At 45.8% G+C, this 230686-nt stretch carries 207 protein-coding genes, 1 tRNA gene, 1 riboswitch and 1 other annotated feature (1 of these 210 cut by a window edge); of the genes, 43 read left to right on the plus strand and 165 right to left on the minus strand.

Going from position 1 to position 230686, the window contains the following annotated elements:
* Positions 1–138: 138 nt before the first annotated feature.
* The 23 genes from BN6465_RS20245 to gpr form a co-directional block, all read right to left on the minus strand.
* A complete protein-coding gene (locus BN6465_RS20245; RefSeq protein WP_082891692.1) occupies positions 139–276 on the minus strand; it encodes a helix-turn-helix domain-containing protein in 138 nt (45 codons plus the stop codon).
* Between the two features lie 586 nt (positions 277–862).
* Positions 863–2950, minus strand: coding sequence for a polyribonucleotide nucleotidyltransferase (locus BN6465_RS11765; protein ID WP_066735339.1), 2088 nt, complete (start codon positions 2948–2950; stop codon positions 863–865).
* Positions 2951–3168: 218 nt separating this feature from the next.
* Entirely contained in the window at positions 3169–6177 is a 3009-nt protein-coding gene (locus BN6465_RS11770) for a glucosaminidase domain-containing protein (protein WP_066735341.1), read from the minus strand.
* Positions 6178–6300: 123 nt separating this feature from the next.
* Positions 6301–6567 carry a 30S ribosomal protein S15 gene (gene rpsO, locus BN6465_RS11775; protein WP_066735349.1) on the minus strand — a complete coding sequence of 89 codons (267 nt, stop codon included), beginning with the start codon at positions 6565–6567 and terminating at the stop codon, positions 6301–6303.
* 132 nt (positions 6568–6699) lie between these two features.
* A complete protein-coding gene (locus tag BN6465_RS11780) occupies positions 6700–8049 on the minus strand; it encodes an ABC transporter substrate-binding protein (RefSeq protein ID WP_066735364.1) in 1350 nt (449 codons plus the stop codon).
* A 12-nt stretch (positions 8050–8061) separates the two neighbouring features.
* On the minus strand, positions 8062–9705 hold the full coding sequence (locus BN6465_RS11785) for a Na/Pi cotransporter family protein (protein ID WP_066735366.1): 1644 nt from the start codon (positions 9703–9705) through the stop codon (positions 8062–8064).
* A 2-nt stretch (positions 9706–9707) separates the two neighbouring features.
* Positions 9708–10643: a bifunctional riboflavin kinase/FAD synthetase gene (locus tag BN6465_RS11790; protein ID WP_066735369.1), complete on the minus strand. Its 936-nt coding sequence runs from the start codon at positions 10641–10643 to the stop codon at positions 9708–9710.
* Between the two features lie 24 nt (positions 10644–10667).
* A complete protein-coding gene (gene truB / locus BN6465_RS11795) occupies positions 10668–11606 on the minus strand; it encodes a tRNA pseudouridine(55) synthase TruB (RefSeq protein WP_066735371.1) in 939 nt (312 codons plus the stop codon).
* A complete protein-coding gene (locus tag BN6465_RS11800) occupies positions 11607–12566 on the minus strand; it encodes a DHH family phosphoesterase (RefSeq protein WP_066735381.1) in 960 nt (319 codons plus the stop codon). It lies immediately after the preceding gene.
* 1 nt (position 12567) lies between these two features.
* A complete protein-coding gene (gene rbfA / locus BN6465_RS11805) occupies positions 12568–12939 on the minus strand; it encodes a 30S ribosome-binding factor RbfA (protein ID WP_066735384.1) in 372 nt (123 codons plus the stop codon).
* 32 nt (positions 12940–12971) lie between these two features.
* Positions 12972–15719, minus strand: coding sequence for a translation initiation factor IF-2 (gene infB / locus BN6465_RS11810; RefSeq protein WP_066735394.1), 2748 nt, complete (start codon positions 15717–15719; stop codon positions 12972–12974).
* Positions 15720–15732: 13 nt separating this feature from the next.
* Positions 15733–16050, minus strand: a complete 318-nt coding sequence (locus BN6465_RS11815) for a L7Ae/L30e/S12e/Gadd45 family ribosomal protein (protein ID WP_066735396.1) — start codon at positions 16048–16050, stop codon at positions 15733–15735.
* Positions 16043–16321, minus strand: coding sequence for an RNase P modulator RnpM (rnpM, locus tag BN6465_RS11820; protein ID WP_066735398.1), 279 nt, complete (start codon positions 16319–16321; stop codon positions 16043–16045). The genes BN6465_RS11815 and rnpM overlap by 8 nt, the downstream gene beginning before the upstream one ends.
* Positions 16322–16335: 14 nt before the next feature.
* Positions 16336–17511 carry a transcription termination factor NusA gene (nusA, locus tag BN6465_RS11825; RefSeq protein ID WP_066735400.1) on the minus strand — a complete coding sequence of 392 codons (1176 nt, stop codon included), beginning with the start codon at positions 17509–17511 and terminating at the stop codon, positions 16336–16338.
* 20 nt (positions 17512–17531) lie between these two features.
* On the minus strand, positions 17532–17999 hold the full coding sequence (gene rimP / locus BN6465_RS11830) for a ribosome maturation factor RimP (RefSeq protein WP_066735402.1): 468 nt from the start codon (positions 17997–17999) through the stop codon (positions 17532–17534).
* 126 nt (positions 18000–18125) lie between these two features.
* Complete coding sequence (locus BN6465_RS11835; protein ID WP_066735404.1) at positions 18126–18674, minus strand: hypothetical protein; 549 nt, start codon at positions 18672–18674, stop codon at positions 18126–18128.
* A 13-nt stretch (positions 18675–18687) separates the two neighbouring features.
* Positions 18688–19440: a J domain-containing protein gene (locus BN6465_RS11840; protein ID WP_066735406.1), complete on the minus strand. Its 753-nt coding sequence runs from the start codon at positions 19438–19440 to the stop codon at positions 18688–18690.
* Positions 19440–21182: a molecular chaperone HscC gene (locus BN6465_RS11845; protein ID WP_066735417.1), complete on the minus strand. Its 1743-nt coding sequence runs from the start codon at positions 21180–21182 to the stop codon at positions 19440–19442. Before BN6465_RS11845 ends, BN6465_RS11840 begins: the two co-directional genes overlap by 1 nt.
* 10 nt (positions 21183–21192) lie before the next feature.
* Complete coding sequence (locus BN6465_RS11850; RefSeq protein WP_066735419.1) at positions 21193–23433, minus strand: DNA gyrase/topoisomerase IV subunit A; 2241 nt, start codon at positions 23431–23433, stop codon at positions 21193–21195.
* 13 nt (positions 23434–23446) lie between these two features.
* Positions 23447–25369 carry a DNA gyrase/topoisomerase IV subunit B gene (locus BN6465_RS11855; protein ID WP_066735421.1) on the minus strand — a complete coding sequence of 641 codons (1923 nt, stop codon included), beginning with the start codon at positions 25367–25369 and terminating at the stop codon, positions 23447–23449.
* A 113-nt stretch (positions 25370–25482) separates the two neighbouring features.
* A complete protein-coding gene (locus tag BN6465_RS11860; RefSeq protein ID WP_066735423.1) occupies positions 25483–26457 on the minus strand; it encodes a Gfo/Idh/MocA family protein in 975 nt (324 codons plus the stop codon).
* Positions 26458–26543: 86 nt separating this feature from the next.
* Positions 26544–27716, minus strand: a complete 1173-nt coding sequence (spoIIP, locus tag BN6465_RS11865; protein ID WP_082891693.1) for a stage II sporulation protein P — start codon at positions 27714–27716, stop codon at positions 26544–26546.
* Between the two features lie 67 nt (positions 27717–27783).
* On the minus strand, positions 27784–28752 hold the full coding sequence (gene gpr, locus BN6465_RS11870) for a GPR endopeptidase (protein WP_066735425.1): 969 nt from the start codon (positions 28750–28752) through the stop codon (positions 27784–27786).
* A 181-nt stretch (positions 28753–28933) separates the two neighbouring features.
* On the opposite strand from gpr, the gene rpsT reads away from it, so the two are divergent.
* Complete coding sequence (rpsT, locus tag BN6465_RS11875) at positions 28934–29197, plus strand: 30S ribosomal protein S20 (RefSeq protein WP_066735428.1); 264 nt, start codon at positions 28934–28936, stop codon at positions 29195–29197.
* Between the two features lie 75 nt (positions 29198–29272).
* On the opposite strand, the gene BN6465_RS11880 is transcribed toward rpsT, so the two are convergent.
* The 27 genes from BN6465_RS11880 to BN6465_RS12010 form a co-directional block, all read right to left on the minus strand.
* Positions 29273–30082, minus strand: a complete 810-nt coding sequence (locus tag BN6465_RS11880) for an aldo/keto reductase (RefSeq protein ID WP_066735449.1) — start codon at positions 30080–30082, stop codon at positions 29273–29275.
* A 14-nt stretch (positions 30083–30096) separates the two neighbouring features.
* Positions 30097–31467 (minus strand): amidohydrolase, encoded by a 1371-nt coding sequence (locus BN6465_RS11885; RefSeq protein ID WP_066735451.1) that lies wholly within the window; start codon positions 31465–31467, stop codon positions 30097–30099.
* On the minus strand, positions 31464–32876 hold the full coding sequence (locus tag BN6465_RS11890; RefSeq protein ID WP_066735452.1) for a sodium:solute symporter family protein: 1413 nt from the start codon (positions 32874–32876) through the stop codon (positions 31464–31466). The genes BN6465_RS11885 and BN6465_RS11890 overlap by 4 nt, the downstream gene beginning before the upstream one ends.
* 30 nt (positions 32877–32906) lie before the next feature.
* Positions 32907–34217, minus strand: coding sequence for an MFS transporter (locus tag BN6465_RS11895; RefSeq protein ID WP_066735455.1), 1311 nt, complete (start codon positions 34215–34217; stop codon positions 32907–32909).
* Positions 34218–34256: 39 nt separating this feature from the next.
* Positions 34257–35555, minus strand: coding sequence for a glycine/betaine/sarcosine/D-proline family reductase selenoprotein B (locus BN6465_RS11900; RefSeq protein WP_082891695.1), 1299 nt, complete (start codon positions 35553–35555; stop codon positions 34257–34259).
* 17 nt (positions 35556–35572) lie between these two features.
* Positions 35573–36883 (minus strand): glycine/sarcosine/betaine reductase component B subunit, encoded by a 1311-nt coding sequence (locus BN6465_RS11905; RefSeq protein ID WP_066735461.1) that lies wholly within the window; start codon positions 36881–36883, stop codon positions 35573–35575.
* A 192-nt stretch (positions 36884–37075) separates the two neighbouring features.
* Positions 37076–38515, minus strand: coding sequence for a PucR family transcriptional regulator (locus BN6465_RS11910; protein ID WP_066735465.1), 1440 nt, complete (start codon positions 38513–38515; stop codon positions 37076–37078).
* Between the two features lie 92 nt (positions 38516–38607).
* Positions 38608–39249, minus strand: a complete 642-nt coding sequence (locus tag BN6465_RS11915) for a type I phosphoribosyltransferase (protein WP_066735471.1) — start codon at positions 39247–39249, stop codon at positions 38608–38610.
* A 99-nt stretch (positions 39250–39348) separates the two neighbouring features.
* Complete coding sequence (locus BN6465_RS11920; protein ID WP_066735474.1) at positions 39349–40287, minus strand: RpnC/YadD family protein; 939 nt, start codon at positions 40285–40287, stop codon at positions 39349–39351.
* Between the two features lie 560 nt (positions 40288–40847).
* On the minus strand, positions 40848–41864 hold the full coding sequence (gene ilvC, locus BN6465_RS11925) for a ketol-acid reductoisomerase (protein WP_066735477.1): 1017 nt from the start codon (positions 41862–41864) through the stop codon (positions 40848–40850).
* Positions 41865–41953: 89 nt separating this feature from the next.
* Positions 41954–42454, minus strand: a complete 501-nt coding sequence (gene ilvN / locus BN6465_RS11930; protein WP_066735483.1) for an acetolactate synthase small subunit — start codon at positions 42452–42454, stop codon at positions 41954–41956.
* Positions 42455–42685: 231 nt separating this feature from the next.
* A complete protein-coding gene (locus tag BN6465_RS11935; RefSeq protein ID WP_066735486.1) occupies positions 42686–43609 on the minus strand; it encodes a DUF1848 domain-containing protein in 924 nt (307 codons plus the stop codon).
* Between the two features lie 92 nt (positions 43610–43701).
* On the minus strand, positions 43702–44310 hold the full coding sequence (locus tag BN6465_RS11940; RefSeq protein ID WP_066735487.1) for a DUF5105 domain-containing protein: 609 nt from the start codon (positions 44308–44310) through the stop codon (positions 43702–43704).
* A gap of 31 nt (positions 44311–44341) precedes the next feature.
* Positions 44342–45577 (minus strand): serine hydroxymethyltransferase, encoded by a 1236-nt coding sequence (gene glyA / locus BN6465_RS11945; RefSeq protein ID WP_066735488.1) that lies wholly within the window; start codon positions 45575–45577, stop codon positions 44342–44344.
* 123 nt (positions 45578–45700) lie between these two features.
* Entirely contained in the window at positions 45701–46525 is an 825-nt protein-coding gene (locus BN6465_RS11950; RefSeq protein WP_066735489.1) for a hypothetical protein, read from the minus strand.
* Between the two features lie 146 nt (positions 46526–46671).
* On the minus strand, positions 46672–47184 hold the full coding sequence (locus BN6465_RS11955; RefSeq protein ID WP_066735496.1) for a hypothetical protein: 513 nt from the start codon (positions 47182–47184) through the stop codon (positions 46672–46674).
* Positions 47185–47471: 287 nt separating this feature from the next.
* Positions 47472–47717 (minus strand): DUF6718 family protein, encoded by a 246-nt coding sequence (locus BN6465_RS11960; protein WP_066735500.1) that lies wholly within the window; start codon positions 47715–47717, stop codon positions 47472–47474.
* On the minus strand, positions 47707–48102 hold the full coding sequence (locus BN6465_RS20255) for a hypothetical protein (protein WP_074017793.1): 396 nt from the start codon (positions 48100–48102) through the stop codon (positions 47707–47709). The genes BN6465_RS11960 and BN6465_RS20255 overlap by 11 nt, the downstream gene beginning before the upstream one ends.
* 360 nt (positions 48103–48462) lie before the next feature.
* Positions 48463–49473 (minus strand): GGGtGRT protein, encoded by a 1011-nt coding sequence (locus tag BN6465_RS11970; protein ID WP_066735501.1) that lies wholly within the window; start codon positions 49471–49473, stop codon positions 48463–48465.
* A gap of 126 nt (positions 49474–49599) precedes the next feature.
* A complete protein-coding gene (locus BN6465_RS11975; RefSeq protein WP_066735506.1) occupies positions 49600–50292 on the minus strand; it encodes an iron-sulfur cluster assembly scaffold protein in 693 nt (230 codons plus the stop codon).
* A gap of 142 nt (positions 50293–50434) precedes the next feature.
* On the minus strand, positions 50435–51883 hold the full coding sequence (locus tag BN6465_RS11980; protein WP_066735511.1) for a GNAT family N-acetyltransferase: 1449 nt from the start codon (positions 51881–51883) through the stop codon (positions 50435–50437).
* 36 nt (positions 51884–51919) lie between these two features.
* The gene (locus tag BN6465_RS11985; protein ID WP_066735516.1) at positions 51920–53161 is read right to left on the minus strand and encodes a competence/damage-inducible protein A; all 1242 of its coding nucleotides are present in this window, start codon (positions 53159–53161) and stop codon (positions 51920–51922) included.
* A 1-nt stretch (position 53162) separates the two neighbouring features.
* The gene (gene pgsA, locus BN6465_RS11990; protein WP_066735518.1) at positions 53163–53705 is read right to left on the minus strand and encodes a CDP-diacylglycerol--glycerol-3-phosphate 3-phosphatidyltransferase; all 543 of its coding nucleotides are present in this window, start codon (positions 53703–53705) and stop codon (positions 53163–53165) included.
* On the minus strand, positions 53702–55042 hold the full coding sequence (gene rimO / locus BN6465_RS11995; RefSeq protein ID WP_066735520.1) for a 30S ribosomal protein S12 methylthiotransferase RimO: 1341 nt from the start codon (positions 55040–55042) through the stop codon (positions 53702–53704). Before rimO ends, pgsA begins: the two co-directional genes overlap by 4 nt.
* Positions 55043–55111: 69 nt before the next feature.
* Positions 55112–55354, minus strand: coding sequence for a DNA-directed RNA polymerase subunit omega (gene rpoZ / locus BN6465_RS12000; protein ID WP_066735522.1), 243 nt, complete (start codon positions 55352–55354; stop codon positions 55112–55114).
* 2 nt (positions 55355–55356) lie between these two features.
* Complete coding sequence (gene gmk, locus BN6465_RS12005; protein WP_066735525.1) at positions 55357–55989, minus strand: guanylate kinase; 633 nt, start codon at positions 55987–55989, stop codon at positions 55357–55359.
* A 74-nt stretch (positions 55990–56063) separates the two neighbouring features.
* Positions 56064–56942 carry a YicC/YloC family endoribonuclease gene (locus tag BN6465_RS12010; protein ID WP_066735528.1) on the minus strand — a complete coding sequence of 293 codons (879 nt, stop codon included), beginning with the start codon at positions 56940–56942 and terminating at the stop codon, positions 56064–56066.
* Positions 56943–57100: 158 nt separating this feature from the next.
* Here BN6465_RS12010 and BN6465_RS12015 point away from each other — a divergent pair, with 158 nt between their 5' ends.
* Positions 57101–58837, plus strand: a complete 1737-nt coding sequence (locus tag BN6465_RS12015; protein ID WP_066735531.1) for an Rqc2 family fibronectin-binding protein — start codon at positions 57101–57103, stop codon at positions 58835–58837.
* 64 nt (positions 58838–58901) lie between these two features.
* Here BN6465_RS12015 and BN6465_RS12020 read toward each other — a convergent pair whose 3' ends face one another.
* The 4 genes from BN6465_RS12020 to BN6465_RS12035 form a co-directional block, all read right to left on the minus strand.
* The gene (locus tag BN6465_RS12020) at positions 58902–59822 is read right to left on the minus strand and encodes a type II secretion system protein (RefSeq protein ID WP_066735533.1); all 921 of its coding nucleotides are present in this window, start codon (positions 59820–59822) and stop codon (positions 58902–58904) included.
* A gap of 101 nt (positions 59823–59923) precedes the next feature.
* Complete coding sequence (locus BN6465_RS12025) at positions 59924–60739, minus strand: alpha/beta fold hydrolase (RefSeq protein WP_066738639.1); 816 nt, start codon at positions 60737–60739, stop codon at positions 59924–59926.
* A gap of 59 nt (positions 60740–60798) precedes the next feature.
* A complete protein-coding gene (locus BN6465_RS12030; protein ID WP_066735538.1) occupies positions 60799–61920 on the minus strand; it encodes a M23 family metallopeptidase in 1122 nt (373 codons plus the stop codon).
* 71 nt (positions 61921–61991) lie between these two features.
* Positions 61992–64082, minus strand: coding sequence for a penicillin-binding transpeptidase domain-containing protein (locus tag BN6465_RS12035; RefSeq protein ID WP_066735545.1), 2091 nt, complete (start codon positions 64080–64082; stop codon positions 61992–61994).
* Positions 64083–64302: 220 nt separating this feature from the next.
* On the opposite strand from BN6465_RS12035, the gene BN6465_RS12040 reads away from it, so the two are divergent.
* The 3 genes from BN6465_RS12040 to BN6465_RS12050 all read left to right on the plus strand — a co-directional run bounded on the left by BN6465_RS12040 (position 64303) and on the right by BN6465_RS12050 (position 67414).
* Entirely contained in the window at positions 64303–65007 is a 705-nt protein-coding gene (locus BN6465_RS12040; RefSeq protein WP_242868075.1) for a manganese efflux pump, read from the plus strand.
* A 116-nt stretch (positions 65008–65123) separates the two neighbouring features.
* Positions 65124–66797, plus strand: a complete 1674-nt coding sequence (locus BN6465_RS12045) for a methyl-accepting chemotaxis protein (RefSeq protein ID WP_066735550.1) — start codon at positions 65124–65126, stop codon at positions 66795–66797.
* 86 nt (positions 66798–66883) lie between these two features.
* Positions 66884–67414, plus strand: a complete 531-nt coding sequence (locus BN6465_RS12050) for a ferritin-like domain-containing protein (protein WP_066735552.1) — start codon at positions 66884–66886, stop codon at positions 67412–67414.
* Positions 67415–67474: 60 nt separating this feature from the next.
* Here BN6465_RS12050 and BN6465_RS12055 read toward each other — a convergent pair whose 3' ends face one another.
* The 5 genes from BN6465_RS12055 to BN6465_RS12075 form a co-directional block, all read right to left on the minus strand.
* The gene (locus BN6465_RS12055) at positions 67475–69532 is read right to left on the minus strand and encodes a diguanylate cyclase domain-containing protein (protein WP_066735553.1); all 2058 of its coding nucleotides are present in this window, start codon (positions 69530–69532) and stop codon (positions 67475–67477) included.
* A 79-nt stretch (positions 69533–69611) separates the two neighbouring features.
* Positions 69612–72290 carry a cation-translocating P-type ATPase gene (locus BN6465_RS12060; protein ID WP_066735554.1) on the minus strand — a complete coding sequence of 893 codons (2679 nt, stop codon included), beginning with the start codon at positions 72288–72290 and terminating at the stop codon, positions 69612–69614.
* A 103-nt stretch (positions 72291–72393) separates the two neighbouring features.
* Positions 72394–72666 carry a helix-hairpin-helix domain-containing protein gene (locus BN6465_RS12065; protein WP_066738640.1) on the minus strand — a complete coding sequence of 91 codons (273 nt, stop codon included), beginning with the start codon at positions 72664–72666 and terminating at the stop codon, positions 72394–72396.
* A gap of 29 nt (positions 72667–72695) precedes the next feature.
* Positions 72696–73106 (minus strand): DUF3795 domain-containing protein, encoded by a 411-nt coding sequence (locus BN6465_RS12070; protein ID WP_066735556.1) that lies wholly within the window; start codon positions 73104–73106, stop codon positions 72696–72698.
* 143 nt (positions 73107–73249) lie between these two features.
* Positions 73250–73996, minus strand: coding sequence for an alpha/beta fold hydrolase (locus BN6465_RS12075; protein WP_066735558.1), 747 nt, complete (start codon positions 73994–73996; stop codon positions 73250–73252).
* A gap of 488 nt (positions 73997–74484) precedes the next feature.
* Here BN6465_RS12075 and BN6465_RS21720 point away from each other — a divergent pair, with 488 nt between their 5' ends.
* The gene (locus tag BN6465_RS21720) at positions 74485–74715 is read left to right on the plus strand and encodes a methyltransferase (RefSeq protein ID WP_408605614.1); all 231 of its coding nucleotides are present in this window, start codon (positions 74485–74487) and stop codon (positions 74713–74715) included.
* A gap of 330 nt (positions 74716–75045) precedes the next feature.
* Here the strand turns inward: BN6465_RS21720 and BN6465_RS12080 are convergent, their stop codons facing one another.
* From BN6465_RS12080 to BN6465_RS12090, 4 genes are all read right to left on the minus strand, one after another.
* Complete coding sequence (locus BN6465_RS12080) at positions 75046–76893, minus strand: SANT/Myb-like DNA-binding domain-containing protein (protein WP_066735560.1); 1848 nt, start codon at positions 76891–76893, stop codon at positions 75046–75048.
* Positions 76894–77032: 139 nt separating this feature from the next.
* Positions 77033–78733 carry a recombinase family protein gene (locus BN6465_RS12085; protein WP_066735562.1) on the minus strand — a complete coding sequence of 567 codons (1701 nt, stop codon included), beginning with the start codon at positions 78731–78733 and terminating at the stop codon, positions 77033–77035.
* 57 nt (positions 78734–78790) lie between these two features.
* On the minus strand, positions 78791–78967 hold the full coding sequence (locus tag BN6465_RS21015) for a hypothetical protein (protein WP_199882837.1): 177 nt from the start codon (positions 78965–78967) through the stop codon (positions 78791–78793).
* Positions 78964–80019, minus strand: coding sequence for a replication initiation factor domain-containing protein (locus BN6465_RS12090; protein ID WP_308013069.1), 1056 nt, complete (start codon positions 80017–80019; stop codon positions 78964–78966). Before BN6465_RS12090 ends, BN6465_RS21015 begins: the two co-directional genes overlap by 4 nt.
* A 431-nt stretch (positions 80020–80450) precedes the next feature.
* Between BN6465_RS12090 and BN6465_RS12095 the strand changes: the two genes are divergently transcribed.
* Positions 80451–81059 (plus strand): helix-turn-helix domain-containing protein, encoded by a 609-nt coding sequence (locus BN6465_RS12095; protein ID WP_066735564.1) that lies wholly within the window; start codon positions 80451–80453, stop codon positions 81057–81059.
* Positions 81060–81227: 168 nt separating this feature from the next.
* On the opposite strand, the gene BN6465_RS20510 is transcribed toward BN6465_RS12095, so the two are convergent.
* Positions 81228–81851 (minus strand): hypothetical protein, encoded by a 624-nt coding sequence (locus BN6465_RS20510; protein WP_082891698.1) that lies wholly within the window; start codon positions 81849–81851, stop codon positions 81228–81230.
* A 140-nt stretch (positions 81852–81991) separates the two neighbouring features.
* Here BN6465_RS20510 and BN6465_RS12105 point away from each other — a divergent pair, with 140 nt between their 5' ends.
* Both BN6465_RS12105 and BN6465_RS12110 read left to right on the plus strand, forming a co-directional pair.
* Entirely contained in the window at positions 81992–82234 is a 243-nt protein-coding gene (locus BN6465_RS12105) for a helix-turn-helix domain-containing protein (protein WP_018594177.1), read from the plus strand.
* Between the two features lie 108 nt (positions 82235–82342).
* Positions 82343–82585 (plus strand): helix-turn-helix domain-containing protein, encoded by a 243-nt coding sequence (locus BN6465_RS12110; protein WP_066735566.1) that lies wholly within the window; start codon positions 82343–82345, stop codon positions 82583–82585.
* Between the two features lie 86 nt (positions 82586–82671).
* Here the strand turns inward: BN6465_RS12110 and BN6465_RS12115 are convergent, their stop codons facing one another.
* The 4 genes from BN6465_RS12115 to pcrA form a co-directional block, all read right to left on the minus strand.
* Entirely contained in the window at positions 82672–83265 is a 594-nt protein-coding gene (locus tag BN6465_RS12115; protein ID WP_066735569.1) for a hypothetical protein, read from the minus strand.
* Complete coding sequence (rlmD, locus tag BN6465_RS12120) at positions 83243–84904, minus strand: 23S rRNA (uracil(1939)-C(5))-methyltransferase RlmD (RefSeq protein WP_066735572.1); 1662 nt, start codon at positions 84902–84904, stop codon at positions 83243–83245. Before rlmD ends, BN6465_RS12115 begins: the two co-directional genes overlap by 23 nt.
* Positions 84905–84977: 73 nt before the next feature.
* The gene (locus BN6465_RS12125; protein WP_066735575.1) at positions 84978–85223 is read right to left on the minus strand and encodes a DUF4366 domain-containing protein; all 246 of its coding nucleotides are present in this window, start codon (positions 85221–85223) and stop codon (positions 84978–84980) included.
* Positions 85224–85351: 128 nt separating this feature from the next.
* Positions 85352–87586 (minus strand): DNA helicase PcrA, encoded by a 2235-nt coding sequence (gene pcrA / locus BN6465_RS12130; protein WP_066735579.1) that lies wholly within the window; start codon positions 87584–87586, stop codon positions 85352–85354.
* A 184-nt stretch (positions 87587–87770) separates the two neighbouring features.
* On the opposite strand from pcrA, the gene BN6465_RS12135 reads away from it, so the two are divergent.
* Positions 87771–88076 (plus strand): YerC/YecD family TrpR-related protein, encoded by a 306-nt coding sequence (locus tag BN6465_RS12135; RefSeq protein WP_066735582.1) that lies wholly within the window; start codon positions 87771–87773, stop codon positions 88074–88076.
* A gap of 149 nt (positions 88077–88225) precedes the next feature.
* On the opposite strand, the gene BN6465_RS12140 is transcribed toward BN6465_RS12135, so the two are convergent.
* From BN6465_RS12140 to BN6465_RS12150, 3 genes are all read right to left on the minus strand, one after another.
* Complete coding sequence (locus BN6465_RS12140) at positions 88226–88747, minus strand: GrpB family protein (protein ID WP_066735585.1); 522 nt, start codon at positions 88745–88747, stop codon at positions 88226–88228.
* Positions 88748–88897: 150 nt separating this feature from the next.
* On the minus strand, positions 88898–89500 hold the full coding sequence (locus tag BN6465_RS12145; protein WP_066735587.1) for a DUF1836 domain-containing protein: 603 nt from the start codon (positions 89498–89500) through the stop codon (positions 88898–88900).
* Positions 89501–89539: 39 nt separating this feature from the next.
* Positions 89540–90253: a phosphatase gene (locus tag BN6465_RS12150; RefSeq protein WP_066735598.1), complete on the minus strand. Its 714-nt coding sequence runs from the start codon at positions 90251–90253 to the stop codon at positions 89540–89542.
* A gap of 164 nt (positions 90254–90417) precedes the next feature.
* Between BN6465_RS12150 and BN6465_RS12155 the strand changes: the two genes are divergently transcribed.
* Both BN6465_RS12155 and BN6465_RS12160 read left to right on the plus strand, forming a co-directional pair.
* Entirely contained in the window at positions 90418–90621 is a 204-nt protein-coding gene (locus tag BN6465_RS12155) for a hypothetical protein (RefSeq protein WP_066735602.1), read from the plus strand.
* A gap of 130 nt (positions 90622–90751) precedes the next feature.
* Positions 90752–92548, plus strand: a complete 1797-nt coding sequence (locus BN6465_RS12160; protein ID WP_066735605.1) for a glycoside hydrolase family 2 protein — start codon at positions 90752–90754, stop codon at positions 92546–92548.
* Between the two features lie 77 nt (positions 92549–92625).
* On the opposite strand, the gene glgB is transcribed toward BN6465_RS12160, so the two are convergent.
* Complete coding sequence (gene glgB / locus BN6465_RS12165; protein ID WP_066735612.1) at positions 92626–94413, minus strand: 1,4-alpha-glucan branching protein GlgB; 1788 nt, start codon at positions 94411–94413, stop codon at positions 92626–92628.
* Between the two features lie 183 nt (positions 94414–94596).
* Between glgB and BN6465_RS12170 the strand changes: the two genes are divergently transcribed.
* Positions 94597–95634, plus strand: a complete 1038-nt coding sequence (locus BN6465_RS12170) for an ABC transporter substrate-binding protein (RefSeq protein ID WP_066735615.1) — start codon at positions 94597–94599, stop codon at positions 95632–95634.
* Between the two features lie 38 nt (positions 95635–95672).
* On the opposite strand, the gene BN6465_RS12175 is transcribed toward BN6465_RS12170, so the two are convergent.
* From BN6465_RS12175 to BN6465_RS12195, 5 genes are all read right to left on the minus strand, one after another.
* Complete coding sequence (locus tag BN6465_RS12175) at positions 95673–97508, minus strand: DUF975 family protein (protein WP_066735617.1); 1836 nt, start codon at positions 97506–97508, stop codon at positions 95673–95675.
* Between the two features lie 24 nt (positions 97509–97532).
* Positions 97533–98294: a DUF975 family protein gene (locus tag BN6465_RS12180; protein WP_066735620.1), complete on the minus strand. Its 762-nt coding sequence runs from the start codon at positions 98292–98294 to the stop codon at positions 97533–97535.
* Positions 98295–98364: 70 nt separating this feature from the next.
* Positions 98365–99171: a protein-ADP-ribose hydrolase gene (locus BN6465_RS12185; protein WP_066735623.1), complete on the minus strand. Its 807-nt coding sequence runs from the start codon at positions 99169–99171 to the stop codon at positions 98365–98367.
* A gap of 4 nt (positions 99172–99175) precedes the next feature.
* A complete protein-coding gene (locus BN6465_RS12190; protein ID WP_066735626.1) occupies positions 99176–101023 on the minus strand; it encodes an ABC-F family ATP-binding cassette domain-containing protein in 1848 nt (615 codons plus the stop codon).
* 21 nt (positions 101024–101044) lie between these two features.
* Positions 101045–101665 carry a flavodoxin family protein gene (locus BN6465_RS12195; protein WP_066735628.1) on the minus strand — a complete coding sequence of 207 codons (621 nt, stop codon included), beginning with the start codon at positions 101663–101665 and terminating at the stop codon, positions 101045–101047.
* Positions 101666–102134: 469 nt separating this feature from the next.
* Here BN6465_RS12195 and BN6465_RS12200 point away from each other — a divergent pair, with 469 nt between their 5' ends.
* Positions 102135–102446, plus strand: a complete 312-nt coding sequence (locus BN6465_RS12200; RefSeq protein ID WP_066735629.1) for an ArsR/SmtB family transcription factor — start codon at positions 102135–102137, stop codon at positions 102444–102446.
* An 80-nt stretch (positions 102447–102526) separates the two neighbouring features.
* Entirely contained in the window at positions 102527–103462 is a 936-nt protein-coding gene (locus tag BN6465_RS12205; RefSeq protein WP_066735631.1) for an alpha/beta hydrolase, read from the plus strand.
* A 115-nt stretch (positions 103463–103577) separates the two neighbouring features.
* On the opposite strand, the gene BN6465_RS12210 is transcribed toward BN6465_RS12205, so the two are convergent.
* From BN6465_RS12210 to BN6465_RS12250, 9 genes are all read right to left on the minus strand, one after another.
* The gene (locus BN6465_RS12210) at positions 103578–104960 is read right to left on the minus strand and encodes an NCS2 family permease (protein ID WP_066735633.1); all 1383 of its coding nucleotides are present in this window, start codon (positions 104958–104960) and stop codon (positions 103578–103580) included.
* A 120-nt stretch (positions 104961–105080) separates the two neighbouring features.
* Positions 105081–106703 carry a phosphoenolpyruvate--protein phosphotransferase gene (ptsP, locus tag BN6465_RS12215; protein ID WP_066735640.1) on the minus strand — a complete coding sequence of 541 codons (1623 nt, stop codon included), beginning with the start codon at positions 106701–106703 and terminating at the stop codon, positions 105081–105083.
* Between the two features lie 53 nt (positions 106704–106756).
* Complete coding sequence (locus BN6465_RS12220) at positions 106757–107020, minus strand: HPr family phosphocarrier protein (protein WP_066735642.1); 264 nt, start codon at positions 107018–107020, stop codon at positions 106757–106759.
* Positions 107021–107041: 21 nt separating this feature from the next.
* A complete protein-coding gene (locus BN6465_RS12225) occupies positions 107042–108949 on the minus strand; it encodes a PTS fructose transporter subunit IIABC (RefSeq protein WP_066735645.1) in 1908 nt (635 codons plus the stop codon).
* 35 nt (positions 108950–108984) lie between these two features.
* Positions 108985–109890 (minus strand): 1-phosphofructokinase, encoded by a 906-nt coding sequence (gene pfkB, locus BN6465_RS12230; protein WP_066735648.1) that lies wholly within the window; start codon positions 109888–109890, stop codon positions 108985–108987.
* Between the two features lie 143 nt (positions 109891–110033).
* On the minus strand, positions 110034–110963 hold the full coding sequence (gene cysK, locus BN6465_RS12235; RefSeq protein ID WP_066735651.1) for a cysteine synthase A: 930 nt from the start codon (positions 110961–110963) through the stop codon (positions 110034–110036).
* A 22-nt stretch (positions 110964–110985) separates the two neighbouring features.
* Entirely contained in the window at positions 110986–112269 is a 1284-nt protein-coding gene (locus tag BN6465_RS12240) for an O-acetylhomoserine aminocarboxypropyltransferase/cysteine synthase family protein (protein ID WP_066735654.1), read from the minus strand.
* A gap of 99 nt (positions 112270–112368) precedes the next feature.
* On the minus strand, positions 112369–112809 hold the full coding sequence (locus BN6465_RS12245; protein ID WP_066735656.1) for an RrF2 family transcriptional regulator: 441 nt from the start codon (positions 112807–112809) through the stop codon (positions 112369–112371).
* A gap of 119 nt (positions 112810–112928) precedes the next feature.
* Positions 112929–113348, minus strand: coding sequence for an RrF2 family transcriptional regulator (locus tag BN6465_RS12250; protein ID WP_066735659.1), 420 nt, complete (start codon positions 113346–113348; stop codon positions 112929–112931).
* Positions 113349–113536: 188 nt separating this feature from the next.
* On the opposite strand from BN6465_RS12250, the gene BN6465_RS12255 reads away from it, so the two are divergent.
* Complete coding sequence (locus BN6465_RS12255; RefSeq protein ID WP_066735661.1) at positions 113537–113737, plus strand: cold-shock protein; 201 nt, start codon at positions 113537–113539, stop codon at positions 113735–113737.
* Positions 113738–113888: 151 nt separating this feature from the next.
* On the opposite strand, the gene BN6465_RS12260 is transcribed toward BN6465_RS12255, so the two are convergent.
* The 9 genes from BN6465_RS12260 to BN6465_RS12300 all read right to left on the minus strand — a co-directional run bounded on the left by BN6465_RS12260 (position 113889) and on the right by BN6465_RS12300 (position 126014).
* Positions 113889–114329, minus strand: a complete 441-nt coding sequence (locus tag BN6465_RS12260; protein ID WP_066735663.1) for an ACT domain-containing protein — start codon at positions 114327–114329, stop codon at positions 113889–113891.
* Between the two features lie 13 nt (positions 114330–114342).
* Positions 114343–115659, minus strand: coding sequence for a phenylacetate--CoA ligase family protein (locus BN6465_RS12265; protein WP_066735665.1), 1317 nt, complete (start codon positions 115657–115659; stop codon positions 114343–114345).
* A 26-nt stretch (positions 115660–115685) separates the two neighbouring features.
* Positions 115686–116105 carry an ACT domain-containing protein gene (locus BN6465_RS12270; protein WP_066735668.1) on the minus strand — a complete coding sequence of 140 codons (420 nt, stop codon included), beginning with the start codon at positions 116103–116105 and terminating at the stop codon, positions 115686–115688.
* Between the two features lie 11 nt (positions 116106–116116).
* Complete coding sequence (locus BN6465_RS12275) at positions 116117–116686, minus strand: indolepyruvate oxidoreductase subunit beta (RefSeq protein WP_066735671.1); 570 nt, start codon at positions 116684–116686, stop codon at positions 116117–116119.
* The gene (gene iorA, locus BN6465_RS12280) at positions 116686–118437 is read right to left on the minus strand and encodes an indolepyruvate ferredoxin oxidoreductase subunit alpha (RefSeq protein ID WP_066735673.1); all 1752 of its coding nucleotides are present in this window, start codon (positions 118435–118437) and stop codon (positions 116686–116688) included. The genes BN6465_RS12275 and iorA overlap by 1 nt, the downstream gene beginning before the upstream one ends.
* Before the next feature lie 3 nt (positions 118438–118440).
* Positions 118441–119751, minus strand: a complete 1311-nt coding sequence (locus BN6465_RS12285; protein WP_066735676.1) for a phenylacetate--CoA ligase family protein — start codon at positions 119749–119751, stop codon at positions 118441–118443.
* Between the two features lie 105 nt (positions 119752–119856).
* On the minus strand, positions 119857–124398 hold the full coding sequence (locus BN6465_RS12290) for a PolC-type DNA polymerase III (protein WP_066735678.1): 4542 nt from the start codon (positions 124396–124398) through the stop codon (positions 119857–119859).
* Between the two features lie 3 nt (positions 124399–124401).
* Positions 124402–125457 (minus strand): flavodoxin-dependent (E)-4-hydroxy-3-methylbut-2-enyl-diphosphate synthase, encoded by a 1056-nt coding sequence (ispG, locus tag BN6465_RS12295; protein WP_066735681.1) that lies wholly within the window; start codon positions 125455–125457, stop codon positions 124402–124404.
* Between the two features lie 92 nt (positions 125458–125549).
* On the minus strand, positions 125550–126014 hold the full coding sequence (locus BN6465_RS12300) for a hypothetical protein (RefSeq protein ID WP_066735684.1): 465 nt from the start codon (positions 126012–126014) through the stop codon (positions 125550–125552).
* 276 nt (positions 126015–126290) lie between these two features.
* On the opposite strand from BN6465_RS12300, the gene BN6465_RS12305 reads away from it, so the two are divergent.
* Complete coding sequence (locus BN6465_RS12305) at positions 126291–126650, plus strand: helix-turn-helix domain-containing protein (protein ID WP_066735687.1); 360 nt, start codon at positions 126291–126293, stop codon at positions 126648–126650.
* Positions 126651–126718: 68 nt separating this feature from the next.
* On the opposite strand, the gene xylB is transcribed toward BN6465_RS12305, so the two are convergent.
* The 4 genes from xylB to pdxR form a co-directional block, all read right to left on the minus strand.
* Entirely contained in the window at positions 126719–128191 is a 1473-nt protein-coding gene (gene xylB, locus BN6465_RS12310) for a xylulokinase (RefSeq protein WP_066735690.1), read from the minus strand.
* A gap of 75 nt (positions 128192–128266) precedes the next feature.
* Positions 128267–129751, minus strand: a complete 1485-nt coding sequence (locus tag BN6465_RS12315) for an L-fucose/L-arabinose isomerase family protein (RefSeq protein ID WP_066735691.1) — start codon at positions 129749–129751, stop codon at positions 128267–128269.
* Between the two features lie 82 nt (positions 129752–129833).
* Positions 129834–130661, minus strand: coding sequence for an AraC family transcriptional regulator (locus BN6465_RS12320; RefSeq protein ID WP_066735692.1), 828 nt, complete (start codon positions 130659–130661; stop codon positions 129834–129836).
* A gap of 4 nt (positions 130662–130665) precedes the next feature.
* A complete protein-coding gene (gene pdxR / locus BN6465_RS12325; RefSeq protein WP_066735694.1) occupies positions 130666–132033 on the minus strand; it encodes a MocR-like pyridoxine biosynthesis transcription factor PdxR in 1368 nt (455 codons plus the stop codon).
* Positions 132034–132175: 142 nt separating this feature from the next.
* On the opposite strand from pdxR, the gene BN6465_RS12330 reads away from it, so the two are divergent.
* Genes BN6465_RS12330 through BN6465_RS12340 form a run of 3 tightly spaced genes read left to right on the plus strand, consistent with a single transcriptional unit; the run spans position 132176 to position 134251 of the window.
* A complete protein-coding gene (locus BN6465_RS12330) occupies positions 132176–133030 on the plus strand; it encodes a pyridoxamine kinase (protein WP_066735698.1) in 855 nt (284 codons plus the stop codon).
* 53 nt (positions 133031–133083) lie between these two features.
* Positions 133084–133641, plus strand: coding sequence for a TIGR04002 family protein (locus BN6465_RS12335; protein WP_066735701.1), 558 nt, complete (start codon positions 133084–133086; stop codon positions 133639–133641).
* Between the two features lie 10 nt (positions 133642–133651).
* Entirely contained in the window at positions 133652–134251 is a 600-nt protein-coding gene (locus tag BN6465_RS12340; protein ID WP_066735704.1) for a TIGR04100 family radical SAM protein, read from the plus strand.
* A 103-nt stretch (positions 134252–134354) separates the two neighbouring features.
* Here the strand turns inward: BN6465_RS12340 and BN6465_RS12345 are convergent, their stop codons facing one another.
* The 13 genes from BN6465_RS12345 to rho form a co-directional block, all read right to left on the minus strand.
* Complete coding sequence (locus tag BN6465_RS12345; protein WP_066735708.1) at positions 134355–134864, minus strand: COG2426 family protein; 510 nt, start codon at positions 134862–134864, stop codon at positions 134355–134357.
* A 62-nt stretch (positions 134865–134926) separates the two neighbouring features.
* Positions 134927–135994, minus strand: a complete 1068-nt coding sequence (gene hisC, locus BN6465_RS12350) for a histidinol-phosphate transaminase (RefSeq protein WP_066738645.1) — start codon at positions 135992–135994, stop codon at positions 134927–134929.
* A gap of 17 nt (positions 135995–136011) precedes the next feature.
* Positions 136012–137202: a pyridoxal phosphate-dependent aminotransferase gene (locus BN6465_RS12355; protein WP_066735711.1), complete on the minus strand. Its 1191-nt coding sequence runs from the start codon at positions 137200–137202 to the stop codon at positions 136012–136014.
* A gap of 23 nt (positions 137203–137225) precedes the next feature.
* Positions 137226–138140: a DUF2156 domain-containing protein gene (locus BN6465_RS12360; protein ID WP_066735715.1), complete on the minus strand. Its 915-nt coding sequence runs from the start codon at positions 138138–138140 to the stop codon at positions 137226–137228.
* An 89-nt stretch (positions 138141–138229) separates the two neighbouring features.
* On the minus strand, positions 138230–140191 hold the full coding sequence (locus BN6465_RS12365; RefSeq protein ID WP_066738648.1) for a bifunctional metallophosphatase/5'-nucleotidase: 1962 nt from the start codon (positions 140189–140191) through the stop codon (positions 138230–138232).
* Between the two features lie 34 nt (positions 140192–140225).
* Positions 140226–141962, minus strand: coding sequence for an ABC transporter ATP-binding protein (locus tag BN6465_RS12370; RefSeq protein ID WP_066735718.1), 1737 nt, complete (start codon positions 141960–141962; stop codon positions 140226–140228).
* On the minus strand, positions 141959–143284 hold the full coding sequence (locus BN6465_RS12375) for a replication-associated recombination protein A (RefSeq protein ID WP_066735721.1): 1326 nt from the start codon (positions 143282–143284) through the stop codon (positions 141959–141961). Before BN6465_RS12375 ends, BN6465_RS12370 begins: the two co-directional genes overlap by 4 nt.
* Positions 143285–143309: 25 nt before the next feature.
* Positions 143310–143813 (minus strand): GNAT family N-acetyltransferase, encoded by a 504-nt coding sequence (locus BN6465_RS12380; protein ID WP_066735724.1) that lies wholly within the window; start codon positions 143811–143813, stop codon positions 143310–143312.
* A gap of 159 nt (positions 143814–143972) precedes the next feature.
* Positions 143973–145043, minus strand: a complete 1071-nt coding sequence (gene prfA, locus BN6465_RS12385) for a peptide chain release factor 1 (protein ID WP_066735727.1) — start codon at positions 145041–145043, stop codon at positions 143973–143975.
* A gap of 22 nt (positions 145044–145065) precedes the next feature.
* Positions 145066–145902 carry a peptide chain release factor N(5)-glutamine methyltransferase gene (prmC, locus tag BN6465_RS12390; protein ID WP_066735730.1) on the minus strand — a complete coding sequence of 279 codons (837 nt, stop codon included), beginning with the start codon at positions 145900–145902 and terminating at the stop codon, positions 145066–145068.
* On the minus strand, positions 145868–146842 hold the full coding sequence (locus BN6465_RS12395; protein WP_066735734.1) for a DUF1385 domain-containing protein: 975 nt from the start codon (positions 146840–146842) through the stop codon (positions 145868–145870). Before BN6465_RS12395 ends, prmC begins: the two co-directional genes overlap by 35 nt.
* 83 nt (positions 146843–146925) lie before the next feature.
* On the minus strand, positions 146926–147132 hold the full coding sequence (gene rpmE / locus BN6465_RS12400) for a 50S ribosomal protein L31 (RefSeq protein ID WP_066735738.1): 207 nt from the start codon (positions 147130–147132) through the stop codon (positions 146926–146928).
* A 111-nt stretch (positions 147133–147243) separates the two neighbouring features.
* Positions 147244–148572, minus strand: coding sequence for a transcription termination factor Rho (gene rho / locus BN6465_RS12405; RefSeq protein WP_066735740.1), 1329 nt, complete (start codon positions 148570–148572; stop codon positions 147244–147246).
* 240 nt (positions 148573–148812) lie between these two features.
* Between rho and BN6465_RS12410 the strand changes: the two genes are divergently transcribed.
* From BN6465_RS12410 to BN6465_RS12420, 3 genes are read left to right on the plus strand one after another with little or no spacing between them, the layout of a single operon-like run.
* Positions 148813–149961 carry an NAD(P)-dependent malic enzyme gene (locus BN6465_RS12410; protein ID WP_066735741.1) on the plus strand — a complete coding sequence of 383 codons (1149 nt, stop codon included), beginning with the start codon at positions 148813–148815 and terminating at the stop codon, positions 149959–149961.
* Positions 149962–149963: 2 nt separating this feature from the next.
* Positions 149964–150935, plus strand: a complete 972-nt coding sequence (locus BN6465_RS12415) for a TIGR01212 family radical SAM protein (RefSeq protein WP_082891700.1) — start codon at positions 149964–149966, stop codon at positions 150933–150935.
* Entirely contained in the window at positions 150905–151417 is a 513-nt protein-coding gene (locus BN6465_RS12420; RefSeq protein ID WP_066735746.1) for a DUF4364 family protein, read from the plus strand. The genes BN6465_RS12415 and BN6465_RS12420 overlap by 31 nt, the downstream gene beginning before the upstream one ends.
* A gap of 79 nt (positions 151418–151496) precedes the next feature.
* Here BN6465_RS12420 and BN6465_RS12425 read toward each other — a convergent pair whose 3' ends face one another.
* From BN6465_RS12425 to BN6465_RS12455, 7 genes are all read right to left on the minus strand, one after another.
* Positions 151497–152348 (minus strand): sensor histidine kinase, encoded by an 852-nt coding sequence (locus BN6465_RS12425; RefSeq protein ID WP_066735748.1) that lies wholly within the window; start codon positions 152346–152348, stop codon positions 151497–151499.
* Positions 152341–153063, minus strand: coding sequence for a LytR/AlgR family response regulator transcription factor (locus tag BN6465_RS12430; protein ID WP_066735750.1), 723 nt, complete (start codon positions 153061–153063; stop codon positions 152341–152343). The genes BN6465_RS12425 and BN6465_RS12430 overlap by 8 nt, the downstream gene beginning before the upstream one ends.
* Before the next feature lie 36 nt (positions 153064–153099).
* Positions 153100–154035 (minus strand): SPFH domain-containing protein, encoded by a 936-nt coding sequence (locus tag BN6465_RS12435; RefSeq protein WP_066735752.1) that lies wholly within the window; start codon positions 154033–154035, stop codon positions 153100–153102.
* 3 nt (positions 154036–154038) lie between these two features.
* On the minus strand, positions 154039–154497 hold the full coding sequence (locus BN6465_RS12440) for an NfeD family protein (protein WP_066735754.1): 459 nt from the start codon (positions 154495–154497) through the stop codon (positions 154039–154041).
* 130 nt (positions 154498–154627) lie between these two features.
* Positions 154628–155956, minus strand: coding sequence for a replication-associated recombination protein A (locus BN6465_RS12445; RefSeq protein WP_066735755.1), 1329 nt, complete (start codon positions 155954–155956; stop codon positions 154628–154630).
* 17 nt (positions 155957–155973) lie between these two features.
* Positions 155974–156693, minus strand: a complete 720-nt coding sequence (locus BN6465_RS12450; protein ID WP_066735756.1) for a tRNA threonylcarbamoyladenosine dehydratase — start codon at positions 156691–156693, stop codon at positions 155974–155976.
* Between the two features lie 9 nt (positions 156694–156702).
* Positions 156703–157377 (minus strand): polysaccharide deacetylase family protein, encoded by a 675-nt coding sequence (locus tag BN6465_RS12455; protein WP_074017794.1) that lies wholly within the window; start codon positions 157375–157377, stop codon positions 156703–156705.
* Positions 157378–157547: 170 nt separating this feature from the next.
* Between BN6465_RS12455 and BN6465_RS12460 the strand changes: the two genes are divergently transcribed.
* Positions 157548–158903, plus strand: a complete 1356-nt coding sequence (locus tag BN6465_RS12460) for an MATE family efflux transporter (protein ID WP_066735757.1) — start codon at positions 157548–157550, stop codon at positions 158901–158903.
* Between the two features lie 21 nt (positions 158904–158924).
* Here the strand turns inward: BN6465_RS12460 and BN6465_RS12465 are convergent, their stop codons facing one another.
* Both BN6465_RS12465 and BN6465_RS12470 read right to left on the minus strand, forming a co-directional pair.
* A complete protein-coding gene (locus tag BN6465_RS12465; protein WP_066735761.1) occupies positions 158925–159512 on the minus strand; it encodes a flavin reductase family protein in 588 nt (195 codons plus the stop codon).
* A 43-nt stretch (positions 159513–159555) separates the two neighbouring features.
* Positions 159556–161208 (minus strand): putative manganese-dependent inorganic diphosphatase, encoded by a 1653-nt coding sequence (locus tag BN6465_RS12470; RefSeq protein ID WP_066735762.1) that lies wholly within the window; start codon positions 161206–161208, stop codon positions 159556–159558.
* A gap of 244 nt (positions 161209–161452) precedes the next feature.
* On the opposite strand from BN6465_RS12470, the gene BN6465_RS12475 reads away from it, so the two are divergent.
* Positions 161453–162130, plus strand: a complete 678-nt coding sequence (locus BN6465_RS12475) for a S1 RNA-binding domain-containing protein (protein ID WP_066735763.1) — start codon at positions 161453–161455, stop codon at positions 162128–162130.
* A gap of 120 nt (positions 162131–162250) precedes the next feature.
* Here the strand turns inward: BN6465_RS12475 and BN6465_RS12480 are convergent, their stop codons facing one another.
* The 12 genes from BN6465_RS12480 to BN6465_RS12535 all read right to left on the minus strand — a co-directional run bounded on the left by BN6465_RS12480 (position 162251) and on the right by BN6465_RS12535 (position 175178).
* Positions 162251–163018, minus strand: a complete 768-nt coding sequence (locus BN6465_RS12480) for a DeoR/GlpR family DNA-binding transcription regulator (protein ID WP_066735764.1) — start codon at positions 163016–163018, stop codon at positions 162251–162253.
* 36 nt (positions 163019–163054) lie between these two features.
* Positions 163055–164404: a four-carbon acid sugar kinase family protein gene (locus BN6465_RS12485; protein WP_066735765.1), complete on the minus strand. Its 1350-nt coding sequence runs from the start codon at positions 164402–164404 to the stop codon at positions 163055–163057.
* Positions 164405–164417: 13 nt separating this feature from the next.
* A complete protein-coding gene (gene pdxA, locus BN6465_RS12490) occupies positions 164418–165440 on the minus strand; it encodes a 4-hydroxythreonine-4-phosphate dehydrogenase PdxA (protein WP_066735766.1) in 1023 nt (340 codons plus the stop codon).
* Positions 165441–165528: 88 nt separating this feature from the next.
* Entirely contained in the window at positions 165529–166350 is an 822-nt protein-coding gene (locus BN6465_RS12495) for an N-acyl homoserine lactonase family protein (RefSeq protein WP_199882839.1), read from the minus strand.
* A 16-nt stretch (positions 166351–166366) separates the two neighbouring features.
* Positions 166367–167404, minus strand: coding sequence for a substrate-binding domain-containing protein (locus BN6465_RS12500; protein WP_082891701.1), 1038 nt, complete (start codon positions 167402–167404; stop codon positions 166367–166369).
* Between the two features lie 55 nt (positions 167405–167459).
* Positions 167460–168404, minus strand: a complete 945-nt coding sequence (locus BN6465_RS12505) for an ABC transporter permease (protein ID WP_066735769.1) — start codon at positions 168402–168404, stop codon at positions 167460–167462.
* A complete protein-coding gene (locus tag BN6465_RS12510) occupies positions 168401–169363 on the minus strand; it encodes an ABC transporter permease (RefSeq protein ID WP_066735771.1) in 963 nt (320 codons plus the stop codon). Before BN6465_RS12510 ends, BN6465_RS12505 begins: the two co-directional genes overlap by 4 nt.
* Before the next feature lie 3 nt (positions 169364–169366).
* The gene (locus BN6465_RS12515; RefSeq protein ID WP_066735773.1) at positions 169367–170860 is read right to left on the minus strand and encodes a sugar ABC transporter ATP-binding protein; all 1494 of its coding nucleotides are present in this window, start codon (positions 170858–170860) and stop codon (positions 169367–169369) included.
* Positions 170861–171184: 324 nt separating this feature from the next.
* Entirely contained in the window at positions 171185–171568 is a 384-nt protein-coding gene (locus BN6465_RS12520; RefSeq protein WP_082891702.1) for an ACT domain-containing protein, read from the minus strand.
* Complete coding sequence (locus tag BN6465_RS12525; protein WP_066735775.1) at positions 171565–173505, minus strand: NAD(+) synthase; 1941 nt, start codon at positions 173503–173505, stop codon at positions 171565–171567. Before BN6465_RS12525 ends, BN6465_RS12520 begins: the two co-directional genes overlap by 4 nt.
* Positions 173506–173520: 15 nt before the next feature.
* Positions 173521–174399, minus strand: a complete 879-nt coding sequence (hslO, locus tag BN6465_RS12530) for an Hsp33 family molecular chaperone HslO (RefSeq protein WP_066735778.1) — start codon at positions 174397–174399, stop codon at positions 173521–173523.
* Between the two features lie 23 nt (positions 174400–174422).
* Positions 174423–175178: a class I SAM-dependent DNA methyltransferase gene (locus tag BN6465_RS12535; protein ID WP_066735781.1), complete on the minus strand. Its 756-nt coding sequence runs from the start codon at positions 175176–175178 to the stop codon at positions 174423–174425.
* Positions 175179–175464: 286 nt separating this feature from the next.
* Between BN6465_RS12535 and mgtE the strand changes: the two genes are divergently transcribed.
* The gene (gene mgtE, locus BN6465_RS12540) at positions 175465–176796 is read left to right on the plus strand and encodes a magnesium transporter (RefSeq protein WP_066735783.1); all 1332 of its coding nucleotides are present in this window, start codon (positions 175465–175467) and stop codon (positions 176794–176796) included.
* Positions 176797–176860: 64 nt separating this feature from the next.
* Here the strand turns inward: mgtE and BN6465_RS12545 are convergent, their stop codons facing one another.
* The 6 genes from BN6465_RS12545 to garR form a co-directional block, all read right to left on the minus strand.
* Entirely contained in the window at positions 176861–177913 is a 1053-nt protein-coding gene (locus tag BN6465_RS12545) for a helix-turn-helix domain-containing protein (protein WP_066735789.1), read from the minus strand.
* Positions 177914–178142: 229 nt separating this feature from the next.
* Entirely contained in the window at positions 178143–179546 is a 1404-nt protein-coding gene (locus tag BN6465_RS12550; protein ID WP_066735790.1) for a GntP family permease, read from the minus strand.
* Between the two features lie 38 nt (positions 179547–179584).
* A complete protein-coding gene (gene pdxA, locus BN6465_RS12555; protein WP_066735791.1) occupies positions 179585–180583 on the minus strand; it encodes a 4-hydroxythreonine-4-phosphate dehydrogenase PdxA in 999 nt (332 codons plus the stop codon).
* A 34-nt stretch (positions 180584–180617) separates the two neighbouring features.
* Positions 180618–181925 (minus strand): four-carbon acid sugar kinase family protein, encoded by a 1308-nt coding sequence (locus tag BN6465_RS12560; RefSeq protein WP_066735792.1) that lies wholly within the window; start codon positions 181923–181925, stop codon positions 180618–180620.
* A 39-nt stretch (positions 181926–181964) separates the two neighbouring features.
* Positions 181965–183383 (minus strand): four-carbon acid sugar kinase family protein, encoded by a 1419-nt coding sequence (locus tag BN6465_RS12565; protein WP_066735793.1) that lies wholly within the window; start codon positions 183381–183383, stop codon positions 181965–181967.
* Positions 183384–183399: 16 nt separating this feature from the next.
* The gene (garR, locus tag BN6465_RS12570; RefSeq protein WP_066735795.1) at positions 183400–184290 is read right to left on the minus strand and encodes a 2-hydroxy-3-oxopropionate reductase; all 891 of its coding nucleotides are present in this window, start codon (positions 184288–184290) and stop codon (positions 183400–183402) included.
* Positions 184291–184578: 288 nt separating this feature from the next.
* On the opposite strand from garR, the gene BN6465_RS12575 reads away from it, so the two are divergent.
* Positions 184579–185226, plus strand: coding sequence for a GntR family transcriptional regulator (locus tag BN6465_RS12575; RefSeq protein WP_066735797.1), 648 nt, complete (start codon positions 184579–184581; stop codon positions 185224–185226).
* 63 nt (positions 185227–185289) lie between these two features.
* Here BN6465_RS12575 and BN6465_RS12580 read toward each other — a convergent pair whose 3' ends face one another.
* The 11 genes from BN6465_RS12580 to BN6465_RS12630 all read right to left on the minus strand — a co-directional run bounded on the left by BN6465_RS12580 (position 185290) and on the right by BN6465_RS12630 (position 196456).
* A complete protein-coding gene (locus BN6465_RS12580; RefSeq protein WP_066735799.1) occupies positions 185290–187533 on the minus strand; it encodes a M56 family metallopeptidase in 2244 nt (747 codons plus the stop codon).
* A gap of 2 nt (positions 187534–187535) precedes the next feature.
* Positions 187536–187898: a BlaI/MecI/CopY family transcriptional regulator gene (locus BN6465_RS12585; protein ID WP_066735800.1), complete on the minus strand. Its 363-nt coding sequence runs from the start codon at positions 187896–187898 to the stop codon at positions 187536–187538.
* Between the two features lie 166 nt (positions 187899–188064).
* On the minus strand, positions 188065–188697 hold the full coding sequence (locus BN6465_RS12590; protein WP_066735802.1) for a lactate utilization protein: 633 nt from the start codon (positions 188695–188697) through the stop codon (positions 188065–188067).
* Positions 188697–189737: a branched-chain amino acid aminotransferase gene (locus tag BN6465_RS12595; protein ID WP_256278607.1), complete on the minus strand. Its 1041-nt coding sequence runs from the start codon at positions 189735–189737 to the stop codon at positions 188697–188699. The genes BN6465_RS12590 and BN6465_RS12595 overlap by 1 nt, the downstream gene beginning before the upstream one ends.
* 102 nt (positions 189738–189839) lie before the next feature.
* Positions 189840–190352 (minus strand): acetolactate synthase small subunit, encoded by a 513-nt coding sequence (gene ilvN / locus BN6465_RS12600; RefSeq protein ID WP_066735806.1) that lies wholly within the window; start codon positions 190350–190352, stop codon positions 189840–189842.
* Between the two features lie 15 nt (positions 190353–190367).
* A complete protein-coding gene (ilvB, locus tag BN6465_RS12605) occupies positions 190368–192092 on the minus strand; it encodes a biosynthetic-type acetolactate synthase large subunit (protein ID WP_066735808.1) in 1725 nt (574 codons plus the stop codon).
* 67 nt (positions 192093–192159) lie between these two features.
* Positions 192160–192410, minus strand: a binding site (T-box leader).
* A gap of 103 nt (positions 192411–192513) precedes the next feature.
* Complete coding sequence (locus tag BN6465_RS12610) at positions 192514–192999, minus strand: dihydrofolate reductase (protein ID WP_066735810.1); 486 nt, start codon at positions 192997–192999, stop codon at positions 192514–192516.
* 24 nt (positions 193000–193023) lie between these two features.
* Positions 193024–193872 carry a thymidylate synthase gene (thyA, locus tag BN6465_RS12615; protein WP_066735813.1) on the minus strand — a complete coding sequence of 283 codons (849 nt, stop codon included), beginning with the start codon at positions 193870–193872 and terminating at the stop codon, positions 193024–193026.
* A 25-nt stretch (positions 193873–193897) separates the two neighbouring features.
* Positions 193898–194329 (minus strand): MarR family winged helix-turn-helix transcriptional regulator, encoded by a 432-nt coding sequence (locus tag BN6465_RS12620; protein ID WP_066735818.1) that lies wholly within the window; start codon positions 194327–194329, stop codon positions 193898–193900.
* A 27-nt stretch (positions 194330–194356) separates the two neighbouring features.
* On the minus strand, positions 194357–194923 hold the full coding sequence (locus BN6465_RS12625; protein ID WP_066735820.1) for a folate family ECF transporter S component: 567 nt from the start codon (positions 194921–194923) through the stop codon (positions 194357–194359).
* A 68-nt stretch (positions 194924–194991) separates the two neighbouring features.
* A riboswitch (THF riboswitch) is annotated at positions 194992–195101 on the minus strand.
* Between the two features lie 71 nt (positions 195102–195172).
* Positions 195173–196456: a homoserine dehydrogenase gene (locus tag BN6465_RS12630; RefSeq protein WP_066735822.1), complete on the minus strand. Its 1284-nt coding sequence runs from the start codon at positions 196454–196456 to the stop codon at positions 195173–195175.
* 158 nt (positions 196457–196614) lie between these two features.
* Between BN6465_RS12630 and BN6465_RS12635 the strand changes: the two genes are divergently transcribed.
* On the plus strand, positions 196615–197496 hold the full coding sequence (locus BN6465_RS12635) for a hypothetical protein (RefSeq protein ID WP_066735824.1): 882 nt from the start codon (positions 196615–196617) through the stop codon (positions 197494–197496).
* A 75-nt stretch (positions 197497–197571) separates the two neighbouring features.
* On the opposite strand, the gene BN6465_RS12640 is transcribed toward BN6465_RS12635, so the two are convergent.
* The 10 genes from BN6465_RS12640 to BN6465_RS12685 form a co-directional block, all read right to left on the minus strand.
* Complete coding sequence (locus tag BN6465_RS12640; protein ID WP_066735827.1) at positions 197572–198600, minus strand: hypothetical protein; 1029 nt, start codon at positions 198598–198600, stop codon at positions 197572–197574.
* Between the two features lie 216 nt (positions 198601–198816).
* Positions 198817–199734, minus strand: a complete 918-nt coding sequence (locus BN6465_RS12645) for a DNA/RNA non-specific endonuclease (RefSeq protein WP_066735829.1) — start codon at positions 199732–199734, stop codon at positions 198817–198819.
* Positions 199735–199836: 102 nt separating this feature from the next.
* Positions 199837–200994, minus strand: coding sequence for an ABC-2 family transporter permease (locus BN6465_RS12650; protein ID WP_066735831.1), 1158 nt, complete (start codon positions 200992–200994; stop codon positions 199837–199839).
* Between the two features lies 1 nt (position 200995).
* Complete coding sequence (locus tag BN6465_RS12655) at positions 200996–201691, minus strand: ABC transporter ATP-binding protein (RefSeq protein WP_066735832.1); 696 nt, start codon at positions 201689–201691, stop codon at positions 200996–200998.
* Entirely contained in the window at positions 201676–202392 is a 717-nt protein-coding gene (locus BN6465_RS12660; protein ID WP_066735833.1) for a hypothetical protein, read from the minus strand. Before BN6465_RS12660 ends, BN6465_RS12655 begins: the two co-directional genes overlap by 16 nt.
* Complete coding sequence (locus BN6465_RS12665; protein WP_199882840.1) at positions 202389–202841, minus strand: RNA polymerase sigma factor; 453 nt, start codon at positions 202839–202841, stop codon at positions 202389–202391. The genes BN6465_RS12660 and BN6465_RS12665 overlap by 4 nt, the downstream gene beginning before the upstream one ends.
* A gap of 172 nt (positions 202842–203013) precedes the next feature.
* Positions 203014–203226 (minus strand): hypothetical protein, encoded by a 213-nt coding sequence (locus tag BN6465_RS12670; RefSeq protein WP_066735839.1) that lies wholly within the window; start codon positions 203224–203226, stop codon positions 203014–203016.
* Between the two features lie 143 nt (positions 203227–203369).
* A tRNA-Gly gene (locus tag BN6465_RS12675) sits at positions 203370–203442 on the minus strand.
* Positions 203443–203671: 229 nt separating this feature from the next.
* Positions 203672–203914 (minus strand): hypothetical protein, encoded by a 243-nt coding sequence (locus BN6465_RS12680; protein ID WP_066735841.1) that lies wholly within the window; start codon positions 203912–203914, stop codon positions 203672–203674.
* Positions 203915–204011: 97 nt separating this feature from the next.
* Positions 204012–204935 (minus strand): phage lytic cycle repressor MrpR family protein, encoded by a 924-nt coding sequence (locus BN6465_RS12685; protein ID WP_066735843.1) that lies wholly within the window; start codon positions 204933–204935, stop codon positions 204012–204014.
* Between the two features lie 843 nt (positions 204936–205778).
* On the opposite strand from BN6465_RS12685, the gene BN6465_RS12690 reads away from it, so the two are divergent.
* From BN6465_RS12690 to BN6465_RS12730, 9 genes are all read left to right on the plus strand, one after another.
* Positions 205779–206216 carry a hypothetical protein gene (locus BN6465_RS12690; protein ID WP_066735844.1) on the plus strand — a complete coding sequence of 146 codons (438 nt, stop codon included), beginning with the start codon at positions 205779–205781 and terminating at the stop codon, positions 206214–206216.
* The gene (locus BN6465_RS12695) at positions 206216–208984 is read left to right on the plus strand and encodes an RNA dependent RNA polymerase (protein ID WP_066735845.1); all 2769 of its coding nucleotides are present in this window, start codon (positions 206216–206218) and stop codon (positions 208982–208984) included. The genes BN6465_RS12690 and BN6465_RS12695 overlap by 1 nt, the downstream gene beginning before the upstream one ends.
* A gap of 94 nt (positions 208985–209078) precedes the next feature.
* Positions 209079–209384 (plus strand): hypothetical protein, encoded by a 306-nt coding sequence (locus tag BN6465_RS12700; RefSeq protein WP_066735846.1) that lies wholly within the window; start codon positions 209079–209081, stop codon positions 209382–209384.
* Entirely contained in the window at positions 209375–209671 is a 297-nt protein-coding gene (locus tag BN6465_RS12705; protein ID WP_066735848.1) for a phage holin family protein, read from the plus strand. The genes BN6465_RS12700 and BN6465_RS12705 overlap by 10 nt, the downstream gene beginning before the upstream one ends.
* Positions 209655–210185, plus strand: coding sequence for a hypothetical protein (locus tag BN6465_RS12710; protein WP_066735849.1), 531 nt, complete (start codon positions 209655–209657; stop codon positions 210183–210185). The genes BN6465_RS12705 and BN6465_RS12710 overlap by 17 nt, the downstream gene beginning before the upstream one ends.
* A 4-nt stretch (positions 210186–210189) precedes the next feature.
* On the plus strand, positions 210190–210984 hold the full coding sequence (locus BN6465_RS12715) for a hypothetical protein (RefSeq protein ID WP_066735854.1): 795 nt from the start codon (positions 210190–210192) through the stop codon (positions 210982–210984).
* A gap of 86 nt (positions 210985–211070) precedes the next feature.
* A complete protein-coding gene (locus tag BN6465_RS12720; RefSeq protein WP_066735856.1) occupies positions 211071–211796 on the plus strand; it encodes a hypothetical protein in 726 nt (241 codons plus the stop codon).
* A 178-nt stretch (positions 211797–211974) separates the two neighbouring features.
* Positions 211975–212193 (plus strand): hypothetical protein, encoded by a 219-nt coding sequence (locus BN6465_RS12725; protein WP_066735858.1) that lies wholly within the window; start codon positions 211975–211977, stop codon positions 212191–212193.
* 22 nt (positions 212194–212215) lie between these two features.
* The gene (locus tag BN6465_RS12730; protein WP_066735860.1) at positions 212216–212791 is read left to right on the plus strand and encodes a hypothetical protein; all 576 of its coding nucleotides are present in this window, start codon (positions 212216–212218) and stop codon (positions 212789–212791) included.
* Between the two features lie 292 nt (positions 212792–213083).
* Here the strand turns inward: BN6465_RS12730 and BN6465_RS12735 are convergent, their stop codons facing one another.
* A complete protein-coding gene (locus tag BN6465_RS12735; RefSeq protein WP_066735862.1) occupies positions 213084–213569 on the minus strand; it encodes a hypothetical protein in 486 nt (161 codons plus the stop codon).
* A 384-nt stretch (positions 213570–213953) separates the two neighbouring features.
* Here BN6465_RS12735 and BN6465_RS12740 point away from each other — a divergent pair, with 384 nt between their 5' ends.
* Positions 213954–214655 carry a hypothetical protein gene (locus tag BN6465_RS12740; RefSeq protein WP_066735864.1) on the plus strand — a complete coding sequence of 234 codons (702 nt, stop codon included), beginning with the start codon at positions 213954–213956 and terminating at the stop codon, positions 214653–214655.
* A gap of 536 nt (positions 214656–215191) precedes the next feature.
* Here BN6465_RS12740 and BN6465_RS21235 read toward each other — a convergent pair.
* Positions 215192–215698: a PaaD-like zinc ribbon domain-containing protein gene (locus tag BN6465_RS21235; RefSeq protein WP_066735866.1), complete on the minus strand. Its 507-nt coding sequence runs from the start codon at positions 215696–215698 to the stop codon at positions 215192–215194.
* Between the two features lie 564 nt (positions 215699–216262).
* A complete protein-coding gene (locus tag BN6465_RS12750) occupies positions 216263–216853 on the minus strand; it encodes a PaaD-like zinc ribbon domain-containing protein (RefSeq protein WP_066735868.1) in 591 nt (196 codons plus the stop codon).
* A gap of 1043 nt (positions 216854–217896) precedes the next feature.
* On the opposite strand from BN6465_RS12750, the gene BN6465_RS12755 reads away from it, so the two are divergent.
* Entirely contained in the window at positions 217897–218568 is a 672-nt protein-coding gene (locus BN6465_RS12755) for a hypothetical protein (protein WP_066735870.1), read from the plus strand.
* Positions 218569–219102: 534 nt separating this feature from the next.
* On the opposite strand, the gene BN6465_RS12760 is transcribed toward BN6465_RS12755, so the two are convergent.
* Positions 219103–219465: a hypothetical protein gene (locus BN6465_RS12760; protein ID WP_066735872.1), complete on the minus strand. Its 363-nt coding sequence runs from the start codon at positions 219463–219465 to the stop codon at positions 219103–219105.
* Between the two features lie 95 nt (positions 219466–219560).
* Between BN6465_RS12760 and BN6465_RS12765 the strand changes: the two genes are divergently transcribed.
* Positions 219561–220916 (plus strand): hypothetical protein, encoded by a 1356-nt coding sequence (locus BN6465_RS12765; protein WP_066735874.1) that lies wholly within the window; start codon positions 219561–219563, stop codon positions 220914–220916.
* 99 nt (positions 220917–221015) lie between these two features.
* Positions 221016–221717 carry a hypothetical protein gene (locus BN6465_RS12770; RefSeq protein WP_066735876.1) on the plus strand — a complete coding sequence of 234 codons (702 nt, stop codon included), beginning with the start codon at positions 221016–221018 and terminating at the stop codon, positions 221715–221717.
* Between the two features lie 550 nt (positions 221718–222267).
* On the opposite strand, the gene BN6465_RS12775 is transcribed toward BN6465_RS12770, so the two are convergent.
* Positions 222268–222711: a hypothetical protein gene (locus tag BN6465_RS12775; protein ID WP_066735877.1), complete on the minus strand. Its 444-nt coding sequence runs from the start codon at positions 222709–222711 to the stop codon at positions 222268–222270.
* Positions 222712–222938: 227 nt separating this feature from the next.
* On the opposite strand from BN6465_RS12775, the gene BN6465_RS12780 reads away from it, so the two are divergent.
* Both BN6465_RS12780 and BN6465_RS12790 read left to right on the plus strand, forming a co-directional pair.
* Positions 222939–228887 (plus strand): Ig-like domain-containing protein, encoded by a 5949-nt coding sequence (locus BN6465_RS12780; protein WP_199882841.1) that lies wholly within the window; start codon positions 222939–222941, stop codon positions 228885–228887.
* A 799-nt stretch (positions 228888–229686) separates the two neighbouring features.
* On the plus strand, positions 229687–230686 hold the 5' portion of the coding sequence (locus tag BN6465_RS12790; protein ID WP_066735881.1) for a phage tail domain-containing protein. 101 nt of this gene lie beyond the right edge of the window; the window shows 1000 of its 1101 coding nt (coding positions 1–1000); its start codon is at positions 229687–229689; its stop codon lies beyond the right edge, outside the window.

Here is a 230686-nt window from a genome sequence, read left to right on the forward strand (position 1 = left end):
GCGTTGCCCCCTTTGGAAACCCCCACAAGAAAAGGCGGTACGCTACCCCTCCACGGGGCGCATACCGCCTTTTCTTGTTATCCAGCCCTCCGGCTGTATCGGTTGAGCAAAAGTCCGCGTGGGATTGATGTGGTATCTTTAACTTTGGGAAACTCCCGTCTCCCATTTAGAGACGGACGCCTTGGACACTCCCATATAGGAAGCCAGTTCTTCCTGTGTCACGCCCTTTTGCCGCCGATATCTGGTAATTACCTGACCAATATTTAGTTCTTTCATTGTTTTCTTCACCTCTTATCTCTTATTATACCCTTTTTCTCATTCTCAGCAATGGATTTGAAGTTGATTTCAGTTGATAATGTCAACCATAAGGAAACACCACCTTCCATATAATTGTGACTCCGTCACTGAATATATGCAGCAAAATAGTTTAATCTTATAACCAGAAACAGGAGAAAGAAAGGAGACATTTTTTATGACAATCCAATTAGAACAACCATTAAAAGAATATATGAAAGAAAAAAATCAACAGCACATTCTGATTACCCCTATGATGTGCCACACTTGAGGCGGCTCCCGTCTGGATATATCAGCAAGGTTTGTTGATTCGGCAGAAGCGGAAAAGTTAAAGACCGAGCATTTTCAAAGCATTCCTCATGAACTGGGAAGCGTTCTTATGCGCCGTCTACCCAAAAATATGGATGACACTGTGATTTTAGGATTGAACCGGCTGTTTAAAACAATCAAAGTAAAGGGAATTTATTCAGCCTAACCTGCATTCTCTTGACTGCTTTACATAAAAATGAGGCTCTGTACAACAGAACCTCATTTTTATATTATTACTATTCACTTTTAAAATTTACATTTATTCTGCAACATCTTTGATGCTGAAGCTCAGTCTTCCCATCTTGTCTTTTCCAAGGCAGACAACTTTTACATGCTGTCCCAGTGAAAGAACATCTTCTACATGGTTAATTCTTTGCTTTGCAATCTTAGAAATATGAACCATTCCTTCTTTGCCCGGCGCGAACTCAATAAATGCTCCGAATTCTTTGATACTGATTACATCACCTTCCAGAACCATTCCTGCCTCAAAGTCTGTAACAATGGTCAGAATCATCTTCTTAGCCTGCTCCATACTCTCTGCTTCCACGCCGCAGATAGAAACATTTCCTTCATCTGTGATGTCTATCTTCACACCTGTTTTCTCAATGATCGCGTTGATTGTCTTTCCACGCTGTCCCACAACATCGCCAATCTTCGCCGGGTCGATGCTCATCTGGATAATCTTCGGAGCGTATGCTCCCACCTCCGGTCTGGCCTCAGAAATAGTCTTATTCATCACTTCATCAAGAATATACAATCTAGCTTCTCTTGTACGTGTGATTGCTTCCTCGATAATCGGTCTTGTCAGTCCGTGAATCTTAATATCCATCTGGATTGCCGTGATTCCCTTGTGGGTTCCGGCTACCTTAAAGTCCATATCGCCGAAGAAATCTTCCAGCCCCTGAATATCGGTGAGTACCAGATAGTCATCGTCTGTGTCCCCTGTCACAAGTCCACAGGAGATGCCTGCTACCGCAGATTTAATCGGAACTCCTGCCGCCATCAGTGACAAGGATGACGCACATACACTTGCCTGTGACGTAGAGCCGTTGGATTCAAAGGTCTCGGATACGGTACGGATTGCATATGGGAATTCCGCCTCAGTAGGAAGTACCGGTATAAGAGCTCTCTCCGCCAATGCCCCATGTCCAATCTCACGGCGTCCCGGTCCTCTGGAAGGTCTTGTCTCACCTACAGAATAAGACGGGAAATTGTAATGGTGCATATATCTCTTAGATGTCTCCAGTTCATCCAGTCCGTCTACTCTCTGTGCTTCGGAAAGCGGAGCCAGTGTGGTAACTGTACAGATCTGAGTCTGGCCACGTGTGAACATGGCAGAACCATGAACTCTCGGAATCAAATCTATTTCTGCTGCAAGAGGACGAATCTGGTCGATAGCCCTTCCGTCCGGACGCTTATGGTCTTTTAAAATCATCTTCCGGACTGTCTTTTTCTGATACTGGTAAACGGTATCCCCCAGCTTCGCAAGCCATTCTTCATTGTCTGCGAACTGTTCTGCCAGCTTGTCTGTAATAGCACGGATATTTTCTTCTCTCGTCTGCTTATCGTCTGTAAATACAGCGGCCTCCATCTCTTCCGGCGGAACGATCTCTTTGATTGCCGCAAGCAGGTCTTCCGGTACAGAAAAATGCTCGTATTCATGCTTTTCTTTTCCGCATTCCGCTACGATTTCTTCTATAAAAGCAATGACTTTCTGGTTCAATTCATGAGCAGCAAAGATTGCCTCAATCATCTTATCTTCCGGAACTTCATTAGCCCCTGCCTCGATCATGATGACTTTCTCTTTTGTTGATGCCACAGTGAGCTGCAGGTCGGACGCTTCCTTCTGTGCCTGTGTCGGGTTGAATACCAATTCCCCATCTACCAGTCCTACCTGAGAAGTAGCTGTCGGCCCGTCGAAAGGAATATCGGAAATCGCTGTAGCGATGGCTGCGCCGAGCATAGCCGTCAATTCCGGTGAGCAGTCCTGATCTACAGAAAGTACCAGATTCTCCAGTGTCACATCATTTCTATAATCTTTCGGAAACAGAGGTCTCATCGGACGGTCAATGACACGGCAGGTAAGGACCGCATTTTCAGAAGCCTTTCCTTCACGCTTGTTGAATCCTCCCGGAATCTTACCTACTGCGTATAATTTTTCATTGTACTCTACGCTTAAAGGGAAAAAGTCAATCCCTTCTCTCGGTTTCTCGGACGCTGTTGCTGTGGAAAGCACCGTGGTATCACCGTAATGCATAAGTGCCGCTCCATTTGCCTGCTTTGCCACTCTGTCAATGTCCACACGGAGTGTTCTGCCTGCAAGTTCCATTTCAAACTTCTTGTACATATTGTTCTCCTTTTCAATCTTATACGTCGGGCAGAAATCTTCCGAAACTACTGAAAAATATATTTTCCTAAATACACTTTTCAGTGGTCTCGGACAATACCTTCGCCCGCAATCTGAATTATTATACCATAATCCCATTAAACATGCAAGATAAGGAATCTTCTAAATCCTACTGCAAAAATGAGGCGGGATAATTTCCCCGCCTCAAAATTGTTTACTTATTTATGTAATTTTTTTCTTACTTTGCCGTACCCTGCCGTCAAAACTGTAATGGCAGATGCTTCCAGCACTAGCACCCATATGACTGCGGAGCTGGTATCTCCCGTCTTTGGAGCCTTGCTCTGCTCTTTGACCGTCGTAGTCTGAGAGTCTCCCGATGTCCCCTTGTACTGCTTATTCTGTTCTTTGATCACAGTTTCGGGCGGCACATCCGTACTCTCCGCAGTTGTTCCATCGCCTGTCGGCGGTGTGACGGTATTCTCACCCGTCGGCGGTGTATTCGACTCAAACGCCGGCGGTGTCGTATCTGCCGGTGGTATCGTGTCCGTCGGCTCATCTGTCGGCGGTATCGTATTTGCCGGCGGTGTAATGTCTGACGGCGGTGTCGTATCCGCCGGTTCATCTGCTGGCGGTACCGTATCGGCCGGTTCATCTGCTGGTTCATCCGCTGGCGGCGTAGTGTCTGCCGGTGGTATCGTATCCGCCGGCTCATCTGCCGGTTCATCCGCCGGCGGCACAGGGGCGTCATTTAGTGCGAGCACATACGGTGAAAATCCATTCACTTCAATCGTAGCCATTCCCTCTTCCACACTTGCCGTAAAGCTTTGTGTAAAGGTTTTACCGTCATCTTCATAATAGTGCAGGATGATAACTTCCTGTCCATTGTAAGCAGTATCTACTGGAAAACTTAAACTCAAAGGCTGGCTGAAATCAAAGTCCTTATCCAATTTGATATCAAAGACTCCGAGTATCGTATTAGACTTCACCCGCTCATCACTGACAAGGGCTTCGTAATGCTCGTCATCCTGAGTTATCGTCTGTACTTCAAGTTTGACTCCCTCCGGCATCGTGCCGCTCACCTTGATTCCGGTTGTTTCATCCTTCGCTTCTATAGTGCCGGGATTCTCAATGTCCGGTTTCTCTGTATCCGGATTCTCCGGGTCAGGCGCTACACTGTCGTCAGGATTTTCCGGCTCAGGGGTGGTGGAATCCTTTATTACCGTGACCGATGCCTGCGCCCATTTCGTCTCATCAGCGTCTGACAGTACTTTAACGGTCAAGCTCTCCGCAGATTCCTCTGAAGCAATTTCCAATTTACCGTTTCCGTCAATCTTTGTATCTGCACTGACCGCGCCTTCTACTCTCCACGTCACATTTTTTGAAAAGTCACCCGTACCCGTCACAAGAACGCCAAAGGTGAAACTTTCTCCCGGCTTCATTTCTACAGACTGCGGATTCACCTCCACACCGGAAATGACAGCTTTTTCTATGACCTGAACAGCCTGCCCGGCGGTCTTGGTTACACCGTCGAAAGTATATGAGACTGTTATGCTCGTCGTTCCAAGTGCAAGTGGTTCAGACGGATAAGCAGCGGACTGCGTGATATCTGTCTCGGAGCCATCGCTCCACTGCGCCAGCACTTTCATGCCTGCCGCATCAAAAGTTTCCCCTTCCGTATACGCTGTCTTAGACGGCGGCGTACTGATGGAGATAGACTGAAGTTCCTTCTTTGCGGGCACATTATTCCCCTGATTCACTATAGTGACATAATCGGCCGAGATGTACGCATACATGTTATCAAAATTGTACTCTCCAACTCCGGACGCAATTCCCGTCCTGCCTGAATTTAGAACCGCATCACTTTGAATCCGGTAAAAATTATTTACCGGATTCGAGTCAAGTACCAGCACCGAATAGCTGGAGTGACCGCCGGTCTTATACACGACTGAGCAGCTTGTATTGCTCTCATTTCTCACATTTACACTGACATGGCTTGTGGAGATCGTGTCTTTTACCGCAAACGTATAGGCGCCGTTGTCACGGCTTCCGCCGTCACCGTCCAATTTCCACGCAATCGCAGCAGCCTTCTCGCCCCAGTAAGGGTCCGATGCATAACTCACATTGATTCCACTGGCCTTGTTTCCCAAGAACGCACCTTTGTACTTCCAATTGGACGGATTAAGATATTGTCTGGACATCCAGCCATTGGAAAACTGACGAATACATTCATTCACGGACGCGTATACATCCGCGCTGGCTTCCGGGGAAGAATCCACCGCATTCAAGCCGAACAGATTGTTTTTCGTCTGGCAGATATTGCTGTTTCCCCATGCGCTTTCATTTGCCGCGATGCCGGCCATCAGAAGCGCATTGACGCCATATATATCCTGATTGCTTACAAATTGGTTTCCCGCATCCCGCATTTTGGAGCCTGCGCTGGTTCTGTTGTTGACGATTGTATTCAATTCAGCGCCGCTATATCCTGTCTTGCTCCGCATGGGAAGATACTGAAAATAGTTATAAAATGGACTGTCAGCATTTACAGACTGGGAGCGTGAGTCATTTTGATAGTCTGAAAGCATTGTCCCATAGTTCGTGTAAAAATAATGTCCGTCGTAGCTGTAGTAGGTCGTCCCACTGCTCAGATAGGACGGCGCCGGACCGTTGTCAAGTGTTGAGCCCGTTGAACCACTTGTCATGGACATATTCTGTGTTATGTAGTGTACAAGCCTCCCATTGGAAACTTTATAGTGGCTCACGGACTTAGCCTCAGAGAAATTGACTACCTGTACTTCACTTTCATCGACCTGTCCGACTACACCGGCAAGCATAAATTTGACCTTACCGCCGCTCGTGCCCAGATACGCCGCATCCGCTCCATAGGCTCCGTTGGTATATCCGCTGACGCCGGTACCCACTTCCGTATAATTGGTAGTAGCGTTCCCTTTTGTCCTGAAATTGACCACCTTCAGTGATACAGAACGCAGATACCGTGCAATTCCTGAGCTTTCTAAAGTTCCCTCAGAATCGTCCACTTCATAAATGTTACCGTCCTCGTCCATACCGGTAACACTCTCGAGACGCTGAGCGTTCTCATCCTTCATTTCTGATGTCGAAGATGTCTGCTCCCCTGAACCATCTTCTGCTTTGCTTTTCGTGCCGAATACACTTGATATACTCAGGCACAAGAAAAGCGAAAGTATCAGTAACTTTCGTTTTTGTGACAATATGTTCCCTCCTTTTACCCTTATTAATTAAAAATGGTGATATTGTTACAGAGTAAACATAACATTTTTTGACATTATTTGCAATAAAAAAAAGCGGCACAAGCCGCTTTTTTTTAATGGTTATTACTTTCTTAAGCCTAAACGTTCAATTAAAGAACGATATCTTGCAATGTCATTTTTCTTTAAATAAGCAAGAAGTCCTCTTCTCTGTCCAACCATCTTCAAAAGACCTCTTCTGGAATGGTGATCCTTCGGATTGTTCTTGAAATGATCTGTCAAGTCATTGATTCTCGCTGTCAAAAGAGCGACCTGTACTTCCGGTGAACCTGTGTCTCCCGGTGTTCTTCCATAATCTGCAATAATCTGTTCTTTCATTTCCTTCGTAATCATTGTTACGTACCTCCTTAAATTCTTATAATAATTGCCTGATATTAAGCAGCGGTTGGAGTCATCCGTCTACCGAATACCGGTTTTCAACCTATTTAATATACCACAGCCAACTCTTGACTGTCAAGGCCTTATTCAGCCTCCCCTTAGTTTTTTGGGCAGCTCTTTCTTGCATTCCAGCCCCAGTGCTTCATTACAGCTTTGATCTATGTCTTCCGCAGCTTCAGCCGGAGCTCTGCTGCCCGTCAGCAGATTTTGTATATTCACATAAAAGACATCCCTGACTTCCTGCCAATTTTGGTTATTACGGATATTATCTACAGAGTTCGCCATATTCCCGCCGTAGGCGCTGAGCATGGGAATATCTTTGCCAAACTTTTCTATGACCGAATGATTCACGGGTAATGTGCCAAGCGTATATTTCATCAGTTCCTCATCTGTATAGATAAACCGGATAAAATCTTTTGCGGCCCGTACCTTGTCTTTATCCCCGTTATCAAATACACAAAAACCATTGGTACTGCTTGTACAATACCCCTTGCCGTCCTGACTTGGGAAATTCAGTGCAAACGCCTCCACCCCACTGTCACTGGCGTCTCTCAGGCCTGTGATGTCTCCCGGCAAAATGGCAAGCTGGCCGTTGTTAAACAGATTTACACAATCCGAAAGTCCAAGGTTCTCCGCGTCTTTGGGTACAATGCCTTCTTCTTCAAGCGTCTTTATCCACTGCAGCGCGGCAATTCCCTCCGGTGTATTCACCGCAAATCTGCCGTTATCATCATACAGGTTTCCTCCTCTTGACCGAAGTAATGTCATAATATGGCTGTCTCCCTGCTCATTGGCGGCATACATTGGAAATACATACCGGTTCTCCGCTGTGATAGATTCCTTCAACGAGTGAAGTACCACATCAAACTCATCCAAAGACCATTGGGCAATTGTATCCTTCTCTGGAATATACTGCCCAAGCCCCGCTTCCTCCATCATAGCCTTATTTACCAGCAATGTACTTTGAAGCTGCTGGTACGGCATGGTATAGACTTTACCGTCTATAGTATTCTGCTCCCAGATTGTCTCGTCAATGTCTGAGCGGAGTTCTTCGTCAATCATATCATTTAGCGGTGCAAGCCATCCGTTCGCAGCGTATTCCGGCACATTTTGAGAACCGGCATAAAAGATATCCGCCGCGTCATCCGTTCCACGCTTATCTACAAGCTGCTCCTCTTCCTCCTGAAAATCATACCGCGCAATCTCAAAATCCACATCATATCTGTCATACTGCTCTCTGAACTTCTCGGCGGCGGCCATGAACAAATCATAAATCTCAGCTTCTCCCAGATTGGTAATCGTTCCAAGACTCATAGGAGCTGTTTTTATTTTCAGTGTGATATGTTTTTTTGTATCCTTTTTTTCTTCCCGGCATCCTACGAGACCGGCACAAAGGATTGCTGTCATAATAAAGACCAAAATACGTTTTATTTTCATCGAAGCTCCTTATTAGTCCTCTTCTTCATCATACTCATCAGGCTCCAAAATTGCGAACGCAATATTCGTCGCATGGTCCGCAACACGCTCCAGTCCAGAAACTGTGTCCGAGAATATCATACCCCCTTCAGGCGTACATTTATTCTTAGTCAAGCGCTTCACATGCGAGTGCTGCAGCTTTTTCTCTCTGGCATCGATAGCCTCCTCAAGATCCAGCACTTCCTGAAGGTGTTCCTGATTCTTATGAGAGAACATGTCCAGTGAATAGTCAAGTATCTTCACGACCATAGACGTCATCTCTTTCAGCTGGGCTTTCGCTTTGTCGCTCATAGATGCCTCTCCATTCATAATCTGGGTCGACGCATCTGCCATATTTTCTGCATGGTCTCCAATTCGCTCTATATCATTTACCACATGGAACAGCCCGCCTATCATCTTTCCATCGGCGACCGGCAGCTCCATCTCGCTGGCTTTTACAAGATAGTCCGTGATTTTATGGTTCAAATAATTGATATATTTTTCCCTTTTATAAATCACGGCGATATTCTCTTCGTCGGGCGCACACAGCGTCTCCATAGCCAGTTTCAGATTGTCGCTTGCCAGCTTGCCCATATGTTCAATCTCCCGGATAACGTCGACCGCGGCTGTACTCGGTGTCATGATCCTGTTCTCGCCTATGTATAAAAGTTCAAATTCATCCTCCGGCGAAGCATCCTTTCCTCTGACAATTTTGTAGGTAGCTTTGACAACCAGATTCATAAACGGGAATAATAAAATTACCTCGGTAATTTTTATCAACGTATGTGCATTTGCCACGGCACGAGCGGGATTCCCCCCTGAGAAAGAAAGCAGCGCGTCCGCGATTGGATTTATGGCTACGGCCAGCACTATAAAGATAGCTGTCGAACCAACTATATTAAAGAGAAAATGAATCCACGCCGCCCGTTTCGCATCCTTTTTTCCTCCCAGACTTGCCAGAAGCGCAGACATACAGGAACCCATGTTACAGCCCAGTATTAAAAACGGACAAATTGCAAATTGAAGCAGTCCCTGTGACGCCATCAAAATCACGATACCTACCGTTGCCGACGAACTCTGGAGTATAGAGGTGATCACAAATCCTACCAGCATCGCCATGAAAGGGTTTGTGAGCGACTTCAGCATTTCCATGATATGGGGGGAATTTTTAAGTGATGACATTGCATCTCCCATCGTGCTAAGCCCCATAAATAAGATACCGAAACCGAGAATCACGACACCGACACGTTTTACGTTCGTTTTTTTACTGAACTGATACATCACGACACCCGCTATGACAAACAGAGGCGCGACATCAGACAAGTTGAACGCGATCAGCTGTCCTGTAACCGTAGTACCGATATTAGCACCCAATATAACACCGCAGGCCTGATACAAATTCATAAGCCCTGAATTTACAAAGCTGACAACCATCACCGTGGTCGCGCTGGAAGACTGTACAACTGCGGTAAACAGGATACCGACCAGCATCCCCATAAAACGGTTGGTGGTAAAAAACTCCAATATTCCTCTCATACGGGCGCCTGCTGCCTTCTCCAGCCCATCACTCATCAACTGCATTCCAAATAGAAACAGTCCTAATCCTCCAAGCAGCAGGAAAATAGTCGTAACACTCATTCTCATTCTCCTCTTCTTTTGTAACGAAAATACTCTTTCCCATAAGCAATATCTGCATTCACATGCTCTTTCATCTCTTCCACAGAAGCAAATTTCTGCTCAGGGCGCCGAAATTCATATATTTGAATCTCCACATCCTTTTCGTAGGCGTTGCCGTCATAATCAAAAAGATAACTCTCGATCAACACACGGTTTTCATCGGTCACAGTCGGCTTCACACCTACATTTCCGATGCCGTTATACCAAATCCCATCTATTTCTACGCAGTCAATATACACTCCGTTCGGCGGCAGAAGTTTCTCTTTCGCCGGCTGGACATTGATAGTAGGAAAGCCGAGCCTTCTTCCAAGCTGTCTGCCGTATTCCACCGTACCGTTTACCGTGTAAGGATAGCCCAACATTTCGTTGACCGCCTTCATATTCCCTTTTCTTAATTCTTCTTTTATATAAGTGCTGCTGATTTCACGGTCTCCATACATCTCCTTCTCTTCCACAAAAAGCTCATATCCATATGCACCGGCATATTCCGCCAGCATATGGACATCTCCTCGTTTTCCATGTCCGAACCGGAAATCTGTACCGACCACAATATATTTTGCATGAAGAATTCCTACAAGCACATCTTTGATAAATGCCTCAGCTGTCATACTGCTGATGCTTTCCACGAACGGACATTCTAAAAAAACATCTACCGTGCCGTGCAGCCGCATCTTTCTCTCTTCGTTACTCATAATGCCTTCTCTTGGAAGGCCCAGTTTCTCATAAAGAGGCAGCATATCAAAGGCGAATACCACAGAGCGTACTCTATGTTTATTCTTTAACTTTTTCACTCTGTTCACCAGTTTCTGATGTCCCCGGTGCAATCCGTCAAATTTTCCCAATGTGACTGCTGTCTCTCTAGAATCCTGATAAAACTCCAGCCCCTTAATATAGTCCATCTTGTTTCCTCTTTAAGTCTTTCCTCATTCTCTGCCGTCGAAAAACATACGTACTATCTGAAAACATTTCTTCTCTTCCCTGTATTCATAAACCGCGATGAAATTCCGCTCCTCATCATACACACGCACTTTTTCTCTGTCGCGGTACGGCCTGATGAACGTCTCCTCAGCTTCCACGCCCATCCAGAGGATGTCGCCGGGCCAAAAAATGTTCCCGTTGCGGACGGCCTTTGCGGCCTCCGTCTTTAAATACAGTTTCACATAACCTTCGAACATCTGGTCTACCGGAATCATACGTTCTGTAAGCTTTCCTGCCTGCATCAGCTCTTCCGCCTCCTCGAGGCGTATACTGTCCTCAATCGCAAACCTCTCCACACGTGTCCTCACGAGGGATTCCATGATGCCGCCACAGCCCAGACTTTGCCCGATATCATGGCAAAGTGTACGGATATAGGTTCCCTTGGAACAAGTAACCTCCATATGTACACGGGGAAGCTCCATTTTCAAAATACGTATTTTATGAATGATAACCCTTCTTGGCTTACGCTCCACTTCCTGCCCGTTTCTGGCCAGTTCATACAGTTTCTTTCCATTAACCTTAAGGGCGGAGTACATCGGAGGTATCTGATCATATTCACCGGCAAAAGAGCAGACTGCCTTTTGCACCTCCTGCTCTTCCAGATTCTGTATGTCAGACTCCGCAAGGATACGGCCACTGCTGTCCTGTGTGTCCGTCACCTTCCCCAACAGCAGAACTGCTTCATAAGTCTTATCTTTATCAGTCAGCATATCACAGACCTTTGTTGCTTTTCCGAGGCATACTGGAAGCACACCTACCGCATCGGGATCAAGTGTCCCTGTATGTCCGATTTTTTTCTGCCCTACGATGCGCCTTAACTTGGCTACCACATCATGGGAGGTGTATCCTTTTTCTTTATAAATATTCAAAACACCGTGCAGCATTTATGAATCACTCCTATTTTTCATCTGTATGGCCAGCCTTCTGGACAGATTATTTATCACATCGTGGGCTGTTCCGTTCATGGAAAACCCAGCCGCTCTCTTGTGGCCGCCGCCCCCAAAATACTGGGCTACAACGCTCACATCCACGCCTTCGGAAGAGCGTAGGCTTACTTTATATAAGCCTGTTTCAAGTTCATACATAAAGATTGCCACATCCACGCCTTTGGTCAATTTCATCTGGCTCACAATGCCATCCAGATGCTTCGGCTCAACTTGGTAAAATTCCATCTCTTTCCTTGTAAGAGAGGATACCATGCAGCGGCCTTCCATAAAAAGAAAGCTCTCAAGCAGTGCCTTGCCCAGCACCTGATTCTGGGCATAAGTTTTCTCATCAAAAGTTCTGCTTATGATTCCGGTGAAATCAATCCCTTTATCCATCAGAGCCGCTGCCGCCCGCATCGTAGAAGATGCAGTGCAGGAATATCTGAATACGCCCGTATCATGGACAAGGCCTGTATACAGGCATTCTGCGGTTTCTTTTGATATCTTCTCTTGATCAAGCAGATCATATATCAGCTCTGAGGTAGAACTTGCCTCCGGACGGATATAGTTCTCATCCGCAAATTCTTGATTACTTACATGGTGGTCCACACATAGGGTCCTCTTTGCACTCTCATAGAGAGGCGCGGAAAATCCAAGCCGCTGCATATCGCCGCAGTCAAGCACGATGAACAAGTCATATGTCTTATCCCCCGGAATCTCATGGCAGATATGGGATGCCCCTTTCATGAACTGAAATATATTAGGGATATTCTCCAGATAAACTTGAATCTCTTTATCTGGAAAATTGTCCCTGACATACTGGTAGACTCCCATACAGGAACCCACACAGTCGCCGTCCGGCCTTACATGGCCTCCCACTGCAATAGATGATGCTTTTTTTATTGCTTCCAATAACATGCTATTCATCCTCTTCTTTTAAGTCCTTTGTAACGTCGTCAATCTTCTTCGACATTCTCACTCCATATTCAATGGATTGATCCAGAACAAATTTTATTTCCGGAGTATTCCGCATGTTCAGCGTATGTGCCAATTCTCTGCGGATATACCCTTCGGCGCTCTGAAGCCCCTTTATTGTGTCGGTCTGCGCTTTCTCATCCCCCAGAACGCTGATATAAGCCTTACAGGTCTTAAGGTCAGGCGCGACTTCCACAGCCACCACTGAAGTCATGGGCGCGACACGGGGATCTTTGATGCCCCCGCGCAGTATATTACTGAGTTCGCGCTGTACTTCCGCATTGACTCTTGTATTTTTAATGCTGTTCTTTCTCATATTCCTTCTGCCTTTCTCATTCAGTCTTACGGCTATCTGGGAATTTCAACCATCTTGAAGGATTCCACTAGATCGCCTTCCTTCACATCATTAAAACGCTCAAATACAAAACCACACTCGTAACCCGCTTTTACTTCCTTTACATCATCTTTAAAACGTTTCAATGACGCAAGCTTGCCGTCATAGATGACGACGCCGTCACGGGTAACACGAACCGTACAGTCACGCTCAAAGAGTCCGTCCAGTACGTAAGAACCTGCAATTGTCCCGACTCCGGATGCCTTGAATGTCTGACGCACTTCTGCGTGGCCCAGTACCTTTTCTTCAAATACCGGCTCAAGCATTCCCTTCATAGCCGCTTCTACGTCCTCTATGGCATTGTAGATGACGCGGTAAAGCCTCATATCTACGCCTTCTCTGTCTGCTGTCTCTTTTGCGGTCGCATCCGGGCGGACATTGAATCCAATGATAATCGCGTTGGACGCGGCGGCAAGGCTGACGTCAGATTCATTGATTGCTCCTACTCCGCCATGGATAATTTTTACTACAACTTCCTCATTGGAAATCTTAATAAGGCTCTGTTTCAGAGCTTCCACAGAACCCTGAACATCCGCTTTTACTATGATTCCCAGCTCTTTCAAGTTGCCTTCCTGAATCTGGCTGAACAAATCATCCAGAGACATCTTGCTCTTTGTTTCTTCCAGCATCTTCACTCTGCCCTGATTGATAAATGTCTCGGCAAAGCTTCTAGCCTCTTTTTCATTGCCGCAGGCCACGAATACTTCACCTGCATTCGGCACGTCATTCAATCCCAGAATCTCTACCGGCATGGACGGGCCTGCTTCCTTAACACGCCTTCCCCTGTCATCCATCATCGCGCGGACTTTACCGTATGCGGAGCCTGCCGCAATCGGATCTCCAATGCGCAGCGTTCCCTTCTGTACAAGTACAGTGGCAACCGGTCCCTTACCTTTGTCAAGCTCGGCCTCAATTACCAGACCTCTTGCCCGGCGGATTGGGTTTGCCTTTAATTCCATGACTTCTGCAGTCAGGAGAATCATTTCCATCAGGTCGTCGATACCTTCTTTAGTATGTGCAGAAACCGGCACAAAAATCGTGCTTCCGCCCCAATCTTCCGGAATCAGCTCATATTCTGTCAATTCTTGTTTTACACGTTCAATGTTTGCACTTGGCTTATCTATTTTATTGATTGCGACTACAATCTCAATCCCTGCTGCTTTCGCATGGTTGATAGCTTCAATAGTCTGAGGCATCACTCCGTCGTCTGCCGCTACAACAAGAATCGCTATATCTGTAGAGTTAGCTCCTCTCATACGCATGGCAGTGAACGCCTCATGTCCCGGTGTATCAAGAAACGTGATTTTTTCTCCGTTCACACTTACAACAGACGCGCCAATGTGCTGTGTGATTCCACCGGCCTCGCCCTGAGTGACATCTGTGTCGCGGATTGCGTCCAGCAGTGAAGTCTTACCGTGATCGACGTGCCCCATTACACAAACTACCGGAGGACGCTTCTTCATCTTCTTCTCGTCCTCTTCATCCTCTTTGAGCAATTCCTCAATTACATCGATGACCTCTTCTTTCTCGCAGAGGCAGTCAAATTCCATCGCGATTTCTTCCGCCGCGTCGTAATCTACTTCCTGATTCACGGTCACGATTTTGCCCTGAAGGAACAATTTCTTTACAATCGCCGACGGCTGAATCTTCATCTTATCTGCCAGTTCCTGAATGGTGAGGCTTTCCGGTATGATAATCTGTTTGATTTTCTCTTCCGGCTCTTCCTTCTTCGGCTGCGGTTTTACAGGCTTAGCCTGAACAGCGGGAGCCTTGCCTTTTTTCCCTTTTGGCCCTCTGTCATCGCGTTCGTCTTTTTTATATTCTTTTTTCTTGTGAGCGTCCTTCGGTTTTGTACGGCTCGGTTTCTGCTCAGTGATTGCAGGAGCCGGAATTGCTGGCCCGGTCTTTTTCCTGTCATCACGCCCTCCGTCTCTTCTGTCGTCTCTGCGTCCGTCACGGCTGTCATTTCTATATCCTTCACGATTTCCCTGATAGCCGTCTCTTCTTCCATCACCCGGACGTCCTCCCTGTGGGCGCTGGCCTTGATAGCCGCCCTGCGGGCGCTGCCCCTGACCGCTTCCCTGCGGGCGCTGCCCTTGGTAGCCGCCCTGTGGACGCTGCCCCTGACCGCTTCCCTGCGGACGCTGCCCTTGATAGCCGCCCTGCGGACGCTGCCCTTGACCGCTTCCCTGTGGGCGCTGGCCTTGATAACCGCCCTGTGGACGCTGGCCCTGACTACTTCCCTGCGGACGCTGCCCTTGGTAGCCGCCCTGTGGGCGCTGTCCCTGACTAGTCCCCTGCGGACGCTGCCCCTGACCGCTTCCCTGCGGACGCTGCCCTTGACCGCTTCCCTGTGGACGCTGGCCCTGATTGTTCCCCTGCGGGCGCTGGCCTTGACTGCTTCCCTGTGGGCGCTGCCCCTGACCGCTTCCCTGCGGACGCTGGCCTTGTCTTTGGCGGCCGGCATTCTGTGTATTCTGCGGGCGGAACACCTGTACTATATTTTTTTTCTTAGGTGCTTCTTCCGCAACCGGCTCAGCCGCCTTCGGTGCAGACGCCTTTTTCATACTGCTTATCTGTTCATCGGAAAGAGTACTCATATGACTCGCAACCTCGATGCCCTTATCCTTCAACATGGTAAGCATCTCCTTGTTCGTCTTATTAAGCTCTTTCGCCAGTTCATATACTCTTAGTTTTGACATTAAACTACCTCCCTTATGCAATCGTGTTCTCTTCTGTATCCAAATGTTTCCTGATTCCCTTTGCAAATCCTGCGTCTGTAACCGCAAGAGACGCGCGGAACTCTTTTCCCATTGCATGCCCCAAGGTATCTTTATCTCCATAAAAATAAATTGGCACTTTATAGAAATCACACATGTTTTTAAATTTCTTCTTCGTATTCTCGGATGCGTCGCCGGCGACTATGACCAGACAGGCGTTTCCTTCCTTGACTTCTTTTTCTGTCATGAATTCACCGCTTTTTGTTTTCCCGGCTTTGGTGGCCAGACTAATCATAGATAATGTTTTATTCATTCTCAAGTTGTTCCAGCTCCTTTTTCAGGTTCTCATAAACTTCTGCGGGAATAGCCTGCTTAAAAGAACGCTCCAGACCTTTTCCACGTATTGCCGCTTCCAGACATTCCTTTGAGAAGCACAGATACGCGCCCCGTCCGTTCTTTTTTCCGGTTGCATCCAAAACAAATTCATTTTCCGCAGTTTTCAAAACACGCAGCATTTCTTTTTTCGGCTTCATTTCCTGACACCCTACGCATTTACGCATAGGTATTTTTTTGGTTGTACTCAAATAATCACTCCTATTTATTCTTCAAACAGCTCCAGATCATCCGGTACATATTCTTCCTCCGCATAATCTCCCTCTGTATATTCTTCCTCAGCATATCCGCTGTCGTAGTTATCTTCCATCGGCATCTCCATATAATCCGCCGGAAGTTCACCGGACTCAATAGCCTGTGTCTCATTCTTAATATCAATCTTGTATCCTGTCAGTCTTGCGGCAAGTCTTGCGTTCTGCCCTTCCTTACCGATTGCCAAAGACAGCTGGTAGTCAGGCACGATAACGCTTGCCGTCTTCTCATCCGGATCTGCCATAACAGAGATAACCTTTGCAGGGCTCAGAGCGTTTTCAATGAGAATAGCCGGATTGTCGCTCCAATTGATAATATCGATCTTCTCGCCCCGAAGCTCATTCACTATAGAATTGACTCTGGCGCCATTCATACCGACGCAGGCTCCTACCGGATCCACATCGGGATCATTGGACCACACGGCAATCTTTGTACGGGAGCCTGCCTCTCTGGCAATGCTCTTGATTTCAACGATACCATCCTTCACCTCTGTAACCTCGGCCTCAAAGAGACGCTTTACAAGCTCCGGATGTGTTCTCGACACAACAATCTTAGGCCCCTTCGTGGTATTCTTCACTTCTACGACATACAATTTAATTCTGTCCGTCGGCTGGAAGACTTCCCCTTTGACCTGTTCATTCTCAGTCAGCATCGCGTCTGCTTTCCCAAGATTAATGCTGATATTTTTTCCTACATAACGCTGTACGATACCTGTCACAATATCCTTTTCTTTTTCGAAATACTGATCGTAAACGACTTTACGCTCTTCCTCACGGATTTTCTGTAGAATTAAATTCTTTGCATTCTGTGTAGCGATACGTCCAAAGGACTTGGATTCCACCGGAATCTGCACCACATCGCCTAATTCATATTTGGAATCAATCATTTTGGCGTTCGTCAAACTTATTTCTTCCACATCGTCTTCCACAGTCTCAACTACCTTCTTTTCCTGAATCAAAGAATAATCACAAGTTTCCCTGTCCATGATGACCTTAATATTATCTGCTTTTCCAAAGTGATTTTTGCAGGCGTTGATCAGTGAATTCTCAATGGCATCGATCAAAGTCTCTCTGCTGATATCCTTTTCCTGCTCCAGAATAGTAAGCGCCTCCATTAATTCGGTATTCATTTTCCTTTTTCCTCCTGTCCTTAAAAATCAAATGCAAGACGGACCAGTGCAATTTCACTGCGTTCAAACGTTTTCAGCGTGCCGTCTTCATATTCAATAGTGACTTTATCTTTATCATAATCTTTTAAGATTCCAATAAACTCTTTTTGTCTGTCGATTGTCCGGTAAGTGCGGATTTCCACCTCTTCACCGATACTTCTCGCAAAATCCCGTTCCTTTTTGAGCGGCCTTCCAAGTCCCGGTGAGCTGACCTCCAGAATATACGCTCCTTCAATATAGTCCTTCTCATCCAGTATATCTGAAAGTTCACGGCTGACTACCTCACAGTCATCAACCATAATACCTCCGGGTTTATCAATATAAGCCCGCAAATACCAGTTGCTTCCCTCCTTGACGTACTCAACGTCCCAAAGCTCAAATCCGTGTTTTTCAACTATCGGAAGCAATATTTCCTCTGTTTTCTGTTCATACACTTCTCGTTTTGACAATCTTAAACTTCCTTTCCTTATCCCATTCCGAAAAAGAAGAGTGAACTTTCGTCCACTCTTCTGCCGGTTTCTTATGTAACTTTTATCAGTATAGCACCACTTTTCGTGAAAAGCAAGGATTTCCGCCTATATTTTTTTAAGACGTTCAAGATTTTTGTTATAAACTTCCGTGAGGCTTCCTTCCCATACACTGCGGCACTCCGTCACCTCCAAGTCCTCGCTCCAATCCTCGATCCAAGGACTGTACTCTGAGCCGTACTCCGCCATCTTCTCTCGGAGAAACTCCTGCGGTCTCTCTACCAGCTGCTTTAACTTAGCATAACTGTTTTGATTCTCCTGCATAATAGAGCTTATTTCGGATATAGTCATGGCATCTTCCGGTTTTTCTTCTAATAAATCTAGTCTCTCACTGCACAGCTTTAGTGTATACGCATATTTCTGGAATTCCTTCAGATAGTCTGTTAGAACACTCATCTCCATTTTCCCGGTGTCACTTCTTGCCACCTGACGCATTTCGATTGGTCCGCTGACGGATACCCTGCTCAATTCTTTTTTGATACGGGCCTGATCATTGGTTATCTGCCCTGTATCAAATCCAAAAGAAAATCCTGCCCCGGCCGCAAGAAGGAGAACACAAACCGCAAGAATTAGTGAAAGATTCCATTTCTTTTTCATTCCCTCTCTCCTCCTACCCAAAAATCAGTCCGGCAATTACCCCCAGTACACCTCCGCTTATCAGTGCGCCAACCAGCGCGGCGATGTAAATCAGCCCCTTTACCGACGGAGACAATTTTCTCTTCCTGACGGCGGCATGTGCAGTTTCCTGATATGATTCTGCCGCCTGTGTCTGCTCTATATACAATTGATACGGAAAACGCTGAATCCCATATGGTTCACCGGAAAAGCGCAGGCCGTCCTGAGAGGAAAAATACATCCATATTCGGTAGGGGAACAGATGGTGGCTCTCCAAAAATTCATACCATGCAGTAACGAATTCCTTTGTCCAAAAGACCTCTGCGTATCTTGGCTCTTCAAGCAGATCTTTCCAATGATATAGTTTTCCCCGTTCTGATTCGTTCAGATATAACTTCCTGCACTCCTCAATAACCTGTCTCACGCACCAATTTAATCCGCCCCTGTCCGATGCGTCGGCAATCCGCTCAAACTCCTTTTCCCATTCTGGGTTCACACTCTGTGCGGGGGCCGTTTTCCCCGGCTCTGGCTGTGTGGCCGTCTCCTCCCTCTCAGCAGAGGAAGGCTGCTCCGGCTCTGTCTTCATTTGGCGGGCTGTCGATAATGCCTCTTCATACGCGTCATGAAGTATCTGGAATTCCTCCGGATATTCTTCCGGATGGCACTCTTTCGCCTTTGCGGCATAGGCCCGTTTGATTTTTTTTACCTCGTCAGTCCGCTCAATGCCAAGTACCTCGAAACAATCCATTACTGGCTCCGCCTCCACTCATCATACAAATATTTCTCCACTCTTAGTATCACAGAATTTTTTGGCGAATTGTCAATAATGTCGAACAGCTCTGAGGTCCGTACATATGATTTTTCTATTGTTCTGTCATCCTGTGTATTCAGTGCCGCTGTAAATTCTCCCAAAAACTGGCCGACATATTTCCTCACCTCTCCCGTGTTCTCTTCAAATATCCGGTCTCCCCTTGCCAGAAGAAGCCGGTTTTTCTCCTTGTCACGGGGATGAATCTTCAGTTTCTGAAGTTCCTGCCTTCTCTGTTCAATCTCCGCCTCTGAGAGCTGTATCGCTTTGTTGACAATCACTTTGCTGGTCGTTTCCTGTGTACTGACAACCGTCACATCTATCTCCAATATGCCATTAATATCGTATGTATACCGAACGTCAATGGCTTCCCTGTCCATCTCCGTCTCCCCCGGGGGTACCTCGACCTCTATCCTGCCAAGACACAGATTCTGTTCTGCCAGACGGTGTTCCCCTTGAAGAACCGTTATCGTGCAGCTTGTCTGGAAAGGATTCGCTGTGTAACATCTGGATACCCTGCTGATTGGGAGGACAGAATTGCGCTCAATAATCGGAGACATGACAGGAGGCGCGCTCCGGTCCTCCTGCACCACCTCTGTCCCCAAGGTAAAGGGGCAGATGTCTGTTAAAAGTACATCCTTCACCGCTTCCATCCGCTCTTTAATTCCTGCGTACATTCCCACGCCCACAGCTACCGCCACATTAGGGTCTATGGCGCACAGTGGCTTTTTCCCACTCAAGAACTGCAGATAATTCTGAATGACCGGCATCTTCGCGCTTCCTCCGACCATAATAATCTCATCAATATCTTCCCAGCCGTATCCACTGTCATCCATGGCCCGCTTCAGCGGGATTCCAATGCGCTCCAGAATGGGCGCCGCAACGTTCAGAAGCCCTTTTCCGTCCAGCTGCATTCGATAAATATTGCCTCTGATCACCATTTCCATATCCGCTTCATTCCTGCCGGACAACGCTATTTTTAATTTTTCACTTTCTTTCAGCAGGCTCGCGCGTTCTTCCTTTGACAGCACGCCTTCATCCAGATTATGTAATATTAAAAATCTTTCCGCAATCGCCTGATTAAAATCGTCACCCCCCAGACGGTTATCCCCGGCCACGGCTACAATCTCGATAACATTGTCGAACGCATCCACAATGGAGATGTCCAGCGTTCCTCCTCCGAAGTCGAAGACAAGAAAGGTGGCGTCCTCCGACTTCTTGCCAAAACGATAAGCCAGTGCAGCCGCAGAGGGTTCGTTCACAATACGCTCCACTTTGAGCCCTGCCAGCTCGCCGGCAATTTTCGTCGCGTTCCGCTGAAAATCATTAAAATAGGCCGGCACACTGACGACAGCTTCCCTCACCGGCTCCCCCAGAAATTTTTCTGCGTCTTCCTTCAGCACAAAAGAAGATAAATCAGACGGTGAAAACACCTTTTTTCCAAGAAGATATGTTTTTTCCGTTCCCATAAAACGTTTAAAACTGGACACCGTATATTGAGGATGGGAAATCAGACGCTCCTTCGCCGTCTTTCCCACCAGAATCTCGCCGTTTTCATCCATCCCTATTACCGACGGAGTAAGATACTCCCCAAGATTGTTGGGAATCAATGTACATGCACTGTCCTGCCACACACTGACAAGACTATTTGTTGTCCCTAAATCAATACCAACAATAGCCATATCCGTTCATCTACTTTCTGATTTTAGTACCTGCACCGTCACGTTTCGCAAGTTTCAGACGATTCAGGGTGATTTCCTTCTCGTGAAATACTACCTTTTGTTCCGTTCCTTCTTCAAATACAAAAACAGCTTCTACTTCATCTTTCTTTTGAAGTCTGATTCCACGTACACCGACGGCGCCCTTCTTCTTATCGGATACCTCTTCTGCCGTAAACCTCAGCGCATAGCCTCCCGCCGTCATCAACACAACATTCTGACTGTCATTGACAATGCATACAGAAGCAAGCGCATCCTCCGGCTGGAGCTTTGTCGCCGCTATCGTCCGCTTAGATACTTGGAACTCGCTGCCCTCCACTTTCTTTATCATCCCCTGTTTTGTTGTAAACAGGAACTTTGTATAAAATAATTGTCTGTCATCGCAGAGGAAAACAATCTCTTCCTTTGTGCTGTCATAATTACTTACATTGTCAATAGGCTGCCCTTTATCCCGGAATTTGCCGTAAGGAAGATCAAGCACTTTTACTTGATGCATCTTTCCGTCCGCAGTGAACAGGCATAGTTTCCCGGTATTCATACAGTGAACTATATACTTATTCTCCTGATCGGCCGCCTCTTTATTTCGCTCGTAGACAGCAACATCCACCGTCTTGGCATATCCAAAGCGATCCATGAGAAATACCACTTCCTGCTCCTCGATCTTCTTCTCTTCAAACACTGCCTCCTCGGCATTTTCAATCACGGTCTTTCGCTTGACGGCGAACTCCTTTTTAATCGCATCCAGATCCGCTATGATTACATCGGCCATTGAATCGTAGTTATTGAGGATATCCTCGTATTTCGTTATGTTGGCCAGCGTCTCCTCGTGCTCTTTTTGAAGCGCCTCGATTTCCAGCCCTATCAGCTTATAGAGACGCATCTCCAGTATGGCCGATGCCTGTCTCTCCGTGAAACGCAGCATGGAGGCCATCTTCTGGGAAATCTTGGACTTGAACTTAATATTATCCGTAATCCCGCTTACAAGACATACCTTGGCATCCTTGACGGAAGTACTTCCTCTTAAGATTTCAATAATCAAATCGATGACGTCACAGGCTTTGATCAGCCCCTCCTGTATCTCCTTGCGGTCAAGCTCCTTCTTCAAGAGCGTGTTATACTTTCTTGTAGCCAGCTCAAACTGAAAGTCCACATGATGTTCAATGATACGTTTTAGCCCCAGCGTCTCTGGACGACCTTCCGCAACTGCAAGCATATTTACGCCAAAAGTATCTTCCAGACGGGTTTTCTTGTAGAGCATATTGATAAGATTCTCTACATCCGCATCCCGTTTCACATCAATTACAATACGGATTCCTTCCTTGGAAGACTGATTGGAAATATCCACAATGTCATTGGTCTTCTTGCTCTCTACCAGATTGCAGACATCATTCAGGAATTTGCCAATCCCCGCCCCGATCATAGTGTAAGGTATCTCCGAGATAACAATCCTTTTCTTGCCGCCCTTCAGCTCCTCTACATCCACTTTTCCCCGGATTTTAATCTTTCCGGCGCCAGTCTCGTATATGTTCAACAGGTCGTCCTTATTCACTACGATTCCCCCGGTGGGGAAATCCGGCCCTTTGATGTAGCGCATCAGCTGCTTCGTCGTAATCTCATCATTCTTCATATAGGCTTTGACCGCGTCCACCACTTCGCCTAAGTTATGTGTAGGGATACTGGTGGCCATGCCGACGGCAATCCCCTCCGCCCCATTGACCAGCAGATTGGGGAGCCGTACAGGCAGGACGGCAGGTTCTTTTTCTGTCTCGTCAAAGTTCGGTACAAAATCTATGATATCCTTGTCAAGATCGGCCAGATAGGCCTCCTGTGTAATCTTTGCCAGACGTGCCTCTGTATAACGCATGGCCGCCGCGCCGTCCCCTTCGATAGAGCCGAAGTTTCCGTGCCCATCCACAAGAACCATGCCCTTTTTAAACTCCTGCGCCATCACCACCAGCGCCTCATAAATGGAGCTGTCTCCGTGGGGATGATATTTACCCATCGTATCGCCCACAATACGGGCGCACTTCCGGTACGGCTTGTCATAACGGATGCCAAGCTCATACATATCGTACAATGTCCTTCTCTGCACCGGTTTCAGCCCGTCCCTCACATCCGGGAGCGCCCGGGCCACGATGACACTCATGGCATAGTCGATATATGATTTTTTCATCAAATCCGAATACTCAGTCCTGATTATCTGTGAATCCTCCATCTCATCTCACCCCCTATATGTCCAGCTCTGCATCGCTGGCATTCTCATAAATAAACGCCCGTCTCGGCGGAACTTCCGTACCCATCAGCATCTCGGTCACACTGGACGCCATTCTTGCATCTTCAATCTCAATCCGCTTCAGCAGCCTCGTCTCCGGATCCAGCGTGGTCTCCCAGAGCTGCTGAGCGTCCATCTCGCCAAGTCCCTTGTAGCGCTGCAGCGTGAACGGCCCGCTGTGGTTCCTCCGATAGTCCTCCAGTGCTTTGTCATCATACAGATACTCTTCCTCGCCCTTTTTCGGCATTGCTTTATATAAAGGCGGCATGGCAACATAGACATGTCCTTCATATATCAGCTCCGGCATGAACCGGTAGAATAGGGTCAGCAGTAAGGTGGAGATGTGCGCCCCGTCCACATCCGCATCCGCCATGATAATAATCTTGTCATAGCGGAGCTTGCTGATATCGAAGTCATTGCCGTAGCCTTCCGAAAATCCACATCCGAACGCATTAATCATCGTCTTGATCTCAGCGTTCGCCAACACCTTATCGATGCTTGCCTTCTCCACATTCAGAATCTTGCCCCGGATGGGAAGAATTGCCTGAAACATACGGTTCCTCGCAGTCTTAGCGGAACCTCCCGCAGAATCTCCCTCCACAATGAATATCTCACATTTCTGAGCATCCCTGCTCTCACAGTTGGCCAGCTTCCCATTGCTGTCGAAAGAGTACTTCTGCTTCGTCAAAAGATTCGTCTTTGCCTTCTCCTCGGTCTTTCTTATTTTTGCGGCCTTCTCTGCACAGGACAGCACTTTTTTCAAAGTCTCCAGATTCCGGTCAAAATATCTGGGCACTTCCTCGCTTGTCACCTTACCGGTGGCTTTGGCGGCATCCTGATTGTCGAGTTTTGTCTTCGTCTGTCCCTCGAATCTGGGATCAGGATGTTTGATCGATATAATAGCCGTCATACCGTTTCTTACATCTGCCCCGGTAAAGTTATTGTCCTTCTCCTTTAAGATTCCCAGTTCTCTGGCATACTGATTCATGATTGTTGTGAAGGTCGTCTTAAATCCCGTCAAATGGGTGCCGCCCTCTGCATTGTATATATTGTTACAGAAGCCGAGCACATTCTCGTGGAATTCATTGACATACTGAAAGGCGGCTTCCACCTCGACCCCTTCATTTTCACCCTTGAAATATACCGGTTCATGTATCACTTCTTTTTTAGAATTCAAATCGCGGATAAATCCGAGAATCCCCTCCGGCTCATGGAATTCCACCCTCTCCTGAGGCTCTTTTCTCTTATCATTAAATATAATCGTAAGCTCCGGGTTCAGATAAGCGGTCTCATGCAGACGGCTTTTGATCTCCTCCTCCCGGAACCTTGTCTTCTCAAAAATAGTAGGGTCCGGCAGAAAGTTCACACAAGTCCCCGTCTTTCTCGTCTTCCCTATCACGGGAAGCATACCGTCCTCCAGCTCAATTACCGGAATTCCCTTTTCATATCTGTCATGGTGGACCGCGCCGTCCCTGCTGATTTTCACGTCCATGTACGTAGAGAGCGCGTTTACAACGGAAGAGCCCACTCCGTGCAGCCCTCCACTCGTCTTATATGCCGAATCATCGAACTTACCGCCCGCATGAAGCGTCGTATAGACGATACGCGCCGCCGAGACTCCCTTTGCGTGCAGCCCCACTGGAACACCACGGCCATTGTCTGTGACTGTGGCAGAGCCATCCTTCTCAAGCGATACTTCTATTAAATCACATGCGCCGGCCAGATGCTCGTCCACTGCGTTGTCTACGATTTCATAGACCAGATGGTTCAGTCCCTTCGTACTCACGCTGCCAATATACATTCCCGGGCGCTTTCTGACCGCCTCCAGCCCTTCCAATATGGAAATACTGTCCGCATCATATGTAGATTGCTTTGCCATAATCTTGTTTCCTCTCTTCAATCAACTTCTTGGTATTCTGTCTAAGGGCCCAGCCCTCGTTCAACTCTAATGAATTTTATCCTAAATTTTCCCCGCTTGTCAATAGGTGGGAATTATTCACGTTCAAATGGATATTGTATTCCCCATTCTGCCCGCAGGCCGTCCATCATCTCCATGATACGAAGGGTCTCCCCATGAGGCATCTCTTCACACTCCAGCTTTCCTTCCTTGATCGCTTTTATAGAGGCCCGCACTTCATCCTCAAACCCAGTGAGTTGTTCTGGCACATGCTTCTCCCACTTAAGCTTTCTGTCTTTCGTATAAACTTTAATATTCTGGACATTATTGATTTCTTCTGCTATAAGATAACCTTCTGTACCATATACAATACCGTTCTGCTCTGTGGCTGACAGCAGCCCACTGTGGGCGACAGCCATAGCTCCGCCTCTATACTTTAATATAACCGCATTCTGTTCATCCACGCCAGTCTTCGTCTTTGTGCAGGTAGAAGTAATCTCCTCCACTTCGTTTCCCAACACCATACTGATAAAGTTCAAAGGATAGACGCCCACATCCAGCAATGCCCCTCCCGCAAGTTCAGGCTTCTGAAGTCTCTCCACACCTTGTATATCATATCCTAAGTTGGCTGTCACAAAAGTGACCTCTCCCAGCTCTTTTGACGTGACTACTTCGTCGATCATCCGTCTGCTCGGCAAGTATCTGGTCCATATGGCTTCCGTGATAAACACGCCTTTTTGTTCAAATGCATTCAAAATCTCTTCCGCCTGCTTAGCGTTGGCCATAAAAGCCTTTTCACACAATACCGGCTTATTGTACTTTAAACAAAGCTTAGCGCAGTCATAGTGGTGGGAATGAGGTGTGGCTATGTAGACCAGCTCCACCGTCTCATCCTTCAGCATCTCTTCATAATCTCCATAAGCCTTCTCTACTTTATGAGCTTTGGCAAAAGCTTCTGCCTTCTCAGCACTCCGGGAAGCCACCGCATAACAGTGTGCATCCTCCATCAAGTTCAGTGTCAGCGCCATCTTTTCTGCGATGACGCCCGCTCCCATAATTCCTATATTCATTCGTCTCTCTCCTTATCCATTCATATGCGTAATGTTTTATAAACTATTTCTAGTGTAACATATTTTCTTTTTGCGAACAACAGTTCTTATTTAATAACTTGATTCAAGATTTCCGCCAGCGGCTCCATGGCATTTTTCATCTCCTGAAGCGTGTTCGTCTGGGCTCCTGCCTCTATCAGCAGCATTTTAGGCATTAAATCCATATTATATTTATATCCCTTCAGATAATTACGTCTTGTGAAGCCGGGATAAGTTTTTTCCGCGGCAATCTTCATCTGCAGAGAAAACGCAAGGTTATCTTGGATATACGGATTTCCCATTCCCGCAAGGTCCCCGTTTGTTCTTGTTCTGGACATTCCATTGAAAAGCATAATCTGGGCCGTCGGTTTTCCGTTAATGTCCGTTACAAGATGCGTACTCTCTCCTACCCCGTCCCTATGTAAATCAATGACTACCTCAATACTCGGATTATCTTTCAGAATCTGCTCTATCTCGGGCTTTGCAAGCTCATATGCTTCACTCCGGTCAAGTTTGCCATCTATCAAATCATATACACCCTCGTGGTGCATAGTGGAAATTCCATATTTATTGTTGAGCAGGTCGGCGAGGTAACGCCCAACACCGACAATACTGGTGGCTGGGTCTCCGTCGGAATCTACAAATGTCTCCTGCGAGTGAGTATGGAATATCAGGACTTTCGGCCCTTCACTCTCTGTATTTATCCGTAAATCCTTGGACATCAGCTCCGGTACATTCAAATCCGAAGGCTCCACATATGTCACACTGTCTACTGTATAGAAATTACTGATTAAATAATCAAAGTTACTCAACTTCTCGATAGACAGATCCACTGCGGGCACCGAAGCCTGCTGTGTCTCGTCACTGTTGTCTTCCCCGACCAGATTCCCGTTCGCGTCCACTGTATTTTCATCTTCTGCCTGCTTTTTCACCAGCATTTCATAGGTGGCCTCATCCTCCACAGCCGTTTCCCCATTTTCTTTCTCCTGTATATACCCACCGAGAGGAATCATATTCATTGCCAGTCTGGTAAGCCACTTCTCAGCCGGTTCTCTTTCTGTCTTTTTATTGCTGTAGGCAATAGCGGGAAGATATGTCTGCTCCGCACTTTCTTGTATTTCTTGAAAAAGTTGTATTTTCAGGGAGCGCAGAATCTGACTTCCGCCCTCCCTCATAAGGTATCCACCCAATATGCAAATAATCAGACATATAAGCATCGTGCTTACCCGCCATTTTTTCATGCTTTCGCCCCGTTTTCAGTGTAGTCTGGCATTTGTATCTACACATTTTATGCGTCTCCCCGGCACTTTATGCGGTGGCGGTTCCTGAAAACAATATATTCAAGGCCTCCGATATAGTATAACTAATCCGTTTTACCGTATCGTCGATATCCTTCGGTGTCACGAACATTCCATTCAAATGTGGAGAAATCAGCTCTTTTACCAGTTCATATTTTTCTGCTGCACTGTATCCCTGCATGACCAGCCCCACCCCCTTCAGCGCTTCCGATGATTCCAGCGCCTGCAGAAGATTTTCCATTGTATCATTGACAATAGTCGCCGCGTCCACAACCGTTGGCACCCCGATAGCGATGACTGGTATCCCGACCGTGTCTTTCGTGATTCCATTCCTGTGGTTGCCGACTCCCGAACCCGGGTTGATGCCCGTGTCCGCTATCTGTACCGTCCTGTTCAGCCTCCGCGAATTTCTGGCCGCCAGCGCGTCGATTGCAACGACAAAATCCGGTTTTGTCTCCGCTACTACGCCCCGTATAATCTCTACAGTCTCCATCCCGGTCTGCCCCATGACCCCTGGTACTATCGCGCTCACTATCTCCATTTCATCATCGCCCATAGCATATCTTCCATATTCTTTGAAAATATGTCTTGTGATATTTAAGTTATCCACAACATAGGGCCCCAATGCATCCGGCGTAACTTGCCTGTTCCCCAGCCCTACTACCAGAACTTGATAGCTCTCTTTTTTTTCAGGCACCATGCCTTTGATAAATTCTGCCAATTCCTTTGAAACTTCCCGATGATACTCTTCATCCGGAACAGCCATGTTGGGCGCTTCCATAGTAATATAGGTTCCAACCGGCTTTCCCATCGTTTTGGCTCCCTTTTCTGTCTCGATCTTCACGGTAGTGACACGAATTTCCCGCTCTTCATCGTACTCTTCTTCCAGAATGACCCCCTGTACTTCTACGTTGTCAGACTCGAACCGTTCCTTCTGCTCCAGCGCAAGGTCTGTTCGGATACTATACTTCTCGACCATGATTTTCCCCCTGTTAAATATTTTCACACTTACTGCTAATGCTATTTTTCACAAAAAAATGGGAAATATGTATTGACAAGCATTATTTAATCGCATAAAATAAATAAGTGTGTTCGTCAGATGTTCCGTGTCACGTTCTGACGGATTGTGAATAATCAAATGAGATTTGGAGGTGTCGGAATTGGCTAACATTAAATCTGCAAAAAAAAGAATTTTAGTGACTGAAACGAAAACAGCTAGAAATAAAGCAATTAAGTCTAAAGTTAAAACTTACGTGAAAAAAGTGGAAACAGCTGTTGCTAAAAAGGATGCTGCTGCAGCAAAAGAAGCTTTGAAAGAAGCTATCGTTGTAATCAACAAAGCAGGCAGCAAAGGTGTTTATCATAAAAATACCTGCTCCAGAAAGATTTCCCGTTTAACAAAAGCTGTTAACGCAATTGCTTAATTCAGTTTTGAATAAATACGAGAAAACAAAAGACAACCGCGAACCGTCAGCGGCTGTCTTTTTATTTGGTAAAATCTATAAATCTTTTGTCCATTCAAGCAGGGATTCCTTTTGGTCCAGCGCTGCAATTGCTTCCATGTCCATAGCATCTAATTCAAAATCAAAAATGTCAATATTTTCTTTGATTCTATTTGGATTAATTGATTTCGGGATGACCACAATATTCCTTTGGACAAGATTTCTCAGCATAACCTGCGCAACAGATTTCTGATATTTTTCAGCAATTCCCATCAGGACCGGATGTGTGAAGACCCCATTTCTCCCTTTAGCAAGAGGACTCCATGCCATCAACAATGTACCATGTTTTTCCAGCACAGTTTGCAGTTCATGATTCTGTTGAAAAACATGAGTTTCAAATTGATTCACCGCAGGAACTATATTACATTTACTTATAAAATCAAGATAACGCTCTTCACGGAAATTGCAGACGCCAATTGCCCGAACTTTGCCCGCATTATAAGCCTCCTCCATGGCACGATACATTTCTAAGCTTTCCTTATAGGGCATATGAAGGAGCAGTAAGTCGATATAGTCTGTCTGTAATTCCTTCAATGAACAATCAATTGCATTTTTAGCCTTGTCGTAACTGCAGCTTGTTTCGTACAGTTTTGTAGTTAAAAACAATTCCTGTCTAGAGACACCAGATACTTTTAGTGCAGCTCCAATATCCGATTCATTTCCATACATTTGTGCCGTATCTATCGCACGGTATCCCGCTTTGACAGCAGCATCTATAGCAATACGAAGTTCTTCTTTCTCCGATGCAAATGTCCCCAATCCAATACTCGGTATTTTCACATGATTATTCAATTCAATCAGCTTCATCTTATAACCTCTTTCTAATCCTCCAGCCAGCATTTATGGGGAGGAATATTTATTTTTTTAAATGCTTCCCAGCATTCATCAACAATCCTTGTATCTGTAAAAGCGTCAACCGCTGCCTGCGCTATGATTTTGTAAGCATAAAGCGCTGGTTTCATTCCAATACTTGTACCTGCACAAAAGGTCGCGCTCCAGTGGTGTCCCGGGCACCGTATAGGTCTGGCCAGCCCTTGAAAATGTAAACTAGGGCCAAAATATGTCATGTCCGCAGCATCTGTGCAATTTGAGCATTCACCCAGCTCTTCCCTGTAAGGCAGATATTTCGTGGGCAGTAATTCCTCATCATCCTCCGGGGGTTCTGCATGATTCACCTGTCTGTATAGCTGACGTACCATCTCATATTCTTCCTTCTCATAAATAAGCGGCGGAACTTTTCCTGCCTCCTCACACATATATTTACACAGAGGCAATGTATAGTAATACTGTGGGACCCCGGATTCCACTTGGTATTCAAAAGTGGTATCCGTCATAAGCGCTGCTCCCTTCGCACATTTTATCCCGCGTTCAAGCAAATCAACTGCAGTGTCATAATCATCCATACTGCGGAACATATAACGCACAGAGGCATAATCCGGTATAATATTGGGCGCCGCACCTCCGTTTACTATATTATAATGAATCCAAGTATTCTCTTTTGAATGTTCACGCAGGAACTCACATCCAATATTCATAAGCTGTACCGCATCCAATGCACTTCTTCCATCCCAGCGCATCCCTGCGGCATGTGCGGCAGTACCGTGGAATTCAAATAGTACCCGGATTGCCACCTGCTGTGGTACTGGACAAAAATCAAGCGGCCCGGGCGCAGGATGCCACATAAGTGTCATATCGACATCGTCAAACACACCATGATGTCCCAAATAAGATTTCCCTCTGCCAATCTCCTCCCCCGGTGCCTGTATCAGTTTGATAGTTCCGGAAAGTTTCATTTTTTCCATCGCATACCGGACTGCAGCTGCGGCCGCTGCCGCTCCTCCGGCCATTGTATTATGCCCGCAGCCATGGCCGGGACCTTCTATTTCTTCTTTTTTAGGTACACACCTCTGCCCTAAACCCGGAAGTGCATCCAACTCCCCCACAATTGCTATGACCGGCTTTCCACTCCCCCAGCTGGCAATCATAGTGTTGCAATCGGCTTGCTGATTGTCCCAGTCCTCAGCGGCATGAGTTTCGACACTCTCAAAACCTTCTTCTACGGCAAATTTTCTCATAAGTTCACATGCGTAGTACTCCTTAAGGGACAGTTCAGGATGTTCCCAGATGTCTCGCATTAGACTATATATTTTCGTCTCATTCTTTTCAAACCATTCCGCAATATACGAATTCAATATCTCGCCTCCTTATTTTTTATAGATTGCTTATACAATCCAATAGAACCGCCTACCATAATCACTAAATTCAATGCTGCTCCAATGATAACTCCATCCACCTTAAGCCCTAAAGGTACTTTCACAAACATGTCGAAGCCAAAAGAGCATATGCTTCCGACAATCATCGCGATACCAGCGGCTTTCGCGTTTGCCTTTTTCCAAAAGCATCCTAGAATCAAAGGAAAGAAGATTCCTGCCCCATATGCGCTTGCTCCAATCTTGAAAAGAGCATATATTTTGTCGACATACAAAGCTATCAGGCATAAAATAATGGAGAAAACCACGCAAGAAACCCGGGTTATCATCAATATTTTCTTATCACTGAGGTTCTTACGTTTTGGACGGACAATGTCATCCACAAAAGTTGAGCCGAGCAGCAGCAAATATGAATCCCCTGAAGTCAGGGTTAAGCCTAAAAGTACAGACAAAATCAAGCCTTTCAATGCAATAGGAAAATATGTGCTGACGTACCGCACAGTGAACGTACTTCCTATTGTGATATCTGGAAAAATGTTTTTCATCGCAAGTGCGGGCAATGCTGTAATGATTCCTGCCACGATTAAAGATACTCCCCATGCTGTCAGAGAGCCGATTAATGCATCCTTCGTAGAACGCGCAGCAAAAATCCTCTGCGCAAAATTAGGTTCAGCTCCTGTCGACAGTGAATATGAAATGGCCCAGCCAACCATGGTAATAGGTGCAATTCCTTTGACTAGCGATAATCGCTCCGGCGTCTGAGATGCAAGCACTGTCTCAATCCCTCCCGCAGATCTAAACACCATAATAGGAAATACAACACCAAAGGTGACCAAAATAATGATAGCCTGTATTGTGTCCGTTAACGCTACGCCGTAAAGCCCGCTTGGCAGCGTCAATAAAACAACAACCAACGCTCCTATTAATGTCCCGGTCTTACGGTCACATAGGCCTAATGCCTCCAGCATGACTCCTATGGCGAGAAAGGTAGCGGCGCAGGAAGCAATCGCAGAGATTAATACACAATAAGAACTATACTTCTTTGTGGATGTATTATACCTTTTCTCCAAAAACATAGGCAGAGAGCTGACCCCTGACTTGCGTAAGGGTACTGCCATAATCAGCAAAAACACCCATCCGACCCACCAAAACAGGCTAGATGTAATCCCTGCGACCCCCGCCTCCAGAATCATGTCATATTTACCAATCACCATATTTCCGCCCATTGTAGTGGCTATAGTAGAGCCTGCTACCATGAACCACGATAGGCTCTGCCCGGCATTGGTAAAGTTCTTCGCCTGCATCTTTTTATTGCTGTTAACGCACAATCCCACAAAAAACGCAATATAGAGAATAATGACTCCAATATCTATAACGCTTATTTTTCCCAAGCCTCTATGCCCCCTTTGTGCCATCTATTTCTAAATCATCAGTCCTTCCGGTGTGCTGCCGTTAGCCTCATCCTGCTTCTTTGCTCTTTCCAAGCGTCTTGCAAAAAAGATACAAATAATCAGCCCTGCCACGAATAAACACAGACCTATTGTGTATAAAATATGATATCCTTTGTTCGTTCCATAATTCGTAGTCAATGTTCCTGCACCTTTTGCAATCAAAGTCGACTGCAGGCCTGTCACAAAATTCAGCAGTCCAATTACAGTACCACGCGCTCTCCTCGGCAGACGGCTTTCCCCAATCATCGTATTCCGTGCGGGTTTACCAAATGAGAAGGTGCCCCGCAGAAAGAATACTATAATTACAGCTATGGTTAAATATTTCGCGCCCCAGGGAAGTATCAAAATTGCGGCGGCGGCCGCAATCGCCATACAGAGGCTAAGCGCAACACTCTTGGTCACAGAACCAATTTTAGCTGCCAGAACGCCCGCAAGAGGCGCAAGAATCAAGGCTGTTCCATTATTTGCATAGGATGCCACAAACTGAATTGTCGACTGGGACGCACCAAATTCACTGGCCAGCAGCGGCTGTACGAAAGTATTCAGATCATAGGGAAGTACGGTTGCAACTCCAATCGCTATGATAAAATAAGTATTCGGATTTTTTAACAGATCCCCCACTAATTTTAAACTGAATTTCCCATCATTATGCTGCTCTATCTCGCCGCTTTCTAACATTTTCTGATACTGTGGCTCAATAAACACCATATGCCCGATCCATGATACCAGCATCATTCCACAGAAAAAAAAGATAATGGCATTCAGGCCTGCCCCACTGCCAGATTTATTAATAATTTTGGATGCGATGGGCGCTATCACAAGCGACTCTGCTGCCGCCAGTCCATAGAACCATCCATACAATGTCGACTCCTGTTCTCTCGTCCCAAGTGTAGATATGTAACGCATCATGGGAACACAAAACAGTGCCAGACCGAACCCTGATACTCCCACTGCCACAAGCTGCATAATCATATAGCCACTTCTCATGACAGCCAGCGCCCCACATACACATAAACCTGCATAGGCTATGGTAATACTTATTTTCGGTTTTATATTATCTGCTATGAATCCTCCCACCAGATAACCAAATGCGCCTACAAAAGACTGAATTGCTGCCAAATTGGCAATCTCCATGTCTGTATATCCAAATACATTTTGTATCAGTGAGTAATAAGATGTATAAAAATAACCCATGACCATAACTCCTGACCAGCCTAATGATAAGATAATCAGAAACATCCACTGCCGTCTGCTCAGTTTACTCTTTTCTTTTTCACTCATACCGTTCTCACTCCTTCTCCAAAAAATTACGACTTCGTGTCAAAAAATAGTTGATTCTTTTACATCTGTAGATAGAGCAGACAAGACTTTTTTAAATAATTCATATCGTTGCTCATTCCTAATCTCTTCGGGCATAGTTGGATCACAATACGGAAATGGAATTCCATATGACTTCACAATCCTATTACAGCCCAAACTGGCAGAAACAGGCGTCATGTTCGCCACATGGACTGATGTGATACCTGCCTTTTCCAGTTCAACAACCATTGCTGCTCCGCAGCGTGTGCAGGTGCCTCATGCAGAAGTCAGGACTACAGCCTGTATCTGGTCTTTTTTCAGAAGTTCTGCAATCTCGTTGGCCATTCTTCTCGCATCTTTAAGGTTCGTCAGATTACCTGTCGTACTATAAAACTGAGGATGCAGATAACCAATTTCCCCTTCCCGCTCAAGCCGGCGCATGGCATCCACGGGAACAAATACCATTGGGTCACTGTTGGCATATTTGTGATCATATCCACCATGAATAGATTCCCATTCTCCGGCTTTTAATTCATCTTCCGGCAGAGGGTAGGCTGCAAAGCGAACTGCTCCAGCACTGCTGATTCGATCAGGATTCCCTATAGGTACAATTCCCCCTGTACAGACAAATGCGATTCTTGCTTTCGCTGTATCCTCAATGGCAAGAGGGATTGGCACTGGTTCGAGCAATTCGATAGGGAGCTCTGATTCAAATGACTCTCCCTTTAATTTTTTCAGCAGCATGGCAATCGCCCTCTTATCCGCGGTCTGCTCCGCCGGTAAAATCACTTGAGAACGGATACCTCTAGGAAAATATCCCTCCTCATCCGCCCACAAAATAGGTTCTTCATTCAAAAGCTTATTCGAAAAGTCTCCTAGTTTCCTTAAGTCTTTCCTCATAGACGCTCCTGAATGTCCCCCTCGTAAAATATAAATATCACTGCAGTACATATTTACACCGGGAGCCTCTTCATACATGCTGGTCACCGTGGGAGCTTGGTATTTTTCCTGCACAAATTTACATATACGTCCACAATTCACACCATAACGCCCGGCAAAGAAAGCAGGACCTGCAACAAAAAGCTGAAATTCTAAATTTTCCAAAAATCCATCTATAGCTTCTATTGCTTCTTTCTCATGCTCATTCATATAATCGTCTCCGCAGATTATGGTATGTGTAATCTGCCCATTCTGAAGCATTTTGTTTAATTCAACAGACGGTCCAACCATGCCTTCTACTATAATGGGAGCCGCTCCCGCCTTCTCTTCGCCGCCAATCCCACCATAGAACTGATTGATATACATTATTACTTTTTTCATTTTTCCACCTCCAGAAATCAAAAATTTTTGCAGGTTTTATTAGACCAACCTGTCACGCCGCCATTCCCTAAATAACAGCTGGAATCAATTATGATAGAGCCGTCTGCGCGAAGGGAAGGTCCATAAACCGGATTGTCCGACCATGTTCCGGGGTAGGGGTCCCGGATGACAGAGTCTAAATCTCCTATGATTCTATCCATCGCAGGTAATTCAAGAATCTGGGCCGTGTTGCTTGTCGATACAATGGCATCCACCATGCCATCCAGCATAACCTTCGAAGGATTGTTACGACCATTTCGGCCTGTATCCTCATCCGTGACCGCGACGCACTTAATTCCCTTCTCTTCTAGACGGATGATTCCGTTAAACAAATCAATATCTGCATTGCTTACTCCCGGCTCTGTAAAAATAACCCCGTCGCATCTCAACATGGCAGCAGTCTCCGCTACCCGTATAATGCCCCGCTCTTTGCGCTCCAAAGTCTGTCCAATCATGCTCATGATAACGCCCACAAAATGTAATGTTTTTCCATGCTCCGCACAAAGGCTCTTTATGAGAGGAAGGTTTTGATAGTCATATGTAAATGCTCGAAATCCACTGATACAAATCGAGCCGCTGCACAACGCTCCATCTAATATTTCGTTTGGGTGTACCAACGGAGGAATCATATACATCACATCTACTCCATAAAATGTATCGTCAAATCCCGGTGTCTCATAGAATGAATTTAACTGTAGAACCAACGCTACTCTTGGCAGACCTTTATCCTCTTCCCATTCGTCAATATGAAATACTTCCCACTCGGCTGGCTCCAGCTTTTCTACCGTTTTTCCCAAATATTCTCCTAAAAGCTTCGCTCCTTTCCTAAAATTTATATTCTGATGCTGCCCTTGATCTACCGCAGGGTCTGCATCTTCCGCAGTAAAACATACATTGATCAACTGGCTGTAGTGTGATAGTTCTTCCCCCGGGCCACTCATATCCAAAATACCTTCTTCCCAGCCGCCATACTTTCCCACAGCCATAACAGACATTCCCTTTAATGCATGCAAAACCCCGTTTCCTGCTTCTTTTGTTGGGCCTGTCTCTCCTGAAAATACGGCTCTGCCATCCGGCCTGACACGCGCCTCCACAATTTCCTTAATTGGAAGAATCCTTACACGCTCTCCCGGTCTGGCTATATGAAGTTTCACATTTTTGAGCTTTCCTTCCGGATTTAAAGCGGCTATGGCCTCGTTTTCATTGATAGTTAGAACTCCTTTTTCAAAATATGTTTTTTCTCCAAAAACAACATTTGATACCTGAAAGTTACCAATTTCAAGTTTCATTATATTTCGTCACCTCCATATTGATATTCCGCTATTTCTTACATAATTTATTTTATATCATCGTAATCTTCTATAAAATGTTCTAATAAAACCCTTTTTTCTATAAAAAGTACTACAATAGACTACCTTGATTTGATTATATATAAAAAAGATTGCGCCAGTCACGCAATCTTTCTTTTATATTTGACCTTCCTATTGTTCATTGCCCAATAGTTTCTGAACATCTATTTTTCCAAGATAACTAAATATTTCTAAAGTTCTGCGCAGAGAATTAATTACCCTGTGATTATCAAAATTTATGTGAAACCGTTCTTCTAAAACCCGTATATGTTTAAGCAATGTACTTTTATGAATGAACAACACATCAGCCGCTTGCTGTAAACTGCAGTTCAAGCAAATATATACAACCAAACTATTCAGATACTTCGTTCCATGTTCCCTGTCATACCGTTCTATTTTGAGCGCTACCGGATCACAAAAAAAAGAAACATCAATTCCCGCTTCCTCCATCTGATGATACATATGTATCCCTGCTATCTCCCTATAAAAGGATAGATACACTTTATCAGTCAAGCGTTTTCTGAATGAAACTGCATATATACTTTCCCGATAAGCATTTGGCATTAACTGAAGGTCCGAGAAATTATTACTGATTCCCGCATATAGATTCATTTGCTTAAGAAACTCAATCAACTCTGATTTGATTTCCTCCCTTTCAATATCTAAGTCGTCTTCACCAATCAATGCGACACCGTATCCCCTATATTCATATACTGGGTTTTCCAGTAAACTGCTCAATTTTTCCACCACTGTCTTTGTCTGGAAGCTATCCTCTAACTGGACTGAAAACACATAATAACTAGGTCTAACGTATAACCCAAAATGTTTCATTTTCTGTTCTAGCAAATCCTTATCCGTGATTGAACCTTCAATCAACTCCTCCACAAAACGCTGTTTTTCAGATATTATACCATCCCTGCTCCTCATTGATTCTCTTGTCGATAATAATTTGCAAATTTTTTCGGCATAGTATTCGTCACTTTTCGACACAAATGAGCAAAATAATTCCGCAATATAGAGGTATCCTATTAATCCCTCTGCATGAAATATAGGTGCAAGCATTCTTCGGTATGGGAACGCAGTTTCAGGTTCCAGCAATAGTATTTTTCTGCCGGAGGATATGGATTTGCTCTTCAGATTCTGTCGTATTTTCATTGTATCTGCCTCGATACTATTCGCACCTTCAGAGCAGCATACCTGAAAATTAGGATTCAAAAAGCATACCGGATTCCCCATGATTTTAAAAGCAGCGGAACACAAATCACCAATTTCAGTATGTTCCGTCACTAGTGTTCCCATATTGCCTAGATTTATATTACGCTGATAATCTTTCATCACATTCTGGCGCAAACTCTGGACTATTTCGCTTATATCTTTTTCTGGAACGATAAGCAGACAAATATTCTGTGTCATTACAACATTCCTCCACCCTGTTGTAACATACAAAATGTTAGGGATTAGAGTTTCTTCTTTTTCAGCAATCTGCACGCCGTAGATTTCTTCATGAAGCGGGCCCGAATAGTAATAATGGCAATGTTCATCAATAAAGTTAATTAGCATTGATACGGTCATACCTTCTCCCTCCTCATCCTTTCCTGATTTTGCTTGAACTAAATTTTTTGTCACATCTAAAAAGGGATTCCTTTGCAGAAACCCCTTATCATCTACAATTTTGAATATCCGTAACTATTGACTATCGCCTCTATCCGCTGGCCTGCCTTGCACATAGGACACTCCTCCGGCGCATATGCACGATAATCCGGCAAATCTTCACTGCCGAAGATAGCTTTCACTTCCATTCCTGCAATCTTATGGACTGAGCTGAAAATAGAGCAGATGCCGCATACGCTGCCTCCATAATAAAGCACAGATTCAATAGCTTGTTTGACACTCTTTCCCGTGGTGATGGATGCTGCTAATAAAAGAACCTGCTGATTCTTCACCATTCTCTGCTTATTATCTCTGAACATAATCTGGTCATACTGATTGTACTCTGGCGTAACGATTGATATATTATTTCCTTTGCTGAGCGAATAGGGGTGCATATCTGCCAGCTGCTCCGCCATAAATGTACCAATCGTCTCTGTCTCTTCCAGACATACGATTGTGTCGACCATTGTACTGGTAAGATACTCTGCGGCAAGTACTTTCGCAGTCTCACGCCCGTTGTTATGTCTTACCTTGACTGTTGACATGTCAATGTATGTATTAATATGGGAATGGCTGGTGGCAAAGTGTCCTTTCAAAATTTTAATTCGTGCTTTTGGATTCTTCTTGGAACGAAGATCTTCTAATCTAGCATCCATCATATACCTCCTTACAGTAAGCTGATATTTTTTAGTCATTTTTACTGGTTTCAGTATATCATAGCGCCCCGTGGTATGCAATATCACGATAAAAAATGACTATTTTACCTTTTCTTCCGCTTCCGCAAGCTCCTTTGCAAGCGTTTGTATTCTCTCTAACGGTTCTTCCAATATTTCGGCAATTTCCTCCAACGTCTTCCCCTTGGCAAGCTTCTTACAAATTAGGCCTTTTAACTTTTGCTCTATTCCTTCTTTTATCCCTTCTTCTCTCCCTTTTTGAAGACCTTCTTCCCAGCCATCCTCACGGGCTGCTTCACGCATCATACGCATGACTTTTTCTTCATCATATTCATATATGCTCACCTTTTTCGCCTCCGTTCTGTTCTTGCTCAAAAATTCTGACAGAATCCCCTCTTTAATACATTCCGTAATCGCCTGTTCTACCGCATCAGACAGGGAAACATTCTCCGCATACCGCCTGACTCTGGCAGTATATTCAGAGTAATCTCTCAACGTCTTGCAGTTATCCAGCAGCTGTGGATTATGCCCCGGATTAATATTCAGCATAACGGCCCTTAACTCCAGCGACGGTTTATCATCCGGTACCTGAAACACATTAGAAAGCCTTAATTCCTGCACGTCCGGCTGCTCCTCGATGCCATTGTAAAAGATAACAAACTTTGGGGTAGGCAGCAGCACTTTACGGGGGCCGTACAGATTCTCATCCCGCGTCATGCTTGAATACAGATCCGAAATATACATCAGATATCTTAGCGGAAGATTGGGACTATAGGTGGACTGATGCTCATAGAGCGTAAGTCTGGAGTCAATCACGAATGAGATATCATTATGCATCGAAAGGTAAATTGCATTTTCCAACGTATTCACTTCCAGCATCTCCGGGTCGTCATACTTCGTTCCGTTCGCCGCATTATACAGGCTTAACAGTTCCTTCTTGTCGCTGAATACCATCTCAAATATCCGCGATTTGTAAACACGGTTAACTGCCGTATTTTTCTGATAAGTGTGTTTTTCCATAAATTGTCCTCCTTATTCAAAAAATGTCGTTCGCAGGAGGTATCCTTTCGTTCACTTATCTAACGGGAACCTCTCTGCTGTCAATAAATGAAATAAAGCATTGAGATTCCTGAATCGTTTATATAGAAATGATAAACAGTATTGGGGTGTGCCCCTTAGAATTTTAGAATAATAATGCTTTCCAATATTTTACCACACAATCCGGCGCTGTTCCAATAGTAAAATGATACATAGCCATAAAACAAATGACTATTTCATCGTCAAACTTATTATAAGGGGTATCGCAAATTTACGGCAATGAGCCGTCTCATGAGCCATGCTCATTCGACCGTTGGCGTCGCCAACGAAAATCAAGGAGACTCCCCCTTATTCATGCAAGCATGATAAGGGGGGAGCGTAACCTTTTTGGGGTATCGCAAATTTACGGCAACGAGCCGTCTCATGAGCTTTGCTCATTCGACCGTTGGCGTCGCCATTTAAAATCAAGGAGACTCCCCCTTATTCATGCAAGCATGATAAGGGGGAGTCTCCTTGATTTTAAATGGCTCGTTGCCTATCGCTTAGTTGTTAATTAATTTATCTTCGTCGCTCCAGCTGTATAGTTTTCTAACTTCCTCGCCTGTCACTTCTGCTGGGTGTTCTGTTGCTCTTTTTCTCATTGCCTTGAAGTGTACCTGACGGCCTGCCGGTGACATATCAACAAGGAATTCTTTTGCAAAGGTACCATCCTGAATGTCGGAGAGGATCTTCTTCATGGCTTTCTTTGTGTCTTCTGTAATAATCTTTGGCCCTGTTATGTAATCGCCGTATTCAGCGGTATTGGAGATGGAATATCTCATTCCGGAGAAACCACTCTGATAGATAAGGTCTACGATTAGTTTCATCTCATGAATACATTCAAAGTATGCATTTCTTGCATCGTATCCGGCCTCCACAAGTGTCTCAAAGCCTGCCTGCATAAGTGCGCAGACACCGCCGCAAAGAACGGCCTGCTCGCCAAAAAGGTCTGTCTCTGTCTCTGTACGGAATGTGGTTTCAAGAACGCCGGCCCTTGCGCCACCGATTCCCAGTGCATATGCAAGTGCTTTATCCAGTGCCTTTCCACTGGCATCCTGCTCTACGGCTACCAGACAAGGAACCCCCTTGCCAGCTTCGTATTCGCTTCTTACTGTATGTCCAGGTCCCTTAGGTGCTATCATAGTTACGTCTACATTCTTTGGAGGTGTGATACATCCGAAGTGAATGTTGAAGCCGTGAGCAAACATCAGCATGTTGCCCTCTTCCAGATTCGGCTCAATATCATTCTTATACATATCGGCCTGTAATTCATCATTGATGAGAACCATGATGATGTCAGCCTGTTTAGCTGCTTCTGCGGCTGTATACACCTGAAATCCCTGAGCCTCTGCCTTTGCCCAAGACTTACTGCCTTCATAAAGACCGATGATAACATCACATCCTGATTCCTTCAAGTTCAATGCATGTGCGTGTCCTTGGCTTCCGTACCCAATAATCGCGATCTTCTGTCCTTCCAAAACTGATAAGTTACAATCTTCCTGATAATAAATTTTTGCCATGTTACTCTTCCTCCTGATTCTGTTAAATCATTTACATTTATCCAGTTAAAGGGCTGTGCCTCTAGCTTCCTGTTTAAAACGCCTCATTACTAATCTATGTATACAACATCCTCGCTGCCGCGGGTCAATCCAGTGATACCGGTTCTTGCAAGCTCCAGAATCTCATATCCCTCCAGCAGCTCCATGAATGCATCCAGCTTTGACTGTGTTCCGGTAAGCTCCACCATCAGGCAGTCCTTCTCCACATCCACGATCTTAGCCCGGAAAATGTCCGCTACGGATATAATATCGGCTCTCTGGGATGCATTTGCTTTTATTTTAATCATCACCAATTCACGGCAGACTGAATTACTTTCATTCAAAAGCTTAATCTCTATCACGTCCTCAAGCTTCCTGACCTGCTTTTCAATCTGCGACAGTATCAGTTCATCCCCGCTCGCCACAATCGTGATTCTTGTAAAACGCGGATCTGCTGTCGTCCCGGCAGTAATGCTCTCAATGTTATAACCCCTCCGGCTGAAAAGTCCTGCCATGCGGCTCAACAGACCTGGATTATTATGAACCAACAACGAATATGCTTGCTTCCTCATAACATACCTCTTCTTTCTTTGTCACGCGGATACTCCGGCTCCGCTTTTCTTGTTTTAAAGGAAAAACAGAGTGCGTTCTGTTTTTTTATTGTAACAATTCACTTTGCCTTTGTCAAGTGGCTTTGCGTAAAATTTTAACATTTTAACTCAGAAAAGTGAAAATGAGAGACATCACCCTACCTTTCAGTGCTCTGCCTCTCCCACATTTACGATAATCCATTCTTATCTCAACTAAAAATCAAACAACGAAATCTGGTTATCTTTTAATGACCACATCTCTCTGCTCGTAATAATCTCATCCCCTTGAAGATCGCCAATCAAAATAGGCGATCGAGGGTTATGAGTACTGTGCTTACTCCTTGCACTTTCCACACTGGCCGTAGCATAACAATATTTACAGCCGTGAATACACGTATTATAAATCCCGATATCGATGCTTTCGCAACAGCCGCATTCTCTGCGCTGTCCACGGTCTTTTTTAACATCCAGATTGTACCCAGTTATTCGCTGTATCTTCTCCCTGTCAATACAAGCTCCATGACGTATGCCAAAAGATTCAAGATTAACCTTCTCCGCACAACTATACAATGGCAGCTTATACTTAGCCGCAATCGCAGAAAGCGCGGCGGCGGCCTCTTCCATTTCCTCCTGTGAAAGTTCCTGAAAAGGACTGTTCTTATAGTCGTCCACAAAACTGATGATACAGCGTGTAGTGTGTCCACTCAGCCAGCCGCACAACATCTCAAACCGCTCTTTATGGAATTCCAGCGTATATCTATCATCCAGAATAATCGGATCATAGCGCCAATCCACCCGTTCCTTTCCAAGCCGTTCACTCAGCAAAATAAATGCGGCCATCGCATCGGATGTATCCGGCAGTTCAGGTTCCATCTCTCTTCCATAACCAGTAATCGTCATCTGAAAATAGTATCGATAACCAAGCATATCTATCTTATCAAGATACGGAAGCATAGGCTCCGGATTCTTCGTCCAGAATACGAAACAGTCCACCACATCCGGTCTCAGTATAATTCTGCTTACCTTTTTTCTATTATACGGATTAGGAACCAAAACTTCTTCCGCCAGCAAGCGATTCATAAACCACTCCGGATATAGAGCCGGGATGTCTGTCCTTCTGCTTGCACTGATAATCATAATATGCCTCCTGCTTTGTCAGGCCGGTAACGGCCCGCTTATTCCAAAGCCGCCGCATTTTCCATGCGGCGGCTCTGCTGGTCCTCTGTCATCTAAATTTGAAACAAGGATTCTTCTACTTTTTCTACTTCTTTATCGGAGAACTGCCATACCCCACTGCTGTCTTTCGTAATCTCTACTTCTATGACCTCTGGCTCACCATAAGAAGCATTATCTATACACTCTTCCATATAATCACAGGCCATCGATATAACATTGTCCTCCGACAGTGTGCCGCCATCTATGCCCGCTTGAATTTTGTCCTGCAGGCCTTCACTGTATACTTTCAATGCGTCTATCGGTTCTACCGTAATTGCCACAGTGTATCCGTCACCCTTCTTTTCTGCTTCGCCAACTTCATATTTTGCCTTAGCATACAGATTCTTCATCAGGCTTATATAGCGCTCCTTGTCCTCATCTGACATAGTGAAATCGCCAAAGCCCGCCAACACATTTTTCTCGAACTTGGTTTCCAAATCCTCTTTTGCATCCTCTTCCGAAACATCAATCTGCTTTGCATACTCTTTGTAGTCATGCTTATACATAGCATCCATACACGCCTTCGTATAAACGACCGGATCAAATTTGCCACAGCCAGCAAGTCCCAAAATAAATGCAGCAATCATCCCCACCAACACAATTCTCTTAAAACTTTTCTTCATATGCTCTCCTCATTCCTCTATCTTGTTAATCTTACAAAAGCGGATACTTCTGCGCAAGTTCAGCGACCATATCTTTAGCCTTCTCGACATTGTCTTCGCTCTCAATGACCATAGCGATAATCTCCGCAACCTTGTCCATATCCTCTTCCACAAGCCCTCTGCTCGTTACCGCCGGTGTTCCAAGTCTGACGCCACTTGTCACGAACGGGGATCTTGGATCATTTGGAATGGTATTCTTGTTGCAGGTGATATGCGCATCATCTAACCGTTTCTCTAACTCTTTGCCGCTGATATCATTCTGTGTCAAATCAACCAGCATCAAATGATTGTCCGTCCCACCGGATACAATCTTAACTCCACGCTTCTGCAGGCCATCACTGAGCGCCTTGGCATTCTTCAGTACCTGCTCCTGATAGGTCTTAAATTCAGGCTGCAGTGCCTCTTTAAAGCACACTGCTTTTGCGGCGATTACATGCATCAAAGGCCCACCCTGAGTACCCGGGAATATAGCCTTATTAAAATTAAACTTGTCATTCACCTCTTTGCTGGAAAGAATCATGCCTCCCCTAGGCCCACGCAGAGTCTTATGAGTAGTAGTCGTGGTCACATGGGCATACGGTATCGGACTCGGATGCAGGCCTGCCGCAACCAACCCGGCAATATGGGCCATGTCCACCATAAGATAAGCCCCGACCTCATCTGCGATTTCGCGGAACCGCTTAAAGTCGATTGTCCTAGCGTAAGCGCTGGCGCCTGCAATGATCAGCTTTGGCTGATGTTCTTTTGCGATTCGGAGAACTTCATCATAATCTATAAAACCTTCATCGTTTACGCCGTATGCAGCAAAATCAAAATATTTACCGGAAATGTTGACCGGTGAACCGTGAGTCAGATGTCCGCCATGATCCAGATTCATCCCGAGCACCTTGTCCCCCGGATTCAAAATGGCAAAAAATACAGCCGTGTTAGCCTGTGCGCCAGAATGTGGCTGCACATTTGCATACTCACACTGAAACAATTCTTTTGCACGTTCTATGGCAAGATTCTCCACAACATCCACGCACTGGCAGCCTCCGTAGTAACGTCTGCCCGGATATCCCTCCGCGTACTTGTTCGTCATAGGACTTCCCATAGCCGACATAACAGACTTACTTACCCAGTTCTCAGACGCTATCAACTCGATGTGGGAATTCTGTCTTTCCATCTCATCCAGTATCGCCTGTGCCACTTGTGGGTCTTCTTTTTTGATTTCTTCAAAATTGTACATTTACTGACCTCCTTATTCACCTGATGGTAATTACAGGTTTGCCCTGTTTTGTCCTAGCTCTATCTTACTACATTGCTACCTGTTTTGTAAATGCAGATTTGATCTGTCGCCCTCAGATAAATGTTAATCCTCATGGAGGACTTCCCTCTGCAGCCTATGATAATCTTCATCATTTATTTTTTCATTTTCTTCACTCAAACCGTTTAATAAAAGAAGCGTAGAATCCTTTGTGGCCGGCAGGATTTTTGCATTTTTCTGCTCCAGCTCAAAAGGGACCACATATACTTTGATCGGTTCAGAAATATAGTTCCCCTTCGTACGCCCACTATATTCCACACTCAGGCGTATTTCATACAACCCCGGTTTGTCACAATCAAAATATACGGTCGCCGCCTCTAAATCATTGGGCAAAATCTTTACATAGCTCTCCTTGTCCTTATGCAAATCCAAATCATCATATTCTGTCCCTAAATAAGTCAACGGATTTTCAGCGCCATCCACTTTTCCGTAATAATAGATAAATCCTTCCTCTCCGCCTCCGCCGCCTTCCGGACTTATCAGCTCTACCTCTGAATCCGCATAGGAATCTACAAGCAGTTTAAGCGAATCGACTTTAATGGATGCATCAAAATTATTATGAATCGTGTATTTTAATTCATAATCTCCGTAATTATAAGAATTGGAGATAAGCGTCTTATATACCCTCCTATCTTCAATGGCGTATGTCCTGCTGAAAAAACTGACATCCACTGCCAGACCTCCGCCATTCTGTCCCTGCGGCGGATTGTAGGACAGTACAACGCCAAGCATTCCGATCAGTGTAGCCAATAAACCGAAAAACTTCTTATATCTTTTCTTTTTAATGATAATCTTATATAGTACAACAACCGCTGTAACCAGAAGAACCACGGTTATTCCAAATAACAAATGATATACGATTCTAGACATTCTCTACCTCTTAACTTTACTCTCCACCAAATAAGCTGATTATACCATATATGGCTTGAATCATATAGTACTTTGAGTAGCAAAAGGCTGTATCGACCTAAAAAGTCGATGCAGCCTTTACAATTATTTAATCTATATACTAGATATTACTCGATCCAATCAAAAACTATGTTTTCCCTATTAAATACGATTAGTAAGCCGAGCATATAATTATATCTCTCAGAAACCAAAAACTCAGTTATCTTTTCTTTATCTTCTTCAATATCCTTTTCATATGCCCACCACCCCTTACACTCTATTATTAAAATATTGTTCTCGTTACTCCCTCGCTTATGTAAAATTAAATCTGGATAACACCCATTAGGTCTATTACCTAAACGTTTAACCCCTTCAATATCTCGATTATACTCTGCATCCAAATCATACTTTTTTAATAAATAATTAGAATCAATATATTTATTTAAGTAAAGACCAAATTTAAAACAAATACTTCGTTCATGAGCATGAATATCTATAAAGTTATCATCACAAATCAAATTTCTGTCAAGTAAATATAATTCTTCGCCGGCCTTTTTCAAACATTTAATAAGTTCTCTTTTTACTTTTTCCTTATATTCTATATCATATATTTCTCTATGCATACTTATGTTTTCTTTCATCTCTTTTCACTTTAAAGTCTTATATAATTCTAAGACTATTGATTCTCCAAAGTCAATTTTGCCTTCAAGACAGCTGATTGCTAAGTCGCTATCCTCTTATGTCAGTGGCGCTAGCGACCGTTCAGTCTTTTGAATTCCATAATTTAAATAGCTTATAGAATTTCCCTTCCTTCGCCGCTTCCTCAATCGAAACGGTGAAGGAAGGTCTTTAAGGGGTTGAGGGGTGTTTGTGTGCTTTGACTGTGCTGCTCTGCACTACTGACCGCCTTCCATTCCTCTTGTAGAGTTTATGCAACCCGATTCATCTTACTGACTTGATCAATAAATTCTTTCATATCATCTACATAAGAATATGGGGCATACTCCGAATAAATATCCGGATTATCCAATATCACAATTTGTACCCCGTCAGCTCTCAATGCCTCCAATGTTCCCGGCAGACAACGCGCTTCACTTACCGTCTTGCACAGATATGCGATGCACCCCTGTTTATCAAATACTTTAGCTATAATATATATTTTTTTATCTCCCATCCAATTCACCTTCCCAATATTTTAGGCGCTCAACAAATTCCTGCTCGTTCGTTATTACCTTTTCCACATATTCCTTATAAAGATGGTTCCCTATTTCCGGCCCTTTATATTTATATACATATTGATGGCTCCAAATATTGAATAAATAATCTTTTCCGCACCATAACTGTATCTCTATAGGATAAGCCAAATTATCTCTTTGATAATACAGGTGAATTGCATGGTAACCATCATCTGTTTTCTTTCCCTTTCGCAAATCAACTACTCTGAAATATTCTGGATACTTTTCAGGATATTCTTCAAATCGTAGCCGAAATCCCAGTATATCATTAAAGCACTGCTTAAATCCACCCCCGGTTCTAATTGTCTTCTCATACTTACGCATAATAGAATCATCACTCTTAAATTTTGAACCAATCAAGTTTTCCTATACTAATACATCTATATAGCTTGCACGATATCTTGCAATATCTTCCAATATTAATTCCAGAGGCGTATTCCTCAACGAAATCTGCTTTAGACTTCTGCCTAATGTCGATTTATAAGACAATATGTCAAGAGTTTCTTTTGAAATATAGGAAGCCATACTATCACCACCTTTTACAGGTAGTATATCATAATGCCTTCGTAATATCACTATTTTTAGTGATATTTTAGCTCTTGGATAGCCTTACAGTTTCAAAAACCGCACCAACCATCAAAGGTTAGTGCGGTCTATAAAACACTTTATAGATATACGATTTTTTTAGAATTTCCCTTCCTTAGCCGCTTCCTCGATCGAAACTGCAACAGCAACAGTCATACCAACCATCGGGTTGTTTCCTGCTCCGATAAGTCCCATCATCTCAACGTGAGCCGGTACGGAAGAAGAACCTGCAAACTGAGCGTCAGAGTGCATACGTCCCAATGTGTCTGTCATACCATAGGAAGCCGGTCCTGCTGCCATATTATCCGGGTGAAGTGTACGGCCTGTACCACCGCCGGATGCTACGGAGAAGTATTTCTTACCCTGCTCGATACATTCTTTTTTATAAGTACCTGCAACCGGGTGCTGGAAACGGGTCGGGTTGGTAGAGTTACCTGTGATAGATACGTCTACGCCTTCTTTGTGCATGATAGCAACACCTTCGCGGACATCGTTAGCGCCGTAGCAGTTAACCTTTGCGCGGAGCCCCTCTGAATAAGCAGTTCTCTGAACTTCTTTCAGCTCCCCTGTGTAATAGTCGTAATCTGTCTCAACATATGTAAATCCGTTGATTCTGGAAATGATTTTCGCTGCATCTTTTCCAAGTCCGTTCAAAATAACACGGAGCGGTTTCTGACGAACTTTATTTGCCTTTTCAGCGATACCGATAGCTCCCTCAGCTGCCGCAAAAGATTCATGTCCTGCAAGGAATGCAAAGCAGTCCGTATCTTCTTCAAGAAGCATCTTTCCTAAGTTACCATGTCCAAGACCTACTTTACGCTGGTCTGCCACAGAACCCGGGATACAGAAAGCCTGAAGGCCTTCCCCGATTGCTGCCGCTGCGTCTGCCGCGGATTTACATCCTTTTTTAATCGCGATTGCCGCACCTACGATATAAGCCCAGCAGGCATTTTCAAAACAAATCGGCTGAATGCCTTTTACCTGATTGTATACATCAAGTCCGGCATCCTTTGTAATCTTCTCTGCCTCTTCGATAGAAGCAATGCCATAGCTGTTTAATACTTCATTGATTTTATCAATTCTTCTTTCATATGATTCGAATAAAGCCATTTACTTGTCCTCCTGATTTTTTTATGTCACAATAATTGGAATTACATTTATGCAGACTCTGCCTAAACTTCGTTCATGCAAGCATGAGTATGTCCTATGTACCGGCTCTCAGTCCGCTTATCTCGACTATTCTTTACGTGGGTCTATAATCTTTGCTGCGTCTGCAACACGTCCGTACTGTCCTTTTGCCTTCTCCCAAGCTTCGTTCGGTGTGTCACCGGCTTTGATAAAGTCTGTGAGCTTACCAAGGCTTACGAACTGATATCCGATAATTTCACCGTTGTCGTCGAGTGCGATTCCTGTAACATAGCCTTCTGCCATCTCAAGATAGCGAGGACCTTTTGCCAATGTTCCATACATTGTTCCGACCTGAGAACGGAGTCCTTTTCCCAAATCTTCAAGGCCTGCCCCAATCGGAAGTCCATCTTCGGAGAATGCGCTCTGCGTTCTTCCGTATACAATCTGTAAGAACAGTTCTCTCATTGCTGTATTAATAGCATCACATACAAGGTCCGTATTCAATGCTTCCAAAATCGTCTTTCCCGGAAGAATCTCAGAAGCCATGGCAGCTGAATGAGTCATTCCTGAACATCCGATTGTCTCAACAAGAGCTTCCTGAATAATACCTTCTTTAACATTCAAGGTCAGTTTACATGTTCCCTGCTGTGGAGCACACCAGCCAATACCATGTGTAAGACCGGAAATATCCTTAACCTCTTTTGCCTTTACCCATTTTGCTTCTTCCGGAATCGGAGCCGGTCCGTGGTTTGCACCCTGAGCTACCGGACACATCATTTCTACTTCATGTGAATAAATCATGTTAAAACTCCTTTCAAATATGTATGATTTTCTTCCTATAGGGCGTTTGATATTTATTTAACACCATATATAAAATATTTTCGCATAATTTTCGACATTCGTCAATTATTACTTTTCACCAGATTATTTCCACTGGCATCCGTTATTTCGCCGTATCTACTAGTTTCCAAAAACTGCTATTTGTCCTATAGGGTTTGATTTCTTCCATTGTAAACGGTGCAGTGATCCATCCCCGCTCGATGACGCCGCCATTTTCCTCACTGCGATAGTGATAAGTCAGTCCAATCTCAATACCGTCTGCATCTACGAAGAAATTGTCGTAATATCTGTTTTCTAAAATCTCTCCTCCCAGAATCTTTTTAAATTGATTCAGCTGAAGACCGTCAAGCACTGCCGCTTTCGGAGCTTCCCCCTTCATCCGCTCCTTCCAGTCAGCCATAAATTCATCGTTGAGTTCTACAATATCTGACGTCTCATATCTTGTGCCGTCTGACAGGCTGAGATTTCTTGTCCGCAAGTCTACAAACTCCGCATAATAATTTCCCGAAAAATAATGGTCATTGAAAACTACGCTGATGAAATCTTTGCCCGCGTAACTGACTTTATAAGTGACCTGACTTGCCATGAAGGGGCTGTCCTCTTGAAGCATGGCCTCCTTCATATCCTCGCTGGGCTCCAGATAAATCGTATTGACAGTGCTCATTGCGCACTCCTTTAATATGGCGTTGATTTCCTCTTCCTGCTCATTATCAAGCCCTTTTATCTGGGGATAATGAATATCGAATTCCATCGGATATTCTCCCGATCTGCCATCTGACGAATATGTATAGGTCTCTTCTTCAATTGTATAAGGGAGGTCCTCTTCTATATAATCCGGAATCGCCTCTATTCCCTGACTTTCTTCCTGCGGTACTTCTTCCGCATAAGGTTCGCTCTCGCCACCGTAAATACCGCCGTTGTCCTCTCTCCGTTCTTCTATCTGCTCTCTTATCCGTCCATTCCTGCTGATTTTAATAATCAGATTCCCGAATAGAATGCCAAGAATTATTAGAAGAATTCCCGCGGTCACACAACCTCCAATAATCAGGGCCCTATGGGACTTCTTTTTTCCAGCAGGCCTTATGTCGCCGGGAGCCGCCATAAGCTCCATCGGCACAAACGGTATTCCATTTACCAACTGCTGGGGCGCTGACTCCCGGAATCCCAGACGGCGGTAGGCCTCTACCGCTGAAACAGCCGAGTTAACAGTGATTTTCATCAATCCCAGCTCAGCCGTACAATAGCGGTATATCTCCGCAAACAGCATCTTGGCGATTCCCTGCCGCTGCCATTTTTTTCTGACGAACATCAGCCGGATATGTCCGGTACTCTGTACGGCAGCCACGCCGCACAGTTCCGTATTCTCATAAGCTCCCCAAAACCGCATTTCTCCCCGCTCTGCTTGAGGCATTATATTTTCCAGTTTAATAAAATTCTGGAATTCCATCACTCCTTGGGGTGTATAAGCAGGTGCCAGTTCTTCCGCAAACACTTCCCAGACCAGATGCAGTCCGTCCAGTATTTCTCCCTGCTGTAACTGTTTTATATACATCTTTTGCCACACCTCTTTCGCAAAAATAGATTCTTTCTACATAAGCGCTTCCCGCAGAAGGGTAAGTGCTCTTACAACTGCATAGTCTCTGTTTTTTTCCCGGTTACCGGTAAACCGGTACTCTCTCACCGTGACTTCTCCGTGAACCGCGCAGCCGATATATACAAGACCCACCGGCTTTTCTTCAGTTCCTCCGCCCGGCCCTGCAATACCAGTAACGCTCAAAGCCGCATCCGCCTTTGCCGCATCCGCCGCCCCAAGGGCCATCTCCTGTGCTGTCTGTCTGCTCACCGCCCCATACTGCTCCAGAGTCTCTTTTTTTACACCGAGAATTTTTTCCTTCGAGCCATTGGAATAGGTAATATACCCTTCCTTGTAGACTTCCGATGCTCCTGGCACATTTAAGATTCTGCCCGCCAGTTTGCCACCAGTACAGGACTCTGCAGTTGTCAAAGTCATTCCCTTCTCTTTGAGAAGCTCTACGATAGACTCTTCCAATGTCACGGACTCCTCTGTTGTATAGATGGAACTGCCAAAACGCTCATACATCTCGTCAATCATCGGGCGCATCAGCTTTTCCGCCTCTTCTTCAGATTTGGCTTTTGCGGTAACCCGGAAGTGCACCTCCCCTATTTTGGCATATGGCGCCAAAGTAGGATTAGACTGTCCCTCCATAAGGTCAGCCACCATAGTCTCCGCCCTGCTCTCACCGATACCGCAGATTTTCACCATATGGGAATAGATTCCTTCCGGCTGCAGCTTATTCAGATAGGGGGCAATATCCTGCTCGAACATCACCTTCATCTCATCCGGAGGACCGGGTATGAGAATTGCCGCTTTTCCCCGCTCCTCATCCTCAATAATCAGGCCCGGCGCAGTCCCATTGTGATTGTCTATAACGATTGCCCCTTCAGGGACCAATGCCTGTTTCCAATTATTTTCAGTAACTGCCCTGCTCTGAATCCGCTCAAAATAGTCCGCAATTCTCTTTTTAGAATGCTCATCCATATAAAGCTCCCTGCCGAAAACTCTGGCAGCCACTTCCTTCGTAAGATCGTCCTTCGTAGGCCCCAGCCCGCCTGTCAATATCACAATATCTGAACGGTCCACCGCTTGACGGATTGCCTCTTCCATCCGCTCCTCATTATCCCCGACCACTGTCTGGTGATATAAAGAACAACCTAGCAGAGCGCATTTCTCTGCTAGGTAAGCCGCATTGGTATTCACAATATTTCCGAGCAAAATCTCAGTCCCTACGGAAATCAATTCTACAACCATTTTACATTCCTCCCTGTGTCAGCACCTGTTTATTCTTTGCCACATAATCTATCAGTGATATTATCGTAAGTATCAAGGATACCCATACGAGAACCGTCCCAATCACCGCAAACACATCGCCCAAATCGGCAATCAACACAATAATCATGGCCATCTGAGACACCGTTTTGAACTTTCCCCAGTAGCTGGCAGCTATGACAATGCCGCTGTCGGACGCGACAAGCCGGAAACCGCTGATAATAAATTCTCTGGCAATAATAATAATTACCACAATTACATTCAATTTATTCATAGATACAAGACAAATCATCGCAGTACAGACGAGAAGCTTGTCCGCCAGCGGATCCATGAACTTTCCAAAGTTAGTCACCAGATTATACTTTCTGGCAATCTTTCCATCCAGCAGATCCGTAAAGCTGGCCACACAGAATATCGCCAAAGCAATCCACTTATCAGGCGCTCCTGAAATATCAAACAACATAAATACCACAAAAAATGGAATCATAATCACTCTCAAAACCGTCAGCTTATTTGGTAAATTCATATCAATTCTCCTATCAAATCATATTCCGTCGCGCCAATCACTTTGACTTTAGCAAAATCTCCGGACATCAGCTCCTCGTCCGTATTTACAAATATAAGTCCGTCAACGTTAGGCGCATCCCTGTAGGTCCTTCCTACATAGGCATTTTCATCCGCTACCTTTCCTTCGATCATGACCAGCATTTCCCTGCCTATCATCTCTTCAGCCTGTTCAAACACGATGTCCTGTTGAAGTTCCATCAGCTCTGCCTGACGCTCTGCCTTGACGTCCTCCTGTATTTGCTCCGGCATCTGTGCGGCCGGCGTATCTTCCTCCGGAGAGTATGTAAATACTCCCAGCCTGTCGAATTCCATCTCATCGACGAAATCCATCAGCTCTTCATGCTGCTCCTGTGTCTCACCCGGAAAACCGGTAATCAGTGTTGTCCTAAGCGTGATATCCGGGATCTCCTCCTGAAGCCTGCCGATAATGTCTTTCAACTGCTGCTTGGATGTCCTTCTTCCCATACGCTTTAGTATCTCATCGTTAGCATGCTGGATTGGCAAGTCCAGATAATGGCAGACTTTCGGTTCTTCCTTTATTACTTGAATCAGTTCCTCCGTTATCTCCTCCGGATAACAGTATAGAATCCGAATCCACCGCAGGCCGCTGATTGCAGAGAGTCTCCTGAGCAGTTCTGGAAGCTTCTTTTCTCCATAGATATCGACCCCATAGAGCGTAGTCTCCTGCGCTACCAGAATCAGTTCTTTGACACCCTCTTCGGCAAGCTGCTCCGCCTCCTCAATCAGATGCTCCATAGGTACACTCCGGAAATTCCCTCTGATTTTCGGAATAATACAGTATGTGCAGTGCTTATCGCAGCCTTCTGCTATCTTAAGGTAAGCAAAATGTCCTCCCGTTGTCACAAGCCTTCTTGTGTCCACCTCCGGCAGATAATCGATATCCTTCATCGTCAGCTTCGCGTCACCCCGCTCCATGGGGCTCTCGCTTAAGATTCCCTCGATAACTTTTCCTATCTCTTCATAAGACGTAGTTCCAAGTACTGCGTCCACTTCCGGAATCTCCTCCAATATCTCGGATTGATATCGCTGCGCAAGGCATCCCGTCACAATCAGCGCCTTTAATCTACCGCCCTTTTTAAGCTCTGCCATCTCCAAAATGCTTTGTATACTTTCTTCCTTTGCATCATGTATAAAACAGCAGGTGTTGACAACAACAATGTCCGCCTGCGTCTCGTCGTCAGTCATCTGATGCCCATTGGCTGCAAGTATCCCAAGCATCACTTCCGTGTCCACAAGATTCTTATCACACCCAAGCGAAATGAATAATACATTCATAAACAGTTTCTCCTATATACTCAGCAAGGCAGATACAACAATCTGCATCTGCCTCCCTTATTCTCATTCTTAATTTTCTGTATCTTCTGCAACAATCTTAATTTTCCCGTTGTTCAGTTCATCAATAGCTACGGAAAGCGGTTTCTCCCCTGATTTAGTGCCTACAAGGGGCATCTCCCCGTCGATGAGCTGTCTTGCCCTCTTTGCTGTCGCAAGAACGATAGAATAACGGCTGTTGACAATCTTTGTGGCGCCCTCTTCCACGTCCTGATTTACTACCTGCATCAAATCTGTATAAGATGGATGTAACATGATTATTGCTCCTTTCCCATTGCCTCTAATTCTTTTCTTATTCTGCTGATAAAGTCTCCATTGCGGAAAACTCTGTCATGTTCGGCTTGAATAATCCTGTGCATCTCCTGCACACAGGTCTCAAAATCATCATTATTCACCAAATAATCGTACTTATCCATGCCTTGGGACTCTTCCACGGCACGCTCCAGTCTGGACTTGATTACGTCCATCGTCTCTGTCCCTCTGCCAATAAGCCTACGCTTTAGTTCCTCGGCACTTGGCGGCGTCACGAACAGCAGTAATGTATCCGGAAACTTCTCTTTTACCTTCAAGGCCCCCTGAATCTCAATCTCCAGAACAACATCCTTTCCGGCCTGCAGCTGCTCCATCACATACGCCTTCGGCGTTCCGTAGTAATTATCTACGTACTTAGCATACTCTATAAGTTCTTCCTGCGCAATCATTTTTTCAAATTCTTCCACAGTCCGAAAGAAATATTCTCTTCCGTCAGCCTCTCCATTTCTGGGATTCCTTGTGGTAGCAGAGATGGAAAGAGCATAATTGTCATACCGCTCCATCAATGCTTTCATAAGTGTTCCTTTCCCCGCTCCGGAGAAACCGGAGACTACAATGAGAATTCCTTTGTTATTCATATTTCAACCGCACTCCTGACTTTGATATAGAATGAATATTCATTTTATCACAAACATTTCCATTTTTCAAAGCTTTATTCAATATTCTGAATCTGTTCTCTGACTTTTTCTATTTCTGTCTTTAAATCAATGGCATGATTGGAGACTTCCATGTCGTTGGCCTTAGATAAAATCGTATTGGCCTCTCTGTTCATCTCCTGTGCGATAAAGTCAAGCTTGCGTCCGATTCCTTCCTCTGACGCGAACGTCTCTTTCATATGTTTAATATGGCTTTTCAAGCGTACAATCTCCTCATCCGTGCAGATTTTGTCTGCGAATATAACAACTTCCGCGGCAATTCTGCCCTCATCCAGCTGAGTATCTGAAAGCAGTTCCTTCACTTTCGCTTCCAATTTACTTCTATATTCTGAGATAATCTGCGGAGAACGCTCTTCGATATAGGAAACGCTTTCCAGCATTCCGTCAAGCTTAGCGATAATATCCTTCTTCAGGTTCTCTCCTTCTGCTTCTCTTGTCTCAACGAACTGAGTACAAGCGCCTTCCAGAGCCTTCTTAAGCCCACTCCAAAGCTCCTCTTCATCCACTACCTGCTCTTCCATCGTCAGGACCTCAGGACATCTGGCCAATGTGGACACTCTCATGTCATTGTCAAGGCTGAACTCATCCCTCATTCTTTTAAAATATTCTATATATTCGGTAGCCAAAGTCTGGTTATATTTTAATGAGACTTGACTTTCCGACATGTCCTCGTATGTGATAAAAATATCTACTTTGCCTCTCTGCACATACTTCTTCAGCAGGCTGCGAATGGATGTCTCAAAAAAATTCAACTTCTTCGGCATCCGGATATTTACGTCTAAGTAACGGTGGTTCACTCCTTTCATTTCTACTGTAAACTTGCGTTCTGCCTCAGACACTTCACAGCGCCCAAAGCCTGTCATACTTTTTATCATCTGATTTACCCTCTTCTTAATGCCGCGCACGGCCTTTTTCACTGTATTTCATTATAATTCATTTGATATATCACGTCAACAGCAGAGGGCAAACTTCTCCTTCCACTGTCAGCCTACTTGTGATAAACTATATGAAACAAACGAAATGAGGTTTTATTATGGCTTTTGATGGAATTACCATTGCAAATATTGTAAAAGAATTGAACGATACTATTCTAGACGGGAGAATCAATAAAATAGCGCAGCCGGAAGCCGACGAGCTTCTTCTTACAATCAAGACCCCCTCCCGGCAGCTCCGCCTGTGCATTTCCGCCAGCGCCTCTCTTCCTCTCATCTATCTGACGCAGGAAAATAAGCCGAGTCCCATGACCGCGCCGAATTTTTGTATGCTTTTGAGAAAATATATCAACAACGGGAGAATTGTTGCTATCTCTCAGCCAAAGCTGGAGCGTATTATCCACATCGACATCGAGCATCTGGACGAGCTGGGCGATCTGTGCCGCAAGACTTTAATCGTGGAAATTATGGGCAAACACAGCAACATCATTTTCTGCAATCATGAAGGAATGATTATCGACAGTATCAAACATGTATCTGCCCAGATGAGTTCTGTCAGGGAGGTGCTTCCGGGAAGAACCTATTTCATACCTGATACCATGAAAAAAGAAGACCCTTTGACGGTGGGACAGGATGCTTTTATCGAGGAGCTCACTACAAAGCCCATGCCGCTCGGCAAAGCAATCTACAGCAGTTTTACCGGGGTCAGTCCTGTCGTGGCTGAGGAAATCTGTTATTTGGCAGGAATGGATTCCGATATTTCTCCAAAAGAGTTGGACACGGACTTACTGTCGCATCTGTATCGACAGTTTACCTATTATTTTGAACAGGTGAAAAACAACGAATTCACCCCCTGCATTTATTATAGCGGGACAGAACCGAAAGAATTCTCATCACTGCCTTTGACCCACTTTTCCGACTACAGGAAGGAAACTATGGATTCCATATCTCAGGTACTGAAAACCTACTATGCCTCCAGAGACGCCATTACCCGTATCCGTCAAAAATCTGCCGATTTACGGCGTATTGTCCAAACCGCTCTGGAGAGGAATCGCAAAAAATACGATTTACAGCAAAAGCAGTTAAAGGATACACTGAACCGTGAAAAATATAAAGTATACGGGGAGCTTCTCCACACTTACGGGTATAATCTGAAAGAGGGCGCAAAAGAGCTGGAAGCTTTGAATTACTATACAAACGAGATGATTAAAATTCCTCTTGATTCAAACAAGACACCTCAGGAGAACGCACAAAAGTATTTTGATAAGTATAATAAACAGAAGCGGACTTTTGAGGCTTTGACTTCCTTGATAGAAGAGACCCATGACGAAATCACTTATCTGGAATCGATAAGCGCCGCTCTTGATATCGCCCGGGGCGAAGAGGATTTGGTGCAGATAAAAGAAGAGTTGACAGAGTCCGGATACATCCGCCGGAAGTTCACAAAGAAAAAGGTGAAAATAACCAGCAAACCTTTACATTACCTCTCCTCCGACGGTTACCACATGTATGTAGGGAAAAATAACCTGCAGAACGACGAACTGACCTTTCACTTTGCAAATGGAAACGACTGGTGGTTCCACGCAAAAGGCGCCCCCGGCTCTCATGTGATTGTCAAAAGTGAAGGTGACGAACTGCCTGACCGCACCTTCGAAGAGGCGGGAAGGCTGGCCGCCCATTACTCCAAAAATTCCAACTCCCAGAAGGTGGAAATAGATTACGTTGAAAAAAAGCACGTCAAAAAGCCGAATGGCGGCAAACCCGGTTTCGTAGTGTACTATACCAACTATTCTTTGGTAATTGATTCTGATATTTCGGGTATCAAAGAACTGGATTAAAGAGAATACAATTATTAATAAAAGACACGGCCACAGCATGGTCGTGTCTTTTTGGATCGAAAATTTATTTAACTGGAGCCCATTCACCATCTTCTTTCAGCAAATCATCTATTGTAAATTTAATGTCATCAACAAAGCCATAAGAAACTTTATTGGGAGAAGCTTCTGAATGTTTATGATAATAATATTTTCCATCATAATAAATAACTGCCGCCTGTGCATTTCCAGTACCGCCTTTTTTGTCAGCAACAAGAATCTGTTTATTGTCCTGCGTTACTATTGGTTTCCAAACTGCCTCGCCCAGTTTATTCGAGTCTTGTATTCCCTGCAGATCTATCTGACTCCAATCAACTGCCGGAAATCCACCATATTTCTCCTGATACGCCGCCTGCAGCCGTTTACTTAAATGTTGTATATTTCCGTTAATACCATTCCCAAAATACTTTTCGTATTCCTTTTTTATGTTTCCTTCCTCATCAAGAAAGGCAGCAACGTCATAGCTGTCCAGCTTCTGGTCAGAGACCCACTGTAAATATCCCGGCGCGTCGCTGGAATACTTAGCATTTCCATCCTCTATCCAATACTGCGGCTCATGGTCCTTTTTATAATTTACTTCCGTTCCGTCCGTAGCCACATAAAGAAGCTGCGCAATCACTGCTTTTTCCCCAACAATTATGCTGCCTTTTAATTCTCCCGGAACCTCCGCCAAATTCAATATTGCATTAATCGTATCCGCCTGATTCAAAGATGTGCTCAAATCTGCCAGCTCTGTTCCTTCCGCCGCACCATACATTTCAGAAAGGCACGTCTGTGCAGCTTCTACTACCAGCCTGCATTCCGCTATCTTCGTCTTCTTTCTTGCCTTATCTATATAGCCCGTCAACGCTGGCACAAGTAAGGCAATTAAAATTGCCAATATTACCAGAACCACTATCAGTTCCACTAACGTAAATCCTTTTTTATCCCTCAACAACTTTTTTCTCATACCGCATCCTCATCTCCTGATATGTTATCATTTACTAATTTTAGCAAATGACTGGCGGCGGCACAAGAAAACTGTTGAAATTCACACATTTCTTGTATAATCTAGCCGAGAGAAACCTCTTTTAGAAAAATGTGGTTGAATCTTTCCAATTCGTCGTAGACAATTCCATGACCGCTATTCTCCAATTGATATAATTTAGACCCCGGTATGCTGTCATGCTGAATTTCTGCCAGCTCATTTGATACAACCGTATCTTTGCATCCGTGGATAATCGTGGTTGGCACATTCACGCTTAATAAGTCTTTTCTCCCGTCCTCATCACGGAGTGAGAACGCTGCCTGCACCGTACCAATACCAGAAGCAGAAAGGGCGATATCCTCGAACCAGTCTTTTACTGCTTCACTCTGGGGGCTGGCAAACAGCTGTTTATGGCTAAAGTCCCGTGCCAGCTGCGGACGGTCCGTCTCTGCCTGTTCAATCAAGCCATCCACATATTCCCGAGTCAATCCGTACGGATATCCCGGCCTCCGTGTCCAGCTCGGCGCAGCAGCGGCCAATAGAATCAGCTTTCTGACACCATATGCCCGATAATTGTTCATATAGCGAAGCACGATTGCACCGCCCATTGAAAACCCAACAAGTATAAAATGATACAACCCCATATAGCGGACAACTCGGTAAACATCAGCGGCCAAAGTATCGAAACTATACCCACATGCGGGTGCATCCGAATTTCCAAACCCTCTGATGTCCATAAGTATTACACGATAATTATGTTTCACTAAAAGATTGACCTGATATTCATACATTTCATGGGAGAGAGGCCATCCGTGCAGTAAAAAAACCGTCCTCTCACACTGTGGATTCAATACATATACCGCCAGTTTCACCCCATCATCTGAATTGATAAAAAACATAATTTCCTCTTCATTATTTTCTTTATCCTTATCATATGACAACATTTTTTATTTGCTATTTATTTCTTACCTTCGGTCTGGCTTTTTATGTATGACTCCGCCGCAGGGTCCTTTATCTTGTATTTCCGTGTCCACTCCTTCGTATCATCATTGCGCTTCACCTCAGAGCGGTTCTGAGAGAGGAATCTGACAAGCTGATACCCGTTTACCCATATTTCGTTGTTCCCTTCTCTCTGAGATTCATCAAAAATAAGCTGCAGTCCAAAGTGCAGATGATACTCATCGATATTATTTACATTTTCCTCCGAGCTGTATCCGGTTCTGCCTATATATCCAATCACATCTCCCGCCTGCACTACGTCTCCCTCTTTAAGTCCTTCTGCGTAAGGACGGTTCTGCCGCAAGTGTGCATAGTAGTAATAACGCTTCCCATCAAAACTATTGATTCCGATTCGCCAGCCTCCATATTGGTTCCAGCCAAGCATGGACACATATCCTGACTCTACCGCAATGACTGGAGTTCCCACCTGCCCCATCATGTCATGTCCCAAGTGGTTCCTTCGATAACCATAGCTTCTGGATACACCAAAATCATCATAATCAGTATAGGGAAATGTCTTGGCAATAGGATTGAATGCCTTCAGCCCATAGTAAGCTTTCCATTCTGTCGTACCAGTATCGTTGGATTCCTCCCCGCCTGCCGGCCTTTCGATTTTATATTCGCCCACCATACCGTCCAGTACCGCTCCATAAGCCTGCCTATAATAAGCATAATACTGCATATCCTTTGTGGCCTCTTCCATCGTCGTCTCTTCTGCCAGAAGTTTTTCAGCCAGCTGCTCCATATCCGACGCCTGATAACTTGTAAAGTCACCACCGTATTTTGCTCCTAAATATGCCAGAAGCTCCACCCATTTCAGATGAACCGCCTCACCATATGTGTCTACGTCAAATTGATAAGCCTGATTCATAGCCTCATATGTGACATTGAATTCTACCCACTTAATGTAATCTTGCTTTTCCTTTCCCTCAGAAGCCGTCTCCTGTTTTATCTTTCCTCCAGCGGTTTCTACTGTATGTTCAAATTCATTTTGCCTCTGGACATAACAGATTCCCAGAACCAGTAATAAAAGTATAATCTCTGCCGCAATCCCCCGCGGTGAAATAATATATTTGCGCATAATCCACCCTCGAACGCTCCATCCCTAACAATGTATGCGCCCCATGGAGAGGAAATACTTTCGAAAACCGATTATTTCCCTTCATACGCGGACACGATATTCCTTACCTTTCCTGTGACATAATGGCTGCCGCCCTTATCCTTCACATCTTCCACCATGCCGACAACAGCCACCGGCTTTTCTATTTCTTCTGTCGTCTCACAGATGAACCAGCCTCTTTCTACGCCATCCGATTCTCCTTGACTCTCCTTAATCTCTGCTGTCCCTGTCTTACCAAGCATGGATAATCCTTCCAGTCTGGCTTCCGCTCCGGTACCCACCGGATTTTCAATCACCTGAATCAATCCACTCTTCACTGTCTGTGCCGTTTCTGCCGACACGGCCTTCTCTTTCCATATTTGTCCCTGATTATCCGCCTCCATCGACAGTGTGGGCTGAATCATGTTTCCGTCATTTACGAAAAGGCTGTACATGGAGAGTAGGTGAACGGGATTTACAAGCAGTTTCCCCTGTCCATAGCCAGTATCCGCAAGCTGAATATCGGAATCAATCTTGTTGTCATCGTCATAAGTAGACGCTGAAAGGCTTAGCTCAAAAGGCATTTTCTCATCAAATCCAAATTTCTTGAATCCCTTTGTCAATGTGTCTGCTCCTATATTTAATGCCGCCCTTGCGAAATAAATATTATCAGAGTTTATAAATGCATTTTCCAGATTGACCGGCTCCCCATAGCCCACCAATGTTGTCACAAAATAATTTCCCCAGCTTTCATCCTTCTGCCAGCTCAACCCCACATCCCCCAAATTTTCCTGTGGATCTAAGAGTCCGCTGTCGACACCGATTGCGGCGGTAATCGCTTTAAAGGTAGAACCGGGTACCCACGCACTTTTAAAACGGTTTGTGAGCGGCTTATCTTCCGCATTACTCAATTCATCCCAGCGCCGTCCCGACATTCCCATGATAAATTCATTCGGGTCATATCCGGGGGTACTCACAAGTGCAAGTACTTCCCCTGTCTTTGGATTCATAGCCGCAGCGGCGCCCGGGTCAGAGGCGAACTCTTCATAGGCTGTCCGCTGTAGGGATGCATCGATGGTCACATAAACATCCTTCCCATCCTTTGGCCCCTGCGTAGCTAAATTCTCCACCAAATTTCCTTCTCCGTCCACGATATTGATCTCCGCGCCATCCACTGCCCGAAGCTCTTGCTCAAATGCAGCCTCAAGTCCTGTCCTGCCGATTACACTATTGGCATGATAGCCTTGTCCCTCTAGTTCCTCTAGATCCTCTGCCGTGACCGGCTGAATATATCCCGTCAAATGTCCTGCCGCTGCACCCAGCGGATAGACCCTTCCGATTACGCTGTTAATCAAAATGCCGGGAATCTGAAGCAATTGTTCCGCCCTATCCTCATCTCCCTCAGCAATCTGTTTTAAAGGTACAAAGGTATCATCTTTTACATAAGACGCCCCCAGACTTTTCTCAATCCCCTCCGCCGTCATATCTAAAATCTCAGCAATTCTCTGGATATCAGCCTCTCTGTCACTCCCCATTTTACCCGGAACCAATCCCACTTCCGAGACATTTCCCTGCGTGGCAAGCGCCGTCCCTTTCCGGTCGTAAATATTTCCGCGCCGTGCCGTGCGGGTCTCCACACGCACCTTATAATCATCCTCAAGGGCCGGAAAAATCAGCGTAGAATCCCATTCTATTCTGTATTCTTTATCTTTATTCTTGACGAGCGTCATCTGATTGTCAAAATCGACACTGCCTGCGGACGTCTCCATCACCGTACTGTAAGTTATTACTTCTGTGTCCTTTGAGGAGGATGATTCCTTTTCCGCAAATTCAATGTGAATATCCGTGGCGCCAACTCCCTCATATATCTTCTCGTTGCGTTCCACAAAATCACTCCTGCTTATCGATTTCTTTGAAGCATCCGTCAACAGTCCATACATCTGCTCATACTTTTTGTCGTTCAACATTTTAAAATATTTCTTTGCAGTTTCCTCCGGAACCGGACGATTTCTCATGCCCTGCCATACAAAAAATCCTCCCGCACCTAAAATAAGCACAGCAAGAACCGTTACAGGTATCACCCACTTTTTACCGGTATCCCCGCGTCTTCTTTTCCTTTTCAAATACTCCCTTCTCGTATCCATAAAGCCCTCCTTTACATAATTATCTATTATTATACCACAAACGTAGAAAAGGAAGCGGCGCTTTGCGCCATTTACTTTTCAAGTGGTGGCTTGCCGGTATAATATGCCGCTAAGGCGGCAGAAAGGCAATGCAATTGCCTTTGATTGCACGTATGTGCAATCATTATACCACAAACGCAGAAAAGGAAGCGGTGCTTTGCGCCATTTACTTTTCAACAAGATGATTATTTTTGAATATAGTAAAAGAAATAAGGATTTTATCCAATCACAGGAGTCTCCTATGCACCTAATATCATCCCTTCTGTTTGCCCTTTCTGCCAATATGGATACTTTCATTGTAGGAATGTCCTGCGGCATAAAAAAAGATCATATCTCTCTGTTCAGAAATATGGTCATCAGTTTGATTACCTTGGCCGGGACTGTCATCTCCATATCTGCCGGGCTGACACTGGCCCCGCTGCTGCCGAAGAAAGCCGCACAGATATCGGGCAGTATTATCCTGATACTGCTGGGCTTGTACTATATCATTAAATCCATAATCATACGAATAAAAGAAAGCCATAAGAACAAACTGATGAGAATCTCTGCCCTATCAGCGGCAGAACTTCCAGACTGCTCCGAGGAATCTACTTGCGATATTAAAATGACCGAACTCCCTCCGGACAGACATCTGCTCCCCATGAAAGATGCCGTGCTTCTGGGCCTTGCCCTCTCCATCAATAACATCGGCATGGGTATCGGCGCCAGCATAACGGGGGTGGAGCTTTTCCCCACCGCTGTCCTGACACTTGCAGTATCTATGTTGTTCTTAACACTCGGCAATCAACTTGGTGAATCCACATTTTTCAAGACCATCCGCTGGGCTGCTGACCCGCTGTCCGGCCTAATCCTTGTCGGACTGGGCGTTTATGAAATATTTATCTGACGTATACCGCCATTGCTGTAAATATTATAGCAATGGCTTCCATAAGAACTACTTCCCTTTTACTAGTAATTTATGTATAATAAAGCCATATCATTCTAAATTAAGTGAGGATAAAAATGAAGAATTTCAAAGTACGTAAAAAACTGCTTTTCTCTTTTGCTGTCGTCTTACTCTTATTTTTCTTTTCTACCGTGGCAGGACTAGTCAGCTTGAATAAGGTAAGGACAGAGCTGACAACATATTGTGAGCATCCATTTCCTGTTGTCAAAGCGGGCAACACGGCAGCCACGTATCTGGAAAGCCTGCAGAAGAATATATTCAGGGCTATCTCTTCCAATGATACCTCTACAATCAAAACTGCGCTTGAAGATATGGAGCAAGATTATAATAAAGTATCTGAACAGCTTCCAATCATTAAAGAGTTATTTCTGGGCGACAAGGAATTAGTCGATAAGATGAGTGCGGAGCTAAAGAACCTGACCCCTCAGCGCAGGCAAGTACTTCAGCTCATTGATGAGGGCAGACAGAATGAAGCCTCTGAATATATGGAGGCAAACTACCTCCCTATCATTACAAAGGCTTCTGAATATTTGAATGAGATTATTGCCTACTCGGGAAATACAAGCGCCAGACTTCTGGATACCACTACAAACGCACAGATTACAACCACTTATCTCTTGATTATAATGTGTGCTATTTCCTTCGTAATTAGTATTATACTCTGTATTTATATCACCCACTCGATTACAGCTCCCGTCAAGGAGATCGAAACCGCAGCCAATACCATGGCAAAGGGCGACTTGAATGTGTCTTTGACTTATGAGAGCCAAGACGAATTGGGAAGCCTGACTTCCGCAATGAAAACTATGAGCCAGAATCTAAATGAGATTATCCGTGATATCGGATATATTTTGAAGGAGCTTTCCGAAGGCAATTTTCATGTGCGCTCCGCAAAGCCTGAGCTTTACATTGGCAACTATGAGCCTATCCGTAACTCTCTGCGTCTCATCCGGGATAACCTCAACGCCACAATGACCCAGATTAACGAGGCGGCTGAGCAGGTGGCAGACGGAAGCGCACAAGTCTCCAACGGCTCACAGAATCTTTCCCGCGGGGCGGCAGAACAGGCAAGCTCTATTGAAGAACTGGCCACCACTCTCACTGCAGTCTCTGAACAAGTAATATTTAATGCAAAAAATTCTCAGAAAGTCTGTCAAAAAGCGGATATGATATCCGGTGAGCTTTCAAACAGCAGTGAGCGCATGCAGGATATGCTGGACGCCATGGCCGATATAAAAGTAAAATCCAAGAAAATAGGCAGTATAATCAGTACAATAGAAGATATTGCATTCCAGACGAACATTCTGGCACTTAACGCCACAATTGAAGCCGCGAGGGCTGGCGAAGCAGGCAGGGGGTTCGCAGTGGTGGCCGGTGAAGTGCGCAGCCTTGCCGACAAAAGTACTACCGCTTCCAAAGATACTGCCGCACTGATCAAAGAGTCCCTGCTCTCCGTCGACACAGGAATCAAGATTGCACATGAGACCGCCGATTCTCTATTTACTGTTGTAGAGGGCGTCCAGCAGGTTACACAAAGTGTGGACCGCATCTCTGAAGATTCTGTTGAACAAGCAGACTCACTTGCACAGATTAAACAGGGAATTGAAGATATTGCCGGAATTGTACATACAAACTCCGCTACGGCCGAGGAAGGCGCAGCTGCCAGTGAAGAACTATCCGCTCAGGCACAGCTGCTCAATGATTTAGTCCGCCAGTTCCAATTAGTTTAATTTTTTTAGCATAACTTCTCTTGATTCGTCATAGAGTGATACAAGATTTTACTGTATCAATTAAAATATCAAGAGGAGGACAGCTAATGAATCTGATTCCAAATAATGAATGTAGTGTCACAATCGACCTGCCTTATCCACCGATACAGACAGAATGCCGCTGCTCAGATTATGCCTATGCCATGTTAAGTAACATCGGCAGTGACAATTCTGAGATGTCGGCAGTCTGTCTGTATTTTTATAACAGTGTAATCTTGAATCCCGATTATGAAGAGCTTGCAGAATGTTTCCATAAAATCAGTGTCGTTGAAATGCATCATCTGCACATCTTTGCCTCTCTGGCGTCCCAAATGGGTCTGGATCCCCGGCTGTGGAGCATGCAGAACCGCCGCAGAAGTTATTGGTCCCCGGCCTATAACTCATATCCCCGCAGCCTCAAAGAACTCATTGAAAATTCAATCAAAGGGGAGTTGGCGGCCATTCAAAAATATACCCGGCAATCCGAGATTATCCGCGATGCAGATATCGTTGAAATATTAGACCGCATTATACTTGACGAACAGCGTCATGTAGAACTTTTTCATCTTATGCTGGATAAATGCTGCTGCGACGGTTAGGCCCCTATGTTACATAACAATCAACCCGGGAAAACAATTCCCGGGTTGAAAGTCTTTCCGTCAATAATTACGTTCTGATGCCGCCGCGATTCCAAGAAGAACCGATACTACCTCAGGATCGAACCAATGACGATATCCTTCAAATATACCTTTGTCTATTTCTGATGCAAACCACATATCAACAGCGCCAATAATTCGTGACAACAGCGGGATATCCCATCCCGACAGTCCAGCCGGACTTCCGCTGCCGTCCCAATGCTCCGTAAAATGGAGAACATAGCCGGCCACATTTTTATACGCTTCGACAGCCGACAGTATTCGGTAGCCTGTTTCCGTATTCCGGCAGTCTGCCTCCGCGGCACTTAAGGCTTCAAACTGAAATACCCTGCACATACCAATGTTTCGAAGCCTGTACGCCTGTTTCAATAACGGCTTCAAATCCGGGCACATTGCCTCTGCTATCTCCTCCAATATATGTTCTTCCTCCTCACTAAGCCGCTTTACGCTCTTATCTTCCTCTGCAAGTTTGATGATATTTTCAACTGTCCTCCGCTTCATCTCTGTGCTCTCCGTCAATTTAGAGCTGTACATCATCTTATCCGCCTGCCTGATTACTTCATCAAGAGCTTTTTCTTTATTGTACTTTATTCCATAGCCAAGTGAGGCAGAAACTTCTATACCTCTAATATTCACCTGAGAGAATATCTGTCTGAGGCGGGCGACTATTTCCTGAGCCTCCTCCTCTGTTATGCAGGGCATCGCAATGATGAACTCATCTCCCCCTGACCGTACCAGAATGTCCTCGTCCCTGCAGACTTGTCCCAAAGACTGTGCAATACTGATAATGAGAGCGTCGCCCACATCATGTCCAAAGACATCATTGACCATTTTTAATCCATTGATATCACAGCAGAGAATACAGAGTGGATAGTTCCTGCGCACATCCAGACGCTGCCGCTCCTCCACGAAATAACGGCGGTTATATAATCCAGTCATCGAGTCATGAAAACTCAAAAATTCAGCCGCTTTTCGCTGCTCCTCCCTTTTGGCTATATTTTTTACTATAATTTCGATATTATTGGCTATGCCGTTAATTTCCGCATTATAATATTTGGTATCTTCTACATCGTCCGGACAGCCCAGCGCGACTTTCTCTATCCTGCTTTTCAGCACCATAATCGGCCTCGCGAATCTAAACATTAGAAGCCTGCTCAATATCAGCCCCAAAACAATAGAAATGCCGATTATTAATAGGAGAAGATATGCAATGGCAGAAATAACCGGGGCTGTCACTTCTTTCGCATCGATGGCGGTGGCTATGATGAAATTACTGTTAGGAATCCGTTCAAAATAAGCCATGGAATTGATTCCATCCTTTTTGTATTCGCCATAATTGCTTTTTCCTTCCACAACCCTGTCCCACGTTTTTTCGTCAATGTAATTCAAAAGCATATCGTTCACATATTTTTCTTCCGGGTGAATGAGGACCATCCCCTCCGAGTCTAAAATGTAACTGCGCTGGGAATCATATTGATATTTTGTCCCCAGCTGCTCAGTTATACTTTTATTGGAGCAGTCAATGGAGACTGCTCCCCGCACATTGCCCTCGGAATCGACCAGCTTCTTGCTCTGGCTGAACAGCCATTCTCCGTTGGCTGCATCCTGATAGACCAGCTGTGCTACGCCGTCCGTCTCTCTGGCCGCTCTGTACCACGGTCTTTCAGTTGGGTCATAGCCTTCCGGAGTATCATAATTACGGATATACAGGCTCCCGTCCTCATATCCAGAATAAATATATGTAATTTGAGTATTGTCTTTAAGAATTGGCTCATAAATCGAAAAGACTTCCGAAGGATTGCCGTCTCCTCCGTTAATCACCGTGCTGTCCCTAGAAAGTATACTCACCAAAGATGCATTTTCGTGAAACAGTCTTTCCGTATATATTAGAATCTGGCTGTTGCAGCTGTGGAGTGAGTTTTTTGCACTGTCTATAATATTACTATATAAAACCTTCAAAAATATACCAGAAAAAAGAAGCGCCACAATCGACAAAAATGTAAAGCTGAGCCAAAAAATTTCCCTTTTGATTGTCAGCGTCCTCCTTTTGCCCTTCTGCATGTCCTATTCCTCCTGTAAAATCAATATGAAAATCACTTTATATAGATAAGTTTATCATATTTTACAGGCAAAAAACATCCTATACTTCTTTTATTATCCTCTCCGCTTTGCGGGGACGCACAGAGGCCAGTATCATCACTTCATGTGCCAGCAGTGGAAACGCGGCCAATATGATCAATTGTATCCATTCATTCATCCCCAATGCAGCTGTCCCGAATGCACGGATAAAGTAAGGAATTTCTGTCACTAAAAATTGTAACAGGAATCCCACGGCAAACGCGGCAATCATCATCTTGTTGGCAAAATGGTTCATCCGGAAAACTGATTTTTCTCTGTCTCTCATCCCCACCGCGTGGAACAGCTGCGACAGCCCCAAGACGGTAAAGGCATAAGTCTGTGCCCTGTCCAGAACATTTCCATTTTGCAGTACCTTCGCTACATTGTCCAGAGTGAACGCAAGTCCGCTTCCTGCAAGGATGTCATGCGGTATTTTCAAAAAAGCAGTCAGACTGATGGCGGCTATCAAAATACCATAAAACATGGTACATGCAAGCCCTCCGTCCGCAAATAAACTCTCGTTTTCTTTTCTGGGCGGCCTTTTCATCAGGCTTTTCTTGTCATTTTCATCAACCCCCAAGGCCAGCGCCGGCAGTGAGTCCGTAATCAAGTTGATCCACAGAACATGGCTGGCTTTAAGTGGAGAGGCCAGACCGCATATGATAGCCACGAACATTGTCAGGATTTCCCCAAAATTGGAAGAGAGTAAAAAAATCACAGACTTTTTGATATTTTCATAAATACCCCGGCCTTCTTCAATCGCTTTCTCTATCGTGGCAAAGTTATCATCGGTCAATATGATATCCGCCGCATTTTTCGCAACATCTGTACCAGTCATGCCCATGGCTATCCCTATATCTGCGCTCTTAAGCGAAGGTGCATCGTTGACTCCGTCACCTGTCATCGCAACAATCCTGTTACAGTTCTTAAATGCTTTTACAATACGGACCTTATGCTCCGGCGATACTCTAGCAAAGACACGAGTTTCTGTAATACGGTTTTGAAGCTGTACATCCGACAACTCGGATAGCCGCTCACCGGTCATGCACTCTTTCGGACTCCCCGCGATCCCTAGTTCTTTAGCTATAGCGAAGGCTGTATCTACGTGGTCCCCCGTAATCATCACCGTGGAGACTCCCGCTTTTTGGAAACGTTCTACCGCCTCCTTTACTTCCGGCCTCGCCGGATCTATCATTCCTGTCATGCCAACAAAAATCATGTCTTCTTCTTTTGGAGCAGTATCCCCCTGCCTCATAGCCAGCGCCAGTACCCGCAGCGCCTGAGACGACATCTCCTCACAAGTCCTTCGAATCTGTTCCCGATGCCGTGCCGTCATCGGCCGAACCTCATGTCGAATCAAGATACGGCTACAGCGCTTTAGAATTTCATCAGGCGCACCTTTCGTGTATGAAAGATAACCCTTATCCTTCTTATGAACTGTGGTCATCATTTTCCTAGTGGAATCAAATGCCTTTTCCGCAGTTCTTGGAAGTGTCTGCCTGAGCTTTTTCTGTGACACATGATAAGTACCAGCCAGATCTAACAGTGCAGTCTCTGTGGGGTCGCCTAATTTAGAATTCCCCTCCGCCACAGCGTCATTACACAGTGCCATGCCCTCAATCAATTCCATGCCTTCCCCTTCGGGCAGGCGGTGCGCTGGATAGAGCGTCTGATTTACAAAACATTTTTTAACGGTCATTTTATTCTGCGTCAGCGTGCCTGTCTTATCTGAGCACACCACACTGACAGCGCCCAATGTCTCCACAGAGGGCAGTCTGCGCACGATAGTATGGACCTTCACCATCTTAGAAACACTTAAGGCCAAGACAATAGTCACCACGGCAGGCAGGCCTTCAGGTACCGCCGCAACCGCGAGGGAAATAGCGGTGATGAACATGTCGATTACATTGCGGTGCTGGATAACCGCCACGAAGAACAAAACGGCGCACAGCCCTACCGAGAGGATACTTAGTAGTTTGCCCATGTCCGCCAGACGTTTCTGCAGCGGTGTCAATTCTTGACGCGCATCGTTAATCATGGACGCAATCCTGCCGATTTCAGTATCCATACCGGTGGCTGTCACAATCCCTTCTGCTCTTCCCGCTACAACCATGGTCGACATGAAAGCCATATTCCGCCGGTCGCCTATGGGCAGTTCTTCTCTGGCAACAAGCAGGGCGTTCTTTTCAACCGGAACAGACTCACCAGTCAAGGCGGACTCCTCTACCCGCATCCCAGCCGACTCAACAAGCCTTATATCTGCCGGTACCTGCTGTCCGGCCGAAAGGTACACCAAATCCCCTGTCACTAGTTCCGCTGCCGGAATTTCCATCTGTTTTCCATCCCGTTTCACAACCGCATACGGGCTTGTCATCTTCTTCAATGCTTCGAGAGCTTTTTTGGCCTTTCCTTCCTGTATCACTCCCACAACGGCGTTCACCAGAACAACAACAATGATAATGACCGCATCGCTGACTTCATGTAATAAAATAGATATGGCCGCGGCACCTAACAGCACATAAATCAATGGATCGTTCAGCTGCTCGCAAAAGGTCTCCCAAAGCGTTGCCTGTTCTGCAGAGGCCAGCTCATTTTCCCCATGCTCTCTCAACCGCCCAGCGGCCTCCTCACTGCTCAATCCTTTATTCATATCACTCCCAAGGGCTGCTTCTGTCTCTTTTATACTCTTCTGTTCAAACACATCTCCACCTCACAGTATATAGTAGTACACCGCATCTCCTTTTCGAAGGGACACGCTGTCTGTATATACTATGTACAGGCTGTTTCTGTTATGTCTAATTTGTCTACGCGTTCTTATCCTTCCAATACCACCATTTTAATTTCTCAGGGTCATGTTCCTCATGCTCCGCATAATAGACAGCGCAGCGGAACACATAAAGCTGGCATCTGTCCTCCTGAAATCCTTTTTTCTGGCAGTCTAATAGATACAGCTCCTCCGGATCCTTTCCACGTAAATCCGCAACACATGTAATTCCTATCTCCATCAAGTCCTGCGCGATATTCTTTCCTACTCCCGGTATTTCCTGTAAACATCCTGATTTACTTTCTTTTTTCATATACATTGCCACTCCTTCATCCCTTATCCTTACCACACTTTATGATGGCACTCACTGCATTCTGCATCATGAATAGAGATAATTCCTCCACATTTTGGACAGGTATACTTCTCCCTCTGCTCCTTTAAAAACACAGACATCCCCCGTGTTTTTACTGCCTTGCTGTTTTCCAACAGGCTGGCATGGTAGCGGGTATTATAACTCTTTTCCAGCTGTTTTATTCGCTTACAAGGAAATTCGGTACACTCGAAACAGTAGTCGATTTCCTGCATTTTTACACAATTTTTTATTTCACACTTTCTACAGTGTTCCGGTTTGCCTCTGTCACTCATCAGACATCCTTCACAAGGTTTTTTATGGTAGCAATGTTTATAACATACCATACAATTCATTCCACATGGCGCAAACATAACAGGCTCTATCCTCTCTGGCATCCTCATTCTCAATTACCTCCTCGTATATAAAAGGCATGAACAATTATTTCCATATCTGTTCATGCCTTCTCTGCATCACAACTGACCACGGCCTCATTGTATCATAGAAAATACGTCAGCTGTATGTCATGTTCTGCTTCTTTATTCTATTATTTCAGAAATTCGCATATGGTTTCTGCCGCCTGCTCTGCATTGGAAAGAATTGCAGGATGCCTCCCTTCCGCGAACACACAGATGTCCGCATCCGTCTCTCTGGCTATGGCGCGGTACTCCTCCTGAAAATCTGCTCTGGACATCTCATCTTCTTCGCTCCCCATAAGCAAAAGGGGAACCTGCAAATTGTTCAGCGGCTTCGTAAACAGCGGAAGCTTTTGGGCGGCGCACTGTACCAGCGCCTCTGTATCCAAATCAACAATACGCTCCCAGTCTTCTCCCTGACACCACTGATAGAAGCCAATTCCCATTTCATCTTTTTTAGCACATGCCCTCTCCTGAATAAGGTTATCCGCAAAATCCTCGGCCAGCGTCCTGCCGTCAAAGCTGTCAGCCACGACCTTATCCACTAAATCCGGACGCTCCAGCGCAACATTGATTGCCACCCACGCACCGCCGCTTGTCCCGACAAGATTCACCTTGCCAAGCTTTAAATGCTCCAACAGCGCAATCGTCTGCACCGCCTCTTCTGTCCAAAGTCCTGCCGGGAACTTCTTTAGTCGGTCTGATTTCCCATGTCCTAAAAAGTCAATGAGAATCACATGGAACTTTTCCTCATATAAAGGCAGAAGCAGTTCAAACATTTTGGAAGATGCCGTGTTGCCATGCAAAAATAAAACAGGCTTCCCCTCTCCGGTTTCCGTATAATAAATCTTCTTCGACTGATAATTAAAATATGACATCGTTTGCCTCCTAATCGTTCAATTATAATTTGTTACTTGATTAGCAAGGCCCATAAAACACTAACGCCTTGCTGTCAGTGCTTGTTTGTCCAAATTCCCATATTCGCAACCTCCCTTCGTGATATGTGTCCAGTATAACATATGTCATTTATTGATGCTATCTTTTTGATTGTTCAGCCTATTTTTCGTTTTATATTGCAGGACTTGATCTTATAATTCTTTCTTCCCGAACAGTATATGGGAATTTCCGATATACTAAACTTTCTATCCACAGTCATTTCGATATCAATTCTCTCCATAATTCGGGACTATATTCCCATACAACAGTTTTACAAAGACTTGGAATCTTGATTTTACTCCTTATTGTGTTGTAGGAATACTGGCAGGCATACTGATAGGTCAAGAAAATATTACTATGTGCGATATTTCTGAACGAGCAGTAGAGCAAGTAAAAAAATGCGATACTTAATCAAGTACCCAATATAGATATTAGATTAAGTGATGGATTTCGAAATGTACCAGATAATGATTTTACTTTAATTCTGTCAAATCCTCCGTATCACACAGATTTTTCCGTACCGAAACATTTCATTGAAGTTGGATTTAAAAAATTAGTGATTGGCGGAAAGTTAATTATGGTCACCAAAAGAATAGCGCAAAAAAATAGACGTACCACTATTTCTAATGATACGTCTATCCATCAAGTCTTTTCTTTATAATACAGCAAACCGAAGCCTGTATTTTCCGTTTGCGTTCCCACACCTGATATCTACCACCACCGAAACGTCAAAATAGTTTTTCGGGTGTTTATTTCAGCTATTTTTGCCCTCTGGTGAAAACACGAAATGTTTCGGAAAATGACTAAAACAAAGGATTTCTACGAGTTTTTCTTTTGTATCAACACAATAGTTTCCACATGTGGTGAAAGGTGTTTTTTATACTACATGGCGGAAGTATTTCCTTACTCCATTGACCTAATTCAAATCCCTATCTATTAGCTCCGCAATAGTACATACACTTTAAAACTTATCATTCCCTTCTCAAAACCTCTAGTTTATTTTAAGTATCCTCACCCGATTATCACAGGCTTGTTTTGTGCGCATCAGCATTTGTGCTATATCCTGATGTGTTTTCTTTTTATGGAACTTTATCAAAATATCGTCTTCTTCCTTGGTCCAACGCGTAAAGTGTTTTTTCTTTTTAACCTGTATTCTACTAGCACGATGTTGACAGGCACTGACAGTACGCCCAATTTGATCAGCAACCCACTGGGCGCCTTTTTCCTCATAATGCACTTTTAATAAATTATCTTCAACTTCGCTCCAGACGCAACGATGATGATAGCAGTTTGGACTTCTCCGTTTCAATTTTAACTTACGAGCTTTGTTCATACATGCACTACAAGTCCTTCCTAAATGATATGCAATCCACCCGACATCTTTATATGGATAATTTTCCTTTAAAAATGTACACTCATCTTTTGTCCATCTAAAACTGTAAAATGCACCTTTGGTTTGCAATTTAGATATGTTCTTAACATACTCATGTTGGACTATCGTAGTACTCACGTACTCCTCTCCTTCATAATATTCTTCCTTTGATAAATAAGGATTAAAAGAGATAAGATACTTTTCAACATATGCAATAAAGTTCGACAGTATTTCATAAATTTGTTCTGCTTGATTATAACGAATCCGCAACAACGGGATGCAAAATTCTTGACAAAATTTATTTTTAATTTCATCTCGCAGTCTTAGATTCTGCAATGCAGACTCATCCCTATGTTCCTGAGATTTAGAAAAACATACTGGCTTAAAATGTTGCAGACCGTCAAATTCTATTAATCCCGTAGGCTTGTCTGGTAAATCCTGTTCCAGCAAGAAGATGGCAAAATCAAACCGCAATTTATTTTTATATTTGCAATTTTCAAAGGTAACTTCCTCCTGATATTGAATTCCTTTGTAGTCCAGAAATTTTTTTATTGCTAGAACACCCATAGATTCTGTTTTCTTATAAGTAATACCAAGACGACATGCACAATTCATACAAGCACTTGCACTTCTCCCATCAAAGCGCTCAGCCGCTTTAGCTCCTTCTAACGGATAATACTGCCGAAGGACGCCTATTTCCTCCTCCGACCATTTTAATGTATTTTCAAAGATAATACCAAGCTGCCTGGCCCTGCTAACACAGGCACTGCGAGCACGATTCAAAAGTACTGAAGTACCTGAAGCGCCAACCCTTGGATAGTATTCTCTTATAATATTCTCTTCCTCTTTCGTCCATGAATTATCATAAATCAATCCCATTGTAGCTGCATGGCTTCGGCAAGCGGACTCTGATTTACCAATAAGTTTTGCCACTGTAATTACCCCTTCCCTAGGGTAGTACTCCGTTAGTAACTGCTCATCTTTCTTACTCCATTTTAACTGATCAACATACTGAATGCCGAGACTTGCTGCCTTTGCCTGACAAGTGTTGGGCGAACGCTTTAAATAAGAAGCAACACCCACCGCACCTACCATAGGATAATATTCCTTCAGATAATCCATTTGTGTTTTTGTCCAATGGTAATCTCGCTTTATGCCCAGTTTCCCTGCCCGGGCAATACAACAACTTTTGGAGCGCCCCAGTTGTTGGGCTACCCATCCAGCACCTTTGTTCGCATAGTTTTGAACGAGAATCTGCTCCTCTTCCAAAGACCATCCTGAAATCTGAGTTATGTTTAAGCGATATGCTCGATTTCGACATGCTGCCGGAACACGGTGTAATAATTCAGCTACAGCTTTAGAACCAAGAGTATGATAATTTTCTATTAAGAAATGATCCTCTTTTTGGCTCCAATTTTTATCGGAATTATGTGCTTTCCTTGACGTTTTTCTGATGTAATTACTCATATTATTAATACCACTTTCTACGCTTTAACTGAAACATTCATTTTCCTTACTCCACCACAGTAACCAGAAACATATTTTACCCTAATCGATCACAAAAGCACTCCTTCATCTACTCCCCATGTCCTCGAAACCCTTTGATTTACAGGGCTTTCCGCTCCAGCAACGCCACTGTCTCCACGTGTGTTTCTTTTACCCGTAAAGCCTGAATTACATCTTCTTCTATCGGGAACGAGTACACAATACTCTTTACCGCATGACCTTGCACCCTCTGTTCTTCCGGCATATACAGCTTGATTTCTTTTATCATGCACTTAATCAGTTCACGCTTGTCTCTGTCATTCATTTTATCATAGATTTCATCAAAGGACAGCAGGATCTTATAAATCATGTCCACGTTTAGAGATTCCTGCTCTGCAATGATAATGCGCCTTTTACACCCCTCTATGCTATCTTCTACATCATAAGTCTGATTATAGATTTTGTTCAACCGTCTATTATACTCTTCTCTTTTCCTCTCTGCATATTTATCATCCGGCAAACTGTCAATGTCATGCTCCAAATTTGTCCGGCTTCTTGCAAGTCTTTTCAATTCCTTCTCATAGGCTGTTATCTCTTCTTGTATCTTTGTCACATCAACGGCAACACCTATCTTTGCTTTGATGTCACGGGCAAACTTCGGATTTCGCAAAAGCTTCTTCGTATACTCCAATACTTCTTTTTCCAACTTCTCCATAGATATCCCATTTCTCCGGCACTGGCTTGTACCCTTTGCCCGTTTATAGTGACTGCACACATAGGTAAATGTCTCCCTGAATGTACCGTCTTTATTCGTCCACTGGTTGCAGTCAACATTCATTGCAGAACCGCATTGCGGGCAACGTGCGATTCCTGACAGTAGATGTGCCTTGTCCTGACTAATATTGTGGTTTCCGATTGCCTTTTCCCTCATAATCTTTCGGATTTCCTGCACTTTCTTAAAATCCTCTTCCGAAACAAGTGCTTCATGGCTCTTCTTTTCACTCATAACAAATTCTTCCTGTGGAACTAAACGCTGTTCATTGCTTGTTCCCTGTACTTTTTCTGTCCTTCTTCTACCCCATGCTATCTTCCCCGTATACAAGGGATTATCAAGAATCCTTTTTACCTGTTCCGCTTTCCAATCATTGAATTTTGGATTGACTGCATTTCTAGCTGGCTCTCTGGTATAACCGTTCTGATTCAGATAACGGGCAACCGTGGAATATCCCATACCTTTATTTAAAAACATATCGAATATCATAGTGACAATCTCATGTTCCCCTTCCTTTAGCTCTAACTTACCATTTTTCAACTCATATCCATAGGGTGCAAACCCACCATTCCAACCGCCGGATTTTGCTTTCTCTTCCCGTCCTAACAGACTTTGTGCAATGATATTCTCCCGTTCCAATTCTGCTACTGCACCAAGTATGGTTATCATCATTTTTCCCATAGAGGTGGAAGAATCAAGTCCATCCTCCACGCACATCAAATCAACACCATACTGCATGATAAATTCCAGTGAGTTCAGTACATCCTTCGCATTTCTGCCAAAACGTGACAGTTTGTAAACAAGCACATAATCCGTCTGTAAAGTCCCTTTTTTGATCCCATCCAGCATAGACTGAAACGCTGTTCTTCCCTCAATACTTTTCCCACTTTTGCCCTCTTCCACGTAGATTGCCGATACTTTCATCCCCTGACGTTCAGCACAATCAATCAGATACCTTTTCTGACCGTCCAGACTATAGCCCTTCACCTGACGCTCACTGCTTACCCTGATGTAAATTACACACGTTTTTCCTAACCTCGTCTGATACAATTTCGTTCCCCCTTCTAAAAAGGCGGTCAGCCTATTTAAGCCAACCGGCGGGTGTGATTATTTATAGTTCTTTTCTTCTGCTACATATTTTGTAACGATATTAGACAGCACATGAATAAATTTCTGGTAACTCTGCTGTTGTTCTATATCTGTTACACTTCCTGCCGGAATATTTATCTCCACACCATTTTCTGTGGTGTATGTCTTATATTCTGTATGCAATTCTTGTTTCAATAAGTTCCCCCTTTCCTTGTATCGTCTTTTACATACGGTATCAAATCTTCTCTGTCTACCCTGCATAAATGCCCTATCATTTTGTTTCCAAATGACGGGCTATAACTTACGTCAGCCAACATTTCTCCTACACTTTCAAGACCGCCTAAAGCCTGATGTGTTTCCAGAAAACAGAAGCCCTTTACCGCTGACAATACACCACCTTCTTTGAGCCACCTCTGGGTTTCCAGAAGGGTGTTATGGGGGCTGTCTATATGTAATTGTAAAGGTTCAACTGCTCCTAGAAAACGTTCCCAGAACTGACACGTTTTCCATCGGCTTTTATTGCTTTGATTTTTGTCTGGTACAATAAATCTTAAATTTCCTGCCAAAAGGTCAAAAGCGAGTTTTCCTAAATCAAGCGGATTCTCCTTGAACAAGACAGCAAACGCATGAGCCTTTTCATCACGCAACTGTAACTCTGTTCGTTTCCAGCTCCCTATCTCTTCATATGACTTCTGATACTTCATGCTCACTTCTTTATCTTTGTCATAGAAGCGGTAGGACAGATTAGATTTCCCTACACCGATATATACCGTTTTGGCAGTTTCCTTCTCTGTGAAACTGCTTTCTACAAAACGATAGCTGTTGCTGTTGCCGATAAATTCCTCTTTTTCACATTTCCGTTTAATCTGTTCTGGCGTAAAATATGGCACTTCATTTCTATCATCTATGGCAATATCTATTCTTGTCAAATGAAACTCACTGCCAAACCATTTCTCACATTTCCAGAATAAATCTCCGAACGTATGTCCATGCATATCCAGTATACGGAAAATCTCGTCACATCCCATACCAGTCAATACCAGATAGCTCCCAAGTCCTGTCGGATTCTTTTCCGTTATTTTTGAATCCCCGAATACTTGAATACTGCCTGCCCGGTATACGCTCTGATATGGCTTGTGTTTGATTTTTCCTACGCCCTTTAGGAATATGTCTGTAGGAAGTCCTAACACCTTTTTAATGACCTCTTCTGCCATTGCAGAATCAAATACAATGCTGATGTAATCAATCTTGATACTCACATTGTTACGCTTTGCGATTTCTTATCCTCTCCTCTCTGATATACTCTGTTTCAGTACATCATTAAAATCTCTACAAACGTTGATTCCTGGCTATTTTTGAATTATCAATCCTGTATGTACAGGGCGGTGTTACTTATGCGCCCTGTGGGAACGCCTTCGGCGTTCCTTCCTGCCCTTTCTCCGCTTTTCGCCTTCGGCACAGCGTAGAAAGGCAGGAACTTAGTTTCCCCATCCCGAAAGGACAAATAATGCTTTCAGAACTAAAACTTTCATGTTATAATGCTTTTGTAAGCAGATAATTAATGCCATTGAACTTAATCAATCATTCTGATATGATAATAATACTATCACACTTATTTGTCAATACATTTTATAGATATTTTATATTATTTAAGCCTTATAGGCTGAAAGGAGTGCTTATGGATTACAAATGGTTAGGTCACAACATACAAGTTATTCGGAAATTGAAGGGATTGACACAGCAGGAACTCTCCGAGCAAATCGGAATTAATCTGCAAAGCCTTTCTAAGATTGAAAGAGGTATCAACTATCCCACCTTTGACACACTGCAAAAACTGGCAGAAATACTGGACGTCACACCTAATGAACTGCTTGCTGGAGAGTTAAAAAGTACATCCCACATAGAAGCCAACATTTTAGAATTTCTGAAACGTGAAGAGAAACTGAATGTTGAACTTGCACACGGTCAGTATGATAATCCACTGGACGAGGACGAATGGATCGAGTATGAGTTGCAGAAACTTCGGGAATACATTACAGATTACATCCATTCTGATAAACGGAATGCTTCTGACCTTTATCCTCTGAAAAAGCTAATACAAGGGCAGAAATTGCAAAAACTGATTGACAGGTATGACGATTACTATTCCTTTGACCTTTTTGGAGAAACCATTGAAGGACACAAACACGTCAATCCTTATGTTCCAGAAACAATAAAGAGTATGACTGCTGATGAAGAAGGAAACATTTCATCTTCTCTTAAATTTCCTGATAATTTTGAGAATTGACCTTTATCCTCTTTACAGAAGATACAAGAAAGCAAAAAGCCTTGTCAAGAATGCTCCGCACCGTTTACACGGCAGGTTCTTGACAAGGCTTTTCCCTTTCTTGTGCAGGGTAATCAAGAGGATAAGGAGAATCTTTGCAACGTTGTTTGCCAATTCCTTACGAAAAAATTATTCCTTCGTCAACTCAAACTGCTTTAGAATCTCATATGCGTCTAACATTCCTGCCATATATGTATTCACATGGTAGTCAAATTCTGCTTCATCTTTTCTTGCAATTAGAGTATCTACAATATCTCTCTGTTCTTCTGACAGTTCCAGTTCATCAACTGCTTTGAGTGCTTCTTTTTCTTCTTTGAACCGTTTTTGATATTCTGTGTCATTTTCTAGTAATTCATTTAAAGTGCGATTCTTCATACTGTCTGCTGCTAACTTTAACAATTCCTTTACTTCACTCATTTTTCTCTCTCCTGATTTCATATTGTGATGAAAGACAACTCTTCTATTTCCATTACTTGTGTTTTGTGCCATATCTTCCATAAGCATAATACCGACTTGCAGTCCTATCTCGGTATAGACACTGGCGGCTTCGCTTGTCATGGCATTTTCCAGGTTTAACAACTCAAACTGCTTTTCCTTTTCACACTGCAACGCTAATTTTTCAAATTCGTCATAGGTATCATCTAGTCTTGTTTCGTAATCCCTGTTGTCTTCGTCTGGCGCAAGCCCAAAGAGCAGATAATCAGCCACACCCCTTATGGTGGCACGTTTGAATATTTCTTCCGTGAACTTCATTCTGTCCCCCTTTTCATTAATGGTATGCGGTTAATTTATCACACTTTATTTCCTTTGTCAACCGTGTGCCATTAACCTTTGCTTTTAAATACTCCTATACTCGTATTAACCGTACAAAGTTAAGAGGGGAAGGAATTACTATGACATATTCAGACGCAGTTATCAAACGCTTAACGGAATTATGTGAAGAAAGAGAAATTACAGTCAACAGGCTTGCCACTCTGTCAGGAATTACACAGTCTACTGTAGATAATCTGATGAAGGGCAAGACAAAGAATCCTAAATTGAAAACACTTCATAAATTAGCTGTGGGATTGGATATGACTGTTTCTGAACTGCTTGATTTTCCAGAAATGAATGAGACTGCTTTTGAGGATGAATAATAACCGCAGAACATTAAAATATGTGTGTTTTAACGGTGTGACATTAACCTTTGTTTTTGTTTGATTCTATACTTTGAATAGTTTCGTTGACCTTATAGGAGAATCCTTATGACTTATTCAGATGTTATCATTTTAAGGCTTACACAACTGTGTGAGGAAAGAAAAATCACAATCAATAAACTGGCTACCTTATCCGGCATTACGCAGTCTACCGTAGAAAATATCATGTCTGGAAAGACAAAAAATCCCAAACTGAAAACCTTGCATAAACTGGCTCTCGGTTTGGGAATGACTGTTTCTGAATTATTGGATTTTGCAGAGATGAATGATACTATATTTGAGGATGAATAAATCAAGTCTATTGCTTCCTTTGAACAATACCTTATAAATACAAAATTATTGCGAATATTTATGTTTACACCTTCTACATCATAAGCTTATTTATGATTGTTATGGTAATTAATTCTGTTCTTTTTTTCATCCTTATAAATATCTTTCTTCCAATATTTTTTTAATCTTCCTTTCATCATTTTACGTTTTATTTCACTGATTTCCTCACTAAATGTTGCTACCATATCTATTAATTCGTTTACTTTAGGCATAAATTCTAAATAATAACTCCTGTCATCATTTATAATGTCTTTTTTAGAAAAACTATCAATAAACTCTTTACTCCTTATCAATAGATTTTCATAAAAATCTAACATTGGACTGAGTTCTATTTCATAAACATTCACCATAATATTTAACTCATGTAAAGCAGTGCCCATGGCCACTTCAATTTCTTTTTGTTCATATGTTTCCTCTCGAAACTCATTAGCATTTAAAAAAGCAAGTACCGCTTGTAAGGCTCTCATATAGTCTTGCAAAAGAGGTGTCACTGCTTTACTCATTTCGTTTACATTATTAAGCCTAAGTTTTGAAACCTCATATTTTTTATTAACGAAAAGTGTAACTATACCTCCAAATGCAGTCCCTATTAGAGTGGTTAAAAGTGTTATTATTAGATTATATATACTTATTTCTTCCATTTTCAGATTGCTCCATTACTCCAAAATATTTTAATGCTTCCTCTATCGCCGTTACCTTCACCTCTGGACACCTCGGATATTCTTTCTTCGGTACATCCACCTTATTCGGTGCTTCATGCATAGGCAACCCATGTTTCCTCTTTACTTCCGCAATATACTTCGTATGCACATTCAGACCATACTTCTCTTTCACATACTCCTTAATCTTCTGATATGTCGCTTTCTCCGTCACATCTTCCCTATCCACAGTCATTTCAATATCTATTCTTTCCACATCCTTTTTACGGGTTAAGAGCGCAACCGTCTCTACATGAACCGTAGCTGGAAATAAATCCACACAGCTCGCTTTCTCCACCTGATACCCTCTCCCCTGCAGCAATTCCAAATCCCGCGCCAGACTAGTGGGCTTACAGGCAATGTAGACCAGCTTTTCCACACCGAATCCGATAATCTTCTCCAGAGCCTTGGGATGCACGCCATCCCGCGGCGGGTCAATCACAATCAAATCCGGTACTTCACCGAGGTCGTCGATTACCTTCAGCACATCCCCTGCCCAGAATGTACAATTGTCCAGCCCGTTAAGTCTTGCATTTTCTTTGGCGGCCTCCACGGCCTCCTCCACAATTTCCACACCGACTACGCGCTTTGCGACCGGCGCCAGTATCTGCGCAATCGTCCCCGTTCCGCTATACAAGTCAAAGACAACCTTATCCTTCGTATCCCCGATATAATCTCTCGCCGTTTCATAGAGTACTTCGGCTCCAAGAGAATTCGTCTGGAAGAAGGAGAAGGGGGTAATCTTAAACTTCAGTCCCAATAATTCTTCAAAGAAATAGTCCTGCCCATAGAGTATTTCTGTTCCTTCGTCCTTCACCACATCCGCCAAACTGTCATTCTTCGTATGCAGAATACCGGCAATCTTTCCGTCAAGAGGCAATGCAAGCATCCGCTTTACCCATTCGCCTCCGTCCAGAGCTGACTCCGTCGTCGTTACCATATCAATCAAAATCTCACCTGTCTTCACAGCCTTCCGCACAAGCAGATGACGGAAAAAACCGGTATGCCGCATGCGGTGGTAATAGGGCAGTCCGGTCTCCTGAGCGAACGCCAAAGTTTCCACCAGTATCCGGCGAAAATCTTCATCCACGATACGGCAGCTATTTACATTTACAATATCGTAAAAGCTCCCTCTCTTGTGCATACCGAGAGAAAGGGGGCCATCCTTATATTCATCTCCAAAGGTGAATTCCATCTTGTTCCGGTATTGCTCTTTCCGGGGGCTTGCTTTGATTCCGTCGAATTGATACTCTCCATTTACGGCGGCATCCATCAGTTCCTTGACTTGTTTTTCTTTGAGCTTCAGCTGCTCCTCATAGGGCAGGCTCTGGTACGAGCAGCCGCCGCAGGAACCGAAATGAGGACATTCCGGCTCTATCTCCAGCGGTGACGGCTCCAGCATTTCCAATATCCTTCCCTCCGCTTTTCCTTTTCTAAGCTTGTTCACGGAAAATCTCACCCGCTGCCCCGGCACCCCATTCTTCACCGTGACCTCGCGCTCTTCTTCCTTTAAAAAGATTCTCCCTTTATTTGGAAAATCCACCCGCTCTATCGTTCCTTCAAATACTTGTCCTTTTTTCATATATCCCTCACACGAAAGAGGACAGGAATCATCTCGGTTCCTGTCCTTCCTGAAATTTGCTGTTCATTGTTTCCTACTGTACTTCGTCTTCTCCACTAAAGAAGTCTTCATTGAAATCATCATCAAAATCTTCTTCAAAGTCTTCCAGATAATCCGGTGTAAAGAAGCAGTATACCGCATAAGCGATTGCAGCTACGGCGGCTACCGCACCAACGATGGCGAGAACCCAAAGTACGGTATTCTTAGCCTTATCTTCCTCTTTTTTATGCATCATATCATTAAATTTTGTTGTTGCAAGCATCTCTTCTAATCTGCTCATATCTTCCACGTCCTTTCTGATGTATTGTAAGGTACTGCCTTACTGCGTATTGTACGCTCATCACTATGAAAATATTATAACATTACCCTATATAAATTTCTACCAAATTATCACATTTTTACGAAATGTTAGTCTACCTTCACCAATTTAGCGAACATGGCAAACATTTTTTTCACACCGGCAGCGTCAAATTGAACTGTCACTTCATAATCTCTGCCGCCCTCTGTAATCTGAGTAACCAATCCCTCGCCGAACTTCACATGGCGCACCCGGTCTCCGACATCATATCCCGGCCCAGCCCCATCTTTCACTGCGAACTGCTTAGGAGGTGTGTTGACTGCAAATGCCTTGGCCTTAAATGCCTGCCTTGCCTGTTGATAAGCCAGTTTCTTTCCACTCTCCTCAGGCTCTTTTTCAAACACAGTCCCGGTGGACAGATATTCCATCGGAATCTCCTTGAGGAAGCGGGACATCTTATTATACTGTGTCTCTCCGCGTACCATCCTTCTTCTGGCACATGTCAGTGTCAAATCCTCTCTGGCACGGGTAATGCCCACATAGCAAAGCCTGCGCTCCTCCTCCACTTCGTCCGGGTCATCGGCCGTAATGGACATATAGCTGGGGAATAACCCGTCTTCGAGCCCGGCAAGATATACATGAGGAAATTCAAGTCCTTTAGCACTATGTAACGTCATGAGAACCACATAATCTGTATTTTCATCGAGACTGTCAATATCGGCTACAAGGGCCACCTCTTCCAAAAATCCGGACAGAGTAGGCTGCTCTCCCGCCTCCTCACAGCTTTCCTCGAAGGATACAATCTTATTCTTTAATTCTTCGATATTTTCAATCCTGTTTTCCGCTTCTTCCTGTGTGTCTGCCTGCAGTTCTTCCACATATCCAGTCTCTTCAATAATCAAGTCCATCAACTCTGAGATGCTCATATGGACGCTCTCTGCCTTGAAATGCTCAATTAGCGCCGCAAAGGACTCCAGCTTTCCTGCGCTTCGCCTCACACTCGGAATCAAATCCACTGCCAGCAGTGCTTCATAGAATCCGATTTCCCGCTCTGCCGCATAGTCCTGCACACGATTGATCGTCGTCAGGCCAATCCCTCTCTTCGGAACGTTGATAATTCTACGCACCGCCAAATCGTCCTTGCCGTTGTCTATGGTCTTAAGATAAGACAGCAAGTCTTTAATTTCACGTCTGGCATAGAAGTTGACGCCGCCTACAATCTTATACGGCACATTAGACACAACAAATTTTTCCTCGAACATACGTGACTGTGCATTGGTCCGGTATAAGACAGCACAGTCCTTATAGTTCCTTCTGCCGCTCTCCACCTGTTCCTTTATGTCGCTTACAATATACTCCGCCTCATCATATGCATTGTCGAACTGGCGGAACTGTATGTGCTCTCCCTCGCCGTTGTCGGTCCAGAGCGTCTTGTCCTTACGTCCCTTATTGTTCCGGATCACCGCATTGGCGGCATTCAAAATGGTACTCGTCGAGCGATAGTTCTGCTCCAGCTTGATGACTCTCGCATCCTCGAACTCCCTCTCAAAGTTCAATATATTTCTGATGTTCGCCCCTCGGAACTTATAGATCGACTGGTCATCGTCACCGACAACACAGAGGTTTTTATATTTTCCCGCCAACAGGCTCACCAGCTGAAACTGAACTGTGTTCGTATCCTGATATTCATCTACCATAATATATCGGAACCGGTTCTGGTAGTACTCGAGTACATCTGGCTGTGTCTGAAGAAGCTGTACGGTCTTCACCAGCAAATCATCAAAGTCCAAAGCGTTGTTTGCCTTCAGCTGCTTTTCAAATTCTGCATAGACCTGCGCAATCTTTTTACGGCCAAAATCCCCCTCCGCTTGAAGGGCATACTCTTCCACAGAGATTAATTCATTCTTTGCCGAAGAAATGGCCGCCAAAAGTGACCTCTCCTTATATACTTTCGTATCCACCTGAAGATATTTGCACACATCCTTCATCAATGTCTTTTGATCGTCTGTATCGTAAATTGTAAAATTATTATCATATCCCAGCCTGTCGATATAGCGGCGTAGTATACGTACGCACATGGAATGGAACGTACTCACCCAGATGCTCTCTGAGCCAAATCCGACCAGATTATCTACACGCTCTCTCATCTCTCCCGCAGCCTTATTGGTAAATGTAATGGCCAAAATATTCCACGGGTTGACGCCCAGCTCCTCGATCAGATAAGCTATCCGGTGGGTCAGTACTCTTGTCTTTCCCGAACCCGCTCCCGCCAGAATCAAAAGAGGCCCTTCCGTATGGTAGACCGCTTCCCGCTGCTGTTCATTCAGTGAATCATAAATACTCATTTATTCATCTCCTTGCTGTAAAATGTATCCTCTTTGCTCGAGAATACTTGTCCATTATATTATAAAATATATCCTCTGTCCACCGCACACCTCGAAATGCAGAAAAATTACGAAACTAACTGTGGACTTTATGAATTTACTGTGTTAAAATGTAGTCGGTAATAAAATTACGGAGGGATATATAATGAGTAAAAAGATAAGGACAGAAGCAGTTGACTATTTGTTCGAGGCTATCTTAAGTCTTAGAGATAAAGAAGAATGCTTTACTTTCTTTGAGGATATCTGTACAATCAATGAGCTCTTATCATTGTCACAGCGTTTTGAAGTTGCCAAGATGCTGAGAGAACAGAAGACTTATCTAGAAATAGCCGAGAAGACAGGGGCTTCTACCGCTACCATCAGCCGTGTCAACCGTTCACTGAATTATGGGAACGACGGGTACGATATGGTATTTGAACGCATTAACAAACCTAACACCAAAGAAGACTAAACAAAATGCTGGGGAAAGCAGAAAAGCCGGACAGGCTCTCTGAAAGAAAAGGACCACATGGCAGCTGCCATGTGGTCCTTGATTTTCAACAATTATTTTTTATTACCCGAAACCCTGAAAACTAGGCTATACACTCTATTTGGGACTGCCTAATCGCCAACAAGAGAACGGTAAATAGATTTGATAAAAGCTTCTTTCCCTCTCGTATAGGAAACTCTATCATTGGGATATTTCTTCGCAAGTTCTTTCTTTAGCTTTTCATATTGCTTGGCCTGTTTGATATGAGCATTTAAGTAATCTCGAAAACCTACCAATAAATTAAATTCGTCTTCTTTTTCACCATAGCAATGAATATGTCTGAGAGATATTTCGTTCCCTCCTCTTAATACAAACAAATGATAATTTGTGTTTCCATTCTGTGGGCCACAATAGTCGTACCCTAATTTTTCCAAACACTCAATATCCATGTCTGTTATAGATTTCAGCCGAACTGCGACATCCAAAATTGGTTTTGCCTCAATCGAAAAAATTGCTGTGCTCCCAACATGCTGTATATCAAAAATATTGCTGCCCCACTGACGTTCAAGTTCTTCTCTGACAGTTATAAACTCTTCTTCCCATTTTTTATTATGAGGAAATAGTCTAACTTTATATCGCTCTACGCCTTCCATTGCGTTACCCCCGAAAGACCAATTGCCGATGCGCTTTATCCGACTAAGGCGGACACAGTTCATGTTTTTATAATTCTAAGTTCATACTATCATATCCCCAGCAGTCATGTCTGTGGCTGTTTAAAATGTCTCAACTAGCTGGAAATAACATTATTTTTTAATTCTTCCTCCCGGAAGCTGGTCAATCAGCTTTTCTATTAACTGCTTCTTCACATATACATCGAAGCTCAAGTTGCAGATGAACGCAAAGAGCTGGAGATACTCTCTCTCCTCCTCAGGAGCGTCCTCATACGCGTCCTGCGCAGACGCATACATGTCCCGTATGCTCTCCTGCATCTGTTCGATACGCCCCTTCTCCATCTTGCAGACTTCCTCGTAGATCTGCTGCATATCAAACTCGGCATCAGAAGCGAAGTAGCGGTCAGTCAGCGGCTTCAACAGAATCTCGATATCCTTGATAGATAACAGGTTCTTAAAATAATACACAAAAATAAGAACCAATACATGTTCCTTTGTGTACTTCTTCTTGACCGGCGGAGGCAGAAGATTATTTTTGGCGTAATTATTAATCATCGTTTTCGTCAAAATCTTGTCTTCTTTATACCGTTTTGTCGACTTCAGCTGCTCCTCCATGAAGGTCGTCACCTGATCCATATACAAATCTATATTAGGTATATTGGCTGGCCTTATATAATCAATGCGGCCGATACTTTCTAAAATGCTGTTCAACAAATCTTCTGTATTAATCGTCATCATATTCACCCCAATATAGATATTATATAGTATTAAAAACTAGATAGCAAGTACTTTTTCCAGTTTGTCTATCAAGGTGTTCACGACTAGCTCTTCCGGAAATTCACATTCTTTCAAAAGCCCTAATGCAATGTCCAGCTCAGCTATGTCCACATCAATATGGGCATCACTTCCCAGACTTATAGGCACACTGTACTTTTTGCAGTACTGAAGCATAATCTTATCATTATCGTATGTATTTACACGGAATCCCTCCGGCCTAAGTGATGAATTATTCACTTCCAGAAGCGTTCCCGTCTCCTTGGCTTTCAGGACAAGAGCCTCATAATCTACCGGAAATCTGCCATCATCAGGATGTCCGATAATGTGGATCAGTGGATTCTCCATCACTCTAAAATAAGCGTCCATCACATGTTCTTTAGTCACTTCCGCTTTAAAACACGGCATATGGATGCTGGCTATGGCAATGTCCATTTTCTCCAGCGTAGACTCCGGCATATCTACAGCCCCAGTCTCATCCAGTATATTCAATTCTGTCCCCATGAACAGCCTGACACCCTCCATTTCCCGCGGAATCACATCAAGATTCTGAAAATAGAATGAATGGCAGGTTCCGGGCATGGTCGGCGCATGCTCTGTCAATGCCAGACCTTGCAGTCCCTTTTCCCGTGCCATGCGTGCCATCTCACGAACCGTGCTGTATGCATGTCCGCTGACTAATGTATGTGCGTGTGTGTCCAGTACAATTTTCATCTTTTTTACCCTCACTTTATGACTCTTCTTTTACTGACCTATCATTTATGTTACATAAGTAATCATATACTTTTTTATTATGTTTTACAACGCATTTTGCATAGTTTTTGCAGCTGTGGCACAGACTAATGTTTATCTATGGACAATAAGAAAGAAGGACTACTATGGACAAAAATGAAAAAAATGAAAACCAAAAGATGATTGACTCCTATGACTACCTCTCCAACGCTGCCTCCTCATGGGACTGTACCGGGTTAATTCCCTCCGCTCCACTCTCACGCTCGGAGCTTGAAAGTTACGAAGAAATATATCATTTCACGCCCCCTTCCCTTCCTCCCCAAAAAGAGCAGGAAAAAGAGGATTATTAAAATTCTATAAAGCCCCACAAGACTCTGACGCTTCGTGGTATAATAAGTGCAATTAAAGGCAATTGCATTGCCTTTATGCCGCTTGAGTGGCTTCGTCCAGAAGTAAACTACACAGAAAGAGGGGACTTTCATGAATATATTATCCGCCATAAAAAGCGTTCGTATCTTTCCCGGCAAAAACAAGCTGCAAGTACTGACGACACCTTGGAGCGAGTCGCTGGATACGTCCCATGTGCTGGATGAATATCCCCGCCCCCAGATGGTGCGGAATCATTATATCAATCTAAATGGTTATTGGGATTATAAAGTCTACGCCCCAAAGGGCCATCTAAAGTCGAGCGGACAGCTTCTTGTTCCGTTCTCACCGGAGGCCCCGCTTTCAGGCGCAGGATTTCAGCTGAAACCTAATGAAATCCTAGTCTGCGAGCGTCTCCTCCCACAGCTTCAGCCCCCCGCGGAGGGCAGCCGGTGCATTTTGCATTTCGGCGCTGTGGACCAGTATGCAAGAGTCTATATTAATGGGCATTTGGCGGTGAGCCATATTGGTGGTTATCTTCCCTTTTCAGCAGACATTACAGAATTTCTAACGAACGGTGACAACCTGTTATCGGTGCGGATTGTGGACCGTTCCGATACCTCTTATCATAGTATTGGAAAACAAAAGCTGAAAAGAGGAGGTATGTTCTACACTGCCCAAAGTGGTATCTGGCAGACAGTATGGCTGGAGTGGGTGCCGGATATATACATTCAAGACCTTTTAATTACACCGTGTTTTGACAAAGAGACGGTTCACGTATCGCTTACACTGAATAAGCCGCTCTCCTCCGGCCCCGGTACGGACTGCGTACTCTGCCGGGTACTGGATGCGGAGGGCGCGCATGTTTCAAAGGGAGTCTGTGCGAACCAATCCGATTCCATGTGCCATTATTCGTGCTACTGCGACGTTGACGATGTGCACCCTTGGACGCCAGACACCCCTTATCTCTACTCCTTGGAAGTGACCGCAGGAGCAGATTGTGTCACAGGTTATTTTGCCATGCGCACCTTCTCTATAGAACAGGATAGCAAGGGCATCCCCCGCTTTTGTCTCAACCACCACCCCCTTTTTCTAAATGGGGTGTTAGATCAGGGTTATTGGCCGGACGGACTATATACGGCGCCCTCAGATGAAGCACTGATGTATGACATCAAGAAAATGAAAGAACTCGGGTTCAACCTCATCCGGAAACATGTTAAAATCGAGCCGGCACGCTGGTATTACCACTGTGATAGATTGGGCATGATTGTATGGCAGGATATGGTGAACGGCGGTAAATATCTGGCTCCTTTCATGACTTGGCTTCCCGCCCTTTTCCCTAAATTGAAAACACATTTCAGCGACCGTTTCTATTCTCTTTTGGGCCGCAAGAACATACACGGCCGGGAGGACTTTGAACGGGAATGTTTGGAGACTGCAGCAGCGCTCCGCTCCTTTCCCTGTATCAGTACCTGGGTTCTGTTCAATGAAGGCTGGGGGCAGTTCGACTCTAAGCGTCTGACTAAGAAATTGAAGGATATGGATTCCGGCCGTCTGATAGATTCAGCCAGCGGCTGGTTTGACCGTGGGCAGGGTGATTTCAAGAGTGAGCACAATTATTTTGAAAAGTTGTCCGTAATTCCTGACAAACGCGCCTTTGTAATCTCAGAATACGGCGGCTATGCGTGCCAGATCAAAGAACATATAAGCACAAAGGCTATCTACGGTTATAAAATATATCCGACTTTAGAGCAATTCCAAAATGCATATTTTAATCTGCGCCGTACAGAACTGGAGCCTCTCATAGAACAAGGATTATGCGGGGCTGTCTACACCCAAGTCTCCGATATAGAAGATGAGATTAACGGCCTGCTCACCTACGACCGCAGATTCTGTAAACTGGACTCCTAGCGGGTGGCTGTGCAGGCACCCACCCGTTTGTCTCGTTGTTAACGCAAAGATAGACGCCGGAAATTCCGGCGTCTATCTTATATGATGCGAAGCAATATGCCTGAATAGGGAGGAAGGTTTACTGTGACCGTTTCTTTTTCTGACTTTAGCCAAGATTCTGTATTCTGTTTCTTGGTAGCCCCTCCGTACTCTTCCCAATCCGTGTTCATCACCACGGAGCACGTTTCCTCCGGCTCCTTCACAAACTGATATTCTTTCTGTTCTTCGTCGGAGAAATTGAACAGCCCAACAAAGGTATTGATTTCTCCCTTTCTTTCCACCGCATAAATGCAACGCTCTTCTTGATGACAATCAACCCAGCGGAAGTTCTCCGGATTGTAGTCATCATGAAAGGCATCATTTGCTTTATAAATACGGTTCAGCTCGATCATATATTTATGAAATGCGTCATGAAGCGGATATTTCAATATATCCCAATCCTGCTCACGGCTTTCATCCCACTCTCTGAGCTGGCCAAATTCGTTGCCCATAAAGTTCAACTTCTTTCCCGGATGAACCATCACATACAAATACATGGCTCTCGCCTGCGGAAACTTTATTTCATAATCTCCGTACATTTTCTGCAAAATCGTCGCTTTGCCATGTACCACTTCATCGTGGCAGAACTCAAGCAAATATTTTTCATTGTAAAAATACATCATGGAAAAGGTCAGTTTGTGATAATCCCGGCTGCGGTACTCGGGTGCAGTCTGGAAGTACTCCAGCGTGTCGTGCATAAATCCCAAATCCCATTTGTAATCGAACCCAAGTCCCCCTTGTTCCACAGGCTTTGTCACCCCCGGATAAGAGGTGGAATCCTCCGCGATTAAGACCGCTGTTGGATGGAGCCTCTTCAGGCCTTGGTTCATCGTCTTTAAAAATTCAAGGGTTGAGCCGTTCACTCCCCGTGCCTCGTCCCCCTGCCAATAAATCAAGCGGCTCACCGCATCCATGCGAAGTCCGTCAAAGTGAAATTCCTCCAGCCAGTAATTCGCCGCGGACTGCAGGAAGCAGCGCACTTCCCCTCTAGAATGCATGAAATTCATACTGCCCCATTCACTCTCGCCCACGTCTGAGTGTGGATACTCATAAAGACTTGTCCCGTCAAACTCCTTAAGCCCATAACTGTCCACAGCAAAATGGACCGGTACGAAATCCATGATCACACCTATTCCGGCCTTGTGGCAGGCATCCACCAGCTTCTTCAGTCCCTCCGGTGTCCCATAACGGGATGTAGGCGCAAAAAAGCCAGTATTTTGATATCCCCAGGAGCCGTCAAATGGATGCTCGGAAAGAGGCATCAATTCAACATGGGTATAATGATTTTCCAGCACATAGGGAATCAGCTTGTCTGCAAGCTCTTCATACGTATACCAATCTGCCTCGCCCTCCCCTTTCTTCTTCCATGAACCTGCATGTATCTCATAGATATTCATAGCCTCTGTATAACAGACGGAACGGCTGCTCATCCATTCCTCATCCTCGAATTCATACGCTCCAAGTTCTGACAGAATCGAGCAGGCTCCCGGTCTAAGCTCCATCCTGAAACCATAGGGATCGCAATGCTCGACCCGGCTGCCACTCTGTGTATAAACACAGTATTTATACATCTGCCCACTCTCCGCCTCAATCGGCGCCGAGTAAAAGATTCCACTGCTTCCTTCCTGAGAGAGGGAAACTTCCTGCCATCCGCTGAATTCTCCCACAACGGAGACCCCTTTTGCCCCCGGCGCAAATACCCGGAATACATATCCTTCCTGTTCTTTGTGTGCCCCAAAATATTTGTATGCCTCAAACCAATGCCCTGTGTAAAATTCTTTTCTCATATTAAGTCCCCCGCATTTTTACTTCCTCTAAGATAAAACTCCACTTTCATTATACGAAATCAGCATTTCTGCTGTCAATGATATGAAAAGATACAAATTCATTAAATTGTATTCTCCTTCCTTGAAACTATTGGACACTTCCCTGCATATGCTAAAAGAGATATAAGCTTCAAGGAGGCAATTATGAAAAAGCGTTTATTTTGCGTTCTGCTGGCTACAGTCTTTGTAGTAGGACTTCTGTCGGCATGCACCTCTAAAGATGATACCCAAAAAACAGCGGGCACTGCCGAGGAACAAAAAGAAGAAAAACCCGTATCTGTTACTTTGAATGAGGTGGCCCACTCTATATTCTATGCCCCTCAGTATGTGGCAATAGAAAAGGGATACTTTAAGGATGAGGGGATCGACCTCACATTAGTCACTGGGTTCGGGGCCGATAAGGTTATGACCGCTGTTCTTTCCGGAGAAGCCGATATCGGCTTCATGGGCTCAGAATCTTCCATCTACACCTATCAAGAAGGAGCCAACGATGTGATAGTCAACTTCGCCCAGCTCACACAGCGGGCCGGCAACTTCTTGGTGGCACGAGAAGAAATGGATAACTTTGCCTGGACAGATTTAAAAGGGAAAGATGTACTGGGCGGACGTAAAGGCGGAATGCCGGAAATGGTATTCGAATACATTTTAAAGCAAAATGGTATTGACCCGGAAAAAGACGTCAACATTGACCAAGGCATCGATTTCGGTTCTACCGCCGCCGCATTCTCAGGCGGTCAGGGCGACTTCACCGTTGAATTTGAACCTGGCGCTACCGCTCTGGAGCAGGAGAAGGCAGGATATGTAGTTGCCTCTCTCGGTGTCGATTCTGGTTATGTACCATACACCGCATACAGCGCAAAACAAAGTTTCATGGACAAAAACCCTGAAATCGTTCAAAAATTTACAAACGCGCTGCAGAAAGGCATGGATTTTGTACAGACGCATACTCCGGAGGAAATAGCCGAAGTGATTGCGCCACAGTTCAAGGAAACTGACCTCGCCACTATCACTACTATCGTAAAACGTTATTATGATCAGGATACTTGGAAAGAAGACCTTGTCTTTGAAGAAAGCAGCTTTGACCTGCTTCAGGATATTCTGGAAAGTGCAGGGGAACTGGAAAAGCGCACCCCGTACAGCGATCTTGTAACAACAAAGTTCGCAGAAGAAGCAGCCAAATAGACACAAAGGCCTCGGCAAACCTGCCGAGGCTTTCTTACTTATAAAGTGATCGTTCGCAAAACTGCTGCCCTGCTCTGATAATCCGTGATTCCCTTCCCTACATTCGGGTGCTTCCCAGAATAAACTTGATCAGCCAAAAATGTCATCACAAGCACGACGCATATAGGAATCAGAATGCCCGTCTTAATTTTTTTAATATGGTTATCCAAAAGCGGGGCTAAAAGATAAACGATTGCCATGCCCCCGATACCGAATACCAGCAGTCCCTCCGCACAGACTCGTCCGTTGATATTCAGGAAATATCCCGTATAATCCCACCACTTCTTACCGTCATGAGCCATCTCCAGATAATATGAGGTACTGTATTCTACAATCCCACATAACACAACGGTACATACGAACTCCAATGCTGGATGGGCACGCAATTTGTTCAAAACCACAAGGATAAGAACACCTCCCGTTCCATAAATCGGAAGCCAAGGGCCATGAAGGACTCCTCTATTCACAAAAACACCGTCGGACACTAGATGCAGGCTCACTTCCCACACCCAGCCGATGAAGGCAAAGCTGAAGAATAACAAAATCAGAGACCATATAGTGTAATGGCGCATATAATATAGCGATTCCACTCTCCTGCGTTTCTCTGTCTCCGGTATCGGGTAAAGCCGCCCCGGATATGCCTTCCCTTCTGTCTCCTGCTTAAGCTCATGTATCCGTATTCTCTCAGCCTGACTCTTCTCATATTCCTGTTCCGCCTTTGTGTTGAGGAGAATGACTCCGAACCACTCCGCAATAAACTTGCGGAACCCTTTCAGCTCCTTTAGTTCTTTTGGCGGTTTTGATAAAACAGTGTTTACATCCAAATAAACTGCCGAGATTACCTCCGGTTCAGGCTTCTCGAATAGATAACGGTCATTTAATAGTCCTGCGTTCTCAATCTTCTGTTCTCTCGCCAGTTCCCGGATATGTTCATAATATTCACAGTATGTACAAATCTTATATGGGTTCGTATAAAAAATATCCGACAAACCCAGCGTTATGATGCCAAGAAAATTCCAGCCGATGAAGGAAATGCTGAGAACAAAGCATTCCCATTTGTGGCCCTTCATCATATTTCTAGAAAGTTTTATAGCATCTCTGGCGCGTATATCAGGATTCTCCGCCACAATGTAGGGAACCATAAAATAAGAAAAATACTTAATGATTCCTCCTATTATTGTCAAATCCCAAAGCATTTGGTACAGAAATACAAGAAACATTGTACATGCTGCTTTTTTCCACTTTTTTACCCTCAAAAGGAATAAAAAACGTTTAATCGGCACTGCTTCATAAGTCCGCCCCTCTAAAAAGATTCTCCTTGAAACAACTTTAACGATATTCTTTATAAAAAACCAAAAAGCGAACATCAAGAGCATACCAATCGCGATGAGAAGCAGTACCGCTAGATCTCTGGAGCCAATCATGGAACTGACGGCAGTAATCAATGTAACATAAATGCTCCCCGAAGTAACCGCATTGACCGCCATGGCAAATACCCCGCGGCTTCTCCCAAGAATTGCATTTTTATTATCTGTGTTTTGTATCTTATTCTTTTCAGCAGATGCTTCTTTATTCTCGTCCCCTGCCAGCGCATCCATAAGTACGTCCACAAGGCCGCTCTGCTTTACAACTACACCGCCTCTCACCTCTCCCTGCGTCTCATCAGCCGGTGGAACCGCCTCCTGTTCCTCGCTCGGCGTTATATTGAGCATATTTAATGAATTAGTAAACTCACTGCCCATATATGCCGCCACAATACACACAACAACAAAAATAAGATAATGTTTTTTCAGCGACCTTCTGGCGGCCTTTTTTATATGTTTTCTAGGCTTCATCTACCTCTTATCCTTCCCTAAAGATTATCTAATATATCCCTCTTGATACGCCTTATACCTGTTAGCGGCATAAAGTTCGGCAAAAGTTGCCTCCTTGTACGGATTCACATAAAAAATGGCCAGAAGCCCACAGGTAAACGCAGATAAAATATACCAGCCCAGATAAGAGAGATCCAAAACAAATGTCTCCCATTTTTGTCCGTTCATCATCTGTCTGCTGATCAAAAATGCTTCTTCTCTGTTCATGCCCGGATTCTCGGAGAGAATATAGGGCACCATCAAATACTCATAATACTTTATAATCCCCGGCACAAACAGTAACAATGACCAGAGAAAGATAAACAAGTCTCTGAGAAACATGGTCAGTACCAGATTCCCATAATGGCCGGAGCGGAATCCTTCCAGCATGGCTCCCATTCCGGGACGCCCATTCTGATTAAGGATAAAGAACTTCTTTCCGCCAACTTCCAGCACATTGCCCACAAACACACCGAATAAAAGCACGCAGACTGCCACTGCTATCGCAATCAGGCTTAAAAGCCCCGCCACCGCCGCAGAGATGAAGCCGTCGTTCCCGAACCATCTCCAGTTCCCTATACTCCATACATGAGTGCTATAATGACCACTGCCTGATGAAGTGTAGTCCACATATTGTCTCACATTGTTGCCACTTGAAGTCAATTCCCCCGAGACAAGCGTCATGATCAACGCCACTCCCACCGCACATCCATAATTGCGTTGAAAAGCCTGCTTACCTCGAAATTTTAATTCTTGTCGATTCCACATAATTGAAGTCCTCCTGAAATTTAGTATATAGTTGAAAAAACAGCATCTTTATGTTTATATCCTATCCATACTACCGGAATAACCGGTCATAAATCTTATAATCTTCTTCTTTGAATACATTGATAATCACTTTTTTTACATGGACTGCCGTATCCAGAAATTCATCTATAGTGCCAATCGCAATCTCTGCCGCCATTTCATTTGGAAAATGAAATTCTCCGGTAGAGATACAGCAAAACGCAACTGACTCCAGATGATATTTTTCAGCAAGCTTCAGACATGATTCATAACAGGACTTTAGCTCCTGCTTCTGTTCCTCCGTGACCTCGCCTTGAACGATAGGGCCTACTGTGTGAAGCACATAATCACAGGGAAGATTATAGGCTCTGGTGATTTTCGCCTGACCAATCGGTTCCTCGTCATCCTGCTGCTCGATAATACGGGCACATTCTTCTCTGAGCTGGATTCCCGCCGCCGAATGAATCGCATTGTCAATACATCCGTGGTTGGGCACAAAACAGCCGAGGAGCCTAGCGTTCGCAGCATTCACAATCGCGTCGCACGCAAGGCGCGTGATATCTCCCTGCCACAATACCATCTTATTGGCATTCCTGACCTTGGAACCCCTGCGCCGCTCTGAGGCCGCCGGCAGATTCTCTGCATAGATAATGCCTTTATCCTCCGCCTCCTCCTGAAGAAATTCATCCTGAATCTTTAAGAATTTCCTTGATGCCTTTTTCGGCATTCTAATATTCATGAGCGCTCTGAGCAGACGTCTCTTTTCCTGATAATCTTCGGGAATTTCCACTTCTTTTAGCTCATCTTCCTCATCAATCAATTCTTTGACCAGATAATTAAGACGTTCTTCTTGATTCATAATCTCACCCCTGATTTTCTTTCTCCGCTTGTATCTTGTCGTTCAAATCATTCAAATACACCCAGCGGTCCATCTTTTCCTCCAGCTCTTCTACACGGGCTTCTTTCTCCTGCATAAGCTGGTTCAGTTTCCCGTAATTGCTTGCGTTGGCGGCTATCCCCGCTTCCAGCGCGGAAATCTTTTCCTCCAGCTCAGCAATTTCATCATCTATCACTTCAAATTCCCGCTGTTCTTTATACGAAAATTTAAGTTTCTTCTCATGCTGTTTCCACGACGGCTTCTCCTCCTGCACCAATTCTCCGCCTTCTGCCATACGGCCGCTTGAACTGCCCACGGCTTTCGCAGCCTCCATCTCCTGCGGGCATTCTAACTCTTTCTTTATAAGATAATCTGAATAACCACCTTCATACTGCCGTATCCTTCCGTTTCCTTCAAAAGAAAATATCCGGCTGGCCATACGGTCCAGAAAATACCTGTCATGGGACACTATAATAATGATGCCGTCAAACCGGTCCAAATAGTCCTCTAAAATAGTCAGTGTCTGGATATCCAAATCGTTGGTAGGCTCGTCGAGAATAAGTACATTGGGCGCGCCCATCAAAATCCTCAGCAGATAAAGTCTTCTTTTTTCCCCGCCGGAAAGCTTCTCAAGCAAAGACCACTGCATAGCGCCGTCAAACAAAAAGCGTTCCAGCATCTGGGAAGCTGTAATCTTTCCCTCAGAGGTAGCAATATATTCTCCCACTTCCTTCACATAATCGATTACCCGCAGAGATTCATCCATATATTCATTCTCTTGCGAGAAATAGCCCATACGGATGGTCTGCCCTATCTCCACCGTTCCGGCATCCGGCGGCACGATTCCCTTGATAATCTTCAGCAGCGTACTTTTGCCACATCCATTAGGCCCGATAATTCCAATTCTGTCATTCCTGAGAAATATATAAGAATAATCCTCTATCAGCTTCTTTTCGCCATAAGCTTTCGTAATTCCAGTGAGCTCGATGGTTTTATTGCCCATCCTCGAAGCCACAGAATCCATAACAACTCTCTTTTCTTCCTCTATATCCCGAATCTCCTGCATCGCCTTTATCCGGTCAATATGAGCCTTCTGCTTTGTACTTCTGGCTCTCGCGCCGCGGTGAAGCCACTCAAGCTCTGTCCTGAGCAGCGTCTTGCGCTTCCGCTCTGTTGCAAGCTCCATGTTCTGTCTCTCTGCCTTCAGCCGCACAAATTCCGAATAATTCCCGGAATAACTGTAGAGTTTTCCTTTATCTACCTCGACGATACGGCCCGCCACGCGGTCCAAAAAATACCGGTCATGGGTCACCATCAGTATGGCCCCTCTAAAATTTATCAGATACTCCTCAAGCCATTCTGACATGGCATTGTCCAAATGGTTGGTGGGTTCATCCAAAATTAAAATATCCGCTTTTGTCAAAAGAGTATTGACCAACGCAATCCGTTTGCGCTGCCCGCCTGACATGTGCTCTGTCTTTTCCTCGTAATTGGTGAATCCGAGCTTATGCAGCATAGACTTTGCGTCGGCTTCGATGCTCCACTGATTCAGCTCATCTACGTTGCCCTCCACCGCTGCCTGAAGTACCGTGACTCCGGCAGAAAAAACCGGCGCCTGCGGCAGATAACATATCTTTATCTGATTCCCCATGCTGATTTTCCCGGAATCATATCCTTCTATCCCCGCCGCAATCTTCAAAAGTGTGGATTTCCCCATACCGTTGATACCGATCACTCCGATTTTTTCATTCTCATTTATGCTGAAATCCACCTGCTCCAACAAAATTCTGTCTGTGTAAGATTTGGTGATTCCCTCCATTGTCAGTAAATTCATGTCTTATTCCCTGCTGCCTTCCTAACGAATAAAATTGGTCGCTACCGGTGTTTCCTGCACTGGCAGCCCAAGCCCTGCTTTCTTTCCACACTCAATAGACTTAAGAAGCCAAGCCATATTGCGCCCTAGGGTACGCATGGTCTGAAGTCCCTCCAAATCCTGAAGAACTTCTTCCGGCTTGTTGCCATGCACCATATTCCAGTACTGAGACGATACAATCGGCATGCAGCTTATGGAAAAATATTTATTAAGCTGATCCATACTGGCAGTCGCACCGCCTCTTCTGAGGCTCACGACTGCCGCTGCCGGTTTATTTTTGAAAATATCCTTTTTCCCATAGAACGCACGGTCCATAAAAGAAATGATAGCCCCCGATGCCGATGCATAATGTACCGGAGAACCAAAGATAAATCCGTCGGCGGACTCCGCTTTTTCCACAAATTTATTGACACTGTCATTCCGGAAACACCGCTTGTTCTCCCGGCAGACACCACATCCTATACAGCCTGCCAGCGGCTCCGTGCCAATATGGAAAATCTCTGTCTCTATCCCCTCTTCCACCAATACCTTCTCGATCTCCGTCAATGCCGTATATGTACATCCCGCCTTATTCGGACTTCCGTTCACTAATATTACCTTCATCTTGCGACTCCCTTCCCACAGGTTACCCTGATGTTTCATATTTCTTCTATTATACTAGTATACCTGCCTTACAGTCAAATTTATATTTCTTTAACCCGGCTTAAGAATTTCTTTGGAAATTTTATAATCCTTTTATTATAAGGTCATATTCTTGACACAATTGTTCTGTATAGTAGATAACATAAAAGGAATTGAAGTCCCAACGGACTATACTATAGATTGTTACCCTCCAAAGAACTGTTTTATCTCTCAAATCTAACAGTTCTTATCTCTCAAACGGAAACGCCAGTTTCCAAAAGCAAACAAAAAGGCAGATGTCTCGCCTCGGGACATCTGCCTTTTAATTTAGGATTGGCCAATAAAGGGTTCCCTTATAACAAACAAAGAAATTTTATCTTTCTCTTGAAAACAATATAGCAAAATGTTAATATATGTTTAAACTTATAAACGTATAATAGAAGGAGTCACTATGAGTCAACGAACAATGCTCTATATGAAAAAGTGTGTTCCTATTTTTTCAATGCTTCAGGATGAAAGACGGCAGGAAATTACACAGTTGTTATTTGAGAACAAAGAATTAAGTGTTTCCTCATTAACAGAAAAGCTATCACTCTCCCGCCCTGCTGTATCACATCATCTTAAACTTTTATTAGATGCTGATTTAGTAACCGTCCGCCAAGAAGGAAAAGAAAGATACTACCGCTTGAATTTGAAACCCGCACTAAATCTTTTAAAAGAGCTGACAGTATCCATTGAAAAAGATATAGAACAGACAATGTGAATACATCTCCATTGATGGAGATGTATTTTAAAGCCATAAACGTTTATATGTTTAAACTTATAAAATCATGGAGGTATAATATGTATTATTCAGAACAAAAAAATTGGGAGAAAATAATGAGTTATCTTCCGGAGAAGTATCACCTTAATGGAAAAGATCTGCCCGGGGAAGAATACTGGCAATGGCATAGTAACATTGTTCATTTAGATACATTTAGGAACCCTGAAGCATCTGCGAAAATTATATTGTTTCACGGAGTAGGTACCAATGGACGACAGATGAGTACAATTATAGGTAAACCTCTGGCACTTGATGGGTATGAAATTGTTGCATTAGATATGCCTTTATATGGTATGACAGAAATCAGGCAGAGCACTACCGTAACTTATGATGAGTGGGTACAATTAGGAAACGATTATATTGATTATGAGTTATCAAGAGACAGCCGTCCAATTTTTCTTTATGGATTGTCCGCCGGTGGGATGGAAACATACCATATTGCATGTAAGAATAAAAGAGTCCATGGAATTATTGGTATGACATTTCTTGACCAAAGGAATCAGCAAGTCCGCAACGAGACAACCAACAACGCTTTCTGGGGACATTTGGGAACATCATTAGCTTGTCTATCTGTAAAATTGGGATTCGGAAGAATGAGAATGAAAATGTCAATATGCTCTAAAATGTCCGCATTATGTAACGATGAGCAGTGTTTAAAAGAAATGTTATCGGACAAAACATCGGCGGGAAACAGCGTTCCAATGAAATTTATTTATTCCTATATGACGTATAAACCAGAAATTGAACCAGAAGACTTTAACGTGTGCCCTATTCTTTTAACACAGCCTGAAAAAGATAATTGGACTCCCCTTCATCTGAGTCAATTATTTTTAGAAAAGATAAAAAACGTGCCTGTAACAATAAAAGTATTGAATAATGGAAGCCATTATCCCGTTGAAGCACAGGCTCTTGAACAGTTACACGAATATGTTTTAGACTTTGTTGTAAATAACTGAACAGTGAATCTACATCCACACAAAATCAAACCGTCAATATATCCCTGATACCCAGAGATTTATTGACGGTTTAAAGAATAATAGACAAATACTCAACAACTATGCGGTTCTCGTCCTATAAGAAAATGTATTTCAATATAAATAGGATTGCAAGTACATACATCAGTATACTTACTTTCTTTTCTTTCACTTTCCCAGTCAAAAGGTTAATTGCCACATAAGCAATAACTCCCATGGAAATACCTTCGGAAATACTGTAAAAGAACGGCATCGCCGCAATACAGATATAGCATGGGATTGCCTCACTATAGTCGTAGAAGTCAATGTTCACTACATTCGTGAGCATATAGAATCCTACTACAATCAGCGCAGGCGCTGTGGCAAAGGACGGAATTGCCAAAAAAATCGGGGAAAGGAACAAGGACAGTCCAAAAAGTATTGCTGTCGTAATCGCAGTCAGCCCTGTACGGCCGCCTTCTGACACACCAGAGGCACTTTCCACAAATGTAGTGGTCGTAGAAGTTCCAAGCACTGCCCCCGCTGTCGTCGCAACAGCGTCTGCCATCAAAGCGCCTTTAATTCTCGGAAGCTTACCGTCTTTATCAAGCATCCCCGCCTTGGAAGAAACACCTATCAATGTTCCCAGCGTATCAAATAAGTCTACAAATAAAAAAGCAAAGATTACTACAATAAACTGCAGTGAAAATACATTGGAAAAATCAAGTTTGGCGAAAACCGGCGCAAGGCTCGGTATTGAGATACCTGCGCTGAAATCAGGGAGAAGCCCATAAAATCCAAGCTCCGGATTCGGGACATAAAGCCCTGTAAACTGGCAGATAATCCCTAAAAACCATGTAATCAATATGCCCCACAGAATATTTCCTTTCACATCCTTAACGACCAAAACTGCAGTGATGATGACCCCCACTATCGCCAAAAGTACTGTAATGCCCACATCATTAAAGCTTGCGGCTACACCGTACGCTTCATTATAGCCATCTACTGAAAACAACTGAATAAGTGTAGAACCGCTGATTACGATCTTTGCATTTTGCAGTCCGATAAACGCGATGAACAGACCAATTCCCACACCTACAGAAGCCTTTAAGTTCTTCGGAATGGCGTTGAAGATTGCTTCCCGCACGTTGGTCACAGAAAGTATAATAAAGATAATACCTTCCACAAATACAGCCGTCAATGCTACCTGCCAGCTATACCCCATACCGATAACTACCGTGTAAGCAAAATATGCATTCAGCCCCATACCCGGCGCCAGCGCAAACGGATAATTGGCGAACAATGCCATACATACGGTACCGAGTAAAGATGCCACGGCTGTCGCAGTGAACACTGCTCCCTGATCCATGCCCGCGGCCGCCAGAATGCTGGGGTTAACTACTAAAATGTACGCCATAGTCATAAAGGTCGTAATTCCAGCCAATACCTCCGTCTTTACATTCGTGTTGTTTTCTTTCAATTTGAATAGTTTTTCTAACATGTGTTTTCCTCCTCCGCAACATGCTGTATCCTATCCGGTTCTCTCACCTCCGGATATCCGGCTGCCCATTTGATTTCTAGACAACAAATAGAGTTTACCAAAAAACAGAAGGAAAGTAAACTATCTTATTTCCCTGATTTTTTTGCGGAGCGGAAGCACCATGGCAGGGGATACCGACAGCTCATCCAAACCCATCTCCAGAAATGTCTCCGTCAGTGTAAGATCTGCCCCCAATTCGCCGCAGAGACCTATCCATTTCCCTTCTGCATGGGCATTGTCGGCGGCCATCTTGATCATGGCGAGTACTGCCGGATGATGCGGGTCATAAAATGAATCCAGCTTCTCATTCTGCCTATCTATGGCAAGTGTGTACTGCGTCAGGTCATTCGTACCTATACTGAAGAAATCCACTTCTTTCGCCAGCTCCCGGCTGATCATGACCGCCGCCGGCGTCTCAATCATAATTCCCGTCTCCACATCATCACGGTAGGCAATCCCCGTTTCTTTTAGCTCTGCCTTCACTTCCTTTATAATCGCTTTAATTTTCCGAACTTCTTCCACGGAAATAATCATAGGAAACATAATCGCGATCTGCCCATAAGCCGAGGCCCGGTACAATGCGCGGAGCTGTGTCTTAAAAATATCGGGCTCTGTCAGGCAGATACGGATAGCCCTGTATCCCAGCGCAGGGTTCTCCTCTTTATCCAAATGAAAATATGGGGCCTGCTTGTCGGCGCCGATATCCAATGTACGGATAATCACCTTTCTCCCCGCCATATTTTCTGCCACCTGCCTGTATACTTGAAACTGCTGCTCCTCACTGGGGAATGTCTCATTCTCCAAATACAAAAATTCACTGCGGAATAACCCGATGCCCCCTGCGTCATTTTTGAGCACGGCTCCAACATCGGCCAGATTGCCTATATTGGCATAGACATTGATTTTCCTGCCCGATAAAGTTACATTTTCTTTTCCCTTCAATTCGTTCAGAAGTGCTTTTCGCCTAAGATCTTCTTCTCTTTTCTCCGTCATCATCCTCAAAATCTCTTCATTTGGCTCAATAAAGACTGTCCCGGAAAAACCATCTACGATGCAGTACTTCCCGTCATATTCCTTTGACAAATCTTCTCCCAGACCAATGACCGCCGGAATATTCATCGTCCTCGCCAGTATGGCGGTATGAGAATTGGCAGAGCCGTACATCGTGGCAAATCCGAGCACCTTTTCTTTATCCAGCTGCACTGTTTCACTAGGAACCAAATCATCTGCCGCGACAATGACCGGCTCATCTGTCTTGATTCCCCCTTCAGCCCGCCCGGTCAGTATCTTGACAAGCCTGTTCGAAATATCTTTGACGTCCGCCGCTCTTCCCTGCATATAAGCGTCATCCATGGAAGCGAACATCTGCGCAAAGTTGTCGCCGGTAGTCCCGACAGCATATTCTGCGTTCACCTCCTGCGCCGTGATAATATTCTTTACAGATTCTATATAATCGAAATCTTGAAGCATCATCTGATGAACTTCAAAAATCATGGCATTGGCTTCTCCCACATCCCCCATAGCCTTGTCATAAAGCTCTTGAAGCTGATGGAGCGCCTGCCCTTTCGCCTCTTCGAATCTTCTGATTTCTGCATGGACATCTTCAATGTGATGTCTTTTTATTTTCGGTTCCGCTCTCTTATAGAAGGCAAGCCTTCCAATCGCCACTCCGCCAAATACACTTTTTCCCTTTAATGTGATCATCCTATTCTTCCTTTCAGCGCCCACTGCAGCGTGATTCCTGCCACGTTGTATCTCTACAGATTCTCAGTCAGAATTTTCTCTGCCGCCTGAATTGCTTCTTCTTCGTCCCCTCCATCCGCAGTGATCAGCACTTCATTATCTTTCTTGACCCCAAGGCTCATGACAGCCATAATACTCTTCGCATTGACCACACGGTCGTCTCCGATTTTTTGAATCGTGATGTTAGATTTTTTTCTGCCCAGTTCTTTCACCAGCATTCCTGCCGGTCTTGCGTGGATTCCCTGTTCGTCTTTGATTACATACTTAAATTCTTTCATAATTCTATTCTCCTGCTCTTTTTATTTCTTTTCCTCCGGAAGCGGTTTTTTTAGCAGCACGATCCCGGCCATCGCTACAACTGCCCCTACAACCAATGCTACCAGATACTGCATCGGATGGTCAATAATACCGATTACAAAAATACCGCCATGGGGCGCCCTCGAGCCACAGCCGAATGCCATGGACAATGCGCCTGCAATGCCTGACCCTACAATACAGGGCGGGATAATGCGGAGTGGGTCTGCTGCCGCGAAAGGAATGGCCCCCTCAGTAATAAAAGACAGCCCCATAATATAGTTGGTCACTGTAGTCTGTTTCTCACTTTTTGTGAACCTTCTCTTAAAAAATGTGGTTCCGAGGGCTATTGCTATCGGAGGGACCATGCCGCCAATCATAACAGCCGCCATAATGTCAAACTGGCCGCTGGCTATTGACGCAGTGCCGAACACATAAGATGCTTTGTTGAACGGTCCGCCAAAATCCACGGCCATCATGCCTCCAAGCACGGCTCCTAACAGCACTTTACTGGACTCTCCCATCCCTGCCAGCACACCGTTGAGCCAGTCATTGAATGCTCCAACAGGGGGATTTACAAGAAATATCATAAATGCGCCTATGAGTACAATTCCAAAAAATGGATACAACAGTACCGGCTTTGTTCCTTCCAGCGCCCTTGGTAGCTTCGCAAACAACTTTTTAAGGCCCAGCATCAAATATCCCGCGGCAAATCCTGCAATCAACGCGCCAAAGAACCCTGAAGATATCCAAGCTTCCTCCGCCAGAAACAATGAAGTACCGGATTTGGCAAGCAGTCCTCCCACGATTCCCGGCATCAGCGCCGGCCTGTCACCGACAGCCATGGCAATATATCCCGCTAGAATAGGGAACATCATACCGAATGACACATTTCCCACCGTATGAAAGAAATCCGCCAGCGGTGTACCGTGCCCAAACACATCTGTTCCGGCATTTGCCCCATCGAATAGAAAAGACAGCGCAATCAAGATACCGCCGCCGATGACAAACGGAAGCATATGAGAAACACCATTCATCAGACTTTTGTATATCCGTCTTCCTATGCTCTCATCCATGCCAGACACATCAGCTTCCTCTCCATCCTTCTTGTGATAGACAGGTACCTCGCCGCTCATGGCCCGTTGAATCAACTGCTGTGCCTTATTGATTCCGTCGGATACCTTTGCCGAAAGCACCGGCTTTCCGTCGAACCGTGCCATCGCCACATCTTTATCCGCGGCGATGATAATGCAGTCACAGGCGGCAATCTCTTCCGCTGTCAGCACATTTTTTGCACCTCCGGAACCGTTGGTCTCGACCTTGATAGTAACCCCCAGCTCTTTCGCCTTGCTTTCCAGACCTTCCGCAGCCATATAGGTATGGGCGATGCCGGTGGGGCATGCGGTGACCGCCAGTATCTGAATACGTCCTTTTGTCCCCTTGTCCTCCTGAAACTTTTCCTTCTCCGCCGTATCTACATATGCCAAGAATTCTTCAACACTTTCTGCATTTCTCAGCCTGTTTCGGAATTCTTCATCCATGAGAAGCATGGAAAGGCGGCTCAGTACTTCCAGATGCACGTTATCTTCCGTATTGGGGGCTGCAATTAAAAATAGAAGGTGCACCGGCTCTCCGTCCAGAGAGTCATAATCCACGCCTTCCGGCACAACCATGGCCGCAAGTCCGGGCGCACTGACTGCCGCTGTTTTCCCGTGGGGAATCGCTATCCCCTCGCCAATCCCGGTAGTCCCTTCCTCTTCTCTGGCATACACAGCCTCTCTATATTCTTCTACATCGTTCAAATTGCCACCCTTCTCCATAAGGCTTACCATCTGATCAATGATATCCTTTTTTGAGACGGACGCTCCATTTAGCTCGATACTCTCCTTCTTCAATAAGTCCGTGATCTTCATACTTGTTTGTTCCTTCCCTCCTGCCAAACCGGCGTCTAAGCCGGCTCTTTTAGTAATGCCTCTATCTCTTCCCTTCCTGCCAGCCAAGAGCAGAATGCCGATGCACTGCCAGCCGCAATGCCAAGCTGAAACGCCTTTTTATAATCTCCTGTGTTCAGCCAGCCCGTCAAAAAACCGGCCACCATGGAATCGCCGGCGCCTACAGAATTCACGACTTTGCCCTTCGGAGGCCTGCTTTTATAGATTTCTCCATTTTCTGCCGCCAGAATGGCTCCGTCACCGGCCATGGAAACGAGTACATTCTCAGCTCCCATACTTTGCAGCTTCTTGGCATGTGTTATGATTTCATCTTCATCTTCCAAGTTCCTGCCAAACATCTCTCCCAGCTCATGATTATTCGGTTTGATAAGAAATGGCCGGTATTTCAACACATTCAGCAGTAAGTCCTTGGTCGCATCCACTACGAAACGAATCCCTCTTCCTTGAAGCCGGCACATAATCTGTTCATATACATCCGACGGAAGGGTACCGGGAATGCTGCCAGCCAGCACGAGAATGTCTCCCTCTTTTAGTAAGTCCAGTTTTACATAAAGGTTTTTTAAATCATCTTCCCCGATAAAGGGGCCTTGTCCATTGATTTCAGTCTCCTCTCCGGCATTAATCTTAACATTTATTCTTGTAAATCCATCTTTAAGCAGTATCAAGTCCGTATCACACCCGAATTTTTCCAGCATATGCTCCAGATTGTCTCCCGTAAACCCAGCCTTAAATCCCAGAACCCGGCTTTTCACTTTAAGATTGGAAAGAACGACGGACACATTCACGCCCTTCCCTCCCGGATACACATGTTCCACCGTTGTACGGTTGATCTCCCCCGGTGTCAGACGCTCCATCTGAACGACGTAATCCAGAGAAGGATTAAAGGTTACCGTGTAAATCATTGCTTGAATACCTCCAAAATATTTTCCTCTTCATCTTGTATTATACAGCAAAAAGACCTGCCAAAGATGGTTTTAGACTAATATCCCACCATTTGACAGGTCTTATTCATTTTCTTCCTGCAAACATAGAATAAAGTGTGCAGTTAATCATAAAGCGGAGTGGAGAGATAACGCTCTCCTGTATCGGGGAGCAGCGCCACAATCATCTTATCCCGGTTTTCGTCCCTGCGGGCTAATTGTATCGCTGCATGCAGTGCGGCGCCGGAAGATATTCCTGCAAGGATTCCTTCTTTTTGTGCCAGCAGTTTTACTGCTTCATACGCTTCTGCATCGGACACTTTGAATATTTCGTCATAAATATCCGTATCCAGAATGTCAGGTACGAAGCCTGCACCTATTCCCTGCAGACCGTGAGGTCCCGGCCTGCCGCCGGATAATACGGGAGAACCTTCCGGCTCTACTGCCACAATCTGTATCTGGGGATTCTTTTCCTTCAGATACTGTCCATTCCCGGTTATCGTACCGCCGGTACCGACCCCGGCAACAAAAATGTCAAGTCTTCCTTCGGTGTCTTCCCAAATCTCCGGCCCTGTTGTCTCCCTGTGCGCCTCCGGGTTGGATGGATTCACAAACTGGCCGAGGACTATACCACCGTCTATCTCCTGTGCAAGTTGTGCGGCTTTTTCGATAGCTCCCTGCATCCCCTTGCTCCCGTCTGTCAAAACAATTTCTGCTCCGTAGCCCATGAGCAGTTTCCGCCGCTCGATGCTCATGGTCTCAGGCATGGTCAGGATTGCCCGGTATCCTTTGGATGCCGCCACGGCGGCAAGGCCAATCCCAGTATTGCCGCTAGTGGGTTCAATAATAGTAGCGCCGGCTTTCACCACACCCTGTGCTTCTGCATCTTCAATCATCTTCCTTGCCACCCGGTCCTTCACGCTTCCCGCCGGGTTAAACATCTCAAGCTTCACCAGCAGTCTAGCCTTCAGCCCCGCTTCCTTCTCAATTCCAGCCACCTCTAGAAGAGGCGTCCGGCCAATCAATTCTGACACGTTTTTATATATTTTGCCCATTATTTTTCTTCCTTTCTTCAAATCATTCAAGTGCCTGATTAAGATCGTACAATATGTCGTCTATGTGTTCTGTTCCGATGGAAAGGCGGACGGTGTTCGGCTTAATGCCGGATGCGGCAAGCTCCTCCTCCGTCATCTGGGAGTGGGTCGTGCTGGCCGGGTGAATGACAAGTGATTTTACATCAGCCACATTAGCCAGAAGAGAGAATATCTGCAGTTTATCTATAAATGCTTTTGCTTCCTCGGCCCCGCCTTTCATCTCAAACGTAAAGATAGACGCTCCTCCCTCCGGAAAATAACGCTGATACAATTCTTGGTAAGGACTGTCCGGCAGTGAGGGATGATTGACCTTATCCACTTTTTCATGGTTCTTTAAATATTCTACTACTTTTAACGCATTTTGTACATGCCGCTCTACTCTGAGGGAAAGTGTCTCAAGTCCCTGCAAAAGCAAAAATGCGTGAAGTGGAGCCAGCGTAGCCCCCGTATCCCTCAGAATGACTGCCCGGATTCTTGTCACAAAGGCAGCAGCCCCCACAGCGTCATAAAACCGGATGCCGTGATAGCTGGGATCCGGCTCTGTAATCTGGGGATATTTGCCGGAAGCTTTCCAGTCAAAGGTTCCTCCGTCCACAATCACCCCTCCCAGTGTGGTCCCGTGGCCCCCGATAAATTTGGTGGCCGAATGTACCACGATATCGGCTCCATGCTCCAGCGGCCTGAACAGATACGGTGTGGCGAACGTACTGTCTACCACCACTGCAATTCCATGGCTGTGGGCAGTCTCTGCTATCTTCTCCAAATCTACTAAATTACCGTTCGGATTCCCGATGCTCTCCACAAATACAGCCTTGGTATTCTCTTGAATCGCCGCTTCCACGCTGCCCTCTTCATCGGGGTTCACGAAGGTAGTGGTGATTCCCTGTGTTTCCAGCGTATGGGCCAAAAGATTATAAGTCCCTCCATATATGTATTGAGAGGCCACAATGTGGTCACCTGCTTTGGCAAGATTCTGGAAAGTGTAAGTAATCGCAGCCGCTCCCGAGGCCACCCCAAGCGCCGCAACGCCTCCTTCCAGTGCTGCCATCCGCTCTTCAAATGCGGATTGTGTCGGATTGGTAAGACGCCCATATATGTTGCCGCCCTCAGAAAGTCCGAACCGCCCTGCCGCTTCCCCGCAGTCCGCGAATACATAGGATGTTGTCTGATAAATGGGTACTGCTCTGGCCCCGGTCGCAGGATCCGGAACTTCCTGTCCTGCATGTAACTGTAATGTCTCAAATCTAAGCTGTCTTCTTTCCTCCATATTATGGCCCTTCTTTCTTCTTTATTACAACACTTATTGTTTTAGTAGGTTTTTAGGGCGTGAAATCTTCTGCACTATATGCAGCAGACTACTTTCCGCCTATAAATAATACATATTATCACTCGCCTGCTTCAGCCCTTGATATTCAGTGACTAATGCCGCCAATGATTTGGACGTAAGGATTTCATTTACCTTCTCGTCGATTCTATCCCACACAAGCCGCTGAATCGCCCGCTGCACAAGATCCGGCTCCTGTCCGGGTTCTTGCGGAGCAATCGAAAATTCTCCTTCCAGCGCCCGCAGCACTTCTTCTACCGTTATCTGAGCCGCGTCTCTCCCAAGCATATAACCTCCGCTTGGACCCTTGACACTCCTGACTATCCCGGCCTTCCGCAGTGTTCCAAAAACCTGCTCCAGATAATTCAGGGAAATCTTCTGCCTGCCCGCTATCTCAGCCAAGGCCAGAGGACTATCCTGGGCATTTGCGGCCAAATCCACTAGTGCACGCAGACCATATCTTCCTTTTGTAGATATCTTCATTATCATACGCTCCGATACTGCTTATTTTTTAATTCCTACTAAACAGATATGTATTGTGTAATATACTTATACACCTACAATATCCGTCTGTCAATATTTATTTTTCATTCTTCTTCATATCAGCTGCGCCGAACCTCGTCAATAATGTCCTGCACACTTACAGAATCTGCCGTCATAAGGATACCTTCCCATATCTCGCCCCATACACCTCGCGTGGGACATGACTCGCAGTCAATACCGCAGTCTGTCTCCTTCGTCAGGCAGGCAACAGGGGCCAATTCCCCCTCCGCCGCCATGAGCACTTCTTTCACCGTTATCTTAGAAGCATCCCGCGCCAGACAGTATCCTCCCTTAGCTCCCCGCACACTGGTGACCAGCTTGCTCTCCTTCATCCCCTTCACAATACGCTCCAGATATTTTTCGGACAGCCCTCTCCGTCCGGCAATATTCTTTAAGCTCTCCAAAGATTCTTCCCCTGAGTGCATCGCTAAGTCTGTAATAATCTCAAGGGCATAGATTCCTTTCGTCGATATTCTCATCTAGTGTTCCTCCAATTTGATACTTTTATTATTGTAGTTTATTTCGTCAATTGTTACAATTAAAAAACCCTAAAATTTTCAAATGTATTGACATTTTCATAAAAACATGCTATTTTTAACAAGTATCATGTATCACAAATGGACAGCATGTATGCGTGCTGTCTATGATTTTTTATGGAGGTATTAAGATGAGTAAAGGTACAGTAAAATGGTTCAACAACCAAAAAGGCTATGGATTCCTTTCAGATGAGTCCGGTAATGATGTATTCGTACATTACAGTGGATTAAACATGGATGGTTTCAAATCATTGGAGGAAGGTCAGGCAGTTGAGTTTGAAGTTACTCAGGGCGCAAAGGGACCTCAGGCTGTCAATGTAACATTAATCTAATCAAAATTTAATGTACCTTTTATATATGTAAATTTAGTTTAAATATTTAAAAGCAATACATGAAATGAGATGAAAGAGGGAACCGCTTCAAGCGGTTCCCTCTTTTTTTATGATAGCGTCGTCTGCACATAACGTGCAGTCATCTTTCTCTTTAATTAATGCTCAAATTTGCCTTATAAGCCGCCTCTTCATCCCATACGTCGAACCCGCTGCCCCTTAAGATATCTACAACTCTCAGTGGGTCGTCACTCTTTATGACAGCAGAAGCGTCCTCGCCATTGGCGAAGGCATACATATATTCCACATTGATCTCACCTTCCACGATTTGGTGCATCGCCTTGGCAAGGGAGCCGGTGGCATGAGGTACACGCAGAGCCACCACATCCGTAAGCATGGCGGTAATCCCTGCCTCTTTCAGGACAGCGCGCCCCTTCTGCGGATTATTTACAATCATGCGGAGCATCCCGTAATCCGAAGTGTCCGCCAGACTTAAGGCCACAATATTTACCTCATTGCTGCCCAGAATATTGAGTACCTCATCCAGCCGTCCGGAACGGTTCTCTAAAAATACAGATAATTGTTTGATGGTCATTTTCTTTTCCCCCTTAAACCAGATTTCTGCGGTCAATGACACGTTTTGCTTTGCCTTCACTCCGCTCGATAGTTTTTGGCTCAACCAGCTTGACGATAACGGCAATCCCCAGCGCCTGTTTCAGCACAGCTCCAATCTCTTTCTTCAGATTATCCAGCTGACGGATTTCATCGGAGAAGAATCTCTCATCTACTTCGACCATGACAGTCAATGTATCCATATTGTTCTCTCTGTCCACAATCATCATATAATGCGGTGCCACGTCGCCGCCCATCTTAAGCAGCGCAGTCTCCACCTGTGTCGGGAACACATTCACTCCACGGATAACCTTCATATCATCCGTACGTCCCTTGAATTTAGAGATTCTAGGGGTTGTCCTGCCGCACTCACAAGTGTCGTAAGTGATACTTGTCAAATCCTTTGTGCGGTAACGAATCAATGGCATGGCTTCCTTAGAAAGTGTAGTAAAGACAAGTTCTCCGGTCTCTCCTTCGGCACAGGCCTCGTGAGTCTGCGGATCCAGCACTTCCGGATAAAAATGGTCATGGTGGACATGAAGTCCGGCATGGTGGATACAGTCCTGTGCCACACCTGGCCCTAACACCTCACAAAGTCCGTAAATGTCAAAACAATTGATGTGAAGTATACTTTCGATTTTCTTCCGCATTTCTTCTGTCCACGGCTCGGCTCCGTGGATTCCTGCTTTAATTTTCAAGCGGTCGACCACACCGGCCTCGGCCATAGATTCTGCCAAATGAAGCGCATAGGAAGGGGTGCACGCAAATGCCGTAGCTTCGAAATCCTCCATGCACATCATCTGACGCTGGGTATTTCCCGCTGACATAGGGATTGCCATCGCTCCCAGAGCCCTCGCCCCCAGATCCAGTCCCATTCCGCCTGTGAATAGGCCGTATCCATAACATACATGAATCCTGTCCTCCGCGGTAAGTCCCGCCATCGTCAGACATCTGGCCACACATTCTCCCCAAAGATCCGCGTCGTTCTGAGTATAGGAAGCCAGAGTGAGCTTTCCGGTCGTACCGGATGAGCCCTGCACCCTCGCTACTTCACTTTGAGGCACCGCTAAAAGTCCAAATGGATAATTCGCGCGCAAATCTTCCTTCGTTGTAAAAGGAAGCTTCACAATATCCTCAATCCCTTTGATATCTCCGGGCTCAACACCCATTTCTTTCATCTTCTTGGTATAAAAAGGCACCTTTCCATATACTCTGTTGACAAGATCTACAAGCTTCCTGCCCTGCAGCGTCATCATTTCATCTCGGCTGGCACATTCTGCTTTTGGATCTCTGATTCTTTCTTTCCATTCCATTGTCTTTCTCTTCTCCTGTCTCTTTTCTATAACTCTTCCTCTTCCACCATCTTAACTCCGGCTTTTTCCAACACTGCCGCCGCTCTGTCGTAATCGTCCGTGGCAAAAACCATGACCGGCGCTTTTCCGTTCCTTATGATAAAAGAGTATATATAGTTCAGGCTGATTTCATTGTCCGCAAGGATTCCCAGCATATTGTTAAGGCTGCCCTGCTTATCTTCAAGTTCTACGCCCATCACTTCATGAATCCGCACAACGAATCCTTTGCTCGTCAAATATACCTTAGCTTCCTCTGTGTTGTCGACTACCAGCCTTAAGATAGCAAAATCGGGGGTGTCAAAGGACGCGATTGCACGGATGTTGATTCCGCCCTCCGTCAATTCGTTGGTCACTCTATAAAGACTCCCCGTTCTATTTTCCACAAATACAGATAACTGCTTGATCATCCTGCCACCTCCTATAAGCTGTAGCCCACATCGAATGCCTGCTTATTTATTTCGACTGTTTTTGGAGGAACAGTACGTTCAATCACTTCATACCACTGTTCCCTTGTAAAATCCATATGCTGTGCCGCCAGCCCCAGAACGATTAAATTAAAAGTCCTTGAATAGCCCAGCTTCTTGGCCTCATCCGTCGCATTCACCGAGTAGACGCTGTATGTCTCTCTCAGCTGCTCCAAAATTCCTTCCGGATATTGGGCTGCTCCGATTACAACCGGCATCGGGTCAATTCTCCAATCATTTACGACAAGCGCCCCGTCCTTTTTCAGGAAATGAGCATACCGGAGTGCTTCCAGACGTTCGAATGCGATCAACACATCTGCCTGCCCCTCCTCAACGATCGGTTCTGCCACTTCCTCGCCGTAGCGCACGAAGGTAACGACACTGCCACCCCGCTGGGCCATACCGTGCACTTCTGAAAGCTTCACATCATAACCAGCTCCGATGGCAAGCCCTCCTAAAATACGGCTGGTAAGCAGAGTACCCTGGCCGCCCACACCGACAATCATAATATTTTTTGCTGCCATTATCTGTCACCTTCCTTTACCAGCTCAATTGCTCCGAATTTACAGAGTGAATCACACAGACCGCATCCTGTACACATGGTATCGTCAATACGAATCGTCCCGTCTTCTGCCCTTGTCATGGCAGGACATCCCGGCTTCATGCACATTCCACATTTTTTGCACTTATCTGGAACTACCCGGTACAAAGGCTTCTTTCCCTTGGTAAGCAGCACGCACGGAGTCTTTGTGATGATAACAGAAACCTCGTCCTTCGCCACTTCCTCTTTGACGGTCCTCTCCAAGGTTTCTAAATCAAAAGCATTGACCTCTATCACGTTCTTCACGCCAATCGCCCGGCACAGTTCCGGAATATTGATTGCCCATGTGGGGTCTCCCTGCAAAGTCTTTCCGGTGGCGGCATGGTCTTGGTGCCCGGTCATCCCGGTGGTAGAATTATCCAGTATCATCACGGTTCCGGTCGCTTTATTATACATCATGTTCATGAGGGAATTGACGCCCGTATGTAAGAAGGTCGAGTCCCCGATAACGGCTACCCAATTCTTGATATACTCTTTTCCCTTTGCTTTTTCCATACCGTGAAGGCTGGAGATACTTGCACCCATGCAAATCGTAGTGTCCACCACGCTTAGAGGAGCTACCGCCCCCAGTGTATAGCATCCGATGTCTCCGGCCGCATGCAGTTTCAGCTTGTTCAGTACATAATAAACACTTCTGTGAGGACATCCTGGACAGAGTATAGGCGGACGTCCCGGCGCCTGCGCAGGCTTAGCAGCATCCAATTCTTGTTTCAGGATAGCCGTCCGCAGCATATTGGCACTGTACTCGCCCTGAACCGTAAAAATTTCCTTGCCGATAACCGGAACTCCCCAAGATTTCACCTGCTCCTCAATGACTGGATCCAATTCCTCCACCACATAGAGCGTATCTACCTTTGAGGCAAACTCTTCTATCAGCTTTCTCGGCAGAGGATTGACAATGCCAAGCTTCAGGACCGAAGCCTCCGGAAGGGCCTCCCTTACATACTGATAAGGAATTCCGCTTGTAATGACACCTATCTGCGTATCTCTCATCTCGACTCTATTGATCGACATCGTATTGACAGCTTCTGCAAGCTCCAAGTTGCGTTTTTCAATTTCGACATGGCGGAGCTTGGCATTGCCCGGCATCATGACTGTCTTCTGAACGTTCTTTACATAAGGCTTATCTTCCACTTCTATCCTGTCATAAAGCTCCACAAGCCCCTGTGAATGTGCCAGTCTTGTTGTCGTCCTGAATATCACCGGACGGTCGAACTGCTCGCTGATCTCGTAAGCTATTTTCACATAATCTTTGGCTTCCCCGCTGTCCGAAGGCTCTATTACCGGCACCTGTGCCGCCCTCGCTACCATTCTCGTATCCTGCTCATTCTGAGAACTGTAAAGACCCGGATCATCTGCGACAAATAAGACAAGGCCGCCATTCACTCCCATGTAGGAAACCGTGTAAAGCGGGTCGGAAGCCACATTCAATCCTACATGCTTCATGCATGCCATAGCCCGTACACCGGCCACACTTGCCCCGATTGCCACCTCCGTAGCAACCTTTTCATTAGGCGCCCACTCTGCGTAAAGCGCGTCTTTATATTGTACTAAGTTCTCACTGATCTCCGTGCTGGGCGTTCCCGGATATGATGCGGATACTTTCACGCCCGCCTCATAAGCTCCCCGGGCAATGGCTTCATTTCCCAGCATAATAACTTTTCTCTCTGACATATTTTATAATCCGTCCTTTCGTAAATCTGTTACTCTTCTTGCCTTACCCTCAAAGCGCTGAAGCGTGTGCGGCGCAACCAGCTCTATATTAGTCGCCAGACCAAGCTGAGACTTAAGGCCAGACTTGATTCGCTTCTCAAGCTCGCTCAGCTTTGTATAGCTGTCAAGCAGCCTGTCATCTATCAATTCTACGGTAATTGTCATGACGTCCAGCCTATTCTTACGCTCCACTACGATTTCATAATGAGGCCCTATTTCCGCGATCTTAAATAGAACTTCCTCAATCTGTCCCGGGAATACGTTGACTCCACGGATAACAAGCATGTCATCCGCACGTCCTGACAAATTCTCCATGCGGCAGGTAGTACGTCCGCATTTGCACGGCTCATACATCAGCCTTGTCAAATCACCCGTGCGGTAACGGATCAGAGGAAGCGCCTCTTTCCCCAGACAGGTGACGACCAGTTCCCCCAGCTCGCCGGGTGGAAGCACCTCCCCGGTATCCGGGTCGATAATTTCCGGTATGAACCAGTCTTCATTAATATGCATGCCGCACAGCTCAGTACATTCACCTGACACTCCGGGGCCGCACAGTTCACTCATCCCGTAATTCTGCGTACACACGAACTGAGGCCCCCAGACTTTGTGCATCTCGTCGCGCATAGGCTCCGTCATGCCTTCGCCGCCGAAAAGTCCGATATGAACGTTCAAATCCTTAGACGGGTCAATCCCGCGGGAGCGCAGCTCCTCCCCCAGATGCAGTGCATAGGAAGGCGTCGCTACCAGCAATGTTACCCCCATATCCTGTAGAAACATAATCTGCTTATTGGTGTTGCCGGAGGACATGGGAATGACGGTGGCTCCCAATTGCTCCAGTCCGCCGTGCAGTCCAAGCGCCCCGGTAAAAGTCCCGTAACCGAAAGATATCTGTGCCACATCATCCGGCGTGGCTCCTCCCATGCAGGCAATTCTCGCCACATTGTTAAGCCAGACATCCAAGTCCTTTCTTGTATATCCCACCAGCGTCGGCTTCCCCGTAGTTCCACTGCTGGCATGATAGCGGACCATCTCTTTTTTATCCACCGCGAACAGGCCGTCAGGATAATTGTCTCTAAAATCCGCTTTGTATGTAAAAGGTAATTTTCCCAAATCCGAAAGTGTCTGGATATCCGACGGTTTTATGCCCGCCTCATCCATCTTTTTCTGATAAGGTGCAACCTTTTCGTATATATAGGATACGGTTTCCTTCAGTTTTGCCAGTTGGATTTTCTCAATCTCATCTCTTGGCAGGGTCTCTTCTTTCGCCCAAATCATTTTCTTGCTCCTCCTTTTGTCCAACAGGGCGCACGCCGCCTTTTCCAGTCCGGCGCACACCGCTATACCCTATAGTATAGCATAACACTTCGCCCATTTAAAGCATCAATTTGCGAAATCAAAAAGAGAGAGCTGGTTACTTTCGGGCAGTTCTCCGAAAAGCCCCATTTCATCCATCAGATCGATGACCGTCTTGCTGACTTTTGTGCGCTGGCGGAAATCATCTTTGGACAGATATTTCCCCTGCTTGGATGCCTCCTCCACCGCCTCGGCCGCCTTGTCGCCCATTCCTTCTATCGTGTTCAGAGGGGGCATCAGCTTATCGCCGATAATGAGGAACTTCGACGCCTTCGCCTTGTAGATGTCTATCGGAAGGAACTCAAATCCACGGGCATACATCTCTTGAACATTTCTCATATCCTTCAGTGTATCCTGCTCTTTCTTGCTGAGCAGATTGGCATCATTCCGCTTCTTATATTCCTTCAGATGATACTCAAGCCTCTCTTTTCCCTGACACATGAGCTCATAGGAAAACGCAGACGCACGAATGCCAAAGTATGCCGCATAATAGGCCAGCGGGTAATTGACCTTACAGTAGGCAATCCGGTAGGCCATCATGACATAGGCCGCGGCGTGGGCTTTCGGGAACATGTATTTAATCTTTTTACAGGACCAGATATACCAATCCGGCACATCGGCTTCTTTCATGGCCGCCTCGAACTCAGGAGTCAGCCCCTTCCCCTTTCTTACCTTCTCCATGATAGTAAAGGAAAGCTCACTCTCCATCCCTTTATTGATTAAATAGGTCATAATATCGTCACGGGTACAGATTGCGGTAGAAATGGTGGCCTTCCCCTCCTCGATCAGAGTCTGGGCGTTGTTGAGCCATACATCCGTACCATGGGAAAGACCGGAAATCCGAATCAAATCGGAGAGGGTCTTGGGCTTTGTGTCCACCACCATCTGGATTACGAAATCCGTACCGAATTCCGGGATCCCAAGACAGCCTACGGGACAGCCCCCAATGTCTTCCGGTGTGATTCCCAGCGCCTTCGTCCCGGCAAAGAGGGACATCACATCCGGGTCGTCCAGCGGGATATCGGTGGCATAAAATATATGATTTACACCGTCATATTCATTGTCCATCGCATCCGAGTTGATCAATTCTTCCAACGTCTTTATCATCGTAGGATCATCATGTCCCAGTATATCAAGTTTCAAAAGGTTGTGGTCGATGGAATGATAATCAAAATGCGTGGTGATGATATCCGTGGTCATATCATTCGCGGGATGCTGGATAGGCGTAAAGGAGTTGATGTCCTCCCCGTGGGGAAGTACAACAATACCGCCCGGATGCTGTCCGGTACTCCTCCGGATTCCGGTGCAGCCCTGCACAATCCTGTCTATCTCACAGTTACGTTTGCGGTCTCCACGCTCTTCATAATAGTTCTTCACATAGCCGTAGGCCGTCTTGTCTGCCAGCGCCGCTATCGTACCGGCGCGGTAAGTCTGTCCTTTTCCGAAGATTACCTCCGTATATTTATGCGCCTTACTCTGATAATCTCCGGAGAAGTTCAAATCGATATCCGGCTCCTTGTTTCCTTTGAAGCCGAGGAATGTTTCAAAGGGGATGTCGAACCCATCTTTGATTAACTTTTTCCCGCACTTAGGGCAATTCTTGTCGGGCATGTCGTGTCCGCATCCTCCCGCGTACTTCCGCACCTCCTCGGAATCAAAGTCGCTGTAATGACAATGTTCACAGTAGTAATGGGGACGCAGGGGATTCACCTCGGTGATTCCCGCCATAGTGGCGACAAAGGAGGAACCTACGGAGCCTCGGGAACCTACCAGATACCCGTCCTCATTGGACTTCCATACCAGTTTCTGGGCGATAATATACATTACGGCAAACCCGTTGGAGATAATGGAATTCAGCTCCCGCTCCAACCGCTCTTTTACAATGTCGGGCAGCGTCTCTCCGTACATGGAATGAGCCTTGTCGTAACAGATATCCCTGAGCAGCTGGTCGGAGTTTTCTATGACGGGCGGGCATTTATCGGGCCGGACCGGCGCTATCTTTTCTATCATATTGGCGATTTTGTTCGTATTTCCTATTACAATCTCGTAAGCCTTTTCTGAGCCAAGATAGGCAAATTCCTCCAGCATCTCCTCCGTAGTTCTCAAGTAGAGAGGCGCCTGCTCATCGGCGTCTGTAAAACCCTTTCCCGCCATGATGATCCTCCGGTACACTTCGTCCTCCGGATCCATGAAATGAACGTCACAGGTCCCCACCACCGGCTTGTTGAACTGCGTGCCCAGCTTGACGATCTTGCGGTTAATGTCCTTGATGTCGTCCATGGAATGAATGCTGCTGACTTTGTCACTCTCAATCATGAACTTATTATTTCCCAAGGGCTGTATTTCCAGATAATCATAAAAATCCACAATCCTCGCGATTGTCTCCGCAGATTTTCCGTTTAATAACGCCTGATACAGCTCTCCCGCCTCACAGGCGCTTCCTACCAGCAGCCCCTCCCGGTATTTATTCAGTACACTTTTCGGAATTCTGGGCCTTCTGCCATAATAGGTGAGATGGGACTCCGAAATCAGTGTATACAAGTTCACTCTTCCGATATCATTTCTTGCCAGAATGATGACATGATAGGTCGGCAGCTTGCGGATAGCGTCGGGATTCAGATTCCCAAACCGGTTTACGCCTTTTAATGTCGTGATATCCCGCTCCTTCAGCATCTCCACGAATTTCACGAAAATCTCTGCCGTCGCCCCCGCATCATCCACCGCCCGGTGATGATTCTCAAGGGAAATATTCAGGGCCTTCGCCACCGTATCCAGCTTAAATCTGGACAGGGACGGGAGCAGAACTCTGGCAAGGGCCACAGTATCCACCGACACAAAGTGTGGTTCTATATCCTGATAACGGCAGTTCTGCTCAATAAATCCCACGTCAAATCCCGCGTTGTGGGCTACAAGAACCGCGTCCCCTACAAATTCCAAAAACTGTGGGAGAACCGTCTCGATATACGGTGAATCCAGAACCATCTCGTCGGTGATACTTGTCAGCTGTGTAATTTTAAAAGGAATCGGCCTCTTGGGGTTCACGAACGTGCTGAACTTCTCGGTGATGACCCCCTTCTCTACCTTTACCGCGCCAATTTCGATAATCTTGTCGGAGATAGCGGAAAAGCCTGTTGTTTCTATATCGAATACCACAAACGTATCGTCTAGGCTTTGGCTTCCTGCGCCCACTGCGATTTCAGTCAGATCGTCCACCAGATACCCTTCTACCCCGTAAATAATTTTGAAGGGATCGCCCTTATCTAACGTTTCTATGTAATGATTCGCATCTGTAAATGCCTGTACTACACCGTGGTCCGTGATAGCAATCGCGGGGTGCCCCCAGTCGTGTGCGCGCTTTACCAAATCCTTCGCTTCGGACACACCGTCCATGTCGCTCATCTTCGTATGGCAGTGCAGCTCCACTCGCTTTTCCGGATATTTATCTTTCCTGCCCACACGGTTGTCGGTGGCCCTGCGTATTCCCGTCACCGAACCGATGGTCAATTCACCGTCAAATTTGTCGATGGTAGTCACACCCTTGATTTTCAGGAACACTCCCTTCTTAATCTCGGCCAGAAGCTCCGGGAGCTGTTCGTTCCTTGCAAACATTTTTACTGTAATCGTATCGGTGAAATCGGTCACCGCAAACATGATAATAGTCTTCTCATTGCGGATTTCCCTCGTATCAAAATTGATGACCTGTCCTCTGATGGTGATTTCTCCCATCTCGCCCACGACCTGTTTCAGCTCAATGGGATTGTCGTCAAAATCACGTCCATATATTACATTGGGGTCGTCCGACTTTTTCATGCGGTATTCTTTTCTCTGGAAGTCTCCTGAGCCTTTTCCACCCTTGAATCCGCCGTTGGTTTTGCCTGAAATCTCCTGTTTTTTCGGCTCTTTTTTTTCTGTCTTCTTTTCCTCTTCCTTGTCGCTCTTAGGGGTATCGGATTTTTCCCCGTTTTTCGCGGCATTGTCCGCCTGCAGGCGCTGATTCCTCTCCAATATGGCATTCACTTCCTGCTGGACCTGAAGCTCGTTGAATTTTTTATATTTGCTCTCCTTCACTTCTTCATAATGAATCCGCACCTCTATCGGCACATGGAAGCGTTCCCCAAATATATCTTTCAAATATGTCACGATGGATTCTGTCTTGCCCTCTGCAATAATCGTATCAACCATGGTCAAACACAATATGTTCCCATTCTCAAAGCTTACTTTTGCCTTCTGGAACATATTTTTTTCCACCACGCTCTTTTGCTCCAGCTCCAGAAGCATGCTGTCCCGGTAAACATCCATCAGGTTCTCCGGCGTGTACTGTTCCGACAGCCGATAGTTCTCCACGAGAGATACCGGTATCCGGCATTGTCCGAAGAGCTGTGTCTCTATCTGCCTCTCTATCTTGAGTACTGCGTGTTTCGGAATCAGATGTGTACTGAAAATATGTACCTTTATGTAGTTTTTGGCAGAAGTGGACGTAACCTTAGTCACCTCCACCTCCTGAAATAAAAGCCGCAGATCCGCATCCGTTTTTAATGTCGGAAATACATCAAAAAATAATTTTCCCATGTCTTACTCGCCCCAATGTAATAGTTCTTCTCTCAGTGTATCAAGCAGCTCCTCTTCCTTCACTTTCTTGACAATCTCTCCTTTTTTAATTAAAAGGCCCTCTCCGATGCCTCCCGCGATTCCAATATCTGCTTCCTTCGCCTCTCCGGGCCCGTTCACAACGCATCCCATCACTGCCACCTTGATATCAAGGGGAATATCGGCAACCATATTTTCTACTTGATTAGCCAGTCCTATCAAGTCAATCTTTGTCCGCCCGCATGTGGGGCAGGATACGACCTCTATCCCGCCTTTCCGCAGTCCCAATGTTTTAAGGATAATCTTCGCGCTCTTGATTTCCTCCAGCGGATCTCCCGTCAATGACACGCGGATGGTATCCCCGATGCCTTGATTCAAAATGATACCCAGCCCGACAGCGGACTTGATATTGCCGGATGTCAGTGTGCCGGATTCCGTGATGCCCACATGTAGCGGATAAGGGCACTGCCGTGCAATCAGTTCATGGGCTTTTACGCACATCATAACATCGGATGATTTGATGCTGACGACCAAATTGTCGTACCCTAGTTCCTCAATCATGCGTACCTTGTCCAGCGCGCTCTCCACGATTCCCTCGGCCGTAACGCCGCCGTATTTTTCAAGCAGGTTCTTTTCAAGAGAACCGCTGTTAACGCCTACACGGATTGGAATCTGCTTTTCCTTGGCCTTGTCTACCACGGCCTTCACCCTGTCCGCGCTGCCGATGTTTCCCGGATTGATTCGGATTTTGTCCGCTCCGTTTTCTATGGCCGCAATGGCAAGTCGGTAATCGAAGTGGATATCCGCTACCAGAGGGATATGTATCCGTTCTTTGATTGCCTTCAACGCCTGTGCGGCTTCCATCGTCGGAACCGCACAGCGGATAATCTCGCATCCTGCCCGCTCCAGCGCCAGTATCTGCCCGACTGTCGCATCGATATCCTCTGTTTTTGTGTTGGTCATCGACTGGATTGCAATGGGATTTCCACCGCCTATCCAACGACCGCCTATATTGACTGCTCTTGTCTCTTCTCTAGTCATCCTTTTACCTCCTGACATGATATAGAAACCCCTCTATATGAGACGCCTCTGTAACGCCCTTTATAGAGGGGAATTCTCTGTTATACCTAATTTTACTTTACTCTTGTGAAAAGAAGCTGGTCGCCGTAGTCCCATTCAGTCAGGGTCAGTTCGTTACTCTCCAGATTGTAATTAAAGGAGGTAATCATAGAGCTGACTGCTGCTCTTACGTCGTTGGCAGTGATATCGGATTTGGCTGACTCTGCGGCTGCCGCAAGTGATTCACTGTCCACTTTAAAGGTAATCTGCTTTGCCTTTTTATTCATAGTATATTTGAGTGTCACCTCAATCTTTTCCCCGTCCAGAAGTTCACTGCTCGTGAGGACCGCTGTATCCTTGCCGCGGATTTCCAAAGTCATATCGCTTTCATCCTGCAGCCATGTTCCTTCCAGCGGATTGCCGAAAAATCCTCTATATAGGAAAAAGACAGCGACGATAATAATTAAAATCGTCGCAGCTGCCATAACAATCTGCCATATTTTGTTTCTTTTTTCCTCGTTATTCTCTGCTGTCTGCATATATAGTTAATCCTCCCAACGATTACTTTGTAACTTATCTCCTTAAATTATACGGGGTTTCATGGTGCGTGTCAACGGTATAACTTTATGTTTCTTTACGCAACCGTTTCTTAACTTTTTGTTGTTATTTGACACATTTTCTTTTCAGCAAAGTATCAACTGTTAAAATACGGGTATCCGTTTTGACAATAAATGCCACGGATACCGGCATGTTCTCTGGCAATGCTATAATTGAAGAAACATGTCCGAGTCCATTATGCAGGAGGGAAGCAGCCTATGGATTTTTCCACAATTTTGAAAGAATTACGGGAATCACGAGAGATTACGCAAGATGAGCTCGCCAAACAGCTCCGTGTTTCCCGCCCCACGATTGCCGGCTACGAAACAAAGCACAGGCAGCCTGACTATGATAAGCTAATCATGATTTCCGAAATTTTCAATGTCTCCATCGACTATCTGCTGACCGGGAAAACAACGGAAGAACTCACTCCAGCCCCTTCTTCCCACCGGAATGAAAAGATGCTTGACCGGAAGGTAATAAACGCTTACAAGCAGTTGGGCTTCGATGAAAAGGAAGATGTTCTGGATTATATCCACCTATTGAAATTAAAGAAGAAATATGAAGTTGACAAATAGAAAATGAAGCATTGCGGCATACAAAACCGTCAGATGTGGAAGTATCTCCCGCATCTGACGGTTTTACATTACTCTGCCAGCTCTCGGAATAGTCCTTTGACAGCCGGATATATTTTTTTAAATCTCTGGTATCTCTCTTCATATTTTGCAGTAAGCTCCGGTTCCGGCTCTACTGTATCGACTACCTTTACCAGCTTTTCTGCCGCTGCCTCCACGCTCGGATACGCGCCGCATCCCACTGCGGCCAAAATTGCCCCGCCAAGCGCTGGGCCTTCTTCACTTTCTATCACATCCACCTTTAAATTCATGATATTGGCAATCATCTTTTTCCATAGCGGGCTCTTTGCGCCGCCTCCACAGATTTTGGTGCGCTCAATGTGAATGCCCAGACTCTTTGCCACCTCCAGAGAGTCTCTGAGGGCGAATGCCACACCTTCCAGAACGGCCTGTGTCATTTCTTCTCTTGTCGTATCCATAGTCATACCTATGAATGTAGAACGCGCATAAGGATCGTTGTGAGGGGAACGTTCTCCCATAAGGTACGGGAGATAATATACGTGATTCTCACCAAGCTTGTCTATCCCGCTCTGTTCTGACGCAAAATCATTGGTCTTCAAGATATCCTCTGCCCACCATTTATTGCAGGAAGCGGCGCTCAGCATGCATCCCATGAGATGGTAATATCCGTCTGCGTGGGCAAATGAATGCAGGGCATTATACTTATCCACGCCAAACTTCTTGCTCGATATAAAAATCGTCCCGGAAGTCCCAAGCGATATGTTACATCTGCCGTCTCCCACCGTGCCGGTTCCTACTGCCGCGGCAGCATTGTCTCCTGCCCCTGCGATTACCTTCACGCCGTCAGGCAGGCCGAGTTCTTTTGCTATCTCCGGCTTCAGATTTCCTACAACCTCATAGCTCTCAAAGAGCTTTGGAAGCTGTTCTTCTGTGATGCCGCAGATTTCCATCATTTCTTTCGACCAGCATTTCCCTTCCACATCCATCAATAACATGCCGGACGCATCCGAATAGTCACTGCAGAACGTTCCTGAAAGCTTATAAGCCAAATAATCCTTGGGAAGCATAATCTTTTTGATTCTCGCAAAATTTTCCGGCTCTTTGTTCTTCACCCACAGTATCTTCGGCGCCGTAAAACCTGTAAAGGCAATATTAGCGGTATATTCGGACAGCCTTTCTTTCCCTATCTCCTCATTCAGATAATCCGTCTCTTCCGTAGTACGCCCGTCATTCCAGAGGATAGCCGGCCGGATCACCCGGTCCTGCTCATCCAAAATAACCAGACCGTGCATCTGTCCCCCAAAACTGATACCCGCTATCTCATTCCGGTCACACTCCGCCGTCAGCTCCTTGATTCCCTCCACGGACTGCTCATACCAGTCCTCCGGGTGCTGCTCAGACCATCCCGGTTTCGGAAAATACAACGGGTACTCCCGGGATACAATCTTCTTGATATCCCCCGCCTCGTCCATCAAAAGCAGCTTCACTGCCGAAGTTCCCAAATCCACTCCAATAAAAAGCATATTTCATCCTCCTTCATCATTGGGGATCATCATTGGGGACAGGTCCCAACGCGTTGGGACCTGTCCCTAATGCACTTATCCCCACGGGTTTTCTGTTGGATACCTTACACCTTTGGGCTGATTATATCCGATTTCCTCCACCGGCACTCCGATATATTTGAAAACTTCAAATAATGCTTTACCGAAATGTCCGAAGGCCACCGCGCCATGGTGTGGGTAATTTTTTTCAATCAGTACATGGCGGTAGAATCTTCCCATCTCCGGGATGGCAAATATTCCGATTGCCCCGAAGGAGCGTGTCGCCACGGGAAGTACTTCTCCTTGTGCGATATATGCGCGGAGCATATTGTCCGCTGTACTCTGGAGGCGGAAGAAAGTAATATCTCCCGGAACGATGTCGCCTTCCAATGTTCCCTGTGTCACTTCTTCCGGCAGCGTCCTTGCCATGATTACCTGATATTTCATCTCACAGAAAGAAAGCTTTGAGGATGCGGTGTTGCCGCAGTGGAATCCCATAAAAGTATCTTTCTGCGTATAATCGTATTTGCCTTTAATCTCCGCTTCATACATATCGGCAGGCACTGAATTATTGATATCAAGCAGTGTTACCGTATCCTCACTTACTACCGTCCCGATAAATTCACTGAGTGCGCCGTAAATGTCCACTTCACAGGATACAGGAATTCCCTGCGCTGTCAGCCGGCTGTTCACATAACATGGCACAAACCCGAACTGTGTCTGAAATGCTGGCCAGCATTTCCCTGCAATGGCAACATACTTTCTATATCCCCTGTGCTCCTCGATCCAGTCCTTCAGCGTCAATTCATACTGCGCCAATTTTGCAAGAATCTCCGGCTTCTTATTGCCCGTTCCTAGTTCTTCCTCCATCTCTTTTACAACAGACGCAATCCGGTCATCTCCCTCATGCCTATTAAATGCTTCAAACAAATCCAGCTCTGAATTTTCCTCAATCTCCACGCCCAGATTGTAGAGCTGTTTGATCGGGGCATTGCAGGCAAGGAAATTAAGCGGGCGGGGTCCGAAACTGATAATCTTCAAATCATTCAGCCCCACAACAGCCCGGGCAATCGGACGGAACTCGTAGATCATGTCCGCACACTCTTCCGCCGTTCCGACAGGATATTCCGGAATATACGCCTTAATATTACGGAGTCTCAAATTGTAGCTCGCATTGAGCATGCCGCAGTACGCATCTCCACGGCCCTGAATCAAATTATCACCGGTCTCCTCTGCCGCCGCGATAAACATCTTCGGCCCGTCGAAATGTTTGGCGAGCAGTGTCTCGGATATCTCCGGCCCAAAATTGCCAAGATACACTACGAGGGCATTACAGCCCGCATTTTTGATATCCTCGAGGGCCTGTACCATATGTATCTCGCTCTCAACGATACAGACCGGACATTCATAAATCCCTTCTTCGCCATATTTCTTCTTGTACGCCTCAGTCAGCGCCTCTCTTCTGGAAACCGATAAGCTCTCCGGAAAACAGTCACGGCTGACCGCAACGATTCCGATTTTAAGTTCTGGCATATTGTTCATTTTCTTATCCTCCATTCTTGACTACATAGTTAAGAATAGGATAACAGATGTGGCACTTCCATGCCACCGAAAACTTGGCTGATTAAGTGCTATTTTTTGTCTTTTTGTATTCACTCGGCAGCATGCCGTATCTCTTCTTGAACGCTCTGGCCAGCGCCCTGCCGTCAGGAAAACCATTATTCAGCGCAATCTCCCCAATACTATGATCGGTATTCGCCAGTTCCTTACAAGCATACTCCACCCGCACGCTCTGAAGATACGCCTTGTAATTTGTCATCGCATACTTCTGGAACATTCTTGACAGATAAGCAGGAGAATACCCGAACCGCTCCGCAAGGCTCTCCAGTGTCAGCTCCTTCGTGTAATTGTCCTTGATATAAGTCGTGATAATCGAAAGTTTGTTCAAATTTTTGCCCTTTCTTACTAACTCCTCACTCACATCAAGCCTCCGGTACTTTGTCACCATGAGGTAGAGAAGAAAGAAAAAATCCCCCTGCACCTTCAGTTCATACCCGCTCTCCCGGGCAGTGTAAGTCTCAAACATCTGCCCCACTAATTCCATGATTTTCTCATCCTGCACACAGGCATTGTGTGTGAAACAGATAAAATTCTCTTCAGTAAAATAATTTTCAAATATGTGAAGCGGGATCTGCAGCACTACCGTACGGTTAGGCCGGGTTGCCGCTATCGAATGTACTTCATTGGAATTCACGATTACAAACTCACCGGCTTCCAGATGTGTATCTTCCCCATTGATATAGAATTCCAGACTCCCCTCAAACACCGCAAATATCTCCACCGAACGGTGCCAGTGCTTCTCCCTGATATAATTTCCGTCCTTCCCTTCAAATAAAAACATTTTGAAAGGCAGGTCATCGTTGGGCAGTACAAGTTCATGAACAAATTCCATCCTCTCACCTCCCGTTCACAGAACGCCCTGCGTCCCTTCCTTGTTGGACTTCTTCCCATAAAATCTCCATAGCCCGTCCATAATCTTCCACACCTACATTGGCACAGGAGAGCATGATGACCGCTCTGTTCTCTCCCCTTTCCTGCGTCTCCCCTATAGGCGTCACCGCCATCTGCCGGCAACGCAGACGCGCCGCAAGTTCCGCTGCATGCAGTTCAGTCTTCAATGTCACCAATATGGTAAATCCGGCTTCCCCCTGCAGGACTTTTGCCGCCTTCCCAAATGTACGGTATATGGCATCCTCCAAAGCCTTCGCCTTCGTCATATAAGTTTTTCTGGATTTTCTGATTTGGCTGTCCAGATGCCCGTCGCGGATAAATTGTGTCAACGCTATCTGCTCCGCCTTGGACGCCGTCTGATTGTAAAAATTCTTCCGCTTTTCATACTCCGCTAAAAGCTCCGGCGTCAGCACCATGAAGCTCATACGGATGGAGGGAAGCAGAAGCTTAGAAAAGGTTCCCAGATATACGACCTGCCCCCCTCCTGCCAGCCCCTGAAGAGACGGTGTAGGCTTCTGAAAATAACGGAATTCATTATTGTAGTCATCCTCGATCAAAAGAATCCCCTTCTCGTCCGCATACCGGATAAGCTCCAAACGGTCCGGCACCTGCATCACCTCGCCCCATTTCGTCATTTGTGAAGGAGTCACATAATAGATTCCGACCCCCGGTTTTCGATAATCCTCTTCTATCTCAAATCCAAAATCCTCGAAAACCGCTTTGCCTTGAAAAAAATCAGGATTGTAAAATGCCGCTTTTCTCCTCTCTTTCACGAGCGGACAGAGCACATGCAGAAGACTTTGTACCCCCGCCCCTATGACCACCTGCCTCGGGGTACAGATTACATTTCTCTTTTCTCTCAGATAGCTGCAGAGAACCTCCCGAAATTCGTACTCCCCCTGAGGCTCTCCATATGACAGTAGCCGTTCATCCTGCCTGAGGGCGCTCTTCATATAGCGCCTCCAGAGCTCGAACCGAAAGCTCTCCTTGTCCACCCCGGAGGAGGCAAAATCATAGCGGATATCCTGCTTTACCTTTCGAAACACCGGCACCTCCTGCCCCGCCTTCCGCTTGCCGGCTATATCCGTCACATAATATCCACTCTGCGGTCTGGAAATAATATATCCCTCCGCGGCCAAGAGCAGGTAAGCCGATTCCAGCGTCGTACGGCTCATCTGGAATTGTACCGCTCCTTTCCGGATAGACGGCAACTTCGTCCCTGCCGGAAGCTTCTCATCCAAAATCAATTCTTTATAATAATTATACACTCGAAGATAGCGGTGCATCTTCTCATTTTCAAGCTCTGTCTGCATACCGTCCTCCCGTCTTGCAATCGCTCACAGAAACTGACCTTTAAAAAATAATCTGTTTTGTGTATTTTAATAATGACACTTTTATTCTATTCTATAGAAAATGTTTCACAATATCAATACTTCAGAAGGGAATTTTTAAACAATGGTAAAACGAGTTGCAGTTATCAACGATCTGTCGGGGCTTGGGAAATGTTCTCTGACAGCCGCTATCCCGGTATTATCCGTGCTCGGTGTACAGCCCTGTCCCCTGCCTACCGCCATACTGACAAACCAGACCGGCTATGACAGCTATTATTGTGACGACTATACAGATAAGATGGACTATTACACAGAAGAATGGACTAAAAGAGGGCTTACACTGGACGGCATCTACAGCGGATTTCTGGGCAGTGAGGCACAGGCGGACAAAATACTACGTTTCTGTGAAGTGTTCCGCAAAAAAGAAACCCTATTTCTTGTTGACCCTGTGATGGGTGACTCCGGGCAAGTATACCCAATTTACACACCCAGACTCCGCAGTAAAATGCAGGAACTGGTCTTCCACGCAGATGTCATCACCCCGAATCTCACAGAGTGCTGCATATTGAGCGATACCGATTATCTTGACCTCACCGCACATCAAGATTCAGCGGACTATTTAAAATATATAGCAGAGATGGGAAGGAAAGTTCTGGCCGGAAGTGTCCATACCGTCGTCATTACCGGAATTATCTGGCGGGGGCCACAAGACACCTCCCCCTGCTATTACAATATGATAATCACAAAAGACAGTTGTTTCACGGCATCATCAGGCATGTACGGGGGAAGTTACTCAGGTACCGGCGACCTGCTCGCCTCCGTTATCTGCGGAAGCCTAGTCAGGGGAGACACTGCACAGACAGCCCTGACACGAGGGGTCCGTTTTCTGGAGGCAGCATTAAAGGACACAGCCAAAGAAGATATACCGCGAAATGACGGAGTAAACTTTGAGCCTTATCTCAATCTGCTGCTGGCCTAACTCTGTCAAATGAAGAACAACTGATTTAGATAACAAAAGGAGGTATGATACCCATGTCAACAACAGTGTCCAACAACACAAAGACCAAGACTTCTTCACACCAGAAAGTAGTATATTTGACGACCACAGCCCTATTCGCCGCCCTCATCTGTATTACGACCGCTTATATTTTCCACATTCCTGTCGGGATAAACGGCGGTTATGTCCATGTGGGAGACGCGTTGATTTATCTGGCCGCCGCCGTCCTGCCTATGCCTTACGCCATGGCCGCCGGTGCAATCGGAGGCGCTTTTGCAGACATCCTGACCGCGCCTGTCTGGGCATTGGCAACTTTTCTCATCAAAATGTTGATCGCCCTCCCCTTCTCCAACAAAAAGGAGAAAATCATAACGGTAAGAAATGTAATCGGCGTTTTCCTCGCCGCCGCCCTTTCCTTTGCCGGCTACTATTTTGCCGAAGTACTGCTTTTCGGTACATGGGGCGCTTTAATCCCCTCTATAATCGGCACCTTGGCCCAGTCAGGCGGAAGCGCGGTTTTATTTATCATATTTGGGCTTGCGCTGGATAAGATGCACTTTAAGACAATGCTAAAACATAAATTTGGAATTTAAGGAGGTTACCATGTCAGATATCATCTATACTTATAAAAATAATGTTTACTTCAACATTACCAACCGGTGTACATGCCGCTGCATCTTCTGCATACGCAACGAAAAAGATACTTTGGGGGATGCGGAAGAATTATGGCATAACCACGAACCCTCTTTGCAGGAAATTAAACATGCCATAGACCAATTCGATTTTACCGGCTATCAGGAGGCAATTTTCTGCGGATACGGAGAGCCCACCTGCGCCTACGTCAATCTCATAGAAACTGCAAAATATATGAAACAAAAATACCCCCATATCCACCTGCGAATCAACACAAACGGTCTGGGGGAATTATACAACAAACGCCCGATTATCGACGAAATGGCGGAATACATCGATGCAGTGTCCATAAGCCTGAACGCCCCCAACGCCGAGCGCTATCAGGAAGTCACACAGCCATCTTTTGAGAATGCATTCCATGAAATGCTGAACTTTGCAAAAAAGGCAAAAGAAACCTTCTCCTCCGTCCAGTTCAGCGTAGTCAGCATAATAAACGAACAAGAAATCACAGAAAGCCAACAACTGGCCGATAAAATGGGAATCCCGCTAAAAGTGAGAATCTATTCTTAACACTAAGGAAAAAGTAGAAAAGCCGGGAGGCTGTATACTCTGCCACTGCCTGCGTCAGAGTATACAGCCTCCCGGCTTTTCATCCCTTTTTTAAAACCCACTTCTAAGCAAATATCCCGCCTATCAAAACATAGGAAACGAAGTACATGATTGCAGATGCCAGACACACGCCTAAAACTATTGCAAGGAATGCTTTCTTCCAGTCTATGTCGAGCAGTGACGCTATCAGCGCACCTGTCCATGCACCTGTTCCCGGAAGTGGTATTCCCACAAAAAGCACCAGCCCTAAGAATTCATACTTTTCAATCTTATCACTTTTACTCATAGCCTTTTCTTCCAGCTTTTCAACTAAAGGCCGGAATAACTTTGTTTTCCTGAGCCACTTAAATATAGGCCTGATCAACCATAAAATGAACGGAATCGGAATCAAATTCCCTATCAGACAAATGGGAATCGCTCTCCAGGTCGGAATGTCAAGGAAAGCCGGCCCTGCCGCCAGCAGCCCTCCCCTAAGCTCCAATATCGGCACCATGGAGATGATAAATATTATCACTTCCTTCGCCGCTTTCCCCCCCAAATGAGTTACAAACCATTGTACTAAAGATTCTGTCATAAATACTCTCCTGTTTTATTATTTTTATTAACTTAAACTTCATTTCCACATAGAGATGAAACTCAACCTCTATCCGCTATATATTTCCTGAGGAAATCAAAGAGTGTCTCCATCTCTGCCCTTGTTCCCACAGTCACACGCATATACTGTTCAATTCGCCTGCTGCCCCAGTACCGGACATAGATTCCTTCCGCTTTCAGTGCCTCAAACAACTCCCTTGCGTCGTAATCAGGGTGGGACACAAAAATGAAATTACCGCTTGGTTTTGGAAACACAAACCCAAGCTTCGCAAATTCCTCTGCCGCCCACTCTCTCGTCTCCACAATCTTATGGATGGTCTCGTCAAAATATCCTCTGTCTTTCACAGCGGCCGTCCCATATACCAAAGATGTCTTATTCATAGTATAAGAATTAAAAGAGTACTTTGCATCATTCAAATATTTGATAAGCAATGGACTCCCAATCGCATATCCAATCCTCATTCCCGCCATAGAGCGGGCCTTAGAAAAGGTCTGCGTTACGATCAAATTGTCGTATTTATCAATCAATTCCAGCGCCGAGTGTCCTGCAAAGTCAATATATGCTTCATCCACGATCACTATCACATCCTGATTGTGCCGTATAATATCTTCCACAAATTCCAAATCTTCATAGAGTGAGGTCGGAGCGTTGGGATTTGGGAAAATCACCCCGCCGTTCTCTCCGTAATAGTCTTCCTTTATCATCCGGAAATCTTTATCCACCGCCTTACATTCATAAGGAATCCGGTACAGCTCTGCCCACACCTTATAAAAAGAATATGTAATATCCGGGAAAAATATAGGCTTATCTGAATTAAAAAATGTCAAAAAACACATAGAAAGTACATCGTCCGAGCCAACTCCCACAAAGACCCGCTCTTTTTCTACCCCATAATAATCAGCAAGCGCCTCTACAAGGCAGTCTGACGTAGGATCCGGATAGAGCCTTAGTGTATCCATGTGGGCTTCCAGATTCTGCATAGCCTCCAGCACACCGGGAGCAGGGGGATATGGATTTTCATTCGTATTCAGCTTGATTACTTGCCCCTGCGGCTGTTCTCCCGGAACATAAGGCTCCACTTTCCTGATATTTTGTTCGAATGCTTTCATCAACACGCTCTGCCTTCCTAATTTGAATATTCTGCCGCCAGCTCTCTAAATTTCGGCAGAGAATTTATAATGGTTTCGTAAGCCACACAATAAGCAATTCTAACATATCCCGGGCATCCGAATGAGCTTCCCGGAACAATTAAAATATTATATTTTTTAGCCGCGGCACAAAATGATTTTTCATCCTCCACAGGAGATTTCACAAACAGATAAAAAGCTCCCTGAGGTTTAATACACTCAAAACCGCAGTCCCTTAACCCATTATATAAGGTTTCTCTATTTTTATCATAATATGTAATATCGGTCTTCTCATTCAGGCACTTTGCTACAATTTTCTGCTGAAGTGTAGGCGCATTGACAAATCCCAATATTCTATTGGCCACGCCAGCCGCCGAAATCACAGTGTCACTTTCAGCCACTTCATCCGGAATCACAAGATAGCCGATACGTTCTCCCGGTAAAGAGAGGGATTTGCTGTAGGAATAGCCTACAATCGTGTTGTCATAATACTTTGTCAGATATGGTACTTCAATACCGTCATAAGCCAATTCACGGTACGGCTCATCAGAAATCAAGTAGATATCGGTGCCGAACTCTTTCTGCTTTTCTTCCATGACAGCGGCAAGTTTCTGTATTGTCTCTTCTGAATATACCACTCCTGTCGGATTATTAGGCGTGTTGATAATCACAGCTTTTGTCTTAGGGCTTATCTTTTGAGCGAACTCATCTAGTTTCGGCTGAAAATCCTTTGTATTCGGTGAGATTTCAACAATGATACCATCAAAGTTATTGACATAACTTCTATATTCCCCAAAATACGGTGCAAATACAATGACTTCGTCTCCCGGGTCAAGGAGTGTCTTTAAGATAACATTCAAGCCACCGGCAGCTCCCACGGTCATCACGATATTCTTAGCGCCAAAGGCCGTCTGAAAACGCTCATTCAGAGATTCTGCCACCGCCTGACGCACATCTTCATATCCCGCATTACTGTTTGTGTATCCGTGGAGAACCAGACTGTCCTCTTCCTCCAAAAGTTCCGCAATAGCCTTTTTTACAGCCGAAGGCGCGGGCACGTTGGGATTGCCCAGACTAAAGTCATACACATTCTCTGCCCCATAGAGCTTTGCCAGTCTATTGCCTTCTTCAAACATCGCGCGGATGGCAGAACTGTTGGCTACCATATTTTCCATTTTTTTAGATATCATGTTACGTCTCTCCTTTGCTCTTTCTATTTATTTTTCATGGTTACTAACCCTTTTTCCTGAAGAAATGCAGGTTTATAAGACAATTTCGCTTTTCTCAACCCTTCCATCCCTGCATCATCCTCGCGGTTCACATACCGGTACCGTCCGTAAATCTCATGCTCTACAAATTGTTGGTTGATCATCGGGTACGCTCCTTCGAAATCTGCGTACGCCTTTTCAATATGGACAACAAAGGTATCTTCATTCACCGGTTCACCTAAAGTAAACGCCACAATCTTGCCGTCCACGCGCAAAATTCCTCCGGTCAGCTTCAATTCCCGGAACAGCCGGAGAGAGTTCAGCGTCACGCACATTTCGGCATTCTTCTCCTCGTCATCCTCACATCCATTTAGATTGCGCCATTTTAAAGCCATCTGAAAACACTCTTCTTGGTTCTCATCGCTGAGATGCTCATAGCGCCATGTCCCCTCGTGGAGCGTTTTAAATTTATTGATATGATTCCTCTTACTGTGCAGTTTTTTCCCCGAAAGTGTAGCCAGCTTTTCGGCTTCATAGATATAATCCGCCACATCCCGCTCATACTCTATCTCATATTTCCCGGGGAACCATGACTCCAGCTTCTCGAATTGCTGCGGGTCAACGCCATAAAGGCAGAATTCCTTTCCGTCCTCCTTCGACCATTGCTCCAATTCCGGAATTACCGCCTTGACAGCCTCATCGTCCCCTGCTGGAAATGCATATCCGTATCCTTCACCTGCGCTGTTATCCGAAAAAAGCAGAGTATTCTTATATTCGGCAAACTCTACATTGTAGTGTCTAGCCCATAGGTATACATTCGCAAAGGTTCTGTCACAGTTTCTGCTCGGGTATTTTTTGAAGTAGGAAGCTATTAGCTCTTCGTCCTTCAATTCAGGTCTTCTAAAATCTGCTTTATCCATAAATATCCTTCTTTTCTTTTATCTTATATGAGAAGGAATAGAGAATCTCTATTCCTTCCTAACAATATCATTTACAAGTATATCATAACTTATTTCCTTTTGTGCCTTTTTCTTATAAGTTTTACAATCAGCACAATAATCAGCGTCAGAATGGCTATTATGAACAGCACAATCCCGATAATCGCAAAGAAATATTTATTAGGATTCTTTACAAGATCGACAATGTTCTTACTGTCCTCCACTATCTTTCTTCCTTCCGGCTTCTCATATCTGTCCGGAATCTGAGAAATTCCGTCTTCATTTTTTTCAAAAGACTCCAGATAAGAAGCAAGCGCCGACCATTCCTTCACTTCTTCGCCGGTTGCCGTATTGTGGATGATGTGTTCCTCATAATTTTCTATCGGGTTCCCGTCCTTGTCCTTCGGTGTAAGTGAAAGAATGCCATAGGATGTATCTTCCACCGCTCCCAGCATCTGGGCCGCATAGAGTCCGGAAACTACACGGTATAACTTATCGTCTTCAATCTCCTTCTTTGTCCCTTTTCCCGTATTCCGGTCCACATCTGTTATCATAGAGACTTCCGTCACCTTATTCAACAGCATACGGTGTGGGTTAAAAGTCCATACCATCCCACTCGGATACAGCTGGGCCGTTGTCATTATCGGAGAAACAGAGGCATCCAATTCGGCCGCGATGCGAAGTTCTTTTCCTGTCAAATAGACACTTACCAGCGGGTATCCCGGAATCCTGTCCGCGCCTATCCCCAGAGAACTCACATTGAACACATCAGAAACCGTAATATTTCCCTCTTCGAAAGACTCCCGTACTACTCCGGATGCGACTACGGCAAAATCTACATTTTCATAGGCGTCGCCTTCCGCCTGCTCCACCGCATATATGTAGGAATCGGAAATCAAACTTCCCAATGTATCTTCCCGGTGCTCCACAGCGAATTCGTCGATTGAAGTAAAATCAAAGGGGCTGTATGCCAGAACCTGATCGAATGTATAGCCAAAATGGCTTAAATACGTCTCCTCAACCGCCTTTTTATATACGGCAAGTTCGTCCGTAACTTTTTCGTCTGTCTCTACCTTCTCATCCAGCGGTTGAATAATATAGTCCTTTATCTTCCAGCGTCCGTCATCATCGGGAACAAGGTTGATCTGTCCAAGATTCACACCGTAACAGCCCGATGATACGACATAAGTATGGTCGTAGACAATGGGCTTCTCTATGGTCGTATGAGTATGGCCGCTTACAATTACGTCAATTTCAGGAACCGCCTCCGCCAGTAATTCATCCTCAGAGTCTTCCTTCTTCTCCCATGTGCCGCTGTGAGAAAGGCACACGATCATATCCACCTCTTCCTTTTGCAGCTCTTTCACCACGTTCTTAGAAGTCTCTATGATATCTTCAAACTCGAGGCCGCTCTCCGGCGCGCAGGCCTCCGAATCTCTTCCCATCACGCCAAACACGCCAATGCGGACACCTTCTCTTTCTATAACTGTATACGGAGTGCTTCCGTAACGGTCCAGCGCATCCTTTATCTTTTTATCATCTTCATCCGTATTCTTGCTCCAGTCTATATTCGCACTGACAAAAGCAGGCAGCTTAAGGCTTGTATCTTCCTCTGCCGTCTTTCTTGCACTGTCGAGCATATTCGCGACACCTTCCGCGCGGTAATCAAACTCATGATTGCCAAACGTAGTGGCGTCATACCCAAGTCTGCCAAGCATCACCAGCTCCGCCGCATGTGTCTCATAAATTGTCTGGTATAATGTTCCCATGGAAAAATCACCGGCATCCAAAAGAAACGTGGCAGGATTCTCTTTTTTTGCCTCTTCAATACATGTCTCTATCTTGCCAAACCCTCCTGATTCTCCTCCATTGGTATAAGTCACATCCAAATGCGAATGCAGGTCATGGCTAAAAAGTATGCTGACCTCTCCCTTATCCTTAGAAGTGCCCTCAGCATATACGCTTCCAGCCGTTATAGAAAGCAGCATTACCACCGCCAGCATCGCCGCATAGATTCTTTTAAACTTTTTCATAATCGTCAATTCTTCTCCTCCTTATATATACACCCTAACTCTGAAAGTTCATATGATAGAGCGCCTCATAAACTCCCTTCCTATCCAATAATTCTTCGTGCGTCCCCTCCTCTGCGATTCCTTCTTCCGACAGCACCATGATCCGTCCGGCATTGCGGATGGTAGTCAGGCGGTGCGCTATGACAAAGGTCGTCCGGTTCTTTGCCAGACTCTCCAGCGAGTGCTGTACTACCTGCTCGCTCTCATTATCCAACGCCGAAGTCGCCTCATCAAAAATTAAAATGGGGGGATTCTTCAGAAATACTCTCGCGATGGACAGTCTCTGCTTCTGTCCTCCGGACAGCTTCACGCCCCGCTGGCCAATATCCGTATCATAGCCCTCCGGAAATCCCATAATGAATTCATGAGCATTGGCGTTCTTGGCCGCCATCACCACTTCTTCATCCGTAGCCTCCGGCTTTCCATAACGAATATTGTCCATAATCGTCCCGGCGAACAAATAAACATCCTGCTGCACAATGCCAATATTGTTTCGAAGATCGTCCAGTTTGATTTTACGGATATCCTTTCCGTCAATCCGTATTGTACCTTCGCTCACTTCGTAAAAACGGGGAATCAAACTACATAATGTAGTCTTCCCTACCCCGGAAGGGCCGACCAAAGCTACATATTCTCCTGCGCTGACATGCATGTTGATGTCATTCAGCACCTTCTCCTCATTATCCTCATAGTGGAAAGAAACATGATCGAACTCAATCTCACCCTTTAAATGGTCAACACTGACCGCGTCATCCGCATCCTTAATATCAGGCGCGATGGCCAATATCTCTTGAAAACGTTCAAAGCCCGTATACCCGTTCTGAAACATTTCAGCGGAATTCACGAGCTGTTTCACCGGCTCTGTAAAGTTATTGATATATAATAAAAATGTAATCAAATCCGTGACTACAACTTCCCCTGTCGTCATAAAGCTGACGCCCGCAAGAAGGACTGCCACAGTCACCAGAGTGGTCATAGCATTTAATCCCGAATGATACAGGCCCATGTAACGGTAACTTACTTTTTTTGCATTTACAAAACGCTCATTGCCCTTGTTGAATTTCCTCAGTTCTTCTTTTTCATTGGCAAACGACTTGACTACACGAATGCCTGACAGGCTGTCTTCAATCTGGCTGTTAATATCCGCTATCCTCTCCCGGTTTCTTTTAAATGCACTTTTCATTTTCTTATTAAAATAAACAGCATAGACTAACATGACTGGCACAAACGCAAAGGTCACAAGTGTCAGCTTGACATCGATATTGATGAGAATCACAAAAGAACCGATTATCTTGATTGCAGATATCAGTACGTCTTCCGGCCCATGGTGGAGAAGCTCTGTAATATCGAACAAATCACTAGTAATCCGCGACAGCAGATGACCGACCTTCTGGTTATCATAGAAGGCAAATGTGAGCTTTTGATAATGCCCGAAGATATCTTTCCTCATGTCAGCCTCGATCTTGGCCCCCATCATATGTCCAAAATATGTAATATAAAGATTACATCCCAATGTCACTGCCACCATCACGACCATAAGAACGCCAAGGCTGATAATCGTTCTGAACGCTTTATCAGCATCATAGTAGATGACTTCATTCGTAATATAACGAACAACAAGAGGTATCGCAAGCGTCACCCCCGCATTGATGACTGCAAAAAACAAATCACTGAAAAAAAGAAATTTGTATGGTTTGTAATATGCAATCAGCTTTTTCAACTGTTCCTTCATAGCTTCCTCCCTTTACCAAAAAATCTGTCTATCTCATCCAGCCTTTGTCCAACCTTTTCTTCTTCCCCCTGTGTGGTAGGAAAATAGTATCTTCTGTCCTTCAGGGATTCCGGCATACACTCCATATGTGTCAGCTTTTCTTCCGTGTCATGGGCATACTGATACCCCTTGCCATAATCTAATTCTTTCATGAGCTTTGTCGGTGCATTCCTTAACTGTAGCGGCACCGGCTCTGCACGCATATTTTTAATATCACTTTTACACTTCTCACAAGCTTTATAAAGTGCGTTAGACTTGGGCGCCATCGCCAGATAGGTGACCGCGTGTGTCAAATGCACATCACATTCCGGCAGGCCAAGAAAATGGCAGGCCTGATACGCGGCTACCGCCACCTGCAGGGCATGGCTGTCCGCCATCCCTATATCCTCACTCGCGAAGCGAATCAGCCTTCTTGCAATATAGAGAGGGTTCTCTCCTCCCTCCAACATCCTGCACATCCAGTAAATAGCCGCATCGGGATCACTGTTGCGCATAGATTTGTGCAGGGCCGATATCAGATTATAATGCTCCTCTCCCGTCTTATCATAAAGCAAAGACTTTCTGCTGATACACTGTAATAGTCCCTCATCTGTCACAGTGACAGCCTCAGCGCTGATCTCTCCATTTGTGACTGCCATCTCAAGCGTGTTCAGGGCTGTTCTTGCATCCCCGTTGGCAAACGCTGCAATCGCCCGAATCTGCTCTTTGTTGATACGGATACACTGTCCCCCATAGCCTGCTGGGTTTTTCAGCGCATTGGCTAAAAGCTTCTCCAGATCCTTCTCCTCCAAAGCCTTCAGCACAAACACCTTACATCGGGATAAAAGCGCCGCATTCACCTCAAAAGAGGGATTCTCTGTCGTAGCACCGATCAGCACGATACTTCCCCGCTCTACAAAGGGGAGGAACGCATCCTGCTGCGCCTTATTAAAACGATGAATCTCGTCCACGAAAAGCACGGTTCTCGTCCCCATTCTTCTGGCACTTTCAGCCTGATTCATCACCTCTTTGATTTCCTTAATCCCACTAGTCACCGCACTGAAATTGACAAACTCCGCCTTCGTCCTGCCTGCTATTATGCTTGCCAAAGTCGTCTTTCCCACTCCCGGCGGCCCCCAAAATATCATAGATGATATCTGATCTTTCTCTATCAACTGGCGCAGCATCTTCCCCTGCCCCAGCAAGTGCTCCTGCCCTACGAACTCCTCTAGCCCCGATGGGCGCAGCCTGCTGGCAAGAGGAGCCGTTAATTTCCGATTATCGAACAGCGACATCTGTTCCATGCCACCACCTCCTGCGCCTATTATATCAAACGTTCGTTCGATTTTCAAGTGAGAACTGATATGCCAGCCTCTCGCTTCCGTCTGCCACATGAATAATGCCGCACTTCTGGAATCCCGCCTTTTCAATCACATGCTGCATCACCTTATTATCCCGGTGCGTATCAATCCTTAAATTATCTATTATCCCTTTACAATAAGTAATGCATCCTGCAAAGACTCCCTTCGCGCCCTCGGCGCTTGCGATTCTATGGATAGTTCCATACGGCTCCTCATTTAACCACGCACCGTCTTCAATCACAGCATAGGTCGGATCCTCACCTAAGATAAACGCAAATACACCTTGTATTTCTTCTCCCTCTGCACAAACATAGCACTGCCGCACCCTTATATCCTCCTCAATCAATTCCCTCGGCGGGAAATTCTCCCCCCACTGCCCCGGATTGCCGGTCTGTCTCATAAATTCCCTTGCATATTGGTATATCCCCATAATCTGCTCCAAATCAGCTGTCTCAGCTCTTCTGATTTCCATATCTTTCGTCTTCCTCTCTCTTCCAGTCCTTTTATTAGATTTTACACATTGCTATCCATTTCTGCAAGTTATTCCAGATTATCATCAAATTTTTTACGTTTATCGCAGACACAAAAAAGGCAGAACCGGGATAAGACCCAGTTCTGCCTTTCTTTCTGTCTATTCGTTCATATTTGCAAGCTTGGCGGCCTGATCTGCCGCGATCAAACTGTCGATCACTTCATCCAAATCTCCGCCTAATATTCCATCCAGCTTATGCAGTGTGAGCTTGATTCTATGGTCAGTCACACGCCCCTGAGGGAAGTTATAGGTTCTGATCTTTTCGGAGCGGTCTCCTGTTCCAATCTGGCTTCTCCTTGCCTCAGCCTCTGCTGACTGCTGCTTTTCCAGCTCCATTTCATAAAGCTTGGAACGCAGGAGGCGGAAGGCCTTCTCCTTGTTCTGCAGCTGAGATTTCTCAGTCTGGCTGTAGATGACGATACCGGTCGGATAATGAGTCAGGCGCACGGCAGAGTCCGTCGTGTTGACACACTGTCCACCGTTTCCTGACGCACGCATCACGTCGATACGGATGTCCTTATCGTCGATGACTACATCCACCTCTTCCGCTTCCGGCATGATTGCCACGGTGATAGTAGAAGTGTGGATACGCCCGCCGCTCTCGGTCTCCGGCACTCGCTGTACACGATGCACACCGCTCTCGTATTTCAAACGGGAATAAGCGCCCTGTCCTGTAATCATAAAGACAACCTCCTTGAAGCCGCCGATTCCGTTCTCGCTCAAGGAAATGATTTCCGTGCGCCATCTTCTGCTTTCAGCATAGTGCACATACATACGGTAAATCTCCGCCGCGAAAAGTGCCGCCTCATCTCCACCCGCACCCGCGCGGATTTCTACAAGTACGTTCTTTTCATCATTCGGGTCTTTCGGAAGAAGAAGAATCTTGAGCTCCTGCTCCAGTTCTTCAATCCGGCGCTTGGAGTCATTAAGCTCCTCTTTCGCCATCTCCCGCATCTCCTCGTCCGTCTCTTCCTCCAGCATCAGCAGGCTGTCCTCAACTGCCTGCTTACAGTTCTTATATTCCTTATATGCTTCAACAATCGGTGTCAAATCATTCTGTTCCTTCATCAGTTTGCGGAAACGCTCTTGATCATTTACTACATCCGGCTGCTGCAGTTCTCCAAGAATCTCCTCAAAACGAATCAGCAAATCCTCTAATTTATCAAACATTGTTAAATCCTCCTGTAATTCACTATTGCCTATTGTACACGCCCGCCACTACACGGTCAAGTCCCGCCAAGTCCTTTTCTGTCCGGACTTCTATAAATCCATTCTCTTTTAAAAGCTTCTCCACCGCCGCACTCTGGTCATGCCCGATTTCCAGCATCAGATATCCGCCCTGCTTTAGGTGCGCAGGCCCTTCTTCTGCCAGTATGCGGTAAAAATGAAGGCCGTCTTCCCTTCCGTCCAATGCGCCGAAGGGATCATGGAGCTTTACCTCCGTCTCCAGCCGCTCGATCTCCGCCGTGGGAATATAGGGGGGATTTGAGATAATCATATCGTAGTTTCCTTCTATTTCGGAAAACATATCGCTCTGTACAAACTTTACATCTGCCCCCAAATTTTCTGCGTTTTTCTCTGCCAGATCAAGTGCGTCCCCAGAGATATCCGCTCCAGTCACCGCCAGCCCTTGATTCCGCACCGCCAGACTGACTCCGATACAGCCGGAACCGGTACACATATCCAGCACGCGCATGCCCGGCCGCAATACCTTTTCCGCCAGTTCCACTAAAACCTCCGTATCCTGCCTCGGAACAAGCACGCTTGGGTTTACCTGAAAGGTCATCCCCATAAATTCCTGCTCACCAGTCAGATGCTGAACCGGTATCCTTTTCACACGCTGCGCAAGAAGCCGTTTGTACTCCTGTGCGGCATCATCCGCCAGCTCACGGCCCGGTTCCACATAAAATAACGTCCGGCTCACCCCGGTCACATATTCCAGCAGAATCCACGCGTCCGTCCTTGCGTCCACTATGCCTGCATTTTCCAGCAGTTCACATGCTTCTCTGTAAATTTCCTGATATGTCACCTGTCTCTTCTCCGTCCTGTTCTCCAAAATTCTCCCGCAGGTATGCCTGCCAGTCAAACACCGCCTCCACGGAGGCAATCCCCACTTCTATCATATCGTCATCCGGCTCTTTCGTCGTCAGACGCTGAAGCATAAGCCCCGGTTTACTCAAGATACATACGATCGGATTGGAACTGCTGCCGGCCCAGCGGATAATCTCATAGGATATTCCCGCAATCAGAGGAAGCAGCGCAATCCTTACCACGACACGCATCACTACCGAGTCCACACGCACGAAGAACAGCAGCACGATGCCCACAATCATGACAAAGAGCATAAAACTGGTGCCGCAGCGTTTGTGCTCCTTGGAACTCTTTTTGACATTCTCTACATTGAGGGGAAGTCCATGCTCAATACAATTGATGCATTTATGTTCCGCCCCATGGTACATGTACAGCCGTTTGATGTCCCTCATCAAAGATATGAGGGCCACATACCCTACGAAAATCCCAATTCTGATTATTCCCTCAAGAATCAGGCGAACCGTATAGGAGGGCACCCAGCGCTTTAGAAAATCCGATATAAAATAAGGAAGAATCATGAAGATGCCGATGGCCAGCGCAAAAGAAAACACCATGGTGGCAGCCATCAGAATTCCTTCTGTTCTCTTGGCTTTCTTCTCTTCCTCCTCTGTCATGATTTTCTCCTCCTCTTCTTCATAAAAACTGGAGGACCATGTCAGGGTACTCATTCCCAGAACCAATGAATCTATAAAATTAAATACTCCCCGTACAAACGGAATTCTCGTCAGCGCAGAAAACCTGCCTACAATACTCCTGTATGTATCCTTTTTTATCTCGATTTCTCCGTCAGGCTTCCTGACAGCCACTGCGTAAGAATCTCTGTTCTTCATCATGACTCCTTCAAGTACCGCCTGACCTCCAATATTAGATGATTTCATATTTCTCTCCTTAAATACAGAACACTTTACGGTAAGCAAAACAGGCTGAGATTATAGTAACCTCAGCCTGATGCATGCGAATTCTAATTTTCTTTGATTCCGTATTTTTTGTTAAACTTATCAACACGGCCACGAGCCTGAGCTGCTTTCTGCTGTCCTGTGTAGAACGGGTGACATTTAGAGCAGATTTCTACGTGGATATCTTCGTTTGTAGAACCTGTTACAAATGTATTTCCGCAGTTGCATGTTACAGTTGCCTGATGATATGCTGGATGGATTCCCTCTTTCATGATTTTCACCTCTTCTTATTTTTATTCGTTTTACGCGTGTTTACGCGGCTAATGTCTTTAAACAGCTTTGTTATTGTAGCATATTTAATTTGTGAATGCAAGTTCTTTTCACTAAATAAATTTCATTTTTTTCACCATTTGGACAAATTCTGCATTATCTTTCGTTCTGTCGAACATATTCAGGATATTATCCACGGCCTCGTCGGCTTTCATGCCGTTCAGCGCACGCCTGATGATATCTACGCTTGACTGCTCTTCCTGCGTCAGAAGTAAGTCGTCTCTTCTCGTTCCTGATTTCGGGATATCGATAGCCGGGAAGATACGTTTTTCAGAAAGCTTCCTGTCGAGAACAAGCTCCATGTTGCCTGTGCCCTTGAACTCTTCATAGATGACATCGTCCATCTTGCTGCCCGTATCCACGAGCGCTGTCGCAAGAATCGTAAGGCTTCCGCCCTCGCGCATATTTCTTGCCGCACCGAAGAAGCGCTTCGGCATGTGGAGAGCCGCCGGATCCAGACCACCGGAAAGTGTTCTCCCGCTTGGCGGTACTACCAAGTTATATGCCCTTGCCAGCCTTGTAATACTGTCGAGCAGAATCATGACATCCTTTTTATGCTCGACCAAACGCTTCGCGCGCTCAATGACCATCTCTGAGACCCGTTTGTGGTGTTCCGGCAGTTCGTCAAAGGTAGAATAAATCACTTCCACATTATCCCCCTCAATGGCCTCCTTGATGTCCGTCACTTCCTCCGGACGCTCATCAATCAGAAGAATCAGAAGATGGACTTCCGGGTTATTCTTCCTAATAGAAAGCGCGACCTGCTTTAACAAAGTGGTCTTACCTGCCTTTGGCGGAGACACAATCATTCCCCTCTGCCCCTTACCGATTGGCGACAGCAGATCCATGACACGCATGGCTGTACTTGTCCTTCCCGCCTCCAGACAAAGTCTTTCATTTGGGAAAATAGGAGTCATATCCTCAAAATTCCTGCGTTTTGTGGCCTCAGCCGGAATCATGTCATTGATTCTCGTCAGATACAAAAGGGCGCTGAACTTTTCTGCCTGTGTCTTTACCCTTGTATTTCCTGTGATGATATCTCCTGTCTTCAGGCCAAACCTGCGTATCTGTGAAGGGGACACATAGACATCGTCGTCACCCGGCAGATAGTTTTTTGAGCGGATAAAGCCGTAGCCGTCTGACATAACTTCCAGAATACCATTCACCGTCTTCCCACTGTCCAGCTGCTCTATATCAACAGCTCCGGCCTTCTCACTTTTAATCTCTTCTTTTACTTCCTTCACATTGTCTTTTTCATCTTCCTTCAGCATCACTTCAATAAGCTCCGCTTTTTTCAATGTGGATATCCCCTTTAATCCACGCGCTTTTGCCAAATCACGCAATGTGGCAAGCGGAAGGGATTCATACTTTTCTCTCATCATATTAACTGTTGTTCCTCCTTGGACATTTTTGATTTTTCCTGATTTCGGTTGTTATTACGGGAAAATTTGTCAGAAATGACATTTATTAAGTATTAGATGAGTGTAAGTATACACTATTTTCCTTCAAATGAAAAGAACTTTTTTGTCTCACACCAAAAAATCCGGTCATTGATTTACTCGATTAACAATGTTATGATAAATGTTAGTTATTAAATTTGACTCTCAAGGAGGATATTTCACATGTCTACTAGCGAAAAAGCATTGGAAATGCACGCAAAATGGAACGGAAAATTAGAAACGACCGCAAAAGCCCATGTTAATTCAAGAGAAGATTTGGCCATCGCCTACACGCCCGGTGTAGCGGAACCGTGTAAGGTGATCGCGAAAGATAAAGAAGCTGCTTATACCTATACAATGAAAGCAAATACGGTGGCCGTCGTCTCTGACGGAAGCGCAGTGTTAGGCCTCGGCAACATCGGCGCCTGTGCGGCCATGCCGGTCATGGAGGGAAAGGCTGTCCTTTTCAAAGAGTTCGGCGGTGTCAACGCCGTACCTATCTGTCTTGATACGCAGGACACGGAAGAAATCATCCGCACCGTAGTAAACATTGCCCCCGCCTTTGGCGGTATTAATCTGGAAGACATTTCAGCGCCACGCTGTTTTGAGATTGAATCCAGATTGAAGGAACTGCTCGATATACCGGTCTTCCACGACGACCAGCACGGCACGGCCATCATTGTACTTGCCGGTATCATCAATGCGCTAAAGGTAACCGGCAAGAATAAGGAAGACTGTAAAGTTGTAGTCAACGGAGCCGGAAGCGCCGGGGTCGCCATCACAAAGCTTCTTTTGACTTACGGTTTCCCACATATTACAATGTGCGACATCAACGGTATTATCTCAGAGGCCTCCCCGAACCTTAACTGGATGCAGAAAGAGATGGCTCAAGTGACAAATCTGGAAAAAGCCACGGGCACATTGGCTGACGCGCTGCACGGCGCTGATATTTTTGTAGGAGTCTCCGCCCCGAACATCGTGTCAAAAGAGATGGTGGCCTCCATGAACAAAGACGCTATCCTGTTCGCCATGGCCAACCCTGTGCCTGAGATTATGCCCGACTTGGCAAAAGAAGCCGGCGCCAAAGTAGTTGGTACAGGCCGCTCCGATTTCCCGAATCAGGTCAATAATGTAGTGGCTTTCCCCGGTATTTTTAAAGGAGCTCTCGAGGGACGCGCCTCACAGATTACCGAAGAGATGAAACTCGCCACCGCAAAAGCGATTGCAGGTCTGGTACCGGATGATGAACTGAATGAAGACAATATTCTTCCGGAAGCGTTTGATCCACGTGTCGCAGACACGGTCAGCAAAGCGGTCAAAGAGTTGATCTAATCATGCGCTGGGGCGAAAAACGCTATAATTCTTTAGATTATTATCTGAAAACGACCTACGGAGAAAAGCTGTACAAACTTTCACTGGACGGCGGCTGTACTTGTCCCAACCGGGATGGTACGCTCGGCAGCCGGGGATGCATTTTCTGCAGTGCCGGGGGAAGCGGCGATTTCGCCTCCGATTCCGCACTTTCAATCACAGAACAGATCGACGCTGGAAAGGAACTGGTAAAGAGGAAGCAGACAGGGGACGGATACATCGCGTATTTTCAGGCCTATACTAATACATACGCCCCTGTTCCTTATCTGCGTACCATTTTTACAGAAGCGGCCACACATCCGGATATCCGAATACTCTCGATTGCCACCCGCCCGGATTGTCTGGGCGCAGACGTCCTGAGTCTTCTGGATGGCCTGAGCAGGCGGAAACCTGTCTGGGTGGAATTAGGACTTCAGACAATCCACGAACGTACAGCCTGCTTTATCCGGCGCGGCTATGCCCTCCCCGTCTTTGAGGCAGCCGTAAAGGAGCTGCACGCCAGAGGGATATCAGTCATCGTACATGTTATTTTAGGCCTTCCGGGCGAGACGGAGACTGATATGCTGGAAACCATCCGCTATCTGAACCAGCTCCCCATCGACGGAATAAAACTACAGCTTTTACATATATTAAATCATACAGATTTGGGAACCTTCTACAGGGAGCATCCTTTTCCTGTCATGGATATGGACGCCTACTTTGCTCTTTTAAGCAAATGTCTCTGTCTGCTGAGGCCGGATATCGTCGTCCACCGATTGACGGGCGACGGCCCCAAATCCATTCTCATCGCTCCCCTTTGGACCGGGAATAAGCGCAAGGTCCTAAACTCTATGCAGAAATATTTCAAAGATCATGATATATGGCAGGGAAAATCATATTCCCCGGAAGAAAGGAGGGACGTTTCATGTCAGAAACATTTACACTCTACAAACTGATTATCTTATATATGCTGAACAAAGTGGATTTTCCGATGACGAACTCCCAGATTTCTGAATTTATTCTGGACAAAGGCTACACTACCTATTTCAAACTGCAGCAGGCATTGTCAGAACTGGCCGACGCCGAGCTGCTGCGCGAGGAGACTACCCACAACCGTACGCTCTACCACCTGACAGAGGACGGGGCCCAGTCTATCCAGTATTTTACAAATAAAATATCCCGCTCTATTCAAGACGATATTGATAACTTTCTGCGCGAAAAACAGTACGATTTAAAAAATGAAGTGTCAGTCAAGGCGGACTACTACCGCAATACCGCCGGTGAATATTCAGTCCGGTGTCAGGTTCTGGAAAATCAAGAGCCTCTGATTGATTTGACGCTCTCCGTTCCCACAGAGAGCGAGGCCGAATCCATAAGCAATAATTGGCAAAAGAAAAATCAAGAAGTTTACGCCTGGCTCATGTCACAGCTGCTTTAGCAGTTACCATATGAACAAAGTTCCCTATGTTTAAAAAATACCTCCCTCAGCCCGTCCGCAGGATGAAGGAGGTATTTTATTATACCGCTACCTTAAAACATATATAATTGCGCTCGTCGATGAAGTCTGTGCTGACTGTGATTTCCCCGCCGTGGGTCTCTGTCAGGACTTTCGCATTGTAGAGTCCGAATCCTCTTTTGCCGTCATCACTCTTCGTCGAATATCCTTTCTCAAAAAAGCGTCCGATGTCTTCCAGTTTTACATTGCGCATTCGGTTCTTAACCTCAAAAATCACCTTGTCATTCTCAGAATCCAAAATCATGATAACCCGGTTCAGTTCTTCCGTGCAGGCCTCATAGGCATTGTCCACCAGCGTGCCGATAATCTCTATCAGATGATGCTCAGAGATGCCAGAAATAATCTCCAGATTCCGGACTTCCAGCTCCGTTTGAATATATCCGGGAGCCCGTACAATTTTACTGTACAGAAAACCGGCCAGCACCTTGTCACTGATTTTTAATAGCGGGAGATATTGTCTGCCGTCATTCTCTTTTACCGCCTCAGTGATATACTCAGACTGCCGCGCCACCAGCTCGTCATAATTGTCGACGGTCAGATGCATATTCAAAATGGCGTTGATATGATTGTCGAATTCATGCTGTTTTGCACGAATCTCCTTAACCAGCTCTTCCAGCGGCTGGATATACATCTGATACATGCGCAGCTCCGTCTCCTTCTGCTGCACTAAAATGTAATTCTTGCGCCAGTCAACTATCCCCCAGAGAATGACAATGACCATCAGAAGAAACATGATGAACACCCGCAGTTCAAAGGTTCCACTTATCATAAAATCTACGACCAGATATACTGACACCAGCAGGGCAATCGCGCAAAATATACGATATAAAAACTTTCTAACCCAGTCAATCACTTAAAAGCCTCCCTATCTCTGCTTTGTAGGTCACACCTATCTCCACAGTATCATCACAGTCTCTAAGCTTCACAATCCGGTTAACCGTGTCGTAATACTCCACTTCCCGTTTATTGACCACATACATCCGATGGCATTGCACAAAAATATCTCTGGGTACCTTTTGAAGCATCTGCTTCAATGTCACATAAGGTACATTCCAAGTCTCCTCTTTCATATGAATGGCGATTCCCCTCGGTACGGCCTCTATGTAACGGATATCCTCACATTTTACCTGATAATTAATGCCCTCTTTCTTCACAGTCACAGACGGAGGCTCTTCCTGCTTTGCCTTTGCAAGAACCTTTTCCACCACCTCAACCACCTGCTCCTTCCGGAAAGGCTTCATGATATACTGGTAGCAGTGAAGCTCACGATATGCCTGCATCTCCATTGCCCCTACGGCAGTGACCATCACAATCGGTGTAAAAGTATAGCGGAACCGCTCCCTTACCTCTCTGGCAAATAAAATGCCGCCTATGTCTTCCCTCTTTGAACCGCTCAAGTTCACATCCAAGAGAAAAAGGCCATATTGGATATCCGCATCCAACAGGCCTTTCGCTTCCTTATAAGACGAGGCGGTGTGGACACAGATATCATCCGAATACTCAGAGAGAATTTTCGCCAGCGCCTCCATGGAAGCCCGGTCATCCTCCAGAATCATTACATATGTCATATCTATGCCCTCCTAACACAAACCGCCTCTATCTCCTTAATCAACGATGACTTCTTTTGCACTTTTCACAAGACCGGCCAGCCCCTGAATCTCAGAAGGGATAATAATCTTGGTAGCCTTGCCGTCGGCAGCCCTCTCAAAAGCTTCCAGACTCTTGATAGTAAGTACTGCTTCATCCGCGCCCGCTTCTTTCAGGAAACGAATACCGTCGGCATTGGCCTGCTGTACTTTGAGAATCGCAAGGGCCTCACCTTCTGCCTCTTTGATTCTCTTTTCCTTCTCAGCCTCCGCCTGAAGGATAGCAGCCTGCTTGTCGGCCTCCGCCTTCAAAATAACGGATGCCTTATCACCTTCTGCTACAAGGACAGTGGATTTCTTCTCACCCTCTGCACGAAGGATTGCTTCACGGCGTTCACGTTCAGCCTTCATCTGTTTTTCCATGGCATCCTGAATCGCTGCCGGCGGAATAATATTCTTAAGCTCTACACGGTTGACTTTGATTCCCCAAGGGTCTGTGGCAACGTCAAGGGATGCCCTCATCTTTGTATTGATCGTCTCTCTGGAGGTCAATGTCTGGTCAAGCTCCAAATCACCGATGATATTACGAAGCGTTGTAGCCGTCAGGTTCTCAATCGCCATGATCGGGTTCGCCACTCCGTAGCAGAACAGCTTCGGGTCAGTAATCTGATAAAATACAACGGTATCGATTCTCATCGTTACGTTGTCTTTCGTGATAACCGGCTGTGGAGCAAAGTCCACTACCTGTTCCTTCAAATCTACTCTTCTGGCGACACGCTCAATAATCGGGATTTTAAAATGAAGCCCTACGCTCCATGTTGCCTGATAAGCGCCAAGTCTTTCGATAACCAGCGCCTTTGCCTGCGGTACGATCTTTATGCAGGATACCAATAGCAGCAAAACAATTACAATCACGACAGCCAAAATAATCATTCCCACTATACTCGTATTCATAGTCTATTCCTCCTCATACTTCTTTACAATCAGTTTCACTCCGGTTATGTTTACGACTTTGGCAATTGTCCCCGGCTCCAGAATGTCTTCGTCTTTTTCAGCACGTACTGTCCACTCCTGCCCATTTACGACTGCCCTGCCGGTCTGGCTCATATTGTCCACCCGGTCTGCGATGCGGATTGTCTTTCCGATAATCCCTTCATAGTTCGTCTTCTCCCGCTTCGCGTTGATGAACTTCACCGCAAAGGGGCGGGTAAAATACAGAAGTACGAACGTCACTACGAAAAAGACAACTACCTGCCAGACAACAGATACATTCAGGAGATTCAATATCAACGCCGCCAAAGCGCCTCCTGCTGCCCAGATGCTGGTAAGCCCCACCGTGATAATTTCAATTATCAGCAGTACGATCAAAAGAATCAGCCATGCGATTGTGATGTAGCTGTCTTTGATATCAATCATATCATCACTTCCCTTCCTGTTGGCAGTTAAACGGCGGCCTATCCGCCATCTACTGTAAGGTAATCTTAGCAAAGAGCAAAAGGTCTTGCAATAGAATCTGTGTGAATGAAGTGATTTCATGTTTGAGTGATTACCGGCTTCTATTCCTGCTCTTTAAGTGCTCCAGCCGCTCTTTGATTTCCGCCTCATACCCCTCTGTCCCCGGGTGATAGAACACCGCATCTTTTATCTCATCCGGCAGATACTGCTGCTCTACATAGTGTTCCGGATAGTCGTGGGCGTACTTGTACCCCGTCCCGTGCCCCAAGTTCTTCGAGCCTTTGTAGTGGGCGTCCTGAAGATGCACCGGGACGGTCGTCTTATACTGCTTCACATAGTTCAGTGCATCGAAAACGGCGTTCACCGCCGAATTGCTCTTAGGCGCCGATGCCACATAAAGTACAGCCTGAGACAAAATAATCTGGGCCTCCGGCATGCCGATCCGCTCCACCGCCTGCGCGGCACTTGCCGCAACCGTAAGCGCCATAGGATCTGCATTACCAACATCCTCGGATGCGCAAATCATGATTCTTCTGGCTATGAACTTAATATCTTCTCCCGCATACAACATCTTGGCCAGATAAAATACGGCCGCATCCGGGTCGGATCCCCTCATGCTTTTAATGAATGCAGAAATAGTGTCATAATGATTGTCTCCGGTCTTATCATAGCGGACCACTCGTTTTTGTATACATTCGGCCGCCACATCCAGCGTAATATGAATGATGCCGTCCGCGCTGCGCTCTGTTGTAAGAATGCCCAATTCCACGGCATTTAATGCACTTCTCGCATCTCCTCCTGCCACATCGGCAAGGAAATGTAAAGCGTCCTCGTCGATCTGCGCCCGATAGCTTCCCATTCCCTTTTGGCTGTCATTCACGGCACGCAATATCAACGTCTCCACATCTTCCTGTGACAGGGGCTTCAGCTCAAAGATACTGGATCTGGAAATCAGGGCCCCATTTACTTCAAAATAGGGATTCTCCGTGGTAGCTCCAATCAAAATCAGCGTCCCGTCCTCCACGAAGGGAAGCAGGTAGTCCTGCTGGCCTTTGTTAAAACGGTGAATCTCATCTACAAAGAGTATCGTTCTTTTCTGGTACATCCCGTACGTCTGCTTGGCCGTCTCCACCACAGCCTCCATATCCTTTTTCCCGGCAATCGTGGCGTTAATCTGCGTAAACTCGGCGCTGGTCGTGTTGGCAATCACCTTGGCCAGCGTCGTCTTTCCCGTCCCCGGCGGACCGTAAAAAATAAGAGAGCTCAGCTTGTCCGCCTTGATAGCCCGGTAAAGAAGCTTGTCCTTTCCAATAATATGCTGCTGCCCTACCACCTCATCTAAGGTGACCGGGCGAAGCCTCGACGCAAGCGGAGACTCTTTCTCTTTATTGGTCTCCCGCATATAATCAAATAAATCCATTGCTATTTTCTCCTCTCTTACTCCATGCCAAGCAGTTCACGGACTGCTTCGCCTGCGATCAAAAGACCGGCGACAGGCGGCACAAAAGAGATACTCCCCGGGATGCTTCGTCTCTGTCCCTTATCCTCCCCCGTATCTCTTGCAGCCGTATCGGCCGGCTTCTCTTGGGAGTACAGTACTTTCAAATGTGTGATTCCCCTGCTCCTCAGTTCCTTCCTCATCACCTTGCAGAGCGGGCACACACTAGTCTTACTAATATCTGCGATTTCGAATAATTCTCCGTGCAGCTTGTTCCCGGTGCCCATGCTGCTGATGATTGGGATTCCCTTCTCCTTGGCGGCCTCAATAAGCGCCAGCTTGGCCGTCACCGTGTCGATGGCGTCAATAATATAATCAGGGGCCTCCTCCAAAATGTCGGACAGATTATCCGAGAGAATAAAACGCTCATAGGTGATAACCTCCGTCTGTGGACAGATATCCTTGATTTTTTCTTTCATTACCTCTGTCTTATGCTTCCCAATCGTACTGTGGGACGCAATCGACTGGCGGTTGATATTCGTCAATGACACCGTGTCATTGTCAATCAAAATAAGCTTCCCCACGCCGCACCGCGCCAGCGCTTCTATGCAGTGTGAGCCTACGCCGCCCACCCCGAACACCATCACCGACGCCTGTCTCAGCCTTTCTATTCCTTCCTCTCCTATCAGGAGTTCTGTTCTGGAAAATTCATGTATCATATGCAGTCCTCAGTTCAAAAGTAATTCATCTACCGTCACAAATTCAAACCCTTCTTTCTGAAGGATGTCAATAATCCGCAGGGCTGCCCTCACAGAGGATTTGTAACAGTCATGTAATAGAATAATATCATTTTCTTTCGCCTGAGTCACTACCTTATTCACAATTTCATCCTCATTCTCGGTCGTCCAGTCCAACGGATCCACAGTCCAGAGTACCGGCATCACGTCCATATTAAGCTCCAGTTCTTTCTGCCACGCGCCGAAGGGCGGGCGCATATATTCTGTCGGCCTGCCTGTAATTTCCTCCACAAGATTGCTCGTATCCATTATCTCCGTCCTCGCCTCATCCGAAGAAACCTTCGTAATCTCAATGTGGTGGTATGTATGGTTTCCCACAATATGCCCTTCTTCGGCCTCCCGTTTCACAATATCCGGATATTTTTCTACATTCTGCCCGATGACAAAAAAAGTCACCTTGATTCCCCTCTCCGAAAGTCCGTCCAGCAAAAGCGGTGTGCTGCCCGGATTAGGGCCGTCATCAAAGGTGAGCGCGATTTTAGGCGCCTCCATAGGCTCCGTATCCCCCGACGCGTCTGCAGCCGTCTCGCTTACCGGCGTCTCAAAACGAATTGCCTCCCAAGTCTTCCCTTTCCAAATCCCCCATGCCGACAACAAACACATCATATAACAAATTCCGCACAAAAACCGCGGCAACCGGTTGTTCAAACTGCCACCCCATTTACTTTTATTTTCTGCTCTGTTGTCTAATATATGATTTTTCTCTTTGCAATAGAAGCACAGGATGATATAATGGCAGATAGACTGTCAATATATTGTTATCTTAGGAGGAAGTTATGTCAGATACATCAAAAGAAAACAAAATGGGCGTTATGCCCATTCCCAAATTACTAATTACTATGTCACTGCCCATGATTATTTCCATGCTTGTTCAAGCGCTTTACAACATCGTCGACAGCATGTTCGTGGCCAAACTCAACGAGGAGGCCCTCACTGCCGTCTCCCTTGCCTTTCCCATCCAGAACCTTATGATCGCGGTCGCGGCCGGGACAGGTGTGGGCATCAATGCCCTTCTCTCCAGAAATCTAGGGGAAAGACGGTTCGACGACGCCAATCTGGCAGCGAAAAACGGCCTGTTCTTAGGATTCATAAGCTCTGTCGTCTTTGCCATAGTAGGCGGTGCCAGCGCAGGCTTTTTCTTCCGTGTACAGACTGACAATCCACTCATTGTCACTTATGGTACCCAGTACATGCAGATTGTCACCATTCTTTCCATCGGTATTTTTATGCAGATTATGACGGAGCGCCTTCTGCAGGCTACAGGGAAAACATTCTATACTATGATTACGCAGGGTCTGGGCGCCGTCATCAACATTATTCTTGATCCGATTCTGATTTTCGGCCTATTTGGTTTCCCCCGCCTTGAGGTCGCCGGCGCCGCCTGGGCCACCGTTATCGGACAGATAATCGCCTTTTTGCTCGGCGTCTACTACAATGTAGTCAAAAACAAAGAATTGAATCTAAACATGAAGGGCTTCCGCCCCAACGGTAAAATCATAGCGGATATCTACAAGGTCGGAGTACCTTCCATTATCATGCAGTCCATCGGCTCTGTGATGACTTTCGGCATGAACAAAATTCTGCTGATGTTCTCATCCACAGCGGCCGCCGTCTTCGGCATCTACTTCAAACTGCAGAGCTTTATCTTCATGCCCATATTCGGCCTGAACAACGGTATGATACCTATCATCGCCTACAACTACGGAGCACGCCAGAAAAAGAGAATTATGCAGACCATACGGCTGAGCGTAGCTATCGCCATGGGCATCATGGCAGTCGGCCTTGCCGTGTTCCAGCTCAAAACCGCTTCTATGCTCAATATTTTTGATGCTTCTGAGCATATGCTGGAAATCGGAATCCCGGCGCTTCGCATCATCAGCCTCAGTTTCATCTTCGCCGGCTTCTGCATCATTGTAGGCTCCGTTTTCCAAGCCCTCGGCAACGGTGTATACAGCCTGATCATCTCTGTCGCGAGGCAGCTTCTTGTCATACTTCCGGTTGCCTACGCGTTCGCGTCGCTTTTCGGGCTCCACATGGTCTGGTGGGCTATCCCCATAGCGGAACTTGTATCGCTGACGCTTTCTGCACTGTTGCTGCGCCGGATATACAGGTTAAAAATCAAAAATCTATAAAAGAAAAAAGCGGGACTGCTTTCATCGCAGTCCCGCCTTTTTCTTTTTCGCCTTTTTCACGCTATATCCGAAGCTTCCGAGAAGCTGTCCCAAACTGAAATACTGTCCGTGTACATAGACAATGGGGTCTGTTTTCTCCAGCGCGAATCTGTTCCTGTCATCCAGATAACGGTCATCCACATGTACCGCCAGAACTTCCGCCAAAAACATGTGGTGGGAGCCTAATTCTTCCACCTTCACAACACGGCATTCGATATTCACCGGGCTCTCTCCTATCAGAGGAGCCTTCACAAAATCTGCGCTCTCTTTCGTCAGCTTCATCTCTGCAAACTTATCCACCTCGCGCCCGGACTTTACTCCACAGTAATCGGTGGCAAATGCCAGCTTTTCCGTGGTCAGGTTGATAACAAATTCCTTTGTATCCCGAATCATTTCATAAGAATATCTCTCCGGTCTCACAGAAATAGATACCATGGGAGGGTTCGTGCAGATTGTCCCCGCCCAAGCCACGGTAATAATATTAGCCCTTCCTTCCCTGTCCGCCGCGCTCACCATTACGGCTGGCAGAGGATACAGCATATTTCCTGCTTTCCAAGTCTCTTTCGCCATCTGTCTTTCTCCTGTCTGTCATTAAGCCGTCCCATACAGGCTTTTATTTCTGCTGAAGATAACTTACGAGTGTAGGTATCAACTGTTTCTTTCGGGAAACAACGCCCTTTAACAAGATATGCCCGGTATCCTCCGGCAGTTCATAAGCCTCCAGCATTCTCGCTCTTGCCCCGTCTCCGCAGCACATGAGTTCCGTAGATTCCTCCAAAATATTGGTCAGCATAAAGAATACCATATCCAGACGCTGCATATTTCTGGCCTCATTCAGATACGGCTCCATCCGCTCCCGGACCTCGTCCAGCTCGTCCTGATTCATTGATGTAATCTGTCCTACGCCGAAAGCAATCCCATTGGCGTTGAACACTTTGAAATCCTGAAAGCAGATTTCCTCTGCGTTCTTTCCCCGCAGGTTGCTGCCCGCGTTGAACATCTGTCCCGCATATGTTTCCATATCGATGCCCGCGATCTGGGCCAGCGCTTCTGCCGCCGCCTGATCTACCATGGTGCAGGTAGGTGAGCGGAACAAAAGTGTATCGGAAATAATCGCGGAGCACAAAAGCCCTGCTGTCGTCTTGTCAACCTGAATACCGTTCTCCTGATACATCTGGTAAATAATCGTGGCTGTACAGCCCACCGGCTGATTACGGAAAAATACGGGCCCGATTGTCTCCATGCTGCCCAGTCTGTGGTGGTCGATAATCTCAAGAATCTCTGCCTCTTCAATTCCGTCCACAGCCTGTGATTTCTCATTGTGGTCCACCAGTATCACCTGCTTTTTACGGGAGCCCATCAATCTTCTGCGGGAAATAAACCCATAAAAACGGCCCTTTTTATCAATGACCGGGAAATCACGGTATTTCTTCTTTGCCATGACCTCCTTGACGTCCTCCACATAATCATTCAGACGGAATGTCTCCAGATTCTCCTTACTCATAAAATACTTGACCGGAATACTCTGATTGATGAGTCTGGCCGCAGTAAACGTGTCGTGCGGCGTGCTGATGACCACAATGTCGCGCTCCGCCGCCAGTTTTTTGATGGTCTTCGATATCTCAGAGCCTTGACAGATGACCAGACAGCTTGCGTCCATCTCTATGGCGCAGAGCTGGGACTCATACCGGTTTCCCAAGATGACCAGATCATCCTTCTCGATAAAATTCTCCATCAATTCCGGGCTTGAGGCCGCGATTACCACTTTCCCGTTCAGGAAATACCCATGCTCATTTCCCGATATGATAGTGCCGTCCAATGTGTTCACAATATTGCGGTACTGTGTGCGTGCCGTCGCAAGAATTCTGCTGTCGTAAACTTCCATGTAGGAAGTCGCGATATCTCCAATTGTAATCAGGCCTTCCAGCTGGCTGTTTCTCGTTATCGGCATCGTTTTAATGTTCATCTCTTTCATGATGGACCATGCCTCTTTGATAGAAACATGTCCCATAATCCCCTCAATCTGCCTGATATCCATATCCTTCACTTGAAGATGGACATCATTCAAATATCCGGGAGACTCCACCCCGAAACGCTCTAATACATACTCCGTCTCGCTGTTTAATTCTCCTGCCCGCTTCGCCACATACTCCTCCCCGGTTATCTGCCGTTTTAGGTTGGCGTAAGCAATCGCAGAACAAATAGAATCCGTATCCGGATTCTTATGTCCTACTACGTAGGTCTTTCTTGTTTTCCTCTTTTCCATAGCTCTCCCTCGTTTTGTTTCTTTCTCTATTGTCAGAATGCCATTTTTTGCAACTTTCGTCAACCGTATTTCTAAAAACTCTTGTATTTTCGCAAAAACAGTGAGCCGTTTCTCCTTCCTATTCCTTTGATTATATGATATAATAACTACAGAGTGCGAAGTATATCATTGCACATGGCTCCCGGCGCTGCATATGTGTCCGGGGCATCAGTAAACATAATTTATTACAATCAGAGGTGCAAAAATGGACAACGAACAGTTACAGGGAACTACAGAAACAATGGCAGATTACGAAGAGCATTTCGATGATGCCAATCCATGGAACAGAGTAATCGACTATATGGAAAAAGGAACTGTCCTTCCGGTCAAAGTGGAAGGCGTAGTCAACGGCGGAGTCATCGCCATGGTAGAGGGTATCCGGGGATTTATTCCTGCCTCCCGCCTTTCTTTATCCTATATCGAAGATTTGGAAAGTTATCTTTTAGCAGATATCGAAGTGAAAGTTATCGAAGCCGATCAGGCCAACAACCGCTTGATTTTATCTGCCAGAGAGATTCTCAAAGCAAACGAGAAGAAAGCGAAAGAAGAGCTTCTCTCCTCCGTACAGGTCGGCACTGTTCTTACAGGAACGGTAGAATCTATCCAGACTTACGGCGCTTTCATCCGTCTGGAGAACGGGCTCTCCGGTCTGGTTCACATCTCCCAGATCAGCACAGAGCGAATCAAGACACCGGAGCAAGTATTGAAAATAGGCGATGAAGTCAATGTCAAAGTTATCGGCATCAAGGACGGTAAAATCAGCCTGAGCATGAAAGCTTTAATGGAAGCTAAAAAAGAAGAAGAGGAAATCCATGTTGAGATTCCAAAGGCAGAAAATATTGGAACCAGCTTGGGTGACTTATTCAAGAACATCAAATTGTAATTTTCTCCTCCAAGTCAGGCTCATGCTATAAGAAAACAGCCGCGGGTAACATTTTTTGTTATCAGCGGCTGTTTTTTGTAACATAGGGTATTTGTCTACTTTGTTCTAGAGCCGATTCGCTCAGGCCACAATCAGCGGCACTTTGTATTCTTTTGCCAGCTCCGCGGTGCTCAGCGGCAGTTCCCTGTCGGTAATGATCTGGTCGACGGCGTCTATCGGGCAGATGACCGAAAGATAGCCGCCGCTGAATTTACTGCTGTCCGCAAGCACATAGACTTTCTCCGTGGCTTTGAGTATCGCCTGCTTCATCTGCATCTGGGGCGTAGCTATGGAAGTGAGGCCGGCTTTAAAATTAATCCCATGGGCTCCGATAAAGGCTTTATCTACATGAAATTCTTTCATGTGCTCCACCGCTTCTTCCCCCATAGTCGAGGCGATATATCCGCCCACATATCCCCCTACCATATATAACTCTACATGTTTGACTCCGGCCAGTTCATTTCCTGCCAGCAGGGAATTGGTGACCACCGCAAGGCGTTTCTGGGGATGTTCTTTGATGTATTCTGCCAGATAAAAGCTAGTGGACGCATCGTCAATAATAATGGTGTCCCTTTCCTCGATGAGTTCATATGCCTTTGCAGCTATCTGTTTTTTGCGCTCCATGTTTCTCATCAGGCTTTCGGATACATATGGATAGGGCGCCTCTGTCTTACTCTGATATCTGACCGCACCCCCGTGTGTCCGCATGAGCAGTCCTTCCCCGTCCATTTTTTTGATGTCATTTCTTATAGTGACTTCCGAACAGCCATATTCCCTGCTGATTTCAGCCACTTTTATTTTCCCCTTATCCTCAAGTTCCTTTAAAATAAACTTCCATCTTTCCTGCACACGCTTCCCCCCTTGCAAAGCTGATATCCCATTGCCTCAAATCTGCCGGGCCGCTTCTCTGAATAGCCTTGTCACGATATCACAGGCTGTATTGTCGTTCCCTGTGAGGCCGCCTTTCCCTACTACCGGCAGACCGTCATAGGGGCTTCCTACCAGCCGTCCCACGTCCGTCTGCGGTATCACATAGTCCATCACTTCAATGCACTCTACGCCCAACTGGTAGCACACGTTCACCATCGTGTCCCCTCCCGTCGTGTAGAGCCCCGCGATCCGCTCTCTTCCTACGATCTCCAGCACTTGGGCGATGATCATGCCCAGACCCGCATTGATCCGGTCCGCGCTCATGCCCCCTGCATAGTGGCGCTTCGCGTCCTCCTCATCCAGATTCAGCAGCTCCCCGTGGAGCGCCGTCTCGAACAGGATGGCGCGGGGCTGCTCCCCTGACTTCAGGAGTTCCACCGCCTTATGTACCGCGCGGTATACTTCATCCAGCGCCTCGTCCCCGCCCTCGATCAGCGGCAGCGGCTCTACGCTGATGCGCACATGCCTTGCGTCCTCGCACAGGATGCCCATCTGCTTCTTTGTCACCGGGGTGGCGCTCCCCGCCGCGATCAGCACGGTCTTTCCCGCCTCATCTGCCTCGGGAGGCAGGTTCGGCTCCTCCTTCTGGATCAGGTCCCGGTAATAGGCCATCTTTGCAGTAAAGGGGCCCGGGTCCACGGTCACCACATTCCAGTTCAGGGAAATGCAGGCCTGTGCGATGTTCTCCACATCCTCCAGCGTGATGCCGTCCACCACGATGACCTCACAGCCTGCCCCACGCTGCTCTTTCAGCGCTTCCCGGATGGCCTCATCCCCTGCCAGCACCTTATCCAAGGCCACCAGCCCTACCTTCCTTCTCGTCTGCCCGGACAGCAGGCGGGGGATATAGTTCTCCTTCACCGGAGTGCGCACGTCCTTCGCCACCGGCGTGTTGATCAGCGCCACGCCGTCTATCACGGAATAGCCCCCGACCAGTATCCGCCGGGACTGGGGCATGGCCGGCACTACCACCGCCACCGTCCCCTCCGGCAGCTGGTCCAGCATGGCGTCTATCTCCACGCCCACACCGCCCCGCAGGGTCGTGTCGATCCGCTTCTGGAAATACTTCACGCCCATCTCTTTCAGGGCGTCCGTGGCAGCCTTCACCTTCCCATAGGCCTCATTGGCCGGGAGGGCCCGGCTGTTGCTGCTGATGAGGATGGCGTCCAGCTCCTCCACCCCTTCGCCCTTCTGGGCTGCTTCTACATTAAAAAATACTGCGGTCCTTGCCTTGCTCCGGGCGAGCAGCACCCCTGTGGTGGTCGCTCCGGTCAGGTCATCTGCTACGGAACCAATCAATGGCATAGCCCTACCTCCTCTACTCTACCTTGCTCTCATGCTGCTTCGCCGCGTACTCTGCCACGACCTTTGTGGACTCGATCAGGCTCACGCAGCCCGCGATGCCCTTGCCCGCGATATCGAAGGCAGTCCCGTGGTCCACGGAGCTGCGGATGAAGGGCAGGCCGAAGGTCAGGGTCACGGACTTCTCAAAGTCCAGTGTCTTGCAGGCGATATGCCCCTGATCGTGGTACAGGGAAAGGATGGCGTCGTACTTCCCTGATTTCCCGATATGGAACACGGAATCCGCCGGGCACGGCCCTACGGCGTTGATCCCCATCTCCTGCGCCGCCTTCACGGCCGGCTCCAATTCGGTAATCTCCTCCGTCCCGAACAGCCCGTTGTCCCCGTTGTGGGGGTTCAGCCCGGCCACGGCGATATACGGATTCTCGATCCCCACCTTGCGCAGCTCCTTGTCGATGTTGATGACATTCTCGAGCACCACATCCTTGGTGGCATAACGGCAGGCGTCCACCAGCGACATATGGCGGCTCACGAAGAAGACCCTCAGCTTGTGGCAGGAGAACATGGTCAGCGCGTAGGGGGAGTTGGTCTGGTGCTGGTAGATCTCCGTATGCCCCGGCTCCTTGATGCCCACCAGCTTGATAGCCCCCTTGTGGATAGGCGCAGTGGATACCGCGTCCACTTTCCCTGCCATGCCAAGCTCGATGGACTTCATGATCCAGTCGATGGCCATCCGGCCGGCCAGCTCCTGCACCTGTCCCCACTGGATAGAATCCGTGTCGTATTCTCCGGTCTCCAGCACGTCCACGGTCCCGAACTCATACTTGGCCTCCGCCGGGTCTTGGATCTTGTTGTACTTCAGCTCTTTGCCGAGTACCTTGGCCGCCCGCTCCATGATGGCGATGCTCCCGATAACGAAGGGACGGCAGCATTCATGGATCTCCTGAGCCAGCATGGTGCCGACCACAATCTCCGGCCCGATGCCGGCCGGGTCCCCCATGGTGATAGCTGTGACTGGTTTGAATCTCATTTCGCTCATAGTTTACCTTATCTCCTTTATTTACTGAATATGCTTCTGAAAAGAGAAATGGGACGCTGTTTTCATCCGTCCCAATCCTCTGCCTTACTTAATCATAGTACCCTTCCGGCGACTTGACAAGCGTGTCGAACTGCTTCCTGTCATGGCCGAACCATACTTTCGCATGTGCTGTTCTCGCGGTATTTTTAATATACTTTAAGCTTCTTCTCCAGCCTACCGTATCATAGATAACACCCGGTTCCTGCTCATTTTCATAATTTTCCGTACAATATACCGCGTCGGAAGTGATAATCACAGTTCCGGTGTTCTCCAAATCTACTTTTAGCGCGAGAACACCCCTTGCATGCCCCGGCCCCAGATTAAGGATGGTAACTCCCGGCTGCACTTCATAATCTCCATCCCCGGGTTCCAGCAGGCGCCAGTTCATTTTATTCTTTATCCAATGATCGGTGTCCTTCCAGATATAGGAGTCCATGTATCGGTGCAGCGCGTATGCCTGTATACATGCGTTGAATTCATCTCTATGTACAATGAATTCTGCGTTGTGGAAATATTCCACACATCCCGCATGGTCATTGTGCATGTGGGACAAAATTACCGTACCGATGTCATCCGGACTGATTCCAAGTTCTTTCAATTTATAGAGAATGTTCGACGTCTCATCCCCTTCGAAAGGCACTTGATTTTGAAACTCCACCGGCCAGCGTCCCTGCTCTCCCATGCAGTCGGGATGGCAGCCCGTATCGTAGAGAATGTAACCTTTTTCGGTCTCTATGAGAAAAGCCGGAACAGGAAATTCTACCATCTCGTTTTCACAGTGAGGGTTTTTCACTCTCGCCACATGGGACATGGAAACCACTAGATTTTTATCCAGCTTCAAGCTTCCCAGTTCAAAAACGTGTAATTTCATTCTAGTCACCACTTTCTTAGAAATCATACTCTCCTACGTTGTCCTTTGTAAATACTACAAGCGGAAGAGAAATGCTCATACTGATCTCATCTTTCTCCGGTGTGAAGCTTCCCAGATCACCTGCTTCATAAGGCTTTCCTTCTTCGATGCCGTCCGTCACCATCTTGTATGCCGTGTATACTGACAGATATCCATGGTCCGGTGCGCTCCAAAGCTGTACATCCTTGATAGAGCCGTCTTCCAGATACGGTTTCATTGTATTCGGTGTAGAGTTTCCACATACAATCACATCCCCGCTCTTGCCTGCTGATACGACCGCGTCGACTGCTCCCGGAAGATTGGGTGCTCCAAGTGCAATAATTCCTTTTAAGTCAGGGTAGCTCTTCATCAAGTCACTTGCAAGTGTATTTGCCTTCTGTGTGTCTTCGCCTGCTTCTCTTGTATCTACAATCTTGATATTCGGATATTTTTCAGCGATTCTTGCTTCAATCGCCTCAATCCACAGTACCTGATTGGTAGCGGTAAATGTTGTAGTAATGATGGCGACATCTCCTTCTTCCCCGATCTGTCCTGCCATAGAATCAATAATCGCATTTCCAAACGTAGCATAATCTACTAAGTTTACAAACATGTCCCTCACATCGGCATCCGCGTCCCAAGAAATCACTTTGATGCCGGCATCCTGTGCTTTTTTCAAAGTCGGGGAGATAGCTTCCGGGTCATTGGCCGCGATACAGATTGCGTCCGGTTTTGTCGGGATGATTGTCTCAAGCATCTCTATCTGCTTATCTACTGTCGCCTCTGTTGGGCCCTGCCATGTAATGTCTGCCACATCTTTCAGTTCTTCCGAGGCTCTGTCCACTCCCTGCTTTACTGCATTGTAATAATCGATTCCGACAACCTTGGGCATGACAACTATCTTGACCTTATCTTTGGAATCCCCTCCCGATTTACCTGAATCGGAATCTGAGCCTCCTTTTCCACAGGCACTTAATCCCAATGCCATAACAAGTACCAACACCGCGCTCACTACTTTTTTCATTTTCCTTTTCATTTTGTTTCCTCCTTTTGGATTTTATGTTATCTGCTTATGCAGATAGCTTCGTTTTTTAAAGCTCTACTTGTTTCTTTGACGCGACAAAATTGTTGAACGCCACTGCAAGTATGAGAATCAGGCCGATGATGACAGATTGTATTTCTGTCTGAATCGCCGCTGTAGTAAGTCCCAGACGGATAAAGACAATGATGACTGCCGCAATGTAGGAGCCGGCAAAATTAGCCTTCCCGCCTGCCAAGGACGCGCCGCCGAACACGGCGATCGTGATTGCATCCATCTCGTAGTTATTTCCATAATCTGCTTTCGCACTGCTCACCCTGCACGTGAACATCACCCCGAGCAGCGCCGCAAAAAATCCGGACAACATATACGCCTTCACTTTATTCCAAGTCACTTTTATCCCCGAGAATACGGCAACTTCCTCATTATATCCGATTCCTTTCAGATAAGTGCCGAAGTTACTTTTATAGATAAACACCGCCACAAGTATATAGGCTAATGTCGTCACCACCAGCTGCACAGGTAACGGGCCGATATTTCCTTGTCCCAGATAATACACACTCTCAGGAACCGGGATTGCCGAACCCTTTGAGATGCCCAGCGCGATTCCACGGAACAGCCCCATAGTGGCAAGGGTGACGATCAAGGCCGGTATTTTAAGCTTACATACCACATACCCATTGAGCCCCCCGCCCAGCACGCCCACAAGAAGGCTCAGCATTACTGCTGCCGCGGCCGGAATCCCTGCCTGACAGGCAAGACCCAGACAGACGGAGGAAAGGGCCATCATAGAGCCTACAGAAAGGTCGATGCCTCCTGTTAGAATTACTAGTGTCATCCCCAGACCGATAATACTTGTCTCCGAGATGAAACGTGTGGCGTTGAGCAGATAATCTGCCGTGAGGAAATATTCCGACAGGCTCGACATCACTCCCATGACAACAATAAGGACGATAAGGAGAATCAAGAAATTACTTTTTAATATCTTTTTAATCATGCCTTTCTGCCTCCCTTCGTCAGTTTCGCCTTTACCTTTTTAAAATCAATGGCGTAGGATGCCACCGAGATAAAGATAATCAATCCCTGTACCGCCTGTTCCCAAAGGGCGTCGATGCCGAAGAATACGAGGACCGTACCCAGTGCGCTGACCAGAAGTGCTCCCAAGAACACGCCGGCCACATCGCCCTCGCCGCCCACCGTACTTGCGCCGCCTACAACGGCAGAGGAAATCAACGTCATCTCCCAGCCTTTACCTGTGTTCGACTGGATTCCACCAAATCTTGTCGTATAGATTACCGCCGCCAAGCCTACCATTATACCGCAAACAGCAAAGGCGATGATGCGGGTCAGCTTCACATTAATTCCGCTCAGTCTGGCCGAATCCTTGTTGGAGCCTACCGCATAGAAATTCCGGCCCCATTCCGTTCTGTTAAGTATGAACCACATCAGGGCTACAATGACGATACTGATGTAGACCGGTATCGGAATTCCAAACCATTTGCCCTGTCCAATTTTCAAAATTCCGGCAGGAAGGCCGTTAATCCAGCTTCCTTTGGTGATAATGATCAAAAGTCCTCTGTAAATGCTGAGAAGCCCCAGCGTCGCCACAATCGCGTCCAGCTTTAACATGGTCACCACCAAGCCGTTGACTACGCCCAGCAGAAGTCCCACAGCCAAGGAGCCGAGAATGACGACTATCATAGGCAGTCCAGCTTTTGCCAGAATACCGGTCGTTGTACAGCAGGCTGCCAGCACCGCTCCTACAGATACGTCAATATCGCCTACGAGCAGGACACAGAGCATGCCCATGGCAGCTATCGCTGTGGTGGACGTATTCAGCAGAATATCCGTGGCATTCTCAAACGTGAAAAAGGAAGGCGCCCTGCAGATCATTACAATCAAGATAATGGCATAAAATGCCAGCAATGCTTTTATCGCTTTTCTATTCTTATACATTTCCTACGCCTCCTTTCCGGCAAGTGCCAGTCCAAGAATCTCTTCTTTGTCTGCTTCATTTGACAGCTCTCCGGCAATGAAGCCCTGTCTCATGATGATAATCCTGTCCGCAATCATTTTTGTCTCTTCGATATCGGAGGATACGACCAGTATTCCTTTTCCATCCTCCGCCAGTTTTTCAATCAGTTTATATATCTCCATCTTCGCCCCTACGTCCACACCGCAGGTAGGTTCGTCAAGAATCAGAAGATCAGGATTCGTATTCAGCCATTTCCCGATTACGATTTTCTGCTGGTTCCCTCCTGAGTAAGAGCCTCCGTCCAGCTTCGCGCTTGGCGGGTTCAGCAGGAGGCCTTCCACCTGCGCCGCTACTCTTTCCTTTTCTCTGGAGCTGTTTCTAAATCCCACGGAGGAGAGCGCCGGAAGCGCCGACATGACCATGTTCTCGGCCGCGCTCATTTCCTTCACAAGCCCTTGCCTTCCCCTGTCCTCCGGGACCATGGCGATGCCCTGTTTGATGACATCCCATGTTTTTTTCTTTACAGGCTCTCCTTTGAAAATGATTTCTCCCGAGTCATACCCGTCAATTCCAAATACTGCCCGCATCACCTCTGTTCTTCCCGCGCCTACCAAGCCTGAGAGTACAACAATCTCTCCTCTTCTGACCTGAAGGCTCACATTCCGGAAAAACGGCTCGGCGCTTAAGTTTTTCACATCCAGAAGTACTTCGCCTTTTTCTTTTAACTTCTTCTCCAGCACATAGTCCGCTTCTTTTCCAAGCATTCCTTTGGTGACCCACTCGGTGGTGGCGTCTGACGTCAGCTTTGTGCCGATGATTATGCCGTCCCTCATGACTGTCACTCTGTCCGTAATCTGGAAGATTTCTTCCATTCTATGGGAAATATAGATGATGGATGTTCCTTCCTTTTTCAGCTTCCTCACTATTTCGAACAATTTTTCTGTCTCCTGTTTCGACAGGGAAGAGGTGGGTTCATCCATGATGAGTATCTTTGCGTCTATCGTCAGCGCCTTTGCGATTTCTACAAGCTGTGCTGTTGCCTTGCCTACATTCTCCAGCTTTTCATACGGCTCTATCTCCACGCCCAGACGTTCAAATGTCCGGCGCGCTACTTTCTCCATCTCTTTCCAGTCCAGCTGCCCATGCTTCTTCAGTCTTTTGCCTACAAACAAATTCTCCAGAACGGATAGCTGCGGATAAAGGCTGGTTTCCTGATAAATCGTTGCCACTCCCAGCGCCTGTGCTTTAGCCGGTGTAAGGTTCTTCGTGACCTGGCCCCCTATATTCACCTCGCCTTTATCCTGTGCGAGTGCACCGGATATAATTTTAATCAAAGTACTCTTTCCGGCTCCGTTTATACCGAGCAGTGCTTGGACTTCTCCTTTTTCAACCTCAAAGTCAATGCCTTTCAGAACGTGATTACCGCCGAAACTCTTATATATATCTTTCGTTTTCAGCACAAATTCTTGTTCATTCATAATATCCTCCGTTCTTTTTCGTATTTTCGTTTACTTTCGTTTATGTTTTCCTTTATCGTCTGTACCTCTTTGTTTTATACTACAATAATAAGACATAATTCGACATCTTTCAACTTATTTTTATATTTTTGTCAATAATATTGATTTTGTTTAATTAGTTTTGTGCATACTGCACATTATTTAAGGCTGTAGCTTTCATTTGCTTTCGTTTTTATGTTTTGTGACTTTTTTAACAGGAATATTTTACCAGCGCTTGATAAAAACGCAAAAAAACACCGTGCCATTACTTTTTCGTAAATGGCACGGTGTTTTTTAATGAAGGGGCTATTTCCCCACATTGTATCCGTTTAATTCGAGGACTCTAACAGCTTCCTTTAAATTTTCTTTTCGGATGAGCATATAGATTGTGTTGTATGTAGAGATGGAGTAGATGCTTATCTGCTCCTGAGCGAGAATATCAGAAATCCCCGCCACTACTCCCACCAAGTCAAAATCCAGTGTCTCTTGAATGCGGAAGGCTATCCACCCTCTCTTGTAATTGATACAGTCCTCCGGAATACTTTCCACTTTACAGATATAAGATATCTCTTCATCTGTCTTGGCAAGAAAGCAATATTGCTGTCTCAAGTCCACATCCTCGAGTGTTCTCAATTTACAGATTGCAAATTCATGTTCAATTACCTTCAGTTTCATACTTTTTTTGCTCATAGTGAATATCCCCCAGTCTTATTAAAAGTCAGATTCTCCAAGTCTTTCATCCAGACCGCCGCGCACGCATCGCTCGGCATCCTCCAGTCGCCCCTCGGAGACAGCGCCACTGTTCCGATTTTCGGCCCGTCCGGCAGACAGGAGCGTTTAAACTGCTGTGTGAAGAAACGTCTGTAAAATGTCCTCAGCCATTTGAGTATAGTCTCATCGTCGTACTGTTCTTCAAACGCAATTTTCGCAAGTCTGTATATTTTACCCGGCTCAAAACCGAATCTCAGCACATAATATAGATAAAAATCATGCAGCTCGTAAGGTCCTACTAAATCCTCCGTTTTCTGCGCGATTTCCCCGTCCTTCGGAGGCAGAAGTTCCGGGCTCACCGGGGTATCAAGCACATCCAAAAGCACCGCTCTCAGTTCAGCGTCCTCACAGGTGTCCGCATAATATTTGACTAAGTGTATGACCAGAGTCTTGGGCACGGAGGCGTTCACCCCGTACATAGACATGTGGTCGCCGTTGTAAGTGGCCCAGCCCAGCGCCAGCTCAGACATGTCACCGGTTCCGATCACCATTCCCATCTCCTGATTCGCGATGTCCATCAGCACCTGTGTCCGCTCTCTGGCCTGTGCGTTTTCGTAAGTCACATCATGCACGTCCTCGTCGTGTCCGATATCCCGGAAATGTGTGCGCACTGCATCCGCGATGGGAACTTCCCGCAGTGTCGCGCCGAGTTTCTCCGACATCAGGCAGGCGTTGTGGTAGGTACGGTCGGTGGTGCCGAAGCAGGGCATAGTCACGGCAATAATATCTTTGCGCTTCTTCCCCGCCATGTCAAATGCCTTCGCCGTCACCAGCAGGGCGAGGGTAGAATCAAGGCCTCCCGAAATTCCGACCACGGCCGTTTTAGAGTTAGTGTGGAGAAGGCGCTTCTTCAATCCCATGGCTTGAATCATGAGTATCTCTTCGCAGCGCTTCGCCCGCTCCTCCATATTTTGAGGGACAAAGGGGTTGGCCCCGAACCGCCGGGTAAGACGGGTCTCCTCCAAGTTCACGGTAAAGCTTATCCTCGGAAGGTTCCGTTCCTTGGCCGTCTGGAAAGTCGTATTCTTTCTCCGCTCACCAAGCATCCTGCTGATATCAATTTCACTGATTATCATTTCATTGGTAAATCGTCTGGCCTCTTTCAGAATCGTCCCGTTTTCGGCGATAATATTGTGTCCTCCGAACACCAGATCCGTGGTGGATTCCCCGTCTCCTGCGTTGGCGTACACATAGCCCGCCATCAGCCGGGCGGACTGCCCCTTGATCAGCTCCTGTCTGTAGCTGTCCTTTCCTACCGTCTCGTCGCTGGCTGAACAGTTTACCAGAATCACGGCGCCCTCTCTGGCCGCCTGAATACTCGGCGGCACCGGGGACCATACGTCCTCACAGATTTCGGCCGAGACAATCAATTCGTTCATCTCCTCCGCCTGATATAAAAGCTGAGGCCCAAACCATATTTCCTGTCCTTCATATGAAATCACCCGGGCCTTTTCCGGCCCCTGACGGAACTGGCGCATCTCATAAAATTCACCGTAGTTGGTCAGAAAGGTCTTAGTCGTAAATCCAAGAATTCTGCCGTCGTTCAGCGCCGCCGCAACATTGTACAGCTCGCCGTCCACGGCAAGAGGCATGCCCACAAAGACGAGGCTTCCGCTGTTCTTCGTCTGCTGGGCGATGCGTTCCAATGCCCTGCGCGCCTCCTTCAGCAGAATGTCCTGCGTGAACAAGTCCTGACAAGTGTATCCGGTCAGGCAGAGCTCTGGAAATACAATGACCTTGGCCCCCTCTTTTTCTGCCTCTGAAAGAAGCTTTCTTATCTCTTCGCAGTTATGCCACACATCCGCCACCCGGATGTCCGGTGTGGCCGCCGCCACTTTTACAAACCCCTGCTTCATTCCTTCACCTCTCTTTTATTTTCTGGCACGCTTATATATTTCTTTTAATTCTTCTACATCGAAGTTGTATGACGTGTTGCAGAAGTGGCATTTCACCTCTATCGCTTCTCCATCGTCGATCATCTCTTGAATATCCTTCTTGCCGATGCTCACGATTGCCTTTTCAATCCGCTCTTTCGAACAGTCGCAGGAGAACTTCGTGGGCATTGTATCTGTAATTTCCAGTTCCAGCCCTTCCAGCACCTTGCCCAGCATCTCCTCCGGTGTATGGCCGTTGTCCAGCATGCTTGTCACAGAGGATATATGTTGTATATTCTGCTCCAGCTTATTCAGCACCTCGTCCGTGACAAACGGCATGACTTGCACGATGAATCCGCCGGCGCAGTGCACCGTATTGTCTTTGTCCATCAATACGCCCAGTCCCACCGAAGAGGGTACCTGCTCGCTGGTGGCAAAGTAATACGTCAAGTCCTCTGCGATTTCACTTGTCTGCAGAATAGTCTGTCCCACATAAGGTTCTTTTAACCCCATGTCCTTGATGACATTCAGAAGGCCGATGCCCAGCGCTCCGCCCACATCCAGCTTGCCCTCCTTCGGAGGAAGCATCACATCCGGATGTTCCACATATCCTTTTACATTGGCCTTGGCATCCGCCGTCACTGTCAGACCCCCGATAGGACCGTCCCCTTTAATCTGCAGGGTCAGCACATCGGTGTCATTTTTCATCATGCTGCCCATCATCGCCCCGGCAGTCAGAAGCCTTCCGAGGGCCGCAGTAGCCACCGGGCTGGTGTTGTGATGGCGTCTGGCCTCCTCCACCAAATTTCCTGTTGTGGCAGCAAAGGCACGCACCTGCCCGCCTCCCGCCGTCGCTCTTACAATATAATCGTTCATATATCTGTCTCTCCTTTATTTTTTCAACTTTTTCCCTGCTCACGGGCAACCACGCATATCCGTTCGCTTGTCCCGGACGGGGCCTCTTTCGTGAAGGCGTCGTAAGCCGCCACATATTCCATGCCGGAGCGAGCAATCGCACTTTTTATTTCCTCCAGCGTGTATGCTCTCTGATAGTGGGTCTCTTCATATTTTCTATATAAATTACCTTCCTCTTTGATGAACAGGCTCAGCTCGTATTCATTGATTTTTTCTTCTTCGTAATAATAGTTCTCCCAAATGAAGCTGCAGTCTTCCCGGCTCTCCGCTATGGTTCTGTCGCCCAGAAGTTCTTGATATTTATACTGCGTATTAAAATCGAAGATAAACAGCCCCTCCGGATCCAGATAGTTGTTTACCAGACGGAACACCTGCAGCAAGTCCTCCTCCTCAGTAATGTAATTCAAGGAATCGCAGACACTGATTACGGCTCTCACCGTCCCATACAATTCAAATTCCCGCATGTCCTGCAGCAGATATAATATCTCGTGGCCGGATGCGATTCGTTTCTCCATGGCAATCTCGAGCATTTCCTCAGAATTGTCTGCGCCGATCATATCGTAACCGCTGTCTGCCAGTCTTTCCGTCATACTGCCCGTGCCGCATCCAAGGTCGAGAACCAGACCTTCGCGGATTCCATATTCCCGTAGCAGCCCCACCAGATAACCGGCCCACTCTTGATACGGAATGTTGTCCATGAATGTGTCGTACACACGCGCAAAACTTGTATAAGCCTCCATATATGCCTACCTCCAAATCCTATTTTACTAGTATAGCACGATTTTTTTTGTTTTAAAAGATGAACGGGCAGAAACATTGGCCTTTTTCCCCTCTTTTCCTTGACATATCAAAGTTTATCAGGCTACAATAGAACGTGGATAAACGTGCGGTTATTTATAGCCGTTTGATTAGCATAGAACTATAGAAGGAATTCTATATACGAAAGGCAGGTGAGGACAATGGAAGCAGGTGCCAGTTACGGTCCGAGTCGAATACGAAGAAAAACTACATACTGGAGGTATCATTATGAACAAAGATATTTTTATGGATCTCTTACAGGCCAAGGAGTACAAGGCTGTAAGAAGTATTTTGAATGTCATGAATGCTGTGGACATTGCCTCACTGCTTTCGGAGATGGAAGATAAGGAGCTTTTTCTTGCCTTCCGCCTTATTCCAAAAGAAAAGGCTGCCGATGTCTTTGCGGAGATGGACAGCACGATGCAGGCATATCTTGTGGAGATGTTCACGGAAAAGGAGCTGCGTGAAATTCTGGATGACCTTTACATGGATGATACGGTAGATATGCTGGAGGAGTTTCCGGCGAATCTGGTCACCCGTATTTTAGAAAATGTCAGCAAGGAAAAGCGTGATAAGATCAACGTTATTCTCAATTATCCTGAGGACAGCGCGGGCAGTATCATGACCACTGAGTATGTGGATCTGCGCCGTAACACTACGGTGGCGGCCGCTATGAACCACATTAAGCGCATCGGCATCCACAAGGAGACGATTTACACTTGTTACATTCTTGAGAACAGAAAACTTGTGGGAATCGTGAGCGCTAAAGATTTGATGACCATGGACGATAATATGACCATGGATGAGCTTATGGAGACGGAGATTATTTCTGTCCACACACATACAGATAAAGAAGAGGTTGCAAGACTATTTTCCAAGTATGCGCTTCTCGCCCTTCCGGTTTTGGACGACGATGAGCGGATGGTTGGAATCGTGACCGTCGATGACGCTATGGACGTCATGGTAGACGAGGCGACCGAAGATATCACGAAGATGGCGGCTATGAATCCCAGCGAGAAGCCTTATTTTGACACTTCCGTCTGGCAGCACGCGAAGAACAGAATCCCGTGGCTTTTGTTCCTCATGCTCTCCGCCACCATAACGGGTTCCATTATCACCAGATATCAAGATGCATTTTCCGCACTGCCGCTTCTGGTCTCCTTCATTCCCATGCTGATGGATACCGGCGGAAACTGTGGCTCTCAGAGCTCCACTTTGATTATCCGCGGCATCGCGCTGGACGAAGTGCACTTCAGTGATATATTCCGGGTAATGTTCAAAGAATTCCGGATTTCTATTATTGTAGGCGCATTCCTAGCCCTCGCCAATATCATCCGCATCTATCTGGTCTACGACCACAACCTTTTGATGTCAATGTCAGTCGGCCTTTCCCTGCTGGCCACTATCGTTATCGCTAAACTGATCGGGTGCATCCTTCCCCTTCTGGCCAAACAGGTCCATCTGGATCCAGCGATTATGGCATCACCTTTGATTACAACATTGGTAGATACATGCTCCATCATTATCTACTTCAATATCGCAACAAGACTACTACTCTAAAGGGGACAGGTCCCAACGCGTTGGGACCTGTCCCCCTCTACAATTCTGGAAATCTTCAAACAATTTAGCTGGCGTTTGTTTTCTTTATGAGACGCTCAAATCGAGGGTCGTCTTTGAGAAATTCTAACTCGTCTTCGTTCTCAATGCTCTGCTTCAGTACTTCCTGCATCTGTTTGGAGGCTATAAATGGTTCTTCTTTGGGTGTCATATGCCTATACAGAAACTGTTCTTTCATATTCCACGGTGTTTCCAGTGCGTCAAACATTGCCTCCAGTGCGCTCAGCGTCGCTTCTTTCTCTTTCCTCACGGCTGCGATTTGGAACTTCAATGTTTTATGGGAGTACGGCCAGAGTTGGAAGAGGCGTGAGAACTGTTCGGCAATCTCGGCGTACTGCTGTGCATCTTCGAACTTTTTTTCTTTGCAGGCCAGATCCGCCAGATGGTTCAGCACAGAATATATCTCCGTTCCAGCCATCTGCCAAAGATATTTCTCCGCCGCCTCGTACGCCTCCTCATACTTTCCTTGGGCCGACAGCAGGTTGATCTGCATCAATCTTTTATCATACCCCGGTTCAGGTATCGAATCCAGCAGCCTCTGTGCCTCCCCGTATTCTTTCTTCCCGATATACTCAGAGGTCAGAAAATGAATGGCATACTCCGCCACTTTCCTGTCTTTGCTGCCTGCTGCCTGCCGGTACCATGAAGATATGGTTTCTTCCTGCGCTTTGGAAGGACTACTCCCATACATCATCCTGCACCCCACCAGCATCTGTGCCAAGTTGAGGCAGAGCTGGTCACAATTCGGATACTCACGCGTCCATTCAACGGCCTTCTCAAATGCCGCGTCGTACCCTTCTTCCGGAACCATGGCTATCAGCTTCTCCGACATTTCATTTATTTCCTTTGCCGTCAGCTCCTCCCGAAACGAAAGCAGCGTGTCTATATCCGTTCCAAGCGCTCTGGCAAGAGGGCCCAGCAGCGTAATATCCGGGTACGAATTGCCATTCTCCCATTTATTTACCGCCGGCGGCGATATACCGAGACAGCTGGCAAGCTGCTCCTGCGTAATCCCCTTTTCTTTCCTCAATTTACGAATAATTGTACCAACTTCCATCATAACAAACCCCTTTCTGATAAGAACTTTTCTATATTCTTATCATAGCAAAGGACTCCCCTGCACTCAATTCACCGCGTAGTTAATTATTATTCACAAAATATAACTATAGGTTATCATACCCGATTCTTACATTTTCGTAAAGACACATGTCCGACACGTCTAACTTCCGCTTTCAGGCAGCGTCAAAAGCCGGACATGCTCCACGCACATCCGGCCTTCTTTTCAATGCCTACATAAAAATATTCAATACCAAAACTTCCACAACACCGACCGCCCACGCAATCGTCGAAGTGACGGACCATGTGATCAGCTGGTCCTTGGCTTCCTTCACGCCCAGTGTCCTGTTGACAACCCAGAAATAGCTGTCATTAAAGTATCCGAAGAACAGGGAGCCCACACAGCATGCAACCGCGCCCAACAGCGGACTTGCGCCAGATGCTATTATAATCGGTGCGGAAATGCTGGCTGCCGTCGTCATGGCTACCGTACCGGAGCCTTGAATAAAACGCATAGCCGTGGAAATCAACAACGGGAGAACCACTATCGGTATAGCCGTTTTCACGAGGCCTTCCGCCATAAATGTACCCAGCCCGGAATCCTTGATAATCTGTCCCAGCGCACCGCCTCCACCGGTCACCAGCATGATGATACCCGCGGACATCATACCCTTTTCCATCTCAGCCAGTGCCTCATGCCGGTCCAGACTTCTCCCCAGTGTAAAGATAGCAACCAAAAGCCCCAGCCCAACCGCTACAATCGGCTGTCCTAAGAAAATAAGAACTTCCATAAATCCGCTTGTCATTCCAAAAGCAGAAGCCACCGTATTGATCAGAATAAGCACAATCGGGACAATAAGCGGCATAAATGCCTCCAGCGTTCCCGGCATCCCCTTCTCTTCCATAGAAAACGCATTCGTATAATCCGGCTCCTGATAAGGCATGGTTACAATCTCACCTTCCTCATTGGGAATCTGATAATACTTCTTTGAAAGGAACAGTCTAGTGTAGGCGATGCAGGCTACTGTCATAGGAAGTGCCAGCACAATAGAAAGCAGAATGAACCTTCCTACGTCAATGCCAAAGATACCACATACCCCAAGCGGCCCCGGTGTCGGGGGAACCAGCGAGTGCGTGATGACCAGCCCCGCTGCCAGCGCCACGCCAAGCCCAATCACAGACTTCTTCGTGAATTTAGAAATCGCCTTGGCAATCGGCGCCAGAACCACAAAACCGGAATCACAAAAGATTGGTATGGATACTAAGAACCCGGTCAGCGCCAACGCTTCTTCCTCCCGCTTCTTTCCAAACAGCCTCAAAAATGTGTGGGCCATTCTTTTCGCGGCCCCTGTCGCCTCAAATATCTGTCCCATCATAACGCCAAAACCGATGATAATACCGATACTTCCCAGCGTACCGCCAAAACCTGTCGTGATAGAATTAATGATGCCAAATGTCTTTCCGTCCTCCAAGGTAATATTTACAAGCGGCATTCCGCCTACTACGCCCACAATAATAGTACAGATGATCAATGCAAGAAATGCCTGTACCTTTGTCTTCAACACAAGAAATATTAACACGATAATACCGATTGCAAGGCCAATCAGCATCCGCTGCCCACTAAGTCCGTTTACCATAATAGACCTCCTTTTCCTTCTCTCTCATATGCGATATTTTACTTTGTAAAATTGGGGGAATACTTTGCCGCCAGCAAAATGGCTTCAATCATACTGACCGCACTGACGATACCAGTTCCCGCTATGTCAAACGCTGTTCCATGATCCACGGAAGTCCTTAGAATTGGCATTCCGTTCGTAATCGCTATCGTCCGCTCAAAATCCAATGTTTTTGTCGCGATATGCCCCTGATCGTGATACAAGGAAAGCACACTCGTGTACCTGCCCTGAGCAGCCTGATGAAATACAGAATCCGCACCAATCGGCCCGGCCACGTCATACCCTTCAGCCTGAAGCTCCTCCACCGCCGGTATGATTTCATTGACCTCCTCCCAGCCGAACAATCCATGCTCTCCACTGTGGGGATTCAGCCCGGCGACCGCCATAGTCCCGTCTTCTACTCCCAGTCTTCTGAGCGCTTCCAGACAGCGTTTCACATAGTCTTTGATCCGCTCCTTTGTAATCATGTCAAGCATCTCCCTCAGAGAAACATGGCGCGTGAGGAAAAATACTCTCAGGCCATTCGTCTCAAACATCGTCAGCGGATCTTCTGTATTGGTGAGCGCCCCAAATATCTCTGTATGGCCGATAAAAGGAATTTCCCCGGCCCTTAATGACTCTTTATTGATCGGAGTAGTCGCCACGGCATCCGCCTTCCGCTCATTGGCAAGCGTGATACACTTTGCAATATACTCGTAAGCCGCCCTGCCGCACATGCCACTTACCTTCCCATATGTAAATTGATTCATATCTACATTGTCAAGGTCAATCATGTTCAGAATTCCCTTTTCATAACTGCCCTGCTCCGGGGAGTCTACCACATTAATTCTAAGCCCAACCCCCACAATGCCGATTGCTTTTTCCATCACCTTTTTGTCCCCGACCACGATGAGGTCGGCCGCCTCAAACACTTTATCCTCCGCCGCAGACTTTGCGACAATCTCCGGCCCTACTCCTGCCGGGTCTCCGATCGGCACCGCTATTAATGGTTTTTTCATACAACTTTGCTCCTTCCGTATTAAACTGTTCCACTTACATAAATAATTTCTGTTTCAGATAAGTCACACACCGGTTGACGGCGTCGCTTTCCCCTACCATTCCTCCCTTTGTGATGATACTGATTCCCTCATAGTCGCCTTTTAAGAAAGTCCCGTATGCGGCCAGTGGCAGCACCTCATCCAGCAGGCAAAGTCCGGCAGTCCCAAATCTCGCGCATACCGCTACCGTAACGTCTCCGCCGCTTGTGTACAGTCCTTGGAATTGGGAGGATTCCGAGAAAATCCGGTGCGTTATCTCTGCGAACGCCTCATTGATCTGCCTTGACATCTCCTCCACAGTGCAGCCCTTCTCTTTTGCACAGGCCCCAAAGTCAATTCTGTTTTCCGGATAAATTCCATCTCCGGTCACACTTAATATGTCGAACCTTGCGCTGTTGTCCAGAACCTCCTTTACGACTCTCCTTATCTCCGTTTCCCTGTGCGTCTCACTTTCGATCAATTCCTTTGTACAGACAAATGTATTCTTCGCCGACCGCTGTGTCAGCCACAGTTCCTCCATCTGCGCTCTTGTCACCGGGTTGACACTCCCCACGACCGCCAGTATCTTTTTCTTCACCGCCTTGTCCGCCGGGGTGATCAGCTTTCTTGCCACCGTCGCCGTAAAAACTCCCGGATCCACCGCCACGAACTTCAGGCCGCTGGTCACAAGCGCGTCTGCTATAAAATCCAAATCCTCCTGCGTCACACAGTCAAAGGTGAGAATCCTTGCCCCGTCCCCGGCGCATTTCTTCATCTTCTCCGCCAGAGCATGCTTTCCATCCATCATATCCGCCATCTTTATATCCGCGACTTTATACTTGCTCTGCTGTTCAAATATCCGCTTTACTTCCGACGACATGACCGGAGTCTTCGGATCCAGCGCCGCCTCTGTCTTATGCAGCGGAAGCCCTTTTATCAGCATATATCCCCCGATGACGATTCTTCCGGAGGCCGGAAAGCAGGGCGCGCATATCGCAACATAGTCCTCTCCCAGACAATCTAAAACGGCATCCGTCTCACTTCCCAAATTCCCCCGGAGCGTGCTGTCGATACGCTTTGCGTAGACCTTCACTTCCGGAGATTTCAAAAGCGCCGCCACATTATAGACTCTGTTGTAAGCGATTTCCTTCTCTACCCCTCTGCTGTCCGTGGGATACATCACACAGTCACAGTCGGCTAATGTGCTCAATTCGATTCTCTCCGTGTTCATCACAGTATACGTTTTATAATCCATTTTTTTCAGCAGTACCCCAGTGGCATTTGCCCCTGTCAGGTCATCCGCTATCACAATACATTGAGGCAACTTCATCCCTCCATTTCTGTCATCCGCCGCCCAAAAGCGTTACAGCAATACTTCCACCGCTTCTTTCAGTGTGGATATCTCTCCTACATTTCCCGGGAAAATAACATATGGTGTCAGCGGGAACTTACTCTCTTCCCCCGTCTGCCACACCGGTATCCCTGGTTTGATCTGTCCCAGTACATTGGCCTTCTGCACCGCCAGCGCCTTCGTCCCCACATCGCTGGAGGTAATCCCGCCTTTTGCGATAACGAAGCTGGGCGTAATGCCAAGCCTTCCCACCAGAGACTGTACTGCGTCAGAGATTTTGACCGAAAGTCTAAGCTCATCTTCTTTGTCCCCGGTATCGGCAGTTATCAGCGCTCTCGTCGTATAGCAGCACACCGTTCTCCCTGCCCGTATGCAGGCTTCCTCTTTGTCAACACATCTCTGAATCTCTTTTTCAAATGCTTCATCATCTTTTACAAGCGAAGCGTCCAGCTCAATGAATTCAATCCCTTCCAGCTCCTTTAAACACTCTACCTGTCTGGTCGTTTTATCTGTGTGGGAGCCGACCACAATAATACCGCCGTTGTCCGTCTCTTTCACGATCATCTGTTTCCTCGTAAGAAGGGGCTGGTCGGTCACTCCCCCCAGAACCTTCACAATGGCTGCCGCTGTCCGGAACATGAACACCTTCCCTTTTGCCATGGCACGGTAAAGAGCCACACAGAATACTTTGATATCCACGTAATCGACGGCGTTCACTACAATCTTGTTAAACCCTCTCACCGCCAGAAGCTGCGCCTCTATCTTGTCAAAATCCATATTGTGGATATCTTCCAGAGAAATACACGTTACATCCGCTCCCTTGAATGCCCCTTTCGTTTTTTCCTCCACATACTGGCGCATGTCGGCGGCCTCATAGCCAAAGGTTTTGTCTTTTGCAAATTCTGTCTCATTCGCCGGAACCAGTTCCTCTCCATATTTTACATAGTGTACATCATCGATGGTAAAGCGTCCTCCCTCTTTAAAAAATGGACAGAGGATTTCACCGTCTATCTGTTTTCCGGTGTTGGTTTCATAAGCCTCCTTCAAAAGCTGTGTCTCCAAGGGAAAATGCCCTCTCAGCGTCGAGTCGCTCCGGCTTATGAAAAGGTACTCTTTTCCCATCTCTTTGGCCACCATATCCACGGCGGCGGCTATTTCTTTATGTACACGGGTCGTCTGTTCTTCCGTGAGCCCTCTGGAATTGGTGAGGATATAGAAAAGATTGTTCTCTTCCGCAAACCCCTTTTCAATGCTGTCCTTTTCCCAATTCGTATATACAGAAATATCGTGCACCGTCTGTACGCCCGTAGGGTCATCATCAAGCACTACAATTTTTTTATGATTTGCCTCAATCTCTTTCTTCAAAAGTCCTTCCACAAGCGCCTCATCGATCTGCTTATAGGACGTCAAAACTTCTGCGTTCAATCTCATGTCTATCCCTCCCGGCCTAATCTGCTTTTTTCACTTCTACATCCGCCAGCGTCTCAAAATACTGAACGATTCCGCCGTGGTCATCCTCCATATGTCCATGCACCTTCAGGCTCTGAAGAATTTCATAAAGCTGGGCTGTATATGGAATCGGTACGTCAATGGCATGTGCAGTGTTCACCACATTTTTAATATCTTTGTGATTGATGCGGATCGGGCCGCCCGGCTTGAAATTCCGCTCCACGATCATAGGAATTTTCGCATCCAAGACTGCGCTTCCCGCCAGTCCTCCACGGATTGCCTGATATACCTTTTCCGGGTCTGCCCCCGCTTTCACAGCAAGGACAAAAGCCTCGGACACAACGGCTATCGTATTATTCACGATTACCTGATTGGCAAGCTTCGTGACGCTTCCGCTCCCGGATTCTCCAATCAGCAGAGCCGAGGAGCCAAGGATGTCAAAATATGGTTTCAATACCGTAAAATCCTTTTCGTCCCCACCTGCCATAATAGCCAGTGTACCTGCCACAGCTCCCGGTTCTCCTCCGGACACAGGCGCGTCTACAAATCCTACTCCTAATTCTTTCAGCCTCTTATAGCACTCCTTCGATTCCACCGGAGTCACAGAACTCATGTCGCACACAACGCTCCCGGATTTTATAGTGGAGGCCACTCCGTCTTTGTCAAAAAGAATAGATTTCACGATGTCGCCATTCGGTACAATGGTAAATATCACCTCACACTGGGCGCCGATCTGTGAGTAATCTGCGGCCTGAGCTCCTGCCGCGACAACCTCTGCCACCGCTTCCTGATTCAAATCGGTCACCAAAAGCTCCACGCCCGCTTTCACCATGTTCTTAGCCATCGGGCGTCCCATAATGCCAAGTCCAATAAATCCTACTTTACTCATTTCAATCTCTCCTTTTTATTTGATGTTTTCACTTTACTACATACCGGTATACCGGTCAATATCCTTTTACCTTTTCTCCCTATCTCCTAAATTTTATGCTGTATTTTTGTGCATTTTTCCTATTTTTTCATTTTTATATTGTTATTTTATTAACATGTTGCACAGATTTGAATTGCCGCGTTTTTCTTGATGTAAACGGGGATTCCCTTCGTTCTCACTTGACCAAAATATACAAATGCGCTATTCTATTGTTAAGAAAAAAACAAATAAAACCAAAAGAGGATTTTTATGAAAACACTAAATGAACAGGCATACGAACACCTTTCTACCATGATTATAGAGAACCAGCTTTCCTATCAGAAAATATATTCCGAGACCAAATTGTCCAAAGAAATCGGTATTTCCCGCACCCCTTTCCGTGACGCGGTCCACCGGCTGGCTCAGGAGGGATATATTGATATTATTCCAAGTAAAGGCTTCCGCCTCCACCAGCTTTCGGAGCAGGATGTCATGGATACCTTTCAAATCCGTTCGGCTCTTGAGTGCTACTGCTGTTATGAGATTACGAAAAATTATCAGTCAGACGCGTCACAGTCTTTGTTTGCAAAGCTGGAAAACGACACGGAAAAAATGAAGGAAATTATGCAGACAACACATTCTATCGAGAAATTTTCAGAATTTGATTTTGACTTTCACGTACAGATTATCCGCTATTCAGAAAATGAACAGTTGATTTCCATTTACAATACCTTTTTTTACCGGATGAAAAGACTTGCCACCCTCTCCCTCTCTCATGAGGGCCGGATGGAGCAGACTTATCAGGAACACTTGAACATCCTGACAGCTATGAAAACAGGCGATCTGCCACATATCTACGAGATAACACTGGAACACATGAATACCCCCCGAAGAATCAATCTGGATGATTTGGCTTGAGAACAAAGTTTCCTATGTTACAAAAAAAGATTCCCAGTAAGGGAATCTTTTTCATTATCCTGCTTATTCACTTGCACTTCGTTCATGAATCCAATAGAAATCTTTCTTGTCCTCCATAGTACTGGAAAGCATGGACCATGCCACATCGTCAAAGGTCAGCTCCTCATCATTGGTGAGCACATGATAGGAAGAAGCGAACGAGGCATTCGGGAGCATACCATATAAATATTTGGCATATTTATATTTCCTGCCATCCGGCGCAACATATTTGTCGCCGGATATCTGAATATCTTCATATTGGTCCTGATACCTTGCACAAATATCTTGAAGTGTTTCTAAGCTGTCCAACGTCTTCGTGTATTTCTTTAATCCGTCAATCCCCAGCTTCTGCTCCGCCTCAGCGCAGTCCATCTTCCAACGGTACTTTGTCTCTTTCCCATCTCCCCCCGCCACAGGGTAGGTCCAATGAATCTCGCCCGCGTTCTCAATCAAAGCCAGAAGCATAGGAGCCTTTTGCTTCATTTTCCAATTCAGTACCGTCTGGTCTCTTGGCTCCTCTTTAAAATTCACCGTCAGGACATAGGGCTCCTCGCTCGTCTGAAGCTCCATCGTATATTCTCCCAGACTTCCCACATTCAAAAGCTCAAGCAGCTTTCCGTCCGCCGACGCATCGCCGACATAGGAATTCTTTGACGCATAGATTTCTCTGATATAAGGAGCCGCCTCGTATTTCTCCCGTAATTTCCAGACATCCATCTCCGACACTACCAAGCGGTACAAAGCCTCCCCGGGGTTTGCATTCCAGACCACTTTACTTCGGGTCCTCTGATCAAAATCCGAACAGGGGAATGCCTGCGTAGTATCTCCCGTCCTGCCCAAGTGCCATGCCGCCACCACGAAGTCTTCCTCCGGTTTGAATTCTTTTTTCTCCACCTCTCCTCCTACCAGATAAGTATCTGCCACAGACCAGAAACCATATTGTCCAAAATCAAATCTGTCAACTTCCTCTTTACCATTGACAGACCACTGCAGCTGCCCTTTCATTCCTGTGTCCTCATTTTTAAAGGAACGCCCTACCTGTATCGTCCCCCGCCGCTCTATTTCTCCGCCGCTGTCTTGAAACCCGCCAGAAGACACAATCTTGTAGTCCCGAAGTTCCCCTGCCTCATACACTTCTCTGTAAAGTAAGTAGCTGTTTATTTTCGAATCCACACTGTAGGAAACTTCGAATCCAGCATCCGGATCTGCCAAATCCCTGCCGTCGTACCGAAGTATATTCTTCTGCCGTGGATTTACGCTTATAAGAACCGCAACGAAAATGCAAACCGCCACCGCGGCGCACACTGCTACCTTCCCCGGCTTCTTAAGCCCGAGAACATTCTTGATTCTTGTCTTCACAGAAGACTCTCCAAAGGCAAGGTGGCTTCCCCTCATTCTCTGGCGTGGCTCCGCGAAAGATAAAAGCGAATTGCTGTAACTACATTTCATGGTCTGTCCCAGCTTTTTGATGACCTTCTCATCACAGCTCATTTCCATATCCTCACTCATCAAATGATAGGCTATCCAGACCAATGGATTGAACCAATGGAGTATCAGCAGAGCCAGCGCCCCTGCTTTCACAAGGTAATCCTTTCGTTTGATGTGATACTGCTCATGAAGCAGAATGTATCCCCGCTCCTTTTCCGCCACCCGGAAAGGCAGATAAATTCTGGGCCGGAACATCCCAATCACAAAAGGAACGTCAATCGTATCGCATTCGTAGACATTGCCGCCGCTTTTGACAGCCTGCACCACCTGCCGTTTCAGACGGTTATAGGCCGCCAGTTCATACATTCCAAGTCCTATCACTCCGGCCAGCCAAACTATGGACAAAATCTCCCATATATCCATCCCGTCCAGACGATTATCTTCTGAAATTTGTCTCCCGGCCCTTACGGGTTCTGACGGTTCCGGTTCTGCTGCCGTCCCACTTTCCGCCGCAGGAATCCCGCCGCTTTTCTCCGAATCTACACTCAATTTCCCGCTTTGTTTCTCCGCCGCGCTGTGCTCTGTACCGACAAAATTCCATGCAACTTTTTCGTCCGTCACCGCATGCTTCTGAAAAAGCTCCAGATTGAAGATGCTCATCGAAGAAGGCAGTGAATAGGGGCATATAAGACGGAAGCCTACAACCGCCCATAAGAGATAAGCCATTGACTTCGGCGCTTTCCGTATGAGGAAACGCACTCCGATTACCAGCAATACAGCGACGCCGGCAGTCACGGACATGTTGAACACCGTCAAAAATATTTCTTTTAGAACTCCCATACTCACCCCTCCTTATGAGAATCAATCAGCTCCTTCAGCTCCTTCGCCTCCTGCTCTGTAATCTTCTTTCCTCCCAGAAAAGCCGCCACGAACCCCGGAAGCGAGCCGCCGAAAGTTCGTTCCACAAAATAATCCGACTCCACGGCCTGACATTCCTCCTTTGTCACAAGAGGGGTCACCACCGTGTCTTGATTTATTAAAAACCCACGGGTCTCCAGCTTCTTTATCACAGTATAGGTGGTTGACTTCTTCCAGCCTAGGCGCTCATTGCATAACCTCACCAGTTCCCCGGATTTCACCGGGGCACATTCCCAGACTATCAGCATAAAGCGGTATTCACTATCGCATAATTTCAAATCTTCCATCGTCCGCTCCTCCTCGAAGTCTATATGAATAGACCTTTTTTCTTTTAGTCTATACCAATAGACCCTTTTTGTCAATAACCGTTTCAATTCCGGCAGAACAAAGTTATCTATTAACATGAAAACCCTGCCGGCATACATGCCCGCAGGGTTCCATTACCATTTTCTTTTAAAATCCCAACTCTTCGTTAACTAGGATGATTTTGATACGTTTCGGCTCTTTGCTGAATCTTGTCACCAGCGTCTGGCAGCAGATGCAGGAAGGGGATTTGCACATGGAACAGGCTCCGGTAACCGCGCACGGTGTCCCGCCGAACCGCTGTGCATTGATGGGCGCAGCCACATTTTTCGCCCGTGACAGGGCATCCGCCTCTGTCTTCACCACTTTGTTCATCCCGACAATCATCAGTACATTTCTAGGGCCAAACGCGATTGCGGCCACTCGGTTGGCGTTGCCGTCGATATTTACCAAAATGCCGTCCTCGGAAATGGCGTTGGCGCTGGCCAGATAATAGTCACAGTCAAAGGCCTTCAGCATGATCTGCCGCCTCTCCTCCGGCGTCTTGTCAGTTCTGTCATATACCTCGTAATTCCCTTCATGGACCGCCTTCGTAAGTCCAATTTCCTGAATGCTCATGGAACCGCCCCAGCTGATAGAGCTTCCCTCCGGGATGAGCTCCAGCGCCTTGTTAAGGGCCTCCTCTTTCGTCTCAGCATAAAAGCCTTCCATATTCCGGGCTTCCATAGCCCGGATCATCTGCTCTGCAAGCAGCTTATTCCGTTTTGTCGTAAATTCTCCCATTATTTAATCACCTTAATCCATCCTTCAGGAGCCTCTATTTTGCCCATCTGAATACCTGTCAGCGTGTCATACAGTTTCTTAGTTACAGGCCCCATCTCATCCATACCGCTTGGAAGACAGATTTCCCTGCCGTGGTCAACAATCTTGCCTACTGGTGAGACAACGGCCGCCGTTCCGCAAAGCCCGCATTCCGCAAAGTCTTTCACCTCGTCGAGGTACACTTCCCGCTCTTCCGTCTCAAGCCCCAGATACTCCTTGGCAACATAGAGAAGTGAGCGTCTTGTGATAGACGGCAGAATACTGTCAGACTTTGGCGTCACCACCTTATTGTCCTTTGTGATGAAGATAAAGTTCGCCCCGCCCGTCTCTTCTACTTTCGTCCTCGTGGCCGCGTCGAGATACATATTCTCCGCATACCCTTCTTCGTGGGCAGTGACAATCGCGTGAAGGCTCATGGCATAATTAAGCCCTGCTTTAATATTGCCTGTTCCTCTGGGAGCCGCACGGTCAAAATCAGAGACTTTGATTGTAATCGGCTTTGCCCCTCCCTTAAAGTAGGGGCCGACCGGTGTGGTGAATACACGGAATTGGAATTCATCCGCCGGCTTTACACCGATGACCGGATTACTCCCGAACATATAGGGTCGGATATACAATGTCGCTCCGGAGCCATATGGAGGTACATACGCCGCATTGGCTTCCACCGTCTTCACGACCGCATCCAGAAAACGCTCCTTGGGGAACACCGGCATCTCCAGATACTTGGCGGAATTCTCCATCCGCTCTCCATTCAGGTCGGGGCGGAAGGTTACAATATGCCCGTCCTCCGTCGTGTATGCCTTAAGCCCTTCAAAAACAGTCTGTGCATATTGAAGCACTCCCGCACATTCATTCAGCACGATGTTGGCATCCTCCGTCAGTCCCCCTTCATCCCATGCTCCGTCTTTATAGTTAGAAACATATCTCTTGTCTGTCTGTATGTAATTAAATCCAATGTTAGCCCAGTCAATCTGTTTCTTCTCCATTGTAAACTCCTCCATTCTTTCCTTCACTTAGATGCTTTGCTAAAGTTTGTTTTTATTATAGACCCTCTCAATTTCAAATTCAAGAGTGCGCTCTGTTTTTTCAAAAATAATTTTATTTTATCTTATGGGGAGCGTGATTGCTTCTATCCCAACGCTTCCTCCCCGCACAACTTCAATCGCGTTAAACTCGGATTTTAGGAATTGAATGATGGCAGTATTCTTATGTGCGGTGTGCACGAACTCCAAGAGTACACTGTCGTGCCCGTAGTCCCTCACCTTAGCCTGATAAGTCTGCGCTATCTGGAAGAGCCTTGTCTTGTCATCCAATGAGCAGTTCTTGATTTTGATGAACATAATCTCCTGCATCACAACCGACAGATCTGTAAAGTCGATCACTTTGATTACCTCTACCATACGGTTCAACTGCTTCTTGATCTGCTCGTATGTCTCCTCGTCACTGTTTGTCACGATAGTCATTCTGGACACCGTCGGGTCTTCCGTCGTGCCAACGGTAAGGCTCTCCAGATTATAAGATTTCCCGGAAAAAAGTCCGGATATTTTCGATAATACGCCGACCTGATTCTCTACAAACAGAGAAATTCCTCTTTTTTTCATTGTTCTATTCTGCATAATCTTTCTCCCTTCCTAACAATCCAGAATCATTTCTTCCAGCGTTCCGCCCGGTTTAATCATCGGGTAGACCTGCTCTTCCGGGTCAATGATAAATTCAATCAAGGTCGGGACCTTTAATTCCCGGTTTTTCTTTGCCTGCTCGAAGGCCGGTCTCATCTCTTCCGGTTTGGCCACCCGGATACCCTTTGCCCCGTAGCTCTCTGCAAGCTTTACGAAGTCGGGCGTGTACTTCGGTGGCTTCTCATCCCCACGTCTGGTGGCCGCTCCGGCGCGCAAGTCCGTCATGGAGTAACGCTTTCCGTAGAACAGCTTCTGCCACTGGCGTACCATGCCAAGATAGGTATTGTTGAACACGCAGAGTATCAGAGGAAGCTCCTCCAGAACCGCCGTGGCGAACTCCTGAATATTCATCTGCATTCCCCCGTCTCCGGATACCGCGATAACCGTACTTTCGGGATTGCCTATCTGTGCGCCTACCGCTCCCGGGAAACCGTAGCCCATAGTTCCCAGACCGCCGGACATGAGAAGGCGCTTATTCTCATTTAATTCCAGATACTGTGAAACAAACATCTGATGCTGGCCAACATCCGATACGACAATTGCCTCGTCGAACACTTCATTCATCGTCTCAATGATGTCCTGCGGCTGCATGATGCCTGCCTTCGGTTTCATTTTCAGAGGATGTTCCTGCTGCCACTCCCCAATATGTTCTAGCCACTCTGCCGTGTCGCAGGGCTCTACATATTCCAATAATTTCTCGATAGCTTCCTTCGCATCGGCAACTATCGGGACGTCAACTTTAATATTTCTGGAAATGGAAGCCGTGTCGATATCTATATGTACAATCTGGGCATTCTGTGCAAATGCATGCAGTTTGCCGGTTATTCTGTCGTTGAATCTTGTGCCTATCGAGAAAAGTAAATCACATTCCCCCACGGACATATTGGAAGCATAGGCCCCATGCATACCGAGGTTCCCGATGAAAAGCGGATGGTCAGTGGGAATTGCCCCACGTCCCATGACGGTAGTGACAACCGGCACATTGGTCGTTTCCACCAGCTTCTTAAAGCTTTCATTGGCATTGGCAATATTGATTCCGCCTCCTGCGAGGAAAAGCGGCCTTTTTGCCTTGCCAAGCATTTTGAGCGCCCGTTTCAGCTGGCCGATATGTGCATTGGTAGTCGGCTTATACCCTCTGATATTGACACTCTCCGGATAATCCGGGCTTCCAAGCTCCGCCATAACATCCTTCGGCAAATCAATGAGCACCGGCCCCGGCCTTCCTGTTCTTGCAATATAAAAAGCCTCTTTGATAATACGCCCCAAGTCCTCTCTGTCTCTGACTGTCACGCCGTACTTTGTAATACTTCTTGTAATCCCAACGATATCTACTTCCTGAAACGCGTCATTACCGATGAGGTGCCGCGCCACCTGTCCCGTGAAACATACAAGCGGGACACTGTCATAGTTCGCTGTCGCAAGCCCCGTCACCAGATTGGTCGCTCCCGGTCCGCTCGTAACAAGGCAGACGCCGACCTTTCCGGTAGATCTGGCGTAGGCGTCCGCCGCGTGAACGAGCGCCTGCTCATGGCGCGGTAGAATGACCTTCGTATAATCCTGCTTGTAAAGCTCGTCACTGATATCAATCGTGCAGGCTCCCGGATACCCAAACAAAGTATCCACGCCCTCTTCCCTCAGCGCTTTAACCAGTAACTTGTTCCCCGAAATTTTCTTCATAAACCTTTACCTCCTTTTTATATCAGTCCCAAATTGTAAAAGAAATGCCCTAAACCGGCTCTTGCTGGTTTAGGGCGAATATACTATCCGTGTTACCACCTAACTTCAGAGATATCTATCTCTGCACTCTGTCAATACGGGACTGTTCCGATATTGCTCCCCTGTAACGTAGGGATTACGTCGAAGTCTACTAAGGCTTCCGCCCGTTCGGTTCGCTGCTCAAAGGCTACTTCCATAATCCCTTCACGAAGACTTTCACCCGCCGTCTCCTCTCTTTGCATCTGGTGATTATGTACTCCTCCTTGTCATAGCATTTGTACTATTTTCTTCACTGATTTCTAAATGTTATATTCATTATAGATATGAGGTCCGTCTTTGTCAATGATAATTTTTGCAAATCTTATTGATTTATTTTATCCCATTAAACCCGCTCATATTTTGCAAATACATATTCCAAATCAAAGTACGTCTGCTCGTCGCTCACTCCGGTCAGCTTCCAAGCTTCATCCTCGTCCAGATTGGGAAAATAAGTATCCGCCTCATAGGCATGGTCAATCTTTGTAATGTATGCGGTGTCACAGTACGGAAGCATGGCCCGGTAAACGCTTTCCCCGCCGATCACAAATACTTCTCCCTCTTGTTTCCCGCATTCTTGCACCGCTTCCTCTACACTGTGGACAACAATGGCATCTTTCACCTGATAGTCCTGATTCTGTGTAATCACAATATTGACCCGGTTTTTGAGCGGCTGCCCCTGCGGAAAACTTTCCAGCGTCTTACGCCCCATGACCACGATATTGCCCTTCGTAGTCTCGCGGAAGAACTTCATGTCTGCCGGAATACTCACCAAAAGCTTATTATTCTTGCCAATCGCCCAGTTTTTGTCTACTGCTACAATCAAATTCATCTCTGACTCTCTCCTTTTTCACAATTAAACCGCAATCGGTATGTTCTTTATCTGAGGCCCGGTCACGTAATTCTCGAGCTTCACATCCGCTGTCGTGAATTCATAGAAATCTTTCACTTCCGGATTCAGCCAGAAGGACGGGGCCGGGTAGGCTTCCCGTCCAATCAGCTCCTCGATCAGCGGAATATGGCGGTCGTAGATATGGGCGTCAGCAATCACATGGACGAACTCGCCCACCTGCATGCCGCATACCTGCGCCAGCATATGGAGCAATACCGCATACTGACAGACATTCCAGTTATTGGCCGCCAGTACATCCTGAGAGCGCTGGTTCAATATCCCATTGAGCGTCAGCTTATCGCTGTTTCTTTCCTTCGTCACATTGAAGGTCATGCTGTAGGCACATGGGTACAGGTTCATCTCGTGCAAGTCCTGATGCACATAAATATTCGTCATTATCCTCCGGCTGTATGGATTATTCTTCAAATCATAAATCACCCGGTCCACCTGATCCATCATGCCTTCTCTATACTGATGCTTTACGCTCATCTGATAACCGTAGGCCTTCCCGATAGAGCCGTCCTCATCGGCCCAGCTGTCCCAGATATGGCTGTTCAATTCGTGGATATTATTGGACTTTTTCTGCCAGATCCACAGAATCTCATCCGTGCAGCTTTTAATCGCCGTCTTGCGCAGCGTCAGCGCCGGAAACTCTTTGCGCAAATCGTACCGGTTCACCACCCCGAACTTCTTGATCGTGTAGGCCGGTGTCCCATCCTCCCACCGCGGACGTACCTTTTCTCCTTCCGTGCTGGTGCCATGGTCAATAATGTCCCGGCACATGTCAATAAACACTTTATCTGCGTAACTCATATTTCCTCCTTATTTCCTGCTCTTTCTATGGCTCTGATATATTATATAGAACCCGCTCCAGCGCCTTTTTCAGCGCCTGCACTTCCTTCTTATTCATCCCGATCGTAAGCTGTCTGTCGCTTTTCTTGCGGCTTGCCTCCATTTTCTTCTGGATATCGTAGGCTTTCTCCGTCAAGTAGATGTTGTTGCAGCGCTTATCCTTGGGACTTGGCACGGAAAGAATAAATCCCTTTTCATCCAGCCGCTTTAAAAGTCCGGTCACCGTGGGATTCTTAAGGCTCAGATGCCTCTCGATATCCCGCTGGGTAATCTCCTCTTTACTGCTGTTGAACAGATAGTCCAGCACCGCACACTGGGAAGACGTTATCCCGATGGATTTCAACATACGGTTAAAGTCCTTCTCGTACACATTGTTAATCTGTTTAATTAAAAACCCTATGGTGGTCCGTTCCTGCATTATTCACACTCCCTCTGAATGAACGCTTTACTTCCTGATTTTAACACGGATTGCCCCAAATACCCCCGCTCTCTGCAGCACCACGACGACCGCATAAAACAGGGCGGTCTCCACCGGCACCATGACCAGCTGCTTTAACGCTCTGGCCGGAAGCAGGACGTGAAAGGCCTGTCCATAAAGCATAGACAGCCAAAGAGTATTCAGTCCGATATTCACAACAACTGCCACAACCGCTTTTGCCGCCGCTATCCGTTTCAGGCTGACGGGCTTCTTGTACAACAGGCATCCATAAATCACCCCGCCCACGACCGCGCTGAGCGTGAAGCCGGGAAAAAATGCCCCGGTAGGCTTGACCACATACTTGATAATATCTGCCGCACCCGCCATGATGCCGCCCACGGCAGGCCCGAACATCAGCGCAGTCAGTTCATTGGCTATAAAAGAAAATCCAATTTTCAGATAGTCTCCTATCTGCACCGTGCCGAAAAAACCAAGTATGACGGCCACCGCCATCAACATTGCCGTCACCGCCAATGTCCTCATGTCCTTCAGTTCCCTCGCCGAAGACGAAAAAACTTCTCTTAATTTGTACATAAAAAATACCTCCTTTGCAGTAGTTTCCTTCGCTACGCATAGCAGGTATTCTTCATATCTGTATGTGCAGCAGCGGGATGCGGAATGTGAACCGCAAGTATACATTGAGATGCAACTTTTCGTCCGACTGGCAACTCCCCGTCCGGCTGGCACTTAACGCTCACATTCCTACTCTGCTCTTACCTATATAATTACAATCCTTAACGAGGCCTATTATATCACTTCCATAGGCTTTCGTAAACCGGTTTTCTAATATTCCCGTATCACACTGCTGACTTCGCTGACGATGTCCATGCTCCCCAGCTCTTTCAGCGCGTCCTGCATATGGTACTCCTTGACCGCCGCAGTCCCGATTACCAGCTCCGCCTTGGCAGCTTTTGCCTTCCTCTGGATGACCCGCTCAATGCTGACTTTATGACCCCCGAACACATTGGCGATAGCCGCCAGTACTCCCGGCTCATTCCGCACCTGCATACGCAGGAAAAAGCGGTTCTTTACTTCCCCAAAGTCCTTGAGCTTCAAAGTCCGGTAACAGCCGCAGCCTATTCTTCCGCTGCAATGGTACTGCATATTTCTGGCTATATCGATGACGTCACCTACCACAGCACTCGCAGTCGGCATCTCCCCCGCGCCTCTCCCGTAGAACATCGTATCCCCCACTGCGTCGCCGTGGACGAACACTGCATTGAAGGAGTCCCGCACCGCCGCCAGAGGATGATTCCTGTCAATTATCATAGGATAGACACCCACTTCAATTCCCTGCGCCGTATTGCGCGCCACGCCAAGGAGCTTAATCAGGCTGTCGAACTCCTTCGCGTAGGCCACATCCTTCGCCGTTATCTTCGTGATTCCTTCCGTATACACATCAGAAAACACCACTCTGGAGCGGAACGCCGCCGAAGCCATAATCGCCACCTTCCGCCCCGCATCCAGACCTTCCACATCCGCCGTCGGGTCGGCCTCCGCATACCCCAGCTCAGTAGCCATGTCCAGCGCCTCCTGAAAATCCATCCCCTCCTCGAACATTTTGGTCAGGATAAAGTTCGTCGTGCCATTGACTATCCCGATAACCTCATCAATCTCATTCCCCGCAAGACACTGTTTCAACGGTCTTATGATAGGGATACCGCCTGCGACCGCAGCTTCGAACAAAAAATCCGTACCACTCTTTTGCGCGGCCTCCAAAAGCTCCTCCCCATGCTCCGCTATCAAGTCTTTGTTCGCCGAAACCACATGCTTTCCTGCCGCAAGCGCCTCCAGTATCATCGATTTAGCCGGTTCCATACCGCCCATCACTTCAATAATAATATCAATATCCTTATCTTTGACGATATCTTCCCACTGGTCGGTGAGCAGCCGCTGGTCGATTCCGTGCCTTTCTTTCTTCATATTATGCACAAGAATCCTCTTGATTTCCAGCCGTGCTCCAACCTGAGGCTCCATCTCTTCCCCGCGCCGCCCTATCACTTTATAAACACCTGTACCCACGGTTCCCAGACCTAATAGGCCTATTTGAATCTTCTTTTTACCCATTTACCACTTCACCTTCCTGCCGTATTAAAGTTAATAATTCCTATTCTAGCATTTTTTTATGAACATTCAAAGAACTTTCTTGACATCTTTTCCATTCGTGTTAACATTATATATGTGTGAGTATATATAAATTTACGTCAAAAGAGGAGAGATAACTAATGAAATGCCCCATTTGTAATCACGAACTGGAAATTAAAAGTAAAAAGACAGGCGAGACTGAAAATGGAGAAGCAATTTACAATGAATTTGCCATTTGCCATGACTGCAAGAAACAATGGAATTTAGATAAACAAAGAGCTAAAAATGCTGCCAAGACAACAAAGAAAGAAACTCCGGCCGCCGAAGCGCCGGCCTCCAAAGTAAAGAAACGGCGTCCCGCTTCCGCAGCGGCGTCCGCGGAAAAGCCTTTGGCAAAAAGGCCCCGCCCTGCTGCCGAGGCTTCCGAAGTGAGCGCCGAGTCCGGCGCCCCGGAATCACCGAAGCCGAAAAAGAAAAAAAGACCCGCGCCGAAGCCGGAGAACGGCGCTTCTGTTTCAGAGCCGTCCGAGTCTCCAAAGCCAGCGGCAGATACAGACAAAGCCGCAGCGCCGGCTCCAAAGCCGAGAAAGAAAAAACGGCCTGCCCCCAAGCCGGAGAACGGCGAGACAATCCGTCCGGCATTTGCTGATAAACCGGAGGATGTAGAAGCCCCGCCACGCCCGCGCCCGAAGAAAAAGAGGCCTGCTGTCAAAGCAGTGGACAAGCCCGGCGAAGAGTTATCCGGCCCATTGGAAAAGGAGCCTGAAGAACGCCCGAAAGTCAAGAAGCGCCGGCCCATTGATAACACAGAAGAAAAAATTACATACTCTAATATTCCTCCCAAACATGTCCGTGATGCCAGAGAACAGGAGATGCGGGATAATTACCAGAATATGCTGGATGAAGGCGATGACGAATGGGATGACGATGACCGCAGATTCCCGGTCTGGCTGATCGTTATCATTGTATTGATCGTATTAGCCGCGGCAGCATTCGCAGGATATTGGTTCCTACTCCGGTAAACATAATAAGAATTTCTTGTCTTCGGACTATGAAAAGGAGACAGCCCACTCATTGGACTGTCTCCTTATTATATATTACTGGTCGATTTTATCAATACGTACTCCCGGTATGGTAATCGTCGCCCCCAGCGTTGACTGGTAGCTGATCGTTCCTTCCGAAGTTCCATAAATGGTGATATGGTCATCTTCCAATATTCTTGTTGATACAATGGAGCTGGAATAATTTCCAAGCAATATCCTGTCATAATCGTCATCCACTGCCAGCCTGATCTGTACTGTTCCGCTGCCCTCAATGACTTGAACTACTTTTCCGTAAAACTTCACCTTCTTACGCTTGAAATCATCCGGTGTCCTCGACAGCTGGTCATATGTAATCCCGGTCTCATATCCCTTTGCTTCCTCCGCCTCTTTCGCAGCCTTTGCCTCATCTATCTTCTTTTGGCTCTCTGCTGCCAAAGCCTGTGCCTCTTTATCCTCCTCTTTGCCGTTATACTTTTCGTGGAGGGCCCCAGCCAGCTCGATTACCTTCTTCCAGTCCCCCTTTTCATAGGCGTTCTTGACATCCACAAGCTGCTTTGCCGCTCCGTTTTTCAACTCCTCGTTCTCATCCTCAAGCGTCTTCTTTTGTGACGTTAAGGTGTCGATTTTTCCCTGCTGTGATTTATTTAACTGGCGGGCATCGGTATAATCGGTCTGCAATTTCACGTGCTCTTTGCTCAATTTGTCAAATTCCTTTTGGAGCTTACCTTTTTGGCTCATAGTCACTCCTACCGTAATAAGAAGGACTACAATAACTGCGCCACCGACAATTTCCAGTATTTTTCTTTTGTCCATCGGCTTTTTCCCGGAGGCTGCTTTCAATTCCTCTGCGGCTGCATACCCCATCCCCACATCCGGCGGACCTTCTGGATTGGGAACCCCTTCCGGGGGCGCCACATTTTCCGGAGGTACTGTCTCTTCCTCAGCTGGTGGGGCCTCTTCTACGGCCGCCTCTTCCTCAGCCAATGGAACTTCTTCCACGACCGCCTCTTCCTCGGCTATGACGTCCTCTGCCGTTGCGGCTCCTTCTTGATTCTGCAGGTTCATCTCGTCTTTGTTTTCCATACGCGTACCTCCCTCAGGTTCTGGATTTAGAATATTTTTATCAAATATTTCTATGAATTATATATATATTATCATATTTTTCAATAAATTTCATCATTTATTTAGTATATTGTGTCGAAATGTGTCACATTTTTCATTTTTACAGTTTTCGCCAAACAAAAAGGTGCAAAATCTGGTATCTATACCACATTTTACACCTTACTTTACTAAAAATTTTTATGGGTTGCACCTTTTACATGGCTCATATCCTTGTTCCATAAGCCCCTTTTTGCTTCCCATGAATTTTCCTTTATTTTCAGTTTTAATATCGTCTACACTCTCGCAGTCTGGCCTGTGAAATTTACGGGTATTCATGTTCAGAATAAACTCACTTTCCTCCGCACCATCTTCCGTTCTATCGACAGGTATCTCTGACTTCCGGCTTTCTCCCTCGGCATAATCTATTGCGATTCCCGGCTGTACATTATATATATAGACATTAAAACATACTCCTTCCCCGCCGTCTTCCACGGATTGGGCTTCCAGCTGAACCCCGGACGCCACCAGATTGTCCTCTTTAAAAATCGGAGTCGCCCTGAACATCACATGATTTTCGGTTTCCTTTACATAATCAGCCACCTCGTTTTCAAATGGCAGCATCCCCGTCACATTCAGATACCTCGTCCCTGTTATAAGATTCCTTTCATTCGCATTTTCACCGCTCAGCTGATATCCGATAAGGTGGCAGCGGTTGTATAGAAACTTCCCATCGATATTGTCATATTTGACAGTGTGCCATCCCGAAGGTTTGATTTGCCCTATCTGTCCTCTTTCTTCCGTAGGCATCAAGTCTGTCCCGATACTGGCTTCGGCCGCCCCACACCGCCCGAGCTCATCTAATTCACTGTAATATTCATAGGATTCGTCAGTCAATTCCTCCTCATCGAAGCTTGGCTGATTGTCATTCAATTCTACATAAGGCTCCCCCGTATATTCGGGTATCCCTTCCAGCGAGACTGCTGCCTGCTCCGACGATATGGCAGAATATTCATTCTTTGAATTTGAATCGGTATCTATTGTATCACATGATGTGGAAGTTAATATAAATACTATTAAAAGCCATGATAAAATAAATTTATTCCTATACTTTTTCATACAGTTTTCTCCTGCTCCCCGGGTAAATTGATATGATAGTCCAAAAGTATTATATCGGAATATGGCGCTTATGGAAAGTAAAAAAGTAAAATTTCTAAAAGGCTATCTTGCGCCGATCTGATACCTTTCATATATTCTTTTCCCCACAAAGAACAACAAAGCTGCCGTCACGCAGTATATAATCGGGGCTATTTGAAAATTGGTCAGATATTTTCCAAATACGGAGACCAGCCTGTCATCCCATAGTTCCCAAGCCGTCAATAAGTTTGTCGGCAGCAGGTCATATATTTGTGAAACTAGTCTAAATTGATAAGGTATATCCACCAGCATCGTTAAAATCATAATCCCAACGGGAATTGCCATGACCGCCACGCTGTTTTTTAACGCTTCTGATAAGAACATAATCACGATACTATATAAGACTGATACCAGTATAAGTATAAAAAGTAAAACCAAAACAGCCCCTCCTATGCTCATCGTCCATGACGACATGGGAAAAGCAATCTGAAGCGCTGTATGAAAGCCGTCTGCCCCGTAAATCGCAATGCTCGAAACCGCGGAGACCCCGAACAGAATGATGGCTGTCACTGCGCCAAAAGTTATTCCCGCAAGAATCTTTGCTAAATATAATTGTTTTTTCCCGTATTGGCTGCATAATATAATCGCATCCGTTTTTCCAAAGTGTTCCATCGAAAACACATTGGAAAGACTAATCGTAATCATAAGCAGCAGCATATAATTTATTGTGTACGCATACTCCCATAGATTCGACCAGCCATCTCCATATTCATATGTGAACGGTGTCTCTATTTTTGAGTCTTTTTCAGACCAATACTGTCTTTCCTTTTCCGTGAGCATCTGGTCTGCGCGGTTTTGAGATATGGAATCCTGCCGCATCAGATACAGTCCCTCAGAATCTATTTCTTGTGACACTTCGTCGGCTCCTGTAATATCTTGTACAAACATATAGATTGGTAAATATGCTCTTACTTCACCCTCCGCCGCTCCTTCTCTGTACGAATCCTGCATTTCTTTAAGCAGAGTATCATCAATTCTTCTGCCCGAAAGATTTCTCGCATACTGCCTGACTATCTTCATCCTTTCATAACCGCTGATTTCCCCATCGTAAACGGAAGAAACCAAATCGGAAACGCTCAAGAACACGCATAATAAAACCATGACCGCCCCTGCAATCCACACAATTTTTCTGTGGATAATCTTCCTGATTTCATAGACATATAACCTGCCTGTAACGTTCATTTTAATCCTCCTCGAACTGCTTCAGATAAAATTGCTCTAAATCCCCGAATTTGTCCTGCCATCCACCCTGATAAATCAGCTGTCCATCCTTCATCATCAAAATATTGTCCGCAATATGCTCGATATCCGAGACAATATGTGTAGAAAGAATGACAATATTATCCTTTCCAATCTCCGCTATGATATTGCGGAACCGGACTCGTTCTTTCGGGTCCAGCCCTGCGGTCGGCTCATCCAGAATGAGCAGGCTCGGGTCATTTAATAATGCCTGCGCGATTCCGAGCCGCTGTTTCATCCCCCCGGAGTAGCTCTTTATTTTTTTGTCCGCGCCTTCTTTCAAAGATACGATTTCCAAGAGTTCCTCTGTCCTGCGCTTTGCCTGCCTCTTTGTCAGCCCCTTTAATGTTGACATGTACAGCAGGAAATCCATGCCCGTAAAATCCGGATAATATCCAAAATCCTGTGGCAGATATCCTAACTTTGCGCGGTATTCCTCCGCCGAGACATCTATGCCGTCAAGTGTCACTGTCCCGCTGTCCGGCTTTAGAACACCGCAGATCATTCTCATAAGCGTTGTTTTTCCTGCCCCATTCGCTCCTAATAATCCATGCACTCCTTTTTCTAACTTTAAGGAGATGCGGTCCACCGCAATTTTATTATGATACTGTTTAGTCAATCTATCTAAGATAAGCTCCATGCCAATTCCTCCGTCTGTCTAATACTTCTTTTTATTTCCCTTGCCGCCAGCACAACCAAAAAAGCAAATCCTATCAGCCAAATGGATGTATATTTCATTTCGTACACCACCGGAAAAATGCGGTGAGTAAACATATTCATCCCGCTGACACCGACAGCCACCCCCATACACACATATATAGATTCTGCCCCAGATATTTTTCTTATTGCCCACAGTCCCAAAAATGCCGTCAACATATAAGGCACTAATATATAGAGGCCAACTTGAAAAACAGACGCAAGATGGTGCACTGCACAAAATGGAATCAAAAACGCAAGTAAAATAAGATGCGCTGCCCCCAAAATCCCCATTCTGGCAAGCATGACGCTCTTCAGCGAAAATCGGGCTGTCATTTCCAATTCCGCCATCCGATAAGCGCTAGAGCGGACATTTTCTGTGAGAATGGACAGCGCAATAAATGGAACCAGCGCTGAAATTATCCACAGCACATCCTTCTCCATCACGCTGCCACAAACAACGGCGGCTCCAAAAGTAAGGGCAAAAATCCCCCAAATATACTTAGGAATATATCCAATCTGCGATATGGCAAAAGACAGATTGCTGATTTCAGTCTGCGGAACCTTCTTCAAAAATTCTTTTTTTCGTGTTGGCGCAGGCGCTTCAAAAGCTTCCCGCAGTCCCTTTTTTAAACCCGGCTTCATTTAAAATCCTCCTCTCCCAGTATATCTTTCAACTGCCTTAAAGCTTTCTTTGTCTTCCGATAAAGAGAAAATCTGGATATGTCCAGAATACTGCAAATGTCGGATACTGGCACTTCATTTACATATCTTAAAAGCAGCAATTCCTGCTCCTCTTCTGTGAGCTGTGATACCGCTTCTTTTACTGCAATACCTGTAAGTATCTCATCCTCCTTATCCTCTGCCAGAAGTTCCTCTTCCAATACCTCTGCCCGTTTACCACGGTATGAGTCGACACACAAATTGTGGGCAATCGTATAAAGATACCGTAATTTCTGCCCCTTTTCACAGTAACTGTTGTTTTCCAGAAAACGAAGGAAAGTTTCTTGTGTAAGATCTTCTGCCATCTGCTGATGGTGTAATTTAAAATAGCAGTAGCGGTATATTTTATCGTACTGTTCCTCAAAATCCATAAGTATCTCTGAAACCTCCTTTCACTTTGATTAACGGTTTAGGCGTTCATAATGTGCGGTATTAATTTCTTATATTATAAAATAGCATCCAGCTTAAAGAAAACATAAAAATAGGGACAGTCGGGTATATGAAATACTCTCCTGTCCCTGCATTCTTGCCTTTATGCCTGCTTTAACCCAGCTCTTTTCCGGATATGAGCGATTTTAAATCTTCCATGCTGATTTCATGATTCTTAATGAACGTATAATATTCTTTCATATTCCTATTATCGATCTGTGCCTGAACCTCTTTTTCCTTTTGATGTAATCTGGCAAGAAGCTCTTCTGTCTCCTTGATCTCCTGCTGCGTAGACAACAACTGGTCGTCCAATGTTTTTCGTGCCATAACAAGTTACCTCCTACAATTAACATTTTTTTCCAACTCTTAATAGTATATGCGGAGGCCATTGTAAAAATTCTAAAAATATCTCATACGTCGAATACATTATAGAAAGAAAAAAGGAAATCAAATTCATGATTTCCTTAAAGAGCGATAGACGAGACTCGAACTCGCGACCTCCACCTTGGCAAGGTGGCGTACTACCAACTGTACTACTATCGCATATCCTGTGTTTGTTTTTGTTTTGTGTTCCTTGGAACAATACATATATTACCGTATAGGAATGGATTTGTCAACCGTTTTAATCAAAAAAATTATGTTGCTCTTTTTTCATGTTTTTCCCTGTTTTTCCGTATTATCACCACCTGTCCACGCATTAGTTGTGTAACTTTTTCCCAAAATCCAAATCGTCAGAATTCACCTCCCTATTCTCCCTGTAACCAGTCAAAATTCACTCTATCAATAGCACTCTGGCCATCCTTTTTTCCATTTTTTCCTTATAGATCACATCATATGTGCGGAAAAGCGGCGCTTGAAAAAGTTGAATCTCTACTTCTTTAGAAGTAATGGCCTCAAGACTCTGCCGGGAAATCAACTGGGCCTTGCCTGTCTCTATATCGATGTCTGCCATAAATCCAATCTTTCTGCAATGATCCAATATATCTAAAAATTGAGATTTTGATACATTCCTCATCTTTTCATCTCCTCTCTACACTCCGCCAGCGGCGGGCCGCTTAAGCGCAAAATTCCCCCGGACATCATCCGGGGGAATCACATATTTTTATACTGCATCAGGATACCTGCTCCAAATAGGACTGAAACGAGCGTATGAACTGTCTCATATCCATCTTGTCCAAAACAGAATCCCGAAAATATTTGTCATACTTCCTATTATCTTCAAATCCTTCCTTGTTTCTGTCAAACTTCAGCTCTTTTACATCAATTCCGTCTTCCAGCAGCTCATAATAAATCTTATTAAAGTACCCGCTGTTTCTGATAATCGTCTTCGTGAGCCGTTCTTCATCCAAAATTTCCTTCGCCTCATCGAGCAGGCAGCGGAACTGCCGTACCATGCTGGAGGACGACACCTTCTCCTTCCGGCTCTTCCATATGGAATCCGGATAGAGCGCGTAGCGGTACCGGAACGTCCTGCTCCTGCTCTCGACCTCCGTCACCTTATGGGCCGCCAGCAAAAGCTGTATGAACTGGGAAGATACCTTCTGCTTTCTGCCGCCTATCTTGACCGTTCTATTCTTTCTGTCGATATCCTGCAGCCTGAGGCCGGCAAGCTCTGCATAGTCGAGTCCCTCATATATTCCAACAAAAAAAGAAGTGATATAGACGCCATAGGTAGACTTCTTCAGCGTCTCAACGTATTCCTCATACATCTCTCTCGATATATAAAATTCTGTCTTTGACCTATAAAACACCTCCTGCAGAAAATCATTGGAAATCACTGCAGGCGCAATCCAATTAAACGGCGCGTACCCTTTGATCACACACCAGTCTATATATTTTGTGATTCTGCTTCTGGTAGTCTTGGCGCTCGAAAAACTGTTGAAAGTCAACAGATAAGCAAGAAGCTCCTCTGTGTCCATCCGAGCTAAATCCTTCCGCTTCTCCGCCTCATAGTCTGCCGCCGCCTCAAATACATATTTCCAGTAATCATTTTGGGCATATCTAATAAACTCTTCCTTCTGCGACTCATTATACATACGCTCACCTCTTTAAGAAAAAGTATAGCACGAGCCTGTAAATGGGTCAATGATAATTGCTGTAAATGCCGTTAATTTCCTTGATAAATGGCTGTTCCCTTTGCTCTGGCCAACGCGGACGGTCATCTCTTCCGGTCACCTGCAGCATAGCCTGCACCGGCGGAGTTCCTATGTCCTCTCAAGCGGCCTGCCGGCTGGATATCCCGGCGCCGCCTCTCACCCAGTATACACTGTGCGCGCCCTGGATTGCTTTCTCTTTCGATTAGCGCCGGAAACTTTCCCGGACTACTTTCCAGAACTGGTATTTACTCAGTAGTTTGTTTCTACTCTCTGTATATGAGCACGGATAACGGGGCTTATATATGGGCTTGGCCCGATGTTCCCGGCCGGTTAACTCCTAACCGGCAATACACTACGGAGCTCATGGCGCATGCTATGCTGGGCCTTTCGCTTTCCTTTGTGTCAAAATGCGGGATTATCGTGTCGAAAATTGACTTTTTCTCGATTTTCTGATAAGCTATGATTGCTAGCTATAGCTGTCCGGATTCAATCCGGGCATCCCACAGAGGACAGGAACTGCCATTCCTGTTCTCTTTTTTTATCTGTATATCTGATTCTCATTATAGAACGTGTGTTCGGATTTGTAAAGTAGTAAATGTGTACAAATTATTTTTCCAAATTTTGGTATTTTCTATCAATAAACGTCATTTTCACATTTTATTATTGACTTTATATTCTAGCAGTGCTAGGATTCATCTCAAGACTTTTAACGTCATTTTCATATTTTGCGAAAGACGTTCTATCACTGTGGGTTTTCCCACTGTACATGAAAGGAGATATTATATGACAACGTTTACACATCCAATTACAGACCGGCGCGCCGGAAGGCCGCAGCTCCACTGGACTAATCGGGACTGGCAAGCCTATTTTGAACAGCTGAGACAAGCAGTCCCACCCATATCAGACCCTAAAGTACGGCGCCTGCCAATCACGCACCTCCATCTAAAGTCCGGGGAGGAATATCATGGGGAGACCGCTTACCAAAGTTACTGCAGCTTTATTAATGATGTGCTTACCACCATACGAAGGGGCGGGACAGACTACTGCTACTTTATCTACCAAATCGCAGATCTCCTGCAGTTCGAACCAGAACTTTGTACCAAACTGTGCTGCGAAGACCGGCTTTGTCCCTATTTTGAAGTCTGGCTCGAACAGGAGGCCGCACACTCCCCTCTCACAGATAGGGGCACGATTCCCTCAAACGAAAGGACGGTGAAATAATGAGCCTTGATTCACAAATCTTCATGTACTCCGTAGACACGGGACACTTTTACAGCCGCCGGGAGGCTTACCTGCACCGGATGAACTGCCGCTACCGCTCGGAAAAAAACTATCTGAGCAGCCGCATTGCCTTTTTCGATGACGTCATGCAGGAATACGGCTATACTTCCAAAGATTTGAATGATATTAAGAACGGCAGGTTTGCGGAAATGGCGCATTACATACCCGGGACTTCCGGCCTGCTGCACGAATATTTCTACTGGCACAGCCGTATCAGGCACAAACGCAAAAAAGCCGCAGAATCTAAGGCCGCGCTACTCCGCCTTCTTAAGAACAAGGCGGAGCAGAACGAAAAGACCGGGGGCCGGGACCATACCCGGAGCGTGCGGGAGGAAGAACTGAGGGACACAAATATCATCTCTGTCTTTGAGTCTTCCCTCACCCGGATGCTAGGCATTCAGGAAGAAGAATTGAGCGACGCCCTTCTTGTCGTACAGATATACTATTTTGACGTATTTAAGGATATTTCCTTCCACGGTTTCCTCTTCCGGGGTGAAAAGTACCGCTACTACACCTCATCGGCAGGACAGATAAGGAAAAAGAAGGCCGTCTTTATCAAAGAGGCGCTATGGGAGCAGTTTGAAAAGACAATCATGTGCGGCCTTACACTGGAGCGCATCAACGCAAAGGGCGGCAACAATGTCAACAAGCATCTGGCCTATATGGCTCTCACGAACTCCGCCACAGACCTTTGGGAAGACTTCGATATCCAGCGCAGCATCGTAGTGGAAGACTTTGAGACCTCGGTGGGCGGCACGGTTGACTTTATAGACGAGACCGACTACTCTGTCACTCGTCAGTACATGGATATCCCCATTCCCCATACAGACGGGGCAGGCATGGTACTTCCCTCCCTGCTCCCCCGCAACGCCATGTTCCGCGCCCCGTGGATCAAAGGACTCCTTGGGGTCTTCGATTTCCGTCGCTACCTCCGGGAAACGGATTGCCCGCCTATCGTGCGGGATATCTATGGTCAGGAGCACGATATTCTTGCAGAGGATATCCAGATTATTTTCACGAAAAGTCAGTTTAAGATGTACAAATACTATCAGTCGTGGGACGAATACAAAGCTTACTATGAAAAATACCACTGCACCGCAGGGTTGTGCAATGTGGAGGAGCCCCGCATCAAAAACGCCCGTATCAACTATCAAATGCTGCAGACGCTGACCGACGTCAGTGAATCTGAGATATTGGAGCTTGCCTCCCCCTCCATCCGGCGTATCACCGGAATTTGTTCCTCCGAGGAATGTATGATGGAGGCGTTGGGCATCACCCCTTATAACATGCACCCCACTCCTTTTCAGGAGGCGGTGAAGCTCTATCCCGCTCTGTTAAATGATACTTATACGAAAGACATGCTGCGTGATATCAAGAACAGCCTGTTGAAGAAGTACCGCAGTGGAAAGCTGGAGATTTTGGGAAAATACACCTTCGTACTCCCCGATTTCTACGCCGCATGTGAGTACTGGTTCGGAGGACGAGAACGCCCCATGGGCCTGCTGAAAGAGGGAGAAGTGTACTGCCGGTTATTTCCCCGGCATGAGAAACTGGACTGTCTCAGAAGTCCTCATCTTTATAAAGAGCATGCTGTCCGCCGCAATATGGCCTGCCCTGCCTCCCATGCCGGGCAGGAGCTCCGCCGGGAAGAGATGGAAACTTGGTTCCTCACCGATGCCGTCTACACCAGCACCCAAGACCTAATCAGCAAGATTCTCATGTTCGACTGTGACGGGGACAAGCTTCTGCTGGTGGCGGAGCCTCAGTTCGTTTCCATCGCCCAGCGCAATATGAAGGATATCGTCCCGCTTTATTATCATATGAAAAAAGCAAAACCCCAGCAGTTGAGCGCACAGACCATCTACCAAGGGCTGAACACCGCTTTTATCCACAGCAACATCGGCGTGTACAGCAACCACATTTCCAAGATATGGAACAGCGATGTCTTCTTGAGCGGAACTGAGGAGGAGCGGCGGGAGGCAGTAAACTGTGTCAAGCTGCTCTGCTGTGAAAATAACTTTGTCATCGACTCTGCCAAAACGCTTTACATGCCAAAGCGGCCGGACTGGTTCGCCCCTGTAGTCTCCCAGTTCACCCGCCAGAAGCTCCCGGCCTTCTTCTGTTTCGCGAAAGACAAGACGCCGGAGCAGATCGCCCCCCGCAACAGAAGCTTTGTCAACCGGCTCTATGACCTCATACCCAATCCCCCTCTGCGGGCCGCCTCTTTAAAGTTAGCCCCTCTGGACTACAGGAAACTGATGGCAGACCCGAATATCCGCTGCCCCCGGGAAGTTTCTGATTTATATCAGAAATTAAACCCGGTCTACCGCTATAAGATTAATATGAAAGAGGAATATGCAGATAACCTGCACTACGTAGCCTGTGAAATCCGTGGCCAGTTCTTACGTCTTGGCTATTCAGAGGAGACTTTGGCCGATATGCTTGTCTCCTATACTTATGGAAATGAAAAACGATGCAAGGAGCTTCTCTGGTTCTGCTTCGGCCGTGTCATCGCCGCAAACCTGAAACATAATATAGAAACTCCCAAAACGAAATACATCCGCTGTTCGGACTGCGGAGAATGGGTCGAGGTACCCTCCTCCTCCCGAAGCCCCCGCTGCCCACGCTGCCGGGAAGCCGCAACGCTCACAAAATACAGCCGCTACAACAGCAAGCGAAAACAGTTACCACCGGTTCGGGCCAGATAAAAGCGTCCACTAAAAATGGATGACTCATCCGCCCTGCCAATCAAATCACCCACAAACTATGGACTTTACAATGTTTTAATATGGAGGATACGTAATGATTATTACCCAAGAACAGCTTATCCGTGAAATTGCAGAAACCGAAAATATCAACCTCGCCGACCTGCGGCGCATATTCGCCGGGCTGGAAGGACTGATCTTCCGCTACCTGTCCATGGCCTCCCCCTCTGAATCAGTGACCGTGAAGCCCCTGAAGGGATTGTCCGTGGAGTGTAAATACGTTCCCGAGCGCCATCTCCACACCTATCAGGAGCTTCACTGCCGGGAGCGTATATGGGCAAAACCCAAAATCACGCGATACTATAACAGAAAGCTGAATGAAGGAGGATTCTCATGGACATAAGCTTTTTAAACGCTTACTTTATTCCACTTGTCATGGCTGCCTGTCTGGTCATTGGATACTGTATCAAGCATATCTCCTGGCTATACCGCATCAGCAATGAATACATTCCGGCCATCCTCGCCCTGTGCGGCGCCCTTCTGGCAGTCGCCGACGCGGGCAGCGCCTCTCTTGAAATCATAATAAAAGGCGCCGTGACAGGACTTGCTTCCACCGGACTGTACGAAGCATTTTCTCAACTAATCAACAAACACAGTGAAAGGAAAGACTGCGATGAAACAAAAAAATGAACTCCCCTTAAGTGAACCGGGGGCTTACAAAGACCTGCTGCGCCGTCTCCTGTTCGAGGATGAGCTGGTGCGCCAACTGGTAATGCCCTCCGGCGGCACCCCCGACTCCCAGACCGAAGAGGTATGGCTTACACGACACTGTCTGGATGTCCCGTATCTGGACGAGCAGATAACCGATGAACGCTCTCTCCTCTTAATAGAGTGCCTCCCCCTCACTTCCGGGGAAATCCGCAGCTATTCCATCACGGTCACCGTATGCTGCCACAGAAATCTTATCAATCTCTCCGCAGAAAAACGGGCCGGCTATCACACCCAATACGGTCTCACCGGCAATCTGGCAGACATGATTGTCATGGCAGTGAATCAGGCGCTCTCAAAAGACAGTACTTCCCGTAGCTTCGGTATCGGCAAACTAAGGCCGGCCTCAGAAAAACCTGTCGTCTCATTCATACCAAACACCCAGTTTTATGGAAAAACATTGACCTTTGAAGTATTTGAAATGAGAAGAAGGTGAGGCCATGCAGCTAGGATATTTTGATCTGATAACACCGGAGCTTCTTCCTGTCCCCGGAGTCGGGAGCTTAAAACCTCCCACTCTCCGGGATATCTCCCGGCTCACGTATCCCGTCTACGAGACCTATCTGGCATTTCTGAACATGTCTCCTGCCCGCTACTGCACCGAGGTCAATCCCCGGTTCCAAGACTGGTATGAAGCCCTACCTCCAGAACAGGCGGGGCTTTTGTCTATGTATGACATCGCAGTGAGCAACGAGGAGCTGGCGAAACTCTTCACTTCTATTTTCCAATTCTTTTTTGCGGAGCTGGTGCTGTACGATAAGGAAAGCGACGCCTTTCTGCTCTTTCCGAGGACTAACGTTCCACAGGAGGAGGCCGCTCCTGCCCCCTGCGGCAGAATCACCAAAGGGGTCTATTCACAGGTCGCCGCCCTCATCCTGAAATTGAACCACATCGATTCCAAAGAGCCCGTGGACTTGTCCAAGGTAAAGAGCGAAAAGGGCAGGAAAATTTATCAGCGTATCCAGAAATTAAAAGAAGCACATGCCAATAGCGTCAAGAAGAACGACGATTTAGAAATCGGCAATATTATTTCCGCGGTATGTACCAGACATCACAGTATCAATTATACCAATGTCTGGGACTTAACTGTCTATCAGCTCTGGGATACCTTCCACCGGCTGCAGGCCGAGAACGCCTACGAAATCAACAAGACTATGGTTTCCGTGTGGGGCGATAAGGAGAAAAAATTCGACTTTAATTCTTGGTTCAAGAACATTACGAAACCATCCAACTGATAAAACGGCTGCTTACAAGCGCCTTTTTATATGCCGGTCCCAGCCGGCGCAACTAACAATATCACATTTATAAGGAGGAACACATTATGGGATTAAACACAACAATGGCTAACAGAGAGGTCTGCGATTTGATTTTCGTCGACTACACAACGAAGAAACCGTTTCTGAACCTTGATTTTGCCAACACAACTTCCACAGAGCTTACAGGGGAAACGATGTTCGCTTACGGTGGAAAAGGCCATCCGAAGAAAGTATCATTTGCCGGAGAAAAGGGCGGTACTTTGACAATCGAAACACAGATGCAGTCCGTCAAATTATGGCAGATGATTACAGGTGGAGACGCAAGCCAGAGCGCAAAATATGTGACAAGAGAAGTCCTTCCGGTAGCAGATAAAAAGGTGACTCTCTCAGGCACACCGGCAGCCGGAGCTGTTGTCAACGTATATGCGGCTGACGACGACTGCGGAAAAGAAATTGCAGCTACAGTTGCCGACAAAGAAGTGACTATCACAGGCGAAGTAGGCAATGAAGTCATCGTATACTATGTAAAAGAAGTGACAAGCGGCGTAGAAAGAATCAACATCAAATCTACAAGCTTCCCGAAAGCTTTCACTGTATACGGCGATACGTTCATGAAGTCTGCCGAGGATGATATCCTTCCATACAGAATGATCGCTTACAAATGCGTACCACAGGCTGCTATGACACTGAGCTTCTCCAACAACGCAGACCCGGCTACAATCACAATCACTTGCGATTTGATGGCCGACAAGGAAGACAACATCCTTGATCTGATTCTCGAAACAGAATAATACAGAAACCCACAGATGTTATCTTCTGTAAGGTTACATTGTGAATTGTTAATTTATGTCCTCCGCCCCGGCAGATGTATCTTAGACCTGCCGGGGCAATTTCCAAGGGATGTATGGACTTTCACAATTTGAAAGTCTGTATATCCCTATTTTTTTACGATATGAGGTAATAACCATTATGAAATTCAAATCTTTAGACGACGTGAAAAAGACATACGGAGAGAAAAATCTCATCTGTATTGTCAATATACGCCAAATACTGCAGTACGCCAAACTATCTGTCCAGCCAAAATGGATAGATGAAGGCTACGACGGCAAGCTGATTGCTTATTATTTCGTCCCCGAAACAAAACTGGCTTGGCAGTATTGGCTGGAAAACAATCCGAAATTCAAATAACTAGTAATTGGAGGAATCGATTATGATAAAAACAAATCCCGTACTGAAAGACTCTATTAATCTGGTAGACAAAGTTAAGATGACTACTGAGCTGGCTGACTCTTATTTTATGAGAGATGAGACTACCGGAGAGTCGAAATACACTCCATATTTTGCAGACGTCAATACTATCGCCGCATTTTTCTTGTACTGTGTGGACGGTTTAGAATTTGAGCCACAGCGAAATGAAGACGGCTCTTTCAAAGAAGACGAGAACGGACAGCCGGTTATGGAATCCGTCTATGATGCCGTCATCAATGATGAGGAGTTATTCCCGCTCTACAAGGATATCGTCGAGGCCGCACAGGAGGAAGACAGAGCACGCTACGAAGCTTACAGCCATAAGACTCTTCTGACACAGTTCCTGTCCGTACTGACCGATGCCGCCGATATGGTGGAGTTCCGCAAGCAGCAACTCCTGCATCAGAAAAGAGATTCTGTGGATGAGTTCTTTGAAGCCTTGACGGAGGCCGTGAAAAGCGTGGACTTCAGCAAGCTGGATCTGTCTAAGCTCACTGAGCAGATGGGAAGTCCGACAAATGAGATTGAACCGGTTTAATATGAAAAACCGATTGCTATAAAGGCAGGGCTGGTCAGACAGCCCTGTGATACGCTTGAGATACAGATAATTCTAGCTTTTAACTCGAATTATAGGATTTGGAGGTCTGGCGTTCTCGCTGTTGGTAAAATCTCGCGGTGCTGGCTGTTAGCATATAGTTCGAGGGTAATGATTCACGGCAGATTTGTATTTGCTGGTCAGCAATAACGCTATTGTCTCGTTGTTGCTTATGTTTGTTAGCGAGAGAAATAAAGCCAGACAAAGTCTGACCTTACCTTTTATTATTAACTGATTAAAAGTCTGAATCACAGTTGTTGCAGTGCCACTGGAGCCCTCCATATGTGGATTTCCAGCCTCCCTCCCAATAGCCTAACTTTTTGACATTGGTGGAACCACAATATTTACAGCGAACTATTTTTCGCTCCCATGATTCTTTATTATGTTGCTGGTATTGTTTTATTGCCTCATCATAATTTGGTGGTATCTGATTATTATAAAACTCAATAACTGAAGCAAAGAGACCTGCTGCTAATGGTTCTAATCCCAACTTATCACATAACATTCTGGTTGCCAACACAAACTCATTATTATTCAATAATGTTTCTACCTCTGAAAGATTATATTCTACTCCTTGATATCTACAAATGCCCTTTTTTTCTATAACGTCCTCTGAATTAGCATGTTCTTTTATTACATTAATTAAGCAACCGCATGACGGACATTTTTCAGCATATTCAGAAACCATTGTACCACACTCAAAACATTTTATTAACCCCATGAGCACCTCCATATATAAAAGAATAATTATTATATATGTTAACACATATAGTCACTCAAATCCATAGGCAAAGCTTCCAGTTTCGCTTATCGTAATCTAGTGAATTATCTTTCCGACCTTAGCACCCAATCAGAAGCCCCAATATTATTAAAATGAAAAATCTCCTGTAGACAACATGATTACCTACATTTCTCATGTTATGTACAGAGTATTTTTACTCTACCTACAACTACTCATAGAAAGGACTGATACTATTGATTGTGCAAAATTTAAACTTGTCACTTACTACCAGACAGGAATATTCTCCAAGGCCACAATTCTCCTTGAGATTATTCCCACACCCTCCCACCGAGGGATTCTTTATCAATCCGAAAGGAGGATATCATGGATAAAAATAATCTATCCGTCCAAGCCTCACTTGACACCTCAAAGCTCAAGAAGGACTTGGAAAAATTCGAAGGTAAAATTAAGCTAAATACAGATACTAAAAGTTTGAAAAAGCAGTTAGAAGCCACGCTGAAGGGGATGACCGTAAAACCTTCTCTTGATACCAGCCAAATAGAAAAGCAACTGAACAAATTCAATGGGGTTCTTAAAGTAAACGCAGATACGAACACCCTTACACAGCAACTTGAAAGCGCTATTTCAAACGCTTCCCAAAATGCAACCGCCAACATCCACTGCAGCTTATCCGGTATGGATACCGTTATGGCACAGCTTAAAAATGCTGCCACTTCCAACCATGATATAAAGCTGAATGTCTCCGCAGATACATCCGGACTCCAACAGTATACTTCTCAGTTGGAAAAATTGGCTCAGTTGAGTTCTCAGATTCAGTTGCCAAAAATTAATACAACAGCAATGCAGATAGAAGCGTCACTCCCTAAAGCAAGCAGCACCATACCTTCTAGTGTCGCTGCCCCGGCATCTTCTATAAAGGAAGCTAACACTGAAAGCAGAAGCTTCTTAGACACATTGAATCAAATCACAACAATTGCTAACACGCCTCTCACATGGTTTTCAGATAGAGGTATCATAAAAGGCTATGATGGAATGTTAAAAGGCCTATCAAAGAACCTTGATTGACCCGGAAAACATAGGGTTACACAATTATCTGCCCGCCTATAGCAGGTGAAAGTGAGTCTACTTCATGATAAGGAAACAGCAAAAATGGTGCTGTCTACAAGTCATGTTAATATGTGGGTTCTATAAATATACACAGAGGAGTATCGGAGGTATAGCAAATGCCTCTTTGCTGGAACGGAAAGTAGTCCGGAACCAAAACGGAATCGGTGACGATATACGGCGATGGTTTGAAAATTCAGACTACAAATCTAAACTATCATAAGTTTAAAGTGTCCCAATCAGCAGTACACGTTCTGACTCATGTGAGTTGAAGAATATACTGGTAGAACAGAGTAAGCTTCTTTGCAGAACGGATATCCAGAGACTACCCATCCTCACAGTCGATGAGACCTTACATCATCAGCTGTTAACGTATAGTCCAAGTGTGACGTCACATGACGGATTAATATTTGCTCGTCAGCAACAGGGCCTCTCTCACATTGTTGCTTACGTTTGTCGGTTTGAGAGATTATTATATATGTTTGAAGTATCTAATTTCATTCTATGACATCAAATCGGGAATGACAGCTTTTACAATACCAATATTTTTGAAAGGTAGCACATGGATGAGGCAGGAATTGTCTTTTTTCTACATAAGTAGAGCCACAGTATGGACAATGTACTTTCTTTGCTTCTTTGATTGAACCACAATATTTGCAACGTAAACTTTCTCTTTCTTTTTTTGCTCTAAGTGCCTCTAACATATGCTCATGACATTCACAATAATTATCAGGTATTTCATTATGATTAAATTCAATTACATCTACAAAATCACATGCTTCTCCTCCTGATAATTTACACTCGTGAAGCAAAAATTTATATATTGTATCTTCCTTTATCATAGCTTGAATTTCTTCTTTACTACATAATACACCATTGATATTACAATATCCTTCTACTACCTCTTTTTTCTTAGCTAATGATACCGGGCACCCACAATTAGGACAATGCTCTGCATATTCAGAAACCTCTTTTCCACATTCAGGACATTTTAATAAACTCATTCACTACCTCCTTACCCAATAATAAATAAAACGATAATTATTTATGTTATAATTATATCACATAGTCGCTAAAAAGTGTATGTGATTCTACTTCATGATAAGGAAACAGCAAAAATGGTGCTGTCCACAAGTCATGTTAATATGTGGGTTCTATAAATATACACAGAGGAGTATCGGAGGTATAGCAAATGCCTCTTTGCTGGAACGGAAAGTAGTCTGGAACCAAAACGGAATCGGTGACGATAAACGGTAACGGTTTGAAAATTCAGCCTGCAAACCCGAATCACAGGATTCGGAAAGTCCCAATCAGCAGTACACGTTCTAACCCTATTGGGTTGAAGTATATACTGTTAAAACAGAGTAAGCTTCTTTACAGAACGAATACCCAGAGACTCCCCATCCTCACAGTCCATAAGACCTTACATTATCGGCTGTTAACGTATAGTTCAAGTGCGACGTCACATGACGGATTAATATTTGCTCGTCAGCAACAGGGCCTCTCTCACATTGTTGCTTATGTTTGTCGGTTTGAGAGATTATTATATATGTTTGAAGTATCTAATTTCATTCTATGACATCAAATCGGGAATGACAGCTTTTACAATACCAATATTTTTGAAAGGTAGCACATGGATGAGGCAAGAATTGTCTTTTTTCTACATAAGTAGAGCCACAGTATGGACAATGGATTCTATTTTCTCTACTTTTTTTCCACTCGCTAACTTGCTTTGCTACTTCATCAATAGTCATTCCGTTAAATACTCTAGGTGGCATCTCACCTTTCTCTATATTAAGACAAATTTTAGAACAATCAGCACATCCTGTCAGTACCTGAAGACTTTTTGATATTTGTGCTGATTCTTGCCAAGTCAAATTCTTTTGGGAAAGGCCAATAATATAAGGTGTCAAATTATACTCTTTGCCATTAATTTTGCATAGATTTTCCTCTTTATACCAGTCTTTTTCTATTTTGGAACCGCAAAAATGACAAACATCATCTTGAAGGAAAATCTTTTCATTACAATATTTGCAGATTGAGATAACTCCTTCTTCTTTTACATCTACCTTTTTCAAAAGTGGATAACCACAATGTATACATATTTTTGCCTGATCAGATATTTTGCCACCGCATTCAGGACAGACAATCAATGTCATAATACTCCCTCCATTCTTTTACGATAATATATCTTAGAACGATAACCATGATATAGTATAACACACTTGCAACTTAAAGATATCGGTAATTACAGCGATTTTATTGATATGTTTTCAAACTTTAGCAATTTAGACAATACTTCTATTAGTTCATTGGCGAGCACACTTTGCCTCACAACTTGAAGGCATTACACAAGCAACGGCAGAGCTTGGTACATCTGGTGCTAAAGGCGTATCCGGCATTGGTGCTGCTTTTTAAGGAATCGGCACTATCATCAAAGCGCATCCTATCGCTACAATAGGAGCAGTTGCCGTAACTGGAATTACGTTGGCTTACAATAATTACAAACAAAATTTGATTAATGAAGCAACCAAAGGTACCTCTGCATGGGAAGCTAAAAATTCAACCCTTGATGCACAAAAGCAGAAATATATTGAGTTAAAAGAGCTTTTGGATTCCGGTGTTTTGGACGAAAATTGTTCTTCATGATGACGGCACCGGTATATATACTATCCATTTTGAAGGAGATGCCTCTCAAGCTCAAGAAGCCATCAAATCATTTATGCTTGATACTAATGAACTTCTGACCAAATATAAGGATGATGAAAACGCCTATTGAAGGACTCCTATCATCATCTAAAAAAGTCTGTACGGAAAATGAAGAGATACTAGGCAACTATGTTGATAATTACAAAGAATTTCTTATGATGACTATGATTGCTGAAGGCGATTCCTCAAAAATTGATGAAGCAACAACTGCCCTTGAAAATGCCCAAGAAACAAAATGTTTACGACTATCTATGTATATACAGAAAAAATACCCTGTAGACAACATGATTACCTTCATTTCTCATGTTATGTACAGAGTATTTTTACTCTACCTACAACTACTCATAGAAAGGACTGATACTATTGATTGTGCAAAATTTGACCCAATCACTTACTACCAGATTGGAATATTATTCAAAGTCACATCGACTCTTGAGATTATTCCTACACCCTCCCACCGAGGGATTCTTTATCAATCCGAAAGGAGGATATCATGGATAAAAATAATCTATCCGTCCAAGCCTCACTTGACACTTCAAAGCTCAAGAAGGACTTGGAAAAATTCGAAGGTGAAATTAAGCTAAATGCAGATACGAAAAGTCTGAAAAAGCAGTTAGAAGCCACGCTGAAAGGGATGACCGTCAAACCTTCTCTTGATACCAGCCAGATAGAAAAGCAACTGAACAAATTTAATGGGGTTCTTAAAGTTAACGCAGATACGAACACCCTTAGACAGCAACTTGAAAGCACTATTTCAAACGTTTCCCAAAATGCAACCGCTAACATCCACTGCAGCTTATCCGGTATGGATACCGTTATGGCACAGCTCAGAAACGCTGCCGCTTCCAATCATGATATAAAGCTGAATGTCTCCGCAGATACATCCGGACTCCAACAGTACACTTCTCAGTTGGAAAAATTGGTTCAGTTGAGTTCTCAGATTCAGTTTCCATCAGTCAATTCAGTAACAATGCAAACAGGTGCAGGCATTCCTAACGCAAATACTTCTTTTGTCTCTAATACAGCTACTGGCTTTAAGGAATCCACTACTGAAGGAAACAAGCTTTTCAATACCATTTCCAAACTAGGATCCGTGACATCACTTTTAACAACTTCATTTAATATGCCTAGTGCATTCAAAAACTTTACAAAGAGCCTTGATTAACCCCAAAACCATAGGGTTACACGAACATCTGCCCGCCTATGGCAGGTTGAAGTGAGTCTACTTCATGATAAGGAAACAGCAAAAATGGTGCTGTCCCCAAGTCATGTTAATATGTGGGTTCTATAAATATACACAGAGGAGTATCGGAGGTATAGCAAATGCCTCTTTGCTGGAACGGAAAGTAGTCTGAAACCAAAACGGAATCGGTGACGATATACGGCAACGGTTTGAAAATTCAGATTGCAAACCTGAATCACAAAATTCGGAAAGTCCCAATCAGCAGTACACGTTCTGACTCATTCAGAGTTGAAGAATATACTGGTACAACAGAGTAAGCTTCTTTACAGAACGGATATTCAGAGACTACCCATCCTCACAGTCCATAAGACCTTACATTATCGGCTGTTAACGTATAGTCCAAGTGTGACGTCACATGACGGATTAATATTTGCTCGTCAGTAGCAACGCCTCTCTCACGTTGTTGCTTACGTTTATCGGTTTGAGAGATTATATTTTATAACTATCTATTCATAATTACTTATCAAATTCATAATGACATCTATTACAATACCAATATTCCCGTCTAATATACGGGAGCGGAGCATATACCATTTCTTCAACATTAATAGAACCGCAACGTGGACAATGAACCAGACAACTTTTTCTCTGTGAAACTTCAAAATCACGTTGTTCCAATATTGCATCATAATTTGCTGGAATTCCTTTTTCAAAAACTAATTCCGCAAACATATATGCATCAATAGGTTTTAGTCCATACTTATGCATCATTGTTCTTATGATGTCTCCTTTTCTGCCCGAATCTATCATTTCCTGAATTTCAGCCAGATTTTCAACTCTTCCTTTGATAATACAATATCCATGATTTTTTCCTGCCATAAAATCACCCTCCATCTTAAATTTATATATTTTATTATATCATTTTATCAATATATTGTACACGAAAGAAAGATAACTTTCCTGTATATGAACATTTGTCACTCAACTTTACCAACAAATTGTCCCCTTTAACTACACAATTAAAGGAGTTTTCATCTATTACAGATTTACTCGATACAGATAAAGGACAAGACATTTATAAAACTTTTTCAGAAATAACTAAAGGAAATTCCGTATCTCAAACAGCCGAGTCTCTCTCAAAACTGAACATAAATCCAAGTTTTTCTGAAGAACTATTAACAGCCGGGATAGAAAGTAAAAACTTATCCGGTACACTGGATGATGTTTCTAAATCAATGGAGAACTTCCAATCAAAAAGCTCTTCTGCTTTAGGCGGATTGGGTACTCTGGTAGCAAGTCATCCTATTGCCACTATAGGTACAGCAGCAGTCGCCGCTATAGGTATTGCTTACAGTGCTTATAAAAATTACAAACAGAATATGATTAATGAAGCAACCGAAGGCGCCTCTGCATGGGAAGCTCAAAATTCAACCCTTGAAGCACAAAAACAGAAATATATAGAACTGAAAAAACTCCTTGATTCTGGCGTTTTAGACGAAAGTGGAACCTATGATGTTAAGATGCAGATTCTGGATATTCAAAATCAAATTGTTGGTGCATATGGAGATGCGGCATCAGAGCTTGATTTGGTTAATGGACAACTTTCAAATCAACTTTCACTTTTAGGTGACATTTCACAAACTGAAGCACGCAAAAATTTGGTCCATAACCGAAAAGCTTATAAAGATGCTGAAAAGGAAATGACTACTGAACGTGAATATCAGCTAGGGCATCTTGGACTGGATCCTCAGGCCGGTGGTGTTACTAAAGATATTTATTCCATAGCTGAAAAGCACGAAAAGGATGGTATTGCCCTTCGTGATGACGGCACCGGTGTATATACTATCCATTTTGAAGGAGATGCCTCTCAAGCTCAAGAAGCCATCGAATCATTTATGCTTGATACTGATGAACTTCTGACCAAATATAAGGATGATGAAAACGCCACTAGTTTTATTGAAGGAATTCTATCTTCATCTGAAAAAGCTTATAGGGAAAATGAAGAGATACTAGACAATTATGCTGATAATTACAAAGAATTTCTTAAGATGACTATGATTGCTGAAGGCAATGGTGAAAATTCTCCCGCCACCATTTATGGTAACTTTGCTCAAGCTGTAGACCAATATAATGAAGCTATAGCCGAAGGTGATTCCTCAAAAATTGATGAAGCAACAACTGCCCTTGAAAATGCCCAAGAAACAAAATGTTTACGACTATCTATGTATATACAGAAAAAATACCCTGTAGACAACATGATTAGCTTCATTTTCTCATGTTATGTACAGAGTATTTTTACTCTACCTACCATTATTCTCAGAAAGGACTGATACTATTGACTGTTTGAACTCCAAAACCACATCGCTCCACACAATTACCTCAACGCCCTCTAGCCGAGGGACTCTTCATCAATCCGAAAGGGGGATATTATGGATAAAAATAATTTATCTGTCCAAGCTTCTCTTGATACCTCACAACTCAAGAAAGACTTGGAAAAATTCAAAGGTGAAATCAAGCTAAATACAAATACCAAAAATCTGAAAAAGCAAGTAACAACCGCGCTTAAAGATATTACCGTACAGCCCTCTCTTGATACTTCTCAAATCAAAAAAGATTTGAAAAATTTCAATGGAGAAGTCCGGTTGAACGCAGATACGAAAAATCTTTCAAAGCAACTGGAAACAACAATAGCAAATGCTTCCCAAAATGCAACTGCCAACATCCACTGTGGCTTATCCGGTATGGATACCGTTATGGCACAGCTCAGAAACGCTACCGCTTCCAACCATGATATAAAGCTGAATGTCTCCGCAGATACATCCAGACTCCAACAGTACACTTCTCAGTTGGAAAAATTGGCTCAATTGAGTTCTCAGATTCAGTTGCCAAAAATTAATACAACAGCAATGCAGATAGAAGCGTCACTCCCTAAAGCAAGCAGCACCATACCTTCTAGTGTCGCTGCCCCGGCATCTTCTATAAAGGAGGCTAACACTGAAAGCAGAAGCTTCTTAGATACATTGAATCAAATTATATCTGTCGCAAATACACCATTATCATTAGTTGGACCCGGCGGTATAACTGAGCGCTATCAAAATTGGGGCAAAAACATATTAGAGAACCTTGATTAACCTAAAAACCATAGGGTTGCACAACAATCTGCCCGCCTATAGCAGATAAAGTGAGTCTACTTCATGATAAGGAAACAACAAAAATGGTGCTGTCTACAAGTCATGTTAATATGTGGGTTCTATAAATATACACAGAGGAGTATCGGAGGTATAGCAAATGCCTCTTTGCTGGAACGGAAAGTAGTCTGGAACCAAAACGGAATCGGTGACGATATACGGCAATGGTTTGAAAATTCAGCCTGCAAACCCGAATCACAGGATTCGGAAAGTCCCAATCAGCAGTACACGTTCTGACTCTTTTAAAGTTGAAGTATATACTGTTAAAACAGAGTAAGCTTCTTTACAGAACGGATATTCAGAGACTACCCATCCTCACAGTCGATGAGACCTTACATCATCGGCTGTTAACGTATAGTCCAAGTGTGACGTCACATGACGGATTAATATTTGCTCGTCAGCAACAAGGCTTCTCTCACGTTGTTGCTTACGTTTGTCGGTCTGAGAGAAATAAGGTCAGGCACAGCCCGACCTTATACTAGCAATAATGTAGTTAAAAGTCTGAACCACAGTTGTTACAATGCCACTGGTTGCCCAAATTGTAAAAATTATTTCTAAGCTTTTTAACATTGGTGGAACCACAATATTTACAATGAACTCTTTTGGCTTCCTGTGCAGCCATATCCTCTAATGTTTGACCATTATACTTTTCAGGTATTTTCTTTGTTTTCATTATTTGATTGCACAAACCCATTGAGGCCGCTAACCCTGTTTTTTGTCTAATCTTATCATTTATCACCTTCATTTTAGATATTGTCATATCAGGATCTGTTAATAGCGGAAGAAACTCCGATAAATCATACGGATGACCATTAATTAGACATGTATTTTCTCCATTTCTGGGAATTGATAATTCTGTCGGACATCCACATTTTATACATTTTTCACTCTTATCGCTAATTTCATAACCACATTCAATACATTTAATCAATGCCATATTAATTTCTCCTTATCATATATTAAATTAGTAGAATAGCAACTACTATTTAGTATAACACACTGTCTCTTAAAACAACAGGTAGTTTAGTTAATATAGCAAAATCATTTGAAGGTCTATCAGATATAAATGATTATAAAATTTTTGACCTAATTGAAAAGGTAGATAGTTTAGATAGTTTAGATGAAGTGAAAAAACTGTTTAACATGTCAAGTGTTTCGCCTGATGTGGCAGAAGCAACATTAAATTTGTCAAGGTTTGAAGAAAAAAGTGATGATATTACTGCTATAGTAAATTCACTTAAAGAACAAGGTGAAGGGCTTGGAAGCTTTTTTACAGGTATCGGAGCTACTATTGCCCCCATTCTTCCGGCTATCACTGCCATAGGTGCCGGACTTGCCGTATTTAAACTTTGGGACTACTCCCAACACGGCTTCACACGTGCTTCAGAAGAAGCGCAGGCAGCCGCCTCCGACTACGAAAATGCAAAAAATGTCTTAGGCTCTCTTAACTCCCAATTAGAAACAACCCAGACTAGAATTGCCCAACTCAAAGCATTACAATCCGCCGGTACTATCACAATTGCAGAAGAAGCCGAATTAGAAAAACTTCAAAGAACTAATGCTGAACTTGAAGCACAAGCAAGTCTCCAAGAACGTTTAGTTGCACTAAAACAACAAGCATCCTCTCAAGCTGCTATCACAGCTTCAACAAAATCCCAATCCTATACCGAAGCCATGGAAGAAAAGCATGGCGGGTTCTTAGGAAAAATAATGGGATTCTTCGGTGGCTCTGAGGATGGAACTTATGTTAGTAAAACTGGCGATCTTAGGCAAGGGACTACTGCTGCAAGTGAATGGGCTGACCAGTATAATGGCGACACCACTGTTCAAGGACAAATTAAAGGCAATATTGAATCTCTCAAAACCTATGAAGAGGAGCTAGCAAAAGTTAAAAAGGATTTGGCAAAGGCTCCTAATGACGCAAACCTATTAAGCCAGCAAAATGATTTAACCGCCAAGATTGAAGACACCACTACCGTTCTCTCTGAACAGGCAAGTACCTTACAAGGTTGGATAGCACAGAGCACTGATGCAAACGGTGTCATACCTATGGATGTCAGACCTGATGTGGACAGCTGGACCTCTTCATTAAATGATATTTATAACATTGGTAAATCCGAATCTGAAGTCAGCAAGAATAATCTTGATACCTACTTCTCTTCTTTAGGCGGAGGTATCATAAAGGATTACCTCGAGAACATTGTAAAATCAGGGGGCAGCGCAAATGACGCTTTAGAGGAATTTACAAAAACCGGAATGAAACTCAAGGATATCAAAGTTTCAAAAGAAGGTTTCAAAGAATATTTTGATAATGTCGCCAAATCTGCGAAAGAGGCAAGCGAGGCTGTCAACACTGTTGACGGTTCTGTTGAAGGTGTGGCCGCAGCCTTCAAAACAGAAAATCAAGATTCCCAATGGAATAGCATGTCTAGCTATTTAGCACAAGCTAAGGAGCTGTATAAAAATGGTAAAATCGGAACCGATGATTTTAAAAGTGCTGCACAGTTCCTTTCACCCACCGATATCATTTCAGACGGAAATAACCCAGATGCATATGTTCAGGCATGGAATGCTGCGCAAGAAAAGCTAAAGAGATACTTTGATTCAGAAAATCCCATGAACAGTGCGAATAACTTTAAAGATGATTTAGCCGCACACGGTTTTGGTACTAAAAACGGCAATACCATGAACTGGACAGAAAAATTCAAGACCAGTGCTGATGCTGCCAAAGAATTAGGACTCAGTATTGAAGCTACTGAAGTACTGATGCATAATCTAGAGTCTTATGGAACTGAGTTTGGCGATATCATGTGGAGCGGCGAGAGCATCAAGGAATACAAATCTACCTTGGACGAAATCCAATCTCTTTATGACACTATGGATGAAGGCAGTTCTAAGGACCGATTAAAAGAATTGCTGAAAGGCTGGAATAAAGAATACGAGTTGGCCGAACAGGATATATCAAATCTAACCGAAGAACAGGTCATTAAAATCAAGTTTGAATATGAGATGGCTGAACTCCAATCAGAAATTGACAGGCTTCAAAGTTTAGTCGACCAAGGGGATAACTCCGCCCAAACTTATGCCGCACTGAATGCCGCAAAAGAGTCTTATCGTGATAAACGCGAGACGGAAACAGGCTACGATGAAGAGGACAGTGAAGGCTATAAACGAACATCCGAGAAGGTTGACACATTAAAATCTCAGTTAAGCTCCGTCACCGATAAGGATAAACGAACTGACATCGTACAAGAGATTTCTTCCCTCTTAGATTTACAAGGGGCCTTTCAGAACGCATTTTCAGATGGAACAGTAACTAATTGGGAGGAATTCTTAAACTCCGCTCAAGCTGAAGAAGTATTTGATGCTATTGAGCAGAAAACCGGACAAACAAAAGAACAATTGATGGAGGCATATGGGGAGCCGCAAAAAATTAAGTTTGAAGGCGAAGTTAATAATTTAAATGACATAAAAAATCAACTTGACTCAGTACCTACCGGAAGTACAATTACATATACTGCTCAAGTTGACGGTGCTGCCGCAACCATTAGTGCTATCAAAAATGAAGATGGCACTATTTCTTATTCAGCCAATATTGGCGGTGCATGGCAAACAGTTTATCCTATCACAAATACAGACGGTACTGTCACCTACACAGCTGAAACATCTAAAATTGATTCAGTAAATAATAGTACTAATGGAGGAACCCGTAGTGTTGAATATCAGGCCAATACATTTGGATTACCAACCTCCCTTCCACCAATAACCCGAACTGTCAATTACACATATTCCTCTACCGCAGAAGCCGCTACCGGCGGATTACACGGTTTTGTTTATCGTACTCCGTTTAATGGGACAGCTCATGCCTCTGGCGATTGGTCAATAAAGAGAAATGAAAACGCTTTAGTTGGCGAACTTGGGCAAGAAACTATTGTTCGTGGCGGAAAGTTTTTCACCGTTGGAGACAGAGGCGCTGAATTTGCTTCTCTTCGTAGAGGTGATATCGTCTTTAACCACAAACAAACAGAAGAACTCTTCAAAAATGGCCATGTAACTTCTGGCGGAGGACGTGCAAAAGTAGTCATGGGTTCCGCCCTAGCATCCGGCACGGCCTACGCTTCCGGCTCCAAGGATTCCTACCTCGACTCCCTCACCGACTACTTCGACTGGATCAAGATCCGCATGGATAAGCTCTCCGACGCCACCAAGCGGGCCATCGACTCCATCGACACCGCAGTCGGCCTTGCATCCAAGCAGTCCCAGAATACGGCGGCGCTCTCCCAGATTCAAAAGGAAATCTCCGAGAACCAGTCCGCCTACGACCGCTATCTCTCCCACGCCAACTGGTTTGCCGGGCAGAGCGGCCTAAGTTCCTCCTACCAGTCCCAGATTCAGAACGGCACCCTCGACATCTCCAAGCTGGACGACGACACCAAGAAAAAGGTGGACGAGTACAAGAAATGGTACGACCTCGCTCAGGACTGTCTGGACACCGTAAACGAACTGAGGGAAAAGGAAACCAAGCTGGCACAGGACCGTCTGGAATACATCGAAAAATACTACGATAAGCTCATCGACGCGTCCGACGCCATCAAAGATTTGAATGAGGCAAAGCTTGATTTTGCCGATGCCATGGGCTACTCACAGGTGAGCGAAGAAGTGCAGGCCCTCATCCGAGATTCCATGAACGAGGAGCTGAAGACCTACAACCACCTCTCCGAACAACTTGCCGCCTATCAGGCAGAATTCGACGCCCTCATGTCCAAGGGCTACATTAAGAAAGACTCCGATGCCTACTATGACGGACAGAAGCAGATAGTTGAGTTCAACAAGGCCATCCTCAAGTCCTCCACCGCCCTCGCCGAATTCGGCGACCAGCTCCGCACGGTAGAATACACCAAACTGGAGCACGTCATCGACAGCCTCTCCCGGGAGCTGAAGCGTCTGGAAAATATCGCCTCCCTCGACAAGGCAAAAGGAAAACCCGTGGCCGAAGAGCAGTATCAGGCACAGATTGACCAGAACAATGCCTCCATAGAGGCGAACTATGAACTTCGGAAAAAGAAGTTGGACGAGCAGAATTTCTACGACGTGGACTCTGAAAAATACCAGAAACTGGCCAAGGAAATCTCCGATTTAGATTCCGAAATCTTCAATCTCATGGAGGACAACGAAGACTTGAAGGAAAGCATCTGGGAGCTCCGTTTCACCGAACCTTTGGAAAATCTCATGGACGGCTACGACCGCACCATGAAGTCAGCCGACAGCCTGCGAAAGCTCATGGATGACGACACCTTCCTAGATGAGAACGGCGCGCTCACGGAAAATGGTCTGGCAAACCTCGCCCTGTTGATGCAATCCTACAATACAGCCAAACAGAAGGTTGCCGACTATCAGGCCGCTGTCCGCAAGCTGGACGAAGCCTATGCAAGCGGTATCCTCTCCCAGAAGCAGTATGACGAATCCTTAAACGACCTGCTCAAGGACATCCAAAGCTCTGTGGCCGATGTGGAAGACTATAAAGATGAAATCATCGACTTATACAAAGATCAGATTAAGGCCGAAGTAGACTACATGCAGGAGTACATCGACAAACGGCAGGAAATGCGCAAAAAGGAAGAAGACTACTATGAATTCTCCAAAAAGATGCGCACTAAAAATAAGGATGTCAACCAGCTAAAGGCTCAGATAGCCGCCCTTCAAGGCACCAACAACGCTTCCGCACAGGCTGAGTTAAAACGCCTGAATCAGGAGCTTGCTGAAAAACAGGAGGAGCTCGATGAGACAAGGCGTGACCACCGCAACGACATGATTGACGAAGGTTACGACTCCCTCTCAGACAAACTGGACGATACTCTTGACAAGACACTGCTGGAGATTACCAATAACGCCGAGAAACAGGAACAGGTCATCGCCGACATGCTCGGCAAAGTCTACCAGAACTACGAGACTACCTACGGTAAGATTAACCAGCTCATCCACAACACTGGTTTCATGGGAGACACAGGCTTCAACCAGAATCTTTCCGGCCTTGGCACCCAAGCCGGAGCCCAGTCGCAAGTACAGGCAGGAACCACTTCCCAGCCAAACACAAATGCATCCGGCACGGTGACGAATGTCAACACGGACTCCATCAACCCGAATCCGGGAAATGACCAGATACTGGAGGAAATCAGCAAAGCCCCCAACACAGAGAACCGTCTCGTCGCCGAACTGACCCTCACCCAAAGCAGCGTTTCTCTTATGGAAGGCAAGTCGGCCAATGTAGGCGCCCGGATCCGCCCCACCGACGCAGCCAACAAAACACTGCAATGGACTTCCTCCAACGAGCGTGTCGCCACAGTTTCAAGCGGCTCCATCCATGCCATCAAAGCGGGAAGCGCATCCATCACCTGCGCCACCACCGACGGCAGCGGTTTGACCGCCACAGTATCCGTCACAGTCACTGCCCCGCCGCCACCCACTCCACCCGCACCCAAACCGAATACATCAAACAACGGAAACTACGGCGGCATCCCATTTGTCTACAAATATGACTCCTACCCCAAGAACAGGCTGAGCGTCAATACCTCCATCGTAGACCGCCTCAAGTCCCACAACTTTGATTCTTCCTTTGGCGCAAGAGGCACCCTCTACAGCTACTGGTTCGGCGGAGGCTACATGGGAAGCGCGTCCCAGAACACAGCCCTCATCAACAAAATGCGCTCTGCCGGATACCGAAGCGGAACCAGATCCGTACCGGCCACAGGGAATGACTGGGTACACGAAGGCGAGATTATCATCCGGCCGTCTGACGGCGGCATCCTCTTCCCTCTCAAACACCGAGATGGAGTCATCCCCTCCGGTCTAAGCGAGAACCTCTGGAAACTGGCCGAAAACGCTCCCCGCATCCTAGGAGCCGGACTACTCGACACCACAACAATCACCCCCATATTAGCCCAGCAGAACCAGACCACCAACACCGCCTTCCACTTCGGCACCCTCCTCAACATAGAAGGAAACGCCGACGCCAATACCGTAGAACAACTAAAAGACGCCCTCCCCTCACTGGGCCAAGAACTAACCCAAATCGTCTCAAAAGAACTACATAAAGACTGGAAAAAACTACGCTAAGCCCACACAATAACCCAAATCATGAGACGTTAAACAGAACATAACAAAAACACTGCCCGTAGCTCTTAGGGTGCGAAATCAACGTTGCCATCAACATTGATTTCAGCACTCTCAGAACTACGTGGCCGGGATAAGTGAGGATAAACCATATCGCAGTGGCCTTCCCAGCCTCCACACACATCTCCACTAAGAACTACCGTCTTGAACAAAACAGAATTGCGGGGGATGTGGATAGGGGAGCCGAGGGGCGGCGGAGAGAGGGGCTGGGGGAATGCGAAGGTTGCGGCGACGTTAAGCGGAACGCAACGAATACACTGCCCGTAGTTCTTAGAGCGCGAAATCAATGTTGCCATCGACATTGATTTCAGCACTCTTAGAAATACGTGGCCGGGATGAGTGAGAGTGGACCGTGTCGCAGCGGCCCTCTCTTCCCAATCTCCACATACCACCCACAAGAACTACCGTCTTGAACAAACGAAATCCATAAGCATGAGAACTGACGGGATAGGAGGAGAGCTGGGAGGGGGCGCAAGAGGGGCGGCGTGGGAAAAGAAGGTTGCGGCGACGTTAAGCGGAACGTAACGAATACACTGCCCGTAGTTCTTAGAGCGCGAAATCAATGTTGCCATCGACATTGATTTCAGCACTCTTAGAAATACGTGGCCGGGATGAGTGAGAGTGGACCGTGTCGCAGCGGCCTTCTTTTCCCACGCCGCCCCTCTTGCGCCCCCTCCCAGCTCTCCTCCTATCCCGTCAGTTCTCATGTCTCAAAGTTTGTCTTAAAAAGAAAGGAGTACCAATGGCAAAAGAATGTAAAGATTTCACATTTCTAGGAAAAAGTCTCTCCGACCTTTCGGAGCCATATATTTCCGTTGATTTTGACAGTGAACGGGCAAGAGATTTTGCCCTCTCGCGCAGTATCGAATACGCTGACACTGTCTCTTCCCGCACAGAGCCTTCCATACGCAAAGCGGCTCTGGACGGTCATCTCACCTTCGAGATTCATCTCATCAAAGATCCGGACTGCTGCCTGACAGAGAATGACCGCATATTTACCGAAACACAGACCCGTGAGCTGGCCCGCTGGCTTACTTCCACCGACACCTCCCAGTTTCTCCGCTTCACCTACGAGAACGCAGAGGAATCAGACACCTGCCTCTTCTATGGACAGTTTACCGACATCCAGCCATTTCTCGCATCCGGTGAGCTGTACGGCCTGCGCCTCACGTTCGAGTGTGCCACCTGCTACGGCTACACCGATGAGATTGTGACCGATGTCCACTGTCAGGGCAGTACCCTCGTCTCGATTCTGAATCACAGTGACGACTTGAACCGCTGCCGTTATCCCAAGATACACTTGGAGCCTGAGCAGACAGGCCAAGCCTATCTTGTCAACCTGTCAGACTGCCATATTTACGAGGACGGTATGCTCCCAGATGCCTCAGGCAATGAGGCGCTTATGGAACTTCTCAAAGGAAAAGTCGAAGCCTACGCCCTGAATCACGGGCTGGAAGTCCATTACCGCCCTGACCCTCTGGGCGATACGAAAGTTGTCACGATTGGCAACAATACCGCCATTCAATTTTATTTTGCCGACAGCGACGGCTCCCTCGCCAAGTGTGCGGCATTTTACCGGGAAACCACACGCTCCTACTATATCATCGAAGGCGGCTTCCTCTGCCTGAACGTGAAAAAGAGCCTTCCTGTCCATATGGACTGCGAACATGTCACCCTCTTCGATGACATCGGAAGGATGATTACTTACGAAAGTATCGGCATGAACGATGTAGACTATTTCT

It is taken from the genome of Bariatricus massiliensis, from assembly GCF_900086725.1.
GTDB classification, from domain to species: domain Bacteria; phylum Bacillota; class Clostridia; order Lachnospirales; family Lachnospiraceae; genus Allocoprococcus; species Allocoprococcus massiliensis.

Excerpts from the sequence above, each read along its gene's own strand:
- BN6465_RS20245 (WP_082891692.1), bottom strand. The coding sequence starts at position 276 with ATGAAAGAACTAAATATTGGTCAGGTAATTACCAGATATCGGCGGCAA.
- BN6465_RS11765 (WP_066735339.1), bottom strand. The coding sequence starts at position 2,950 with ATGTACAAGAAGTTTGAAATGGAACTTGCAGGCAGAACACTCCGTGTG.
- rpsO (WP_066735349.1), bottom strand. The coding sequence starts at position 6,567 with ATGATTACGAAGGAAATGAAAGAACAGATTATTGCAGATTATGGAAGA.
- BN6465_RS11780 (WP_066735364.1), bottom strand. The coding sequence starts at position 8,049 with ATGAAAATAAAACGTATTTTGGTCTTTATTATGACAGCAATCCTTTGT.
- BN6465_RS11785 (WP_066735366.1), bottom strand. The coding sequence starts at position 9,705 with ATGAGTGTTACGACTATTTTCCTGCTGCTTGGAGGATTAGGACTGTTT.
- BN6465_RS11790 (WP_066735369.1), bottom strand. The coding sequence starts at position 10,643 with ATGGACTATATTAAGGGGCTGGAGTTTTATCAGGATTCTAGAGAGACA.
- truB (WP_066735371.1), bottom strand. The coding sequence starts at position 11,606 with ATGCTGCACGGTGTTTTGAATATTTATAAAGAAAAAGGATACACCTCC.
- BN6465_RS11800 (WP_066735381.1), bottom strand. The coding sequence starts at position 12,566 with ATGTTATTGGAAGCAATAAAAAAAGCATCATCTATTGCAGTGGGAGGC.
- rbfA (WP_066735384.1), bottom strand. The coding sequence starts at position 12,939 with ATGAGAAAGAACAGCATTAAAAATACAAGAGTCAATGCGGAAGTACAG.
- infB (WP_066735394.1), bottom strand. The coding sequence starts at position 15,719 with ATGTCAAAACTAAGAGTATATGAACTGGCGAAAGAGCTTAATAAGACG.
- BN6465_RS11815 (WP_066735396.1), bottom strand. The coding sequence starts at position 16,050 with ATGAATAAAACATTATCTATGATTAGTCTGGCCACCAAAGCCGGGAAA.
- nusA (WP_066735400.1), bottom strand. The coding sequence starts at position 17,511 with ATGAATACCGAATTAATGGAGGCGCTTACTATTCTGGAGCAGGAAAAG.
- BN6465_RS11835 (WP_066735404.1), bottom strand. The coding sequence starts at position 18,674 with ATGAAAAAGAAATGGAATCTTTCACTAATTCTTGCGGTTTGTGTTCTC.
- BN6465_RS11840 (WP_066735406.1), bottom strand. The coding sequence starts at position 19,440 with ATGGATTGTTTCGAGGTACTTGGCATTGAGCGGACTGACGAGGTAAAA.
- BN6465_RS11845 (WP_066735417.1), bottom strand. The coding sequence starts at position 21,182 with ATGGCTATTGTTGGTATTGATTTAGGGACAACAAATAGTCTTGTCAGT.
- BN6465_RS11850 (WP_066735419.1), bottom strand. The coding sequence starts at position 23,433 with ATGGAGGATTCACAGATAATCAGGACTGAGTATTCGGATTTGATGAAA.
- BN6465_RS11855 (WP_066735421.1), bottom strand. The coding sequence starts at position 25,369 with ATGGCAAAGCAATCTACATATGATGCGGACAGTATTTCCATATTGGAA.
- BN6465_RS11860 (WP_066735423.1), bottom strand. The coding sequence starts at position 26,457 with ATGAATATAGGAATTATGGGAGCGGGCGTCATCGCAGAAAAGATGGCG.
- spoIIP (WP_082891693.1), bottom strand. The coding sequence starts at position 27,716 with ATGAAAAAATGGCGGGTAAGCACGATGCTTATATGTCTGATTATTTGC.
- gpr (WP_066735425.1), bottom strand. The coding sequence starts at position 28,752 with ATGGTCGAGAAGTATAGTATCCGAACAGACCTTGCGCTGGAGCAGAAG.
- BN6465_RS11880 (WP_066735449.1), bottom strand. The coding sequence starts at position 30,082 with ATGAAGCTGATTGAATTGAATAATCATGTGAAAATACCGAGTATTGGA.
- BN6465_RS11895 (WP_066735455.1), bottom strand. The coding sequence starts at position 34,217 with ATGAGTGAAAAAGAAAAGAGTAAACTGAGCAGACGGCAGTGGATGTTT.
- BN6465_RS11905 (WP_066735461.1), bottom strand. The coding sequence starts at position 36,883 with ATGAAACTTGAAATTGGTAACTTTCAGGTATCAAATGTTGTTTTTGGA.
- BN6465_RS11910 (WP_066735465.1), bottom strand. The coding sequence starts at position 38,515 with ATGACCGTATCAATGCTAATTAACTTTATTGATGAACATTGCCATTAT.
- BN6465_RS11915 (WP_066735471.1), bottom strand. The coding sequence starts at position 39,249 with ATGGATGCTAGATTAGAAGATCTTCGTTCCAAGAAGAATCCAAAAGCA.
- BN6465_RS11920 (WP_066735474.1), bottom strand. The coding sequence starts at position 40,287 with ATGGAAAAACACACTTATCAGAAAAATACGGCAGTTAACCGTGTTTAC.
- ilvC (WP_066735477.1), bottom strand. The coding sequence starts at position 41,864 with ATGGCAAAAATTTATTATCAGGAAGATTGTAACTTATCAGTTTTGGAA.
- ilvN (WP_066735483.1), bottom strand. The coding sequence starts at position 42,454 with ATGAGGAAGCAAGCATATTCGTTGTTGGTTCATAATAATCCAGGTCTG.
- BN6465_RS11935 (WP_066735486.1), bottom strand. The coding sequence starts at position 43,609 with ATGATTATCAGTGCAAGCAGAAGGACAGACATCCCGGCTCTATATCCG.
- BN6465_RS11940 (WP_066735487.1), bottom strand. The coding sequence starts at position 44,310 with ATGAAGAAAAGTTTTAAGAGAATTGTGTTGGTGGGGATGATTGCTGCA.
- glyA (WP_066735488.1), bottom strand. The coding sequence starts at position 45,577 with ATGTACAATTTTGAAGAAATCAAAAAAGAAGACCCACAAGTGGCACAG.
- BN6465_RS11950 (WP_066735489.1), bottom strand. The coding sequence starts at position 46,525 with ATGTCTAGAATCGTATATCATTTGTTATTTGGAATAACCGTGGTTCTT.
- BN6465_RS11955 (WP_066735496.1), bottom strand. The coding sequence starts at position 47,184 with ATGAAAGAAAACATAAGTATGCATAGAGAAATATATGATATAGAATAT.
- BN6465_RS11960 (WP_066735500.1), bottom strand. The coding sequence starts at position 47,717 with ATGGGAGATAAAAAAATATATATTATAGCTAAAGTATTTGATAAACAG.
- BN6465_RS20255 (WP_074017793.1), bottom strand. The coding sequence starts at position 48,102 with ATGCGTAAGTATGAGAAGACAATTAGAACCGGGGGTGGATTTAAGCAG.
- BN6465_RS11970 (WP_066735501.1), bottom strand. The coding sequence starts at position 49,473 with ATGGCTTTATTCGAATCATATGAAAGAAGAATTGATAAAATCAATGAA.
- BN6465_RS11975 (WP_066735506.1), bottom strand. The coding sequence starts at position 50,292 with ATGATTTATTCACATGAAGTAGAAATGATGTGTCCGGTAGCTCAGGGT.
- BN6465_RS11980 (WP_066735511.1), bottom strand. The coding sequence starts at position 51,883 with ATGTATATAAAACAGTTACAGCAGGGAGAAATACTGGACGGACTGCAT.
- BN6465_RS11985 (WP_066735516.1), bottom strand. The coding sequence starts at position 53,161 with ATGGTTGTAGAATTGATTTCCGTAGGGACTGAGATTTTGCTCGGAAAT.
- pgsA (WP_066735518.1), bottom strand. The coding sequence starts at position 53,705 with ATGAATTTACCAAATAAGCTGACGGTTTTGAGAGTGATTATGATTCCA.
- rimO (WP_066735520.1), bottom strand. The coding sequence starts at position 55,042 with ATGAATGTATTATTCATTTCGCTTGGGTGTGATAAGAATCTTGTGGAC.
- rpoZ (WP_066735522.1), bottom strand. The coding sequence starts at position 55,354 with ATGTTACATCCATCTTATACAGATTTGATGCAGGTAGTAAATCAGGAC.
- gmk (WP_066735525.1), bottom strand. The coding sequence starts at position 55,989 with ATGAATAACAAAGGAATTCTCATTGTAGTCTCCGGTTTCTCCGGAGCG.
- BN6465_RS12010 (WP_066735528.1), bottom strand. The coding sequence starts at position 56,942 with ATGATAAAAAGTATGACAGGCTTTGGGCGCTGTGAAGTGTCTGAGGCA.
- BN6465_RS12015 (WP_066735531.1), top strand. The coding sequence starts at position 57,101 with ATGGCTTTTGATGGAATTACCATTGCAAATATTGTAAAAGAATTGAAC.
- BN6465_RS12020 (WP_066735533.1), bottom strand. The coding sequence starts at position 59,822 with ATGAGAAAAAAGTTGTTGAGGGATAAAAAAGGATTTACGTTAGTGGAA.
- BN6465_RS12025 (WP_066738639.1), bottom strand. The coding sequence starts at position 60,739 with ATGTTTTTTATCAATTCAGATGATGGGGTGAAACTGGCGGTATATGTA.
- BN6465_RS12030 (WP_066735538.1), bottom strand. The coding sequence starts at position 61,920 with ATGCGCAAATATATTATTTCACCGCGGGGGATTGCGGCAGAGATTATA.
- BN6465_RS12035 (WP_066735545.1), bottom strand. The coding sequence starts at position 64,082 with ATGGATACGAGAAGGGAGTATTTGAAAAGGAAAAGAAGACGCGGGGAT.
- BN6465_RS12040 (WP_242868075.1), top strand. The coding sequence starts at position 64,303 with ATGATTATTTTTGAATATAGTAAAAGAAATAAGGATTTTATCCAATCA.
- BN6465_RS12045 (WP_066735550.1), top strand. The coding sequence starts at position 65,124 with ATGAAGAATTTCAAAGTACGTAAAAAACTGCTTTTCTCTTTTGCTGTC.
- BN6465_RS12050 (WP_066735552.1), top strand. The coding sequence starts at position 66,884 with ATGAATCTGATTCCAAATAATGAATGTAGTGTCACAATCGACCTGCCT.
- BN6465_RS12055 (WP_066735553.1), bottom strand. The coding sequence starts at position 69,532 with ATGCAGAAGGGCAAAAGGAGGACGCTGACAATCAAAAGGGAAATTTTT.
- BN6465_RS12065 (WP_066738640.1), bottom strand. The coding sequence starts at position 72,666 with ATGAAAAAAGAAAGTAAATCAGGATGTTTACAGGAAATACCGGGAGTA.
- BN6465_RS12070 (WP_066735556.1), bottom strand. The coding sequence starts at position 73,106 with ATGAGGATGCCAGAGAGGATAGAGCCTGTTATGTTTGCGCCATGTGGA.
- BN6465_RS12075 (WP_066735558.1), bottom strand. The coding sequence starts at position 73,996 with ATGTCATATTTTAATTATCAGTCGAAGAAGATTTATTATACGGAAACC.
- BN6465_RS12080 (WP_066735560.1), bottom strand. The coding sequence starts at position 76,893 with ATGAGTAATTACATCAGAAAAACGTCAAGGAAAGCACATAATTCCGAT.
- BN6465_RS12095 (WP_066735564.1), top strand. The coding sequence starts at position 80,451 with ATGGATTACAAATGGTTAGGTCACAACATACAAGTTATTCGGAAATTG.
- BN6465_RS20510 (WP_082891698.1), bottom strand. The coding sequence starts at position 81,851 with ATGAAGTTCACGGAAGAAATATTCAAACGTGCCACCATAAGGGGTGTG.
- BN6465_RS12105 (WP_018594177.1), top strand. The coding sequence starts at position 81,992 with ATGACATATTCAGACGCAGTTATCAAACGCTTAACGGAATTATGTGAA.
- BN6465_RS12110 (WP_066735566.1), top strand. The coding sequence starts at position 82,343 with ATGACTTATTCAGATGTTATCATTTTAAGGCTTACACAACTGTGTGAG.
- BN6465_RS12115 (WP_066735569.1), bottom strand. The coding sequence starts at position 83,265 with ATGGAAGAAATAAGTATATATAATCTAATAATAACACTTTTAACCACT.
- rlmD (WP_066735572.1), bottom strand. The coding sequence starts at position 84,904 with ATGAAAAAAGGACAAGTATTTGAAGGAACGATAGAGCGGGTGGATTTT.
- BN6465_RS12125 (WP_066735575.1), bottom strand. The coding sequence starts at position 85,223 with ATGAGCAGATTAGAAGAGATGCTTGCAACAACAAAATTTAATGATATG.
- pcrA (WP_066735579.1), bottom strand. The coding sequence starts at position 87,586 with ATGAGTATTTATGATTCACTGAATGAACAGCAGCGGGAAGCGGTCTAC.
- BN6465_RS12135 (WP_066735582.1), top strand. The coding sequence starts at position 87,771 with ATGAGTAAAAAGATAAGGACAGAAGCAGTTGACTATTTGTTCGAGGCT.
- BN6465_RS12140 (WP_066735585.1), bottom strand. The coding sequence starts at position 88,747 with ATGGAAGGCGTAGAGCGATATAAAGTTAGACTATTTCCTCATAATAAA.
- BN6465_RS12145 (WP_066735587.1), bottom strand. The coding sequence starts at position 89,500 with ATGACGATTAATACAGAAGATTTGTTGAACAGCATTTTAGAAAGTATC.
- BN6465_RS12150 (WP_066735598.1), bottom strand. The coding sequence starts at position 90,253 with ATGAAAATTGTACTGGACACACACGCACATACATTAGTCAGCGGACAT.
- BN6465_RS12155 (WP_066735602.1), top strand. The coding sequence starts at position 90,418 with ATGGACAAAAATGAAAAAAATGAAAACCAAAAGATGATTGACTCCTAT.
- BN6465_RS12160 (WP_066735605.1), top strand. The coding sequence starts at position 90,752 with ATGAATATATTATCCGCCATAAAAAGCGTTCGTATCTTTCCCGGCAAA.
- glgB (WP_066735612.1), bottom strand. The coding sequence starts at position 94,413 with ATGAGAAAAGAATTTTACACAGGGCATTGGTTTGAGGCATACAAATAT.
- BN6465_RS12170 (WP_066735615.1), top strand. The coding sequence starts at position 94,597 with ATGAAAAAGCGTTTATTTTGCGTTCTGCTGGCTACAGTCTTTGTAGTA.
- BN6465_RS12175 (WP_066735617.1), bottom strand. The coding sequence starts at position 97,508 with ATGAAGCCTAGAAAACATATAAAAAAGGCCGCCAGAAGGTCGCTGAAA.
- BN6465_RS12180 (WP_066735620.1), bottom strand. The coding sequence starts at position 98,294 with ATGTGGAATCGACAAGAATTAAAATTTCGAGGTAAGCAGGCTTTTCAA.
- BN6465_RS12185 (WP_066735623.1), bottom strand. The coding sequence starts at position 99,171 with ATGAATCAAGAAGAACGTCTTAATTATCTGGTCAAAGAATTGATTGAT.
- BN6465_RS12190 (WP_066735626.1), bottom strand. The coding sequence starts at position 101,023 with ATGAATTTACTGACAATGGAGGGAATCACCAAATCTTACACAGACAGA.
- BN6465_RS12195 (WP_066735628.1), bottom strand. The coding sequence starts at position 101,665 with ATGAAGGTAATATTAGTGAACGGAAGTCCGAATAAGGCGGGATGTACA.
- BN6465_RS12200 (WP_066735629.1), top strand. The coding sequence starts at position 102,135 with ATGAGTCAACGAACAATGCTCTATATGAAAAAGTGTGTTCCTATTTTT.
- BN6465_RS12205 (WP_066735631.1), top strand. The coding sequence starts at position 102,527 with ATGTATTATTCAGAACAAAAAAATTGGGAGAAAATAATGAGTTATCTT.
- BN6465_RS12210 (WP_066735633.1), bottom strand. The coding sequence starts at position 104,960 with ATGTTAGAAAAACTATTCAAATTGAAAGAAAACAACACGAATGTAAAG.
- ptsP (WP_066735640.1), bottom strand. The coding sequence starts at position 106,703 with ATGATCACATTAAAGGGAAAAAGTGTATTTGGCGGAGTGGCGATTGGA.
- BN6465_RS12220 (WP_066735642.1), bottom strand. The coding sequence starts at position 107,020 with ATGAAAGAATTTAAGTATGTAATCAAAGACGAACAGGGAATCCACGCA.
- BN6465_RS12225 (WP_066735645.1), bottom strand. The coding sequence starts at position 108,949 with ATGAAGATCACGGACTTATTGAAGAAGGAGAGTATCGAGCTAAATGGA.
- pfkB (WP_066735648.1), bottom strand. The coding sequence starts at position 109,890 with ATGATTTACACGGTAACCTTTAATCCTTCTCTGGATTACGTCGTTCAG.
- cysK (WP_066735651.1), bottom strand. The coding sequence starts at position 110,963 with ATGGGCAAAATATATAAAAACGTGTCAGAATTGATTGGCCGGACGCCT.
- BN6465_RS12240 (WP_066735654.1), bottom strand. The coding sequence starts at position 112,269 with ATGGAGGAAAGAAGACAGCTTAGATTTGAGACATTACAGTTACATGCA.
- BN6465_RS12245 (WP_066735656.1), bottom strand. The coding sequence starts at position 112,809 with ATGAAGATATCTACAAAAGGAAGATATGGTCTGCGTGCACTAGTGGAT.
- BN6465_RS12250 (WP_066735659.1), bottom strand. The coding sequence starts at position 113,348 with ATGAGAATATCGACGAAAGGAATCTATGCCCTTGAGATTATTACAGAC.
- BN6465_RS12255 (WP_066735661.1), top strand. The coding sequence starts at position 113,537 with ATGAGTAAAGGTACAGTAAAATGGTTCAACAACCAAAAAGGCTATGGA.
- BN6465_RS12260 (WP_066735663.1), bottom strand. The coding sequence starts at position 114,329 with ATGACCATCAAACAATTATCTGTATTTTTAGAGAACCGTTCCGGACGG.
- BN6465_RS12265 (WP_066735665.1), bottom strand. The coding sequence starts at position 115,659 with ATGGAATGGAAAGAAAGAATCAGAGATCCAAAAGCAGAATGTGCCAGC.
- BN6465_RS12270 (WP_066735668.1), bottom strand. The coding sequence starts at position 116,105 with ATGATCAAGCAGTTATCTGTATTTGTGGAAAATAGAACGGGGAGTCTT.
- BN6465_RS12275 (WP_066735671.1), bottom strand. The coding sequence starts at position 116,686 with ATGGCAGCAAAAAATATTATGATTGTCGGTGTGGGCGGCCAGGGTACT.
- iorA (WP_066735673.1), bottom strand. The coding sequence starts at position 118,437 with ATGTCAGAGAGAAAAGTTATTATGCTGGGAAATGAAGCCATTGCCCGG.
- BN6465_RS12285 (WP_066735676.1), bottom strand. The coding sequence starts at position 119,751 with ATGATTTGGGCGAAAGAAGAGACCCTGCCAAGAGATGAGATTGAGAAA.
- BN6465_RS12290 (WP_066735678.1), bottom strand. The coding sequence starts at position 124,398 with ATGGGAAAATTATTTTTTGATGTATTTCCGACATTAAAAACGGATGCG.
- ispG (WP_066735681.1), bottom strand. The coding sequence starts at position 125,457 with ATGACTAGAGAAGAGACAAGAGCAGTCAATATAGGCGGTCGTTGGATA.
- BN6465_RS12300 (WP_066735684.1), bottom strand. The coding sequence starts at position 126,014 with ATGCAGACAGCAGAGAATAACGAGGAAAAAAGAAACAAAATATGGCAG.
- BN6465_RS12305 (WP_066735687.1), top strand. The coding sequence starts at position 126,291 with ATGGATTTTTCCACAATTTTGAAAGAATTACGGGAATCACGAGAGATT.
- xylB (WP_066735690.1), bottom strand. The coding sequence starts at position 128,191 with ATGCTTTTTATTGGAGTGGATTTGGGAACTTCGGCAGTGAAGCTGCTT.
- BN6465_RS12315 (WP_066735691.1), bottom strand. The coding sequence starts at position 129,751 with ATGAACAATATGCCAGAACTTAAAATCGGAATCGTTGCGGTCAGCCGT.
- BN6465_RS12320 (WP_066735692.1), bottom strand. The coding sequence starts at position 130,661 with ATGGAATTTGTTCATGAACTTGTACTGCCCAACGATGACCTGCCTTTC.
- pdxR (WP_066735694.1), bottom strand. The coding sequence starts at position 132,033 with ATGCAGACAGAGCTTGAAAATGAGAAGATGCACCGCTATCTTCGAGTG.
- BN6465_RS12330 (WP_066735698.1), top strand. The coding sequence starts at position 132,176 with ATGGTAAAACGAGTTGCAGTTATCAACGATCTGTCGGGGCTTGGGAAA.
- BN6465_RS12335 (WP_066735701.1), top strand. The coding sequence starts at position 133,084 with ATGTCAACAACAGTGTCCAACAACACAAAGACCAAGACTTCTTCACAC.
- BN6465_RS12340 (WP_066735704.1), top strand. The coding sequence starts at position 133,652 with ATGTCAGATATCATCTATACTTATAAAAATAATGTTTACTTCAACATT.
- BN6465_RS12345 (WP_066735708.1), bottom strand. The coding sequence starts at position 134,864 with ATGACAGAATCTTTAGTACAATGGTTTGTAACTCATTTGGGGGGGAAA.
- hisC (WP_066738645.1), bottom strand. The coding sequence starts at position 135,994 with ATGAAAGCATTCGAACAAAATATCAGGAAAGTGGAGCCTTATGTTCCG.
- BN6465_RS12355 (WP_066735711.1), bottom strand. The coding sequence starts at position 137,202 with ATGATATCTAAAAAAATGGAAAATATGGTAGCCAACAGTTCTGCCATC.
- BN6465_RS12360 (WP_066735715.1), bottom strand. The coding sequence starts at position 138,140 with ATGGATAAAGCAGATTTTAGAAGACCTGAATTGAAGGACGAAGAGCTA.
- BN6465_RS12365 (WP_066738648.1), bottom strand. The coding sequence starts at position 140,191 with ATGAAAAAGTTTAAAAGAATCTATGCGGCGATGCTGGCGGTGGTAATG.
- BN6465_RS12370 (WP_066735718.1), bottom strand. The coding sequence starts at position 141,962 with ATGAAGGAACAGTTGAAAAAGCTGATTGCATATTACAAACCATACAAA.
- BN6465_RS12375 (WP_066735721.1), bottom strand. The coding sequence starts at position 143,284 with ATGGAACAGATGTCGCTGTTCGATAATCGGAAATTAACGGCTCCTCTT.
- BN6465_RS12380 (WP_066735724.1), bottom strand. The coding sequence starts at position 143,813 with ATGGAAATCAGAAGAGCTGAGACAGCTGATTTGGAGCAGATTATGGGG.
- prfA (WP_066735727.1), bottom strand. The coding sequence starts at position 145,043 with ATGTTTGATAAATTAGAGGATTTGCTGATTCGTTTTGAGGAGATTCTT.
- BN6465_RS12395 (WP_066735734.1), bottom strand. The coding sequence starts at position 146,842 with ATGAAATCATCTAATATTGGAGGTCAGGCGGTACTTGAAGGAGTCATG.
- rpmE (WP_066735738.1), bottom strand. The coding sequence starts at position 147,132 with ATGAAAGAGGGAATCCATCCAGCATATCATCAGGCAACTGTAACATGC.
- rho (WP_066735740.1), bottom strand. The coding sequence starts at position 148,572 with ATGATGAGAGAAAAGTATGAATCCCTTCCGCTTGCCACATTGCGTGAT.
- BN6465_RS12410 (WP_066735741.1), top strand. The coding sequence starts at position 148,813 with ATGTCTACTAGCGAAAAAGCATTGGAAATGCACGCAAAATGGAACGGA.
- BN6465_RS12415 (WP_082891700.1), top strand. The coding sequence starts at position 149,964 with ATGCGCTGGGGCGAAAAACGCTATAATTCTTTAGATTATTATCTGAAA.
- BN6465_RS12420 (WP_066735746.1), top strand. The coding sequence starts at position 150,905 with ATGTCAGAAACATTTACACTCTACAAACTGATTATCTTATATATGCTG.
- BN6465_RS12430 (WP_066735750.1), bottom strand. The coding sequence starts at position 153,063 with ATGACATATGTAATGATTCTGGAGGATGACCGGGCTTCCATGGAGGCG.
- BN6465_RS12435 (WP_066735752.1), bottom strand. The coding sequence starts at position 154,035 with ATGAATACGAGTATAGTGGGAATGATTATTTTGGCTGTCGTGATTGTA.
- BN6465_RS12440 (WP_066735754.1), bottom strand. The coding sequence starts at position 154,497 with ATGATTGATATCAAAGACAGCTACATCACAATCGCATGGCTGATTCTT.
- BN6465_RS12445 (WP_066735755.1), bottom strand. The coding sequence starts at position 155,956 with ATGGATTTATTTGATTATATGCGGGAGACCAATAAAGAGAAAGAGTCT.
- BN6465_RS12450 (WP_066735756.1), bottom strand. The coding sequence starts at position 156,693 with ATGATACATGAATTTTCCAGAACAGAACTCCTGATAGGAGAGGAAGGA.
- BN6465_RS12455 (WP_074017794.1), bottom strand. The coding sequence starts at position 157,377 with ATGATGTGTTTGTTGTCGGCATGGGGGATTTGGAAAGGGAAGACTTGG.
- BN6465_RS12460 (WP_066735757.1), top strand. The coding sequence starts at position 157,548 with ATGTCAGATACATCAAAAGAAAACAAAATGGGCGTTATGCCCATTCCC.
- BN6465_RS12465 (WP_066735761.1), bottom strand. The coding sequence starts at position 159,512 with ATGGCGAAAGAGACTTGGAAAGCAGGAAATATGCTGTATCCTCTGCCA.
- BN6465_RS12470 (WP_066735762.1), bottom strand. The coding sequence starts at position 161,208 with ATGGAAAAGAGGAAAACAAGAAAGACCTACGTAGTAGGACATAAGAAT.
- BN6465_RS12475 (WP_066735763.1), top strand. The coding sequence starts at position 161,453 with ATGGACAACGAACAGTTACAGGGAACTACAGAAACAATGGCAGATTAC.
- BN6465_RS12485 (WP_066735765.1), bottom strand. The coding sequence starts at position 164,404 with ATGCCATTGATTGGTTCCGTAGCAGATGACCTGACCGGAGCGACCACC.
- pdxA (WP_066735766.1), bottom strand. The coding sequence starts at position 165,440 with ATGAGCGAAATGAGATTCAAACCAGTCACAGCTATCACCATGGGGGAC.
- BN6465_RS12495 (WP_199882839.1), bottom strand. The coding sequence starts at position 166,350 with ATGAAATTACACGTTTTTGAACTGGGAAGCTTGAAGCTGGATAAAAAT.
- BN6465_RS12500 (WP_082891701.1), bottom strand. The coding sequence starts at position 167,404 with ATGAAAAGGAAAATGAAAAAAGTAGTGAGCGCGGTGTTGGTACTTGTT.
- BN6465_RS12505 (WP_066735769.1), bottom strand. The coding sequence starts at position 168,404 with ATGATTAAAAAGATATTAAAAAGTAATTTCTTGATTCTCCTTATCGTC.
- BN6465_RS12510 (WP_066735771.1), bottom strand. The coding sequence starts at position 169,363 with ATGTATAAGAATAGAAAAGCGATAAAAGCATTGCTGGCATTTTATGCC.
- BN6465_RS12515 (WP_066735773.1), bottom strand. The coding sequence starts at position 170,860 with ATGAATGAACAAGAATTTGTGCTGAAAACGAAAGATATATATAAGAGT.
- BN6465_RS12520 (WP_082891702.1), bottom strand. The coding sequence starts at position 171,568 with ATGAGCAAAAAAAGTATGAAACTGAAGGTAATTGAACATGAATTTGCA.
- BN6465_RS12525 (WP_066735775.1), bottom strand. The coding sequence starts at position 173,505 with ATGAAGCAGGGGTTTGTAAAAGTGGCGGCGGCCACACCGGACATCCGG.
- hslO (WP_066735778.1), bottom strand. The coding sequence starts at position 174,399 with ATGAACGATTATATTGTAAGAGCGACGGCGGGAGGCGGGCAGGTGCGT.
- BN6465_RS12535 (WP_066735781.1), bottom strand. The coding sequence starts at position 175,178 with ATGGAGGCTTATACAAGTTTTGCGCGTGTGTACGACACATTCATGGAC.
- mgtE (WP_066735783.1), top strand. The coding sequence starts at position 175,465 with ATGAACAAAGATATTTTTATGGATCTCTTACAGGCCAAGGAGTACAAG.
- BN6465_RS12545 (WP_066735789.1), bottom strand. The coding sequence starts at position 177,913 with ATGATGGAAGTTGGTACAATTATTCGTAAATTGAGGAAAGAAAAGGGG.
- BN6465_RS12550 (WP_066735790.1), bottom strand. The coding sequence starts at position 179,546 with ATGGTAAACGGACTTAGTGGGCAGCGGATGCTGATTGGCCTTGCAATC.
- pdxA (WP_066735791.1), bottom strand. The coding sequence starts at position 180,583 with ATGAAAAAACCATTAATAGCGGTGCCGATCGGAGACCCGGCAGGAGTA.
- BN6465_RS12565 (WP_066735793.1), bottom strand. The coding sequence starts at position 183,383 with ATGAGATTGAACGCAGAAGTTTTGACGTCCTATAAGCAGATCGATGAG.
- garR (WP_066735795.1), bottom strand. The coding sequence starts at position 184,290 with ATGAGTAAAGTAGGATTTATTGGACTTGGCATTATGGGACGCCCGATG.
- BN6465_RS12575 (WP_066735797.1), top strand. The coding sequence starts at position 184,579 with ATGAAAACACTAAATGAACAGGCATACGAACACCTTTCTACCATGATT.
- BN6465_RS12580 (WP_066735799.1), bottom strand. The coding sequence starts at position 187,533 with ATGGGAGTTCTAAAAGAAATATTTTTGACGGTGTTCAACATGTCCGTG.
- BN6465_RS12585 (WP_066735800.1), bottom strand. The coding sequence starts at position 187,898 with ATGGAAGATTTGAAATTATGCGATAGTGAATACCGCTTTATGCTGATA.
- BN6465_RS12590 (WP_066735802.1), bottom strand. The coding sequence starts at position 188,697 with ATGGGAGAATTTACGACAAAACGGAATAAGCTGCTTGCAGAGCAGATG.
- BN6465_RS12595 (WP_256278607.1), bottom strand. The coding sequence starts at position 189,737 with ATGGAGGAGTTTACAATGGAGAAGAAACAGATTGACTGGGCTAACATT.
- ilvN (WP_066735806.1), bottom strand. The coding sequence starts at position 190,352 with ATGCAGAATAGAACAATGAAAAAAAGAGGAATTTCTCTGTTTGTAGAG.
- ilvB (WP_066735808.1), bottom strand. The coding sequence starts at position 192,092 with ATGAAGAAAATTTCGGGGAACAAGTTACTGGTTAAAGCGCTGAGGGAA.
- BN6465_RS12610 (WP_066735810.1), bottom strand. The coding sequence starts at position 192,999 with ATGAATTTGATTGTAGCAGTAGACAAAAACTGGGCGATTGGCAAGAAT.
- thyA (WP_066735813.1), bottom strand. The coding sequence starts at position 193,872 with ATGAGTTACGCAGATAAAGTGTTTATTGACATGTGCCGGGACATTATT.
- BN6465_RS12620 (WP_066735818.1), bottom strand. The coding sequence starts at position 194,329 with ATGCAGGAACGGACCACCATAGGGTTTTTAATTAAACAGATTAACAAT.
- BN6465_RS12625 (WP_066735820.1), bottom strand. The coding sequence starts at position 194,923 with ATGTACAAATTAAGAGAAGTTTTTTCGTCTTCGGCGAGGGAACTGAAG.
- BN6465_RS12630 (WP_066735822.1), bottom strand. The coding sequence starts at position 196,456 with ATGGGTAAAAAGAAGATTCAAATAGGCCTATTAGGTCTGGGAACCGTG.
- BN6465_RS12635 (WP_066735824.1), top strand. The coding sequence starts at position 196,615 with ATGAAATGCCCCATTTGTAATCACGAACTGGAAATTAAAAGTAAAAAG.
- BN6465_RS12640 (WP_066735827.1), bottom strand. The coding sequence starts at position 198,600 with ATGGAAAACAAAGACGAGATGAACCTGCAGAATCAAGAAGGAGCCGCA.
- BN6465_RS12645 (WP_066735829.1), bottom strand. The coding sequence starts at position 199,734 with ATGAAAAAGTATAGGAATAAATTTATTTTATCATGGCTTTTAATAGTA.
- BN6465_RS12650 (WP_066735831.1), bottom strand. The coding sequence starts at position 200,994 with ATGAACGTTACAGGCAGGTTATATGTCTATGAAATCAGGAAGATTATC.
- BN6465_RS12655 (WP_066735832.1), bottom strand. The coding sequence starts at position 201,691 with ATGGAGCTTATCTTAGATAGATTGACTAAACAGTATCATAATAAAATT.
- BN6465_RS12660 (WP_066735833.1), bottom strand. The coding sequence starts at position 202,392 with ATGAAGCCGGGTTTAAAAAAGGGACTGCGGGAAGCTTTTGAAGCGCCT.
- BN6465_RS12665 (WP_199882840.1), bottom strand. The coding sequence starts at position 202,841 with ATGGATTTTGAGGAACAGTACGATAAAATATACCGCTACTGCTATTTT.
- BN6465_RS12670 (WP_066735839.1), bottom strand. The coding sequence starts at position 203,226 with ATGGCACGAAAAACATTGGACGACCAGTTGTTGTCTACGCAGCAGGAG.
- BN6465_RS12680 (WP_066735841.1), bottom strand. The coding sequence starts at position 203,914 with ATGAGGAATGTATCAAAATCTCAATTTTTAGATATATTGGATCATTGC.
- BN6465_RS12685 (WP_066735843.1), bottom strand. The coding sequence starts at position 204,935 with ATGTATAATGAGTCGCAGAAGGAAGAGTTTATTAGATATGCCCAAAAT.
- BN6465_RS12690 (WP_066735844.1), top strand. The coding sequence starts at position 205,779 with ATGACAACGTTTACACATCCAATTACAGACCGGCGCGCCGGAAGGCCG.
- BN6465_RS12695 (WP_066735845.1), top strand. The coding sequence starts at position 206,216 with ATGAGCCTTGATTCACAAATCTTCATGTACTCCGTAGACACGGGACAC.
- BN6465_RS12700 (WP_066735846.1), top strand. The coding sequence starts at position 209,079 with ATGATTATTACCCAAGAACAGCTTATCCGTGAAATTGCAGAAACCGAA.
- BN6465_RS12705 (WP_066735848.1), top strand. The coding sequence starts at position 209,375 with ATGGACATAAGCTTTTTAAACGCTTACTTTATTCCACTTGTCATGGCT.
- BN6465_RS12710 (WP_066735849.1), top strand. The coding sequence starts at position 209,655 with ATGAAACAAAAAAATGAACTCCCCTTAAGTGAACCGGGGGCTTACAAA.
- BN6465_RS12715 (WP_066735854.1), top strand. The coding sequence starts at position 210,190 with ATGCAGCTAGGATATTTTGATCTGATAACACCGGAGCTTCTTCCTGTC.
- BN6465_RS12720 (WP_066735856.1), top strand. The coding sequence starts at position 211,071 with ATGGGATTAAACACAACAATGGCTAACAGAGAGGTCTGCGATTTGATT.
- BN6465_RS12725 (WP_066735858.1), top strand. The coding sequence starts at position 211,975 with ATGAAATTCAAATCTTTAGACGACGTGAAAAAGACATACGGAGAGAAA.
- BN6465_RS12730 (WP_066735860.1), top strand. The coding sequence starts at position 212,216 with ATGATAAAAACAAATCCCGTACTGAAAGACTCTATTAATCTGGTAGAC.
- BN6465_RS12735 (WP_066735862.1), bottom strand. The coding sequence starts at position 213,569 with ATGGGGTTAATAAAATGTTTTGAGTGTGGTACAATGGTTTCTGAATAT.
- BN6465_RS12740 (WP_066735864.1), top strand. The coding sequence starts at position 213,954 with ATGGATAAAAATAATCTATCCGTCCAAGCCTCACTTGACACCTCAAAG.
- BN6465_RS21235 (WP_066735866.1), bottom strand. The coding sequence starts at position 215,698 with ATGAGTTTATTAAAATGTCCTGAATGTGGAAAAGAGGTTTCTGAATAT.
- BN6465_RS12750 (WP_066735868.1), bottom strand. The coding sequence starts at position 216,853 with ATGACATTGATTGTCTGTCCTGAATGCGGTGGCAAAATATCTGATCAG.
- BN6465_RS12755 (WP_066735870.1), top strand. The coding sequence starts at position 217,897 with ATGGATAAAAATAATCTATCCGTCCAAGCCTCACTTGACACTTCAAAG.
- BN6465_RS12760 (WP_066735872.1), bottom strand. The coding sequence starts at position 219,465 with ATGGCAGGAAAAAATCATGGATATTGTATTATCAAAGGAAGAGTTGAA.
- BN6465_RS12770 (WP_066735876.1), top strand. The coding sequence starts at position 221,016 with ATGGATAAAAATAATTTATCTGTCCAAGCTTCTCTTGATACCTCACAA.
- BN6465_RS12775 (WP_066735877.1), bottom strand. The coding sequence starts at position 222,711 with ATGGCATTGATTAAATGTATTGAATGTGGTTATGAAATTAGCGATAAG.